The organism is Arthrobacter sp. B2I5, from assembly GCF_030816735.1.
Classification (GTDB): domain Bacteria; phylum Actinomycetota; class Actinomycetes; order Actinomycetales; family Micrococcaceae; genus Arthrobacter.
In genome coordinates this window covers 4266750-4494139 of the sequence record NZ_JAUSYF010000001.1, presented here as the reverse complement: position 1 = coordinate 4494139, position 227390 = coordinate 4266750, and the positions used below count along the sequence as shown (strand labels likewise).

The following is a 227390-nucleotide window of genomic DNA, read 5'->3' as shown; positions in this document are numbered from 1 at the left end:
GTCAGGGCTGCCCTGGCAGAGGAAGATCTCGGTGGAGTCCGGCGCGGAGATGCCCTGGAACACTTCCTCGTCCGCCTGCACCTTGCGGGCCACCACGGGGGCCTTGAGCTGCTGGGCCCGGGCGGAGGCAATCACGGGGGAATCGACGTCGAACCCCAGCGCGGCGATGGCCGGTTCAGCGTGCTGCGCCGCCTGTTCGTTGATGATCACCCGTGCCTGGCCCATGGTCCACAGCTGGACGTCCTTGGTGCGGTGCCTGCCTTCGAACGTGAAGCCGAGCTGGCCCAGGAGCCGCTCGAGCTGCGCGGTGTCATCCGCCTTGACCTCGGCGAAGTTGAAGTTGGCAGGTTCGTTCACCTTGGGCAGTGTGGCCAGTTCCATGGGATAACGACGGCGGAGCGCGGCGCCGTTGTTTGGCGCCCCTTCAGCGTCCGCGAGCCATTTGGCGCTTTGCTCTTCAAGCCAGATCAGCGAACGCATGGCGTCCACGGCCGTTCGCTCCACATCGGACTGGCGGAAAACGTCGTTGAAGACCTCCAGCGAAACAGGTCCGGTGTAGCCCGCACGGACCACGTGGCCCATGAACTTGGCCAGTTCAAACTGCCCCTCGCCCGGGAAGACCCGGTAGTGCCGGCTCCAGGACAGCACGTCCATGGAGAGCTTTGGGGCGTCGGCCACCTGCACGAAGAAGATCTTGTCCGGGTTGAACGCCTCGATGTGGGAGGTCTCCCAGTCCCTGGAGAGGATGTGGAAGGAGTCCAGGCAGGTCCCCAGGTTGGGGTGGTCCACCGTTTCCACCAGCCGGTAGGCGTGCTCGTAGTCGTTGACGTATTTGCCCCAGGCCAGCGCTTCATAGGCCACCTTGACGCCGTGGTCCCCGGCCAGGTTGGCAAGCTGTGCCAGCTGTTCGGCGCGGAGGCCGTCGTCGTCGATGCTGGCGGTGGCCACGTTGGAGCAGACCAGGATGGTGTCCATGCCCAGCCGGGCCATGAGCTTGAACTTGGCCTCAGCCCTGCGGAGGTTGGCCTTGAGCAGGTCCGGGGTGACGCCGTCGAAGTCGCGGAACGGCTGGTACAGGTCCAGGCCAAGGCCCAGGTCCGCGGCCATCTTCCGCACGTCCTCGGGACTGAGCGGTGAGGTGACTAGGTCCTGTTCGAAGATTTCGATGCCGTCGAAGCCGGCGATGGCGCACGCCTGCATTTTCTCTTTGAGGGTGCCGGACAGGCAGACGGTGGCGATTCCGGTGCGCATCAGGCGTTCACCTCCTCGGCGGCCACAAGCTCCAGGAAGTGGCTGCGCATGCGGTCCGGATCAGCGTCCAGGCCCGTGAAGATCCGGAACGCATCCGCAGCCTGGCCCACGGCCATCCGCCCGCCGTCCAGGACGTCACAGCCCTTGGCCCGGGCAGCCCGGACCAGTTCGGTGTCGATGGGGCGGTAGACGATGTCCGCCACCCAGTGCCGGGACTCCAGCAGGTCCAGGTCCAGCGGCACACCGGGGTGGGCGGCCATGCCCACGGGGGTGCAGTGCACCAGGCCGTCGGCCCCGCGCATCAGCTGCGGCAGCTCCGCCGTCGTGCCTGCCGTCACGGTGCTGTCCGGGAAAAAGCCTGCCAGCTCGGCAGCCCGGGCCTCGGCCCGCATCGGGTCCATATCCACCAGGTGCAGCGTGCGGACGCCGGCCGTCAGCAGGGCGTAGGCGACGGCGGATCCGGCACCGCCGGCGCCCAGCTGCACCACACGGTCCAGCCGGGCTCCGGGGAGGCCGGACGACAAGGCGGCGGCGAAGCCGGAGAAGTCAGTGTTGTGGCCGATGAAGCGGCCGTCGCGGATCACCACGGTGTTCACGGCGCCCAGCCGGCGGGCGTCCGGGCTCACCTCATCCAGATGCTGCAGGACCAGCTGTTTGCAGGGGTGGGTGATGTTCAGGCCGTTGAAGCCAAGGGTCCTGGCGCTGTGCAGGATGGCGCCCACCGACTCTCCGGTCAGGCCCAGCTCCAGCAGGTCGATGGGGCGGTACAGGTAGCGCAGGCCCTGCACGTCACCTTCCCGTTCGTGCATGGGCGGCGTGAGCGATGGCGTGACGCCATCACCAACCAGTCCCACCAGGTAGGACTCAGTTCGATTGCTCATGCGTGCAGCTCCTTTGGTACGGCACCTGGCAGGTCGCGGAAGTTGGGCCGCGCTGCGGGGTGACAGGGATTACGGTACATCAATTGTTCACTTATCGCACTCTTGTTCTAGATGCGAACAATCGCACTCCAAAAACACGGTGATTTCTTTGGCTGCTAGCGCTGCGGTAGCCTGGCGGCCAGCTCCGCGGCAGCTTCCTGCAGCAGTGGAACGTGGGCCTTCAACTCCTCAAGGCCCAAGCGGAAGACCGGCACCGCGGTTGCCAGCGATGCAAAGGCATGCCCCTGGCTGTTGAGCAGCGGGACGGCCACGGCGCGCATGCCGGCCTCATTTTCCTCATCCATGACGGCGTAGCCCTGCCGGCGCACCTGCTCGATTTCGGCGCGGAATGCATCCCGGTCCGTGATGGACTTGTCGGTGAGCGCTTCCAGCGGCAACTCCGCCAGGAGCCTTTCCCGCTCCGCATCCTCGGCGAAGGCCACCAGGGCTTTTCCGACGGCGGTGGTGGACAGGGAGCCCAGGTGGCCGGGGTCGCTGGTCACCCGGAACATCTGGGGACCGTCCACTTTGCTGACCGTCAGGTGATGGTGGCCGTCGCGGACGCTGAGGATGGTTGCCTCGCCGGTCTCGGCGGTGACCCGGCGCAGGACCGGGGTAGCAGTGCCGGCGAAGCCATGATGGTTGGACACACGCTGGCCCAGCTGGAAGATGCGCAGACCCAGATGGTAGCGGCGGCCGTCCGGCTCGTAGTCCACAAAGCCGTCACGGGTCAGGGATCCCAGGAGCCGGTAGGTGGTACTGAACGGCAGTTCCGCCCGACGGGAAATCTCCGCGGCGCTGGCCCCGCGCGGCTCGTCCCCCAGCAGGACCAGCAGGCCCAGGGCTTTGCCCACCATGTCCGTACGGTCCGCAGGACGGGCGCCGACCTTGGCTTCCGGGGGCATGGCGTTCACAGGCTCTTCGGCAGCAGCGGATTCTTCATTGACCGCTGTGGTTTGGTTCACACTCATGGATCGATGTTCCCACAATGTGAGAGCTATTTCTAGATGGTGAGTATTTTCTTGACAGGTGACTGCCCTCACAGTCATAGTTTCTATATCGCACAAGTAGCTCCCACCATGTGGCTACAAATGCTTGGGTCTTTTCCGGACTCCAGCCGCATCGCGCCCCGCCCGCACCAAGGCAGCGGCGGCTGCGACCCCCAGATCCACATCCGCGACAATGTCGTCACACCAAAGGAACACCATGAGCCAGACACTTCCGTCCGCCGGGGCGGGTGCCCTCACCTCCGCCGGGACGCCCAAGAAGGCCGCCCTCGCCAGCTTCCTGGGCAGCGCCGTCGAATACTATGACTTCTTCATCTTCGGATCCGCTGCGGCGCTGATCTTCCCCAAGGTCTTTTTCCCCGATGCAGACACCAACGCTGCCATCATGTCCTTCGCCACCTTCGGGTTCGCCTATGTGGCCCGTCCCGTGGGCGCCATCATCCTGGGCCACTTCGGTGACCGGGTGGGCCGCCGGAAGGTCCTGATGTTCACCCTGCTGCTCATGGGCGCATCGACGTTCGTGATCGGCTGCCTCCCCGACTTCCGGACTGTCGGCTGGTGGGCTCCGGCCCTCCTGGTGATCGCCCGCCTCTGCCAGGGCCTCTCTGCCGCCGGTGAACAGGCCGGCGCCTCCTCAATGACCCTCGAGCACGCCCCGGACAACCAGCGGTCCTTCTTTACCTCCTGGACCCTCACCGGCACGCAGGGCGGCCAGATCCTCGCCGCCCTGGTCTTCATCCCCGTCCTGGCCCTGCCTGATGAGGTCAAGTACGGCATCGGCTGGCGCATCCCGTTCTGGCTCAGCGCCGTGGTGGTCATCGTTGCCTTCTTCATCCGCCGCACGCTGCACGAACCGCCGGCCTTCGAGGAAGCCCAGAAGAACGCCCAGATCTCCAAGCTCCCCGTCGCCGACCTCCTCAAGGGCCACTGGCGCGACGTCCTGCGTGTTGTCGCCTGCGCCTTCATCGCCGCCGTCTCCACCGTGTTCGGCACGCTGGCCATCAGCTACGCCAAGACCGTCGCCGGAGTGGACGGCACCACCACCCTCTGGCTCGTCGTCGGCGCCAACCTGGTGGCCCTGGGCACCCAGCCGCTCTTCGGGAAGCTCGCGGACAGGATCGGCCGCAAGCCCGTCTTCATCTACGGCGCCGTGGCCAGCGCAATCCTGACCCCGCTGTTCCTGCTCAGCCTGGAATCCGGCAGCATTCCACTGATGTTCGTTGCCGCCATCGGTTTCTTCTCCTTCGGCTACGCCGCCTCCAACGCCGTCTGGCCGTCCTTCTACGCCGAGATGTTCAGCACCAAGGTCCGCTTCTCGGGCCTGGCCATCGGCACCCAGCTGGGCTTCCTGATGGCAGGCTTCGCTCCGGCCATCGTGGCTGCCATGGGCGGCATCAAGCCCGGCGGATGGGTGCAGATCAGCATCTTCACCGCCATCATCTGCACCATTGCCGCAGTATCCGCCCTGACCGCCAAGGAGTCCTTCCGGACGCCCACCAAACTGCTGGGCCTGAAGTAGGCGCTTAGAGCGTACACACTGGCCCGGTTTTGAAGCCGGAAAGCCCGCCATTCCCCCAAATGGCGGGCTTTCCCCTGTTAAAACTGGGCTGGTTTGGCAGAGAGCGGGTGCAGACGCTATCCCCGGCCGGTCTCCAGCACCGAGGCCAGGTCAAAGTTGACCGGTTCCTCCAGCTGTTCGTACGTGCAGGATTCGGGGTCCCGGTCCGGCCGCCAGCGGTTGAACTGGGCAGTGTGCCGGAACCTCTCACCCTCCATGTGGTCGTAGCGGACCTCCACCACCAGTTCGGGCCGCAGCGGAACGAAGGACAGGTCCTTCCCGGCGCTCCACCTGCTGCCTTCGGCGTTCCGTGGGGTCCGTTCCCCCTCCTCCTGCTTGGCCCACGCCCAGGGGTGGTTGTCGAAATCCGTCACCAGCGGCTGGAGCTGGTCAAACAATTCCTTCCGGCGCTTCATGGGAAAGGCGCCGATCACGCCCACGCTGGCCAGGCCGCCGTCGTCCTTGTACAGCCCCAGCAGCAGGGACCCGATGGCGTCCGGCCCGCTCTTGTGGAGCCGGTAGCCCGCCACCACGCAGTCCGCGGTGCGCTCGTGCTTGACCTTGAACATCACCCGCTTGTCCGGTTCGTACCGGCCGTCCAGCCGCTTGGCCACGATGCCGTCCAGCCCGGCCCCCTCGAACTGCTCGAACCACTGGGCAGCGGTGTCCTTGTCCGTAGTGGCCGCGGTCAGGTGGACCGGCGCGTCGCTGGCCGCGAGCGCCTTCTCAAGCGCCGCCCGCCGCTCGGAAAAGGGCCTGCCGGTGTAGTCGTCACCGTCCAGTGCCAGCAGGTCGAACGCCACGAAACTTGCCGGCGTTTGCTGGGCCAGCAGCTTCACCCGGCTGGCGGCGGGGTGGATGCGCTGCTGCAGGGCGTCGAAATCCAGCCGGTCGCCGGCGGCGCCCACCAGGATGATCTCGCCGTCCACCACGCAGCGCTGCGGCAGGTTTTCCTTCAGCGCGGCCACGAGCTCCGGGAAGTAGCGGGTCATGGGCTTTTCGTTGCGGCTGCCGATCTCAAGGTCATCACCGTCACGGAAGATGATGGACCGGAAGCCGTCCCATTTGGGCTCGTAGCTAAGGTCCCCGCTTCCTGGAATGCCGTCAATACCGCTGACGGCCTTGGCGAGCATGGGCGGGACGGGCGGCATCACGGGAAGTTCCATAGTGCCCATTCTTGCCCGGCCCGTGCCCTGGACGGTAGGGCGGCACGGCGCCGGGAGGGATTTCAGCCCGCCAGCAGCCAGACCACCAGGACCAACACGGGCGCCGCGGCGGCCGTGGAGAGCAGGATGGTTTCCCGGGCCACCGCCACGCCCTTCCCGTACTTGCTGGCAAACAGGAACACATTCTGGGCGGAGGGAAGCGCCGCCATGAGCACTACGCCCAGCAGCATGCGGTGGTCCAGGTCAAAGAGGAAGCGGCCGACGACGAACGCCACCGCCGGCATCACCGCGGACTTGAGTGCCGTGGCAGTGAGGATTTCGGCGGTATGCCCGCCGCTTCGAAGCATTTTGGTTCCGTGCAGCGACATTCCGAATGCCAGCAGCACCACAGGGACCGCCGCGCCGCCCAGGAGCGTCAGCGGTGCCATCACCGGGGCCGGGGGCTGCACGTGGAACGCGGCCAGGACCACGCCCAGGAGTGAGGCGATGATCATGGGGTTCCGGAAGGGCTGGGTCAGCATGAGCCGGGGTGAGAACCGGCCGGCTTCGGAGAGGTCCAGCAGGGTCAGGACCAGGGGGGCGAACAGGAGCAGCTGGACCAGCAGGACCGGAGCCACGGGGGTGGCGTCCCCCAGGGCATACAGGGTGATCGGGATGCCGATGTTGTTGGCGTTGACGTAGGAACCTGCCATCGCGCCCACGGCCGTCTCGGCCAGCGGCCTTCGGAACCAGATCCTGCTGGCGGCCACATAAAGAAGCGCCGTGACGGCCGCCGTGATCAGCGCGAGCGGAACGTAGGCGGAGAAGACCACGGATAGGTCCGATTTCAGCACCACCGTGAAGAGCAGCAGCGGGTTGGTGATGAAGAAGGCGGTACGGGTCAGTGCCGAGATGGTGGGTTCGTCACCCAGTCCGCACCGCGCAGCGATATAGCCCACGGCGATGACCACGCCGATCACCGCCAGTCCAATGAGCACACCGCCCACGTGGGGTACTTCCTTCCGGTTCCGCCGCACCCTGCGCCCCGGAAGGGCACAGTATTACAAGTGTTAAACTTATCGGACAAGTGCCCCTGCTTTCGGTACCTGTCCATCCCACAGCCCAGGTACCCCTCGACAGGCCGCCGCCGGGACGGTACAGCTTAACGATGGTTACCGTCGGCTTCCACGCATCCCACGAACAGATCAGTCCCGGCCAGTTGCTCAAGGACGTCCAGCACGCCGAACGCGCCGGCTTTGACGCGGCGATGTGCTCCGACCACATCGAGCCGTGGTCCGCCCGGCAGGGGCACTCCGGCTTCGCATGGTCCTGGCTGGGTGCGGCCATGGCCACCACCAGCCTGCGGTTCGGCGTGGTGACCGCACCCGGGCAGCGCTACCACCCCGCCATCATCGCCCACGCCTCCGCAACCCTGGCCTGCATGTTCCCCGGCAGGTTCTGGTTCGCCCCCGGCAGCGGCGAAAACATGAACGAGCACATCACCGGCGACGCCTGGCCGGCCAAAGACATCCGCCAACGCCGGCTCGAAGAGTCCGTGGACGTAATCCGCCGCCTGCACCGCGGGGAGGAGGTCAGCCACCGCGGGCTGGTCACCGTGGAGCAGGCGCGGATCTGGGATGTCCCCGAATCCCCGCCCCCACTCATCGCCCCTGCCATCAGCGTGGACACGGCCCGCCGCGCGGCAGCCTGGGCGGACGGCCTGGTCACCGTCAACCAGCCGGCGGCGAAGCTGCGGGACATGCTCGCCGCCTACCGCGACAGCGGGGGCAAGGGCAAGGCGGTGCTGCAGGTGCACCTGTCCTGGGCCGGCAGCGAGCAGGAAGCGGCGGCCGTCGCCCTTGACCAGTGGCGGACCAACACGTTCGCACCGCCCATTCCCTGGGACCTGCCCTCCGCGGGCCATTTCGACGGCGTGGGCGAGCACGTGGGCGAGGAACAGGTCCGCGGTGCGGTCAATGTTTCCGCCAGCCTTAGCGCGCACGCAGACTGGCTGTCTGAATACGTGGAACTGGGCTTCGATGAGCTGTACCTGCACTTCGTGGGGCAGCGGCAGGATGCCTTCATCGATGCCTTCGCCGCCGAGGTGCTCCCGCAGGTCCGCACCCCTGACCCGGCCGGCACGGAACCGCAGCTTGCGGCGGCAACCGCCAGCCCGGCGTCGGACGCTCCGGCATGAGGATCGCCGAGACCTCGGACCTGTGGTGGAAGAACGCGGTGATCTACTGCCTGGACGTGGAGACGTTCTTCGACGACGACGGCGACGGCACCGGCGATTTCTCCGGCCTTACCCAGCGGGTGGACTACCTCGCTGCGCTGGGCGTGACCTGCATCTGGCTGATGCCGTTCTACCCGTCCCCGGACCGCGACGACGGCTACGACGTCACGGACTTCTTCGGCGTGGACCGCCGCCTTGGCACGTTGGGCGACCTGGTGGAATTCATCCGCGCCGCGAAGGACCGGGGCATGCGGGTCATCGCCGACTTCGTGGTGAACCACACGTCGGACCAGCACCCCTGGTTCGTGGAAGCCCGGAAATCCACTGACAACGCGTTCCGCGACTTTTATGTGTGGCGAAAGGACACTCCCCCGGACACGTCCTCGGAGGTGGTGTTTCCCGGGGAGGAGAACTCGCTGTGGACCCTTGATGAGGCCACCGGCGAGTGGTACCTGCACATGTTTGCCAAGTACCAGCCGGACCTCAACGTCACCAATGCCGGCGTACGGGACCAGATCGCCAAGGCCATGGGACTGTGGCTGGAGCTGGGGCTGGACGGTTTCAGGCTGGACGCCGTGCCGTTCTTCCTGGAGACGCGGGGCCAGCCCAAGGACGAGGCCGCCAATATCGACCCGCACGGCTACCTCTGTGCGCTGCGCAGCTTCGTGAACCGGCGCAACGGCAGCGCCGTGCTGCTGGGGGAGGTGAACCTGCCCTACAAGGAGCAGCTGGAATACTACGGCGGCCCCGAGGGCAACGAACTGAACATGCAGTTCGACTTCCTGGCCATGCAGCACATCTATTTGTCCCTTGCCAGGCAGGATGCGCGCCCGCTGGCCGAGACGCTCAAGAGCAGGCCGCCGATCAACCCGGACAACCAATGGGCCATGTTCGTGCGCAACCATGACGAACTGACCCTGGACAAGCTCAGCGACGGCGAGCGGCAGGAAGTCTTCGCCGCGTTCGGGCCGGAGAAGAACATGCAGATCTACGGCCGCGGCCTCCGGCGGCGGCTGCCTCCGATGCTCGGTGGAGACCAGGAGCGGATCCGCATGGTGTATTCCCTGATGTTCTCGCTGCCCGGTACCCCGGTGCTGTTCTACGGCGAGGAGATCGGCATGGGTGAGGACCTGCGGCAGAAGAGCCGCGCCGCCGTGCGCACTCCCATGCAGTGGAACACTGAGAAGAACGGCGGGTTCTCCAATGCCAAGGCATCGGAGCTGGTGGCCCCGCTGGTGCGCGGCGACTATGGGCCGGAGAACGTCAACGCCGCTGCGGCCAAAAGGGACCCGGAATCGCTGTTCAACTTCATGGCAACGCTGATCGCACGCTACCGGGAGGCACCGGAGCTGGGGTGGGGCTCGTTCGCGATCATCGACCAGCCGGAACCTGCCGTCCTTGCCCACACCTGCAGTTCCGACGGCGGCACGCTGGTGCTGCTGCACAACTTCGGCGAAGAGCAGGTGACGGTCAGCGGACGGGTGGGACCGGAGGATGGCCCGCGCCAGGCGTACCGGGACGCCATGCTGCTGGACCTGTTCGACGGCGGCAACGCCCCCTTGGAGCCCGACGGCAGCTTCGCGGTGGAACTGGGACGCTACGGCTGCCGCTGGTTCCGCGTGCACCGCAAAGGCGACCGGCTGGCACCGTAACCCGCCGCCCGCCGTCGTGCTTTGTGAAAAGATCAACCATGCACGCAATGCAGCACTCCAGCAAGCTTGAAAACGTCCGGTACGAACTCCGGGGCCCGGTCCTGCAGGCTGCCAAAAACATGGAGGCTGAGGGGCACCGGATCCTCAAGATGAACCTCGGGGACACGGCACCGTTCGGCCTCGAGGCGCCGGAATCCGTGGTGGTGGACATGATCCACCACCTCCGCGGCGCCCAGGGTTACAGCGATTCGAAGGGCATCTTCACGGCGCGGACCGCCATCTCGCAGTATTACCAGACGCGTGGCCTGATGAACATCGGGGTCGAGGACATCGTGATCGGCAACGGCGTCAGCGAACTGATCTCCATGAGCCTTCAGGCATTCATGGAAAACGGCGACCAAATCCTGGTCCCGGCCCCCGACTATCCCTTGTGGACCGCCGCCGTGACCCTGACCGGCGGCAAGCCGGTGCACTACCTCTGCGACGAGGCGGAGAACTGGTGGCCGGACATGGCCGACGTGGAAGCGAAGATCACCAGCCGCACCAAGGGCATCGTGATCATCAACCCGAACAACCCCACCGGCGCCGTCTACCCACGCCACATCCTGGAACAGTTCGCAGCGCTGGCCCGGAAGCACAACCTGGTCCTGTTCTCTGACGAGATCTACGAGAAGGTGCTCTACGAGGACGCCACGCATATCCACACCGCCTCCGTGGCCGAGGACGTGTGCTGCCTGACCTTCAGCGGCCTGTCCAAGGCCTACCGGATGCCGGGCTACCGGGCGGGATGGGTGGCCATCACGGGGCCGCTTGCCGCTACCGCCGCGTACCGTGAAGGCCTTGAGCTGCTGGCCTCGCTGCGCCTGTGCGCCAACGTTCCTGCCCAGCACGCCATCCAAACCTGCCTGGGCGGCTACCAGAGCATCGAGGCCCTGGTGCAGCCCGGCGGCCGGCTGCGCGAGCAGCGGGACCTTGCCCACCAGCTCCTTACTGCCATCCCCGGCGTAACGTGCGTGCCGGCGTCGGGCGCCATGTATCTGTTCCCCCGCCTGGACCCGGAACTCTATCCAATCGCCAACGACGAGAAATTCGTCCTGGACCTGCTCCGGGACCAAAAGATCCTGATCTCCCACGGCTCGGCCTTCAACTGGCCCGCGCCGGACCACTTCCGATTCGTCATCCTTCCCTCGGTACTGGACATTGAGGAAGCTGTCCGGAGGATTTCCACCTTCCTTGCCGCCTACCGCAACGGCAGCGACGCCTGAAAGCGACAGACTTGAAACCGATGCGGCGCGAAGAACTAACCGCACGCTAACCGCGGGGAAACCGGTGCGCAACATTCGCGGCCCACACTGGGTAGTGCAGGCAAGAGCCGGCACCAGCTCCAGCCAGGAGGCCCCCGATGTTGAAGAAAGCGACCACGCATGTAACCAGAATCCGCGCGCTGGACCAGCTCCACCGCGGTGACGAAATCGAAGCCCGCCTTTCCGTGGGACCTTCCTACGACGACGTGGTGATCCGCCGCGGCAGCGTGCAGGAAACGGCGCCCGGCATCGGAGTGGTGTGGATCCTGGACCGGATCACGGGGGTCCGGAAGGCCATCAATACGGACGAGTGCAGCGTTTGGCGCGTGGCATAGCGAACTGGACGTGGGGCTGCGGGCGTAGCCAGTAAGGGCTGCCCGCCGCCTTGCCCGCTTCCCTCTCAGCCGCCCGCGACAGACTGGATCACCAGGACCTCCTGGCCCGGCGCCACCTCGGTATCCAGGCCCTGCAACCGCCGCACCTCGTCACCGTTGACGTAGATGTTGACGAACCGCCGCAGCGCGCCGGTTTCATCACGAAGCCGCCGGCCCAGCACCGCATAGTCGGAGGCCACCGCATCGAGCAGGCTTCTCACCGTCACCGGCCCTTCCGCGGGCGCAGTCAGTACCGGCTGCCCGCCGGCCAGGGGCTGCAGGACACTGGGCAGCAGCAGCGAAATCTCAGCCACCTGCCACCACGGCCGCCCTGACACACAGCACATCCGGCAGGTGGGACGCCACCTCCCTGAAGGTCTCCCCTTCATCCGCACTCGCATAGACCGTCCCGCCGCGCGTACCGAAGTACACCCCGGCGGGATCCGCGGTGTCCACGGCCGCCGCGTCCCTGAGCACGCTGTTGTATTCGTGCTCCGGAAGCCCGGTATTGAGCCGCTTCCAGGTGTTCCCCGCGTCATCCGTGCGGTGCACGGCGAGCTTTCCGTCGGGAGGGATGCGTTCGCCGTCGGCCTTCAACGGAATGACCCAGGCGGTGCCGTCCCGGCGCGGATGGGTGAGCATGACGAAGCCGAAGTCGGCAGGCAAGCCCTCTGCAATGGAGTTCCAGTTGTCTGCATTGTCGTCCGTCCGGTAGACGCCGTGGTGGTTCTGGGCGTACAGGCGCCCTTCCACGGCGGCGTCCGCGGCGATCTTGTGCACGCACTGGCCGAACTCCGGGTTGGGGTCCGGCATGAAGTAGGCCGAGATGCCCTTGTTGCGTGCTTCCCAGGAGGTGCCGCCGTCGAGCGACCGGTACACGCCACCGGTACTCATGGCAACGTGCACGGTCTCCCCGGCCGGCTGGACCACGATCGAATGCGCCGCCGCCCCGCCGTAGCCTGCTCCCCATTCACTGCGGTGCGGGTGGTCCCACAGGCCGCGGTTCAGCTCGAAGTGCTCCCCGCCGTCGGTTGATTTCCAGACGGAAATCGGTTCGGCTCCCGCCCACACAACTCCGGGACGGGACTCGGCGTCCGGGTAAATCTGCCAGACCCGCTCGAGTGCTGCCCCCGTGTCCTCGGGGAACTTGATGGCGCCCTGCTCCGGCTCGGACCAGGTGGCACCAAGGTCATCCGAGTGGGCCACCGTCGGTCCCCAATGCGGGCTGCGGACGCCCACCAGGATGCGGGTGCGGCCTTCCCTGGTGTCGATCCCGATGCTGGGGATCTCCGACATGAGGAAGTGCGGGCCCGTGAAGGACCACTCCTGCCGGTCCCGGCTCGTGGCCAGCCAGAGACCTTTCTTGGTGCCGATTGCCAGGACGAATGATTCTGCCGCCTTTGCCATGGGCTCCATGCAACCACCGCACGGGTCCGCCCGCAATGGTTTTCACACCTGCGGTGCCCCCATCCGATCCGGCAGGGGCCTCAGTCGACGAACTCGGACTGCGTTTCGATGAAGTCCCAGTCAGCAGCAGTCAGCACGGCCGCGGGATTGCCCGGATGGGGGCCGCCGGCCTCGGCGATGCCCTGGAGGACCGGGAGCGGCAGTTCCTCGGCGCGCAGGTTCCCGCGCAGCCACTCCTTGCTGTCGAGGTCCAGGTCCAGCCACCACATGAAGATTTCCACGATTCCCCCTTTCCCGGGTTGGTTTAAACGTTAGGCGCGGCCTCCGCGGCGGACAAGGTGCTGCACCGGAAGCAGGTGTGACCGGCAGGGTTTCGGGTACTGGCAAGTAACCTGCCCGCCTGCCGCCGGAAAAAGACGAGTATCCCCTACTGGCGATTGTTCCGCGCGGCGCCCCTAGCCTGAAATCTCAAAGCAAGCTGACCGTGCTGCTGGGGCATATGGCGTCACCGCTGGCCTTTCCTCACCATGGTCCGTTTCACACATATATGGGGAGACAACATGAAACGCACCTTTGCCACACTGGGGGTGGTGGGGCTTGGCCTCATAACCCTCACCGCACCCGCCATGGCCGCGGGGGAAAAAGTCACCGTCTGCCACAGCGACGGCAGCACCTGGGCACCGTTGGAATTCAATGTCAATGGGCTGGGCGGCCACGACCAGCATCCGCTGGACATCATTCCGCCGACGTCGCAATCGGCGGGCAAGAACTGGACCGCCGCCGGAAAGGCTCTCTACGTCGCGCAGTGCGCGCCGCTGCCGCCCGGCGAGGTACTCGATCCGGTGGTTCCACCCGTCGTCGTCGATCCTCCCGTCACGCCCGTGGAGACGCCTCCAGCAGAGGAGCCGGTCGTCGTCGTCGAGCCCGTGACGGAGCAGCCGGTTGTGCAAACCCCGGCAGAAACGCCGGCAGCGCAGACCCCCGCCGCCGTCGAAACGCCCGCAGCCGTAACCCCCGCAGCCGCACCCGCCCAGCAGACAACTGCCAAGCAGCCTGCCGCCGCACCAAAGACAGCACCCAAGGCCGCCCCGGCCGCAGCCCCCGTCAGCGTCGGTACTAACCAGGGCTACAACGCGCAGACCTCGGTGGGGGCATCCGACGCCGGCCCCGGTTGGCTTGCAGGAGTGGGAGCACTGGCTGCGGCAGCGGCAGCGGTGGCCGTACGCCGCCGGAGCCGTCCGCAGCACGTGGCCGGCTAGCCGGCACCGCCACTACCAGTGGCCCCTTGACAAGGAAGGCGTCCTGCCAGTGCCCGGCAGGTCGCCTTCCTTCCAATCCCGCCAAACCCGTCAGGAGTGCCATGCGCCAGGACCGAAGCCGGCATGCGGCGCCAATGCGGCGCGGCATCCTCCGCTGGAACCGGGGCGATGCGGCCATCCTGCTGTGCGGGTTCCTCGCGTTCCTGTCCTTCACCCTCGGCGCTCCCCTGTTCCAAGCGTCGCCGTTCCATACGGCACCAACGCGGGCGCACGGGGATGCCAGCGCCTCAGCAGCCCTGGTTCCGGGCGGCAATGCTTCCGGAAGCGTTGACGCCGGAAGAGGGGCGGCTCCCATAGCGGAAACCGGCCTGCAGGATGCGGCAGCGGCGCAGGACCCGGCCCTGGCAGCCCAGGCGCCCGGCGGAACGGAAGTGCAGGCGGCGGCGGGACCCGAACTTCCGCCGGCCGCCCAGCCGGTCCGCGTCCGTTACCCGTCCGCGGCCGTCGACGTGGCCATCCATCCGCTGGACCTGGACGGCGAAGCCCGGTCCAGCCGGACCATAGAACCTCCAGCCACCAAGGACGGCTACTGGCTCACGCCGTTTGGCGTTCCGGGCAGCGGCTCCGGCAATACCACCTACATCATCGGCCACAGCTGGGAGGGCGCGGACGCACCCTTCAACCACCTCAGTTCAGCGGCGGCCGTGGGCGACCGGCTGGAAGTGGAAACAGCGGCCGGAACCATCAGCTACCAGGTGGACAGCATCACCACATACCTGAAGGCCGGCCTCAAAGACAGTCCCGTCTGGGACATGGTGCCCAACCGGCTGGTCCTCATCAGCTGCTACACCGAGGATCCGTGGGGCAAGAACGTGGTGGTCACCGCATACCCGGCAATGTCCTGAGTCCTTCCTTGCCACGCCCCCGGGCGCGCGGGGAGTTGCGGGCCCAACGTACCTGTTCACACCGAGCAGGCGGGCAGACAATTGTCAGCATGACATGGGAAAACTTCGACGCCGCCCCGCTGGTGGTGGGAATCATGCCCAAACAGCACCCGGAGGTGCTCCGGACTGCGGCCACGCTTGCCGCCCGGCTCTCCGCACCGCTGGTCTGTGCCTACGTGGACGAAGCAAGCTACCTGGTGGAATGGGATCCTGCCCGCTCCGCCCACCGGCTTTCCCTGCACCCGGACAAAGATGACGACATGCTGGCGCTGGCAACGGAGTTGAAGGAACAGGTCCAGGCAGCAGTGGACAAGCAGCCGTCCGACGGCGGATCCATTCAATGGTCCTTCCGCACCCTTACGGGGGACCCTGCCCGGGCCCTGGCCCAGCTGGCCGCCGAAGTGGATGCCCCAATGATCATCGTGGGCACCTCCGAACGCGGATTCACGCACCGGCTCTCGGAGGCGCTCAACGGCTCTGTGGGGCAGTGGCTGAGCCACCACCAGAGCCGGCCGGTGCTGGTGGTTCCCTACCGGATGCCCGCCCATGAGGACCGGCCCTGAGCGGGCGGATTCCGGCAAAAGACCCACGTTGGAGGCCCGCTTAAAGTAAAGCGAAAGTAGTTATTCGCGGTGCTGGCGCAGGGCCGGTACCAGCCAGTAAGCTGATTCAAGCAAGGCCGGTCCACACCGTGGAAACCGGAATTGCCCAAGAGCTGCTCCGGAGTGCGTATCCCCCAATAACGCACTCCGGAGCTTTTTTGTGCCCTGGAACCTGCCGCTTGGGACTGGTACGGATACCCCACCGGGGTACTTGCATGGATACCCCCTTGGGGTATATCTTTGCTGCATGAACGCTATCGAAGAAGCCGTCGCGGCCTTGGAAGCTGAAGCTCCGGCCACGGAGGCCGGCGGTGCAGCCCACCACGGTTACACGGGAAACAAGGATGCATACCTTCGCCGGCTGAAGCGCATTGAAGGGCAGGTCCGGGGCATCGCCCGGATGGTGGATGAGGACAAATACTGCATCGACATCCTCACCCAGGTTGCCGCCGTCACCAAGGCCCTGCACGCAGTCAGCCTCGGGCTGGTGGAGGAACACATCGGCCACTGCGTGGTGGGTGCGGCCTCAGAACCGGACCCGGAGGCACGCGCTGAAGCCATCGATGCCAAGGTCAAGGAAGCCGCCGACGCCATCGGCCGCCTCCTGCGCTGACACCACGACCCACCCACACCCCGGCCACCGCCGGCCCCCACAAAGGAGCAAGCATGAGCACCACCTCCCCCACCACCACGACCATCAGCGTCTCCGGCATGACCTGCGGGCACTGCGTGTCGGCCGTCAGTGAAGAACTCGAGGCGTTGGAAGGCGTCGAAGCAGTGAACGTCGATCTGAACGCCGGCGGCATTTCCACCGTGACCATCACCTCCAGCAAGGAACTCCCGCCCTCCGACATCGGGGAAGCCGTCGCGGAAGCGGGCTATCTGGTCGTCGCCGCCGAAGCCTAGAAACTCCAACACCCCGGAAAGCTGACATGAGCCACCAAGAACTGCTGCACCAACCCGGCACCCGGATCGTCGAACTGGACATCGAGGGGATGACCTGCGCGTCCTGCGTCAACCGGGTGGAGAAGAAGCTCGGGAAGCTCGACGGCGTGTCGGCAACGGTCAACCTCCCGCTGGAATCCGCCTACGTCACGGTCCCCGAGGGGATCACCGACGAACAACTCACGTCAACGGTGGAAGCAGCAGGCTACAAGGCACACATCCGCCAGCAGCGTACTGAAGCGCAACCAGCAGACCAGAGCGCAGCAATCCCCGCATCGAGCCTCCGCCCGCGCCTCATCCTCGCCGCGGTTCTGACGATCCCGGTGTTCCTGGTCAGCATGGTCCCGGCGTTCCAGTTTCCGAATTGGGGCTGGGCGGCGGCGGTGCTGGCGTTGCCGGTGGTCACGTGGGCGGCCTGGCCCTTCCACCGGGCAGCGGCTGTCAATGCCCGCCACCTGGCCTCCACGATGGATACCCTGGTGTCGCTCGGGGTGGCGGCCGCCTACCTGTTTTCGGCGTGGCAGCTGCTGGCAGACCCGCGCATGACCGAGCACCCCGGCATGGAGGGCACGTCCGGCGGCCTGTACTTCGAGGTGGCGTCAGTGGTCACCACCTTCCTGCTCCTGGGCCGGTACCTGGAAGCCAATGCCAAGCAAAAGGCAGGCGACGCGCTCCAGGCCCTGCTGAACCTGGGCGCCAAGGACGCCACCGTCCTGCGTGGCGGCGTGGAAGAGAAAATCCCTGCGGACCGGCTGCAGGTGGGCGATGTCCTGGTGGTCCGGCCGGGCGAGAAGATCGCCACCGACGGCGTGGTGGTGGACGGCGCCTCCGCCGTGGATGCCTCCCTGGTCACGGGTGAGTCCGTACCGGTCGAGGTGGGGCCGGACAGCCGCGTCACGGGTGCAACCATCAACACCTCCGGCCGCCTGCTGGTGAGGGCAACAAGGGTTGGCTCGGAAACCACGCTGGCGCAGATGGCGCGCCTGGTATCGCAGGCGCAGACCGGCAAGGCCCCCATCGCGCGGCTCGCCGACCGCATCAGCGCCGTCTTTGTCCCGGTGGTCCTGGCCATTGCCGCCCTGACCTTCGTCCTCTGGCTCGTCCTGGCCGGCCCGGGAGCCGACGGCAGCACCCTTCGGGAGGCATTCACGGCCGCCGTCGCGGTCCTGGTGATCGCCTGCCCATGCGCACTGGGCCTGGCCACCCCGGTTGGCCTGCTGACGGGCACCGGCCGGGGTGCACAGCTGGGCATCCTGATCAAGGGGCCCCAGGTACTCGAGGACACCCGCACCGTGGACACCATCCTGCTGGACAAGACGGGGACCGTCACCACCGGCGTCCTCGCCGTGGACGCCACGGCGGCGTTCCCCGGCTTCCAGGAAGGGGACGTCCTCCGGCTCGCCGGAGCCGTTGAGGCCGCCAGCGAGCACCCGGTGGCCCGCGCCATTGCGGCAGCAGCAGCTTCGGCCGCATCTTTGGCCCATGCAGCGCACGACGGCGGCGCGTCGCCTTCCGCGCATTTGCCGGCAGCTCACCTGCCGGCAGTCCAGGGGTTCAGTTCCGCCGCGGGCGGCGGCGTATTCGGGACCGTCGAGGGCAGGCACGTGATGGCTGGACGGAGCGGCTGGCTGGAGCAGAACGGCATTGCCCTGGACGCCGGCCAGCAGGCACAGTTGGCAGCCGCCGAGGATGGCGGCGCCACCGCCATCTGCGTCGCAGTGGCTGGCACGCCGGCCGGCATCATCAGCCTCAGGGACACCGTCAAGGAAGGCTCCGCCGCCGCCGTCGCCCGGCTGAAGGCGTTGGGCCTGCGGCCCATCCTGCTGACCGGGGACAACGCCGCCGTCGCCGCCCGGGTGGCAGCCGCCGTCGGCATCGCTCCGGACGATGTCCATGCCGGCATCCTGCCGGAAGGGAAGGTGGAGGCAGTTCGCAAGCTCCAGGCAGGCGGAGCCACGGTGGCCATGGCCGGGGACGGCGTCAACGATGCCGCGGCGCTTGCCCAGGCGGACCTCGGAATTGCGATGGGCTCCGGGACTGATGTGGCCATCGAAGCCGCCGACCTGACGGTGATGGGCAACGACCTCGCCCAGGTGGCCCAGGCCATCGAACTGTCCCGGAAGACGCTGGGCACCATCAAGACCAACCTGTTCTGGGCGTTCTTCTACAACGCGGTGGGCATCCCGGTGGCCGCCCTGGGCCTGCTCAACCCCATGATCGCCGGCGGGGCCATGGCGGCCAGCTCGGTCCTGGTGGTGGCCAACTCGCTGCGGCTGCGCAGCTTCGGGAAGCCCCGGCGCTGAACTTTGTTGGACCCCGGGGCAACCGGTCAGGCGGCGCCGTAACGTTCCGCGGCGCGCGCCCTGGCCTTGGCCGCTTCGGCCTCCCGGTCCTTCGGGGGCGCCTGCGTCACCAGTGAATCCAGCAGGTGTTGTGTGATGTGCGCTATCTGGTGCACGGCCTCGTCAAAGGCCTCCTGGTTGGCCTTGGACGGCTTGGTACTGCCACTGACCTTGCGGACGTACTGCAGCGCTGCCGCGTGCACTTCCTCGGACGTGGCGTGCGGCTCAAAGTTGTGGAGGGTTCGGATATTCCGGCACATAACGCCATGCTAGGCTCTTCCAACGCCTGGGATCGACCCCTTTTTCATGGTCTTCAGCCGGCGTCGATGGGGAGCCCGGCATGGGCAGGGCTGCCCATCGACACTGTTTGGGGGCCGGGATAGGTTTTAGGCAATGGATCTTCCGGATGAGCCGGGGGGCCGCTGGGGATGCCGATCTGGTTCGGATCCACTACCTAACAAGGAGAAACTGATGGCTATTTGGGGTGCAGACGTTGAGCAGCTTCGCCAGCTCGGCAGCAAGCTTCAGGCAGGGGCGTCCGAGATCGAGACGCAGAAGTCCACTCTCACCAAGGTCCTGAGCGGCACCGACTGGAAGGGCCCGGACGCTGACAAGTTCCGCCAGGAGTGGTCCGGAACCCACACCACCATGCTGACCAAGGTTGCCGAGGCACTGAAGGAAGCCGGCAGCCAGGCCAAGCGGAACGCCGAGCAGCAGAGCCAGGCCTCCAACTAGGCTTACCGCCAGCTTTTGGCGGGCAGGGACACCGAAAGGTGTCCCTGCCCTTTTATATTGGCGTCCGACGACGGCGCCGGGCCCGGTGGATCTTCGCGTCTAAGGGACGGGCTCGACGTCGTTCGCATGGTCCAGCGGGGACGCCGGCACCCGGGCGCTCTTGCCGCCGTCGTTGGAGGCACCGGCGGGCGAACGCAGCTCATCGAGCCGGACCAGGATGACCCCGCCCACGATCAACAAGCCGCCCAGGAGCTGGATGGCACCGGGAAGTTCCCCCAGCAGCAGCCACGCCCAGACCACGGCGAACAGCACCTCGGTGAGTGATACAAACGACGCCACCTTGGAACCGAGGGCGCGGGCCGCCATGACGCCCGAAACGTACGCCAGCACGGTGGCCAGCACCACCAGCCCGGCAAGCGAAACCCACCATGGCACGGTCCATGGGCCGAGGGCTGTGTCCGCAGTGCCGAAGGCCATGGGCAGCAGTCCCGTGGCGGCAGCGAGCCACATGACGGCGGCACCCACCATGAGGCCGCCGGAGGCCAGCACGATGGGCGGCAAGGTGTCATTTTCCTTTGCCGTGATGAAGAAGTAGATGGCCAGGCAGACCGCCGCCGCCATCCCCCACAGCACACCCACCAGGTCAACCTTGACGGCCCCGGTCAGGTCAAGGACCAGCACCAGCCCGGCCAGGGACAGCAGCGTCCCGCCCGCAGTCAAAACGCGCGGGCGCCGGCGGCTTGCGGCCCAGAGCCACAGGACGATGATCACCGGAGCCAGGTACTCCAGCAGGAGCGCGACGCCCACGGAGAGCCGGGCCACAGCGTTGAAGTAGAACAACTGGCATGACGCCACCCCAATGAGCCCGAACAGCACGATGGTGAGCCAGTTGTCCTTCAACTGGCTCCCGCGGCCCTTCAGTGCCCACGCGGCGGGCAGCGCAAGGATCAGGGCAGCTCCCGTCAGGCGGGCCGTCACCGCAGCCCCCGGGGTCCAGCCGGTTTCCAGAAGCGACTTTGCGAAGGATCCGGACAGGCCAAAAACGGCGGAGGAGAACAGCGCGATGCCGAGCCCGGAAGCCTGGAACCCGGCATGCCCGATGGGCAGTTCCCGGGCGGGGGTGTGATTTTGGGCGGCAGGCACCGTCTCCTCCTGTCAGGAGTAAAGTGGGGTAACGCCCATGACACTACGCTTGGGTGCTGTAAGGAGTCAACATGGTTTTCGCCCCTGACACTGAAGTGGCGCTCCGGACGGTGGTGAACCTCATCAACACATCCGCAAACGGCAGGGAAGGGTTGGCCTCCGTTGCGGACCTGGACAGCTTCCTGGCCGCGGAGGATTTTTCCGGTTCCCGCAGCCGGGATGCGGGCGAACTGGAAAGCGTGCGGCAGTTGCGGCGGGAACTGTGGGCACTGTGGACAGCGGATGAGGACGCGGCCGTGGATACGGTCAACCGGTTGCTCCGGGATGCCAACGCGCTGCCGCAGCTGATGAAGCACGACGGATGGGACTGGCACCTTCACGCCACGGCGCCGGAAGCACCCCTTGCCGACCGGATGAGCACTGAGGCGGCCATGGCCCTGGCAGATGTGATCCGCAGCAAGGAGATGGACAGGCTGCGGGTGTGCGGGTCAGAGGACTGCGATGCGGCCGTGCTGGACCTGAGCCGCAACCGGTCCAAGCGGTACTGCGATACCGGCAACTGCGCCAACAGGGCGCATGTTGCGGCCTACCGGGCCCGGCAGGCGGCCGCGGGATAGCGCGGCTCCTGCGCGTTGACCTGCCAGGTGGCAGGAGCCGGTGAAATCGGGACAGCCGCAGCTAGCGCTGGGGCGTGCCGTCCGTGTCGTCGCCGGGCACCGGCGGATTCTGGCTGCCGGGAGCACCGAATCCGTGGCCAGGCGCTGCCTGGGATGGCCTCTTAGGTGCCGAGCTCAGGTTCACCCCTGATCCCTTGCCCAGGTGTTCGGCGTTCTCCTTGTAGCTCATCGACAGCATTGCGGCGACTACCAGGGTGGCAATGAAGGCGATGCCGGCGGCGGTGAAGGCAAGGTCGAACCGGGGTGCGCGGGCGCTTCCCCCGGAGGCGAAAATCAGCACTGCAACGAAGGCGACGACGGCCCAGAATGCCGAAAACATCAGCGGCCCCTTCACCGAGGTCCGCAGCTTGCGCGGTTTTCCTTGATGCTGGTCAGCCACAGTGGTTCCTCCCTGCAGGCGGCGCACGGCCGGCCTGGTTTACGAATTGCGGTGTCGCACCGGATTTTCTACAGAAAGTAGAAGGGCGCTCCTCCTAGTTTACGGCTTCCCCGCGCCGGCACGGGCATCGTGCCGAAGCGTGAGTCCGGAAAGTACCCACAGGACACCGGAAATAATGGCGCCTCCACCGGCAACGCCCAGCAGTGCATGGGCGCCGAGGTTGATGAAGAAGGGCAAGAGCACTGCGGTTCCAATCCCGATCACGCCGGACGCAATCCAGTCGCGGGCAAGAACATGGCGGCCCCTGTACTGCAGGCCGCAGGCAAGCTCGAGAATGCCGGCCACGCCCAGGCCCAGGGCTGCGATCACCCCGAACAGCAGGTCGCTGTGCACGAGGAGCACGGCGAAACCGGCACCTGCCAGGACCGCTCCGCCGGCGGACAGCAGCTTGCCGGGCGCCGAGTTCTGCGCAAATCCGGCTGCGGGGACGGTCCGCAGGCTAACCACGCCGGACGCCAGGAGGTAGAGTCCTCCGGCCCAGCCCATGACCTCCACAGACGGTGACGTCCAGAAGACGGTTACCGCACCAAACACCAAGGCAGCGGCCGCGCGGAGCAGGACCGGCTTCCAGAGGTGGTTACGGGGCGTGGTTCCGGGAGCTGCGCCCGCGGGGGTGGATGGTTGCGTCACCGGTCCAGTTTAGTGGCGGCAGCTGGAAGACCTAACCGGCTGCTGCCCGGCCGGCTTGTCATGCTGCGCCCCGGCCTTAGGCAGGACCTCACTGTCAGGCAGAGCCCAGCACCATCCAGCGGTCCGACCGGGCACGCAGGCCAAGGGTCACGGCACGCGCCGCCATGTACCCCAGCGCGAAGGCCACCCAAAGCCACCCGAGCCCGGCGCTGCCGGCAGCACCTGACAGCGCAACCCCCGCCAGGAGCGGCAGGTAGACCACAAGGTTCACCAGCCCCGCCAGGGCGAGGTACCGGGCGTCCCCCGCACCGATCAGTACACCATCCAGGACAAATACGTGGCCGGCGATCGGCTGCCCGGCCGCCAGGATCCAGAGGGCAACGGTGAGCACCTGCTGCACCTCGGGATCTGTCGTGAACAGCAATCCGGCCCACGGGGCGGCCGCTGCCAGCAGCAGGCCCGTCACCACGCCGCAGCCCGCACCCCAGCGGACCATGGTCCGGGTCAGCAGCCGGGCCCTGTCCGCATTGGACGCACCAAGTTCCTTCCCGATGAGCGCCTGCGCAGCGATCGCCAGGGCATCCAGGGCGAACGCCAGGAAGGAAAAGATGGTCATGGCTAACTGGTGGGCGGCAAGGTTGACTTCGCCCTGGGCCGTCACCACCAGCACCGTGGCCAGGATGGCGGCGCGCAGGCTGAGCGTGCGCAGCATCAGCCAGGATCCCACCCGCGTCATGCTGCGGATGCCCCGCCAGCTGGGAAGCAGGCTGACGCCATGCCGGACGGCGCTGCGCCGCACCATCACCAGGTAGACAGCCGCCATGGCCCACTGCGCCAGGCTGGTACCCACCGCCGAACCCACCACAGACATTCCCAGGCCGTAAACAAGCCACAGGTTCAGGAGGATATTGGCACCGAATCCTGCCGTGGCCACCACCAGCGGTGTGCGGGTGTCCTGCAGTCCGCGGAGCACGCCGGTGCCGGCAAAGATCAGGAGCATTGCCACCAGGCCGGGCATGGACCAGCGGAAGTAGTCGATGGCAAAGGTCCGGACGCTTCCCTCGGCGCCCATCAGATCGATCAGCGGCTCTGCCGCCGCGAAGCCTGCGACGGCGAGGAGTGCACCGAGGAGCAATGCCAGCCAGACGCCGTCGCGCCCCGCCGCCAGGGCCTTGCCCAGCTGCCCGTCACCAATGGCGCGGGCTACGGCGGGCGTGGTGGAGTAGGCCAGGAAGACCATGAGTCCGACGGCGGTCTGCAGCACCGCTGAGGCCAGTCCCACCCCTGCTAGCTGCGCAACACCCAGATGCCCCACGATGGCGGAGTCCGCCAGCAGGAAGAGGGGCTCGGCCACCAGGGCGCCGAAGGCCGGGACGGCAAGGCGGAGAATCTCGCGGGCATGGCCCTGGGTGCCGGTCATGGCGGGGAGGGCGGGTTGTTGGCGCACGCTGCCAGCTTAATGGTGACCGCAGACAGTGAGCCGCCGCGCATGAGAAAGGCCACAGTCCGTCATAATTAGTTGACACTTCAACTAATTGCTTGGGAGAGTGGTATCCATGAACCAGTCACGACTCACCACCACCGCCCTCGCCGCCCTGCGCATCATCCTCGGCTTCCTCTTTGCAGCCCACGGATGGCAGAAGTTCAACGAATGGACCATCGCCGGCACGCAGGCATCCTTCGCCAAAATGGGCGTACCGGCAGCCGAGTTCATGGCACCCGCCGTCGCCGTACTGGAACTCGCGGGAGGCCTTGCCCTCATCCTGGGGATCCTCACCCGCGTGGTGGCCGCCCTCCTCGCCCTGGACATGCTGGGCGCCCTCTTCCTGGTGCATGCTCCCGCCGGCGTCTTTGCCGCCAACGGCGGCTACGAACTCGTCCTGCTCCTGGCGGCGGCCGCATTCGCCCTGGCACTCACCGGAGCCGGCCGGCTTTCCCTGGACCGCGCCCTGTTCGGCCGCGGCAATTCCCGGCTGGCCGTCCTGGCCTAGGAACACCCGCTACAACGCGCGCGACGGCGGCCGGCCACCCAAGGTGCCCGGCCGCCGTCGGGCGTTTAAGGGCGCTGCCCCAAGGCCCTCCGGACGCATCGGCCCATCTGCGACAGAACATTCGGGACCGGGTTGGGAAAGTTGGGAAAACGCTTGCCACATGACTGCGGCGGCTGGTAAACCAGAAGTTGTTGCAGTGAAAGCTGCACCACCCGCACCCAGGTCTCAGTTATCCACAACGGGTATTTCCCGGAACGCCATTCCCCGCGCCCATGATCCAGATGGAACGCCGCGGCACTTTGAATCGTTCCAATACCGCTCCCTGGGAACCGCTTTGCCGCTCATCGAAGGAGATGTCAGTGAACCAACCCCCGCAAGCGATCCCCCGGCCCCCGGAAGGGCCACCATCCCGCAGGCGCCCTGCCATGGCTGCCGTGCGTGCGCTGACGGCGACAGCAGCGTCCGCCGCACTCGCCTTCACCGGCCTGCCTGCCGTCCACGCCGAGACGGCACTGCCTCCCGTGGGAAGTGGATTCAAGTTCGACTTTGGCCCCGGCGCAACCGCCGAGGGTTACACGGCCGTGAATGCCGGCACGCAGTATTCGGCCGGAGCAAAATTCGGCTTCACGGACACCACCGTCACCTCCGGCGTCGACCGCGGGACGGGAGATGCCCTCCGGTCCGACTTCGTCCAGGCCCAGGGAAGTACCTTCCTGGTTGACTTGCCCAACGGGGACTACACGGTAAAGCTCATCGCGGGCGACGCCACGGAAGCGACAAACATCGCCATTACCGCGGAGAACATGGCCAAAGTCCAGGCTACGGACAAGCCTGCGGGGCAATACCTGGAGATGGAGTTCCCCATCTCCCTGGTGGACGGCCAGCTCAACCTCGACATCAGCGGCACTGCCGCCAAGATCAACTCCCTGGTCATCGCAGCCCGGGCCCCGCGCACGGCCACCACCGATCCAGGCGTCTACCTTGCCGGCGACTCCACTGTCCAGACCTACGACGCCGGGTACGTTCCGCAGGCGGGCTGGGGACAAATGATCGACCGCTACTTCGACAGTGCGGTGACGTTCCGGAACCACGCAATCGGCGGGCGGAGCTCCAAGAACTTCATCAGCCAGGGCAGGCTGGACGAGATCCTTCGCGTCATCAACCCCGGGGATTACCTGATGGTGCAGTTCGGCCACAACGACGCCACCATCGGCGTTGACGACCGCTACGCCTCCCCCGCCGACTACAAGGAATACCTGCGGACCTACGTCCACGGGGCGCGCCAGCGCGGCGCAGTCCCCATCCTGGTCACCCCTGTGGGCCGGCGCGATTACGACGAGGCCACCGGCAAGTTCAACGTCAGCTTCCCGGAATACGTCGCAAAGATGCAGGAGCTGGCAGCCGAAGAGAACGTGGCCCTGGTGGACCTCTCCGCTTCCAGCCGTGCCTACTACGACGCCATTGGGCCCGAGGACACCAAATCGGTGTTCCTTCATGTGGACGCCGGGATCTACCCCAACCGGCCCACCGGAACCGTGGACAACACGCACTTCCAGGAGTACGGCGCCATCCAGATCGCACGCCTGGTGGCCAACGGGGTGAAGCAGCTCAACCTTCCGCTGGCAGCCCGCGTCAAGGAGATCGCGCCGCCGTCGTCCGTTCCCGCACAGCCGCAGGGCCTGGTGGCGGGCAGCATCTCCAACGCCGGCGCGCTCTTGAAGTGGCAGCCGGTTGACGGCGCGGACATCTACAAGGTGTACCGGAAGCTGGCAGCCGAACCGGACAGCGAATACAAACTGACCACGACGGCCACCGTGGCCACAGCCAACCTCGCAGGCCTTGCTGAGGGCACGGCGTACAGCATCCGGGTGGCGGCCATGAACGGCAAGGGCCTCTCCGAGCCCAGTTCACCGCTGGCGGTCACCACAAAGCTGGCCAAGTACAAGTTCGACTTCGGCCCGGCGGGAGCGCCGGTGGAGCCCGGCTACACCGAGGTCAACCGGACCATGCCCTACACACCCGGACGTGGATTCGGCTTCAAGGACATCTCCGTCCTCAGCGACCGCGACCGGGGCGCCGTCACCAGCAACCTCCTGCGCGACTTCGTGCTCAGCGGGTCCAGCTTCGAATTCCAGCTTGACGTGCCCAACGGCACCTACGCGCTCAAGACCTACCACAGCGACTGGATCGGCTCCACCAGGACCGATGTTGCCGCCGAGGGCACCCCGTTCGGACAGGTGTCCTCCAGCAAGGCTTCCTCCGCCACCAAGATCATCAACCAGGTCCTGGTCACCGATGGCCAGCTGAACCTCACCATCAGCGGTTCCGGCCAGCGGTTGAACGGACTGGAGGTGACCCCGCTGCTGGTGGGGCCGACCAGCCTGCACACTACCGCTGTCAATGCCGCAGCCGAACCGCCCACGGTGGACCTGGCCTGGGACGCCGTGCCTGACGTGGGTTCCTACAAGGTCTTCCGGCAGGCATCCTTCGAGCCCGAGCCGCAGGTCATCGCGTCCGGCGTGAAGGACGCGGCGTACCGGGACACCACAGCATTTGCAGGGCTGAACTACAAGTACTTCGTCACCGCCGTCGACAACACCGGCCTGGAATCGGTTCCCTCGAACACGCTGGAAACCGCCCTGGTAGATCCCGCCACGCCGGCGCCCGCAGCCCCGGGCAAGGTGGATGTCAAAGCCGTGGAAAAGACGAGCGTCACCCTGAAATGGCAAAAGATCAAGGATGCTGCGGCCTACCAGGTGTACCGCTCCACTTCCCCGGACGGCCCCTTTGAATACGCAGGCCGCGCCACTGAGGTGAATTTCACGGACTTCACCGTCCTCACCACCATCCGCTATTACTACCGCGTCACGGCAGTGAACAAGGGCGGCGAATCTGCGCCCTCCCCCGTGGTGGGCACGGAGAAGGTCACCGTGGTGAACCGGCAGATGGAGAACCTGGACCGTGCACCGGTGGCCCTGCTCACCGGCGACGGCGTGCGGGTGGGCTGGCGCATGCTGGGCCTGGACCCGGAGCAGGTGGGCTTCCACGTCATCCGCGACGGCGTCCAGCTCACCGACGAGCCGATCCGGGACAGCACCACCTTCCTGGACAAGGCAGGAACGGCTTCCTCCGAGTACGTCATCAAGGCCGTGGGCAACGGCGGGGACCAGCTGACCGCAGAGTTCCAGCCAATGTCCCGGAACTACCTGGCCGTTAAGCTCGACAAACCGGCGGACGACTACACCAAGGACGGACAGCCCTACACCTACTCTGCCGGGGACGCCAGCGTGGCGGACCTGGACGGCGACGGGACCTACGAGATCCTCCAGATGTGGTCCCCGTCCAATTCCAAGGACAACTCGCAGTCCGGCTACACCGGAACCGTGTACGTCGACGCCTACAGGATGGACGGCACCAAACTCTGGCGCATCAACATGGGCCCCAACATCCGGGCCGGTGCCCACTACACCCAGCTGCTCGCTTACGACTTCGACGGCGACGGCAAGGCCGAAGTGGCCATGAAGACCGCGGACGGCACGCGTGACGCAGCCGGAACCGTGATCGGAAACGCCGGCGCTGACTACCGCAACAGCAGTGGCTACGTGCTCACGGGACCCGAGTTCCTCACGGTCTTCCATGGAGCCACGGGCACCATCATGGACACTGTGCCTTACGATCCTCCCCGCGGAGACGTGGGCGCGTGGGGCGATACGTACGGAAACCGGGTGGACCGGTTCCTGGGTGCCGTGGCCTACCTTGACGGCGAGCACCCGTCCATGATGTTCAGCCGCGGCTACTACACCCGGACCGTGCTGGCCACCTATGACCTGGTGGGCGGCAGGATCAGCAAGCGCTGGACCTTCGATTCGGATGTTGCCGGTACCCAGTACCGCGGCCAGGGCAACCACAACATGTCCGTCCTGGACGTGGATGCTGACGGCAAGGATGAATTCGTCTTTGGTTCAATGACCATCGACGACAACGGCAAGCCGCTCTACAGCACCGGCCTGGGCCACGGGGACGCCATCCACACGAGCGACTTCGATCCGTCCCGCCCCGGGCTGGAGACCTTTGCCGTGCACGAGGAAATGGGCGCCAGCGGAAACCTGGGCGCAACGTTCCGGGATTCGAGGACGGGCGAGGTGCTGTGGAGCATCCCCGCTGTCAAGGACACCGGCCGCGGCGCCATGGGAGACGTGGATCCCCGCTATCCCGGCGCCGAGGGCTGGGCCATCGGCGGTGACGCTGCCTGGAATTCCCCCACGGGCCAGCTGCGTTCCGTCAAGGGTGAGCTGATTTCGGAAAAGATCCCGGCAGCCAACTTCCTGGCGTGGTGGGACGGTGACCTGCTGCGCGAAATTGTCGACCACGACTGGGATGCAGCAGCCGGCAGCGGAACACCCAGCATCGCCAAGTGGAACTGGGAAACCCAGTCCAGCGACCGGCTGCTCACCGCAACGGGGGCCAAGTCCAACAACGGCACCAAGGGAACGCCTGCCATCCAGGCCGATCTCCTTGGCGACTGGCGGGAGGAAATTGCCTGGCCCTCCGCGGACAGCACCGAGCTGCGCATCTACACCACCACGGCCACCACGGACATCCGGCTCCGGACCCTGATGCACGATCCCGTGTACCGCCAGTCGGTGGCCCGCGAAAACGTGGCCTACAACCAGCCCCCGCACCCGGGCTTCTTCATCGGAGTGGGGATGGAGCTGCCGGCCCAGCCGGACATCGTTTACACCCGCCGCTAGGCATTGCACCCACAGCTGCCCCGTCCGCCGTTTCGGCGGGCGGGGCAGTTTGTTTCGGGCACAACCGGCCGGTAACCGGGGCCCTCAGTAAGATCGCAGCATGACTGAGACCGGCCGCCCCAATTCCGTGACCCTCCGCTTCCTCGCCGCACCCACCGATGTGGGGCACAGCGGCTCGGTGGACGCGGGGACGGTGCTCGAATGGGTGGACAAGGCCGCCTATGCTGCGGCGGTGGGATGGGCCAAGTCCTACTGCGTCACCGCGTACGTGGGAAACATCCACTTCGCCGATCCCGTCAACAGCGGCGACATGGTGGAGGTGGAAGCCACCATCGTCTACACCGGCCGGTCCTCCATGCATATCCACACCGTGGTTTCCTCCGGCGACCCGAAGGGCGGCCCTGCCACCATGCGCAGCCAGTGCATGGTGATTTTCGTGGCCGTCGGCGAGGACGGCAAGCCCATCCCGGTTCAGCAATTCGAACCCGGCACGCCCGCTGAGATCGAACAACGGGACCACGCACTGGCCAGGATCAAGGTCCGGGAACAGATCGTTGAAGCCATGAACCGGCAGGAATATACCGACGCCGGCACTGCCGAACGCGTGACGTTGAGGTTCATGGCTGCCCCCACCGACGTGAACTGGGGCGGCAAGGTGCATGGCGGCATTGTCATGAAATGGATCGACGAGGCCGCGTACGTGTGTGCCTCACGCTACTGCGGGATGGATACCGTGGCGGTCTTCTCCGGCGGCGTGCGCTTCTACCGCCCGCTGCTGATTGGCCACGTGGTGGAAGTGGAGGCCCGGCTGGTTTACACCGGGACCAAGGGGATGCACATCGCCGTCCACGTCCGCTCGGGCGACCCGAAAGGCCGTGAACTGGCCCTCACCACGTACTGCCTCACCGTGATGGTGGCGCGCGACGACGAGGGCAACTCCGTGCCTGTTCCGGCCTGGGTCCCAGTCAGTGATGAAGACAAGCGGCTGCACGCCCACGCGCGCGAACTCCTGGAGATCCGGGGAACGGCGCCAGGCAACCGCCTGCCGAACCACCTGCTCACGCAGGGCTGACCTAGAAGCCTCCACCGCCGGTGTCGCCGGCCATATTGGCGAAGCGGGAATAGTGGCCCTGGAAGGCCACCACAATGTCCTTGGTGGGACCGTTACGGTGCTTGGCCACCAGGATGTCCGCTTCCCCGGCACGGGGTGATTCCTTGTCATAAACGTCCTCGCGGTGGAGCAGGATGACCATGTCGGCGTCCTGCTCGATGGAGCCGGACTCGCGGAGGTCAGAGACCATGGGCCGCTTGTCCTGCCGCTGTTCGGATCCACGGTTCAGCTGGGACAGGGCGATCACGGGGACCTGGAGTTCCTTGGCCAGCAGTTTGAGGGCACGCGAAAACTCGGAGACTTCCTGCTGGCGGGACTCCACCTTTTTTCCCGAGCTCATGAGCTGCAGGTAATCCAGGATGACCAGCTTGAGGTCGTGCTGCTGCTTCAGGCGGCGGCACTTGGCGCGGATTTCCATCAGGGACATATTGGGGCTGTCGTCAATGAACAAGGGGGCATCATTCATGCGGCCCATGGTGGTGGCGATCTTGGACCACTGCTCATCCTTGATGGTTCCCTTGCGGAGGTCCTGGAGGCCGATGGTGGCCTCGGCGGACAGCAGGCGCATGGCGATCTCGTTCCGGCCCATTTCCAGGGAGAACATCACGGTGGAGAGATTGTTCTTAATGGCCGCGGAGCGGGCAAAGTCCAGGGCGAACGTCGACTTACCGACGGCCGGGCGGGCTGCGATAACGATCATCTGGCCAGGGTGGAGCCCGTGGGTGAGCTCGTCCAGCTCGTAGAAGCCGGTGGGCACGCCCGTCATGCCCTCTCCGCGGTGGCCGGACGCCTCGATTTCGTCCACGGTGGACTCCATGACGTCCTTCAGCACCACGTAGTCCTCGGCAGTGCGGCGCTCGGCGACGGCGTAGACCTCCGCCTGCGCCTGGTTGACCAGGTCCTCCACCTCGCCGTCCGAGCCGTAGCCCAGCTGGACGATCTTGGTTCCGGCGTTTACCAGCCGGCGAAGGACTGCCCGTTCGGCCACGATCTCGGCGTAATAGCCGGCGTTGGCTGCAGTGGGGACGGTCTGGATCAGTTCGTGAAGGTAGGCAGGGCCGCCGATCCTGTTGATCTCCGCGCGCTTGGTGAGCTCATCGGACACGGTGACCGCGTCAGCGGGCTCCCCCCGGCCGTAGAGGTCGATGATGGCCTCATAGATGGTCTCGTGCGCCGGACGGTAGAAATCCTGCCCGCGGAGGATCTCAACGACGTCAGCAATGGCATCCTTGGACAGCATCATGCCGCCCAGGACCGATTGTTCGGCAGCAATATCCTGCGGGGGCTTCCGGCTTGCGTCCGATTCACGGGTTGTCTCGACAGGGTCCAGATGCGCGATTGACAAAGCTGCCGTCCTCCATTTGTGCCGGGCCTGGCGGCCTGGCGATCCATCCTGTTCGCGGCAGCCGACAACCGGCTCCGCCACCCGTCCAGGTCTACCCGCAGGCCCTGACAATCAAGCGCCGGGGTCCGGACGCCGGGCTCCGGCCGGAGTTATCCCCACTATCCACAGCTTTTCCACAGAGACGCGCAGGAGGCGGTCCGCCGGGGTCCAAACCATGGCAGGAACGCCCTTTTTGGGCTGGGGAGAACAGGTACCCCGCTACGCTAACCGCCGTGGCCCCAGCCGCAAAGCCAGCAGTCTGCACAAGCTGTGGATAACCTGTGCAGTACGGGGAATACCTTGTGCACAGCCTGTGGGGAACCTTGTGGATATTAAACTTTTTTCCTCCGACATACGGTGCTGACCTGCGGAAACGCTCACGCCAGCATGTGGAGTAAATATTTCTTCCAAGGAATTTCATCCACAGGTCCTGGTGGAGGTTGCCTTGGGGAAACGGGGCGGAAGGAGCGGGGCGGGAATGTTTTGCCGGGGACGCGTCGGTCCTCATATTCCCGGCCGGACGTTTGACGTGCCGCCATGGGGGCTGTATGCGAAGCAGTGAATATTGCTGTGGATAACTGCGATCTGGAATAAGCTCTACATATGGGCGATCTACTGCTGGTGCTGTTGCCGGCGATAGTTTTGGTGGCGCTTATGTGGGGCATTGCCACCGCCCTGCGGCCGCGCGATGCCGGGACGTCGGAGGCCGAAAAGTACCAGCGCGAACTCGCCGAGCGTTCTGCCCGGCACTATGCAGCCCAGGTCGAGGCGGCCACCGCGGCACGCGCACGGCTGGAGGCGGCCACCCGCCCAAGCCAAAACAGGCAGCAGTACATCCAACAGCAGGAACATGGCTGGGCGAATGGCCAGCCAGGCAACAACACCTGGCGAGGGCCAGGAAGTACATAGAACGGCTCATGAAATGGAATCGCTTGTGGTCCCGGTCCTTATCCTGCTCGCCGTGGTTGCGGGAGTCACGCTCGCTTACCGTGCCGCCCGCAGGCGTAAAGCAGTCCACGCCTCCTCCCAGACCCAGCCTGTTGCCACGCCGCAGGAACTGGCCCGGACCGCGGCGGCCCGGCTGTCCGAAGACGAACACCGGCGGCTGTATGCCTTGATCGCGCAGGGCCAGGCCATGGCCGCCATCAAGCTCTACTACGAGGTCACCGGAGAGGGGCTGAGGGCCTCGCGGGACGCCGTAGGAGCCCTGGCGGCGCACCCGCAGCCCTACCGGAGCCCGGAGCCGGCGCAGGCGCCCGAGGAGGACGACGACGAGCCACAGCGGTTTCCGTACCGCTACCGCGCGATCGCCAGCAAGGGGGACGTAATCCGCGAAGTGAGCAGCAACATGCTTAACGACGAGATCTACGGCAGGATCCGCACCCTGGCCCGCAGCGGTGACACCGAAGCGGCTGCCACTGCATTGACCAGGCACTCTGACATTTCCCTGAAGCAGGCCCGGGAGTTCATCGCGCTGCTGGACGACTAGTGACTCGCGGAAATGCCTGCCAGCAGCTGCTCAAACGGGAGGGACTCCAGCGGGGCGGGCTTCCGGCCGGGCTGCGGCCCGTCGAGCAACCGGGCGAGCTCACCGGCGGCCCGCTCGACCCGGTCGGCGAGTGACGCCCCGCCCTCTTCGGCGGTTCCCCAGTCCTGCGGTCCGGCAAAGACGCCGGTTGCAGCGATGCGCGTGCGGAGGTAGCTGAACAGCGGCCGCAGTGCGTAGTCCAGGACCATCTGGTGCCGGTCGGTGCCGCCTGTTGCACCCAGCAGTACCGCCTTGCCGTCCAGTGACTTCGGGTCAAGGACGTCCATGAAGGATTTGAAGAGGCCACTGTAGGAGGCGCTGAAGACCGGCGTTACGGCAATAATGCCTTCCGAGGCCTCCACCCCGGCAATGACCTCCGCCAGGCGTGGCGCAGCGTAGCCGGTGACAAAGTTGTTGGCGATGTCCACGGCCAGGTCCCGGAGTTCGACGACGTCCACGGCCACTTCGTAGCCACTTGCCCTGAGCTGCTGCTCGGCAGCTGACGAGAGCTGGTCAGCCAGCAACCGGCTGGATGATGGTACGCCCAGCCCTGCGGAAAGGACGGTGATACGGCGGGTTTCCATGGCGTTCTCCTGGTTCTCGTTCACTCAGCATATATGCATATGCATCTATACTGCTGAACTGCGGCAGGCATGGAAGTATTCCCGGACGCCAACTCGAGGCCACGGGATCAGATCAAAGCAGGACAGTTCCCCGGATGCAGGTGGTGGAATCACCACCCACCCAGATGTCCCCACCCTCAGCACTGACGTGGATGCGGCCGGAGCGGCCCAGGACGGTCCCCTGCGAGGCTACGTATTCCTCCGGTCCCCGCCGCTTCCAATGAGCCATTGGGCGGCACCAGCGTTGAAGCTGCCGGTGACCGGATCTTCCGCCATGGCATCACCGGGCAGGAAGGTGCGGACCTCGAAGTCGGCACCGGCGCCGGGCCCGTGGGGCCCGATGACACCGACCTTCAGGTCACCCATCGCCGCCGGATCCGGCTCAAGAGCCAGCACCTGAGCCGCTGACTCCAGCAGGACACCGATCCATTCGGGACCATTCACCAGCCAGGACGCGTCAACAATGGCGGAAACAGGCAGCCGCAGTGCCGCGGCCAGCTGCCCGCGCACAGCCGCATCCACCGGGCCGAAACGTGTCAGCGGCGGCGCCGCGAAAGCCAGCCTCCCGCCGTCGCGCTTTATCCGGACCAACCCGGCGGCGCACTCCTGCACCACGTGATCGTCGGATTGGGATACTCCCCCGGCCTGCAGCCAGGCATAGGCCGATCCCAGCGTGGGATGGCCTGCGAATGGGAACTCCTCGGTGCCGGTGAAAATTCGGACCCGGTAATCCGCGCGGGGATCCTCGGGGGGCAGGAGAAAACTGGTCTCCGAAAGGTTGGTCCAGTTGGCGAAATGCTGCATCGTTGCCGTATCCAGCCCCTGGGCATCGAGCACGACGGCGAGGGGGTTGCCGCGGTAGGCCTGGCTGGCAAAAACATCTACTTGGTGGAAGGGGCGGCTGCGCGGGGTCGGTTTCACCGGAGCAGGCTACCATCGGACAACGAAAGACCCCCGCCGCCGGAACCGGCAACGGGGGTCTTCTGATGCAGTTGAGGACTACTTTCCTGCAACCACGTCGAGTTCGATCACGGCAGCAACGTCAGCGTGGAGGCGGACGTTGGCCTGGTAGGAACCAACCGACTTGATGTGGGCCGGCAGTTCAACCTTGCGCTTGTCGATCTTGCCGAGGCCAGCGGCCTCAACAGCGTCGGCAACGTCGCCCTGCTTGACGGTGCCGAACAGGCGGCCGGACTCGCCGGCCTTGACGACCAGCTTGACCGGCTTTGCGGACAGTGCAGCGGCCTGCTTCTGAGCATCTTCCAGGGAAGCGTGCTCGCGGGCGGCGCGGGCAGCCTTGATGGATTCAACCTGCTTCTCGCCACCCTTCGACCAGGTCAGGGCGAAGTTGCGGGGCAGCAGGTAGTTACGTGCGTAACCATCCTTGACCTCGACAACATCGCCAGCAGCACCGAGACCGGTTACTTCGTGGGTCAGAATGAGCTTTGCCATGTTAGTTAATCCCTTCCTTAGCCGCGGCCAGCGCCGGAGTAAGGCAGCAGAGCAACTTCGCGGGCGTTCTTGATTGCCTGGGCGATCTTGCGCTGTTCCTGCACCGTGACGCCAGTGACGCGACGGGCGCGGATCTTTCCGCGGTCGGAGATGAACTTGCGCAGCAATGCTACGTCCTTGTAGTCGATGACAGTGATGTCAGCGGCCTTCAAGGGGTTGGACTTTGGTTTGGGCTTACGGAGTTCAGCCTTAGCCATCGTGGAGCTCCTATTCTAGGGAGCCCGTGGATATTGATCCACGGGATGGTGGTGGTCCGACGACGGCAGTACCTTGGGTGCCTTTCGGCACCCCGGCAGCCCCGCGCCGGGCCGTTGTTTGGGTTTTAGAAGGGAGGTTCGGAATCGGGGCCGTTGCCCCAGCCACCTGCATTGGAGACTCCGGGCGTAGCCCAGGGATCGTCCTGTGCAGCCTGCTGGTTGCCGCCACCCCAGCCTCCGCCGGCGTTGCCGCCCTGGTTTCCACCAGAGTTGCCGCCGCCGAAGCCACCGCCGCTGTTGCCGCCGCCGAAGCCGCCCCCACCCTGTCCGCCGGAGCGCTGGGTGCGGTTGACCTTGGCGTTGGCGTAGCGCAGGCTGGGGCCGATCTCGTCGACCTCAAGCTCGATAACGGTGCGCTTTTCGCCTTCTTTTGTTTCGTAGGAACGGCTCTTCAGGCGGCCGGTAACGATGACGCGCATGCCCTTGGTCAGGGATTCGGCAACGTTCTCGGCTGCTTCACGCCACACAGCGGCGCGGAGGAACAGGGTCTCCCCGTCCTTCCACTCGTTCGACTGGCGATCAAAGGTGCGGGGGGTGGAAGCGATGGTGAAGTTCGCTACTGCTGAACCGGACGGTGTGAACCGCAATTCCGGGTCATTGGTGAGGTTACCGATGACCGTAATGGTGGTCTCGCCTGCCATCTACTGCCTCCTTGTTCGATCCTGGGTGAAGAGTGCGTTTCCTGCGGGGTAAAGAATGAAGCCAGGTGCTGAATTACTCAGCAACAACCTTCTGCTCTTCGGGGCGGGTGATCTTGGTGCGCATGATGGTCTCGTTAAGAGACAGCTGGCGGTCAAGTTCCTTGGCGGTTTCCGGCTTGGCGGTGAAGTTCACCACGGCGTAGATGCCTTCGGACTTCTTCTTGATGTCGTAGGCCAGACGGCGACGGCCCCAGATGTCAACCTTTTCGATGGTTCCACCATCGTTGGTGATGACGTTCAGGAACTTCTGAAGCGACGGCTCAACGGTACGCTCTTCGACCTCGGGGTCGATGATTACCATCAATTCGTAAGGACGCATATGTGAACCCACCTCCTTTGGGCTAAGCGGTTACGGCATTTCCGTAACAGGAGGTTCATTTGCGATTCCGTGCAATGCCTTGCCCCGGAACGGTGGCAGGACGCAGCACAGACTTCAATATCCTAGTGCATTTGGACCCGATAGGCGATTCGCGCTTGACTCAAGGCTAGTGGCGTGGTGCAGCGCGCGCAGTCCGGGCCATGGGCTATGTGGAAAACTCGCGGCCCCTGTCCGACCGGGTGCACATGATTTGCGCGACCAACTCCCGCAACTCCCTAGCCGTTCCGGCCCCCAAAGACCCTATTGCCCCACCCGGAGACCGGGGACTACGTTGTCCCTAAATCTCGACATTTGCCTGAAAATGTCCGGCACAAGCTGGGGATGCCAAGGGAAGACTTCATAAACCTGTGCCCGAAGGACCTTAACATGCCCAGAGCTAAAACACCTGCCCTCCTTGCTCAATCACTCGCCCTGGCAGTCGCCTTGTTACTAAGCCTCGTCGCTGGAATCAACAGCGCCCGGGCCGCGGAGAATTACGGCTTTCAGAGCATCAGTTATTCAGGGGTGGTCAACCCCCCCACCTCCGACAAACCGCAAAGCAAGCTGTGGTGGAATGACGGTTCCTGGTGGGCGGATATGTGGGTCACAGGAAGCGGTTGGCATATTTTTAAACTCGACCGGACCTCCAAGACCTGGGTTGACACTGGAATCCTCAATGACAGCCGCAGCAATACCCTTGCGGACAGTCTGTGGGACGGGAGCAAGTTGTACATCGCCTCACATGTTGTGACGGTTTCTGGAGACTCAAGTACCAAGCCTTCGCTGGCCGGGCAGCCAGCCAAGCTGTACAGGTACAGCTATTCGGCTGGCAAGTACACCTTGGACGCGGGTTTCCCCACCACCATCACAAGTAACAGCAGCGAATCGATGACCATCGCCAAGGATTCAACCGGGGCCATCTGGGCTTCCTGGACCCAGGTTTCCGGCAGCTCTACGACCGGCTACACCAGCAGCGTCTACGCCAATGCCTCCGCTCCTGGAGGGACGAGTTGGGGAACACCCTTTGTCCTTCCCGTAGCAGATCCTAGTCCGGCACCTGATGACATCTCCGCTGTGGTGGCATACGGAACCAATAAGATCGGCGTGATGTGGAGCGACCACAATTCGAATGCCGTCTACTGGGCAACACGCACCGACGGCACCTCACCCACCGCTGCCTCCTCCTGGAACTTCCAACCAGCAGTCCAAGGCAAGGGACAGGCCGATGACCACCTCAACATCAAGTCCCTACAGGCGGACCCTACTGGGCGGGTCTATGCGGCCGTCAAGACGAGCCTGAATGACACCTCATCCGACAAGACCCTCCCGGAGCTGCAGTTGTTGGTGTTCCGGCCGGGCACGGGTTCTTTTACCCGATCAACCATCGCCACTATCGCAGACTGTGTCACCCGTCCCCAGATTCTGCTGGACACGGCCAACAGCCTTGTCAGGGCCTTTTATACGGGCCCATCCACCTCCGTATCGGGGTGCGCGTATTCAGGCATTCCCGGGAGTATTTATGAAAAGACTGCCTCTATGGATAGTCCCGTCTTCGCAAGCGGCCGTGGAACGCCGGTTATCCAGGACGGGGCGTCTCCCAACATGAACGATGTCACCACCACCAAACAAAGCGTCAACGCGACGACGGGTGTGGTGGTCATGGCCAGCAACAATGTCACGAAACGGTACTGGTACTCGGACCGACCCCTCGGAACTGCCCCATCGCCGAGCCCGAGCCCGACGCCCACACCCACGCCCACACCCACACCCACACCCACACCCACAGGAAGTATCACAGTGGTGGGAACAGCCAGCAGCTACTCCGGCACGGCATCCACCATTACGCTGCCCAAACCCTCGGGCACAGCAGCAGGCGACGTCCTGATCGCATCGTTTACTGCAGACCTGAACCCCGCGATCAGCTCAGTGCCCGCCGGATGGACACCAATTGTGAACGGACTTAGGGTCTGGACCGGTGCTCAGGTGTTCGCTTACTACCACGTTGTGGGTTCGAGCGATGGCACCTCCTACTCCTGGACCACCAACCCGGCAGTGAAGTGGGGCGGGGGAATCACCGCCTATCGAGGGGTCAGCACGACCAGTCCACTGGACAGTAACGTAGCCACCCAGGTGTCCGCCGGCACCAGCATCACAGTGCCGAGCGTTACCACAACCAGCAGTGGCGCCCTCCTCATCGGAGGAGTCGGATATGACAGTTCAACGCCCGCAGTCGAACCTCCTGCAGGTTGGGCCGAACGTTGGGAGGCCGCAGGCGGCCAAATCACCGAAGAGGCTGACGAACTCCAGTCCTCGGCGGGCCCCAGCGGCGCCAGCACCTGGACCTTCTCGGCCAGCAAGTCCGCAGGGGCCTGGCAGGCTGCACTGAAGCCGGCGGCCTAACCAGGCATACCGGCGAAGAGGGTGTGCCTGGCGGTGACCAGGCACACCCTGCAGGTACCCGCAGTATCCACATTTGTGACCCCAGGCGTCCACAGCCACTCTGGTCATATCAACCACCGTAGCTACAGCCGTCATAGCGTTGCTTCACGCCATTTCGTCAAGCAGCGACACCAGGCAACCGCCGGAAAAGGGGCATTCATGGCAGCAGAAGTGGTCACAAGCAAAGACCCGGCCGTTTCAGGCGCCGTTGCCGAAGCTGCCTATCCGGCGCTTCAACCGACAGGAGGGATCGAAGTCTTGAGTATTCAGGAGATAGGCGGCAGCGATGAAAAGGCTGCCGGCATGGGATTGAGGGACTACGTACGGGTAGCCCGCACGTACTGGAAGTCCATCACCGCCATAACCCTTGCCGTCGGACTCGCTGTCATGGCGTGGAGTGCGCTGCAGCCTAGGGTGTACGCCGCGGAGGCTTCGGCAGTTGTACTTGCCGTCGGGACCGACAACGTCAGCACTCTGTTGCAGGGCGACACCTTGTCGAAGGCAAGGGCCAAGAACTACAAGTCATTGGCCGAATCCCGCTTGGTGGCCGACAATGTCCGCAATTCCCTGGCATTGACCCAGACAAGTGATGACCTCCTCAAGGCCGTTGCCGTGACGGTTCCGCTCGAGTCGGCTGAAATCTTCATCAAGGCCGAGTCGTCCGACCCCCTCACTGCCCAGAAAGTTGCGGATGCGTGGGTCGCTGAGCTGTCCAAGCAAGTCAGGGACAGGGAGGCTACGGCGGCGTCAGGACAGCCAACCTCCCCCGCCATTCCCCGTCTTTCCCTGATTCCGCTGGACGCAGCTGCTGTTCCCACCCAGCCAGTCTCGCCCGGGGTGACGTTGACCACCATCTTCGGACTGGCCGGGGGACTTCTTCTGGGGTATGCCTCCGCACTCCTCCGCAACCACTTGGACCGCCGGCTGCGCACCGCTGACGACGTCGAACGCCTCTCGTCCCTACCCGTGATCGCGGCCCTTCCTGTTGAAAGCAACCTCAAAGCAGAGAACAAGGTCAACGGAGGAACTTCAGCGTTGCCGGGTGGATCCGGTCAAAGTCCCGCCTTCGCTGAATCGCTCCGCGAGCTCCGCACTAACCTCACGTTCCTGGACGTTGACAACCCTCCTCGGATCATCGTGATTTCGAGCTCAGTGAGCGGGGAAGGGAAGTCGACGGTTGCAGCGAATTTAGCCGCCACCATGGCCGCAGCAGGGGAAAAAGTAGTGGTTGTCGATGGAGACTTGAGGCATCCAAGCCTGGCCAAGATCTACCATGTAGTTCCTGGTGTTGGGGTTACGGATATTTTGACTGGGAGAGCTGAACTGGATGATGTCCTTCAGCAGCGCGGTGACTTGCCGAATCTCTCGATTCTTGGCGCAGGCCGTATCCCGCCAAACCCAAGCGAACTACTGAGCTCACAGGCCATGAAGCATTTGATTAAGTCGCTGGCGGAAAGAGGCACCGTCATTATCGATGCGCCTCCCCTGCTGCCTGTGACCGACGCCGTACTTCTTAGCCACATCGCCGATGGCGCAATCGTCGTTGTCCGCGCCGGCCGGACCACCACGGACCAGCTGCGAAAGGCGCTTGGGAATCTTCGGAAGGTCAATGCAAGTGTCCTGGGAACACTTATCAATGGTCTTCCAGCAAAGGAGTTTGACGGATATTCGTACTACACTCCGGAACCGGAGCCCAGCCGCACCCCTGTACATCGTGACCCCATAAAAGCTCCCACTGAAGCCAGAACAGCCCAACGCCCGGCTGCCAGCCCGCTGGCAAGCAATGGAAAAGCACGGAGAAGCGTCCCCTCATCGTAGGCGCTACTCCCGTTCCCACCCGTATGGCTGCTTTCCCGCCCGGCCCGCGCTGAGCGTGCGGGCACTGGTTTTATGCTCTTAGAGGAGAACGAATGTCCAAGTCTGTGGTTGTCATTGGCACACGCGGCTACCCAAGTTACTACGGCGGTTTTGAGACTGCGGTTAGGCACCTTGCTCCGTTCCTCGCCGACAACGGCTGGGATGTGAACGTCTACTGCCGGGCAGGTCAAACGAAGGACGACGACGAGGCACGCGACTGTCGGGTGAGGACCACAAGAACGTGGGGGCTTGAGAGTAAGTCCCTGAGCACTCTCTCATTTGGGTTAACCTCGGTTCTACATTCGCTGGTGCATAAACCCAAGGTTGCCTTGGTGATGAACGTCGCGAACGGTTTCTTCCTCCCGCTGCTGAGGCTGCGCGGAATACCGAGTGTTGTGAACGTTGACGGCATCGAATGGGAACGTGCCAAGTGGAACCGCACCGCCAAATTCGTCTTCAAACTTGGGGCCCGGTTGACAGCCCGGTACGGCACAATCCTGGTAAGTGACTCCCTTGAGATCCAGCGACGGTGGAGGGAAGAATTCGGCCGCGACAGTGTTTTCATTCCCTATGGCGGACGCATACCCGCTCCGAGTGAAGTGGTGCCAGGGTATCAGCATGATGGTTATGTGCTCATGGTCGCCCGGTTCGTTCCCGAAAACACGATTTCTGAATTCTTTGAAGCGGCGGAGCTCATTGCCGAGCAGCACAGGGTAGTGATCGTGGGATCCACGGGGTATGGCGGCGAACTTGATGATGCTGCCCGCAGGCTAAGTGAGCATCCAAATGTGGACTGGCTCGGCCACCTCAGCGACGACAAAAAGCTCCTGTCACTATGGCAGCATGCCGGCGCTTACTTCCATGGTCACAGTGTTGGAGGAACAAATCCTGCCTTGGTTCAGGCAATGGCGTGCGGTGCGCCGGTTGTAGCTCGCAACACCCCCTACAACGCCGAAGTCCTCGGGTCAGACGAGTATCTGGTGCCCCCGGAACCATTGGCGATCAAAAGGGCGCTGGAACGAATGCTGAAGGACGACGACGAGCGGGCAAAGGTGAGGGAGGCCAACAGGAAAAGGGCAGCCTCCCAGTACGACTGGACGGACGTATGCACTCGGTACGAACTCGCCCTGCAGGAGGCTATCGGCGAAGAAAAGACAACAGAGGGGCAGGGGGCGGACACGCATGACATCCACGGTGCGGGCAATTTCCGGGCAACCCTTCACTAGCGGCCGCGCGCGGATCGTCGTAGTCAACCCACTTGGCGTGGCTCTTGACCATTACACTGCAGCCCTTTGCGGTCACCTGCAGGACGCCGGCGTGGAGACGGAATTGATTTCTATAGTAGAACCGTCGCAATCAGGAAAGGGACGGCTACGCTGGCTTCTTTCCTATTCCCAGGCGCTCCTTTCGGCGCGGCGCCTGGCGCGCGGAAGCTCTGGGCCCAGTGGAGTCCTTCTAACCTGGCCTGTACTCGGCTTCCTGGACTTCCTTACTGTCAAACTCACCTGCGGCAACTCCGGGAGCATCGTTTACCATGATCCGCGACCGCTCGTGCGATCCATTGGCAGCAACACCATGACCGCGAGGCTGTCAGGACTCCTCAGGAGGCGGCCGCCCGCTCTGGTGCACAGCAAGGAGGCAGCAGAGGCCATGAGCGAGTTGGGCTTGGCTTCCGGTTTGACCTTGTTGCCACATCCAATGCTTCCAGTGGTTGATGCCGTACAAGAGCAGGCCGGGGGCAACGGCGGCGGAAGAAGGCCGAATATTCGTGTGCTCGGTCAATATAAGCCGGACCGGGACGTGGCGCTGCTTGAGGAATTAGCCTCCAGGTTGAGGTCTAACTGCAACCTTGAAATCGTCGGTCGGGGCTGGCCGAACGTCAAAGGTTGGACGGTTGATGCCCGTTTCGTCTCTGAAGACGAGCTTGATGGCCTGATTTCAAGGAGTGACGCCATTATCATCCCCTATAAGCGCTTCTACCAGAGCGGCATCGCTATCCGAGCCCTGGAACAGGCCGTACCCATTGTTGGTCGCGCAGGCACCAGCCTCCGCGACCTATACGGACCGGATTCCAGGCTCCTGGTCACGGAATCAGGCGAACAGCGCGACACCCCAATTGACGGCTGGCTGAGCGCCATTGATTATGCGCTCCGCCAGGGAAGAACCGAAGCAGCCCTCGCCGGCAAACTCTTCCATGAGGATGCGTCCAAGGGCTGGGCTGATCTGTGCCGGAATTGGCTTTCTCCAAGCAACAGAAAATAGGCCGCTATACCAGTAGGAGCCCACCTGGCTTTTGGCCGCGCTCTGGGCTTGGCATCCTCAATGCGGGTCTCTTGATGACATCCGGGCGGCTTGCTTTCATTCAGGCGGGCCTACATGCTGCGCGCGGTGTGCACGGGTGGACCCCGGCCCAGGAGGCGGTGTCCGCCGCCATCGGGATATGCCCGGGCTTCTCGATGTCCACGTGAACGAGGTCTCCGGCGTTGTGGTGTTCATAGCGGTGCGCACCGGTGTGCGGTTCGGGCTCAGCCGTGGCCGTGAGGAAAGATCAGCCATACCGTCTTCACCATAGGCGCGGTGCCGGTCTACCCACTTCTTACCCGTGGCGGGCGAGCACTGGAAACGCTGTGCGGCACGGTGCAACGTCCAGCCCTAGCCCTGCTCAATGACCAAACGGGGCGAGCTTTCCCCTGGCCTGGGAATACACCTGGCGAGGCCCTGCATACATTTCGCCTTAGTCCCGTTTGTCACCAGGCTGAAATAAGGTCTGGTGGGACAACACCGCTGGCATCGCCCTAAGACTACGCTGCAGGTGCCTCCAACGTGTGGGGTCCTGATCCAGCCACTCTTGCCAAGGAATCAGCGGCTGGCCGTTCAGCGGCACTTGTGTTGTGCAGGCGCTGACCGGCAGTGATCGCCAAGGCGACCAAGAGCCACGTTATCGGGAAGAAAACCGCATTCGAAAAAAGACTGCTGATCAGGCAGAAAGTCAGTAGCTGCCCCGGGATTGTCCGGAGCCGAATCAGTGCAAGCGCGATCAGGAATGTAATGAGTGGGATCGCGAACCAGGCGCCGTCAACCCACATGCCCAGTATCCAGTTACTGGCGACGTTGTTTTGTGAGTCGCCGACCGCATCGATTTGTCCCCACGCACCTACCCGCCCAGCTGCACTGATGCCATGTCCGTATACCGGTACAGAATCGGCCAAAGTCATCAATGAATCGTTTTGCCTGATCCGTGCCTGGCCCGATATGTCGTCCTCCTGAACGGTGCCTATCATGGTCGAAATCCGCCTGACCAGGTCCTCCTGGAGTTGCGGAACTGCCGTGAGCGCGATCATTGATGCCAGGACTGCAGCGCTAACAGCGGCCAGGCGTCCTTTCCGGGGACCCTTCAGCCTGGGGGCACGCGCATGTGTTCCCCTGTGGACGACCGCGGCGCACAAGACCAATAGAAGGGTTCCCACCATGGCAACCCATGACGCACGGGCCATTGCCAACACCAGCACCATGAAATTTGTCAGACTGAAAAGTACCTTCGCCGCCCTTGGAAGCGACAAGCGCCAACTCAGGATGACTCCGACGCCGGCGTACATGCCCAACCAGTCAGGCTCCGGGTAGATGCCGGTGGGACGACCGACAGCGCTGATCTGTAAGTGCCAAAGATCACTGGGCACCAGCTTAAAGACCTGCAACAAGCCCACAGCACTGCCGATGGTTGAAACGACGAGAAGGCCCCACAGCATGGCCTTTGCATCCTCCCGGCTGGATCGCAACACCACAATGGCGGCGGACCCAACAAGACCAAGTAATTGCAGTGCGAGGGTTGGACTGTTGACGAGATCTCCGAGGAGCGCTGTGGACGCGAACAAAACCGCGGCGATGCCAAGCGGTGCCAGGAACTTTGCAGAATTCCTGTTGCCAGCGCCCTGGGGAACGCACAGCCAGATCACCGCAAGGATTGTGAAAGCGTGGATGCGGAAGATCTGCACCCCGACCAGCCCGGCAGAAGCGCCGAGCAGGAATGAAAGTGCAGACCGGCGGTCAGGGTGCGTTAGGACTGCCACCAGGGAAAGTATGGCTGCGGCACTACCAAGTCCGAGATAAAGGTTCTCCACGCGCAGATCATCTCCGGCTGCTAAGGCAAGTAGCTTCTTGCTTGTTTTCCACGTTATTCCGACTTTCCGAGGGTCTATAGGTCTCCGTCAGGAGTATGTGGATAGCCGCAGTAAGAACAGGGGACGACGGTGTTTCCACCTGGGGCGGCAGCACAGCGCCGAGGCTAACGTTTCTGCTGGGCCACATTGATGGCATCCCGCCAGAACGAGACGAAAGGTACGGCGGCCTGCCGGACTGACTGCTCCTTTTGGAGCTCCCCAATCTCGCTTTCGAGGCGTTCAAGTTCCGACTGGTCCCTGATGACGCGGTAAGCCGCATGCGCCAGCGCGTGGACGTCGTTGGGAACTGCGACAAGTCCGCCCGCTGTGGATGCTTCACCCAAGGTTTCGGAATTGAAACCCAGCACGGGGGTGCCATATGCGAAAGCCCGCGAGACCACACCGGACGCCGGCAGCATTTTTCCATAGAACCGGCTCGTCTTGTCGTATGGCAACAGGATCGCCCTCACCGACTCGAAGAAGGCATCTTCTTCACGGTCCTCAACGGCGCCGAGAATGGTAACTCCGGGGACCGCCGAAAGTTTCTCGGTTCCACGTCCCGCAACGACTACACCCACCTCTGGCGGAAGTGCCCGGCGGAGTTCCACAAGTCGTTCGAATCCTTTGCCTTTGGCTGCGTGGCCATACAGTCCAACTGCGAGCGGCCGGTCAAAAGCTGGTTTTAGAGCGGCGCGGGACGGGATAAAGTGGCGGGCACGAAGTGCGGGGCAGGCCGGGAATGCCTCCCGCAGGGCCTGCACGCCGACTTCTGTAAGTGCGAGCAAAGTGGCCTTCCTTAGCGCCCATCGCTCGAGGCGCTTGCTTAGTGGGCGAAGCGGAAGGTGGATCCCGTGGTGGAGCCACTTTCTCATTGCCACGAAGTTGACCCGGAAGGGCCACCAAACCGCCCAGGGGGGGTCATGAACGGTTGCTGAAATAATCACCTGACGAGTGCAGCCGGCCAGCAGCCAAAAGGGGGCAAGCGATGCTGCGGACAACTCGAAGTGGACAACAACCGGTCCCCGGCGTACTGCTTCCCTTATTGCCGTTGCCAACTGTGCCCGGTGACCAAGCAGCTCAAAGACACCCACGTCCCCAGGGCCGCCAGTCCTGATCTCACGGAAGGAAGAAAAGGAAGGTACTATCGCGGCAAATAGCTCTTGTGTGTAGTCTCCGACACCGCCCGAATTTACACTTGGCGCGACAAGTATGAGGGATGCCCGAACCAGCAGGGAATCTGCTGTGGCCTTTTCTTCTGATTTACTCATGTCGCTCCATGCTCCAGATTGAAGTTGCTGCGGGGGAGTGCTGCTGCCTTTACTCCACGTTCATGCGGATTGATGCCTCTTCCGGCGAAGCAGGACCAGCAGCTCGTCGTGCAATGACGTAAAGCAGAACCGCAGAATGAAGTACACCGCGGCGACAGCGGTTGCCACCACCAGTCCGGCAGTTGGCAGGCCGCCGAGATAGGGGAGGAGGAAGATGCCCATTCCCGTAATTGCCACAATGAGGCTGCAGGCCAGTGCAGGGAAAATTGCCTGCAGCAAAGCTTTTGGGGCTATCCCCAGCACTTTCGCAGCCACCGCCTGCATGCCGAAGGCGAAAAGGACTGCCGTCGCCATTTGGGCAACAGCAACGCCGATGATTCCCCACTGTGAACCAAATAGCAGGACGGGCACCAGCACAGCCAGCCGAATGCTTGAAAAAGCAATTGAAATGCCAGGCCTGCCAATCGCTTTATACACGTCGTTTGCTCCGGCTCCCAGCGAACGCGCCGCAGCATACAGCGACAGGAAGACGAGCGGAACAACCGAATCACTCCACTTCGATCCGAAAACCAACGGGACGACCACAGGCGCCAGTACAGCCAATCCAACACCCGCTGTCATTCCATAGAGAGCCTGAATCCGAACGCCCCTCAGGTAACCATCACGCAGTCGTCCGCGCTGGTCTTGAACCTGCGTGTAAAGGGGAAACAAGACGGTGGAAAGGACGAAAAAAACGTTGATGATGAGTGCCTCTGGGAGCCGGAATGCCAGCGTGTAGTAACCGAGAGCCTGTGCCCCGAGAACCACTGCAATGATGAGATAGTCCACATCAAAGATCAGTCGTGCGAGCAAGTTGCTGCCGGCTACTGGAACTCCGAACTTGAGGGTAGCTCGAATGGCATCCTGGGCCACGCGCCAAATCTGCCAAGGCGCTGATTGGCGGACGAGGAACCAGCAAGCGATGGCGTATGCGACCGATCCGGATGCCGTTCCCGCTGCCAGGGAGAAGGCTCCATAACCAGCAAAGGCAAGAACGAGGCTGACGGTACCGGTGGTTAAAGCACGCAGTACCGGCGCGACGGCCAACTTCTTGAACTGAAGGTCACGCCTCAGCAGTGCTTCCGGCACCGCACCGAGGGCCGTGGCGAGCAGTGCAATGGCGAGGACCCTGACCAAGGGTGCAACCTCGGGCAACTGGAACAGTTCTCCGATCCACGGCGCTGCCAGGATGGCCAAACCGGTAAGCAATGCGCCGAGGACCACTGAGACCAGGAGCGCCGAGCGGGCTGTTATTGGGGAAGCAGGGAGATATACCAGGGCCTGCGCCACACCAGCATCTGCAATAGTCTCAATGTAGGCCATAAGGACCAGCGCTGCCGCCACCAGGCCGTATTCTTCGGGCGACAGGAGACGCGCAAGCACGATTGTTGTGATGAGCACTATCCCCTTGCCGGAGACAAGCGCAATACCTTGCCAAACGGCCCCCCTGAAGCCAACCCTGGCCAGTCCATCAGCAACATTGGTCATGTCCTAAGAACCCTTCCTGTGGCTGCCATTACAGGCCCTGCGGCGTCCAGTCGGTGACCGTATGCCGCCACAACCAAAAATCGCGGTCAGAAGTGACTGCCGCCTGCAAGTGTCCGGATTTCCCTGCATTTGTTTCCTGGCCTGCCAGCCTGTATGCCATTGTGGCCGTGGATCTCGCCCAGGTCGCAATGACCAGATAAGGGAGCAATTCCGGGTTGACGTCGCGCCGCCGCAGGTGCTTCATGACGGGAGCAACTGCCCAGCCATTTGGACAGAATGCGTTGTCAAAGGCGCGAACTTGAAGCTGGCGGGACGACAGCGCCTTTTCCTGGGACTGACCGATGTATTGAAGATAGAAAACCAGGTCGTGGGCCGGCAGGCCGTCCATTCGCGAGCGCTCCCAGTCAACCACCTGCAGCCGGCCATTCCGATGTAGGAAAAGGTTCTGGTAGCTGAGGTCTCCGTGTTCAACAACCGCCGGAAGCTCCTCCTCACGCAGCGGTGCGAGCGCCTGATGAGTTCGGTCAATGAGCTCCGCAACTCCGGTGTCTGCCGGCACCAGCAAGGCGAGGTCCTCCAAGGGACGGGCGATTGTCCGCTCATACCAGTCCCGGTTCTCTGCAACCTGCTTCGTGCAGGGCAGGGCAGCCACGAATTCCTCACCCGCATGAAGGGCCCGGGCAAAGTTTTCCACGACAAGGTGCGGTTCCAACAGACTGCCCTTCACTGCTGTTTCAATCAGCACTGTTTGCTCGGCGACGTCAAGTACTCCAACGACCTCCGGCGCCCCTTGTTCGGAACCGACACCCAGCTCTTTGAGTTGGAGCAACACGTGGGCTTCCCTGCGCAGGCTGGCATTGTCTCCCGGCTGGCGGGGAATCTTCACCACCAGGCTGGGTTCCTTGGCACCCTCGGCAAAGACCAGCGCTACCACGTGCCGGGACGTGACAAACTGCGGCGTAAGCAACAGAGTGCTCCAGCCGGGTTGAATACCAAAGGACCCAAGTTCCAATTCACGGAAGTGGTCGCGGAGGATATGGTCTATATATTTCACTTGGTCTCTTCCCCGCCGGTTTCTCCCGTTCGCCGCCCGACCACCATTCCTGCAGGGGCGACAGTATTGAACAGACCCAGTCGCAGCGCCAGTCTCGCAACAGGGGCTTTTGCTCTACCAAACCGTGCACCCGAATAGTGGGAAATAGTGTCTTTGACAGCAGCTTCAGAATCAGTAGGAACAACCCGCTCTGGATGTTCGAGTGTAGGAACGAGCCAATAGACGGCCACATCATCGAAGCCGCAGCGCTCCAAGACCCTTTTCCAACCACGGAGGGTACGCGGGCCAGACCTTACGAAGATTTGCGGGTGTATCTGTAGGCACATCCAGCCGCCGGCACGGAGGGACCCAACACCCTTCTCGAGTAGTTGCCGGTTTGGCAGCGAGAGCAGGACCAGGTCAAATTCAGCCTGCTGGCCGGTCCGTCCATCCATCGCTATGTGGCTCGCGCTGGGGTCCAGCAGGCCAATAGCCTTGGCGGCGTCCGGGCTCATGCTGCCTCCATAGCCCACCCTGCCCGGCTGTGCGACGGGAAGCAGGAACCGCCAGTCGAGCAACGTCCACAAATGCAGCGCGAGTGGACCTGAATCCCCGGGCACCTCCGTCTGATCCGCTGCGGCCATGCGCCACAATAACCGTGAAGCATCGCGCCGGACCTGAATAACTGGCTGGCTGGCATCAACAATGCAGGCCGACGGGAGTTCGGCTGCGAGTCTAAGATAGGCGGCCCGCCACTCTTCCAATTTCTGCGGACTGTGTTCTCCCTTCCGGCGGAACATCAGTTCCCCTGGCGCGTCGAGGACAAGCACAAGATTGGGCGTGGGCTGCAGTTTCAGGGCGAATGCATCTGTCAATGCACCCAAACGGCTTTTGCTCCGCGCGTCAGCCAGCAAGGTGTCTTCGGCAAGTCTGTCCATGAGCACCACGCGGCCGCGCAGGGACGCGTACCGGGCGGTAAGTCCCCCGCGGAGTATGCGGAAGACCTTCCTGACCAGCACAGCGCCGGGAATTCTTTGGATCAAGGGATCATGTGGGCTTCCCGCCCATAAGCCCATATAGACGTAAGCCGAGGGCAGTGGACAGTGCGTGCGCAGACTATCGAGCAAAGTGGTTTTGCCGGCTCCATCCGGAGCGAGGACTCCGATCACCGGTCCCCGCCCCGTGAGGCGCGGTCCTATGCGTCGAAGGACCCGGTTGGTTAGCGAAATTATCCTGGGCGACGATGTGTACTTTTCCCAGTTCCGCGACAAGGCAGTTGCCGCCCCCGGCACCTGATGGAAACTTCCGGAACGCAACATGTCCAAAAGGCTTTCCGCTTTCCCCTGGCCGAACTTGCGGTCCAGGAAAGTAGCCACCGGATCGGACGCTGTGGCCACGGCACCTGCGGCACGGGCGGCGGCTATTCTCTGCGATGCAATTTGTCTCTTATCCAGCACCAAATGCAAAATCTGCAACCACGCCTGGTCGTGAGGTTCCGGTAGCCAGAGTGGCCCATGGGCTACCCGGCGTCTCAAGCAGCCGGCAGCAAGGCCCGTCCGCATCTCCTGGAATTGCCCAAAAGCGATATCCGAAACAATGTCCAGCTTTATCCAAAGATCTTCATCAGCAATGTAGCGGAAATAAAAACGGTGGCTGCCATGCCCATGTGCCGTTACCCGCAGGAATCCGGCAGCTTCAAGAATTTGGTCCAATCGTGGCAGTAACCTTCGGGACACAAGCAGGTCCACATCACCGGCCGGACGCAGCAGATCACTTTCGCCTCTCAGCAGGAGCCACGGATAACCCGTATTCTCCAAAACATAGAATGCAGATGCCAGTTCTGGGTTTATTCTTGATTCACGCTCCCGGCCATCACCGAGCCCGCCTGCCACGCTTGAATAGGCATTCGAATCGGGAAGCTGAGGAATAATCGACAATTCACTTACCCCTTAATGACAAGTCGTTTCAGCGTCGCGGTTTGCACCAGAAAGGGAGTGCATACTCCCGGTTTGGTGGTCAACACCAGCACCGCACCAGCGGCTTTCTGGCGGTCAGGCGAGCTTACGCCGCGGTAGCGACGGCATCACGAGTAGTGAGTACTCGCTTTTATGCCCCCCGGACCCTCGGGCTACGTAAGTATGGGGGTAAGCCAGGCCGCGTCCACGGTTAGGTAGGGGATGATGGTTCAGCGCCCGTTAGGTAGGTAGGGAGCGAGCCGACCATCTTGATGAAAACAAGGGGCGATCTTGATGAAATCTAAACGAATGTTCTATGGCGTTGCCCTCGGAAACACGGCTATATTCGCCTTTACGGCTGGGTACCGCGCCGAAGGTGATAAGCCGCCGGCAAACCGCCTCCAACGATTATTCACATATTCGGAGGAGGCGCAGTAAGTTCTGTAACTACTAACAGCGAAAGAATGCGGGTCTCCTTCTTCGAGAATTGGGGACCTATGTCACTGGCAGGACGAAACAGAGAGTTGGACAGGCTCCTTTCCGTGATCAGAGGGCCCAAAGATACCGCCCTTGCCCTTGTCGGAGTCCATGGAATTGGCAAGTCAGCACTGCTTTCCGAAATTCCACAGCTTTCTGACCACAGGACCATCTACCTCAGTGCCAGCGCCTTCGAGTCCTCCTGGTCCATGTCCGGACTTACAGCCCTCCTCAATGCCATGGATGACCCTGTCCTCAACGGAATTGCGGATGAGCTACTCCGCGATACGGCTGGAGCCCTGGACGTGCCGGCAATTTCCGCCATGTTTCTCCATGGGCTCCATCAGCGCTCCTCTTCCAGGACGGTCATCGTCATAGACGATGCTGACCAATTGGATCCGAGCAGTCAGGCAGTGATTGGCTTTCTTGCACGGCGCCTCGCGGGGACCGATATCGCATTGTTTGTTGGCCTGCGGGAGGAAACCACTGACAGCCCGTTTTCCGGCCTGCCTGCCCTGAGTCTTCAACCGCTCAGCTTCAGCGATACTGTGAAGATGCTCGAGGCGTTCCCTGCCGGCCAGGGTACGCCCGCTGCTGCCCATGCTGTTGCCGCAGCCAGCCGTGGAAACCCACTCGCCGCCGTCGAACTTTACAAGCAACTCCTGGAGCGCCAGTCGGAGGGCAAGTTAGCCCTCCCCGTTCCCTTCCCCTGCAGGGGCAGCTTCGAGGCTGAATTCGCTTTGGCTGTTGGAGGGCTCACAGCAGCTGCCCGCAACGTCCTGGATCTCTTGTCCCTTTCATTTCGAAGCGACATATCAACGATTGAGAAATTGAATGCCGATGTTTGGTCGGCATTGGAGGAACTGCTGAGCCGCGGGATAGTGCGAAGGACCGGTCCTCACATCAGCATTCGCGACCAACTGCTTCGCGGGTACATCTTCGGAGCCATGACGCCTGCCATCCGCACCGCCAGTCATCGGGCCCTCGCGGAAGCTTCGGAATCAACAGACCCTTACTCCCGCAGGTGGCATCTCAGCTTTACCGCATTGGAACGGCAAACACCCTTCGGATTGCTTCGCCACGCGGTAGACCTGATCAGGTTGGGGGAGGTTCCCTTCGCTATCGAATACGTTGAACGTGCATTGAGCATCAACCCATGGGAGGGGGAAACTGCTGCCCGCCTTGCCACCGTGGCCGAGCTTCTGATTAACCGCGGCGAGTTCGTTTTTGCCAAGCGCTACCTGGAGTGGGCTCAGCGGGTAACCCGAAATCCCGCCCTCATCCTGCGTTTAACGGGACTCTTATTCGAAATCGGCTTCATCCAGGGTGCAGCCATCCGCTCGGTCATGGTCTTGCGCCTCGTGAAGGAGTTTGGCCAGCATGATCCTTCCTTTGCGGCCACTTTGCTCGCCATCGCTGCCACCTACTATGCGGAGCGCTGGGAGCTGGCGGACGCCAGGGACGTTCTGGGCCGCGTACAGGAATTCAAGGACTCTGCTTCCGCTGAATGCCTTGAAATTACCCAACGGGCAAAGCTCCTGACGGAGTGCATTGGCGGAGAGTCGGAGCCTCTTGGCCGCAAGCTTAGCCCGGACGGAGACAACACCATTGCGGGTCTGCTGATTCAGGGCCGCGCCCTCAGCTACGCCGAACGGCACAGCGAAGCGCATGAGATCTTCGCGAGGGTGCGGTCTGCCGCTGCGGGCGCAAGCTGTAATTGGGGTGAAACAGCCCTGTTCCTCTCGGCAGACAACGAAATCAGGGCTGGCAACGTGAGGACAGCCGTCAAGCTGATTGACGAACTCGAAGTGCGCGAACCCGCGGTTAACTACCATCGCGGGATGCGCCATGTCCTGCGCGCCTGGCGGGCCCACGCACTCGGGGATGAGCAACTGGCTCAAGCCTCCGCGAAAGAAGCGCAGCGCCACGCCGGTGTTGAAAGCCATGCTGCCATAACTGCACAGCTTGCCGCCTGGCAAGGCCATTTTGCGTTACTCAGGGGGGACCTTGCTGAAGCGTTGGCCCAACTCTCCCGGGCAGCGGAAATAGGCTTGCGCTTCAATAATCCGGCCCTGCTCCGGTGCGACACGGATCTTGTTGAGGTCCTCATTCGACTGGGCCGGCATCGCGAGGCTACCCAAGCCCTTGCAAACCTGGAAAGCCGGTCCGTGGGGCTTCGCTCCCCGTGGTTGATGGCGGCGGTGGCGCGCAGCCGGGCGATGCTGGCGGACGGTGAGCAATCCCTGCAGTTATTCGCCCTGGCACTTGAGAACCGAAATCGGCAGGAGTCTCTGCTTGAGCGCGGCAGGACAATGCTGTGCTACGCGGAAAGGCTGAAGGCACTGGGCAGGTTGCGCGATGCCCGGGACGAGATGATGCGTGCGAAGGTCGTTTTCGACGAAATTGGGGCCAACGCATGGCTGCAGCAAGTGGATGCCCTACTTCTTGACGAGAGGGTAGAGACACCCGGCGAAATGGGCAACGCTGCCCTACTTCTGCTTGCCGATCATGAACGCGTCCTGGCCAACATGGTTGCCAGGGGAATGCGCAACAAGGAAATTGCGGCAACGCTGTTCGTTTCAGTCCGAACTGTGGAAGTGCGCCTTACCGGCATCTATCGCAAGCTCGGAGTCGAGTCGAGGGCCCAGCTGACCGCACTTGCAGCGGGGAAAACCAAATCGGTCTCGGAGCCTTACGTCCTGCCGGTTCTGTAGGGTTCTCCGGTTCCTTTGCAGTTCCCCGCATTTTCCACAACATCACTTGGCAGGACCCACAAGGAACCTGCCAAAACCCGACGCCTGCTGCTCTCCCCAGCTAGTTTTGCGTCACAATCACAACACCGGTGAACATACCGTTAGGGGCCACGATGGCAGAAGTACCTATTACCCGGGATCGGCACCCAATCACCTACACGAGGGCCGGGCGAACGCTATACGCCGGCAACGTTGCAACCGACTACCCTGCCCCGGGAATTTCGGCAGGCTCAGCGAAGCCTGTCAGCGTGGCCGAACCAGCCACGGGACGGAAAGCATCTGCCGATTGGATCGCAACGCATATCAACCTCTTAAGAATCACTGACTCCCTCTGGGTGGCGGCTTCCGTGCTCCTGGGCTCGGAGCTGGCCAACCGCGGGTTGTTCCGTGACGGCTCCAAAGCTGGGGCCGTTGCCACCGCAGCAGTGGCAGTGATATGGATTGCCGCGCTGGAAATTCACCGCACCCGCGATCCGAAGGTTTTGGGAGTGGGGGCTGATGAGTACAAACGTGTAGCTGCAGCCAGCTTCCGTGTGTTTGGCTTTCTTGCCCTTGTCGCAGTGGTGCTCTCGATACACGGTGGCACCGCCCTGGTCACCATATCCCTGCCCGCGGGAATCTTAGGGCTCACTGCCAACCGGTGGGCGTTTCGAAGGCGGTTGGCGGCGGAAAAGGCGAAGGGGCGCCACCTGTCACGTGCCATCGTCGTCGGCGAACCCGAAGATGTCCGGTATGTTGTCCATCAAATCGAGAAAAAATCCGGCCCAGTGTACGAAATCCTGGGTGTCTGCCTGCCCGGTTCGCGGCGGGGGGCCAGGCTTCGGGTGGACAATCGTCTGGTCCCGGTCCTTTCCTCCACGGATGACATTCCACGGACAGCGAGGCTCGCTGCGGCGGATGCGGTAATCATCGCCGGACCACTTCCCGGCGGCAACAGATTCATCCGGGAACTGGGATGGAAGCTTGAGGAGTGTTCCGCGGAGATGGTGCTGGCAGCCACCCTGACAAATGTGGCCGGGCCCCGTATCCATTGGCGCCCGGTGGAAGGGTTGCCGCTCATGCACGTTGATATCCCCCAGTACTCCGGCGGAAGACATATCCTCAAGCGCGTGGTGGATGTGGCACTCGCCGGCAGCGCCCTTCTCGTCTTGTCACCGCTTCTGCTCTTACTCGCCGCCATAGTCAGGAAGGACAGCGTCGGCCCGGTCCTGTTCCGGCAAGAGCGAATTGGAAAGGACGGACGTACGTTCGGAATGTACAAGTTCCGGTCCATGGTTGTGGACGCCGAGGAGCGTTTGGCAAATTTGGCCGTGAACAATGAGGGCGCAGGGGTCTTGTTCAAGATGCACAACGATCCGCGGGTTACCGGGTGCGGACGCTGGATGCGCAAGTATTCACTGGATGAACTGCCGCAACTGTGGAACGTACTTGTTGGCGACATGAGTCTTGTGGGCCCCCGGCCTCCGCTTGCAAGCGAAGTCAGCGCATATGAACGATACACCCACCGGCGTCTCCTCATTAAGCCCGGCCTCACCGGCCTTTGGCAGATCAATGGGCGCTCGGATCTTTCGTGGGATGAAGCTGTCCGACTGGACCTGTACTACGTCGAAAACTGGTCGATCGCCGGAGATCTGCTGATTTTGTGGCGGACGTTCCGAGCCGTTGTCCAACCTTCCGGCGCCTACTGAGAACTATCAGGAAGAGGACGAAATGAATGCTGTGGCACATGACTATGGCGTGGGCAAGGAACCCGTGGCCAGGTTGAGAATGGCCGTAGTAGGTGCAGGGTCCCGGGGGGCCAGCCTAGCCAGAGCCTTCCACGCCTGCCCAGAGTGGGAACTGACGGCGGTATGCGATGTGGAAATAGATCGGGCCGGCAAGCTGGCGGCGCAACTCGGGGATGTCCCCTGGTTCGAGACGATAGATGAACTTCTGGACAGCGTTGAGGTGGATACTGCCGCCATTGCCACACCACTAGGTGCCCTGCACGGAACCACCATGACCGCTCTTCGGGCGGGGAAGCATGTCCTGGCGGAAGAGCCACTGGCAGACAGCTTGGTACGAGGGCACGAAATGGTGTCCGAAGCACAGGCGAATGGCCTTGTCCTGATGACGGACCATCCCCATTCCTTTGAGCCGGCAATCCAAAAGATCCAAAAGCTGATGGATAGTGGTTCGTTGGGTGAAATCCTCTTTGTCGAAGCCCTTCTGTCCGAACCCAACCTCTTGAAGACAGAACGGGATGTCTTCTGGGACCTGGCTCCGGGCAACTTTGCCATCCTGGACCAGGTTCTCCCGGAAGGCCTGGCGCCGCTGGAGGTTTCAGCTTTCGGGGGCGATCCTCTCGGAACCGGGCGTGATTGTGTTGGCCACATCAATTTCAGGCTGTCCAACGACGCTCCTGTCCACGTGCACGTCAACAGGCTAAGCCGGGCCAAAACGCACCAACTGTTGATAGCCGGCACCCGGCTCACGATGGTGTGGGACGGCGGTCTCCACAAGGAGCGGCTGCAGGTACTCGATCCCTGCTTACCCAACCAGCAAAAACACTTTTCACCATATTGCCCTGAACCCGAAATTCCACAGCTTCTGGACGAAGACGGCCCTCAGTTGATCCTCGAGCAGCAAACGCTGGGGCGTATGGCCGCTGAGTTGGCAAAGCGCATTCAGCGCCAAAGGGGCGGGTTTCCGCCGCACCTGCCAGGCCTGAGGGTGCTGGCGATGTTGGAAGCGATCGCCCGCAGCAGGAGCATTGACGGCCAGGCATCCCGGGTGATGGCACCGTTTCCGGAAGACTCTGATCCGGACATAGCCGGGAACTGGTCCCAGAGCATCCTGTGGTCAAAGTAGAAGGCGCCTTTGGTCTTTGTCTTGCTCCTCCAAGGAAAGTTGGTGTCTTGTGTCTACGGAGTCAGTAGTTGCCAGGATAGAAGTCATGAAGCCATGGCTCGGGCAAGAAGAAACCGAGGCTTTGGCTGACGTGGTCCGTTCCGGTTGCCTGACCCAGGGTAGAAAAGTCAGGGAGTTTGAGAGCACTTTCGCAGCCGCGCAGGGGGTACGCTTTGCCGTCGCCACCTCCAGTTGTACTACGGCCCTGCATCTCGCGCTGGTCGTAGCCGGAATCGGGCCGGGCGACGAGGTAGTGGTTCCGTCACTGTCCGCCATAGCCACAGCGAATGCAGTGACGTACGTTGGTGCGCGGCCAGTCTTTTGCGATATTGACCCTGCCACCGGAAACGTGACTGCAGAAACCGTTCATGCCGCGCTTACTTTGGACACGCGTGCTGTGATTGTTGTGGATCAAGCGGGCGTACCGGTCGATTTGGACTCCATCCGGGATCTCTGCAACCGCCATGAGATCACTGTGATCGAAGATGCAGCATGTGCGGCGGGGTCACTCTACCGAGGCAGGCCAGTCGGGGTTGGAGCAGACGTTGCAGTCTGGTCATTCCATCCTGATCACATTCTTACCACCGGTGAAGGCGGCATGCTCACCACCAGGCGGGCCGACTGGGCTGCCCGCGCACGGGCCTTGCGCGGGCACTCCAGCAATCTGGCGCTTGTCGACAAGGACCTGTCCGTTCCTCCCCGGGAGGTATGCCTGGAAGTGGGGTTCGATTACCAGATGACGGACCTACAGGCAGCAATCGGGATCTGCCAGTTGCGGCGTCTTCCGGAGATGGTGGAACGTCGGCGGCGTATCGCCGGCATCTACGCAGGCGCGCTGTCAGGACTGAAAGGATTGCGCTTTGTAACAGATCCACCATACGGCACCACCAATTTCCAGTCCTTGTGGGTGGAGGTCCTCCCCGACTTCCCGGCTACGCGCGAAGCACTGCTGGGCGAGTTGGCAGAGGCAGGAGTAACTGCCCGTCGGGGCCCATACGCGGTGCATCGCCAGCCAGCATACAGGTGGCGGGATACCGGCAATGCGCGGCTTCAGTACAGTGAGCGTCTCAGTGACCGAACTTTGGTCCTGCCGGTATTCCATGAACTGGATACTGCCAGCATAAACCGCGTCATTAATGCCATCCGGAATACGGCACACCGGGTGGGAATGTGAGTGAACTAATCCTCGTTGGAGCCACAGGCCTTGCCCGCGAAGTCCTGGCCATGGTCCGCAGCAGCGGCCAGTACGACGTGGTTGGGCTGCTCGACGATGACAAGGAGATGGCCGGAGTCAGCGTGGACGGCGCCCCAGTCCTTGGCAGCATTGACGATGCCGTGAACTACACGCACGCCTTCCTCCTGGTGTGCATGGCCGCGAGCAGGGAACGCGAGGCGGTGGTGTCGCACCTGGCTTCCCTCGGCATCGGCGAGTCGAGGTACGGGACTGCGGTGGACCCTTCAGTCCAGTACCCGGAGGGCTGCCGGGTGGGCCGCGGCAGCATCCTCCTGCGCAACGTCACCCTGACTGCCGCCGTCACTTTGGGTTCCCATGTGGTGGCCATGCCATCCGTCACGTTCTCTTACGACGTGGATGTATCCGGCTTTGCGACGTTTGCCGCCGGCGTTTCACTTGGGGGTGGCGTCAGGATTGGCAAAGGCGCCTATCTCGGACTGAATTCGAGCGTCCGGGAACGAACGTCGGTGGGAGACTATGCAACGATCGGCGTGGGCGCGGGGGTGCTCAGCAATGTTCCAGACGGCGAAACCTGGGTTGGGGTGCCGGCCCACGAGATTGACCACGGAATGTACAGCTACGGCAGGATCCGTTAGCGCTGCGCCGCAGTCCGAAAGAACAGTTCCGTCACAGCGGCCAGGCGGCGTGGATCCTCCACCCCGCACAGCTCCCGGGCTGAGTGCATGGACAGCAGGGGCACACCGACGTCGACGGTCCGGATTCCCAGCCTGGTAGCGGTGAGCGGGCCAATAGTGGAACCGCAGGGCACCACGTTGTTGGACACGAATTCCTGGTACGGAACGCCTGCTTCGCCGCAGAGCCGCGCCCAGAAGGCTGCCCCGAACGCGTCGGTGGCATAGCGCTGGTTGGCGTTGATCTTCAGCAGCGGACCCCCGTTCAGCACGGGGTGGTTGGCGGGGTCGTGCCGCTCCGGATAGTTGGGATGCACCGCGTGCCCGGCATCGGCGGAGAGGCAGAACGACGCCGACAGGGCCTGCCGCCGCTGGCTCACCGTTGCGCCCAGGCCGTCAGAGATGCGCACCAGCACGTCCTCGAGGATGGGCCCGCATGCACCGGAGCGGGAGTTGGAGCCGATTTCCTCGTGGTCGAACGCGGCAAGGACCGCAATCGGTCCGCCCTCAGCTGCAGTGCCCGCATGCGCGGCCAGCGCCGCCAGGCCGGCGTGGGTGGCTGAAAGGTTGTCCAGCCGCCCTGACGCGAAGAACTCCCCCTTGCCCCCGAAAACCGCCGGTGCCTGCGCGTCCGCCATGACGACGTCGTACCCGCCAACCTGGCCCGGATCAACGGATGCGCCGGCAACGGACGCTGCCAGCACACCCAGCAGGTCGGAGTCCGTGGGATTCCCCAGACCCCACACCGGGTTCATGTGGCGCTGCTTGTCCAGGGTCAGCCCCTCGTTGACAGCGCGGTCCAGGTGGATGGCCAGCTGCGGGAAGCGGAGCAGCGGCCCCGTGGCCGTGAGGTGCTCGGTGCCGTCAAGCAGCACCAGCCGGCCCGCGAGCCGCAGCTCGCGGTCCAGCCAGGAGTTCAACAGGGGGCCGCCGTAGATCTCCACCCCCGCCTGGAGCCAGCCGTGGGCACCGGTGGTGGGCTTGGGTTTGAGCTTGAACGACGGCGAATCGGTGTGCGCGCCCAGGATGTTGAACCCGGTGGATGGTCCCGCACCTTCGGGGACCACCCACGCGATCAGGGCGCCGTCGCGGATGATGAAGAAGGAACCGGGCCCGCCCTCCCACGGCTGCAGCTCATCCAGGCGGGTGAACCCGGCCTCCTCCAGCCGCCGGCCCCCCCTCATGCGCCGCGTGGAAGCTCGACGGCGATGCGCTGACATAGGCGCCAAGGTCCTGGATGTGGTCTGCGACAGAGGAAGGCAAAGGCATGGTCCCGAGTCTAGCGCCGGGCCTACTCGGCAGGTGCCGGCGCAGCCTCCACTGCCTCGGCCGGCTGTCCGGCGGTGGCCGGGCCCTTCCCGCGGTAGCGCAGGACGCCCACCGCCACCACGATGGCGGCCAGTGCAAGCGAGAGCAGCAGGGACTCGCGGGTCGACTCCACGATCACCATGCCGATCAGCAGCGCCACGATGCTGATGATCGCAGCCCAGGTGAGGTACGGGAAAAGCCACATCTTCAGCTGCAGGTCCTTCGCTGCCGCTCCCATGCGCCGGCGGAGGACCAGCTGCGAGGCGGAGATGACCAGCCACACGAACAGTGCGATGGCACCGGAGGTGTTGACCAGGAAGAGGAACACCGTGTCCGGGGCAATGTAGTTCAGGCCCACCGTCACGAAGCCGACCACGGTGGAGGCGAGGACGGCGGCAGCGGGGACGCCCCGGCGGGAGATGCGGGTCCACGCACGCGGCGCGTCACCCCGGGTGGAGAGGGAGAACAGCATGCGGCTGGCGGTGTAGAGGCCGGAGTTCAGGCAGGAGAGCACCGAGGTCAGCACCACCACGTCCATGATGGTTCCGGCGCCCGGGATGCCGAACAGTTCGATGACCGCCACGTAGGGGCTCTTGGCCACGGAGGCCGAGTTCCACGGAAGCAGGGTGACCACCACGGCGATGGAACCGATGTAGAAGACCAGGATGCGCCACACGGTGGACTTCACGGCCTTCTTGACGGCGTCCACGGGGTTTTCGGATTCGCCGGCGGCAATGGTGGCGATCTCGGCACCGAAGAAGGAGAAGACCACCACGAGGATTCCGGCCAGGACAGCGCCCGGACCGTTGGGCATGAAGCCGCCGTTGTTGATCAGGTTGCTCAGGCCGGGGGCCGGGACGCCGGGGATCAGGCCCAGGATGGCGGCGGCGCCGAAGACCAGGAAGAGGACGATCGCTGCCACCTTGATGGAGGCGAACCAGAACTCGAACTCGCCGTAGGACTTCACCGAACCGAGGTTGGTGAGCGTCAGCAGGACCATGAGGACCAGGGCCCAGACCCACTGGTCAATGCCCGGCACCCAACGGTGCATGATGGCTGCACCTGCGGTGGCCTCGATGCCCAGGACGATGATCCAGAACCACGCGTAGAGCCAGCCGATGCTGAACCCTGCCCAGCGGCCCAGTGCCTTGTCCGCGTACGTGGAGAAGGAGCCGGTCTCCGGGTTTGCGGCGGCCATCTCCCCCAGCATGCGCATGACCAGGATGACCACCAGGCCGGCGGCGGCGTACGCGACGAGGATGCCGGGGCCCGCCTGCTGGATCGCGGCGCCCGAGCCGACGAAGAGGCCTGCCCCGATGACGCCGGCGATGGCGATCATGGACAGGTGCCTGGGTTTCAGGGACTTTGAAAGTTGCTGGTCAGCATGCATGGAAGCGCCGTCCTGTTGGGGAAATAGCATGGGTTGGGCGAGGTGCCGTGGCGGACCACCGGGGACCGTGTGATGCACCACATCGTCGTTTCACCCTAGGTCCGCCATTATGCGCCTTGCTTTGTGCACTCCAACAGACCTGGTTGTGCCCAACAGGACGTGACTCCAAGCAGGAACCATCAGCGGCAAATAAAGTTTCCTCTTAGGCACTTTTGTAATGTGCCGGAAACCACGCGGCGTTCGTTCCCCGAGCCGTTCGTTCCCCGCGGGACGGATGCCGCGGTTCCCCCTAGACGTCCCGGCGTTTCAGCAGTACGGCGGCGAGCAGGACGGGGATGACCACCCAGCCGCCGAGGACCAGCGCCGCCTGCCAGACTTCCAGTGTGTCGGGAACGTGCTGGGCGGCCGTCAGCGGCTCAACCGTGTTGCCCGGCAGGTACTTCCGGGCTTCCTTGAAGAAGTCCCCGGGGATGAGCTGGAAGGCGATGGGCGCCACAAAGAAGATGCCCACCAGGCTCATGATGCCGCCGGCGGAATTCCTGATCAGCGTGCCGAGCGCCATGCCGATTGCGGCGACGGCTGCCACGTAGATGCTGTTGACGAACAGGAGCTTCAGGGACTGCGAACTGCCAAGATCCAGAGTGAGCCCATAGTTGTCCAGGATGGGCACGGCCACCAGTCCGGCCACCCAGGTGGACACAGCGGTGACCACGAACGATGTCAGCATGACCACCACGAGCTTTGCCGCGAACGCGGGCAGCCGCCTGGGCACGGCGGCGAAAGTGGACCGCGCCATCCCGGTGGTGAACTCCGAACTCATGAGCAGCACGCCGAGGGACCCCAGGATCAGCTGGGCGAAGGCGATGCCGGAGGTGGGCACGCTGACGGCAAGGTCGCCACCCTGGGCAGCCATCCGGGCCGCGGCCTGCGGATCCCGCGTGGCGGCATCGGCGAACTGGCCGGTCCCCCATGCGGACAGGGCACCGAAGCCGACCATGACCACCGCGGTGGAAGCCAGCAGGATCAGCGTGGAAAGGAGGCTGCGGAACTTGATGATTTCCGAGTTCAGCACCCGGAGGAATGTGGGGCCGGGCAGGGAGCGCCCGCCGTTGCGGACGTTGCGGCTCCCGGCGGATGCTGCAGGTTCGGGCGAGGACGTGGATTCAGTGGCCATTGCGCTCATTACTTGCTGACCTCCGCAGCGGGAAGGGAGTGATATTCGACGTCGTCCTTTGTCAGTTCCATGTAGGCCTCCTCGAGGCTTGCGACGAGCGGCGTGAGTTCGTAGACCATGACCTGGTTTTCCAGGGCGGCCGCCGCGATTGTTCTGGGCTCCAGGCCCGTAACTTCAAGCATTTCCCGTTCGGGGACCTCAATGGATGCCCCCCGTGCGGCAAGAAGCTGGTGGAGCCGGCCAGGTTCGTCCGTGCGGACGCGGACCCGGGATTGGCCCTTGCCGGTGATGATGTCGTTGATGGGTGCGTCGGCAATCACGCGGCCTCGTCCAATGACGATCAGGTGGTCCGCGGTCTGCGCCATCTCGCTCATCAGGTGGCTGGAAAGGAACACCGTGCGTCCCTGCCCCGCGAGGTAGCGGACCAGGTTCCGCACCCAGACCACGCCTTCCGGGTCCAGGCCATTGACGGGTTCGTCGAGGATGAGGGTCTGCGGGTCCCCCAGCAGGGCCGCGGCAATGCCCAGCCGCTGGCCCATTCCCAGGGAGAAGCCGCCGGCCTTCTTGCGTGCCACGGCGTCCAGTCCGGTCATCTCAATGACCTCGTGCACCCGTGACTTGGGGATGCTGTGTGTGGCGGCCATGGCCAGCAGGTGGTTGTAGGCACTACGGCTGGTGTGCACGGCCTTGGCGTCCAGCAGTGCGCCCACTTCGCGCAGGGGTGCCTTGTGCCGGACGTAAGGGAGGCCATTGACGGTGACAGATCCCGACGTCGGCCGGTCCAGTCCCATGATCATCCGCATGGTGGTGGACTTTCCTGCGCCGTTGGGGCCCAGGAAGCCTGTCACTTGCCCTGCCCTGACGGTAAAGCTGACACCGGCCACGGCGGTTTTGGCGCCGTAGACCTTGGTCAGTCCGTTTGCCTCGATCATGGAGAATCCTTTGCACGGCAGCGCGGGGCTGCGGACGGTGTTTGGTGGGTGTTCATGCCCTACGCTACCGACGCCCGGGCAGGTTTTCCCCGGAATCAGGGATGATTCAGGGGAGAATCAGGGTCCGCCTCCTGCCGCCGCCACCGGTCAGCGGCGCGGCGAGTAGTACGTCAGGGCCCTCGGCTGGATCCGGTAGGCCACGCTGCGGACTCCGGCCAGCGCTTCTCCATCCACTGCCAGCGCCATGGGCGCACCCCCGGCGTCAATCCTGACTTCCGTGGCCTCCCGCAGATGGGTGATGCTGGAACTTGCCACCGTGCCTGTCAGGACGGACCACAGCAGCCGCACGCGCGCGAAGGATTCATCAGCGGGTAATCATCCGCACATCCAGGACCCCGTCATCCATCACCGGCCGGAAAAGCGGCGCATGGTCCCGGGGGTAGAACCGGCCCCGGCCCAGATAGGCGATCCACACTTTGTGCACCACTCCGTCCACGGACAGCGTGATGGGGGTGCCCGCGGCAAAGGTCCTGAACATCGCCACGACGCCGGCCAACGGCTTCCCCAGCGCCGGCTGCAGGTGCTCCCGCCGCCGCACGAAGTTCGGGTACAGGCCGATGCTTGAAGTGTTGAGCATGACCAGTTCGGATACCTCTGGGCTTCCCGCCAGGCCACGTTCCGCGATTACGACGCCGATGTCAGCCAGGGCCGCATCACCCCTGCCTGCCGCTTCCACAGCATCCTTCAGGCTTCCTGTCCCCGCGTCGCGGGCAAAGTGGTTCAGGGTTCCCCCCGGCAGGACCAGCAGGGGAATGGAACGTTCGACGGCGGCAGCGGCTGCCGCTCCCACGGTTCCGTCACCGCCCCACACGCCCAGGGCGCGGGTACCGGGGAAGTCAGCGGTGGCGGCAATCCGCTGCAGCAGGTCCTCATCTGGCTGCACCGTTTTTATATGCGCCTTGGGAAATACTTCTTTGAGCGCTGACGCGGTTTCCTCCTTGAACGACCCGCCCAGAGTGTTCACGACGATGCTCAAGCCCTCGCCATCCGGCAGTTCAGGTGCACTGGTCCAGGCCCTGGTGGTTTGCGGTATCGGCGGACGGACCGGCCACCAGTGCCGTGTCACCAGGGCGGCGCCGGCACCAAGCGCTGAACCGAAGAGGACGTCCGAGGGCCAGTGGGCGCCGGTGTGCACCCTTGAATAGGCAACTCCCAGGGCGGCGGGAGCCAGGGCGGCACCTACGGCGGGGCGAACAAGGCCGGCGCCGACAGCAAACGCTATGGCAGACGCTGAATGCCCCGACGGCATGGAGGAGCTCGTGGGCTGTGGATGCACGAAGCGGAAGACCGGCAGGTGCTCCGGGAGCGGGCGGGTCCGGGGGAGCAGGGTTTTGAACACCACGTTGGTCACGGCTGAGGCCACCCCTTGGGCGAGCAGGCCATGCAGTGCGGCCCTCCGCGTCTTGCCGGGAAAGAGCGCCAGGAGCGCCGCCGCCCCCATCCACAGTTTGCCCTTGTTGGCTGAGGCTGAGAGCCGGCGGAAGAACACGTCATGGTTGCCGCCCGGCAGGTTGGATACATGCTTGAGAAGGTATCTATCGAGGCGGCTGATCCAGCTTCGTCCCCGCGGCCTTGCGCTTTGCATGTGATCACCCTAACCCCAAGTGCTACTCCCGCTCAGCGGCTCGCTCCCCGCTCCGCAGGGGCCTTGCGGCTCCGGCCAGAAGCAGGGCCACCAGGATGGGCGCCATGATCGCCAGCAGGGCAGTGTGGATACCGGTGAGGTCACCCAGGTAACCCAGCAGCGGGGGTCCTGCGAGGAAGGATATATACCCGAGCGTGGATACAACCGAAACGCGGGCAGCGGAGTGCTGTGGGTCATCGGAGGCAGCGGACATGCCCATTGGGAAGGCCAAGGCGGCACCAACGCCCCAAAGGGCCGCGCCGATGGCGGCGAGCCAGATGTTGGGGGCCAGCACAAAGAGACCCAGTCCGGCAGCTGCCGCGGCCATGCTGGCCCGCAACACGGTGACCCGTCCGTACCTGTCGATAACGCGGCCGCCGAGGAACCGCATGGCCGTCATGGCAAGGACGAAGAGGGCGAACATGAGCGCCCCCGTTGACTCGGAGGCCGCGAGTCCGTCCACCGACGCCTTGGCAATCCAGTCGTTGCCAGCGCCTTCAGTGAGCGTGGCGCCAAGGACTACTACGCCGATCAGCAGAGTCCTGCTGTCCCGCCAGGCGGAAGGTCCCTTGGTCGGCTTCGGTTCCCCTTCGGCGGGGGCCGTTGAGATGTGGGGAAGGAAATAGCGCGGAACCACCAGGGCCACGAGCACCACCACCGCGGCAATCACCAGGAGATGCAGCGGGAGGTCGATGCCCAGGGTGGAAAGCCCTGCACCCACGAGGGCTCCCACGAATGCGCCGCCGCTGAAGGCCGCGTGGAACTGGGGCATGATGGTGCGGCGGAGCTTATGCTCCACATCGGCGCCTTCGATGTTTTGTGCCACGTCCCAGAGCCCGATGCCAATGCCGAAGAAGAACAGCGACACGGCCGTTCCGGGAATGGACGTGGCCGAGAGTGACAGGGCAATGCCCACGCCTGCCGCCGCCGCCAGCAGGCCGGCAAAGCGGACCGTGTTGGCGGTGCCAATCCTGCCGACCACCAGGCCGGCGGTGGGCAGTGCCAGCAACGAGCCCACAGCCGTGCACAGCAGCAGCGTGCCCATTTGGCCGGACGTGATGTGCAGCGTTTGCGTGACGGCAGGGATCCTGGCCGCCCAACTGGCGAAGACCAGTCCGTTGATGCCGAAGACCACGAACGTGGCCGCGGCGGCTGCCCTCAGGCCGGCCTGCTGTTCGGTGCCGGTGTTGGTGCTCATACGCTCACTACTTCCACAGAGTATTTTTCGAGTTCGGCTTTGTCCCGGGCGCTGAGTTGCCGGTCCGTCACGATCACATCCACCCGGTCCAGGCCGGCGACGAGTACCCGGGCATTGGCGTGCCACTTCGCTGCTGAGGCGGCCACCACCACGCGAGCCGCCGATTCCAGGCCGGCTTTCTTTACCGCTGCATCCTCCAGGTCGTGGGCCAGCAGGCCGTCGTGGAAATCCACGGCGCAGGGCGTGACCACCGCGGTGTCAAAGCGCAGCGACCTGATGTTGGACTCGGCCAGGGGCCCGCGGAAACAGAGTTCGCCGGGCACCACGCTTCCGCCGGGCAGCAGCAGAGCGGGGCGGGAGCCCCCGGCATTGTCCCCGCCTGTGGCTGCATTGAGGGCCTGCAGGGACATGGGCATCAGGGTCAGTTCCCGGCCAAGCGCTGCCCGTGCCACCTCCGTTGCCGTACTGCCGCTGTCAAGCCAGACATGTTCACCCTGGACCAGCAGTCCCGCCACGGCAGCAGCGATGCGCTTCTTCGCGTCCCGGTCCTCCAGCTCGCGCTGTCCATAGCCGGGGTTCTGTCCGTGGCCGATCAGGCTCCGTGCACCGCCGTGGACCCTTCGGAGGACGCCATGGCCTGCCAGTACTTCAAGGTCCCGGCGGATGGTTGCGCCGGAGGCGGCACAGGCCTGCATCAGGTCCTCGACGCTTACCTCGGGCTGCCGCCGGAGGATTTCGGCAATGGCCCGGTGCCGCTCATCGGTCTTCATGAGCATATGCTAACACTCAATGATCATTTGCTCAGTAAGAAAGAGAGATAACTGCTTGCTCCATCAGTTACAGCTGCTAATCCATCGGCTGGTTCAAGGGGTCGTTGCAACACCTGAGTGATTGGGGTGTTGTCATGGGTTTTGGTCGGCCTGAGGTGTTGCGTGAGGTGGTTCGGGTTTTCTGGGAGGCGAGGTCTTCTGGAGCGTCTGATGAGTTGGCCGCGGAGGCTGCCGGTCTTTCTCCGTCAGCGGCCCGGGTGATCGTCCGTCAGCATGGTGGGGTGAATCCTGCAATTAGGCCTGCCTGCCGGCGGTACTTGTCCTTCCGTGAACGCGAGCTGATTGCGGTCTGGCGGGCGGCCGGGTGTGGGGTGCGTGAGATCGGCCGGCGTTTGGGCCGGAGCCCCTCGTCGATCAGCAGGGAACTGGGCCGCAACATCCGCAACGGTGGCCAACGCCCTTATCTGGCGTCCTCGGCGCAGAATCGGGCGCAGAAGCTGGCACGCAGGCCCAAGACCCGGAAGCTGGCCGTTAACGAGGCCTTGGCACTCTACGTTGCCGGGATGCTGACGGCCCGGGAACGGTTATCCCCCGAACAGATCAGCGCCCGGCTGCGGATCGATTTCCCCGATGATGAAAGCATGCGCATCAGCCCCGAGACGATCTATCAGTGCATCTATATCCAAGGCCGCGGCGGGCTGAAGGCCGAGCTCACCGCTGCCCTGCGGACGGGCCGGGCCGTGCGCCAACCGAACCGGCGGGCCGGGAACCGAAAGCCCCGGGTCCCGAAAGAGTTACTGATCAGCGAACGCCCCGCGGAGGCCGATGACCGGGCTGTTCCCGGACACTGGGAGGGCGATCTGATCATCGGTACCCCCGGCACCGGGGCGATCGGAACACTCGTGGAACGCAGCAGCCGCTTCGTGATGCTCCTGCACCTGCCCAACGGGCACACCGGCGAGCAGGTACTGGCCGCTATCGAGGAAACCCTGCCTACGCTGCCGGCTCAGCTGCGCCGGTCCCTGACCTGGGACCAGGGCGCGGAGATGGTCGGCATTCATGAACGCGTCAGGATCGCCACCGGAGCGGACGTCTACTTCTGCGACCCCCACTCACCCTGGCAACGCGGCACGAATGAGAACACCAACGGACTCCTGCGCCAGTACTTCCCCAAAGGCATGGACCTCACCAAAGTCACGCCCGAAGACCTCGACTACGCCGCCGCCGGACTCAACGGCCGCCTACGCAAAACCCTCGGCTGGAAGACACCCGCACAAGTCCTCCAGCAAATTCTGGAAGAATCAGCCGCATAGGACGTGTTGCGACCACCACTTGAATCCGCCATCGGTATAACAGCCATATCTGATAGGGCAACCTGTCAGCGGACGCGGTCAACCCTTTGTTCGTCCCATACCGGCCCAGCGGACTCGTACACCTTTCCGTCGGAGCCGAACACCAGGAACCTGTCGAACGTCCGCGCGAACCAGCGGTCGTGGGTGACAGCCAGGACGGTTCCCTCGAAGTGGTCAATGGCCCGTTCCAGTGCTTCGGCGGAATGCAGGTCCAGGTTGTCCGTGGGTTCGTCGAGCAGCAGCAGGGTGGCACCGCTGAGCTGCAGCAGGAGGATCTGGAACCGTGCCTGCTGCCCGCCGGAGAGGGACTCATACTTCTGTTCCGACTGTCCTGCAAGCCCGTAACCGTCCAGGGCACCGGCGGCTGCCTCCCGGCCAAGGCCGGAACGGTGTTCATCGCCGCGGTGCAGGATTTCCAGCAGTGTCTTGCCCAACAGGTCGGGGCGGACATGGGTCTGGGCGAAGAATCCGGGCCGGATCCTGGCGCCCAGTTTCACGGTGCCTTCGTGCGGTACCTCTGCGATCTCCACGTCCGAAACCGGCAGGTGCTCGCGTTCGGGGTCGGTGCCGCCGGTGGCCAGCAGCCGAAGGAAGTGTGACTTGCCGGAGCCGTTGGAGCCCAGCACGCCCACGCGGTCGCCGAACCAGACCTCTGTGGAGAAGGGCTTCATCAGCCCGGTCAGTTCCAGCTGCTCCGCCACGATGGCACGCTTCGCGGTCCGCCCGCCCTTGAGCCGCATCTGCACGTTCTGTTCGATGGGCAGTGCCTCCGGCGGCCCCACTTCAAGGAACTTGGCCAGCCGGGTCTGGGCGGCGTGGTAGCGGTTGGCCATATCGGAGCGGAAAGCGGCCTTGTTCTTGTACATGTTGACGAGTTCCTTGAGCTTGATGTGCTCCTCATCCCAGCGTTTCCGCAATTCCTCGAACCGTGCGTTCCGGTCCGCACGGGCCTCCACATAGGACTCGAAGCCGCCGCCATGGATCCACGCGGCGGCCCCGTTGATGCCGGGCTCGAGGGTGACAATGCGGCCGGCGGCGTTGTTCAGCAGTTCCCGGTCGTGGCTGATGAAGAAGACGGTCTTCCTGGACTCATTCAGCTTCTCCTCCAGCCACCGTTTGCCGGGCACGTCAAGGTAGTTGTCCGGCTCGTCCAGAAGGAGGAGATCGTCCGGGCCGGCGAACAGTGCCTCCAGCACCAGCCGCTTTTGCTCGCCGCCGGAAAGGGTCGACGCCGGGCGGTGCTGTGCGCGGTCAAACGGCAGTCCCAGCGCGGCCATGCAGACCTCATCCCAGACGGTCTCGACGTCGTAGCCGCCGGCGTCCCCCCAGTCCACGATGGCCTGGGCGTAGCGCATCTGGGTAGGTTCGTCGTCGTGCTCCATCATGGCCAGTTCGGCGTCATCAACCTCGCGGGCGGCGGAAGCCAGCGCCGGGGGAGCGGCGGACACCAGGAGGTCCCGGACGGTGGAGCCGTCCCGCACCTGCCCCACGAACTGGCGCATGATGCCCATGTTTCCGGAGCGTCCAATGACACCCTCGTCGGGGACCAGGTCTCCGGCGATGATCCGGAACAGCGTGGTCTTGCCTGTGCCGTTGGGTCCGATCAGGGCGGTCTTGGTGCCGTCCGGAACCTTGAAGGTCACCCCGTTCAGGAGCTGGGTGCCGTCGGAGAGGAAGTAGCCGATGCCGGAAACGTCAATATGGGCCACACCGTCAATCCTCCCATGGCCGTCCCTAGCCGGCGGCGGTGAGGAACTGCTTCAGCAGCGGGCCGGAGGTGGTGGCGCCCAGGCCGCCGTCCTCCACGAAGACGGCCACGGCCAGGTCGCCGTGGACGGCCACGATCCAGGCGTGGGTCTTCGGCGGATTCTCGTTGCCGAACTCGGCGGTTCCGGTCTTCGCCCCGACAGGCGCCCCGGGAACGCTCGAAAGGAAGCCTGCGTGGCCCGACGTAACCACCGCACGCATCATGTCTGCCAGTGACGCAGCCTCCGCGGCCGTGATCGGCTTGTCGGAGGCCGTGGATGGTGCCTCGGCCGTCGCCGTCGCGGAAGGTGCGGCGGCGGGAGCAGTGGAGCCCGCCGTCGTTCCCGCAGCCGGAGCCCCCGCATCGGGGTTGAGTACCAGTTGCGCGGAGACGGGGGCGCCCTTGGCCACCGAGCCTGCCATGATGGCCGCCGCCAAGGGGGAGAGCAGTACCTTGCCCTGGCCGATCATGGACGCTGCGTGCTCGGTGCCCTGGGCCTGCCCGGGAACCGAACCGAGGAAGGCTTCAGCACCAAGTTTCGGCGCTTCGACCGCCACCCCCATGGACGTAGCGGCGGCTTCAAGCTGGCCCTGCGACACCGCGTCCCGCTGGGAAATGAAGGCGGTATTGCAGGAGTGCGCAAAGGCGTCCCGCAGGGTCACTGCACCCAGGGAGGTCTCCGGGTACCCTTCGGAGTTCTTGAAGGTCCGCCCGTCCACGGTGAGCGTGGGGGTGCACTGGACGGTGGAGTCCGGCGTCATTCCGTTGCGGAACATGGCCAGCGAGTCCACCATCTTGAAGATGGAACCCGGGGCGTACTGCCCCAGCATGGCTGTGTTGTAGCCGTTGCTGCCCGGCCCCGATGCGGCTGCCAGCACGGCACCGGTGGAAGGCCGAAGGGCCACGATGGCTGACGCCGGCCCCACTCCCTCCAGGGTGCTCTCGGCCAGGGTCTGCAGCCGGGGGTCAAGGGTAGTCTTCAGCGGCGTCCCCGGCTTGGGCTCCACCTGGAAGAGGACGCGCCGGGGGTCGGTGCCGGCGGATTGGATTTGTTCGCGCGTAAGGTCGGCGCGTTGGGCACGGATGACCACGGCGTCAGATCCGCGGAGCTGTTCGTCGTATTGCTGCTGGAGCCCGCCGATGCCCGTGACATCTCCGGGAGCCAGGGCACCATCGGACGCTTCGATCTGTTCGGCTGTGGCTTCCCCCACCGAACCGAGCACGGCACGGGCAAAGGTCCTGCTCGGAGCCAGGGGGATCGATGCCGGAATGCCGCGGGCGCCCGGGATGGCCCGGATCTGCTCATCGGAGATGGTCCTGCCCTCTTCCCGCAGGGTGATGGCCCGAACGAAGGCCTGCGCACCGGCTGCCTTGACCTGCTGCACGTAGGCGGCAGGATCCACCCCTACAAGGGCCGCCAGTTTGCCGGCGGAATCGGCAGGGTCCGCGCTGCCCAGCTGGGGCTTGTCGATGCCCACGTTCACAACGGGACGGTAAGTCACCAACGGGACGTCTCCGGCGCCAAGGATGTCGGCACGCTGAGGGGACTGGGATCCCTTGGTCACAATTTCGCTCTCCCCGAGGCCGGGCGCCAGGAGGCCCGGATTCCAGACGGTGAGCCATTTGTCGCCGGACTTCCTGAAGTTCGCCGGGATGGTGTACTTCCACTCCGCATCGCCGAACTTCCAGGTGTAGTTCAACGGGGCGGAGGCCTTATCGCCGTCCAGCGTGAGTCCGCCCGCCTGGACCTCGGGCTTTTGCGGATCCAGGGCCGCAAAGACCTGGTGCAGCTGGTCATTTGCCGCGGCGGCGTCCTTGCCGTCAAATGCCACCGATCCCACGTCCAGGGCCGAGACTGCCGTGGCCAGCTGTTGTGCCGCGGCTTCGGCGCCGGACTTTCCGTCGTCGCAGGCCACCAGCGAGGTTCCCAGGATGAGCGCAGCTACGGCAAGCGAAAGTTTTGTTGATTTCCCCATGGCGCCATTATCCCCCGGGCCGGCCACCAAGGACGCCACCGGCGTCCTCTGCACCTGCCACTTCGGAACCTAGAGACCCAGGTCCGGCACCGGCAGTTTGAAGACATCCTTCAAAGCGTGCTTCGCGGCGTGCATCCCGGGCATGCCCGTGACCCCGGGACCCGGCGGTGTCGACGACGAACACAGGTAGACGCCCAGCAGCGGCGTCCGCCACGGGACCGGCGACACCACCGGCTTCTGGACAAGGCCACGGACGTCCATGATGCCGGCGCTGAAATCGCCGCCAATGTAGTTCCGGTTGTACTCGGCCAACTCCGCTGCGGTGATGGCGTGTGATTCCACCACCAGGTCGCGGAAGCCCGGGGCGAACCGTTCCAGCTGGGCCGCAACCTGGCTGGTCATGTCCTTTGTGGAGCCGGAAGGAACATGGCAGTACGTCCACAGTGTGTGCCGGCCTGCCGGGGCGCGGCCGGGGTCGAAGCGGGACGGTTGGGCCACGAGCACATAGGGCCGTTCAGGGTGCCGTCCGGCACTGACCTCGTTCTCCGAGCGTGCCAGCTCGGCCCGCGTACCGCCCACGTGCACGGTGCCGGCGTCGGAAAGTCCACTGGCCTGCCATGGCACGGGGCCGGACAGGATGAAGTCAACCTTGCAGGAGCCATTGCCGTAGCGGAAGCCCTCCAGGGCCCTCCGGTAGCGTCCGGGAAGTGAGGGCCCTGCCATGTCCAGCAACCCCTTTGGTGCCACGTCCAGCAAGGTGGCACGGGTGGCAGGAAGCTGCTCCAGCCGGTCTATGGGGGTTCCGGTGTGGATGACACCCCCGTGGGCGCGGATGTCGTCCGCTAGTGCTGCCGCGATGGAGGCGGAACCGCCGCGCGGGATGGGCCATCCGCCGGCGTGCCCCAGGGCGCCGAGCATCAGCCCGGCTCCCGAGGCTGCCAGGGACGGCAAATGGGAGACGGCGTGGGCGGCTACCCCGCTCAGGAGTGCGGGCGCCAGTTCCTCCCGGAACCGAAGGTTCCACAGCCCGGTCCCCTGTTCCAGGGTCCGCAGTCCGTAGACGCCGGCCACCAGCGGGTTCCGGGGGATCCGGAGGAGCTGGTTTTGGGTGAAGTCCATGACGTCGTCAATATGGCGGACCAACGGTTCCATGAGCCGCCGGTACGCGGGCCCGTCCTGGCCCAGTCCCTCGACCGTCCGGTCCATCGATTTGTAGGCCAGGGCTGCCCGGCCACCTTCCAGCGGTGAACCGAAGGACACGTCCGGGGTGATGAGGTCCACCCTGCGGGGCAGCTCGAATGCCCGGAAGAACGGGGAGGCCAGGGCCATTGGATGCACTGCGGAGCAGACATCGTGGAAATGCCCGGGCTGCATCAACTCCGTGGTCCGCGTTCCGCCGCCAATCTTTGCTGCGGCCTCAAAGACCTCCACAGAAAGTCCGGCCCGTGCCATGACCGCAGCTGCCGAGAGTCCGTTCGGGCCCGAGCCCACTACCGCCACGTCAGGCACGGGCCCCCTCCTTCGAAGTGTGGAATGAGGCCGGGCGCAGTAGCTTAAGCCGGATCCGGTCCGGTGCGTTGGCGAACGGCCCCCCGTGCGGATCGTCGAGATGGTGCCGGCGGATGGGATCGTAGGTGGGGTCGTAGATATCCCACACGACGCGTGCCATCAGGTACGCCACCGCGGCCATGTGCGCGGCGACGGCCAGGACGTAGTAGGGCATGTCCAGGTTGTGCTGGGAGGAACCTGCGCTGGTCACCTGTCCAAGGTACATCCAGATCGCAGCCCAATGCAGGGCTTCGATACCCTGCCAGACCAGGAAGTCGCGCCACCGCGGCCTTGCCAGGGCCAGCAGCGGAATGAGCCACACCACATATTGGGGCGAATAGACCTTGCCGGTGAGGATGAAGGCCGCGACGATCAGGAACACCAGCTGCGCCAGGCGGGGGCGGCGGCGGGCGGTCAGGGCAACAGCGGCGATGCCCGCACAGGCCACAGCAAACAACGTGGCGGACAGGACGTTAACCCCGACGGCGCCAATCCCCGACCAGCCCAGTCGGTCCGCCACCAGGTTGTAGGCAAACCAGGCTGAACTGTAGCCGGCGCCCCGGTCTGCGCTGTACTGGAAGAAATAGGCCCACCCGGCAGGATTGGCGGCGGCAAAGGGGAGATTGACCAGGACCCACGCGGCGGCTGCGCTGCCCCCGGTCACCAGCAACGGGCGCCACCGTCCGGTGCGCACGGCAAGCAGCAGAATGGCGCCCAGCACCAGGAGCGGATACAGCTTGGTGGCGGTTGCGAGGCCGATCATGACCCCGGCGGGAACAAGCTGCTGCCGGGCGAAAAAGTACATTCCAAGTGCCAGCAGGAACGCAGCCCACAGATCCCAGTTGATGGTTCCGGCCAGGATGATCCCCGGCGCCACGGCCACCATGGCGGCATCCCAGGGCCTGCGGCCGGGCATGCGGGCAATCACCAGCACGGTGGCCATGGCCACCGCCGCGAGCAGCACGGCGTTGATGTCGAAGTAGGCCAGGGCCCGCGCACTTGCCTCGCCGCCGGGCACCAGCCACGCCGTCACCCCCGCTATCAAGCCGAGGAGCACCGGGTATTCGAACTGGCTGCCGGTGCCCAGGATGGGAAAGACTCCCGCCGCCATGCCGCGGTTCCGGAACAGTTCGGGGAAATCCGAGTAGCAGGTGGCATAGAACTGCGTGGGAGTTTCCCAGCCGTTGACCCTGCAATACCCTTTCAGCAGGATCCCCGCCAGGGCTGCCAGCGCCGTGAGGACAATGAGAACACGTTCCACCGAATAGATGACGGGGGAGACCACGCCGGGATCCGACCTGGTCCCCAGCGGGCCGCCGATCACCTCGGTGAATTTTTGCAGCAGGGCATCACTGCGGCTGGGCACCACGATTCGGGGCCGTCGTTTACCGTCCGGCGCCTGGGTCTCGTGCATGGCATCGAGCTTACAGCCGGCCCCGTCCCGCGGGATCGGGGCCGGCAGTCAGCGCAGGCCGCCCATCTGCTGGTGCATGAGCACGAAAACGTCGTTCCTGTGCTGCTCCAGCAGGGCAGTGTTCAGGGAACTGCGGCGCTGCAGGGGACGGGACAGGAGCCCCATGATTATTCGCATCAAGGGAGCCACCTCCTTTCTTCGGAAATAGGGCGCAAAAGCGCATGGGAAATTAGCGCCGTATTTCTGCGCGCAAAAGCGGCGCGAATTAGGGCGCAAAAAATCAATTGGAGGGGATTAGCGGGAATTGCGCGCAAAGAGCACAATTTCGGCACTGAGCACCGTGAGCCAAGCGCGGAGCACGGCCCCGGGAAAGAGTTCCGACGAACGCGGGATTATGCGGCTGCGCAGCGGGTGCCGGGGCAGCAGCATCCGGAAAGCCAGCCGGAAACTCAGCTTGGAAGCCGCGCGGCCCTTCCAGGGCACATTCCCGGCCTGGGCCGTGCGGAGCGGGTGTCCGGGAAGCCGGCGCCTGTTAGCGGCGCCGCAGCAGGCCCGGGAGGGCCGCCGCCCGGCGGTAGCCGGAGTTGACCGAAGCCACGCATGCGTCATCAGCAAAGGCCGGGAATGCATTGATGGGGGCATTCCATTCGCCAGTCAAAGTCATCATTATCCCAACCTCCTTTTCTGCTGTCCGCTGCGTGGGGTGCAATGCGGTCAAGGACCCGGGGAGATCACCCGTGGGGTCAGGAATAAAGGTACCGCAGGATTCCATGGAAGACCAGCAATTCCGGGGAAAAGGCGGAAACTTTTTGAATAAAGAGGTTTAAAGGCCCCAGCGCACAATAGCGGGGGTCTTTTTATCCCAGCCAAGCGTGCAGACTTTCGCCGTGCCAAGAATGAAATGCCGGCCCTCCGTCGGCGGCAATTCCAGCCAGCGCGCCGTGAGGATACGGGAGAAGTGTCCATGCGCCACGATCAGCACGTTGTCCATCCCGGATTCCAGGATCCGGCCGATGATCTTGTCCGCCCTGGCGGCCACCTCGTCGAGTGTCTCCCCGTTGGGCACGCCATGCGTCCAGATCAGGTAGTCGGGATTGTCCTTGCGGATGAGGTCTGAACTGATCCCCTCGTAGTCTCCGTAGTTCCATTCAACGGCGAGTGGTTCATGCCGGGCATCGGGGAAGCCGGCGAGTTCGGCCGTCCGCCGAGCGCGCCGAAGTGGGGATGTGAGCACCAGGTCAAAGTCGACGCCGTCCAGTACCTTGCGGGCCTCCACGGCCTGCTGCTCGCCTTCCACCGTCAGCGGGAGGTCCGTGAGGCCCGTGTACTGCCCGCTCTTGGACCATTCGGTTTCGCCGTGGCGGAGGATCCAGAGCTGGGGGCGCGGGGCAAAGGCGGGGTTGGTCACTTGGACTCCTCAACGGGTGAAGGTTCGACGACGGCGGGAGGGGCTTCGGCCCCGGATGCGGCAGGTGCGGATTCAGGCTGTTCGTCCCACCACCGGAGGAGGCGCGCCTCAGCTTCTTCGGTGGGCAGTGGTCCGTGTTCCATCCGTTCATTCAGGAGGAACTTGTAGGCGCGGCCCACCACAGGCCCCGGTTTGATGTCCAGCAGGGCCATGATCCGGGCTCCGTCGAGGTCCGGGCGCACCGCGTCCAGGGACTCCTGTTCGCGGAGGGCTGCAATCCTGGCCTCGAGGTCGTCATAGGCGAAGGCCAAACGCTCGGCTTTGCGCTGGTTCCGCGTGGTGACGTCGGAGCGGGTCAGGCGGTGCAGCCGCTCCAGCAGCGGGCCGGCGTCGGTCACATACCGGCGGACGGCGGAATCGCTCCAGCCCGCATCGCCGTAGCCGTAGAAGCGCATATGGAGCTCCACCAGCCGTGCAACGGCCTTAATGGTGTCATTGTCGAACCGCAGCGCCTTCATCCTCTTGCTGGTGAGCTTGGCACCCACCATGTCGTGGTGGCGGAAGCTCACCGCGCCGCCCGCTTCGAAGCGGCGCGTCGCCGGCTTTCCGACGTCGTGCATCAATGCTGCGAAACGCAGCACGAAGTCCGGGCCGGGCACGGGCCCCTCCGCGTCGGTTTCAAGCTCTGCTGCCTGTTCCAGTACCTGGAGGGAGTGCTGGTAGACGTCCTTGTGCCGGTGGTGCTCATCGGATTCGAGCCGGAGGGCGGAGACCTCGGGCAGCACATGCTCGGCCAGTCCGGTGTCCACCAGGAGGTCAATCCCCACGCGTGGCCGGGCTCCGCAGACCAGTTTGACCAGTTCGTCCCGGACGCGCTCGGCGGAAATGATTTTGATCCGGTCCGCCATGCCCGTCATGGCCTCCCGGACGTCGCCGGAGACCGAAACTCCCAGCTGCGCGGCGAACCGGGCGGCCCGCATCATCCGGAGGGGGTCATCGGAGAAGGACGCTTCGGGCGCGCCGGGAGTGTTCAGCACGGAGGCGTGGAGGTCGCGGACGCCGCCGAAGGGGTCCACCAGTTCCATGGAGGGCAGCTTCAAGGCCATGGCGTTAATGGTGAAGTCGCGGCGCAGCAGGTCGTCGGTCAAGGAGGAGCCGAACGCCACCACGGGCTTGCGGGAGTCGGGATCGTACGCCTCGGCCCGGTACGTGGTGATCTCGATCTGGAAGCCGGCCTTGCGCATGCCGATGGTGCCGAAGGCGCGACCGATCTCCCAGAAGTTGTCTGCCCACTTCTTGATCAGCGCCACGGTCTGGTCCGGGGTGGCGTCGGTGGTGAAGTCCAGGTCGGGGGAGGTCCGGCCAAGGAACAGGTCGCGCACGGGACCGCCCACCAGGGACAACTCGTGGCCGGCGTCCACGAAGCGCTGCCCGAGCTCCAGGACCACCGGGTCCACCTTGAAGTCGACAGTGTGGGAATCAATCTTGTGATGTGCGTGCGACATAGTTCCTTAAGCTTGGCAGAAACCAGCGCCGCGGCAGTCCAAAAAAGCGTCACGATCCGCGCGGATTGAGGTTCCCTGCCGGAAAGTGCGTCATATCCCGTCCATGTTGGTGTCATGTTCCGGTCATCACCGGAGGGCAACAGTCGTTAGAGTGGACTCCATGGCCCATCCAGTACCGAGCGCTCCCGGCAGGAGGACGAACGCACCATTGCCGTCGGCAATCGGGGCGCACGTTGCCCCTGCCCAGCAATCGGCACCGGCGTCCCTGCCCACGGTGGAGGAAGTCTCGGCCGGCGGCGTTGTGGTGGATACCTCCGACGCCGAATTGAGGGTTGCGATCATCGCCCGCCTTAACAGGGGTGGCCGCCTGGAGTGGTGCCTGCCCAAGGGGCATCCGGAGGGCAAGGAAAACAACGAAGAGGCCGCAGTCCGGGAAATCGCCGAGGAAACCGGCATCGAGGGCATGATCCTGGCGCCGCTTGGCAGCATCGACTACTGGTTCACCGTCAGCGGCCACCGGGTCCACAAGACCGTGCACCATTACCTCCTGCGTGCCACCGGCGGCGAACTCACCATCGAGAACGATCCCGACCAGGAAGCCGTGGATGTGGCGTGGGTGCCCATCCAGGAACTTGCGCGGAAGCTGTCCTTCCCCAACGAACGCCGCATCGCCGACCTCGCCCGCGAGGTCCTGCCCGGGCACCTCTAAGCCCGGACGCCGCCGTCGCCATTGCGGTGTTAAGTGCCGGTGGGTGAGACGATGAAGTCGATGTCAGCTACCAACTTTCCTTCAGACCGGTCCGGCCGGCCCGATGACGCCGCACCCGACGGAGTGCCCCCGGAGCCGGCGGCTCCGGACATAGCCCAGCCTGCAGCTGGCGGCGCCAGTGAGACCCGTTCCAGCGCCATCATGGCGGCCGGCACCCTCGTCTCGCGTTTCCTGGGCTTCGGCAAGACCTGGATGCTCGGTACCGCCCTGGGCCTGGGCTCAACGGTCAATGACACGTTCATCAACGCCAACAACCTGCCCAACCTGATCTTCCTCCTGGTGGCCGGCGGCGTGTTCAACGCCGTACTGGTCCCGCAGATCATCAAGGCCAGCAAAGCCCCGGACAGGGGAGCGGACTACATCAGCCGGCTGCTGACGCTGGCGGTCCTGCTCCTGCTCGGCCTGACGGCCCTGGTCACCCTGGCAGCGCCGGGCGTGATCGAGCTGACCACGCAGGGCTATTCACCTCAGCAAAAAGCGCTGGCCGTGGCCTTTGCGTTCTGGTGCCTGCCGCAGATCTTCTTCTACGGCCTCTATGCCCTGCTCACCCAGGTCCTGAACGCCAACGGCGCCTTTGGGCCCGCCATGTGGGCCCCCATCCTGAACAACCTGGTGGCCATCGCCGGCCTGGGCATGTTCATCTGGATCTTCGGCACCAACGAAATCAACCCCCACACGCTGGACAACTGGGGCCCCACCCAAACGCTCCTGGTGGCCGGGTTCTCCACCATCGGCGTACTCTCCCAGACCGCCATCCTGCTGGTCCCGGTCTTCCGGCTCAAGCTCGGCCTCCGCCCCCGCTTCGGGTGGCGGGGCGTGGGACTGGGCCACGCAGCCAGGCTGAGCGTATGGACGCTGCTGACGGCCGCCGTCGGGCAGCTTGCCTTCCTGTACGTCATGCGCATCGCCACCATCCCCGGCGCCGAACGCATCCGGCTGCAGCAGGCGGGGGCCCCCTCCGCCGAGACCCTTCCCGGCAACGCAGTCCTTGAAGTGGCCAGCCAGCTGTACCTGCTGCCGCATTCGATCATCGCGCTGTCCCTGGCCACGGTGCTCTTCAACCGCATGACCAGGGCGTCCCAGGACGGCAACCGCGCGGAACTGCGCGATGCCCTCTCGCACGGCCTGCGGACCATGGCCGTGGCCACCGTCTTCGGCGCCCTGGCGCTGTTTGCCCTGGCCGGCCCGCTGGGCATGTTCTTCTCCGGTGGCTCGCGGCAGGACGGCGTCATGCTGGCCCAGACGCTCACCATCCTGGCCCTCAGCACCCCGTTCATGAGTGCCAACTTCATGATGTCCCGCGTGTTCTACGCCAACGAGGACGCCCGCACACCGTTCTACGTCCAGCTGCTGCTCGCGGTGGTGTACGTGGCCGGCGCTTTTGCCATCCAGTTCCTGCCGGTGGGCCAGATCATCTATGCCATCGCCGTCCTCTACATGGTGGGCAACATCCTCTCCGTGGTCATCAGCGCGTTCTTCCTGCGGCGCATGCTGGGGCACCTGGACGGCCCGCGGATCGCCAACTCATACATCCGGATGGGGTACGCGGCCCTTGGCTCGGCCATCGCCGGCGCCGGCGCCCTGTGGCTCATGGGCAGCTACAACCCGGACGGTTTCGCGTGGCAGAACCGGCTCACCGCGCTGGTCACCGTTGTTGTGGTGGGTCCGGTCATGCTGGTGGTGTATTTCTTCCTGCTCAAGCTGTTCCGGGTCTCGGAGCTCAGCGACATGCTCCGGCCGCTGCTGGGCAGGTTTGGCCGCGGAGGCCAGGCCGCTGCTCCGGAAGCAGGGGACACGCCCTCGCCCGCTCCCGTTGAACGTGCGGAGGAGGGGGAGCGCAGCCACCGCCCCGAGCGCGCCACCACGTCCGTTGATACCGGCCTTATCCCACGGATTTCAGGCGAGTTCGACGCCGTCTCCTTCCGCGCCGGCCCGGATCCGGAGCGCGGTGCCCGGCGGCAGGAAACGTACGACGACGGCGCGCGGCAAGGTGCCGAAGAGGCCTACCTGCCGGGTGAGGACCAGCCGGGCACTGCCCGGGGCGGCCTGCTCAGGGAGCAGATCCCGCTTCCGGGCCGCCGCACGTACCAGGGCAAGGCCGGCGAGAACCCGTATTTCAAGACCCGGCGCAAGCGGAAAAAGTGAGTCCCATCCGGTCCCGCGGACGTCTTCTCCACGGCTGTTTGGGGCGGATCGGCTAGGATCGAACAGGTACAGGGGTAGTTGCATTCGCGGTTTTGCCCTGCGCGGCACCCGAACTGCGGTGGCGTCATCAGGCCGGCAATCCCGGACAGTCTAGGAGGAACACGTGTCCAACCCGATCGATGTCGGATCAGTACTGGGCGGCCGCTACAAGGTCACCGCCACAGTGTTGGCCTCGCACGACCACGATCTGGTGCTGGACGGTGTGGACCAGGTCCTCAACCGCCCCGTCAGTATCCTGGTGGCCGGACCGGAGAACACCGAACAGGTTGCGCAGAGTGCCCGCGAAGTCGCCACGGGCGAACGTCCCGGCACCGTGCAGGTGCTGGACCTTGGCGTCACCGAGGACGCCACCTACCTCATCACCAACCACACGTCCGCCGCAGACCTGCTGGACCTGGCGGTAACGCCCAACCCGCCCTATGTGGAACCGTTCTTCACGGACACCCTGGGCAGTGAAATCTTTGGCCAGCCTCGGTCGCACGAGCCCGAGCCGTACGACGAGGAAGACCACGTCGACGCCGGATACATCAACTACGCCGATACGCACCCCAGCCAGGTTGATCCTTACCGGTCCGCTCCGGCCGTACCGCCCAGGCCTGCTGCCCGTCCCGCCGCCCAGCAGCCCGCCGCGCCCGGCCGGACCGGCGCAGCTGGTGCAGGTGCTGGTTTCGGTTCTGGTGCTGCAGGTGCGGCCGCTGGTGCTGCCGCTGCTGGTGCGGCGGCGAAAGCCGGAGGCGGAGCCTCCCGGATCGATCCGGACGCCACTGCCGCGCAGCCTGTCGCCCCTCATGACGCATCACTGCAGGCGCGCACTGGTTCCGCGGATGCAGATACGGGCCCCAATGATACGGCTGCCGCAAGCACACCCCAGCCGCGGGTCCAGCCCTCCCAGGACCGCGCGCATAAGGTTTCCCTGTGGTCTGATGACGACTACGCGCAGGCAGGGGACAAGGAACACTACGACGACACCCACGAAGACCCTCAGGAACAGCGTCCGGCGACGGGCAAGCCAGCCCTCTTCGCGCGTGCGGCGGCACCCGCTGCCGCCGGTGTGGCCTTCGCTGACCGTGCTGATGACGACGATGACCGTGATGAGCACGAAAACCAGCCCCGTTCCATGCGCTGGTTGGTTGGCGGCCTCCTGGCCGTCGTACTGATCGCCGGACTGATCTTCGCCGTGACCAACCTCGGCAGTCTCTTCAGCTCACCGCAGGCCAAGCCGACGGCCGCCCCGGCAACCACCAACTCCCAGGCGTCAGCACCTGCAACCCAGGCAGCACCGTCTGCCCCGCCCGCGGTTCCACCGGCCATTGAGAGTGTCAGCCGACAGGGAAACTTCGACTTCGCCGCAACCTTCGATCGCGATCTGATCAAGGCCTACGACGGTAACGCCGCCAGCTACTGGTCCGACATGGAGTTTGCGACCGAAAACTGGGGTGGCCTGGCGCCGCAGGGCGTTCCCCTTGTGGTGAAGCTCAAGGGCACCGCGACTGTCTCTTCCATCACGCTCTCGCAGCTTGGAGGGTCCGGCGGCAACATCACCGTTTATACCAATGACCAGCCCTCCATGGACGGAGCCAAGGCAGTGGGGACCAACAGCTTCACGTCCACAGACCTGAATATGCCGCTCCCGGAACCGGTCCAGGCACAGTACGTGATTGTCTCCATCAATTCACTCCCCAAGCTGGCAGCTCCCAAGACCCGGTATGGCTACGGTCTCCGGTTGGCTGAAATCAAGGTCCAGTAGCACACGTCCCACGAGCAAGGGGCCGGAGTACGCGTCGTTACCGCCCTGCATATTACTGCCGCTATTACTGCTGCCGCCCGGGCAGTCGCGGAGGGAATGTAGTCTGGAAAAAGCGCCCTGCGACGGCTGGTCTCCCTTCTTCCCGGATGGTTTACCTTGCCCGGGCGATGGAATATTCAGCACGCGCGCACAGTTGTGCCATGTGGCCGGCCTCCACCGGGAGGCGAGTCGAACAAGGAAGAGGTTCACGCTCCAGTGACCATCGAAGAGAAGACGGCGTCCGACGTTCGCGACGTCATCATTGTGGGCTCAGGCCCGGCAGGTTATACGGCAGCCGTCTATACAGCCAGGGCGAACCTCAAGCCTCTGCTGCTGGCAGGATCTGTGACGGCCGGCGGCGAGTTGATGAACACCACTGACGTGGAAAACTATCCGGGCTTTCCCGACGGGATCATGGGGCCGGACCTCATGGAGAACTTCGAGAAGCAGGCAGCGCGCTTCGGGACCGAGATCCAGTTTGAGGACGTCACGGCTTTGGAGCTCGAGGGTCCCGTCAAGACGGTGACCATCGCCACGGGGGAGACCTTCAAGGCTAAAGCGGTCATTCTCTCCACCGGTTCTGCCTACAGGGAGCTGGGTCTCCCCAACGAGAAGCGCCTGTCAGGACACGGCGTCAGCTGGTGCGCAACCTGCGATGGTTTCTTTTTCAAGGACCAGGACATCGCTGTCATCGGCGGCGGTGATTCGGCAATGGAGGAGGCCTTGTTCCTCACCAAGTTCGCGAAATCGATAACGGTTGCTCATCGCCGTGATTCACTGAAGGCCTCCAAGATTATGGCGGACCGTGCACTCGCCCACGAGAAGATCAAGTTCGTATGGAACAGCACCGTGGATGACGTGCTGGGAACCGCCAAAGTGAGTGGTCTTCGGTTGAAGAACCTGTTGGACGGTTCCTTGTCGGAGCTTGAAGTCACCGGTGTCTTCGTCGCTATCGGCAATGATCCTCGTACCGACCTCGTCAAAGATGTCCTCGAGTTGACCCCCGAGGGAACCATCGCCGTGGACGGTCGCAGCTCCAGGACCAGTGTCCCCGGCGTATTCGCTGCCGGCGATGTTGTGGACCCCACGTACCGCCAGGCCATCACCGCCTCCGGTTCCGGCTGCGTGGCGGCAATCGACGTCGAACACTACCTCGCAGACCTGCCGGCATAATCTGCGCCCATTGATATCCGAAGAGAAAGATAAGGTTATGAGCAACGCTAAAGATGTAACTGACGCAAGTTTCGGCACCGACGTCCTGTCCGCAGAGAAGCCGGTAATCGTGGATTTCTGGGCTGAGTGGTGCGGCCCCTGCCGCAAGCTCGGCCCCATCCTGGACGAAATCTCAGTCGAGTACAGCGAAAAGGTTGACGTCGTCAAGGTCAATGTTGATGACAACCCTGCCATTGCCGCCGAATATGGAATCACGTCCATCCCTGCCGTGTACCTGTTCCAGGGCGGCGAAGTGAAGAGCACTGTCATCGGCGCCAAGCCGAAGCAGTTCTTTGAGAAGGAATTCTCTGACGTTCTTTCATAACTGCCTGTTTCACTCAAACTTAGGGAGTTACCCGTAGGAGAATGGCCACCGCCTAACAGCGGTGGCCATTTTCGTGGGTGCATCTCGACTGCTGGTCTTGCTCCATGTTTCACGTGAAACTCTGCGTGGAACTACCTCCCTATCCTTTCGGCCATTCGGCTTCCCAGGTCGGAAACGATACGCAGACAGTTGGCCACCTAATCTCAGCGCCCGCACTGTTCCCGATGCATCAATTGAACGGTGCTGGCGGCGGCAGCTCACGCGCGGCACTCAGAACCGAGCAAAGGACAAGGGTACCTCCAATTCCTGGGCTGGATCCCCAATGCACCCTTGCAACTTGCGCACCGACAGATACTTCGCCCCGCCGGCAGTGAAAATAGGCCTCTCGTCCTACTCGGGGAACACCTTCATTTCTGACCGTGGTTTCACGTGAAACATCGGCATGCAGCGCGGATCCCGTTCACGTGGCCAGTGTGGAACATATCCAGTTAGCTCGCGCTGCTCAGTGCGGCCAATCAAAAGCCCCGCGGTTGGGAGCGTTCACTCAATCGAGATCGACGTTCGATCACGCCGCTTCGTGGGATCTACGAGTGTCGCCATTTGCACGCAAGGAGTGGAACGATAGGGACGATTTCGACACCGAGCGGGGTACGCTGTACTCCACCCGGCCGGAAACCTTACGGATGAGGATGAGTCGCACCAGTGCAGCTCGTGCGCTCCTCCGCCAAGGGCCCTGGTAGACACTGTGTCCTTCACATAACGATCCCTTCGAGTTGCAAGGCAAGCATTGGCGCCAAATGTACCGAAGGGCAGGGGTACACCTAGTAGGCAAGCCAATTTGTACTGATGGCCCTCTATCAAGGCTTCATCGCCACCGCACGTTCACCACGTCAGCATGGGGACGGGTGTACGCAACTGGTCGACCAGACGCCAGCGTGTGGACGGCCGAACTTGGCTGGTCGATCAAAACATCAGCGCGTGGGCGGCTGGACCTAGCTGGCCGATCACAGCACCAGCGCGTGGATGGCTGGACCTAGCTGGCCGATCACAGCACCGGCGCGTGGATGGCTGGACGTAGCATGTCCACTGCTGGCGACGTGAACATACTGGCCATCGGTTCTCATGATTGAACTGGATGCTGACCCAGGAGTGATTTCCGACCGGTACCAACTCCCAAGGGGCCTTGGCGCGCAGGCTTTATCGCAGACGAGGCTGGGAGGGGGGGAGGCTAAACCAGCGGGAGCCCCAATGGAGACCAGCATCCATAGGGAGGACAAGCTTGGCTCGGACCATCTGCGCCCGTCGGCACATGCGCGCGGCGACACGCGATTATGGACCTGTTTCACGTGAAACATCTGTGGTGTCAACGTGGGTCACAAAGACTCGCGACACGAGCTATGCAAGCGCCGGCCATTTTGTGCCCCACCCTCTAGCAGCATTCCACCGGGGTCTCGGTGACGACAGTTCCTAGCTGCTTACTCTAGGGAAGGAAAGATTGACCTCTGCGGAACTGGATGTGCGGCTGCCAAACGCATGCCTCGGCCTCACAATGACGGAAGGGCTTCAGTCTTCGGCTCCTAAGGACCAACTGGGAGAAGCGAGTAAGAGATGTGCGACGGACTGAGAACGATGATGCGGGCCCCTGCCTGGTCAGGTGTTTACGCCTCAGAGCCCACGGGGGAGAGCAAACCGCGGGCCGCGCCACGCATCTGAAAGGATGGTGAAGTCCCTATCGGGATTGCTTGGTCTGTAGGGGCGCCCAGTTCCTGTCCGTTCAAGCTAGGTTCACACTCCTCCAGGTAACGACAAGAGCGTCGCCGCATGGGACAGGGCGGAAACACGTCTCTGCTGTGAGCCTGCTGACCAGTCCCTAGAACATGGGCCGTCCAAGACACAGCGGCTTTGTCCACATCGTTATCCACAGACGCGATCAACGTTATCCACATCGTTTTCCACAGCGTCTGAGGCGTCCTGCAGTTGGCCCCAGCGCCTACGGCGCGTTCAGGGGTCGCGGCGCATCCGCCGTTGGACCCCGTGGAACCAAGCGGGTTGAGCGAATAGCCCAATCAGGGCGCCCATTTCCCGGGGCGCGCGTCCGCAAGACAACCTTGAGCGGGCACTTTCCAAGGCTTAGACAGTTGGTGCGACGGGTGTAGCTGTTTCACGTGAAACGGTCGACAAGGGCTGGCACATAGGTCCCTGCGCGAGCGAGGCGGAAGTGCTCGAGGCAGCGCAGGTGCAGGGGCGCTGGGAGGGGGATCGGGCCGACTACGCGCGCCATTGTCCACAGAGATATCCACAGGGATATCCACTGATGAGATTAGACACAGATACCGCCCTTGGTGCTCGACCGCCGATCAGCGTGACGCATTTGCTAAGCCCCCGAGGCGTACCAGCGGGACGACCGCATCGAACCTAGGAGCACCAGCCGACACCAAGCGAGGCTCTGGGGTCAAGGCGTCGAGCAGCCCAGCCGCGCTCATCGAACGGCAACGCAAGCCGACTGGCTCTCCGTCTGCATGGATAGCCCGCTCACTGCATAGAATCGAACTCCGCTGACCTCCATGCGCGGCGAGGCTGCACAGTGGGCTGGCAGCCGGAATGGGCAACAATAGGGCGGGCCATCCCGGCGCCCGAATGCCTGGCAATCGTCGCTGCGCGGGAAGTTCATAAGGACCAACAGCACGACCGGACTCCTTGATGGACTACCTGGGTGGTCAGCGACTGCACGATCTTCGAAACCAGCAAGCCGTTGGATGCCGTTTCACGTGAAACGCTAACCGTAATTTCGACGATGTCGATGTCCACCGCTGGGTCGATGGCACGGTGAGAAACCCTGTCGAGGGCTCAGGACACAGCGGAACTGGTAGTCCCAGTTTTGAGCCTGTCACTTTCCGCATTCAGGGATAGATCAAGTACAAGCTCGCCTCCCGGCCGCAGTTTCACGTGAAACATTGATGGATCCTTCAGTTCGCTAGTGCGCGCACAGGTCGACGATCATCGCCAGCCAAAAGACGGCACCCTTGATTTCGACAATGTGCGGAAGCGTTTGTTGGGGCCAGAGCCAGAGTCAGAACAATATCAGCATCGAATCCTGCCGTTCAACAATCGAGGCAGAAAAGCCAGGGGACTACTTGTAGCCCCGAGATGGCTGGATCATAGAGAGCTGTGTCGTCTGCTAATCAGGTGGGATGGTGTGGACCGAAACTCATTCGTCCTTACCCTATGGAGGGCTGCTCGATGCCAATAGAAGAAGCCATCCCCGGGGCCGACCCGATGCACGGACGCTATCCGCATAGACACTCCACAGAGCCTTCCTGCACGTGCGTTCTCGGGCGACAACCTCATGAGCCGCTACTTGCGGCTACGGTTAGTAGACAGATCGTAGGAGCATCTAGACGCCACGGATGCGACATGCAGGCTCACAAGCAGCAGCTGCCGGACAGGCCGAAGCTGACGAATCCACAAAGCACACTGGCCACATAGACAACATACTGTTCTCGCCGGCCAGTACACCCGGTCACGTGGAAAGCCAATCCATTCTCGCTACCATTTGCATATTGAGGCCAATTGGCCCCGCACACTGATGGCCTGGCTGGTTTCACGTGAAACACCGATTCCCAGTCCGCGATGCATTGGCACGCGGCAACAAGTGTCGAAGGGCGCCTGCTGGCAGCAGGAGTGCCGCAGGAGGCCGCACAAGCAGCCTTCTTGCCCGGAAGAACAGCGCGGGGACTGAAAGTAGAGGATTGTTAGGACAAAAAAGGCCCGATTCGCGGCGAATCGGGCCTTCTCGCAGCTGAATCAGTTCGTCGAACCAGGGGCAAGTACATCCATGATTCGGTTCAAATCCTCAACGCTGGCAAACTCAATGCTGACTTTGCCCTTCCTGACACCAAGGGAAATCTTGACGTTGGTATCAAGGCGGTCGGAGAGCGACGATGCGAGATAGTCCAGACGCTCATGCCGTGCACCGGGCCGCGGAATGTTGCTCTTCGCTGGCTTGGCAGGATCCTGATAAAGAGTCACTGCCTCCTCCGTGGCGCGGACAGACATTCCTTCGGCAACGATCTTCTGCGCAAGACGCTCCATGGCGGCAGCATCGGGAAGGGACAACAGAGCCCGGGCGTGGCCTGCGGACAGCACACCGGCAGCAACACGCCGCTGCACCAGCGGGGGGAGCTTCAACAGTCGAAGCGTGTTCGACACCTGGGGACGGGAACGCCCGATGCGGTCCGCCAACTGCTCGTGGGTGGTCCCGAAGTCCTCCAGGAGCTGCTGGTAAGCAGCAGCCTCTTCGAGGGGATTCAGCTGGCTGCGGTGGAGGTTCTCGAGCAGTGCATCCCGGAGGAGATCGTCATCCGTCGTGTCGCGGATAATGGCAGGGATGGTGTCCAGCCCCGCTGCCTGCACGGCGCGCCACCGGCGTTCACCCATGACAAGCTCGTACGGCTCACTATCGTTTTCGGTTGATGTCCGAACAACAATTGGCTGGAGGACACCGATCTCACGCACAGAGTGGACGAGCTCAGCCATGTCGTCTTCATCAAAGACATTCCGGGGCTGTTTGCGGTTCGGATGGATGTCGGACACCGGGATCTCCGCGAACCGCGCACCGGGAACTTCCACCAGCTCAACACCGGAGTCCGCCCGTGTGTCCACAGTGGCGGTCCTGGCCGGCTCTATGCTGTCCACGGCAGTACCCTCCGTCACCTCGGGGGCAGCCGCTGCTTCCACGACAGGGGAGGGTTCAGGCTTCTCATTCGAGCCCGCAGAAGCCTTCCTGGCAGGAGTCTTCTTCGTCGGAGTCTCATCAGCTGCACGAGCGGACTTCCTAGCGTTACTACTCTTGTCAGGATCCGTCTTGGCAGAAGTTGCCTTGGCAGCAGACGGCCGCGCCCCAAGGGTAGCGGCGTCCTTGTCACCTACCGTGGCGTTGTCAGCTGCAGGTTGTTCCAAAGGCTCGGTCTTCTTCCGGCCCTCCGGAAAGAACAGATCCACAGGTCGGGAAACCGCGCCACCGTTGCCGGCCCCATTGGTTGCGGCGGAACTCGGAATCAGCGCGCCAAGACCGCGGCCTAGGCCCCGTCGCTTCTCGCTCATGGGTAAATCCCTCCAGTGGTAGAGCCCCGGACCCGCCAGGCTCCGTGCGTTGCGGTATTGAAGATTTTAGCGTTCGGCTATTTCGGCAGCGGCTTCCAGGTAGGACAGTGCACCACTCGAGGACGGATCGTAGGTCATGACCGTTTGCTGGTAGCTGGGGGCCTCTGAAATGCGCACCGACCGCGGCACCACAGCCGAGAGAACCTGATCGGGGAAGTGTTGCCGTACCTCCGCTGCGACTTGTGCCGCAAGGTTGGTGCGGCCGTCATACATCGTCAGAAGGATGGTGGAAACAACGAGGTCCGCATTGAGGTGCTTCTGGATCATCTCGATGTTCTTGAGGAGCTGGCTCAGGCCTTCCAAGGCGTAGTACTCGCACTGGATGGGGATCAGTACTTCACTGGCTGCGCAGAAAGCATTGACTGTCAGCAGACCCAGGCTGGGCGGGCAGTCAATGAACACGTAGTCCAGGCGCTCTTCACCGTTCTTCTCGCGGGTCTTCGCGTAGACATCAATGGCGCGGCGCAACCGCTGTTCCCGGGCCACGAGCGACACCAGTTCGATCTCGGCACCTGCAAGGTGGATGGTGGCCGGGGCGCAGATGAGCTTGCCGATGTCCGGGCAGGGGGCAACAACATCGGCCAGCGGTACGTCATTGATCAAAACATCGTAGATGCTGTCCACATCGGCATGGTGTTCGATGCCCAACGCGGTGGAAGCGTTGCCCTGCGGGTCGATATCGATAACCAGGACGTTCAGTCCAGCCGCCGCCAAAGCCGCGGCAATGTTCACGGTAGTGGTGGTCTTGCCGACGCCACCCTTTTGATTTGAAACAGTGAAGATCCGGGTCTTTTCGGGCCGGGGCAGTTGGCGGCCCATCAGTCGTTCACGGCGTTTCGTTTCGTGGGCAAGCTCGCGCGCGATGGGACTTGAGTCATCAATGGCATCAATAACGTTCGAACGTCCACCCGAGGTTGTTTCACGTGAAACTGCACCGCTCGAAGGCGCTGAACCAACCGCCTTAGGGTGATTTCCACCCCGAGCGGGAGCCATAGCGGTGCCCGCCAACCCCGACCCAGCGACAGAACGTGCCGACCCCAAAGACACAAACGGTGGGATCCGTTGTGCGGAGGCTTCACTACTGGTCACTGGGGCACACTCACTCTCGTTCAGCCAATTTTGCTGCCGTTGTCTAGCCTAACCGCTCCGGCCTGCTGACAGCCGTCAGCAGGCCCGCATTAGGACTTCTTTTGGGACTTGTTCACCACGATGCGGACCACCGTGGTGGGCTCCTCCAGGAGATGGTCGCCGACGGTCAGCACGGAGGTCTCGACACCACCCAGTTTGCGGATGGTCTTGGCCGCCTTTTCGATCTCCTCGCCCGCACTCCGGCCCTTGATAGCCACCACTTCACCGTGGCCCCCAAGAAGCGGGATGGTCAGGCCGGCAAGGTTGGTCAACGCGGATACGGCCCGGGCCGTCACCACGTCGGCCTCCACCTGCCCTACCGCCAGCTCAGCCCGCGTGCGCATCACCGTGACATTGTCCAGGCCGAGGTCATCGACCACTTCCTGGAGCCAGATCACGCGGCGCTCCAACGGTTCAATGAGCGTGAGCTCAAGGTCGGGACGGGCGATGGCAAGGCAAAGCCCCGGCAGTCCGGCGCCGCTTCCGACGTCGGCAACGTGGCTTCCCTGGGCAATCTCGCTTTCGATGACAGCACAATTGAGCACGTGGCGGCTCCACAGGCGTGGAACCTCGCGCGGCCCAATCAGGCCGCGCTCCGTCCCGGACGTGGCCAGGTGCTCCACGTAGCGCTTGGCCAGTTCCAGGCGGTCGCCGAAGATCTTCTCAGCAGCGCGAAGCTCTGCTGCCGTGATGTCAACCATGGTTATCGGGTCAGCATTCTCTAGTCTGCGGAAACAACAATGTGGCGTCCGGCGCCTTCGCCCTCGGACTCACTCACGAGGCCGAGGTCGGCCACGGCGTCGTGCACGATCTTGCGTTCGTAAGCGCTCATCGGTTCCAGCGCCACAGACTTGCCGGTTTCCTTGACAGACGCTGCCGCATCTTCGGCGATCTTCTGCAAATGGCCGGTGCGTTCCTGCCGATAGCCATTAATGTCCAGGACAAGCCGGGAACGGTTCTCCGTGGCGGACAGGACAGCCAGCCGGGTGAGCTCCTGGAGGGCCTCGAGGACCTCACCGTCTTCGCCAACCAGGCCTTCAAGCCCTTCGGATTCCTCTTCGGCAACAATGGAGATGTACGTCCGGCCGTTGCGGACCTCAATGTCGATGTCGCCATCGATGTCGGCGATGTCCAGCAGTTCCTCCAGGTAGTCTGCGGCCACGTCCCCCTCTTCCTCGAGGCGGCTGGCGGCAGAGCCCTTGGGGGACGAAGCATCCTGGTTCACGGACTCGTCCTGATCTTCGATCTCTTCAGAGAAGGCGTGCTCGGTGCTTTCGGCTGACATTACTTCTTCTTCCTGTTCTTGCGCTGGGGCTGGACGCGCTGTCCCTTGATCTCAACTGCGGAGGAGCCGGCGGCGTCGACTGCATCATCCCGCTTGCCGGTGAGGACGGACAAGGCCGGCAGGCCCTTGGCGGCACGGCGCTCGGCGAGGGCCTTGGCTGCGGGGGATCCCGGCGTCGGCATGCGGCGGATCACGAAGAACTGCTGGCCCATGGTCCAGAGGTTGGTGGTGGTCCAGTAGATGAGGACACCGATGGGGAAGTTGATGCCGCCCACGCCAAAGACAAGCGGCAGGATATACAGCATCATTTTCTGCTGGCGCATGAACGGGCTGGCCATGGCCTCTTCAGACATGTTCTTGGCCATGATCTGCTTCTGCGTGATGAACTGCGAGGCGGTCATAGCCAGGATCATCACGATCGAAAGGATCCACACAGCAACCTGGTTGCCGCCGCCGCCATGCAACAGGGATGCTGAGAGTGGGGCGCCGAAAATGCTGGATTCATCGAACTGCACCACCTGCTCGTGGCTCATGGCACCGATGCCTGCACCAGTCTGGCGCGCTGCAGTGATGCCTGACAACACCTGGAACAGGGCGAAGAAGAACGGCATCTGGATCAGCATGGGAAGGCAGGCCGAGAACGGGTTGGTCCCGTGCTTCTTGTACATGGCCATCTGTTCCTGGGCCATGGCCTGTCGGGACAGCTGGTCGGTCTTGCCCTTGTACTTGTCCTGGAGCTTCTTCAGGTCGGGCTGCAGGAGCTGCATGCCGCGCTGCGCCTTGATCTGCTTCACGAATACCGGAATCAGGGCTGCACGGATCACCAGCACCAGTCCGATGATGGACAAAGTCCAGGTCCAGCCGTTCGCAGCAGGCATCCCGATGGCGCTCAGGCCATCGTGGAATCCGATCATGATGATGGAAACCAGCCACTTGAACGGGGCCATGATTGTTCCAAAGAAGTCCATACTTATCCCTATTCGTCAGGCCGCACTGCGGCCTTCTTCATCAGTCAGAGCAACCAGGTACCGGTCCGGATTGTTCAGCACAACAATTGTGGGGGTCTGGCCTGCTGGCCATTCCCTGCGGCCGGCGGGGACGTGGTCCACTCCGCCGGCGTTCCATGGATGGCAGTGGCCAAGGCGCCGGGCCGCGAGCCAGCTCCCCTTGCCGGCGCCATGGACGGTGACCGCTTCAAGGGCATAGGCCGAGCATGAAGGGAAGAACCGACAGACCTGCCCGTACAAGGGAGAAACCACCTTGCGGTAGGCCATCAGCAGAACGATGAGAATGTTCCGGGGCAGGTTCCAGAGGAAGCTGCCGACGGCGGCGGCCAGGCTGCGGAAAAGGGCGACGACGGCGGTGGCGTTAGGCACGCGTTGTCCCCTCCTGTGTTGTACCGGCCGAACTTGTCGCGGCAGCCCGTGGAGGGCGGCCAGCCAGCCGGTTCAGCGTAGATTCCAGTGCAGCGTTGTAGTCCGACAGCAGCTGGTCCCAACTGGCCGACGCGGACGCCGGAAGCGCCCGAACCACGATAGCCAGTCCCGTACGGTGCTCGCGCAACGAGGCAGCAGCTGCTTCTCTCAGTCTCCTCTTAACGAGGTTCCTGACCACAGCGTTCCCTACACTCTTGGAAACAATGAACCCGATCCGGCTAGGTTCGTCGGCAGCAATGGCTGCCGCATATAACACTACGTTCCGGCGCCCATTGCGGACACCGGAACGTACAGTTGTTAAAAAATCGGTTGAGGTCCTCAAGCGGTTGCGGGCGGCCAGCACCTTAAACTCGCAAAGGGATGTCTACCGACAAGCCAGTTATTTAGGCCGACAGTTCGGTGCGGCCCTTGCCACGACGGGCTGCCAGGATGGCACGGCCGGCACGGGTACGCATACGAAGGCGGAAGCCGTGCTTCTTGGCTCGACGGCGGTTATTCGGCTGAAAAGTCCGCTTGCTCACGTTAGTTACTCCAGTGGATCAAAGGTGCGCCCACCCGATCAGTATGGGGAAGAACTGGCCGACGCTAAGTTTTGTATATGCACGCTTCCCCCGGCTGCCCTGACGCACTGCGCCTGGGGAGTTCAGATGGGGCCGAAAAGCGGACACAAAGGACTTCACAACGTTAGGGCAATTTGCGGCTCCGAGTCAAACCGGAAGGGTCCTCCCCAGCTGTCCCCAGCTGTGCCTAAGTATCCCCAACAGCCTGTGGATGAAGTGGCTCATAGGGGCGTTTGAAGAACCACACCAGTGTAATTATCCACAGCCGGATCCCCAGCTATCTTCTAGGCTTTTCATCCCCTAGAGTGTCCCAGTAGCCGATTATCCACGCACTGTGCATAACCCTGTGGATTAAATGGGGCCAGCACCCTGGTTCCGGACTTGGGCTGCAGGCAATGCAGGCAAAGCAAGTTTTGAGGGAACCGATTGATGACAGTAGACGAAGCCAACCACGCCAATACTGTCGGAAGTTCCTGGCGCCGGGTTGTCAGCCTGCTGGAACAGGACCACCGCGTATCACCACGCCAGAGGGGCTTTGTCATCCTCGCCCAGGCACAGGGTCTCATTGGTTCCACCCTCCTGGTTGCCGTCCCCAACGAACTCACCAGGGAAGTGCTGCAGACCCAGGTCAAGGACGCCCTTGACGATGCCCTGCACAACGTCTTCTCCGAGGACATCCGCTGCGCCATCGACGTCGATACCGATCTGGTGCCCATCCACGAAGAGCCCGAGCCCGTCGTCGAACCGGCTTACGCACCCGACCAGCTGATCGAGCAGAAGCCGCAGCCAATGCTGCCCAGCACTTCGCACGAATTCGGCCGGCTGAACCCCAAGTACGTCTTCGATACCTTCGTGATCGGTTCCTCGAACCGCTTTGCGCACGCCGCCGCGGTCGCGGTAGCCGAAGCGCCGGCCAAGGCCTACAACCCGCTGTTCATCTACGGTGACTCGGGACTGGGCAAGACCCACCTCCTGCACGCGATCGGCCACTACGCCCGGCGGCTCTACAGCGGAATCCGTGTCCGCTACGTCAACTCCGAAGAATTCACCAACGACTTCATCAACTCCATCCGGGACGACGAGGGCGCCAGCTTCAAGACCACGTACCGGAATGTGGACGTGCTGCTCATTGATGACATTCAGTTCCTGGCCGGCAAGGACCGGACGCTGGAGGAGTTCTTCCACACGTTCAACTCGCTGCACAACAACAACAAACAGGTGGTCATCACCTCGGACCAGCCGCCCAAGCTGCTGGCAGGGTTCGAGGACCGCATGAAGTCCCGGTTCGAGTGGGGCCTGCTGACGGACATCCAGCCGCCGGAACTCGAAACCCGTATCGCCATCCTCCGCAAGAAGGCACTGAGCGAGGGCCTGTCGGCGCCGGATGATGCCCTGGAGTACATCGCTTCCAAGATTTCCAGCAACATCCGGGAGCTTGAAGGCGCATTGATCCGGGTGACGGCCTTCGCAAGCCTGAACCGCCAACCCGTGGATGTAGCCCTTGCGGAAATGGTCCTGAAGGACCTGATCACCGACGACGGCGCGCAGGAGATCACGTCCGCCCAGATCCTCCAGCAGACGGCCGACTACTTCAAGCTCAGCATGGAAGAACTGTGCAGCAAGTCCCGGACCCGGACGCTGGTTACGGCACGGCAGATCGCCATGTACCTCTGCCGGGAACTGACTGACATGTCGCTTCCCAAGATCGGACAGGAACTTGGCGGCCGCGACCACACCACGGTGATCCACGCTGACCGCAAGATCCGCGAACTGATGGCCGAGCGCCGTGTGATCTACAACCAGGTGACAGAGCTGACCAACCGGATCAAGCAGCAACAACGCGACTCCTGAATCCACATCGAGCCCGCTGCTCTATACCTTATTAACAGGGGCATGTGGATAAGCCTGTGGATAGTTAAGGGGACAAGCGCGGTTAATGGGCTTAAAACCCTTAAGGCGTCTGTGGATCGTTAAAAACAGGCCTTGGCGTTGTCCCCATCCACACCCTGTTTAAAACCCAGTTAACGCACACTCCGTGAACAGGGCTTAACCGCGGAACGGCGGGGCAGGACCAGGTTATCCACAGTTTCCACAGCAGTTATTAACACTACGAATCCCAAAAAATTGAATTCCCTCAAACAACAAGATCGATGCGGGTGTCCGACGAGGGGGCCTTCCGGCCCCAAAGCGGGCCGGACCGGATCATGGGGGATGGGTTAATCCCGGATCTTCCGGCTAAGCTGTCAGCAGCGCTCCCATCCCTGGGTTTTTGTGTGGTTTCGGTCCGAACGGACCATGCACCAGCCAGGGTGCGCCCAACTTCTTCCGGAGTTTCCCCTCGAAATTCCCTGGTTTACATGGCAGCAGCAATGAAAGGCGGCACCCTTCCGTGAAGTTCAGAGTCGATCGGGACGTCCTGGCAGAAGCCGTCACCTGGACAGCCCGTTCGTTGTCTCCGCGGCCGCCAGTGCCTGTCCTCTCCGGCCTGCTTTTGAAGGCCGAAGCAGGCACAGTCAGCCTGTCCAGCTTTGACTATGAGACCTCCGCAAGGCTTGAAATCACGGCCGACATCAGGGACGAAGGAACCATCCTGGTTTCGGGCCGGCTGCTCGCCGATATCTGCCGCAGCCTGCCGTCAGCACCTGTCGACGTCGAAACGGACGGCAACAAAGTCACGCTCACCTGCCGCCGAAGCAGCTTCCACCTGGCGACGATGCCGGAAGCCGAATACCCCCCGCTCCCTGCCCTGCCGGCCATCAGCGGAACTGTTCCGGGCGATGCTTTTGCGCAGGCCGTTTCTCAGGTCATCATCGCGGCCAGCAAGGACGACACCCTTCCCATCCTCACGGGTGTGCGGATGGAGATCGAAGACGACCTGATCACGCTTCTGGCCACTGACCGCTACCGGCTCGCCATGCGGGAAGTACCCTGGAAGCCGGTGACCCCCGGCATCTCCACCAGTGCCCTGGTCAAGGCAAAAACCCTCAACGAGGTTGCCAAGACACTGGGCAACAGCGGTGACATCAACCTGGCCCTGTCCGACGACGACAGCCGGCTGATCGGGTTCGAAAGCGGTGGCCGCACCACCACGTCGCTGCTGGTGGACGGCGACTACCCGAAGATCCGTTCGTTGTTCCCGGAGTCCACCCCCATCCACGCCACCGTCCAGACGCAGGAACTGGTGGAAGCCGTCCGCCGTGTCTCGCTCGTTGCCGAACGCAACACCCCGGTCCGGCTCGCCTTCACCGCGGGCCTCCTGAACCTGGATGCCGGCACCGGCGAAGACGCGCAGGCGTCCGAAGAGCTTGAAGCACAGCTTTCCGGTGAGGACATCACGGTCGCGTTCAACCCGCATTACCTGATCGAGGGCCTCAGCGTCATCGAGACCAAGTTCGTCCGTTTCTCCTTCACCACGGCACCCAAGCCTGCCATGATCACGGCGCAGGCGGATGCTGACGGTGAGGACCAGGATGACTACCGCTACCTGGTGATGCCGGTCCGCCTTCCCAACTAAGTAGCAGCAGATGTCGTTTTGGACGGCCATAATGACATCTGCTGCTACCCAGTTGGGCTGCCCACGAATCGTTCACGTTCCCTAGCGCAGAAAGAGATCCACCATGCACATTGGACTGATCGGCCTCGGCAAAATGGGATTCAACATGCGCGAACGTCTGCGCAAGGGTGGCGTGGAGGTGACCGGCTACGACCGGAACCCCGACGTCACTGACGCCGCCAGCGTCGATGACCTGATAGCCGCTGTCCCGGCACCAAGGATTATCTGGGTCATGGTCCCGTCAGGGGCCATCACGGACGCGGTTATTACCGAACTCAGCGAAAAACTGGAGCCGGGCGACCTGGTCATCGACGGCGGAAACTCCCGGTTCACGGAAGACCAGAAGCACGGCGAAGTGCTTGCCGCCAAGGGGATACGTTTTGCGGACTGCGGTGTTTCGGGCGGCGTATGGGGTCTCCAGAACGGCTATGGCCTGATGGCCGGCGGCGATGCCGCCGACATCGAACGCGCCCTGCCGGTCTTTGATGCGCTGCGCCCCGAAGGTGAACGCGCGGACAGCTTTGTGCACGTAGGCGGCATCGGCGCAGGCCACTACGCCAAGATGGTCCACAACGGCATCGAGTACGGCCTGATGCAGGCCTATGCCGAGGGTTACGAACTGCTGGCTGCCAAGGACATCGTCACCGACCTTCCCGGGACGTTCCGGGCCTGGCAGAAGGGAACCGTGGTCCGCTCGTGGCTGCTGGACCTCATGGTCAAGGCTCTTGACGAGGATCCGGGATTGTCCTCGATCGACGATTACGTGGAGGATTCGGGCGAGGGCCGCTGGACGGTGGAGGAGGCCATTGCCAACGCCGTCCCCGCTCCGGCAATTACCGCCGCGCTGTTCGCCCGGTTCGCCTCCCGGGAAGACACCTCTCCTGCCATGAAGATGGTTTCCGCGCTGCGCCACCAGTTTGGCGGCCACGCAACCCGTCCCGCCAAGTAGCACCCACCGGGAACCAACAGCGTTCCCAGAATTGCCGAAAACCGAGTGTATCTGGAACACCTTTCTCTGACCGACTTCCGCAGTTACGCCCAGGTTGACCTCGCGCTGGGCCCTGGCGTTACCGTCCTGGTGGGATACAACGGCATCGGCAAGACCAACCTGATGGAAGCGATTGGCTACCTGGCCACGCTCAGCTCGCACAGGGTGAGCTCAGATGCGCCGCTGCTAAGGTTCGGCACCGAGCGCGCCCTGGTGCGTGCCCGGCTGGTCCGCGGCACACAGGTCACTGTGCTGGAGCTGGAAATCAACGCCGGCCGGGCCAACCGTGGCCGCATCAACCGCAGCAACCCGGTGCGGGCCCGGGACCTGCTCGGCATCTGCCAGACCGTTCTTTTTGCGCCGGAGGACCTGGCCTTGGTCAAGGGCGATCCGGCCAACCGCCGCCGGTTCCTGGACGAGCTGCTGGCAAGCCTTATCCCGCACCATGCCGCCACCCGCAGTGACTACGACCGTGTCCTGAAACAGCGCAATGCCCTCCTGAAGTCGGCTCGGGCCGGAAAGTTCACCGCCGCGCATGAATCGACCCTTGACGTCTGGGACCAGCACATGGCGCGGGCCGGAGCGGAGCTGTTGCACGCCCGGCTTGAGCTGGTGGAACGCCTCCGTCCGCACCTTGCCCGGGCCTACGCCGAGCTCACGGACGCAACCAAGCCCGCTGACGCCACCTACCGGTCAACACTCCAGAACCAGATGGACGACGACGGCGTCCCGGCCGGAGGCATTCAGGGTGCCCCAGCGGGAACTACTTCGGGCGGCCCGGATGACCTGCGCCTTCTGTCGGTGGATCAACTCACGGAACAGTATGTCCAGGCCTTTGCGGAGTCACGGAAAAAGGAACTGGAACGGGGCATATCGCTCGTCGGCCCGCACCGTGACGAACTGGAGCTGATGCTGGGCCAGGCGCCGGCCAAGGGGTATGCCTCGCACGGGGAAACATGGTCCATGTGCCTGTCCCTCCGCCTGGCCTCGTACTATGTGATGCTGGACGACGCCCGGACCGGCGGTTCGGCTCCCATCCTCATCCTGGACGACGTTTTTGCTGAACTGGATGTCCAGCGGCGGCGTAAACTTGCGGCAATAGTCTCCGGCGCGGAACAGGTCCTGGTGACCGCCGCCGTCGACGCCGACATTCCGGAAGAGCTGTCCGGGCGGCGGGTGAAGGTCATCACGGGAGGTATCGATGAGCAGTGACCAGGGCGGCGGGCCCCAGCCCGGCCGCGAGCCTGACAACATTGATGCCCCCCAGGCCGCGCTGAACAGGATGCGCGAAGCCGCCGCTGCTCGCGGCGAAGTGCGCCGCAAGGTGGCACGGCCGGGTTCCCAAAAGGCCAAGGGCAGCATCCGTGACACCCGCGGTTTCAGCCAGTTCCACGCCACGGGCCGCGATCCCCTGGGCCTGGGAAAGGTTGTTGGCCGGCTGGTAGCCGAGCGCGGCTGGACGTCACCGGTGGCCGTCGGTTCCGTCATGGCGGAGTGGGCCACGCTGGTGGGACCGGAAATCTCAGCCCACTGCACGCCCGAAAGCTTTACCGACACCACGCTCCACGTCCGGTGTGATTCCACGGCCTGGGCCACCCAACTTCGGCTTTTGAGCAGCAGCCTCCTCGAGAAGTTCCGGCGGGAACTGGGCGACGGCGTGGTGACCAGCATCCAGGTGCTTGGCCCCTCAGCGCCCAGCTGGCGCAAGGGTGGACGCAGCGTCAATGGCCGTGGGCCGCGGGACACCTACGGATAGCCGGGACGGCAGCTCTTGAAACTGCGCCCGAGGGCGTGTAGGGCCCTGTAAGGACCGAAGCGTGTATAGGCACCCGAAGGGGGTACCGCTGGGCCGCCCTAGGCGGGGCCAAGTGCCTTGCAGAGCCATATTCCGCCACCGGCGAAGGCCCTGGAATGCGGGGATATGGGCGTGTTCGCGGTAGAATTGGGGCAGATAACTGGGCGCGGATGAAACGTTGACATCAGTCCGTTCTCCGCGCGCTTTCCGCGTGCGGAGCGTGGATCTCCAACCGTCAGCAAGTCACCGGCGCCATACGTTTGTGCCTGTTGGCGGGTGGCTTTTCCCTGGGGAAGAGAAACCGGCCGGCCATCATCGAGAACAGAGGAGTCGCAGCGCCTGTGGCTAACGACAATACAGATATTCTGGCAGCAGATACCGCAGTCGAGGATGGCCGCACCCCTGACACCCCGGCCGCGCCAAGCACCCAGAGGGAATACGGCGCCAGCGACATCACTGTGCTGGAAGGCCTGGAAGCTGTCCGCAAGCGTCCCGGCATGTACATCGGTTCCACGGGCCCCCGCGGCCTTCACCACCTGGTCTATGAAGTGGTGGACAACTCGGTGGATGAGGCACTGGCCGGCTACTGCAGCCACATCGAGGTAGTCCTGCAGGCTGACGGCGGAGTGAAGGTCGTGGATGACGGCCGCGGCATTCCGGTGGACATGCACCCTACCGAGCACAAGCCCACCGTCGAGGTGGTTATGACCATCCTGCACGCCGGCGGTAAGTTCGGCGGCGGCGGATACGCAGTCTCCGGTGGCCTGCACGGTGTGGGCATCTCCGTTGTCAACGCCCTCTCCAGCCGGGTGGACACCGAAGTGCGGCGCCAGGGGCACGTTTGGCGGATGTCGTTTGCCGACGGCGGCAAGCCCCAGGGCAGCCTGGTCAAGGGTGAAGAGACGGACGCCACCGGCACCACGCAGACCTTTTACCCCGATCCGGCGATCTTTGAGAGCACGGAATTCGATTTCGAGACACTGCGCGCCCGTTTCCAGCAGATGGCCTTCCTGAACAAGGGCCTGCGGATCACGCTGACGGATGAGCGCGACGCGGCCACCGACGAGGCAGACGCCGATCTCGACCTCGACGAGCTTGTTACCGAGGGTGAGGTCAAGGCTGAGCACCGCACTGTGGTGTACCAGTACAACGAAGGCCTGCTGGATTACGTCAAGCACCTGAACTCGGGCAAGAAGGTTGAGGTTGTCCACGAGGACGTCATCGCCTTCGAAACCGAGGACACCGAACGCCGCATCGCCCTGGAAATGGCCATGCAGTGGACCAGCGCGTACTCCGAGAGCGTGCACACTTACGCCAACACCATCAACACCCATGAGGGCGGCACCCACGAAGAAGGTTTCCGGGCTGCCCTGACGTCCCTCATCAACCGGTATGCCCGGGAAAAGGGCATCATCAAGGAGAAGGACGACAACCTCACCGGTGATGACATCCGCGAGGGCCTCACGGCTGTCATCTCCGTTAAGCTTGCAGAGCCCCAGTTTGAAGGCCAGACCAAGACCAAGTTGGGCAACTCCGAGGTCAAGGGCTTCGTCCAGCGGGTGGTCACCGACGGACTTGGCGACTGGCTGGAGCGCAATCCAGGCCCGGCCCGCGATGTTATCCGCAAAGCCATTTCCGCCGCCCAGGCCCGGATGGCGGCACGGAAGGCCCGGGACAACGCCCGGCGCAAGAGCCCGCTGGAATCCTTCGGCATGCCGGGCAAGCTTTCCGACTGCTCCTCCAAGGACCCGGAAAAGTGCGAGGTCTACATTGTGGAGGGCGACTCCGCCGGTGGTTCCGCCAAGCGCGGCCGCAACCCCGAAACCCAGGCCATCCTGCCACTGCGCGGCAAGATCCTGAACGTGGAGCGTGCCCGCCTGGACAAAGCCCTGGGCAACGCTGAAGTCCAGTCGATGATCACGGCCTTCGGCACCGGCATTGGCGAGGACTTTGACCTCGCCAAGCTGCGCTATCACAAGATTGTCCTCATGGCGGACGCCGACGTGGATGGCCAGCACATCACCACCCTGCTGATGACCCTGCTGTTCCGTTACATGCGGCCCCTGATCGAGCACGGCTACGTGTACTTGGCACAGCCCCCGCTGTACCGGATCAAATGGTCCAACGCCCCCCATGACTACGTCTACAGCGACCGTGAACGCGACGCCAAGCTGGTGGCGGGACAGGCTGCCGGGCGCCGCATCCCCAAGGACAACGGCATCCAGCGCTACAAGGGCCTGGGCGAGATGGACTACACCGAACTGTGGGATACCACTATGGATCCTGATCACCGCACGCTGCTGCAGGTGACCATGGACGATGCCCTTGCCGCCGACCAGATCTTCTCCGTCCTCATGGGTGAAGACGTGGAATCACGCCGCAACTTCATCCAGCAGAACGCCAAGGACGTCAGGTTCCTGGACATCTAAGGACCCGCTCCAAAGTATTCGGAACCAGACATATACCTGAAACGGACATTAAAGAATGAGCGACGAAACCCCCGAGCTTCCCGCCCCCGAGGCCGGAACTCCGGACACCGTTCTTGAAGGCGACGTGCTGATCGACCGCGTGGAACAGGTGGACCTGCAGACGGAAATGCAGCGTTCCTACCTGGATTACGCCATGGCCGTCATCGTGGGCCGTGCCCTTCCGGACGTCCGTGACGGCCTTAAGCCCGTGCACCGCCGGGTGCTGTACGCGATGTTCGACGGCGGCTACCGGCCCGACCGGTCCTTCAACAAATGCGCCCGCGTGGTGGGCGAGGTCATGGGCCAGTACCACCCGCATGGTGACACCGCCATCTACGACGCCCTGGTGCGTCTTATCCAGGACTGGACCATGCGTTACCCGCTGGCGCTGGGCCAGGGCAACTTCGGCTCGCCCGGCAATGACGGCGCAGCGGCACCCCGGTATACCGAAACCAAGATGGCCCCGCTGGCCATGGAAATGGTCCGGGACATCGACGAGGAAACGGTCGATTTCCAGGACAACTACGACGGCAAGAACCAGGAACCCACCATCCTGCCGGCCAGGTTCCCCAACCTGCTGGTGAACGGTTCCTCCGGCATCGCCGTCGGCATGGCCACCAACATTCCGCCGCACAACCTCCGCGAAGTAGCCGACGGCGTGCAGTGGTACCTGGCCAACCCCGGCGCCACCCGCGAGGAACTCCTCGAGGAACTGCTGGTGCGGGTCAAGGGTCCCGATTTCCCCACCGGTGCCACCATCCTGGGCCACAAGGGAATCGAGGACGCCTACCGGACCGGCCGTGGTTCGGTCACCATGCGGGCAGTGGTTGCCGTGGAGGAACTGCAGGGCCGCACCTGCCTGGTGGTCACGGAGCTTCCGTACCAGGCCAACCCGGACAACCTTGCCATCAAGATCGCCGAACTGGTCAAGGACGGCAAAATCTCGGGCATCGCCGACCTCCGCGACGAGACGTCCGGACGTACCGGCCAGCGGCTGGTCATTGTGCTGAAGCGTGACGCAGTGCCCAAGGTGGTGCTGAACAACCTCTACAAGCACACCGAACTGCAGAGCAACTTCTCCGCCAACATGCTGGCCATCGTTGACGGTGTGCCGCGGACCCTGAGTCTCGATGCGTTCATCCGCCACTGGGTGACGCACCAGATGGACGTCATTGCGCGCCGCACCCGGTACCGCCTGCGCAAAGCGGAGGAAGAAGCCCATATCCTCCGTGCCCTCCTGAAGGCACTGGATATGCTCGACGAGGTCATCGCCCTCATCCGCGCGTCCAACACCACCGAAGCTGCCCGCGACGGGCTGATGGAACTGCTGGACATTGATGAGCTGCAGGCCCGGGCCATCCTGGACATGCAGCTGCGCCGCCTGGCCGCACTGGAACGCCAGAAGATCCAGGACCGGCATTCCGAACTCGAGGCCCTGATCGAGGAGTACAACGCGATCCTGGGTTCCGAGCAGCGACAGCGCGAGATCATCAGCGTCGAGCTCGGCGAAATCGTGGACAAGCACGGCGATGACCGGCGGACCAAGATCCTCATGGGCTACGACGGTGACATGTCCATGGAGGACCTGATCCCCGAAGAGGAGATGGTGGTCACCATCACACGTGGCGGCTACGTGAAGCGCACCCGCAGCGACAACTACCGGTCGCAGCAACGCGGCGGCAAGGGCATCAAGGGCGCCCAGCTCCGCGGTGACGACGTGGTGGAACACTTCTTCGTAACCACCACCCACCACTGGCTGCTGTTCTTCACCAACCTTGGCCGCGTTTACCGTGCCAAGGCATACGAGCTCATGGAAGCAGGCCGGGACGCCAAGGGCCAGCACGTGGCCAACCTGTTGGCGTTCCAGCCGGATGAGCACATTGCCCAGGTCCTGGACCTGAAGGACTACCAGCAGGCGCCATACCTGGTGCTGGCCACCAAGAGGGGCCTGGTGAAAAAGACCAGGCTGGAGGACTACGACACCAATCGTTCGGCCGGCGTGATCGCGATCAACCTGCGCGACGGTGATGAACTGGTCTCCGCCCAGCTTGTTTCGGAAACCGACGACCTCTTCCTGGTGTCCCGCAAGGGCCAGTCGATCCGCTTCACCGCCACCGATGACGCGCTGCGCCCCATGGGACGCGCCACATCGGGTGTTACCGGCATGAAGTTCCGCGAGGACGACGAACTGCTGGCCGCCGACGTTGTCACCGACGGTTCCTTCGTGTTCATCGTGACCGAGGGCGGCTATGCCAAGCGCACGGCTGTGGAGGAATACCGCCTGCAGGGCAGGGGCGGCCTGGGCATCAAGGTGGGCAAGTACCAGGAAGAACGCGGGCACCTGGTAGGGGCACTCATTGTCCAGGAGGAGGATGAAGTCCTGGTGGTCATGGAGGGCGGCAAGGTTGTCCGGTCCTCGGTTGCCGGTGTTCCTGCCAAGGGCCGTGACACCATGGGCGTCATCTTCGCCAAGCCGGACAAGAATGACCGGATCATTGAGGTGGCGCGCAACAGTGAACGGGGTCTTGAGGACGAGGAATCTTCCGGAGATGACGTAACGTTGGCTGAAGATGGCGGGACCGCTGGGGAATCCGCCGCGCCAGCAATGGCAGAAGAATCACCGGCCGTTGAGTCAGAGGACGCCTCGGGCGACGCTGAGCCGAACGAAGACAACACGGAGGTAACGAGTGAGTAATTCCGACTCATTTCCCAAGCCGAACAGTACTGTTCCCGACGGGAACCGGCCTTCCGGGGCACCCCGGGTAAACGCCCCCGTACGTCCGCAGCAGCGGCCGGCAGCTCCTGCCGGGGCTCCAGGCCAGCACCCCGCTGCGCCGGGCCAGCGCCCGCAGCAGGGCGACCGCCCCGCCCAGCCCGGCCAGCGTCCCTTCCAGGGCCAGCAGGGACAGCAGGGCCAGCGCCCGGCACCGGCGGGACAACGTCCCGGGCAGGGGGCTCCGGGCCAGGGAACGCCCGGCCTGGTGAAGCCGGCGCCCAAGGCGAAGGTCCGGCGCGCCCGGCTGCTGATCAGCAAGGTGGACCCGTGGTCTGTCCTGAAGATGGCATTCCTGCTCTCCGTGGCCTTGGGAATCGTCACGGTGGTTGCCGCCATTGTCCTCTGGACTGTCCTGGACCTGACCGGGATCTTCGACCAGGTGGACAGCCTGCTTGGTACGCTCGCCGGCTCCGAAAGCGGCGGCTTCGAACTGAAGAAGGTGGCCTCGCTGGGACAGGTGGCCTCGTTCGCCACCATCATTGCCGTGGTCAACGTTGTCCTGCTGACGGCGCTGTCCATGCTGTCTGCCGTCCTTTACAACATTTCCGCCACCCTCGTGGGCGGCATAGGCGTTACCCTCACCGACGATTAGGAAACCATTTCCGCCGGCCGCAAACCGGTGGAAAGGCCCGATTTGAGATCGGGCCGGGATGTGCTGTAAAGTCATGTCTCGGCCCGATGAGGCATCGGGGCGTATAGCTCAGGCGGTTAGAGCGCTTCGCTGATAACGAAGAGGTCCCAGGTTCAAGTCCTGGTACGCCCACGGAACCTGTGCAGGTTTCAAACAAAGGCTTGGTCCGGATTTATCCGGAACTTGGCTGGAACGGGGAGCATGTGAAGAAGTTGCTTGTACTGGCAGCCGCAATCGCAGGCGTCCTGGTCTACCGGAAAGCACAGGAATCCGAAGCCCGGAAAACGGTCTGGAGCAAGTCAACCGATACGGTGGACTAGCACGGACACCCACTCCGGGAGCCTGTCAGGGGCTCCGCGGTTCTAGGGTATGATGGACGGGTTGCTTCTTATGGGGGCATGGCGCAATTGGTAGCGCACCTGCTTTGCAAGCAGGGGGTTCGGGGTTCGAGTCCCCGTGCCTCCACCATGAGGAAGTCCCGGTCAGCGGAAACGCCGGCCGGGACTTTTCGCTTTCCATCTCCGTTAAGGACGAGCTTCAGGGGTGCGCCATGAACTTCTTCTTCGCTGCCCTGGGCGTCCTGGGTGTCGCCTCGTCCGGCCCTTTGATTGCAGCCACGCTCGGTGCCACCAGCGTCAGTGCCCTGGCCATTGCCTTTTGGCGCAACGCCATCGGAGCAGCCGTCATGGCCACCCCCACCCTTGTTCGTGAACCCCGCCAGTTCGGCCGGATAACCCGCCGTGAATTCCGCTGGTCGTCCCTGGCCGCCGTCGCCCTTGCCCTGCACTTTGCCTGCTTCATCACCTCCCTGCAGCTCACCTCCGTAGCCGCCGCCACAGCCCTGGTTTGCCTTCAGTCAGCCTGGATCGCGGTCTTCCAGCTCTTCCGCGGCACCCGCCACCGCTGGCAGGTCCTGGCCGGGCTGGGCATCGCCTTTGGCGGCGTCGTTGCCATCACCGGCTTTGACCTGGGCACCTCACCGCAGGCCCTCACGGGAGACCTGCTGGCGGTGGCCGGCGGTGCGCTGGCGGGCCTCTATACCTTGGCCGGGGGCAAGGCGCGGCAGAGCATGACCACGGGGACCTACACCACGCTCTGCTATGGGATGTGCGCCGCCCTGGTTGCCGTACTGGCCCTGTTCGCCGGCCAGCCGCTGGCCGGGTTCGAGCCCACAGGATGGCTGGGCATCGCTGCCATTACCGTCTGCGCGCAACTGGTGGGGCATACCGCGTTCAACCATCTGTTGGCCACCATGAGCCCGCTCGTGGTCTCCATGATCATCCTCCTGGAGATCCCCGGGGCTGCGCTGCTGGCGGCCGTGTTCCTGCACGAGACCCTGCCTGGCGGCACCTACGCCGGGCTCGGCCTGATCCTGGCCGGGCTCGCCGTCGTGGTCCTTGGCCAGCGGAACGCCGGCAGGCGCGGAAGGGCACCAAAGGATGAGCCGCCGTCGGAACGCCTCGCCGAGCTCGGGGCCGACTAAGGCTATTGCCCGCCGCGGCGCATGGGCTGGGCTGTGTTGACCGTGTGGATGGCCCTGAGGAGCTTGGCCGGGAAATACACCGAGAAGAAGACCACCATGGGGGCCTTCAAGGCCATCTTCCTAACATTGTGGGCCTTATAGGTGCGGTCAAAACGGGTGACGTAGTAGCGGTAGTCGCGGGGAGAGTCCTCCAACCGCCGCGCGGACATCCCCGACACCATTTGAGGCCAGTAGCGCACAGGAAGCTCATGGTCGGCCAGATGCAGGGACAAATCGATGTCCTCGTGCATCTCGTCCTTCTCATCCCGGCACGTTTCGGAGCGAATGGTCTCCCAGGCAGTGGCGCGCAGGGCCATATTGGAGCCGAACAGGAAGTGGTACTGGTGCTTGGCCAGCTTGAGCATCAGCTGGCGCATTTTGTCGTCGGCCTTGAGCCCAAAGCGGCGCATGGGCATGTCGTAGTAGACCACAGGGCCGGTGGCCGCCTGGACGGACGGGTCCGCGAAGGCCTTCTGCACCTGCTCCACCCAGTCGGGCTCCACGATGGAGTCCGCGTCGATACGCCCCAGGATGTCCCCCGTGGCACTGTCCAGTCCGAAGTTGCGGGTGGGGATGAGTCCCTGCTCCCGGTCCTGGCTGAGCAGGATGATGGGGCTTTCCGGATACTCAAGCTGCATCTGGCGGACGATGTCAGCGGTCCGGTCCTTGGAAAGGTTGTCCACCACAATGATCTCGTGGGCCGGAACAGACTGGTAGATGGCTGCGATGAGGCACTGCCTGATCACGCTCTCCTCGTTGTATGCCGGGATGACGATGGACACGCGGAGCTGTACGGCTGCGTCGTTCACGGCATCCCCAGAGGATTGATTGGCTGGCATCACTACAAATCTAGCATCCGGGCTCTGGCCTGCCCCCAACAGAGGCTCGCTGCCGCGCTGCGCTCCGGAGAATGTGGACGGCCCGGCAGGAGGGTTTGCGGCAAGGCGTGAGCGGTACGCAAAAGGGGCCCCGTCGTGAAACGGAGCCCCTTGGAGTGCTGGCGAAAACTAGGCCTGGCTGCTGCCCTTGTCGCCCCCCGCGTCCGTCTTGGCGTCGTTGGCGGCGCTCTTTGCACCCTCCGCCGTATCTGCGGCCACGTGCTTGGCCTTTTCAGCGGCCTCCGCTGTCTTTTCCTTGACCGTATCGGTTACGTCGCCGGCTTTGTCCGCGGCGGCAGCCGTGGCAGATCCGGTGGCAGAAGCAGCGCTGCCGGTGCTGTCCGCGTTGCTTTCCTTGACATCGCTGACGGTGGTGGCGGGAACCGGAGCAGGAGTGGGCGTCACCGGCGAGGGCGTCTTCCAGGGATCCTCGACCGGCTTGGATGCCTTCCATGCGGCAACACCCGCGGCTACGGCAGCAGCAACAACTCCGAAGACCAGCCAGCCGCGCTTTTTGGGCTTCTCGGGCTGGGCGAGCTGAACGTCTACTGCCCGGCTGGCGCCTGCCGCGGCTGCCTTCAGCTGCGTACCGGTTGCCTGGGCCTGTTCCTGGATAGCGTGAATGATTCCCACGTCGCCCAGCTTCTGGGCCACGGCATCCACCCGTGCCGGGGTGTTTTCCAGCGTGCGGTGAACTGCGCCGGAGGCCACGCCGATCTGGTCCGACAGCTTGGGCAGGTATTCCACCACCACGCGGTCGCGGGCATTCAGGACAACAGGTGTGGCCTTGTCCAAAGCCTCGTGCAGCCTGGGCGAAGCACCGTCGACAACGTCATTGATCCTGGGGGCCAACTGGGCCAGACCGTCCTGGATCCGGGGAGTCACGGTGGCAACACCGTCAGCCAGGCTGTGCGCGGCCGTCTTCAGGCCCTCCTGGATCTTGGGAGATGCGGTATCCAGGCCATGCTGGAGGCGCGGAACAGCCCAATCCACGGCAGCTTCCACCCGGGGGGCCGCCCAATCCTTGGCGTTTTCCACCGCACTGGTGACCGACTGCTCAAGGTCACGGGCAATACGATCCGATTTCTTCACAACTACCTCCCGATTAATGTGACGGTTCTGTCGCTAGCCTACGTGCCCAGATCACCACGGGCTATTCACTCTGCGGATTTTAGGGCGATTTCACCGAGCGCGGAACTGTGCCCGCAGCCGTGGCCGCCCATAACCGGCGTGGAAGAATGGGGCCTATGACTGCCATCGCAACTGCAAAAGCAACCATCCACACCAGCCTCGGCGACATCGTGGTTAACCTCTTCGGCAACCACGCGCCCAAGACTGTCAAGAACTTCGTTGGCCTTGCCACCGGCGAGCAGGCCTGGACCCACCCGGAAACCGGCGAGGACAAGACCGGCACCCCGCTCTACAACGGAACCATCTTCCACCGCATCATCAAGGACTTCATGATCCAGGCGGGCGATCCCCTGGGCCGCGGAACCGGCGGCCCCGGCTACCGCTTCGACGACGAAATCCACCCGGAACTGAGCTTCAACCAGCCCTACAAGCTGGCCATGGCCAACGCGGGCATCCAGATGGGGAAGGGCACCAACGGTTCACAGTTCTTCATCACCACCATCCCCACCGACTGGCTCCAGGGCAAGCACACCATCTTCGGTGAAGTGGCCGACGACGAATCCAAGAAGGTTATCGACGCCATCGAGGGCGTACGCACGGGTATGGGAGACCGCCCGGTTGAAGACGTGACCATCAACAGCATCGACATCGAACAGCTGTAACGCTCCACCATGAGTTACGGAATTCCGTCGGCCGAGCCGTCCGCCCAGGTTCCGGTCTGCCCCCGGCATCCGGACCGGCCGTCCTACGTGCGCTGCCAGCGCTGCGGGCGCCCGGCCTGCCCCGACTGCCAGCGGGCGGCCGCCGTCGGATTCCAATGCGTTGACTGCGTCAACGAAACAAAACGTACGACGCCGGAGGTGCGGACCGTCTATGGCGGTGCCGTTGCCACCGGCAGGCCATTGGTAACGTTCGGCATCATCGCAGCGTGCGCGGTGCTGTACGTGCTGCAGTGGCTGGTTCCCAATGACCTGATCTACCAGAGCCTCGGCTTTGCCAACGTATACGCGGAGCCCCGCTGGGGTGAGTTCGAACCCTGGCGGATGGTCACTTCCGCCTTCCTGCACTCGCAGGGCTTCATCCTGCACATCGCCCTGAACATGTACATGCTCTGGGTGTTCGGACAGGCCCTGGAACCGCTTCTGGGACGCCTACGCTTCCTGGTGCTCTACCTTGTTTCGGCATTGGGCGGCTCTGTGGGCTATTTGCTCCTGACACCCCTGTATCTGCCCGGTCAGCCGTTATATGGCGTGGTCGGCGCCTCGGGAGCAATCTTCGGACTCTTTGGCGCGATGCTTCTCATTCAGCGCCACCGCGGCGGGGACACGCGCCAGCTGTGGGTGCTGATCGCCATCAACGGTGTCATCGGCTTCCTGATCCCCCAGATTGCCTGGCAGGCCCACCTGGGCGGCCTCGTGGCCGGCGGCCTGTGTGCTGCGGTTTTCGCTTACACCCCTCGTGGCCGCCGGCAGGGTCTGATCCAGGTTCTTGGTGTAGCAGCAGTGCTGGCGCTGCTCATAGCGGTGAGCTGGGTCCGCGTGACGCTATAGCCTGCCGGCGCCTGTAGTTACCGATGCCCCCGACGCCTTGCGGTGTCGGGGGCATCGTCGTTTTCCACAGCGTTTATCCACAGTGTTGGTAACTTACACGGCTGTAGTTCAGCGCATCGTCCCGCCATTCCCGGTCCCCAGCGGGCCTTCGGCTGGAAGCTGGCCCTCGTTCTCCACATCTGTGGATAACCTGTGGGGATATCGATGTGTGTAAGTGGATAAGCAGGAGGTTTTCCCGCTTTTTGTGGATACGGGTATGCAAAACAACGTCCAACGGCTGGTTTCCCGCTCCCACCGGCATGTTATCGACACCCTTATACACAATGTTAATAACTGACAGATGTGTAGTTCGGGCGCTGGAAATCCCACAGGAGTAGGCTGCAGCGGCGGCAAAAGGACGATTTCCACGGCTTTACCCACAGTTGTGGATAACTTGTGGGTATTGCGATGTTGGTAAGTGGATAAGTTGGCCCGCCGCCCGTTCGACTCCTGCCTATGATGGTTGCCTGCCAAGCCTTCCAAGCGACAAGGATCCCCGTGGGCGTCACCGAGCACCTGTACCTGGACAAACAGCATCCGGCCCTTTGGAAGGCGATCAGCGGCCTGGGCCTCAAGGTGCAGGAAGCAGCAGAGGAAGCCGGAATCGGACCCGGCCTGTTGGAACTCCTCAACGTCCGGATTTCGCAGCTTAACGGCTGCGCCTACTGCCTGGACCTCCACGTGCGAAAGGCCGTTGAGGCCGGGGAAAGCGCGCAGCGGCTGGCGGTCCTGCCGGCATGGCGGGACACCCCACTCTTCACGGGCAGGGAGCGCGCAGCTCTGGCACTGGTGGAGAGCATCACGGAGCTCCCGGACCAGGAGTCACGCGAGCATGCCGAGGCCGCCGCGCGGGAGTGCCTGACGGCAGAGGAGTTTTCAGCGGTGAGTTGGGTTGCGGTGACCATGAACGCGTTCAACCGGGTCTCCATCACCAGCCACCACCCCGTAAAGCGGGACCGCTGACAGCGTCCCAGGTCGCGGGCAGGAAGTTCACGCAGTCCGTCGTGATGTTTATCCACAGGTATTCCACACTGTTAATAACGGCATCTGCCCGACCGTTTAACTGGATCGGCATCGCCCGGCCGGTCAAACGCTCCGTTTTAAGCCCCCTGGGGAGCTTTTCCACACTGTGGATAACTTTCCCAACAGCTGGGGATAACCGCATTAATACCGGGAACGTACTATCCGGGCCAGATGCCGGACGACCCACGCCGGTGGCTGTCCACAAGGTGGGTATCCACCATCCCAACAGCCTCCATCAAGGCAAACATGGTGGTGGGTCCCACAAAGGAGAACCCGCGCTTCCGCAGTGCCTTGGACAAGGCAACCGACTCCGCGGACTGGGTGGGGATTTCGGCGGCTACCCGCGGCTGCGGGGTGCTGTCCGGGGCGAAACCCCACACAAAGTCCACCAATCCACCGTCGTTCCTAAGCTCCAGCGTGGCCTGGGCATTCCTGATCGTGGCAAGGATCTTCAGCCGGTTCCTGACGATGCCCGGATCCTGCATCAGCCGCTCCACGTCCCTGCTGCCAAAGAGCGCCACAGCTTCCGGATCGAACGCTGCGAAGGCGGCACGGAACGCGGGACGCTTCCGCAGGATGGTGGCCCATGAGAGTCCTGCCTGGAAGCCCTCCAGGCAGATGCGCTCGTACAGGCCCTGCTCATCAGTGACGGGCAGGCCCCATTCCTGGTCGTAGTAGTTCCGCATGAGCGGATCCGAGGCAGCCCACGCCGGGCGGGCCAGGCCGTCCTCGCCAATAATTACGCCGGCGGAATCGGGAGCCAGTGCAGTACTCCTTGGAACGGTCCGCGGCGCCGCTAGGAGCGCCAGCGGGTGGTCATCAGGAATCCCACGATCGCAATGCCAAAGCCGGCTACGATGTTCCACGATTCCCAGGCCTGCACCGGGAAGCGGCCCTCACTGATGTAAAAAGTGATGATCCAGAAGAGGCCAATAATCATGAGGCCAAACATGACCGGCTTGAACCACACGGGGTTGGGCTTGTAGGCCTGGGGGGAAGCCGGTTGGGCGGTGCTGGCGGTCTTCTTGCGAGGCTTTGACTCGGGCACTGGCTCTCCTTGGCAGGCTGGGCAAGTTCGGCGGTCCGGGCTTGGTATCCTGCAAGAAGGAAATTGCCAGCGGTCTGCGCGATCTTGGTCAAATCTGGATTCTTACTAGCAGCCAATTCTAGCCGCAGTTGATGGGCAGCCTGTGCCCAGGGCAGACGCCCGGAGGAGAACGCGTGGTATTGCAGGAGAAGGCGGGGCCCGCCACTGCGCCCGCGTCGCGCCGTGCCCTGCTGCCTGGCATCATCCAGGTGCTGGGTGAGCTGTTGATAACCGCCGGCGTCATTCTCCTCCTCTTCGTCGCGTGGCAGCTGTGGTGGACCAACGTCGAGTCCGACGCCAAGCAGAGCCAGGTCATCAAGGAATTTGCCCAGGACCTCAGCAGCGCCGCTCCCGCGCCAGCAGCCCCCTCCGCACCGCCGGCCGCAGCTGAAGATTTCGGCAAACCCGTGGTGGGTACCGCCCCCGGCCATGCGGGAACGATCGGCATCATGTACATCCCCCGGTTCGGCCCCGGCTACACCCGCCCCATTGTCCAGGGGACCAGCCAGGACGTCCTGGACACCCTGGGCCTTGGCCACTACAGCAACACGGCCATGCCCGGGGCCGTGGGCAACTTTGCCGTCGCGGGGCACCGGCAGACGCACGGCGCGGTGCTGGACAACATCCACACACTGGTGCCCGGTGACAAAATCTACGTCCAGACCAAGGACGGCTATTACGTCTACGTTTTCCGGAACAACCAGATTGTGATGCCCTCCCGCACGGATGTCCTGGAGCCGGTCCCAACCAAGCCCGGCGCCACGCCCACCGAAAGCTACCTCACCATGACCAGCTGCAATCCCCGCTTCGGCGCGGAAGAACGCATCATCGCCTACGCCCTCCTGGACAGCTGGCGTCCCACTGCTGCCGGGCCGCCGGCCGAGATCGCGGCGCAGGTTGCAGCAGCCACCGGAAGGAGCTGACCGTGTACGCCTGGATTTTCCGCCACCTTCCCGGACCGCTCTGGCTCAGGATCATCATCTCGCTGGCACTGGTCTTCGCTGCCCTGGTATTGATGGTCCAGTTCCTGTTCCCCTGGATGTCCCATTTCACCCAATTCACCGACTCGACGATTGGTTCCACAGACCAGCCATGACCACAACCAAGATCCTTGTAGTGGATAACTACGACAGCTTTGTCTACACCCTGGTGGGCTACCTCCAGGAGCTCGGCGCCGAAACCACGGTTGTCCGCAACGACGACGTTACGCTGGCGGAGGCAATTGAACTTGCCGGTACCCGCGACGGCGTCCTCATCTCACCGGGCCCGGGAAATCCTGCCGAGGCCGGCATCTGCATCGAGCTGATTAAGTGGTGCGGTGAAAACAGCGTGCCGATGTTCGGCGTATGCCTGGGCCACCAGGCACTGGCCGAGGCCTTCGGCGGCAAGGTGACCCACGCCCCTGAACTCATGCACGGCAAGACGTCCCAGGTGGAGCACATTGGCACCAGCGTTTTCGCCGGGCTCCCCTCCCCCGTCACGGCCACCCGCTACCACTCACTGGCCGCGGTCCGGGAATCCATTCCCGATGTCCTGGAAGTCACCGCGCAAACCGCGTCCGGTGTGGTCATGGGCCTGCAGCACCGGACGGCGCCGCTCTGCGGTGTGCAGTTCCATCCCGAATCGGTCCTGACCGAAGGCGGGTACCAGATGCTGGGCAACTGGCTGGAATCGCTGGGCATGAAGGGCGCAGCAGCGCGGGCGGCGAAACTGAGCCCCCTCATCCAGCACTAGACGTCAGTAAGGCTGCCGGCGGCGCCTCAGCCGACCAGGAGGACGTCAGCCCTTCTTGGTGGGCGTCGGCGTCGGCTTCGGTGTCGCCGTGGGGGTTGGGGTTTCCGTGGGAGACGGCGGCGGTGGTGGCGGCGGCGCCTTGGCCACAACGATGGTGATGGTCTTTCCCTGGACGACGGCGGTGTTGGCGGGGTCGCTCTGGTCGGTGACCCTGCCTGGCTCCACCTGCGAGTTTTCCGCCTCGACCACCGAAGGCACCAGGCCAAGCTCCTTCAGGGCCGCCTCCGCCTCTTCACGGGCCAGGCTCCGCAATTCCGGGACCACCACCTTGCCGGTGGAAACGATGAGCTCCACGCTGGTGCCCACGCCAACGCTCTGGCCCGGTGCCGGGTTGGAGGTGATGACGATCCCGGCCGGGACGGTGGCGCTGTTGGCCGTGCTGGTGGTCGGCGCACCAGCAAGTCCCGCCTGGCGCAGGATGTCCCGCGCGGCAGCTTCAGTCTTGCCGGGAAGGCTGTCCGGGACTTTCACCGAACTGGGGCCCTCGGAGATGTTGAGGATGACGTCCGCCCCCGAATCGAGCGAACCGCCCGCCGCGGGATCAGTCCCGATGGCGGTTCCCTTGGGCACCGTATCGTTTGCCGCCCGCGCAATCCTGGGGCGCAGTCCGGCGTCGTACAGTACCTGAAGCGCCGCGCTCTCCGTCATGGATGCGACGGCGGGTATTGAGACCTTGGGTGCAGCGGGGGCCGGCCGGTTGACCGTTTGGTAAAGCCACAGGCCCCCGCCGGCGAGTACCAGCAGGGTGAAGATCACCAGGGTGGCGATCCAGGCACGACGGCGGGACTTCTGCCGCGTGCTCGGCTCACGTTCCGGAGGGAAGCCAAGCGGGAGCGGCGCAGCCGCGCTGTACCCGTTCGGCCTGTATTCCTCCGGCCCGTCCTCACCCGCAAGTTCCAGCGGAACGCCGGGTCCGCCGTCGCCGTGGACCGTGGTTGCTGCCAGGCGGCCGGTGGGTGCGTCATCAAGGAAGCTTGCCCCTGTTGCGGCGAAGGCCTCGGTGGGCGGGGCCGCTTGGGGAACATGGTCGTTGGGATCGGTGGGCGCCTCGGACGCCGGCACGGCAGGGACAGGCACACCGGCCTTCGCAGCCCTTAGGGCACGGCGGAAGGCTGCTGCATCCTGGAACCTGTCATCCCGGTTCTTCTGCAGCGCTTTGGCGAGGACGGAGTCCAGGGCCGGCGAAACCTTCGGGTTCAGGCTGCTGGCAGGCTCCGGAATTTCGCGCACGTGCTGGTAGGCGACTGACACGGGGCTGTCTCCGACGAACGGAGGACGCGCCGTCAGCATTTCATAGAGCAGGCAGGCGGCGGAGTAAAGGTCACTCCGGGCATCGACGGATTCGCCGCGCGCCTGCTCGGGTGACAGGTATTGCGCCGTTCCCACCACTGCCTGGGTCTGGGTCATGGTGGCCGAGGAATCGGCGATGGCGCGCGCGATGCCAAAGTCCATCACCTTCACCGAATTGGTGCCCGGGCAGTACATCACGTTGGCCGGCTTGATGTCCCGGTGGACGATTCCGGCCTTATGGCTGTACTCGAGCGCGCCCAGGACACCCAGGCAGTAATCGATGGCCTGGTCGATGCCGACCTCATTGGCGCGGATCAGCTCGCGGAGGGTCCTGCCCTCGACGTATTCCATCACGATGTAGGGCACCCGGACGTCTTCGCCAGTGCCTTCATGGACCAGGTGTTCACCGGTATCGAAGATGGCCACGATGGAAGGATGGTTCAGGGCGGCGACGGCCTGGGCCTCCCGCTTGAACCGTGCCTGGAACTGCGGGTCCCGGGCCATGTCCGGCCGGAGCAGCTTGACGGCAACTGTCCTGCCCAGGCGGGTATCGGTTCCGCGGTAGACATCCGCCATGCCACCGCGGCCAATGAGGCTGCCCAGCTCGTAGCGGCCGCTCAGGACACGCCGGTTATCCACCGGCAGGCTGTCCTCCCGGTGCAACGGTGTGCGTGGTGACTCATTCACTGGTTGTCCCGACGGTTATGGCACGCAGGTTGCGGGCGTTCCGGCCGTTTGGCCGGCCGCGCAGGTGGCCAGGGGCGAGATGGGGGTGGGACCCGCAACGGGCGACGACGTGGTGGGGGTAGGCGTCGGCTTCGGTGCCGTGGTTGTGGTGGGGGCCGGCGATGGAGCGGTCGCGTAGATCACAGTGATGAGGGTGCCTTTGGGCACGGCCCCGGTGGGGTTCAGTTCCACCACTGTTCCGGGCGCATCCGTAGCGCTCTCCTGAGGAAGGACTGTCACCTGGAGCCCCAGGTTCGCAAGGGCAGTCTGGACCTGGCGGTAATCCTTGCCAAGGTAGGCGGCAGGTATCACGTTCACCGTGTCCTGCGTGGGCTCCGGGGTGGGTGTGGGCGTCGGTGTGCTGCGTGTCTGCGTGGGCGTGGCCGACGGGGTCCGCGTGGGTGTCGCCGATGAGGGGGCCGCGCTGCTGGTGGTGGTGCCCGACGTCGGGTTGCCGGACGGCGAGAACAGGCCCATCTGGTTCAGCAGGAAACCCACCAGCGCAAACAGGAGCAGCAGGATCAGGGCCACCAGGGGCCATGTCCATGGACTGCGTCCCTTGCGCCGGGGCTCATCGGAGGGCCCGTCGTCGTACGTTTCCTCCTCCTGGTCCCAGTTCCGTTCGGCGGCCAGCGCGTTGGCGCGGGCCAGCGGGCCCTTGGGCGCGTCCCCTTCGGCGGCGGCGCCTGCGGCCATGCCGGCGGCAGCACCGGCCGCCCCGGCACCGATTACCGGGAGGGCGGACGTGGCTGTGGGGGTGGAATCATGCTGGGTGCCAATGACGCCGGTGGGGGCAGTGGCGGTGTCAACGGGTGCCGTGATGGGCCCGGTGTCGGCGTCGAAAAGAAGCATGCCGGGCACAGCGGCGCGTGCTGCGCTGATGTCACCGTTGCGGATCGCCTCCGCTGCTTCGGCCAGCTTGATGGCGTTCGCCGGGCGGTCCTTGGGGTCCTTGGCCAGCATGGACATCAGGAGGGCCCGCACGGGGGCCGGCAGGCTTTCCGAAAGGGGAGGCGGAGCATCGTTCACCTGTGCCAGGGCGATGGCGATCTGGGATTCACCGGAGAACGGACGGTGCCCGCTGAGGCACTCGTAGCCGATGACACCGAGCGAGTAGATGTCCGAGGATCCCGTGGCGGTCTGGCCGGTGGCCTGCTCGGGTGCCAGGTACTGCGCGGTTCCCATGACCTGGCCGGTCTGGGTGAGGGGCACCTGGTCGGCGAGGCGCGCGATACCGAAGTCCGTGACCTTGACCCGGCCGTCAGGGGTGATCAGGAGGTTGCCTGGCTTGACGTCGCGGTGGACCAGGCCCTGGGCGTGGGCAACGGCCAGCGCGCGGGCGGTCTGCGCGATGATCGACAGCGTACGGTCCGGTGACAGCACTTGTTCGTGCTCGATGATGCTGCTCAGCGGCTGGCCGGGGACCAGTTCCATGACCAGGTACGCTGAGCCTTCCTCTTCGCCGTAGTCGAAGACGTTGGCGATGCCCACGTGGTTCAGCAGGGCGGTGTGGCGGGCCTCCGCACGGAAGCGCTGGAGGAATCCGGGGTCCCCCGTGTATTCCTCCTTCAGCACCTTGATGGCGACGATGCGGCCCAGGACGAGGTCTTTGGCTTTCCAGACTTCCCCCATGCCGCCGATCGCAATCCGCGTGGTCAGCTGGAATCTGCCGCCGAGGGTGATTCCGGTTGTAGGCCTCACTTATTCAACACCGCCTCAAAAATCTTCTTCGCGTTAGGACTGGTCAGCTGTGCGCCGGTGGTGATGTTCACGCCTTCCATGACGATCGTGACACTCACCTGCGGGTTGTTTGCGGGGGCGAAGCCGGTGAACCAGGAGTTGTTGGTTCCGTTCCCCAGCTCCGCGGTTCCTGTCTTGCCGGCCACCTGGACGCCGGGGACTGCTGCGCCCTTGGCAATGCCCTCGCTGACGGCGCTTGCCATCCACTCCGTAATCTGGCTGGCGATCTGCGGGGTGGTGGAGGTGCGCAGCTGCTGCGGCTGCGGTTCGTCGATGACCCGAAGGTCCGGGGAGCGCAAAGTCTTGATGAGGTTGGGCTGCATCTGCTTTCCGCCGTTGGCGATGGCGGAGGTCATCATATTGATCTGCAGCGGCGTGGCGCGGACATCCTTCTGGCCGATTGCCGACTGCGCCAGGCCGGGTCCGTCCAGGTTCTCGGGGAACCCGTTGCCCAGCGCGTGGCCCAGCTTCAGCTGGTCCCCGACGTCCTCGCCGAAGCCGAACTTCCTGGCCTGCTCGGCGATGGCATCGCGGCCAAGATCCAGCGCGATGCTGGCGAAGGGGGTGTTGCAGGACTGCTGGAGCGCGAAGGCGAAGCTGGCAGTGTCCCTGGTGTAGCAGTTGCCGCCCGCGTAGTTGGGCAGCTTGTACTGGATGCCCGGGAAGGGCATTTCGGCAGGGTTGGGGAGTTGGCTGTCCTTGTTGTACTTCCCCGAAGCAAGCGCGGCGGCCGTGTCCACGAGCTTGAAGACGGAGCCCGGTGCCAGCAGTTCCCCTGTGGGACCGCTGACGTTCTGGTTCAGGTTAATGCCTGGAATCTTGACCAGTTCGTTGATGTTGGACCGTTCGGCGGCAGCGTCCTGCGTGGCCACTGAGTTGGGGTTGTAGGAAGGCTTGGACGCCATGGCCAGGATGGCACCGGTTTTGGGATTGGTCACCACAATGGAGCCGCGCTGGCCGTCCGGAATCAGGCTGTAGGCCAGCTGCTGGATCTGGGGATCGATGGTGAGCTCCACTGACGCGCCCTTGGGCTGGTTGCCAAGGAAGAGCTGGCCCACCCGGTCCAGGAAGAGCTGGTCGGAGTTGCCCGCGAGTTCGGCGCCCATGGTTTGCTCCAGCCCGGTGGCACCGTAGTTCTTGGAGAAGTAGCCGGTGAGGCCGGCATAGAGCTCGGGCTGGGTATAGGTGCGCTGGAACTTGCAGGTCTCCGAACCGGTTTCCACCGACTCGGCGATGGGGGTGCCGCCAACGATGATGGCCCCGCGGTCGTTGCAGTAGTTCTGCAGGATCGCGCGCTGGTTCAGGGGGTTGGTCTTGAGGTCGTCGGCGCCCACCACCTGCACATAACTGATGGCACCGAACAGCAGTGCAAACATGGCCACGGCGGCCACCCATGAGTGCCGGATTGCCTGGTTCATGCCTGCTTCACCGCCTCGGTAGGAGTGTCAATGCCAGTTGCTGCTGCCGCGCCGGCCGGCGGGAGCGGGGTGGTGTCCACCGGGCCGCGGGCTGCATGGGAAATCATCAGGAGCAGCCCCACGATGATCCAGTTCGCCAGGAGGGAAGATCCGCCTGCTGCGAGGAACGGCGTGGTGAGCCCTGTCAAAGGAATGAGCCGGGTGACACCGCCAATGACCACGAAGCACTGAAGGGCCACCGCAAAGGACAGGCCACAGGCGAGCAGCTTGCCGAACGCATCGCGGGTACCCAGTGCGGCGCGGAATCCGCGGGTGACCAGCAGCAGGTACAGCAGGACGACGGCGAACAGGCCGATCAGTCCCAGTTCCTCGCCCAGGGACGCGATGATCATGTCGCTGTTGGCGAAGGGGACCAGGTCCGGGCGTCCCTGGCCAAGGCCGGTGCCCACCAGGCCGCCGTTGGCCATGCCGAAGAGGCCTTCGATGACCTGCCGGCTGCCGTTTTCATAGACGTCGGGGGAGAAGGCGTTGAGCCAGCCGTAGACGCGCTGCTGGACGTGGGAGAACACCTGGGCTGCCACGAAACCGCCGCCGAGAATCAGGGCCAGGCCGATGACCACCCAGCTGATCCTGCTGGTGGCCACGTAGATCATGACGATGAACAGCCCGAAGAACAGCAGGGAGGAACCAAGGTCGCGCTGGAAGATCAGGACACCGATGCTGACCAGCCAGGCCGTGATCATGGGGCCCATGTCCTTGAACCGGGGAAACTGCAGGGGGCCGATCTTGCGGCCGGCGAGCAGGATGAGGTCGCGGTTGGAGGAAAGATACCCGGCGAAGAATATGGCGAGGGTAATCTTGGCTACTTCGCCCGGCTGGAACGTCATGGGGCCGAACCTGATCCACACCCGTGCGCCCAGGATTTCCCCGGCGCTGATCCCCGGCACAAGGGGCAGGATCAGGAGCAGGGCCGACGCAGCCAGCGAAATGAAGGTGAACCGGCGCAGGATGCGGTGGTCCTTGAGGAAGAACACGACGGCGATGGCCACAGCCATGGCGATCAGGGTCCACCGGAGCTGGTTGTTGCCAGTATCCTCGCCGGGAGCATCGAGGCGGTGGATCATCGCCAGGCCCAGGCCGTTCAGGGCAACCACGATCGGAAGAATTACCGGATCGGCATATTTGGCACGGAAGCGCAGGACACCGTGGAACACCAGGGCGGCCACCGCCAACAGGCTGGACTGGAACCAGAAGTCGGAATCGAAGGCCTTCTCCTGGTCCACGCCCACCAGCATGTTGGCGCCGATGCCGACGGCAAGTGCCAGCAGCAGGAGCGCAAGTTCAACGTTCCGGCGGGGCTTGGGCAAAGTGCTTACCTGGCTCATTTCGCCGCCTCGCAGGTGATAGTCGGAGTGGGGGAAGGAGAAGCTCCCGATGGTGCAGGTGAAGGCGCTGGCGCCGGGGCGTCCGATGCGGGCGCCGGCGGAGCGGCTTCGCTGGCCGGTGGTGCTGCACTTGCTGAGGGTGCTGTGCTTCCTGAGGGGCTGGCCGACGGCTTGGGGCATTCGTCCTCGGGCGAGGTGGTTCCTGTGAGCTCCAGGTTCTTGACGATCCGCTGGGCGTCGTAGAGATCGTTGGCAGGGACGGTCTGGCGCACCCGCTGCTGCGAGAACGGCGGTAGCGAGTCCATGCGGATCTCCGTCACGGTTTCCAGCGAGGACAGCTGGATGGGGCCCAGTCTCTGGGACACCCCGTTGTAGATGGCAACACGGGAATCGAACTCGCCCACGTAGTAGCGGGTCTGGGTCCAGGCGTACCCGAGCCAAAGGCCAACGGCCACGACAACCAGGACGGCGGCTGCGACGGACCAGGCCACCCAGCGGCGGGGACGCAGCGCCGGCAGGGTGTCCTCCGGCTCGCCGGCCGGTTCCGCCTTGTGCGTGAGGAGGGTGGCTGCCCGCCGTGCGACGGTACGCCCTGCCACGGTTGGAATGGAGCCGAATTCGGCGGCGGCGGCAGCGGCACCCACGAGTTCATGCGGGCGGGAGGCGAGTTCTTCGCGGAGGACTTCCGCCGAAAGATGCTCACCGAGGTGGGGGTCGGTGCTGCCGGGATCAGGAGAACCGGTTTCCCCCTCCTTGGCGCCGCCGTCAACCGGTTCCTTTTCCGGGCCCGGGTGTTGCCCGGCATCTTCCGGGTCGGAACCGGCTTTGGCGGCTTCCTTCCCGTCCCCGGGGATGGAGGATGCGGCTGTGGCGGGGCCGGCGGCACCTGCTGCCGCGGCAGCGGGCTTGCTGCCCTGCACCGGCGGAACGATTTCGACGGCGGCGGTACTGACGTCGTCGGGCGTTTCCTCCACGATGTCCACCATGACCACGGTGACGTTGTCCGGGGAACCGGCCTCAAGGGTCAGCTGGACAAGGGTTTCGGCGCACTCGTGCAGGTTGTGGGTTTCCCGGACCGTCCGCTCCACGGCGTGGGCGGCAACATAGTTCAGCCCGTCCGAACACAGCAGCCAGCGGTCGCCGGGCCGGGCGTCGAGGGTGTCCAGATCGAGTTCGGGGCTGGCATCGACGTCCCCCAGGACACGCATGAGGACATTCTTGTGGGGGTGCGTTTCCGCTTCCTCCGGCCGGAGCCGGCCTTCGTCGATAAGCCGCTGGACGAAGGTGTGGTCCACGCTGACCTGCTTGAATTCGCCATCGCGGAGCCGGTAGGCGCGTGAATCGCCGATGTGCGCGAAGTGCAGCTTGCCGTCAGCGAGCAGGAGCGCCGTCACGGTGGTGCCCATGCCCGCCAGCTTGGGATTGATGTGCACCAGTTCGGAGAGCAGTGAGTTGGCGGTCTGGATTTCATCGGCGAGGATCGTCCCGGCTTCGTCGCCGTGGTCCGGACTGTCGAGGTGGATCATGTCCAGGACGGTTGCGGCTGAGGCAACGTCGCCACCCGCGTGCCCTCCCATGCCGTCCGCGACGACGGCGAGGTGGCGTCCGGCGTAGGCGGAATCGTCGTTCTTGGAGCGGATCCGGCCGACGTCGGACCGCGCCGCAAAGCGCATGATGAGGGGCCGCTGCGCCGGGCTGGAGCCGGTTGCGGAGTTTTCAGGCTCGGCCACGGTTACGGCCTCAATTCAATGACCGTCTTGCCGATTCTCACGGGTACCCCTGGCTCGACGGGCAGGGCACGGGTAAGTTGCTGGTCTCCCAGGTAGGTTCCGTTGGTGGAGCCAAGATCCTCGATGAACCAGCGGCTGCCCTGGGGGAAGAGCCTGGCGTGGCGGCCGGAGGCGTAGTCGTCCTCCAGCACCAGGGTGGCTTCCTGGGCGCGTCCCAGCAGGATGGGGCTGGCTGCCAGCGGCAGGGTCCTGCCCTTGAGCGGTCCTTCGACCACTACCAGTTGCCGGGCTTGCTGCTTGACGGGCTGCTGGTTCTCTGCGAGTTCCGGGTTCCGGCGGACCTGGCGGGCGGTTGGGACGCCCGAGGCGGCTTTCCGGCCCAGCATGAGGTCCCGGCGCATGGCGGAGACGATGCTGAAGATGAGCACCCAGAGGAGCAGCAGGAAGCCGAACCGCAGCGCGGTGATGGTCAGGTCGCTCATGCGTGGCCACCCGGGTTGGCAGGAAGCAGGCGGAAGATGATCTTTGTCCGTCCCATCGTGATGGTGGATCCGTCTGTGAGTTCGGTGCTGCCGGAGACCTTTTGGCCGTTGACGTAGCTGCCGTTGGTGGACCCCAGGTCCACGGCGCTGGTTACGCCGTTGGCGGTGCGGATTTCCAGGTGGCGCCGCGATACGCCGGTGTCCTCGACGTGGATATCGGCCTCGGATGACCGGCCCAGGACGATGGACGGGGCGTTCAGCGAATAGCGCTGGCCCTCAATGTCCAGGACGGGCTGCAGCCGCACGGGCGCACGGCTCGGTGCTGCCGGAACGTTCGGCCTGGGCTGGTTCGCGCCGGAGCCCTGGGATTTCTCGGTGGAGGAGGCAATTTCGAAATCGCCGGGGCGAAGTGCAGTCTCGCGGCGGAAGGAAATCCGGACGGGCCCCTGGAGGATGTAGCCCTGGCTCCGGACGTGGTTGATGACCACATCGCAGAGTTCTTCGGCCAGCGGCGTGCCCCACTCCTGGGCGCGTCCGAAGTCGTCGTCACTGAGCTGGACGTCGAAGACGTTGGGGACCAAAGTCCGTCCGGCCGCAACGGTGATCGCTTTGTGGTCCACCTCGCGGCGGAGCCTGCTGGCGATCTCCACAGGTTCGACCTGGGCTTTGGAACCGGTGGAGAAGACACCGCGGACGGCCTTTTCAATGCCACGTTCAACCTTGTCCAGCAGACCCATGGTTCTTCTCCTTTCCCCCCGGTTCCGGGGCAGTAGTTGTTGCTGGCCAGCTCCTGCAGGGCGGTCCGGCACTGCGCGTCGTGCCCGCCGGCAGCGGCCACTCCTACACCCGATACTACTGGCCACCCCTGCGAATGACCTTAATCCACAACGGCCGGGCGCCGGCAAAAGTTCAGATGCAGCCCTGCCCGCCGCACACTTGCCTGGGCTCCGGGGGTCAGTTTTGGGCTGGTAATCCGGCTCCTTTGAGCCGCTGTTCGGGGCACGTGGAAGGGGCAAAGTGGGCCAATTGGTAATTTGCGGCATCTGTCCGTTATGCTTGATCTCGCTGCTTTTACGAGGCGCGGAACGGGAAACCGGACCGGTCGAGTGGAAGAAGTTGCGCGCGAGTGGCGGAACGGCAGACGCGCTGGCTTCAGGTGCCAGTGTCCGAAAGGGCGTGGGGGTTCAAATCCCCCCTCGCGCACGCAATTGGAAGAGCCCCGGTCTTAGGATCGGGGCTCTTCTGTTTAATCTCTGACCGCTGGTCCTGGGCTTGTTCGCGAATCCTGGCCTTGAAGGTTCGGATCCGCGAACAAGCTTAGGTTTTTGCCTTGCTGCTCCGGCACGAGGGTTACGGGCGCGCCGAAGCCTTGAACCGGCGTCGTGAGTTGGCCAGGTGGCTGCGCATCGCGGCCGCCGCGGCAGCCTGGTCACCGTCCGCGATCGCGTCCCGGATGGAGCGGTGCTCCAGCACCACCTGCTCGAAGTGGTCGCGGGCATAGTGTTCGGCTCCGGTCATCAGCCGGGTGCGCGGCATGGAGATCATGGTCTGCCCCAGTGCAGCAAGGCAGTCGGAGTAGTAGGGGTTGCCGGACGCCGCCGCCACTGCCCGGTGGAACTCAAAATCCGACTTCATGGCATGGGCGGGATGGTCCGCACTGTCGCTGAAGGCGTCCAGCGCCGCGCTGACGGCCCGCAACTGCCGGTCGGTGCGGTTCTGCGCGGCCAGTGCGGCAGCTTCCGTTTCCACTCCCATCCGGAATGCCAGCAGGTGCAGCCTGTCTTCGGTGCTGGCCACCGGACGGCCGCCCGCCACCGCAGGAGGCCCGTCCGTGGGGGGAGTGAGGGCGAAGCTGCCGCGCCCGCGCTCGGTCTCGACAAGCCCCTCAGCCTGGAGCCGGGTGAGGGCGGCGCGGACCACCGTACGGCTGACGCCAAAATCGCTGATGAGCGTGTTCTCGCTGGGCAGCTTCTCGCCCGGCTGGATCACGCCGTCGACGATGCGGTTGCGAAGGTCAGCGGCAAGGTCCGCGGTGAGGTTCCGGCTCATGGCTCAAGATTACGCGCCGAACTCCACGCTCTCGGTGGTCCAGGCGCGGGCCTGCTCGCTGAGCGTGACGCCGAGTCCGGGGCGGTCCGGGACGATCATGCGGCCGTCCTTGGTCTCCAGCCGCTCGTTGAACAAGGGATCCAGCCAGTCGAAGTGCTCCACCCAGGGTTCGCGGGGGTAAGCCGCCGCGAGGTGGAGGTGGATCTCCATGGCGAAATGCGGTGCCAGGCCCAGCCCGCGTTCGTCCGCGAGGGCGGCCAGGCGCAGGAATTGGGTGATGCCGCCCACCCGCGGGGCATCCGGCTGGATGATGTCGCAGCCGTTGGCGTTCATGAGGCCCTTGTGCTCAGCGACGGAGGCGAGCATCTCGCCGGTGGCAATGGGCGTGTCCAGGACCTGAGCCAGGTGGGCATGGCCTTCGAAGTCGTAGGCGTCCAGCGGCTCCTCGATCCAGACCAGGTCGAATTCCTCGAGCCGGCGTCCCATCCGCAGGGCGGTGGCGCGGTCCCACTGCTGGTTGGCGTCCACCATGAGCGGAACGTCCCAGCCGATGTGTTCGCGGATCCCGGCTACGCGTCGCAGGTCCTCTTTGCTGTCCGGGAGGCCCACCTTGATCTTGATGCCTCCGATGCCTTCCTGGATCGACTGGGTGGCCCGTGCCTTTACCTCGTCGAGGGTGGCGTTCAGGAACCCGCCGGACGTGTTGTACGTCCGCACCGAGTCGCGGTAGGAGCCAAGGAACTTCGCCAGCGGCAGCCCGGCGCGCTTGGCCTTGAGGTCGTACAAAGCAATGTCGACGGCGGCGAGGGCCTGGGTGGCGACACCGGAGCGGCCCACCGAGGCGCCCGCCCAGAGCAGCTTGGTGTAAATCTTCGCGATGTCATTGGGGTCCTCGCCAATGAGGCCGGCGGCGACCTCCTTGGCATGGGCGTACTGGGCGGGGCCGCCTGCACGCTTGGAGTAGCTGAAACCGATGCCGGAGTGCCCCAGCTCCGTGGTGATTTCCGCGAACAGGAAGACCACCTCGGTCATCGGCTTCTGCCGGCCCGTGAAGACCTTGGCGTCGCTGATGGGAACGGCCAGGGGAAGGCGGGCGGTGGACAGCTTGACGTGCCGGATCAGATCGACGGTGCTCATGAGTACTCCTGGAAGCGGGGGACTGGGCTCCTTCGCCCACGCTCTTAGGATATAAGTGCGGTACTTGTATTACAAGTGCGTACAGGCGGTGTGATGCTTAACTCCTGGAAGGAGAACTGGAATAGCCGCGTCCTGTTGCGCCGTTGTCGAAGGCATGAAGGCAATTACCTACAGTGAATACGGAAGCCCGGACGTCCTCGAATTGACCGATGTGCCCCTGCCCAAGGTGGGGCCGGGCATGGTCCTGGTCAAAGTGAAGGCGGCCGCTGTCAATCCGGTGGACTGGAAGATCATGGCCGGCTACCTGGACGCGGCCATGGACCTGCAGTTTCCCGCGATTCCCGGATGGGATGTGGCGGGGGTTGTCGAGTCCGTGGGTATCGACGCCCGGCAGTTCCAGCCCGGCGACGAGGTCATTGCCTACGGCCGCAAGGACTATGTCCATGGCGGAAGTTTTGCCGAGTACATCGCCTTGCCGGAAAGACTGCTGGCCCGCAAGCCCGCCTCGCTTGGCTGGAACGAATCAGCGGGGCTTCCGTTGGCCGGGCTGACGGCGTACCAGGTCCTGAACCGCCTGGGCCTCACGTCCGGTGAGACTGTCCTTATCCACGGCGGCGCCGGCGGGGTGGGGTCGCTGGGAATCCAGATCGCGGTGGCACGGGGTGCGAAGGTTATTGCTACGGCCTCTGAGAAGAACCATGAATTCCTCCGCTCCCTGGGCGCCGAGCCGGTTGCCTATGGGGGCGGCCTTGCTGACCGCGTACGCGCGCTGCGTCCCGGCGGTGTGGAAGTGGTTGCCGATTTCGCCGGGGGCAATCTCGACGCGACCCTGGCGGCACTGGCCGAAGGTGGAAGGCACGCATCCATCGCCGACAGCGAGGTGGAGGAGCATGGCGGCACCTGGATGTGGGTCAGTCCGATCGGAGCTGATCTCCAGGAACTCGCCGAACTGGTGGACCACCGGAGCATTCGGGTGGAGGTTGCCAAGGTTCTCCCGTTGGCCCAGTCCGCGGAGGCTTTCCGCCTGAACATGGAGGGGCATACCCGGGGCAAAATTGTGGTGGCAGTGGACGCCTGATTCGGGCCTTCCGGTCTCCTACGTCCGCAGCGCGCCCAAGCCGGCGATCAGGGCATCAAGCCCCAGGCTGAAGGCGGTATCGGCAGGCCGGCCACGCTCCTGGCCGGCCGCCGAACTGCGGACCGCGGCGGAGAAGTTGGGGGTGGACCCGGCCATGGAGCCGGAATCGAAGATGTCCTCCGGGGCGGTGACGTCGTACGCCGACCCAAAGATAAAGGACTCCAGTGCCACGATGGCGGGGATGATGCGTTCCTGGGGGAACCCGGCGTCGAGGAACCCCTTGCTGACGGTTTCGTACATGGCAAGGGTCTGCGGCGCGTCCGTCACTGGCAGGACGGCGATCACGGGGATCAGTGGAGTGTGCTCGGCGAAGACATCCCGGTAGCTCCATGCCCAGGCCCGGACGGCGTCCTCCCAGCTCCCGCTGCCGAAACCCGAGAGGTCCACCAGGGACATCAGGTGGTCCTCGACCAGGAGCAGCACGTCCTGCTTTGAGGCCACGTGGTTGTAAAGGGCGGAAGGCGCCACCTCCAGCACCTTTGCCAGCGCGGCCATGGTCAACCCGTCGTAGCCCTTGCGGCTGATCAGTTCCAGCGCGGCTGCCGTAATTCCGGCCTTGTCCAGTACCGCCGCAGACGGTCGGCCTGCCCGCCTCCTCTGTGCTCCGCCGTTGCTGGTGGAGCGTCCCTGTGCGGCTGATACTGCCGGCATTGCTGCCCTTTCGTCGGTGTCCCCTGCATTATTCCATCCGGCTCTTCCGCTCCCGGCAGGCACCGGCTATAGTTCTAATAAATGAATAGCATTCATTTAGTGGTCCCCGTCACTGAGGGACGCAGAGAGGACATCATGCTGAACCTGAACCGAGACGTCGTGGTCGTCGGAGCCGGGCCGTCCGGACTCACCGCCGCCCGTGAACTGCAGAAAGCCGGCCTCACCGTCGCCGTGCTGGAGGCCCGCGACCGCGTAGGCGGCCGCACGTGGACCGACACCGTGGACGGCGCCATGCTCGAAATCGGGGGCCAGTGGGTTTCCCCGGACCAGACCGCCCTCCTGGACCTGCTCCAGGAGCTGAAGCTGGAAACGTACCCGCGCTACCGCGACGGTGAGTCCATCTACATCGGCGCGGACGGCGCACCGGTGCGCTACACCGGCGACACCTTCCCCGTGGACCCGGACACCGCCGTCGAAATGGACCGCCTGGTGGCCCTGCTGGACGGCCTGGCCGCGGAGATCGGTCCGACTGAGCCATGGGCGCATCCCAAGGCGCGGGAGCTGGACACCATTTCCTTCCACCACTGGCTGCGGCAGAACTCGGCGAACGAGGAAGCCTGCAGGAACATCGGACTCTTCATTGCCGGTGGCATGCTCACCAAACCCGCCCATGCCTTCTCCGCCCTGCAGGCGGTCCTGATGGCGGCATCCGCGGGTTCGTTCACCCACCTGACGGACGAGGACTTCATCCTGGACCGCCGCGTGGTGGGCGGGATGCAGCAGGTCTCGCTGCTGCAGGCGCAGGAGCTGGGCGACGACGTAACCCTTAACTCCCCGGTGCGCACCATCAACTGGGAACCTGAATCGGACGGCGGCCACCGCGTCTCCGTTATTTCGGACCGCGCCACTGTCAACGCCCGCTTTGTGATCATGGCTGTCCCGCCGAACCTCTACTCCCGGGTCTCCTTCAACCCGCCGCTGCCGCGCCGCCAGCACCAGATGCACCAGCACCAGTCCCTGGGCCTGGTCATCAAGGTGCACGCCGTCTACAGCACGCCCTTCTGGCGGGACAAGGGACTCTCCGGCACCTGCTTCGGCGCTGACGCCCTGGTCCAGGAGGTCTACGACAACACCAACCACGGCGACCCGCGCGGCACCCTGGTGGGCTTCGTGTCGGACGAGAAGGCGGACGCCGTCTTCGAGCTCAGCGCCGAAGAACGCAAAAAGGCCATCCTGGAATCGATTGCCGGCTATCTCGGTGAGGAGGCCCTGGCCCCGGAGGTGTACTACGAGTCCGACTGGGGCTCCGAGGAATGGACCCGCGGCGCCTACGCTTCCAGCTACGATTTGGGCGGGCTGCACCGCTACGGCAAGGACCAGCACACGCCGGTGGGCCCCATCTACTGGTCATCCTCCGACCTTGCCGCCGAAGGGTACCAGCACGTGGACGGCGCCATCCGGATGGGCCGCATCACCGCTGCCCGCATCGCCGAGGTCGCGAAGGTGCCGGTAACCGCCGGCTGGTAAATAAGCATGCTTACTAATAGGCTGGCGGCGGGGAGCGTCCCCGACTTTCGACGAACGAGGTGAGGCATGACTGACGCCCAGAGCATCAGCAAGGTTACTGACATCATCAACGATTCCAAGATCGGGATGGTCACCACCATCAACGAAGAAGGCGCCCTCGTCAGCCGGCCGCTGGCCGTCCAGGAAGTTAAGGACGACGGCGACATGTGGTTCTTCACGGGCCTTGGCACGTCCCAGGTTGCGCATGTCCGGGCTGATCCGCGTGTCAACGTCGCCTTTGGCAAGAACACCGAATGGGTGTCCGTGGCCGGAACCGCCGAGGTGGTCACGGACCGGGCCAAGATCCATGAACTGTGGAACCAGGCGGTTGAAGCCTGGTTCCCCGACGGCCCGGAGACCCCCGGGGTGTGCCTGCTGCGCATCGATTCGGACTCTGCCGAGTACTGGACCAGCCCGGGCGGCACGGCCGCCACGGTACTGCAGTGGGTGAAGGCAAAGGTCACCAACAGCCGGATGAGTGTTGGCGAAAGCGGCACCGTGGAGTTGTAAGGCCGGATATCGAACGGGGCGGGGCAGCTACGGCTGCTCCGCCCCTTTCAGTGCCGCGAGCACTGCCGGTAGCAGTACGTCATTGCGCCCCCACACCGGATCAAGGATTTCCACATACCAGGAGTCCGCGAGCAGGAGGGCCAGGGCATCGTTGGTCTCATCCGCCCAGTCCCGGATCTGATCCTCCTCCACCGGGTTTTCACTGGAGCCGAGCACCGTGGTGATCTCCGGTCCGGCGAGCGTCACGGGAATGGCAGCGCTGCTTGCTTCGCCGGGTGCATGGGCCACGGTCACCAGTTCTGTGCGGGTGGACAGCGCCAGTAAGCTGCCTGCCGTGCCGGCGCTGCAGAAGCCGGTCACGTACTGCCGCTGTGCAGCATCGCCCGTCCGGATTCCCGGCTGGGATTCCTTGGTGAACAGTCCATTCCGGTTCAGTTCCGCCAGGGCCGCGGCGATCGGCTTGGTCTCGTCGTCGGAGCCGGCGGCAAAATGGCCCGGCTGGTACGAACTCCCGCCCTCCAGCCAGCGGGCCGTCAGTTCGCCGGCGGCCTCCAGGGTGGTGGCCTGGCGCCAGACTCCGCGGTCCTCCAGCAGCCGGCCGTACTGATCGTGGACAGGCACGTCTTCAGGCTTCATCCTCGGATGCTATCGCCGGGCCTCCGTGCCGAACCAACGCCCGCGACACAGCAGTTAACGTCAGCGCGCCGGTTCAGCGGGCACTCCGGCGGGAATCCCGGCTGCCCGTTCCGCCGCAGCCAGGGATGCTGCCAGGCTTCCGACGGCGTCCGGGTAACCCTTGTGCGTGGCAGTCCGCAGCTGCTCCGCGGTCCGCATGGCCTTTATTGAGGGCCGACGTTTCCGGCAGCCGGACGTCGGTCAGTGCCGGGTAGTCGATGCTGCACGCCGGGTCCAGTTCGTAGCCCCGCCACCGGCGCAGAAGTTCGTCGTGCCGGACCCCGGCAGCTTCGTGGGCAGAAAGCCGCTGCCGCTCTTCGTTGCGGGCGGCGCGCCAGGCCAGGAACCTGGGGCTGCCGCGGTAGGCCGCGACGCCCGACGCAGCAGCCGCCCCGGCCAGGACCAGTCCCGCCCACGGCGATACCAGGGCGGGGATCAACAACGCAGGAAGGGCAACGCAGGAACCCAGGAAGAGATCCCAGAACAGCTGGTCCCCGCCGTCCGGTGCGCTGCCTGTGGGCGCGCTGCCTCTGGCAGCCAGGGCCCGGCGTCGTACAACAAAAACGGTGGCGGCCACGCTGGCCACCAGCACGGGGCCGCACAGCAGGACCGCCCACGCACCCTGGAGCAGTCCGTGCATCAAGGACTCCACCACGACTGACATCCTGCGCCTCCAGCATCCAATGGAAGGACCAGATCCGGCCGGCGAGCCCGGGCTGGTCCTTCCATTGGACCGTCTTCCGGGCGGAGCGTCAATGGGGGCCAAAAGGGGGAAGCAGGCAATGCCACGAAGCCGCGGCGGGCGGTAGCGTGAAGGCATGCGACTGAAAATGTGCAGCATCCACGTCCAGGACCCCGCCGCGGCCCACGCCTTTTACACTGGAACCCTCGGCTTTGACACGCTCATGGCCATGCCGGAGTACAACCTCTACATCATCAAGGACCCGGGAGCGGACGACAGCAGCTCAGCAGGTCTTCTCCTTGAACCCAGCGACAACCCGATCGGGGCGGACTACATGAACGCTGTGCGTGAGGCGGGACTTCCCGCGATTGTCTTCGGTGTTCCCGATGTCCAGGCCGAGTACGACCGGCTCGTGGCCGCCGGAGTCAGTTTCAAGACTCCACCCACCACGGACCCGTTCGGGACCAGTGCGGTGTTTGAAGACGGCTGCGGCAACTACATCCAGATCCATCAGGACTGACTGCTATTTAGCCTGGGCACGGTCCTTCTTGGCCTGCTTCTTCGCGGCCTCTTCCTTGACCCGTTGTGCCTCGGCGCGGACGGCCGCGTGCGTGGCGCGTTCGGTGACCAGCCACTGCGGCGGAGCCTGCAGCAGCGCGGTGATTTCCGCCGTCGTGAGCGCTTCCTCCACGCCGCCGCGGGCCAGGCCGCTGATGGACACGTTCAGCTTCTGAGCCACCACGGGGCGGGGGTGCGGGCCGTTGCGGCGGAGCTCCGCCAGCCATTCCGGTGGGTTGGCCTGAAGTTCGGCGAACTCCTCGCGGCTGATGGTTGAATCCTGGAACTCCTGCGGCGTGGCCGGGAGATAGATGCCAAGTTTCTTGGCAACGGTGGCCGGCTTCATGGACTGGGAGTTTGCAGAGGTCATGCTTCAAGGGTATCCGGGCGGCGGGTACTGTGAAGACGTGCCCGCCGACAATGCCCCCACGCCTGACGCCCCCGCCACCCCTGACGAGGCGGCCCCACGGGTGCTTCGCATCGCGTATGTAGCCGGGGTCACCCCGGGTAAATGGATCCGTCGCTGGGAAGAGCGGATGCCCCATATTCCCCTTGAAGCATTTATGGTCGACGACGGCGCGCAGCTTGGGACGCTCCGGGATGGGCAGGCGGACATGGCGTTCGTCCGCCTGCCCATCGAGCGGGACGGCCTCAGCGCCATACCCCTCTATGAGGAGCAGCCCGTAGTCGCGGCACCGAAGGGCCACGAGATTTCCGTATTCGAGGAAGTGGCCCTCGCCGACCTGGAGCAGGAAGCGTTCCTCGACGTTGCCGCCCTGGGCGGGCCCGAGGCGGCGCTCCAGGTGGTTGCCGCCGGCGCGGGCCTGGTGATCCTGCCCATGTCGGTGGTCCGCCACTTCAACGTCAAAGACACGGTGGCGCGCAGGCTCAGCGGGGCGGACGGAACCGAAATCGCGCTGGCATGGCCCACCGAGGCAACGGATGAGGTGCTGGAGGAATTCATCGGCATCGTACGTGGCCGCACCGCCCAGAGCTCGCGCCAGCCGTCAGCGCAGCCTGAAAAGGTGAAGAAGGAACCCAAGCCTGACCGCCGGGGCACCGGTGCAAAGAAGGCGCCCAAGGTGGCCCAGCGCTATGCGCCCAACCCTGACAAGGGCCGCGGCCGCGGCTCACGCAAGAAGGGCAAACGCTAGCCGGGGCTGGCTGGCGGCCACTTCAGGCCTGACAGCAGCAAAGCCGGTCCGCAGGGTGCGGATCCGGCTTTGCCATGGTGCGTGGTTACCCACGCGGTTTAGGTGTTTTGGACGTTGTCTTTGGCGTCGGTGGCGCGGTCTTTGACGTCGGCGGCGGCCGTTTGGCCTTCGGCTTTGACGTTTTGGGCGGCGTCGGTGGCGGTTGCCTTGACGTTTTCCATGGCTTCCTGGGCTGGTTCCTTCAGGTCCTGGGCCATGTTCTTGGCGGCGTCGGTGACCTGGGTGGCCAGGGGCTGGGCCGCGGTTTTGAGTTGGTCCGCGGCTTCGCGTTCCCTCTGGCTTGCCGGGATCAGTGAGGAGACCAGCATGCCGGCGCCGAACGCGATCAGCCCGGCGGCCAGGGGGTTGCCGGCGGTTTTGGCTTTGACCTGGTCCGGGGCTGCGGAGACGGCCTGGCCGGCGTCGCTGAGCTTGGCCGAGACGGTGTCCTGTGCCTGGTGCAGGCTGTCGCCGGCGGAGTGCATGGCGTTGGTGGTGTGCCCGGCGCCGGTGGAGGTGGTGTCGTGGACCTTGGTGGTGGCGGTGTCTGCTGCTCCCATGATTTTCTCCTTCACCCCGGTCACGGCGTCTTTTACTTTGTCGGTTTGGCGGTGGACGATGTTGGACGGGGTGACTTTGTCCGCTACGGCGTCCACGTTGGTGCCCAGCCGTGCCCGGGTGGCTTCTATGTCTGCGCGGATGACGTCAGGGTTTTCGCTCATCGGTTTACCTCACCTGGTTTTAGGGTTGGGGGAATTTCTGAGAGGGTTTCCCCGGTTTGGGGCATGCCCTTGATCTGCTTGAGTTCCTTGCGGCCGATGGAGGCCAGGACCGCGGCGATGATGGCCCAGAGGACGGCGACGATCAGCGCGGACCAGCCCAGGGGCATGATGGCCCCGAGGGCCCACATCAGGGCCAGGGAGAGGAAGAGCAGGACGAAGTGGCCGCCCACGCCGGCGCCGGCGAGCATGCCGGCGCCTTTCCCTGCCCGGGTGGCTGACTGCTTCGCTTCGGCCTTGGCCAGTTCCACTTCCTGACGCATCAGGGTGGACAGGTCCCGGGTCACGTCCCCCAGCAACTCACCCAGGGACGCGTTGTCGGCTTTCATATGCGCCTCACTCGGCGGCATCTCCGGAATCTGGCTACTCATCACAGACCACCCGTTCCGCGGCGGCCGGTGCCGGAGGTGCCTTCGCTGCCGAACGGCTCGTCGTCGTTGTAGACGCCGTTTTCGGCCCGGTAGGGGTCGTCATCAAACCGAAGCGGGGTCTCCTCGGCGGTACCCGAGGGCAGGGCGCTGGTGGAAACCGGGGCACCGCTGGCTACAGTCGGCTCAGCGAAGAGGTCATCAGTTCCGGCTGCGTACACAGTCTCCGGGTGCAGGGGCGCTACCGGCGGTGACTGCACGGCGCGGTGCTGGCCTAAGCCCTGCTGGCCTGAAGCCCCGACCTGCCCCTGTGATTCGGGGGCGCCTGCGGTGAGGCCGCGGGTGAGGCGTCCTGCCAGGACGCCGGCGCCGGCGGCGAGGAGCAGGAAAGTTCCGGGCCGGTTGCGGGCAAACCGCTGGACCTCGTTCAGGAGGTCACCGGGCTCCCGGTTCTCCAGCCAGGAGGCCATGGAGGACGTGCGCTCGGCTGCCTGCCGGATGAGGTCGCTGGCCATGCCCTGCTGGTCCGGTGCGCTGGCCATGCTGTGCAGCTGGCTGGAAATGTTCCGGATGCCCTCGGCGGCCTTCTGCTGCTGCGTGCCGGCCTGGCTGGTCAGGCCCGACTTTGCCTGGTGGAGCAGGTCCTGGGCGTTGGCCTTGGCCTCGTGTGCCACGTTCGCGGCCTCGCCCTTGGCCGTCTGGGCTACTCCCTGGGCGGCAGATGCAGCTTCACCGGCAACGTTGGAAGCCTCTTCCTTTGCCGCCTGGGTCTTGGAGGTGTCGGCTGAGGTCCCCGTGTAGGAGGCCTGGCCTGGTGCTGCCTCGGTTGCGCCGTAAGGATCGACGACGACCGGGTCAGCGGTGGTGCGCGGAGTCTGGGGCCATTGGTTCTCTGTCATCATCACTCTCTTTCAGAAAGGGCTAGCTGGCGAACAAGAACCAGCAGTGCTGGCAACTTAGTAAGCAAGGTTACTAATTAGATACTAAGCACACTTCTCATTTCGATTGCAAGAGGTAGTGCCCTGCTGTTTGAAGTTGGTGGCGCCTGATGCGGGGCCGGCGGGGCGGATGGATAGTAAGCCTACTTGCGAATAGGTTGCTAAGCATGCTTATTGTAGGAGTGTAGCGACGCAGGGTGACCAGCACTTCGCCACCTACAGGAAGGCCGCGGCCGATGACCAGCAATCTCGATCCGGACGCCCGGAGCAGCTACCGCCTTATCACTTTGGCGGCGCGGCTGATCCAGCGGCGCCAGGACGATGCACTGGCCCCCCTTGGCCTCACCCGTGCCGCTGTTATTGCACTGGAAGGCCTGATGGGGGGCCCACTGAACCAGGAACAGCTCGCCGACGCGATCCGGGTCCAAAGCCAGACGCTGGGCCGGGTCCTCACGAGGCTTGAAGCCACCGGACTCATCACCAGGATGCGCCACGCTTCGGACCGAAGGCAGCTGAAGGTGGAGCTCACCGATGCCGGCGTTGCCGCCGTTGAAGCCGCACGGAAGGCAGAGGTCAACGCTTATCCGGATGACCCGGAGATTGCCTGGAATGTACTCCGGGAGGAGCTGACGAAGTTTGTCCGCGCAGTACCACCGGGCCGCGATACCGGCGTTGTCCCGTTTGCCCCGCCCGAACACCGGGCCGGGCACGGGCACGCGCACCGGCCGCAGGCCGGGCGGGCAGGCGGCGCGCGGAGCTGGGACCAGCCCCGCCAGAACTGAACTCCTTGCCGGACCCGGCGGTCCGGCCGGAATCATCAGCAGGAAAAAACAGTGGCCGGACCTTTCGGACCGGCCACTGCTTCTACTCAACTCTTGTCTTCCTGCTCTTCCTCCAGCAGCCCCCGCTGCGCCAGGTCGGCGGCATCGGCTGCCTCCGGGGGCAAGGGATCCGTTGCCGGGGGAACGTCGTCCGGCGCATAATCAGCCAGGCCCGCCGCAACCCGCTCCTGTTCGACGGCCCGCTGGTAATCGTCGTCGTCCACGTCCTCCGGCATCTTGCCGTGGCCGGTGCGGGTGGGGTTCGGAAGCGCATCCTCCTCCGGGACTATCACGGTGTCGAGGACATCATCACGGTTTTCATCTGCAGTGCTCATGGTCACCTTCCACTCGTTGGGTTCTTCCAGGAACGGGGCCGTATGGCCTATTACGACGACGGGACGTCCGGTCCCGAGGACCAGCGCAGCAGTGCCGCCACGTCGACGCCCTTCGGCAGGACCGGCCCGGGAACCAGGAGAACACGGGCGTCAGTGAGGGCTGCTGCCCGCAACAGGGCGGCAGGGGCCGGAACTTCACCAAGGATTCCCGCCGCCAGGGCTTCCTCCTTGGCGGTGGCAATCCACGGTTCGGCATCCAGTGCCAGCATGGTCCGCTGGGACAAGGCGGCGTCATCGAGGATCAGGACATCCACCTGTGCCTGCTGGAGTGCGTGGACCACGGCTCCAACACCATGGGCCGCCTCCGGATTCGCCTGGCCCTCCTGGACCGCAAGCCTGTCCATCACCGACTGCTGCTCCTCAGCCCAGACCTCGGCCACCCGCTGGCTGACCTGGTCCTCCAGGTTGCTGCTGTCCGCCCCGGCGGTGTGGGTGTGGGAATCGACGATGGACACCAGTGCCTGGGCAGCTTTGGAAAGTTGCTCCTGCACCAGCCCGCGGGCATGGATGTCGCCGGCGAGAACAATCAGCCGCGCACCGCTGTTGTCCGCCAGCCGGTCGATTTCGCCTGCCACTTCATCTGCGTTCCGGCGCCAGACGTCCTCCGTATGGTGCTGGAAGCGCAGGTGGGACCAGCCACCGCCCTGGAACTTCTTTATGTGCTCGGACTCACCCTCCACTTCCTGAACGCTGGTGGGTGCACCGGCGCCGGCGCGGTACAGCCGGATTTCCCCATGCTCGCGGCTGACTTCAGCCACGATGTAGGCAAACTCCTCGGGCTGGTGCTTCAGCAGCGGGAGCAGGTCCGGGACGGGGTCCACTGCCAGCCGCTCCGGGAGGACGAGTTCGCCGGGAAGCACCTCATTGAGTTCAGTTTTTCCGCCATGGACCAGGACGAACCTGGACACGGGGGATGGCACTCCGGTTGCAGGTTTCAGGGCCTGTTCCATGGCGTCGACGTCAGCCGGCGCTGCACCCTGTGCTTCAAGCTGGGCCCGGGTGTTTCCGGGGCGGACATCGCCGGCTTCCAGGCTGTCCACCGTTCCGGTTCCGGCGTCCACGTAGGCGGTGCACCAGGGGCCGGGGAGGCGGTACAGGTCTGCGTATTTTTGCAGGCTGGTGGTCACTGTTCCCCCTCCTCGTCGTCGAGAGGGTCTGGTGCCGCCACAGGATTCAAGGCTTCCTGCACCTCCGCGGGATCCGTGTCATCGGGGAAGGGCTCTGTTTCGCGCCATTCCTCCGCATGGGGCGGTTGGTTTCCGTGCACCACCCCCTGCGTTTCATGCTTCATCTGGTCATCCAGATTCTGGCCATGGGTGGTGTTGCCGCGTTCTGCCATGACGATCTCCTTCGCGCGTGAATTAGTATCACAGGCTTACTAGTTCGTCACTTCACCGTAGCACCAAGACGGTGCCGGCTAAAGGGGTAAAACGAGGCTTCCCCGTCAGGCCTGGCAGGCATCCTTGAGGGCCCGGACGGACTCTGTTGGCACTTGGTCGCCGGACTCCGCGATCTGGCCCAACGGCGTCGTAATTTCCGCCGGAACCCCTGCTGTCCGTGCTGCCGAGACGAGGCCTCCCAGCACCTGGCGGTCCTCCACGCTGACCAGGCCGTCCTGTACCACCGCGCAGATTTGCCGGTTGACCTCCTGGGCGGCGGCCGAGGCAACCTTGGAGGCGGCGTCACTGGCCGCGTTGCCGGCGGCCTCCTCCACGGCACCACATCCGGTCAGCAGCAACAGGGCGGTGGACAGGGAAGCGGCGGTAACGACGGCGGCGCGGAAAGTCATGCCTCCAGCGTACCGGCGGTGGCTAGCGGCGGGCTGGGACGCCCAGGATGCCGTCCAGGAGTGCGTTCCGGAATTTACCGTCCGGATCATGGCCGGCGGCAAAGGAACGGAAGTCGGCGAAGCGCGGGTACAGCGTCTCCCAGTCGTGTCCTTCCGGGGTGAACAGCTTGCCCCAGTGCGGGCGGGCCCCGAAAGGCCGGAGGGCCTCTTCCAGGACCGGGAGGAAGGCTTCCACTTCCGGCTGCAGCGGTTTCCAGGTGAAATGCAGGGCCACGCTCTGCTGCCGGTAGAACGGGCTAAGCCAGAACTCATCTGCCGCGCCCGTGCGGATTTCCGAGACGAAGAGCAGTGGTGCCAGTTGTCCGGCCAGGCTGCGGACCGCCTGGAGGGCGGCGGGGGCGTGCTCCAGGGGAAGGATGAACTCGCTTTGCAGTTCGTCGCCGTTGCTGGGTGTGAATTCGTGCCGGAAGTGCGGCAGCCGGTCCAGCCACAGCCCCGGTTCATCCAGCTGTGCCGTGCAGTTCTCGGCCGACATGTCCGGCAGCGGGTGCCGCGGGTTGAGGGCGGCGGTGGCGCCGAACAGGTTGGCGAGCGGCTGCTCTTCATCAAGTGCCTTGAGCCAGACCTGGTTGATCCTGTCGCCGGCGTAGTCCGTAAACAGGCTCACGCTGTAGGCGCTGGACACGATGGTGCTGAAATCCGCCAGGGCGTTGTCCCACGGAAGATCCTCCAGGACGCGCTGGCGCATCCTGAAACTGGGACGCACGGCCAGCTCCAGTCCGGTGACAATGCCCAGGGAGCCGATGCCCACCACGCTGGCAAGGAACTCGTCCCCGTCCGCCCGGGTGAGCGTGACCTGCTCGCCGGAGGCCCGGACCAGGTCGATGGACTCCACGGCGCCGGCAAGTGAAGGGTTGTCCACCCCGGAGCCGTGCGTGCCGGTCTGCACCGCACCGGCCACCGAGATGTGCGGCAGCGAGGCCAGGTTGTGGATGGCAACCCCGGACTCCTCCAACGTCCGGCACAACGCCCCGTAGCTCACCCCGCCACTGACGCGCACGGTGCCCTTGTTTGCGTCCAGTTCCACCTGCTGCGGCAGGGCATCGAGGAGGACGTGCAGGCCGTCGGTATCACCTACCCGGTTGAAGGAGTGCCGGGAACCCAGGGCCTTGACCCGGGGGGCGGCCGCCACGATGTCCGCCAGTTCCGCTACGGATTCCGGCCGCCGGACGTCCGCGGAGGAGTATTCGAGGTTTCCTGCCCAGTTCTTCATTGATGGCTTTCGCTTGGGGTCGGTTTCCTCCAACTGTCAGCGCTAACAATCTCCGCTGTCAAGAAGCTTCCATGGTGCGGGCGGGGATGCACTGCCCGCACCCAGCCAGTGGCCGGGCCGCTCAAGACCGGCGGGCAGACGGGTGGAAGCGCTGCCGCGGGCGGCGGTAATTTGTGCCTGGGTGAGGAAGAGCGTGTCGGTGAGGTCGGCGTCGTCGAACCTCGCATCCCGCAGGTCGGCCCCCAGCAGGTCCGTCGCGGCAAGGTCCGCGCCCCGGAAATCCGCGGCAATCAGGCACGCGCCGCGAAGGTTGGCGCCGCAGAGCGCCACGCCGCGTAGGTCTGCTCCCGCCAGATCCGCACCAGGCTGCAGGCAGCCCAGGCACGGGCCGTCGTCGAAGTAGCCCGCGCGGACCTCCTCGCTGACCCCGCGCAGTGCGTCGCCTACCTGAATGTGCAGGGATCCGATGTCGGCGGCCAGGACGACATCGATGGGACCCTCTGCAACTTCCCGGACCATGGCCTGCAGGTGGCGCACATCCCCGGCAGTATCCGGGCCGTAGGCCTTCGCTTCCGCCTGGCCAAGGAGCCATCGCATTTCGTGCAGCTGGCGCAGGACTTTGAAGGCCGCGAACATATCCGGCGCCAATGCGGGGTCCTCCCGCCAGCTGGTGCCGCCGAACAGCCGCTGGCTGACGGCCTGGCCGGCGCCGAAGCAGTCAAAGACCGTGCAGCCAACAAAACCGCGGGGCCTGAGCCGGTCATGGATGGTGCAGGAAAAGTCCGCTGCCAGGTTGGGGCATGGCGTGGCCGGCGGTTTGTCGATGGCGAAGTCCGCGGACCGGGTGAACCCGAAGGCCGTGCAGCACAATGCAAAACACTGTGAACAGTCAGGCCGAAGGGCGGCTTGGCCGGGGGAGGTGGCAGCGGAAGGAGGGGTGGTGGGTTTCAAGATGGCTCCCGAGGGTGGTTCCGGTAGGGGTGCGGGACGGAGGGGAACCCATGGCTGGGTTCCCCTCCGGGACACGCGGAATCACCGTTCCTGCTTGGAATGACGGGAACTGCGGACTGCTGGACATCAAAGGCAATGGATGAGAATCACTGCGTCCAGAGTATCCGCTGCTGCGGGGATCGGTCAGTCGTTTTTGGTATCTCCTGCGGGCGTGGTGCGCGGCGGCGCAACGCGACGGCTTCCGGTGGCCTCAAAGGCCGCCGCCAACCGGAGCAGTTGGGTGTCGCTGTAGGCCCTGCCGGCAATGGTGAGGCCCACGGGCATCCCGAGGTCGGAAGCGATGCCCATGGGAACCGTGACCGTGGGGATGCCGAGGTGGCGCGGAACCAGGTTTCCGTTGGCAACCCAAACGCCGTTGCGCCAGGCGATGTCTGCAGAGCCTTCATTGACATCCGCGTCCGCTGGCGCCACGTCGGCGGCTGCCGGGAACACCACTGCATCCAGGCCCAGCCGGTCCATCCACTCCTCCAGGTCCACCCTGCGGGTCTCCTCGAGTCCCGCCAGGCCTTGGGGCAGGTGCGGAATATCGGCCAGGACGGGAACCCCGTTGTCTCGGATCCAGGCAGGGTAGTCCGCGATGTCGTCGTCGAACCCGTCATACCGGTCCGGCAGCGCGCCCTCGGGGGTTGGGAAGATGGCGGAACTGTCGACGTCGGCAAGCCGGTTCAGGCCCGGGTCGCCGTTGGCCTCGAGGAAGTCATTCCACGCCCACGCGGACAGGTCCACGATCTCCCTCCGCAGGTATTCGGGTGGCACCAGTCCTCGCGTGGCAATGGTGGGCGCACCGGGCCGGTCGCCCTCATAGTTGGACACCACAGGGAAATCCACCTCCACAACGTCCGCGCCTGCGGCTTCCAGGTCACGGCGCGCCGCTTTCCACAGCTCCAGGATGGACGGGCGTGTTTCGATCCGCTGGCCTGTGGGGCCGCCGATGCCCGGCGCCTCCGACGTCCCGGCCTCCGGATCCGCGTTGATGTACATGCGGGGGATACCGAAGCATTTACCCGCCAGCGCGCCTACGGCCTCGGAAGCGTCCCGCACCGCGAGGTCAAGGTACGACGACGGGCGGACAGCGGATGCCTTGGGTACGGGAATCCAGGGCTGGACGCGCCAGAAATCCCCACGGGTCTCGGCATCGTCCGCCACCACCACGTCCAGGACTTCCAACAGGTCCGCCATGGTGCGCGTGTGCGGAACCACCACGTCCATGGTGGGGACAAGGGGCCAGTTGCCGCGGACGGAAATGACGCCGCGTGATGGGGTGTACGCGCAGAGCGCATTGTTCGACGCCGGTGCCCGCCCTGAGGACCAGGTTTCCTCTGCGAGTCCGAAAGCGGCGAAACTCGCGGCCGTGGCGGTACCGGAGCCATTGGATGACCCGGAGGCGAAGGCCGCAGTGAGGTAATCCTCGTTGTAGGGGCTTTCCGCCCGCCCATATACTCCACGCTGCATACCTCCGTTGGCCATGGGCGGCATGTTGGTGAGTCCGATCAGGACCGCCCCGCCGGCCCGCAGCTGTTCGATGGTGAAGGCGTCCTGTTGGGCCACCAGGTCCTTGAAGGCCGGTGAGCCGGCGGCGACGGTGAGACCCTGCACCTGGTAGCTGTCTTTCGCGGTGTAGGGGATGCCGTCGAGGGGGCTGAGCGTGAAGCCGGCAGCGCGGCGCCGGTCTGACGCCTGTGCATCGGCGATGACTTCCGGGTTCATCACCACCAGCGCGTTCAGGCGTATGCCCGAAGAGTCATACTTCTCGATGCGCGCAAGGTATAGCCGGACCAGCTCTTCGCTGGTCACCTGGCCGGAGTCAAGGGCGGCACGCAACTGCGCAATGCCGGCCTCCACAACCTCGAATGGTTCGCTGCGTGGCAGCGGAGCCTGCTTTTCGGCCAGCTTCACAGTGAGCCCCCGTCCATGGCTGCCGGCTGCTGCTGGGTAATGCAGTGGATGCCGCCGCCGAAGGCGAAGATGTCCCTGGCATCCACCAGCTCCACGGTCCTGCCAGGATAGGCGCGTTCCAGGATCCCGGCCGCAATGGCATCGTTGGGATCGTCGAAGCCGCAAAGCACCACCACGTCGTTGGCCACGTAGTGGTTGATGTAGGACCAGTCCACCCAGCCTTCCTCGTCGCGAAGGACTGTGGGTGCCGGAACGTCAATGATGCGCAGCGGGCGGCCCTGTGCGTCCAGTTGGCCGGCGAGGACGGTTTTCAGCTGCAGGTACACGGCGTGGTCGGGGTGGGCGGGATCGTCCTGGCGGTGCAGCAGGATGGTGCCGGGGCCGGCGAAGGCTGCCACGATGTCCACGTGGCCCCGGGTGCCGAACTCGTCGTAGTCCCGGGTCAATCCGCGGGGAAGCCAGATGGCTTTGGTGGTGCCCAGGGCGGCGTGCACTTCTGCTTCCACTGAATCTTTGGTGGCGCCCGGATTGCGGCCCGGATCCAGCTGGACTGTCTCGGTCAACAGGACGGTGCCTTCACCGTCCACATGGAACCCGCCGCCTTCATTCACCAGGGGGCTTGGCCGGACGGGCACGCCGGCTCCCGCGGCCGCGGCCTGGGCCATGGCCTGGTCCTTGGTCCAGGCCGCCCACTCCTGCGCGCCCCAGCCATTGAAGATCCAGTCAACGGCAGCCAGTGAACCGTCCGGCTGATGCACGAACGTGGGGCCGCTGTCCCTCAGCCAGGCGTCATCGAGCGGAACGGCCATGACGTCGATGCCGCCGCCCAGCCATTCCCTTGCAGCTGTGGCGTCCCTTGGGTCAGCCACCACCGTAACGGGCTCGTACCGAGCGATGGTCTGGGCCACCCGGGTCCAGGCTGCACGTGCGCGGTCAAGGGTGGGGCTGCCTGCGGGGCCAAAGGTGTCATTTGGTGGGGGGAACGCCATCCAGGTGCGCTGGTGGGCCTCCCACTCTGCGGGCATGTGGGCAGCGGTGCCGGTGGAAACGTGGTCAAGGGCGGCGTTGTCCCCGACTGTGGAATAAATGAATGCCATTCATTTATTATGGGTTCCGGGCTGGCACGGCGCAAGAGTATTTCGTTCAGGGCGTGCCCGTCCGGTCCACCGCCGCCAGGATGGTATGCGCCAATTGGTCCGGTTTGGTGAACTGCGGCCAGTGCCCTGTTGGCAGGTCGACGAATTCCACCTCCCGTACCTTTGCCAGTTCCGCCACGAACGGATGGCCGGCCGCGATCCACTCCCGGAGCATGGCGGACGGGAATTCGCAGGCGATCACCGTGGCGGGCACGTTGTAGCGCCGCTCGTCATGCAGGTGCTGAATGCCGTATGCCACGCCCCGGGGCTCGGGAACAGCCCGGCCCCGGAAGTCCTGCCGCAGCCCGTCGTTGAGATCCACCAGGTCGGCGTCGTCAAAACTCTCCCAAGGAGGCAGCGGCACATCGTCCCCCTCCGCCGGCAGCTCATCGTTGATGACGCCGCCTTCCCCCAGCGGTCCGCTGTCGACGTAGATGGCGCGTTCCACCTTGCCCGGACGCGCATCCACCACCCCGTGAATGATGGCACCGCCGCCGGAGTGGCCCACCAGGACGGCCTTGGCCGGCAAGCCATCCAGGACCCGCACCACGGCGTCGACATGGTCCTGCAGGCTGATACCCGCGCGACTGGCCTCCGCCGATTCCTTGCCGGGAAGGGTAAGGGGGCGGGGGCGGTGCCCGGCTGCTTCCAGGGCAGGTGTCACCTCATCCCACGATGAGGCGTCCAACCAGAAACCGGGTACCAGGATGATGTCCATGACCGAACCCTACTCCCCGCCCCCGACACGGAAGCGTCTTGTCCTATCGCCTCCGCTTCCGGTCCTTGCCTCCCGTCCGGCTGCCGTGTTCGGATGCCTCGCGCTCTGCCCAGCGTTGTGATTTGCCCGCCGCAACCACTTTCTGCTGCCATTCCCGGTGGTAGGCGCGCTGGGCGGCGACGTCGGATCGGCGTGCCAGTGCCGCAAGTTCCCGCTGCATCTTCAGATAGGAGTTCCAGCGGCGTTCGGCCAAGGCGCCGCTGTCGATCGCTTCGCGGACCGCGCAGCCGGGCTCACTACCGTGCGCGCAGTCAGCGAACCGGCAACCGGCGGCCAGTTCCTCGACGTCGCCGAACATCCCGTCCAGCCCTTCGCCGGCGTCGAACAGCCCAAACCCGCGCACGCCGGGCGTGTCCATCAGCACCGTCCCGTTGGACAGCGGCACCAGCTCCCTGGCAGTGGTGGTGTGCTTGCCCTTGAAATCTCCGGACCGCACCTCCCCGGTTTCCTGGACCTGGCGGCCCACCAACGCATTGATCAACGTGGATTTGCCGACGCCGGAAGGCCCCAGGAGCACTATGGTCCCGCCAGGCGGAATCTGCCCCATCAGTTCGTCGATCCCGTCCCCGCTTTCCGCCGACGTGGTGACCACCTCCACACCTGCCGCCTGCAGAATGACTTTCCCGACGACATCGTCCGCCACCTCCGCCAGGTCTGCCTTGGTGATGATCACCAGGGGAGTGGCGCCGGAATCCCATGCGGCGACGAGGGTCCGTTCCAGCCGGTTGTGCGTGAGGGGCCGGTCCACGGGCACCACCACGCCCACCGTGTCCATGTTGGCGGCCAGGACCTGGGCGGCGGAGGAGTCCTCGAAGGCCCGTTTGCGGCTAAGTTCGGAGCGGCGCGGGAGGACGGCCAGGATTTGCCGGTCGCCCGCCCGGTTGGGGCCGATCCAGACCCAGTCACCGGTGACGGCCTGCGCGCCGGACAGGGGGTATGGCAGGTGCAGGAGCCCGTCGTCGACGGCAACGAGCAGCAGGGTGCGGTCCACGCGCACCACCCGTCCGGGTGCAGTTGCCCCCGGGCAGGGGTGCTGATGGAAATAGCGTGCGACGGCGGGCGTGTAGCCGTAAGCGGACAGGCCTCCGCCTTGCTTGGGAGCGCTGTTTGCGGTGCTGACTGCGTCTACGTCTGGGTTGTTGGTGGCGTCCAGGGGGTTGCCTGAAGAAGTATGCACTGTGGTTTCCTTGGATATCCCCGGTGCACTGGCAGGTGGACGCGCAGCGTCAGGAAACGCGAGTGCAGCCGGGCAGGATGGTTGATGTGGTGGATGCGGGGCGCTCAGGGCGCGCGGCAACAGCAGTCATCAAAACCACCCCCATTCCCTCGTGCGGGTTCCCGTCCTCCTGCCGGGAAGCGGCAGGGCGGTACCGCGTCCCACTCTAGCGGCCGCCGGCGGCGTGGGCTAGAGGTGGAAGTTTTCCGTTATCACCGGGCGGCGGTTCGCGCGGCAACGCCGGCGGGGGCAGGTCCGCCTATTCCTCGAAATGCGTGAGCAACGATGCGTTGGGCGACACGGACTCCACCACTCCGGCCGCAACGTCCCGGAGCTTGGCATTGCGTGAGCTTGAGGCTTTCCTCAGCACGGTCAGGGCAGCCTCCTGGCTGCACCGGTTCTGTGCCATGATGACGCCAACGGCTACATCGATTGCCGTGCGGCCCTTCATTGCTGCTTCCAGGTTGTCCCGCGCCTCCTGCAGCCGGGCCAGCCGCAGCCCCAACCGCAGGGTCTTGGACGACTGCTCCGCGAACAGTTCAGCCCTGGCGATATCACTGCCCGCAAAACCATGGATCCGCGAGGCGTAAATGTTCAGCGCCGCGGTGGAATCGCCCTCGAGCTGCAAAGGCACAGCGAGGATTGAACCCACGGCATGGTCTGCTACAGCGCGGATGTACTGGGGCCAGCGATCTTCACGGGACACATCCGGGACGTGGACGCTGGTCCCGGTCCGCATTGCCGACAGGCACGGGCCGTCGCCGAAGGCGTACTGCAGTTCGTCCATGGTCCGGGCCCTGGCGGTGCTGCAGGCCACGGTGACAGGTTTCTTGTGGCGGACCACGCTGAGATTGCAGAAGATTTGGGCGCCCCTGGGGGACAGGAGGGAAGCGGAAAAGATTGCCAGCTCCTGGAAGAACTCTTCGGCATCAGAGGTTTCCAGCACCAAATCCTGCAGCCGCGAGGCGACGCTGTCCTGCAATTCCAGGGGGATGGAGAAAGCGTCCACGGCACGTCCTTAGGCGGTTCTTCAGCAACTTCCAGGTTGCGTGTGAAGACGCCCACTTCCAAACGTTCGATTCCACCCTACCTTGCCCACCAACTTCTACCGCCGAAGCTCCAGCGCCCGCTTCTGCCGGGCGGTGATGGACGAGACATAGCCGCAGTTGCTGCAGGTAATCCGGAATTTCCGCGACACCGTGAGCACTGGAATGAAGAACAGGGTGAACCTGGTGGCCTGCTCCTCCAGGAGATGGTAGACGAAGGCCCCGCAGTTACTGCAGGTTGCCGCCCTCCCGGGGAGTGCCTTGTGGACGGTCTTGAAACCGAAAAGAAGGAGCATGGCATGCCTTTCGTGGTGCCCGTTGTTACCTGCCAGCCTAGGTGGGTTTGAGGAGTGCCGGCGGGGGTACGAGGTCTTCTGCACCATGTTGGTGGATGCAATACTTGCGTGAGCAACATCGGGGCTTTGGGGGGCTACTGGCAGATGGTTCTGGATACGGCGACCCTGCGCATCGCTTTTGGCCTCATGGCCCTTGTCCTGGTGGTCCTCTTCTACTTTTCCGCTTACCGGTTGACGCGCTCGCCCTACAGCGCTTGGTGGTGTGGAGCCCTGCTGTTCTTCCTGTCCGGGTCAGGCTGCTTCCTCCTGGACGGCACACCCCACCAGGTGTGGGCCAACCCGGTGGGGAACACCCTGCTGGTACATGGTGGTGTTGCCGTGTGGGCCGGGGCGCGCTCCCTGCGGACCGTGCGGCCGCCCAAGTGGGCCTTCACAGGCATTCCGCTGGTTACCCTGGTGGCCTCCCTGCTGGATCATCCGGCCACCAACACTTGGTCCGGCGGCCCCGTGTTCCTCGCCGCCATGAGCCTGACCATCGGCCTGGCGTCACGTGAGCTCTGGCGCCTTGAGCCCGGTTATTCACGGGTCCGGATTCCCATGGCCGTTGCTGCCGGAGGGCTCAGCGTTTTCTACCTCTTCCGATGGCTGGCATTCCTGGTGGTGGGCCCCAAGGCGCCACTCTTCGACGCCGTGTTTGGATCCGCCGTCACCACCCTGGTAACCATGGTGCTGCTGGTGGTGGTCTCCTTCAGCATGGCGGCGCTGAGCACCGAACAACAGACGCGCGCCCTGCGCGTGGTGGCCAGCCGGGACGATCTCACGGGGCTCCTGAACCGCAAGGCCTTCCTGGACCTGGCCGGGGAGCAACTGGCGGACCGTTCCATTACCGGCGGCTCAGGAGCCCTGATCCTGGCCGACCTTGACCACTTCAAGACCGTCAACGACACCTACGGCCATGCCGCCGGAGACCTCGCATTGCAGGCGTTCGCTGACGCCTGCGCTGCCACCGTGCGCTCCACTGACCTGACCGGGAGGTATGGCGGGGAGGAGTTCGTCATCCTGGTGCCGGGGGCAAGTGCAGAACGGGCCGAGACGATTGCCGGGGAAATCAGCAGGCGCATGGCCGGGGCGGCTGCGCCGGAGGGAATGGAAATGCCCACCGCGAGTTACGGCATTTCCACCTATGACGGCCGGACCTCGGATGTTGATGAGCTCATCGCCTCAGCGGATGCCGCCCTGTACCGAGCCAAATCCCTGGGCCGGAACCGCGCCGCCCGCAGCGATGGAGTGCACTAGCTCCAATGCGACGGGCGGCGCGGTTCCCGATGGCTACTTGGCCTGAAGGGCGTCCGCCTGCTCGGCCAGGACGGTCAGCGCCACACTTTCCGGCCGCTCAACCGTGCTCTGGATGCTCACCGTCATGCCGCTGTGTGCGGCCTTCAGGACAGATTCCATGACCTCCAGGGCATGGTAGGCCAGTGCCCCGCCCGCCCTGGGTTCCTTGCCCTCGGGGGTGGCGGCCAGGTCCGCGATGCCGAACCCGCGTCCGGAATCGACGTACCCTGCCGAAACGGGAAGGGTTTCCCAATCCTCGGCGCCCAGGGAGAACAGCTGGACGTCACCGTCAAAGTGGTTGGGGTCCGGCACCACCAGGGATCCGCGCTCGCCGTGGATCTCGATGTTGGGAGACTTGGACTTCACGGCGTCGAAGCTCATGAAAAGGGTGGAGAGCGCGCCGGAGGCGTGGACCAGGATGCCCGTGACGTGGGAGTCGATGGTGACGGGTACCTTCTCCCCCTGTCTTGGCCCGGATCCGATGGTCCGCTCATTGCGGGTGTGGCTGGCCGCGCCCAGCACCGACACAACGGGACCCAGCAGCGTCACCAGGGCGGTGACGTAGTAGGGGCCCATGTCCAAAAGGGGACCGCCGCCCGGCTGGTAGTAAAAGTCCGGGTTTGGGTGCCAGCGCTCGTGGCCGGGGGTCACCATGGTGGCAGACGCCGAGATGGGGGCCCCGATCAGGCCATCATCGATGGCTTTGCGGGCGGTCTGTATGCCGGTGCCCAGTACAGTGTCCGGAGCACAGCCGACGACGACGCCTGCCTGGCGTGCCGCGTCCAGCACCTGGCGTGCCTCCGCAGTTGTGGCGGCCAGGGGCTTCTCACCATAGACGCTCTTTCCGGCGGCGATCGCTTTCAGCGCCACGTCCGCATGCGCTGCCGGGATGGTCAGGTTCAGGACCAGGTCCACGTCATCTGCGGCGAGCAGTTCCTCCACGGACAGGGCGCGGACGCCGTCGTAATCGTCCGCCACTGCCTGGGCGCGGGCCGGATCGAGGTCCGCCACGGCTACCAGCCGGACCTGGTCCAGCCGGCGGAAATTGGTGAGGTACTGGGCGATGATGGCTCCGCAGCCAATGATTCCGATTTTCAACGGCTTGCCCACAGCAGGCCCCTTTCAATGATGGTGCGTACGTTCGGGTCCTGGAGGATTTCCACGCGGTGGCCTGGGGTGGCCACGAAGATGCGGCCCTTGCCCCATTGGCGGGTCCAGATGGCGGGGGATGTTACTTCCCGGTGCCAGGGGTCCCACTCACGGACTTTCTGGGTGGTGGTGGCAAGGACATCGATGTAGTCGTCGGAGAGGACCCAGTATTGCTCGGTTACCAGGTCGAAGTCCTTGATGCCCTGGGTGATGGGGTGTTCGGCGGCGGCGGGCAGCATGTTGACCGTGTAGGGAACGTAGTTGTCCGACTGCTCGCCGATGCACTCGTCCGGGTGCTTGCCGGGATGGCAGGCGAACTGGCCGCCGATCAGGTGCAGGTAGTCGGAGGTGTTCCGGTAGGAATCGGCGATCCCACCGTGCCAGCCCGCCAGGCCGGTGCCGTTCGCCACGGCTGTCCGCAGTCCGGCGAACTCGTCTTTCTCAATGGTGGACATGGTCATGCACTGCATGATCAGGTCCACGCCGGCCATGTAGGCGGCGTCGGCGTAGACCTTGGGGGATTCCTCCACCCGGACGTCATAGCCGTTGTCGTTGAGATACGGGATGAAGAGCTCGGTGGCCTCATACGGCTGGTGGCCGTCCCAGCCGCCGCGGACCACCAGGGCGTTCTTGCGTTCTGTCATTGAAGTTTCCTTTGTTTGGCTGCCGGCCCTGCGGGCCGGAAAGTAGAGGTCAGCGGCTGGCGAAGGCGGCGTCGAAGGCAGCTGCCGGCGGGGCGATCCGGGCCAGTTCCTGGACCATGGCCAACGCCTGGGGGGCGCCGATGAGGCGGTCCATGCCGGCATCTTCCCACTCGATGCTGGCGGGGCCGTCGTAGCCGATGGCATTCAGGGTCCGGAAGATTCGGTTCCACTGCACGTCCCCGTGTCCTGCCGTGACGAAGTCCCAGCCGCGGCGGGGATCCGCCCAAACAAGGTGCGAGCCCAGGCGGCCGTTGCGGCCATCGAGCTGCCGGACGGATTCCTTGACGTGCACGTGGAAGATCTTGTCCGCGAAGTCCTGCAGGAACATCACGGGATCCAGGTCCTGCCAGATGAAGTGGGAGGGGTCGAAGTTGAGGCCGAAGTTCTCCCGGTGGCCGATCGCCTCGAGGGTCCGTTTCGCCGTCCAGTAGTCATAGGCGATTTCGGATGGGTGGACCTCCAGTGCGAACCGGACACCCTCCTCGTCGAAGACGTCCAGGATAGGGTTCCACCGGTCCGCGAAGTCCTGGTAGCCGGCGTCGATCATTGCCTGGGAAGCCGGCGGGAACATGGCGACGGCTTTCCAGATGGAGGAACCGGTGAACCCCGTCACGGTCTTGACGCCAAGCCGGGCGGCTGCCCGGGCGGTGTCCTTCATGGCTTCCGCCGCCCTGCGGCGTACGCCTTCCGGTTCGCCGTTGCCCCAGACTTCCGCGGACAGGATGCCCTGGTGGCGTTCATCGATGGGGTCATCGCAGACAGCCTGGCCGTTCAGGTGGTTGGCGATGGCGAAGACTTTGAGGTTGTTCTTCTCAAGGATGTCCAGCCGGCCCTGGAGGTAGTTGTCGTCCTCGGCAGCGCGGCGGGGGTCCAGGTGGTCGCCCCAGCAGGCGATCTCCAGCCCGTCAAAGCCCCACTCGCCGGCAAGCCGCGCCACTTCCTCAAAGGGCAGGTCGGCCCACTGGCCGGTGAACAGCGTAATTGGTCGTGTCATGTGTGTTCCTTGGTTCCTTGGAGCTCGGTGCCGCTCAGACTTTTTGCCACTGGCTGGAATTTCCGGCGCTGGACTCCACTGCGGCGAGGACCCGCTGCACCTGCAGGGCGTCGGCGAAGGACGGTTCCGGCTGGCGGCCCTCGCCGATGGCGGTGACGAGGTCCACCACCTGGTGCGTGAAGCCGTGCTCATACCCGAGCCCGTGGCCCGTGGGCCACCAGTTCCCGACGTATGGGTGCTCGGGCTCGGTGACGAAGATCCGTCGGAATCCGGCGTCCGGCGACTCTGCCGCGTCATAGAAGGACAGGACGTTCATTTCTTCGAAGTCAAAGGCGAGGGAACCTTTGGTGCCGTTCACCTCCAGCCGCATGGCGTTTTTCCTGCCCAGGGCGTACCGCGTGGCCTCAAAGACGCCGATGGCCCCCGCGGAGGCGCCGCCGTCGAACTTTGCGCTGAAGATGGCCGCGTCATCAACGGTGACCGTCCCACGTGGGGCGTCGCTGCTGAGGTCGCCGTGGCCGCCAAGGCCCACCAGGTCGCCGGCCAGCGGACGCTCCCGCACGAAGGTTTCCAGCATTGCCGACACCCCGCTGATGTTCTGGCCCGTGACCCACTGTGCGGCGTCGATGCTGTGGGCGCCGATGTCGCCCAGGGAGCCGGAGCCGGACTTGCTCTTGTCCAGCCGCCAGGTCATGGGGGCGGTTGCGTCCGAGAGCCAATCCTGCAGGTACTGGGCCCGGACGTGCCGGATCTCGCCGAGCCTGCCCTGTTCCACGAACCGCTTGGCCAGGGCCAGGGCCGGGGTGCGGCGGTAGCTGAAGCCGCACATGGAGAAGACACCGTGCTTCGCGGCTGTCTCCGCCGCGAGCGTCATCCGTTCGGCCTCCTCCACGGAGTTGGCCAGCGGCTTTTCGCACAGCACATGCTTGCCGGCTTCCAAGGCTGCGATGGCAATTTCCCCATGTGTGTTGCCGGGGGTGCAGATGTCGATGAGGTCGATGTCGTCGCGCTCGATCAGGCGCCGCCAGTCGGTCTCAACCGAGTCCCAGCCGAGCTTGTCTGCCGCCGCGCGGACGCCGTCGGCATTCCTGCCGGCGACCGCGGTGAGCTGCGGCTGAAGCGGCAGGTCGAAGAACCGCGGTGCGGTACGCCAGGCGTGGGAGTGGGCGGCACCCATGAAGGCGTAGCCCACCATGCCGACCCGCAGGGGCTTTGCGGTGGTCATGGAGAGATCCTTTCTACTTGCTGAAGCCGGCGGTCAGGCCTGCCAGCAGCTGGCGGCGGCCGATGACGTAAAGCACCAGGATTGGCAGCGTGCTGAGCACCACCGATGCGAGCACGGCCGGGATATTGACGCTGAACTCACCCTGGAAGGTCCACAGGCCCAGGGGCAGGACCCTCAGGCCCGGGCTCTGGGTGAGGATCAGGGGAAGCAGGAACCCGTTCCAGACATGCAGGCCGTTGTAGATGGCAACGGTCACGATGGCAGGGCGGGTGAGGGGCAGGGCGAGCCGCCACATGGTCTGCCATTCGCTGCAGCCGTCCAGCCGCATGGACTCGAACAGCTCGTTCGGGACGTCGCGGATGAAGTTGGACAGGATCAGCACCGTCAGCGGGATGGCAAAGGCGATGGACGGCAGCATCAATGCCAGCAGGCTGTCGTACAGGTTGAGCCGGATGATCATCAGGTAAACCGGAATGATCGTGGCCTGCAGCGGGATGGCAAGACCCATGAGGAACATGCCGTTGACCAGCTTCAGGAACCGCCCGCTGCCGCGGACGATCGCGAATGAGGCCATGAAGGAAACCAGCACGGTGGGAATCACCGAACCGAGCGTGACGATGGCGCTGTTCATGAAGTACGTGGCGAAGTCCGCCTCGAGGACCAGCTGGTAATTCTCCAGCGTAGGAGAGGTGGGGAGGGCCAGGGGATTCTGGCCGAAGTACCCCGCCTGCGTCTTAAGGCTGGTGATTACCACGTAGTAGACCGGCAGGATGATGATGGCCAGCCAGATCCACCCGCCGAGGCCGCCGGGGATGTTCAACCGCCGCAGTCTTGTGCCGAGCCCCCGCTTGGGGGCCGCGGAGCCGCCCATGCTTCCGGTCCGGGCCTCCTGCGTATTGCTTTTCAGGACGGTACTCACCCTACAAACCTTCCAATTGGCTGCCCTGCTTGTCCTTGCCGCCAAGACGCTGGAGGAACAAGGCAAGACCGAGGCCGATGATGACGAGAATGACGGCGACGACGCTTGCCGGGCCCATGAGGTTGGCCCGGAAGCCCCGCAGGTACATGTCCAGCGCCAGGATGCGGGGTGGAGTTTCCGGGGCCGCCGCCGGTGAGGACGAAGATCAGGTCGAAGTAGGTCAGCGAACCCACCACCATGAGGGTGGACGAGGTGATGATGGTGTACTTCAACTGGGGCAGGGTGATGTGGAAGAACTGCTTGATGGTCCCGGCCCCATCGATCTGGGCTGCCTCATACAGGGACTTCGGGATCTGCCGCACCCCGCCCTGGTAGATAAGGGTGTGGAACGGCACGAACTGCCAGGCGATGACGAAGATCACCAGGCCGAGGGCCAGTTGCGGGACACCCAGCCAGTCCTGCGCCAGGAATGGCAGCCCCAGGCCGGTTGCCAGGCCGAAGTTGGGATCCAGCAGGGCCTTGAAGGCAATGGCGACGGCGGCGGAGGACAGGAGCAGGGGCAGGAAGTACAGCACGGCCAATGCGGCACGGTACCGCTGGCTTCCCGCCGTGAAGACTCCCAGCAGGAGGCTGATGGGGGTCTGGACCAGCCACGAGACGATCATGATCAGGAAGGTCAGGCCCAGGGCGTTGTACAGTTCCGGGTCCGCCAGCACGGAGAACCAGTTGTCCATGCCCGCCGCCCCGATGGCACCGATTCCGTCCCATTTGGCGAAGCTCAGGATGAGCACACCGGCCAGCGGGATGATGGCGAACACCAGGAAGAAGAACAGTGCCGGCAGTGTCAGCCACGCCAGGGCGGCCTTGCGCTTTTCGGTTTGCCTGGAATCCTTGATGCCGACGGCGGGCCCTCGGGCGGTGGAGATAGCGTTACTCATTTGCCCAGGGTGGCGTTCATGTTCTCGGCGAACTGCTGCGGCGTGATCGACTTCAGGAACAGCTGGTCGATGTTGTTCAGCAGGGCCTCCGCGGCGGTGGGGCTCAGCGCCTGGTCCCAGGACTGCTGGAAGCTCGGCGCGTTCTTGGCCACGTCGTAGACGTAGTTGAGGAACTCCTTGTCAGGGGACGTGTTCAGCTTGTCCTCAATGCCGTTGACAATGGGCACCGAGCCGGAGTTGATGTAGGCGTCAATGACGGTGTCGGTCAGGATCCCGTCCTTGAAGAACTTCTTGGCGGACTCCTTTTCCTTGTCGCTGGCCTTGGAGGAAATGGACATGTACTGGGCCGGGTTGCCGACGCCGTTCTTCGGATCACCCTTGCCGCCGGCAACGGCGGGGAACGGGACAAAGCCGAGCTTTCCGTCCTGGACGAAGTTCTGGCCCGCCTTCTTCATGGCGCCGTAGGTCCAGGAGCCGTGCAGCATCATGGCCGCCTTGCCGGAGAACAGCAGGGCCTGGTCTGCCTGGGAGTCCGCGGTGATGGAGGAGAAGCCCTTGATGAAGCCGTCCGCGGAGACCAGCTCCTGGATCTTGGTGCCGGTCTCGATCACGGCGGGGTCCATCCAGGCATTGGGCTTGCCCTCAAAGATCGCCTTGAATACCTCGGGGCCGCCGATGCGGTCCAGCAGGTATTCAAGCCACATCATGGAGGTCCAGCGTGACTGGCCGCCCAGGGAGAACGGTGCAACACCCATGCCATTGAAGGTCTTCACCAGCGACATGATGTCGTCCCAGGTCTTGGGTGGCTGGACGCCTGCCTTCTGGAAGAGTTCCTTGTTGTAGAACAGTACGATCGGTGCGACGTACTGGTTGGGCAGGGCATAGATCTTGCCGTTGACGGTAGCTGCGCCAAACACGGACGGGAAGAACTTCTTCTTCAGGTCCGGGTTCTGGTCAAACCAGCTGGTCAGGTCCTCCACCTGGTTGGCCTCGGCGTAGGTTTTCAGGCCACCGCCGCCCCACCCGTAGATGATGGTGGGCGCCTGGTTGGCACCGATCGCGGTCTTGATCTTGGTCTTGTATGCGTCGTTCTGGAAATAGGTGACCGTGATCTTGTCGGCGGAGTTTGCCGAATTGAAGGCATCCACGGCTTTCTGCATGGTGGTCTGGTTTGGCTCGCCGGTCAGGTACCACATGCTGGCGCCCCCGCCGCCGCTGGAGGCGCCCGGGCCGGACGTCCCGCAGGCACTGGTTGCGGCAACGGCAAAGGGAGTAAGGGCAGCGAGGGCGAGGAAAGAGCGCCGGGAGGTCTGGGGTTGCTTCATTGCTTCTCCATAGTGATTTTGCAGTCGGATCCCGGGCGTCATCTTCGACGTTCGATCGAAATATTTCGACCCGGTGATATAAGTCACGGTCTAAACTAAAGCGTGAAAAAGCCGTGTGGTCAAGGGATCGTAGAGGATCTTTTTGGCGCGGCATCCCCGTTCCCGATAAGCCTTGACCGAGGAAGGGCGTGTTCTGCACAATGAAAACGTTTCCCCACCTTCGAAAGATTGCGAACCCATGACGACCAAATTGCCTGAGCGGACCAAACCCACGCTCGCCACAGTGGCGAGGCAGGCAGGGGTTTCGGCGCCCACAGTGTCAAAGGTGGTGAACGGCCGCGACGACGTTGCCCCCGAAACCAGGGCCAGGATTCTTGCCGCACTGGAACAGGCCGGGTATCAGTCCCCACTGCAGCGACGGGCGGCTGCGGAGAGCGGGACCGTAATTGAAGTGGTCATCGACGTGCTCGACTCCGCTTACACCATCCAGGTCCTGAACGGCATTCTTCAGTCCGCGGCCGGCGCCGACGTCGAAATCCTGGTCAGCGTGACCGGTCAATCCACCCCTGGCCGCCACACTCCGGAGCGCCGGGCGCAGAGGATGCTGGAAGAGGGCCGGGCCGGGATGATCGTGGTGACCTCTGCCTTCAGTGAAGCGCAACTGCATGCGTTCAGGCGCCGCCAGATTCCCGTCGTCGTCATCGACCCCCTCAACCCGCCCTCAGCCGACGTTGTCAGCGTTGGGGCCACCAACTGGGCGGGCGGCAAAGCCGCCACTGAGCACCTGTTGGGACTGGGACACCGCCGTATCGCATACATCGGCGGCATAGAGGGCGCTGAATGCAACCAGGCGCGGCTGCACGGCTACATGGCCGCCCTCATGGCACAGGGCATCAAGGTGGACTCCAGCTACATTGTGTCCGGCGGCCGGTTCCGGACCGAGAGCGGGGTCAGCGGGTTGAAGGAGTTGCTGAAGCTTGACGCCCTCCCCACGGCCATCTTTGCCGCCAGTGACGCCATTGCCCTGGGTGTCCTGAGCGAAGCGCGGCACCATGGGATCAAGGTTCCCGAAGACATCAGCCTCATCGGTTTCGACGGCACCAACCAGGGTGAGCAGTCGGTGCCATCGTTGAGCTCGGTGGCCCAGCCGCTTGAGGAAATGGGCCGGGCCGCCCTGAGGTCACTCCTGCGCCAGGTGCGCGGCGAAGTCCTGGACTCCCACCGGGTGGAACTGGCCACCCAGGTGATCGTCCGCGAATCCACGGCCCCTCCGGCCGGCTGAAAGAGGTGACATGAAAATAACCAACCTCGATACCGTGGTGGTGGACTTCTACCGGACCAACCTCATCTTCGTCCGGCTCACCACCGATGAAGGCCTCACCGGTATCGCTGAGGCCACCCTTGAAGGGCAGGAACATGCAGTCCGCGGCGCGGTGGCCGTCCTGGCCGATGCCGTCCGGGGCAAGGACCCCACGCGGATCACGCAGACCATTTATGAGGTGAACCGGGACGCCTATTGGCGTGGCGGTCCGGTGTCCATGACGGCACTCAGCGCCCTTGAAATGGCCATGTGGGATGTTACGGCCCGCGCCCTTGGGGTCCCGGTCCACCGGATGCTGGGTGGGCAGGTCCGTGACAGGGTCCGGGCCTACGCCAACGGCTGGTTCTCCGGAGCCAAAACGCCTGAAGAATTTGCCGAGGCAGCCGTGCAAACAGTTGCCCAGGGTTTCCGTGGACTGAAGTGGGACCCGTTCGAGGCAGCGGACCTGATCCTCGGGCCAGGGGACCTGCGGCGCATGCTTGAGCCCGTTGCCGCGGTGCGGGAGGCGGTGGGCGATGACGTTGAGCTTTTCATAGAAGGACACGGCAGGTTCGACGTCCCCACGGCTATCCGGGTGGCGCGTGAGCTGGAACAGTTCCAGCCCGTGTTTTTCGAGGAACCGTGCCCTCCCGACGGACTCGACGCACTCATCGAGGTTCGCAGCAAGTCCCCGGTTGCCATTGCCGCGGGTGAGCGGTGGATGGGTCGGAACGTTTTCATCCCCGCCCTGGCACGCAAGGCTGTGGACTATATCCAGCCGGACGCCACGCACGCCGGGGGTCTGCTGGAACTGTCCTTCATTTCAACGCTGGCGGCAGCCCACTATGTACCATTCGCACCCCATAATCCGAGCGGGCCCCTCAGTACTGCGGCAACGCTGCAGCTTGGCGCGGCGCTGCCGAATTTCCGGTACCTGGAGATCATGGCCACGGATGTGCCGTGGCGCAGCGACATTTCGAATGAACGCCTCCGTCTGACGGAGGATGGCGATGTCATGATCCCCGAAGGCGTTGGGCTTGGCATCGACCTGGACTTCGACGCGATCGCGGAGCACCCATTCGCACCGCATCCCATGCGGATTTTCAGCGACGTGGTGGCTGATATCCGGCCACCGGACGCCCGGTCCTACTTCAACCTGGCACCTGCAACGCCAAGCGCGTTCGACGCATGACGGGGCTACAACCCCCGATCTTCGAGCTAACAGTGGACGCTGCTGCCGGTCAGTAGCATGAACTGGAAGGCGGCCTGGAACATGTTGTTCCAGGCCGCCGTTGGCTGTTCGGGAAATCGCTACTGCTGGTAGGCGGGGTGGCGGGCGTCGCGCTGCTCTCCGCCCGGGTTTGCCTTCAGGAGGGTGGACTGCAGCGCGTAGTACGAAGGCTTGCGGGTGTAGTCCTCCCACATCACGGTGGCCTCGCCCTGGCCGCTGAAGAAGACGGGAACCCACGAGTACTTGTCATTGAAGCCCCAGATGGTGAAGGACTTGCAGTCCTCGACGTTCAGGCATGCTTCCAGGGCCTGCTGGTAGTAGCTGGCCTGCTTGGCCAGCTGCGCTTCAGTCGGCTTGGTCCCTGCAGCGATGTTCATGCGGACATCGATCTCGGTCACTGCAGTTTCCAGGCCGAGGTCATCGAAGCGCTGGAGGTTCGCCTTCAGGTCGCCCGGGAAGCCGTACTGGGTGCTGAGATGGCCCTGTACGGCGAAACCGTCCACCGGGACGCCTTCGGCGAGGAGCTTCGAAATGAGGCCTACGTACGCGGTGCTCTTGGAGTTGATGCTTTCCACGCCGTAGTCATTGAAGAAGAGCTTGGCGGCAGGATCGGCTTCGTGGGCCCACCGGAAGGCGTCGGCGATGATCTCCGGACCAAGTTCACGGATCCAGATGTTGTCCGCAGTCCGGAGGGTCCCGTCACCGTTCAGGATCTCATTGGCGACGTCCCACTGCTGGATCTTGCCTGCGTAGCGTCCCACAACTGTGGTGATGTGGTCCTTCAGGATGGAACGCAGTTCGTCCTTGCTGAAGTTGCCCTGCTCCAGCCAGGCCGGGTTCTGGCTGTGCCAGAACAGCGTGTGGCCGCGGACCACTTGGCCGTTCTGCTGCGCGAATTCAACGATCGCATCCATTTCGGCGAAGCGGTACTGGTCCCGCTGCGGGTGGATGAACTCCCACTTTGCCTGGTTCTCAGGGGAGACGGAACTGAACTCCGAGGCCAGCACGTTGCGGTACTGCTGGTCAAAGGTGAACGGGTTGGGGTACGGCATGGTCTCATGGTGCCCGCCGCCGGCAACTGCGGTGCCGATCCGGACGTCCTTCGGCGCAGCCCAGCGCAGCGTGTCCTGCTTGGCCAGACCCGGTGCCTGCGGCTTGTCATTCTCGCCAGCGACTGCGGGCAGTGCGCTGGGGAGGACAAACGCCGACGCAAGAATGGCGACGGCTACAGTTTTGGCAACCTTCATCAAGAGCTCTCCTTTGAGGTGCGAATAATCGATGCGCCAATGCGCACCGATACTTCCGGAAGTTTCCGGAAATGGGTGGTTGTAGACTAGAAACCTTCCGGAGGGCGCGTCAAGGGTTTCGATAAAAGTTTCGCGCCGGGGCCAGCGTGCGAGAACCTATAGAGGCAGCTAAACCAGGAGGAATGCGTGCACGAGACCCAGCGCCCGGCAGTCACAATCTCCGCTATTGCGGCCGAGGCCGGTGTGTCCGTCCCCACGGTGTCCCGGGTGCTCAACGGCCGCAGTGACGTGTCCCCGCGTACCAGGGAAAGGGTGGAAGCGCTGCTGCGCGAGCACGGCTACCAGCGGCGGGGCAGCCGGCCAGCTGTACGCTCAGGTCTCATCGACCTCGTTTTCAACGACTTGGACAGCCCCTGGGCAGTTGAAATCATCCGCGGAGTGGAGGAGGCGGCCAACGAGGCCGGCGCGTCCACGGTGGTCTCAGCGATCCACCGCAGCGCAAGCCCCACTTCAACCCGGCAGTGGCTGGACAATGTCAGCGCCAGGGCCAGCGACGGCGCAATCCTGGTTACTACGGATCTGGACTCATCCTTACGGGCTGAACTCCAGCGGCTTGATGTCCCCGCGGTGGTAATAGACCCTGCAGGGGTACCTGATCTGGACGTGCCTACCATCGGAGCCACAAACTGGACCGGGGCCGTGGGCGCAACTGAACACCTGACCGGCCTTGGCCACCAGCGAATTGGATTTGTTGCAGGGGTGCCGGGCTTGTGGTGCAGCCGTGCCCGCCTGGACGGCTACCGGGCAGGCCTTGATGCTGCCGGTATAGCCTTTGACCCCGCATTGGTGGTGGAGGGTGACTTTGATTATGAGTCCGGATTCCGGGCGGGACGGACCCTGCTGGAGTTGGCCAGCCCACCGACGGCGGTCTTCGCTGCCAGTGACCAAATGGCCCTCGGCGTATACGAGGCAGTACGCAAGAAAGGCCTGAGGGTGCCCGAAGATGTCAGTGTTCTGGGCTTCGACGATCTTCCCGAAGCCCGCTGGGCCTCTCCTCCGCTCACTACAGTGCGGCAGCCGCTTGCCGACATGGGCAAGCTGGCCGCGCGCACGGTGCTCCGGATGGTGCACGGCGAAGCCGTCGACAGTCCCCGGGTGGAACTGGCCACCAGGCTTGTAACCAGGGAGAGCACCGCGGCGCCCCGCAGGAACTGATTGCGTCTTTGCCGGTTCGGCTGCTTTGCACCCTTGACGGAGCCCTAGCTCGATACCTAGGCTGAGCACATTTCCGGAAACTTCCGGAAAGTTACAGTTTCTCCGAAGAGGTAGCGATGAAGATGCCACGCCCACGCCCCTACGCCTTGCCCAAGGCAGTCCTGCCCCTGGCTGCCCTCGCCTTGGCCGCGGCCGCCACTGTTCCCGCAGGCCTTGCCGGCGCAGCTCCCGCCCTTGCTGACCAGGCCACGCCGGCCATCGTCGATTCGACCCGGCACGAGGGCAAATACCTCAGCCTGACGTTTGACGACGGCCCAGACCCCGTCAACACCCCCAAGCTGCTCGCTGTGCTCGAAAAGCACCATGTCAAGGCGACCTTTTGCCTCTGGGGCGACCACGTGAAACAGCACCCTGAAATCGTCCGCCAGATAGCTGACGCCGGGCATGCGCTCTGCAACCACACCATGCATCACGACAACATGTCTGCCTGGAGTGCCGAGGCGATCAGGGCGGACCTGGAAAAAACCAGCACCCTCATCCGTCAGGCAGCTCCGGATGCCCCCATCAACTATTTCCGGGCACCTTACGGCAGCTGGGGGCTGACGCCGCAGGTGGCCGCCGACATGGGAATGCAGCCTCTTGGTTGGCGCCTTGCGATTGGTGACTGGGAGCCGCCGGGAACGGCGGAGCTGGTCCGGCGTCTTGAGGAGGGCATCACTCCGGGTGCCGTCATCCTCATGCATGACGGCGGTGGGGACCGCAGCCAAACGGTGGAGGCCGTCGACCAGATCATTCCAAAACTGCGGTCAGAGGGTTGGCGTTTCGACAAGCCCGGCCGCCGCGGATAGCGGCGGCCCGGACGAAGCCCCTGGGATGAAACCAGGACTTAAGCGCAGCTGCCACCCGTGGCCGGGATGACCAGGGTGGCAGCCGCGGCTGTAGGCGCAGGCTCTACCGCTTGACGGCTTCGAGCTTGAGCATTTTGGCGATGACGCCGTCGAGTTCGGAGTCGTCGAAGATCTTCTTCCAGTCGTCCTTGATGATGGTGTCCTTGCCGTACTGGATGGCGATTTCGCAGGCCTCGGAGAACGGGTTGGAACCGCGCAGGGCGTTGGTGAGGGCGATCTGGACGTGGCCGAACAGCATGGCCTTGGCGGCTTCTTCGGGGACACCGGCGGTGTGGACGGTCTCGTGCAGGGCCTCGTTGAGCAGGGTGCCGATCATGCAGGCAACGGTTTCCACCAGGGTGGGTTCCAGGATGGCGAGCTGCTTGACGGTGACCCAGTGGACGTCGATGACGGGGGCGTAGATGGTGCGGATGACGGCTTCAGCCGAATCGCGGGTGGCCGCCGGGGCGTCCTCGTCGATCGCGGCCACCACGTTCTGCGGGGCTCCCTCGCCGCCGAAGGTGTCGGCCCATTCTTCCTTGGTGGTGCGTTCCAGGAACACCGACGGGTGGCAGGGGTGCGCAACTGCCTGGACAACGTCCTCGCGCTTTGCCAGCAGGCCGGCGTAAGCGGCGGCGGGGTCCAGGGTGAGGAGGATGGCGCCGGACTTCATCTGCGGCACCACGCCTTCGGACACGACGCCCAGGACGGTGTCGGGGACGGCGAGGATCACCACGTCGGCGCCCTTGACGGCGTCGTCGGTAGCCGTGAGCCCGCGGCCTTCAGCCTTGATGCGCTCTTGGCCGGCGGGGGAGTTCTCGCTGTAGAAGACGGTGTGGCCGGACTTCTGGAGGTTGCGGGAAACGCGCATCCCCATCTTGCCTCCGGCTCCGATGACGGCGACGGTCAAAGTTTCTGCTGACATTTCACTTGCTCCTTAGGAATTCGATGCTTTGCCGGGTCCACTGGTTTTCGAGGCGGATGGTTTCCGCCTCGGAGTCCTGCCAGGGCAGCCAGTGTTCGACGATCTGGTTGATGTTTCTTTCGTGCGGCCGGATTTTTTCGGCCATGTACCCGTAGTCGAGCAGTCCTTCGCCGAGCGGCGCGCCGGAGTAGGTGAAGCCCACCCACCCGTCCCTGCGGCTGAAGGCAAAGTCCTTGATGTGCATGTTCAGGACATGGGGCGCGACGGCGTCAATCACCTCACGCGGCATCTCCAGCGCCGCGACGGTGTTGGCGGGGTCGCTGCAGATCCCCAGGTGCGGGCTGTCCACCCCGCGGACCACGTCCAGGACGCGGGAGGTGGGCACCTGTTCGTAGGTTTCCACCGCGATCTTCACCCCGGCGGCCTCGAACTCGGGCAGTACCTCCTTGAAAATGGCCACCGCTTCCTCGGTGGTGGGAGTATGCCCGGGAACGTTGAACATGGTCCGCAGCAGCGGGCTTCCGAGAATCCCCGCGATGTGCAGGAATCTGCGGAGGTGCTCCGGGCGGATGCCTTTGGTGCCCACTTCAAGTGAGATTCCCAACCTGTCCGCGGTGTCCCGCACGGCCTGGAGTTCCACGTCCGTCATGGCCTCCAGCGGTGCATAGTCACAGACCTGGAACAGGTCCACGCCCAGTTCCACGGTCCGCTCCAGCGCATCATGGATGCTCAGGGGGTGGGAGACCTGGTCCGAGAGTTGCCAGAAAAACGCGTAGCTGCTGAGGCCTATCCTCGAGGTCATGCCGCCACCTCCGCGGATTCCAGCCGGGCTGCCGCCTCGTCCAGGATGGTTGCCAGCGCCTTCGGGTCGTGCGCGAAGCGGCCCAGGAAAAGGCCTGCGACGGCGGGGCCCAGCTGGGTGATCAGGCCCGGTCCCGCGCTGCCGCCATAGATCACGCTGCTGTCCTGCTGCCCGGGCAGGCTGCGCAGGTGCGCATCAAGCCCGGTGATGACGGCGCTGATGTAGCCGGGTGTGGCCGGTTTCGGAGCGCCGATGGCCCATTGGGGCTCGTAGGCCACGATGGTCCGGGCGGCGGGTGCCAGGGACGAAGCCCGGTTGAGCGCGGCGTCGATCTCCGCCGAACAGCGGGCAATGGCTTCCTCCACGGAACCTGGCTGCAGTTCGCCGACGCACAGCACCGGGGTCAGGCCGTTGCGGTAGGCTGCTGCGGTTTTCAGGCCGATGACGCGGTCATCCTCGCCGAAGATCCGGCGGCGTTCTGCGTGCCCGATCTCTGCATAGCGGCCGCCGAGTTCGGCGATGGCCTTTCCGCCCACCTCGCCGGTGTACGCGCCCTCGTCCTCCCAAAAGATGTCCTGGGCACCGGAGGCGGCGCCGGCGGGGCCCAGGATGCGGGCGGCCTCCGGCAATGCCGGGAGGATGGGCAGGACGAACAGTTCGATGTCGCCGCTTTGCACCGCGGGGTGGGCGAACGCGACTGATGCCACGTCCCGGCAGTAGTCCACCGACCGGGCGTAGCCGAAGTACATCTTCAGGCTGACGCCGATGACGGCTTTGGGTTTCTTAGCAGGAAGTGACACCCTCGTAGTCCTTAATCAGGGCGACTTTATCCGCGGATGCGGACGTTTCGTCGAATGTGTAGGTGAGCCATTCCCTGGCCAGGCGGCGGGCGAGTTCCAGGCCGACGACGCGCTGGCCGAAGGTGAGGACCTGGGCGTTGTTGCTCAGGACGGCGCGTTCAACGGAGAAACTGTCGTGTGCAGTGACCGCCCGCACCCCGGGGACCTTGTTGGCGGTGATGGCAACGCCAAGGCCGGTGCCGCAGACCAGCAGGGCACGGTCTGCCTTGCCTTCCGCGATCAGTTCGGCGGCGGCGATGGCCACGGAGGGGTACGGGGTGTGGCTGGTGGCGTCCACCCCTACGTCCGTCACGGATTCGACCAGGGGGGAGGCTTCCAGGTCGGCCTTAAGGGCTTCCTTGTAGTCGAAACCGGCGTCGTCGGCTCCAATGACCAGGCGCAGCTTGGTGCTCATGCGTTCTCCTTGATGGTGTTGTACGCGGCGTTGTTGTCTTGGCTGAGGGTGTTATGGATGGCCCGCACGATCAGGGCCATGGAGACGGCGCCGGCGTCGGGTGTGCCAAGGCTCTTCTCGGCGTGCGGACGGGCGCGGCCCATGAGCGGCAGGAGGTTGGCGGTGTCCTCGGCGGCCTGCTGGGCGGCGGTGGCGGCGGCGTCCCAGGCCGCGGCCAGGGACTTTCCATTTTCCACACCTGCGGTGAGCGTGTCCCGGAAGGGGACCAGGACGTCCACCAGCGTCTTGTCGCCCACCTTGGCCTTGCCGAAGTCCATGATCGCTGCCGCGGCGCCGGACACTCCGGCGGCGACAGCACCGGCGTCGGGCGCTGTGCTGTCCCCAATTGCGTCCCCGACCGCGCGCAGGGCCATACCCCACAACGCGCCGGACGTGCCGCCGGCCTTGTCCGCCCAGGCGTCCGCGGCAAAGTGCAGGGTGGTGCCGGCACCTGCCCCGCGGGCGACGGCGTCTGCCGCGGCTTCCACGGCGGCGCGGACACCGCGCTCCATGCCGATGCCGTGGTCGCCGTCGCCGGCGATCGCATCGATCCTGCCAAGTTCCGCCGCGTTGGCATCCACCACGTCCCTGGCCGCGCCGAGCGCAGCGAGAACACGGATGGCACCGGCGCGGGCCGCGTCTGTGGCGTCGGGGATGGAAAGTTCGACGGCGGCCGCCTCGCCGGCAGTCTCCTCCAGCGCTTCAGCGCTGACGGCGCCGCGCCGGAAGGCGGGGGCATCGGCCGGCGCGTTCCAGAGGGCCTCGAGTTCGTCGTCCAGCCAGAAGAATGTCAGGGAGGTGCCGGCCATGTCGAAGCTGGTGACCAGCTCGCCTACCTGCGGATCCACTGCCTCCAGTCCTGCTTCGGCCAGGAGCTGGGCCACGCGGCGGTAGACCACGAAGAGCTCCTCGTATTTGACACTGCCCAGGCCGTTGAGGATGGGGACTACCCGTGCGCCCCTGGCCTCCACGCCGTCGGGTATCTCGGTCAGCAGCTTGGCCACGAGCAGTTCGGCCAGCTCATCCGCCGTCGGAATGTCCGCTTCGCCGATGCCCGGCTCGCCATGGATGCCCATGCCCACGGCCATCCGGCCCTCGGGAACGGAGAACAGCGGCTGGTCGGCACCGGGGAGGGTGCAGCCGGTGAAGGCGACGCCAAACGAACGGGTGCGGTGGTTGGCGCGTTCAGCGATCTCCACCACTGCATCCATTCCATAGGACGCCTCCGCAGCGGCGGCCGCCACCTTGAACACGGTCAGGTCCCCGGCGATGCCGCGGCGTTTGGTGTGCTCTTCGATCGGGGCGGAGGAAACGTCATCCGTGACGGCGATGCTGCGGCAGTCGATGCCTTCCCTGCGCAGCTTTTCCTGGGCCTGGCTGAAGTGCAGGACGTCGCCGGCGTAGTTGCCGTAGCCCAGCAGCACTCCTGCGCCGTTGTGGGCAGCCTTGGCCACGTTGTAGACCTGCTGGGCCGACGGCGATGCGAACAGGTTGCCCATGGCTGCGCCGCGCGCCAGGCCCTGGCCCACCAGTCCGGCGAACGCGGGGTAGTGCCCGGAGCCGCCGCCGATCACCAGCGCCACGGTGTCAGGGGTGCTCTTGGTGCTGCGGACAACGCCGCCGGAAACACGCTTGACCCAGCGTCCGTGGGAGGCGACGAAGCCCTCGATCATTTCATCAGCGAAGGCTGAAGGTTCGTTGAACAGGCGGGTCATGGGAAAAGCTCCTGGGCCTAGCTGGGAAAGGGTCTGGGGAGGTGAGCGGCGCGGGCTTGGTGCGGGGACGCCCCCGGATGAGGAGGGCGTCCCCGTGTCCGCGGCTGCCGGGGTTAAGGTTCGGCGTGCTGCCCGGCGCCGGCAGGGTCCAGGGCCTCGGCGCGGACTCCCTCGGTGACGCGGCCGGAGCGGCTGAGGGTAACCATCAGGATTGCGGACAGGAGCATGAAGCCGCCCACCACGAACATCGGCACCGTGTAGTCACCGGTCCAGTCCTTGAGCCAGCCGGTGATGTAACCGGCGCTGAATCCCGCCAGGTTGCCCACCGTGTTGATCAAGGCGATGCCGGCTGCTGCTGCCGCACCGGTCAGGAACTGCGTGGGGACGGTCCAGAAGTTGGGCAGTGCCGCGAAGATTGCCATTGCCGTGATGGTGATGACGGCAATCGTTGCGGCGGGGCTTCCTGCGAAGAGGGCCAACGGGATGCTCAGGCCGCCCACCAGGGCGGGGACGGCGATGTGCCAGGTCTTGACGCCGCGCTTGGTGGCGTCCTTGGACCAGAAGTACAGTGCGGCTGCCGCCGGAAGGTACGGAATGGCGGTGATCAGGCCCTTCTGGAAGACGTCGAACTTTGTGCCGTAGATGCCTTCGAAGCCGGAGATGATGGTCGGCAGGAAGAAGCCCAGCGCGTAGAGGCCATAGATGAAGCCGAAGTAGATCAACGAAAGCATCCAGACGCGGCCGTTGCCGAACACGGTACGGACGCTGACGTGCTTATTGCCGGCGCTGGTTTCCTTCTTTTCCTTTTCCAGGGCACCGGTCAGCCAGGTCTTCTCCTCGGCCGTGAGCCACTTGGCCTTTGCGGGGGAGTCGGCCAGGTAGAACCAGGAGATGATGCCGATGACGATGGCGGGGATGGCAACGCCGAGGAACATGACGCGCCAGCCTTCGAGTCCGAAGAGGCCGTGCTGCTGGATCAGGATGCCGGCCAGGGGTGCGCCGATGACGGTGGTCAGCGGCTGGGCCAGGTAGAACAGGGCCAGAATCTTGCTGCGGTGGCGGGCAGGAACCCAGAGGCTCAGGAACAGGATGGCGCCGGGGAAGAAGCCGGCCTCGGCCACGCCCAGGATGAAGCGCAGGATGTACAGCTGCTCCACGTTGGCCACCCAAGTGAAGAGCAGTGAGACGATGCCCCAGCTGACCATGATGCGGGCCAGCCAGCGGCGGGCCCCGAACTTGTGCAGTGCCAGGTTGGAGGGGATCTCAAGCAGGATGTAGCCGATGAAGAAGACGCCGGACGCAAAGCCGAACTGTGCGGCGTTCAGGGCGAGGTCCTTGTTCATGCCGTTGGGGCCGGCGAAAGAGATGGCGGTGCGGTCGAGGTAGTTGATGAAGAACATCAGCGCGACGAACGGGACAAGCCGGACCGCCACTTTCCTGATTGCGGATTTTTCGACCACCGATTGTGTGGTGTCCACATTGACTCCTAGATGTTGATGCCCAGGCCGTGTCCGTCACTGGAAGCGGGTGGGGCTGTCTCATATGCGCGCGGTTTGGGGTGCCGCGGGGATGAAGCTGTGAGTTCCACCATAGGACTGAATCAGAAATTGGTCAACCGGTTGACTTATTCGTTTCGTTCTTGGGTTCAGGTGGGGAGCTGCAGAGACGACGGCCGAAGGCGGTGGACCAGTTGTTACGCTTGGGAGGTGTCCGTAGAATCCGCCGCCTCGACGGCCAAAATCAGCGCCGCCCTCGGCTCAGTGGGGCAGGGCTCAGTGGTGTCGGAAGTGGCAGAGCGCCTGCTCGCCTTCTTCACCAGCGGCGACATCGCCCCGGGTACCCGGCTCCCCGCCGAGCGGACTCTTGCCGCGTCCCTGGGGGTGGGCCGCTCTGCGGTGCGTGAGGCGCTTGCGGCCCTGGAGATCCTTGGCATCGTGGTGGTCCGCCCCGGATCCGGAACCTACCTGCGGGACGGCGTCTCCGAGCTTCTGCCCCGGACCCTCAGCTGGGGCCTGATGCTGGGCGCGCCCCGCACGCGTGAACTGGTTGAGCTCCGGAGCGGACTGGAAGTCCAGGCGGCGCAGCTGGCGGCGGAACGCATTACCGCGGAAGCGCTCGAACGGATGCGCGGAAACCTGGACATCATGGCGGGCACGCTGGATGACCTGGCGGCCTTCGTCGAGGCCGATGCAGCTTTCCACCGCGAGATCGCGGCAGCCTCCGGAAACCAGGTCCTGCAGGAACTCCTGCAGAGCATCCGTTCGCTCCTCCGGATCTGGGTGGACCGCGCCCTCACGGATGAAGGGCATGCCGCAGCCGCGCTGAAGGAACACACCAGGATTTATGAGGCGCTGGCGGCCCGCGACGGGGACGCTGTCACCGCCACCATGCGCTCGCACATGCACACCGCGTCGCGGCGCCTGCTGGCCGGCTTCGACGCCTCGCAGTAGGGGCCCCTGTCAGTTGAGCGTGCCCGCCAGCTCTTCCTGATGCGGCTCCTCTTCAGTCCGGCACGGCCCCACAGAACCCCGGCGCACCAAGGTGGCCGTGAACTGCGCAGGAGCGGCAGGTGGCAGCCCTTCCATCTGCCGGATCAGCGCCTTAGCTGCTGCAACGCCCATGTTGTAGACCGGCTGGGCGATCACGGTCAGGGGTGGCGTGGTGAGCCGGGTCCATGCGAAGTCGTCGTACATCAGGAATGAAACGTCGGCCGGAATGGACAGGCCGAGTTCCTGGATCGCTTCCACCACGCTGAGGGCAATCAGGCCGTCTGAAGCCACCACTGCCGTAGCCCGGTCCGGCCCGCGGAGCACCTCGCGGGTGATGCTGCGGATTGAATCGGCGTCGCCGGCATTCAATCTGACCAGGTCCTCCGGAAAGGGCAGCCCCGCCTCCAAAAAAGCCTGCCGCATCCCCTCTATGCGGTCCGCAATCTGGGAGGACTTCAGGGTGATGCCCGTGCTGTACGGGGCGTCCGTCCGCAAGGTGGAGATGAAGGCGATGCGCCGGTGCCCGGCCTCGAGCAGATACTGCGTGGCCTCCCGGGAAATCCGGGCCATGTCCACTGCCATGGTCTCCACCTGGAGGTCCCCTGCGGTGCGGTCAATGAAGACCAGCGGGCGGCCGGAGCGGTGCACCTCCTGCAGGTGTCCGGTGTCCACGGATGAGGCCGGGGCGACGATAAGTCCGTCCACCCGCTTGTCCAGCAGGACCCGCACCGCGTCCACTTCCGCCGCCCGGTCCTCATCGGTGTTGACCAGGATGACGTTGTAGCCGGCTTTCTTCGCCGTGTCGGTGATGCCGCGCGTAGCAAGGCCGAAATGCGGGTTTTCGATGTCACCCACCACCACCCCAATGGTGTGGGATTTCCCCGTGTTCATGCTTCGGGCCAGCTCGTTCGGCCGGTAGGAGAGTGCCTCCGCGGCAGCGAGGACGCGCTCGCGGACGTCGTCGCTGACGGCGCCGTAATTGCCCAGCGCACGGGCGGCCTGGGCCTTGGAAACCTGCGCAGCCTTTGCGACGTCGGCAACTGTTACGTCCCGGCGTCGTGCTCCATCACCGTTCATCTTCACCTTTCGACGGGGCTGTTGACGCCCCGTGTGACTTCGGCTACATTTCTATCCATCGATGTGAGTCCGGTCTCAATCCTAGGGTGTGAGACCGGACTCAACAAGAGCATCGGCGACTTTCTTCGGCGGCCCTGACAGCACCGCCTTCCCACCAACGATTGGACAACGCTGTGAAGAAAAAGAATCTCCGACCTGCCGGAATTGCCGCGGCAGCCCTGGCCGCCGTCCTGGCGCTCTCCGGCTGCAGCTCCACCTCCGCCGCCTCCACCACCGAGAACAACCCCTACGGGCTGATCCAGCCCGGCACCGTCCGGGTGGCAAGCCTGGGTGACTCCAAGCCCTACACGTTCGCCGACGCCTCCGGAAACTTCACCGGCTTCGATGTGGAACTCTTCAAGGACGTGGCCCACCGGGCCGGTGTGGACAACGTGGTCTTCACCGGACAGGACTTCTCGGGCCTCCTTGCCGCGGTTGCCAACGGACAGTTCGATGCCGGTGTTGCGGCTATCGGCATCACGGACAAGCGGAAGGAAACCGTGGACTTCTCCGACGGTTACCTTGCGGGCTACCTGACCGTCATCACCACCAAAACCTCCGGCATCACCGGTGCGGACGGGCTGGCAGGCAAACGCCTGGGCGTTGTCCAGGGAACGCTGCAGGAAGCCTACGCGGTCAAGAACTTCACCTCGGCCAGCCTGGTCCGCTTCCCTGACAACAACACCGCCATCGCCGCGGTGAACAGCGGAACCGTGGACGCGCACTTCCTGGATTACGAGGCCGCCAAGGCCTACCAGGAGCAGCACGGACTGGTCAGCGCCGCTGACATCCCCTCCTTCGATGCTCCGGCAGGGTTCGCGGTAGCCAAGGGCAAGACGGCCTTCAAGGAAGCCCTGAACAAGGGGTTGGCCGCAGCCATGGAGGACGGCACCTGGAAGAAGCTCTACCAGAAGTGGTTCCCGGGCTCGCCGATGCCCGAGCAGTACCTGCCCAAGGCCGAACAGACCGCGTCGCCCACATCGGCCAAATAGGCACCAGCCAAATAGGCACCAGGCCAAATATGCCCAGGCACCTAAGCGCCTGGCCAGCAGACCCTTTGGCCACCTGACCGGGCGGGCCGCCCTCCGCGGCCCGCCCGGCACCTCCCATCATCTACCTCTGAGAGCAACCATGGACTGGCTCAACACCATCATCCGTACCTTCTTCGACTTCGGCGCTATGGCCGAGGTCCTGCCCCAACTCCTGGCGGTCGGCCTGCTGAACACGCTGATCATCTCCATTGCCGCCACCGTCCTTGGCACGGTGCTGGGCATGGTGGTGGCCGTCATGGGCATCTCACCCTCCAAGTGGCTGCGCGTCCCGGCCAGGATCTACACGGACCTGTTCCGGGGCCTGCCGGCCATCCTCACCATCCTGCTGATCGGGCAGGGCTTTGCCCGGCTCAGCCAATCCATCTTCGGCCCGTCGCCCTACCCGCTGGGCATCATCGCGCTGAGCCTGATCGCCAGCGCCTACATCGGCGAGATCTTCCGCGCCGGGATCCTCAGCGTGGACAAGGGCCAGGGCGAGGCCTGCCGTGCCCTGGGCATGAGCTACGCCAAGTCCATGGCCCTGGTGGTGGTGCCCCAGGGCGTCCGCCGGGTCCTCCCGGCCCTGGTGAACCAGTTCATCGCCATCGTCAAGGACTCCTCCCTGGTCTACTTCCTGGGCCTGCTGGTCACCGAACGCGAACTCTTCCGCGTGGGCCAGGACGCCGCCGTGCTGTCCGGCAACCTGTCACCCCTGGTGGCCGCCGGCCTCCTCTACCTGGTGATCACCGTCCCGCTGACGCACCTGGTGAATTACTTCGACAACAAGTTCCGCACCGGCCGCCGCCGCGCCGCACCGCCGACCAGCGGCCTGAAGGAAGTCAAGGAACTCGACGCGGCCTCGCCGCTCACAGCCGGGAGCAACACATGAACACCCCAACCCCCACCACCCTGAACACTGCTGCCACCCCTGAGACCCAGTCGTTCCACGGTTCAAGCCTGGAACTGCGCAACCTCACCATGGCCTACGGCGATATTGAGGTCCTCCGCAACGTCAGCCTCACCGTGGCCCCGGGTACCACCACGTGCATCATCGGCCCCTCCGGATCCGGCAAGTCGACGCTGCTGCGCGGCGTCAACCGGCTTCACGAACCCAAGAGCGGGAACGTGCTGCTCGCCGGTGAGAGCACCCTGGGTGCCAACCCGGACACCCTGCGCACCCGCATCGGCATGGTGTTCCAGCACTTCAACCTCTTCCCGGACCATACGGCCGAAGAGAACGTGGCCCTGGCCCTCTGGAGCGTCAAGGGCATGCCCAAGGCCCAGGCCATGGAACGGGCCCGCCAGCGGCTCGCCGAGGTTGGACTCGCCGAACGCGCAGACCACCGCCCCCGCGACCTCTCCGGCGGCCAGCAGCAGCGCGTCGCCATCGCACGTGCCCTGGCCATGGAACCCGAAGTGATGCTCTTCGACGAGGCCACCAGCGCCCTGGACCCCGAGCTGGTCAAAGGCGTCCTGAACCTCATGGCCGGACTGGGCCGCCGCGGCATGACCATGCTCGTGGTCACGCACGAGATGGGCTTCGCCCGCAAAGTGGCCGACCAGGTGGTCTTCATGGATGAAGGCGAGGTAGTGGAAGCCGGAACCCCTGCCCAGCTCTTCGACAACCCCCGCAGCGAACGCCTCCAGCGCTTCCTCTCGGAGGTGCTCTGATGGGTACGGTTGCAGCGGCACCCATCCGGACCGCCGTCGTCGGCTTTGGAATTTCCGGCAAGGTCTTCCACGCACCCCTGCTCGCTGCCAACCCGGACTTCTCGCTGGACGTCATCGTCACGGCGCAGGCGGAGCGTGCGGCGGAGGCGGCGCACCTTTATCCGCAGGCACGGATTGTTGGCACCGCGGATGAGCTGTTCGCCCTGGCCGGGGACCTGGACCTGGTCATCCTGGGCACCCCGCCGCACACGCACTACGGGCTGGCCGCAACGGCCATCGCCCATGGCCTGAACGTGGTGGTGGACAAGCCGTTCGTGCCCACGTCCGCCCTGGGTGAGGAGCTGATCAGCAGGGCTTCCGACGGCGGGGTGCAGCTGACGGTGTTCCAGAACCGCCGGTGGGATGCCGACTTCCTCACCCTGCAGAAGGTGCTGGCGTCCGGAGGCGTTGGCGAGGTGACCAGCTTCGAGTCGCGGTTCGAATGGTGGCGGCCCGAAGGCTTCGGCAACTGGCGGGACACGGTGTCCCTGGCTGAGGGCGGCGGCATCCTGCACGACCTTGGCGCGCACCTGATCGACCAGGCCATCCAGCTGTTCGGCCCGGTGGACACGAGCTACGGCGAGACGGCCAACCGTGGCCCGCATCCGGATGCGGCGGACACCGAAGCCTTCGTGTCGTTGCTGCACGCCTCCGGCGTCCGCACGCGGCTCTGGATGAACGGCATGGCTGCCCAGGCCGGGCCCCGCTTCCACATCCTGGGCACCCGGGCCGGCTACACCAAGTGGGGACTGGACGGACAGGAACCCGCGCTCGCTGCCGGGATGCCGCCGTCGGACCCTGCCTATGGCGTGGACCCCCAGGAGCATTGGGGGCTCCTGGGGGTGGACGGGGCAACCACTCCAGTACCTGCCGAACGCGGCGCGTACCCGGAGTTCTACGTCCAGCTGGCCGCCGCCCTGCGCGGGAACGGTCCGCTCCCCGTCGATCCTGCCGAACCCCTTGAGGTGCTGAAGGTCATCGAAGGCATCCACGCCCTGGCCTGACGCCCCCCTCTGATTCTTTTCCAGTGACGCGCCGTCCGCGTCCATCCCACCCACGTATTTCATAGAAAGTGACCCTCATGTCCCCTGCACCAGCCACCAAGCGCGTCGCCGTCATCGGCGGCGGCATCCTCGGCGTCTCCACCGCGGTCCACCTGCTCCGCGAAGGAGCCTCCGTGATCCTGCTGACCGAGCGCGGCCTCGCCAGCGAAGCCAGCGGCCGCTCGCTGTCCTGGCTCAACTCCGCCGGCGAACGGTCCACCCCCTACCACCAGCTGCGCGTGGCCGGCGTGGACCGCTACCGCACCCTTTTCGCCTCGGACCCCAGCCGGGAATGGCTGCAGTTCGGTGGTGGCCTGATGTGGAACGCCGCGGGGCAGCGCGAGGCCACCGAGGCCCGGCACGCCTACGAAAAGTCCATCGGCTATGACTCCAAGCTGGTTGCTCCAGGCGAAATCTCGTCCGTTACCCCGGGAATCGATGCGGGCGCCGTGCCGGAGAACGCCATCTTCAATCCGGGCGAAGGCTGGGTCAGCCTGCCGGACCTGATCGACTTCCTCATGGAGGAATTCCACGCCAGGGGCGGCGAACTGGTACTCAACGCCGGAAAGGCGTCCGTCATGGTGGAGGACGGCCGGACCTCGGGTGTGGAGACGGCGTCCGGCGGGACGTACCCGGCCGACGCCGTCCTGGTGGCGTGCGGCGCGGCGACGCCCGCCGTCGTCGAACCCCTGGGGGTGCACATCCCCAACGGCTCACCCGTCTCCATGCTGGTGGTGACCAAGCAGGTGCAGCACGACGTGGCCGCGGTGATGAACACCCCGCGCTCAGCCGTGCGGCCCAACCCGGGCGGCACGTTCGCCCTGGACCACGACTGGTACGAAGAACACATCACCGAACATGCGGACGGCTCCTTCAGCATCCCGGACGAGGTGGTGCAGGAACTCGCGGATGAGGCGTCCAAACTGGTCGCCGGCAACCCGGAACTCAAGCCTGCCTCCTTGAAGATGGGCTACAAGCCGATTCCCGGTGACGGCGAGCCGGTGCTGGGCGAACTGGGCCAGGTGCCCGGATGCTACGTCGCCTTTACCCACTCCGGCGCAACCCTGGGACTCATTGCCGGTGAGCTCCTCGCCGGCGAGATCCTGACCGGCAGCAAGCACCCCATGCTGGCCACCTTCCGGCCCGGCCGCTTCTCCTAAACCGTCATGAAAACAGGCGGGGCCGTGTGGCCCCGCCGTCATGACAACAGGCGGGGCCGTGTGGCCCCGCCTGTTGTGCGTCCGTTCTGGGCCGGGAGGGCGGCCGCTCAGGACCCCAAATGTCCGGTGAGCCGGCGGTGGAAGCCGGTGCTGCGTTCATCCAGGCCTTCGATGGTCACAGCGGCCCCATGGTCGGCGTACTTGGTTTCGATGGAGTCGAGGGCGGCCACGGTTGAGGCGTCCCAGATCTGGGCACGGCTGAGGTCGATGGTCACCAGGGCGGGATCGTCGGCATATGCGAACTGCTCCACGAGGTCGTTGCTGCTCCCGAAGAACAGCGGCCCCACCACGTCGTAGCGGACGCTCTGGCCATCCCCGGCCGCGGTCCGCTCCACCGTGATGACATGGGCCACCCGGCGGGCGAACAGCACCATCGCCAGGACAACGCCCACCAGGACACCGTAGGCGAGGTTCCCCGTCAGGACCACGACGGTTACCGTGACCACCATGACCAAGGTCTCCGGGATGGGCATCCGCTTCAGGGTGGAGGGTTTGATGCTGTGCCAGTCCACCGTGGTGACAGCAACCACCATCATGACCGCGGCAAGGGCCACCATGGGGATCTGCCCCATGACCGAGCTGAGGCCGGTCACCAGGGCCAGCAGGAACAGCCCGGCCACGACCGTGGAGATGCGGGTGCGGGCCTGGCCGGTCTTCACGTTGAGGACCGTCTGGCCGATCATGGCGCAGCCGGCAATGCCGCCATAGAAACCGGCCAGGATGTTTGAGACGCCCAGGCCCCAGGACTCACGCCCCTTGTGCGAGGGGGTGTCAGTGATGTCGTCGACGAGTTTCGCCGTGAGGAGGGATTCCATGAGTCCCACGAACGCCACGCTCAGCGCGGTGGGCAGCACCAGCTGGAAGGTCTCCAGGTTCACCGGGACGAGGAACGGGGTGATTCCGGGCAGCTTGCCGGTGAGGGGACCTTCGTCCAGGACGTCCGGCATGGCGAGGCCGGCGATGATGACGATCGCCGTGACGACGACGATGGCCACCAGCGGCGACGGCACCACCTTGGTGAAACGGGGAAGGATGAAGATGATCGCGAACGTCAGGGCGAACAGGACGTAGGCGGGCCAGGGGACATTGAGGACATGGGGCACCTGCGCCATGAAGATCAGCACGCCCAGGGCATTGACGAACCCGATCATCACCGACCGTGGGATGAAGCGCATCAGTCTGGCCAATCCAGCGAGGCCAAACACCACCTGGATCACGCCGGCGAGGAGCACCGCGGGCAGGACGTACTGGACACCGTGCTCGTGGACCAGCGGGGCGATCACGAGGGCGACGGAACCGGCTGCGGCAGTGACGACGCCGGGCCGCCCGCCAAGGACCGACATTGCCAGGGCCAGGACGATGGAGGCGACAAGGCTCACCATGGGATCCACGCCGGCCACGATGGAGAAGGAGATGACTTCCGGGACCAGGGCGAGGGTGGTGACCATGCCGGCCAGGACCTCGCGGGACAGCTGCCGCGGAGAGCGCAGCGCAGTGAGGACGGTGATGGGCTGCCGAAGAGGGCGGGTGCGGTGGGCGACGGCCAAGGAGCGGCTCCAGGGGACTTGGCTCTCCTGGGAGAGCGGGGGGTGTGCGACGTTTCTGCGCGCCACGATGCGCACGGGTCCAGCCCAGCGACGGAAGACAATGGGTGGAAAGGGACTGCGCCGGTGACTTTCGGCTGCGTAGGCAACATTACCGTCAAACCGTCCGGCCCGGCCGGGGTGGCAGCAGGCACGGCTGATAAAATGGCCGGGTTGCAGGGCGGCCTTTTTGAAGCTGGGGCGAGCAGTGCCGTAACAAGGTAGGGGACCACAATCATGACGGCAGGCGGGTCACACCTCAGGATGTCGGAGAGCCGGCCGGGCACACCGGCCGGGATTTCCGCGCCCGCCAAGGGCCGTGCCTACCTGGCAACCATCGAAGGTTTCATCGGCGCCCTCATGATGTTCGTCGGCTCCATCGGGACGGGCTGGATCGCCAATGGCTCGCCCATGATCCGCCAGCCCGTGGTGATTGCACTCCGCACCGAAGGCTGGGGCGTGGCGGTGTCCACCGTGCTGCTGACGGCAGGCGCGATGCTCCTGATGCGCTCCTGGCTCCGGCTGGGCCAGCGGCTGGGGGACTGGGGACAGTCATCGCTGCGCTCGGTGGTGGTGGCCATTTCCGCCTGGTCCCTGCCGCTGCTCTTCTGCGTCCCGGTGTTCTCCCGTGACGTCTACGCCTATACCGGGCAGGGCCGGCTGGTCCAGGAAGGCCAGAACCCGTACGAGGTGGGCATTTCCACCCTCAACAACTGGTTCTCCCTGGGTGCCGATCCCGCCTGGGCGGAAAACCGCACACCCTATGGACCCTACTTCCTGTGGCTGGCGCGCGCGGTGGTGGGACTGACCGGAGCCCAGCCGGACGCGTCCGTCCTGCTGTTCCGCCTCCTGGCCGGCGTCGGCGTGCTGCTCTGCGTCATCTACGTGCCCAGGCTCGCCGAACTGCACGGCATCAACGGGGCGCGCGCGCTCTGGATCTCCGTGGCCAACCCGCTGTTCCTCATCAGCTTCATCGCCAGCGCCCACAATGACGCCCTGATGGTGGGGCTCGCCGTCGCCGGTGTCTACCTGGCCGCCACCCGCCGCTACCTCCTGGGTGTCCTCCTGGTCACCGCCTCCATCGGCATCAAGCCCATCACGGTGCTGCTGCTGCCGTTCATCGGGGTCATGTGGGCCGGCCCAGGCGCCTCCTGGCCGCGCAAATTCCTGATGTGGGGCGCCACCGCCGGCATCAGCTTCGGCGTCCTGGCCCTCAGCGGCATCCCCTACAACCTTGGCATCGGCTGGACCTGGGCCATCATGGACCCCACGCCGGGCTATACGGGCTACTCACCGTCGGGCTTCCTGGGCCAGCAGGTGGAGATGCTCGCCAACGCCCTGGGGCTGCCCGGCGGAACGCTGGCCACCTGGCTGCGGACCGGCATGAAGTGGGCGGCCATCGCACTGGTCCTGCTGCTGATGTTCCGCGGCGACTACTCGCGGGCGGTGCGCCGGATGGCGCTGGCGTTCACCGCCGTCGTGATGCTCTCACCCATCATCCAGCCCTGGTACATCCTGTGGTTCCTGCCGTTCCTGGCCGTCACCGGAATCCGGGACGACTGGCAGATCCGCTCGCTCTACGTGGGCGTGACGTTCTTTTGTGGTGTTCGGGGCCCAGGACCAGCTGTCGGTCTGGTCCTTCGTGGAACTGCCCATCGACGCCTCGTCCCTGGCGTTCTTCACGGCCCTGGCCTTCACGTTCTACCTGCTGGTCCTGGACGTCCACACGCGCAAACTGCTCATCGAGGGCAAGCCGCTGGACCTTGCCCGGCAGGCCTGGCGTTGGGTGGCGGAGCGCAGGGCGGCGCGCCGGGCCGCCGCAGGTAGCGCCATCGACGCGCCCGAACGCCGGTAACAGCCGCAGCCCGCTAGGCTCCGGCCGGCACCCGGGCGGAGGTCTTCCGGCCCAACTCCGCGGTGCGCTTCACCGACCACCACAGCAGGACCACCAGGAGCACGTTGCGGGTGGTGAGGATGGCCGCCATGACCGGGTGGGCGTGGATGAGCGGCGTGTAGAACAGCGGATAGATCACGAAGGTGGTCATCGCGATCCCCATCAGCAGGGCAGCGGGGACCTTCCAGCGCTCCCAGTCGTGCGTCAGGCCGGCGATGATCACCGGCGCCAGCCAGATGATGAACTGCGGCGAGCCCACCTTGTTGAACACGATGAACGCGGTAACCATCATGAGCGATCCTTCGAGGAAGAGTTCCTCCCGCTCCGCGCCGCGGCGCATGGCGCGCACCAGCAGGATGGCGGCGGTGACGGCGGCGAGGATCAGCAGCGGCTGCATCAGGAACGCCGCGGTGCTTGCCCCTGGCCCGTAGACCTCGGTGGAGTTGATGGCCGTGTTGTCTGCCATCTTTGACCCGGCGATGTGGAACACGCTCAGCCAGACCCAGGGCGTGGAGAAGGTGGCCTCCAGCTGCATGCCGCGTTCGCCCTGGTTCAGCAGGAAGTCCATGATGTGCGGCAGCCCGCCGGTGAGCCAGGTGCCCAGGCCCACCACGGCGGTGACTGTGGCGCCGGCGAGCACCACCTGGATCCGCTTGTGGCTGGCGATGACGATGGGAACCAGGACGGCAGCGGGCCAGACTTTGATCCAGGTGGCGATGCTGAGCAGGACGCCAGACACGACGGGCCGTTCGGCTGCGTACAGCAGGGCGATCAGCACGATGGGCGCGGTGATGCCCTCCACCCGGGCGAAGCTCAGGTAGCCCATGAAGACCGTGAAGAACAGCCACCACCAGGCGGGGGCGATGCCGGTCACCTTCCGCGGGCCGCGGGTGAGGTAGACCAGGCCGACGGCGTTCAGCGCCGTGATGATCAGGAACCAGACCAGCAGGTAGAGGCTGGGTCCGGCGACGTTGGCCAGGAAGATGGGGATCTGCGCCAGCACCGGGTAGACCCAGGGGCTGATTTTGCCGGTCAGGTCCGACGGGTTGTAGCCGGCCGTGGCCCACTGCCGGTACTGCTCGGTGTCGCTGAAGGTATCGCCGTTCAGGAAGAAGGATGCCATCCAGCCCAGGAAGTACACATGGACGACGGCGAAGCCCCACCAGACGCTGGAGGGGCGGGCGAACCAGTCCACCACTTTTGCCGGGAGGAGCTTGGTACGGACGGTCACCAGGCGGTCAAAGAACCTCGTGGAAATCTTAGGTCTCCTTGAGCGCGGGGGCGGGAGCGGCGGTCTTCTTGCCCAGGGAATAGAGGCGCCGGACGCTCCACAGGAACAGGACCACGAGCAGGACGTTGCGGATGGTCAGCACCAGCGCCATCCAGGGGTTGTTGTGGCTCAGGGCGTCGTAGAAGAGGGGGTAGATGAAGTAGGTTGCCACCGCAATGGCGATCAGCATTGCCGCCGGTACCCGCCATTCACGCCAGCTGTGCGCCAGGCCCACCGCGACGGCGGGGCCAAGCCAGACCATGAACTGGGGCGATCCCACCTTGTTGAAGACAACGAATGCGGTGGCCAGGGTCAGGGCGCCGGCCAGCAGCAGTTCGGTGCGGTCCACGCCGCCGGCCACCTTGTGCTGCTTTCCGTTGTGGAGCGCCCAGAACGTCAGCCCGGCCACCAGGAGGGCGGCCAGGACCAGGAGGGGCTGCATCAGTACGGACATCGTGGCGGTGCCCGGGCCATCCACCTGCATGGAGTTGATGTCCGTGTTCATGTACATGCGGGAGCCGCCCACGTTCAGGACGGAGAGCCAGAGCCAGGGCGTGGTGAAGGTGGCCTCCAGCTGCATGCCGCGGTCGCCCTGCTGGGTAAGGAAATTCAGGAGCTTGGGGACGCTGCCCAGGGCTGCCGCCAGCGCAACCACGCCCGCCGTCGTCGCGATTCCTGCTAGTACAACCAGCAGGCGGTTCTTCACGACGGCGAAGAGGGCCAGCATGATGGCCGCGGGCCAGACCTTCACCCAGGTGCCGACGGCCAGCAGGACCGACGCGGTGAACGGACGCTTGACGCCGTAGGCAAGGGCCACGAGGACCAGCGGGGCGGTGAGGCCGTCCACGCGGGCGAAGCCCAGCCAGCCCATCAGGAAGGTGAACGCCAGCCACCACCAGCCGGCCGGGATGGCGCTGGTGTTGCGGCCCCGCTCTGTCAGCTTGAGCAGCGCCCAGCCGTTGAGGAGCGTGGTCATGAGGACCCAGAGGAAAACGAACGGTCCGGGTCCTGCCAGGCCTGCGACGGCCATGGGGATGAGCGCCAGGATGGGATACACCCACGGGCTGGGACCGCCGCTGAGGTTCGCGTCGTTGAACCCCGCCATGGCCCAGTCACGGTAGATGAAGGTGTCGCTGAACGCCTCGCCGCGAAGGGAGAGGGAAGCAGCGAAGACCAGGAAGACGAGGTGCACCACAATAAAGCCGCCCAGGAGGCCGCGGCCGGTGTTCAACCGGTTCCGCACCGGGGTGGGAAGGATGACGTTGCGGATCCTTGTCAGATTGCCGAAGAGAGCGTCGGTGGAAATGGCGGATCCTTGTCAGGTCGTGGCACACGGTGCAGTGCTGGTGGCTGGTTTTGCCGCATGGCTGGTTCAGGGGCATCGGAGCCGTCCGGAAACAGCTTCCACTCCTGTCCAACTCTAATTCACGGCCCTTTGGCGCCCGTAATTGCTGGGCCCGGCCCGAGCCGTCACACTCTTGACCTGCGGCGACTTATTACTTGATTTTTCAAGTTGCTGGTGATCCATTACTCGGGCATCATGAACTGGGCGCGAAAGTGCCCACCGCCTATGCAGCCAGGGGGAGCGCTGGGCGTATGCCCACCCACCCCTCGAAAGACACAGGCCCCACTCATGAACTTCCCGCTGACCCTCACCGTGTCCGACCGCCAGAGCATGGACCGCGAGCTGGACGCCGCAGTTGCAGCCGCCAAGGCCCAGGCACTGGACGGCAAGAGCCACGGCATCCTCGTCACCCGGCATGGCGTGGACAAGTTCACCGTTGCCCTCAGCGACGCTGTTCCCTTTGGCCTCACCCGCGAACAGCAGGCCTGGTAGGTCCTTTTCTGCGTCGCCGGCTCAGCTGCCGGTACTGTCGCCGTCCCCGGAAACCCGGTTGCTGCGCTGCTGCAGCCGGTCGATGTGCTTTGACGCCTCCGCCTTGCTCAGGTCTGCGGGGAGTTCTTCCCCTGCCTCCCGTGCCAGCGTATCGAGGTAACTGCGCTGCGCCGCGGTCATGGGTTCGTCCCCGGTAACCCAGTCTTCAGGGTCCCTGTTGAGGCCTGCATTGGGCTCGGGTTCCGGGCTGCCGATGGTTTCCTGGTTGCTGTCGCTCATGGGTACGAGTCTAGGGCGGCGCGCTGACATTCGGCAGGAACGGGTTTCCGCACGGCATCTGCTTTGGTCAGGCACCCGCGGGGAAACTGCCGCGCGGGTGCCTGCCCGCCACTCTTATTGCCGCGCCTGCTACTGCAGGGACTTTTCCACCGGCGGCAGGTCCTTCCTGCTGCCGGCTTTTGGCCACAGGGGCTCCAGGGCGTTTAGTTCTTCCGGCGTGGCATTCCGGAACGGCGGTTCTGCCGGGACCGGCGGATCCTGCGGGCCCGTGCGCCGGGTGGCGATGAGGCTCGCGCCGATCGAAACGCCCAGGATGGCGGGTAATGACGGCGAGGGAGACCGGCGTCGGGATGTAGTAGACGTCGATCTTGAGCGCCATCTTGATGCCCACCCAGATCAGCACCAGCGCCAGCCCTGCCTTCAGGTACACGAAGCGGTGGATGAGGTCCGCCAGCAGGAAGTACATGGCGCGCAGGCCCAGGATGGCGAACGCGTTGGCCGTGAACACCAGGAAGACCTCGTCCGTGACCGCGAAGATGGCCGGGATGGAGTCGACGGCGAAGATGATGTCCGTGACTTCAACCAGCACCAGGACCGCCAACAGGGGAGTGGCAAGCAGGACGCCGCCCTTCCGGATCAGGAAGCGCTGGCCGTGGAAGGCGTCCGTCATGGGCACGTGCCGGCGGAACAGCTTCAACGCACGGGACTTCCCGGGGTCGATGTGTTCATCACGCTGCCGAAGCATCCGGTAGCCGGTGAAGAGCAGGAATGCCGCGAACAGGTAGAGGACCCAGCCGGCGCCGGCGATGATGGCCGAGCCCGCTGCGATGAACAGGCCGCGGAACACCAGCGCGCCCAGGACGCCGAAGAAGAGCACACGGTGCTGGTACTCGCGGGGGACGGCGAAGAACGTGAAGATGATCGCCCAGACAAAGACGTTGTCCACGGCGAGTGACTTCTCGATCAGGTATCCCGCGAAGTATTGCTGGCCGAACTCCGCGCCGTACAGGAACCAGACCAGTCCGCCGAAGGCTACGCCGAACAGCACCCACACCGCGGACCAGGCGGCGGCCTCGCGGACGCTGATGACGTGGGCGCGGCGGTGGGCCACGAGGTCGATGGCGAGCATGAGGAGGATGAATCCGATGACGGCGAACCACATCCATAGGGGCACGTTCATGGGGTACCTGCTTCCAGTCAGTAACTACCAACTGGAGGTCTCTCCCGGCCAACGCCTGGCCCGTCCACCGGAAGGCGCAGGGGCCTCCGTACTGACGATGGACTGAAGTAGGGGATACTCCCCTCCGTATGAATAATGTACAGAATCATTGGAACGTTGGGTAGGTAAGGAAGAACCAAACCTGGACCGGAAGGCTGATTCGATGGATGCGAAGCTCAAAGTGGCTGTGCTCGGGACGGGAATCATGGGGGCGGCCATGGCCCGGAACATCCTGCGGGCCGGCCATGACGTTTCAGTGTGGAACCGGGACCCGGCCAAGACGGAACCGCTGGTTGCCGAAGGCGCCCGTCGTGCCGCCACCCCTGCCGACGCTGTGGGGGCAGCCGAGGTGGTCCTGACCATGCTCTACGACGCCGCCTCGGTGGAAGGGGTCATCCGGAGTGCGGCGCCGGGTGCGCGGCCCGGCACGGCCTGGATCCAGTCCACCACGGTAGGGGTGCAGGATGTCCCCTCGTTGGCCGCCCTGGCTTCGGAGCTTGGTCTGGACCTGGTGGAGGCGCCTGTTTCCGGAACGCGGGCCCCTGCCGAGGCCGGCCAGCTCCTGGTGCTTGCCGCCGGTCCCGGGCCAGTGCGGCACCGCGTGGCGCCGGTCCTCGATGCTGTCGGCGCGCAGACCATCTGGACGGGTGACGATCCCTCCACGGGTTCGGCCGCCCGCCTCAAACTCGTGGTTAACAGCTGGGTCCTCGCAGCCTCCAACGCCGCCGGTGAAGTGGTTGCCCTTGCCCGGGCGCTGGGCGTCGATCCCCAGCAGTTCCTTGGCGTGCTCGACGGCGGTCCGCTTGACCTGCCCTATCTGCGCACCAAGATGGACCTCATCCTGAACGACGGGCTGGAGCCTGCCTCCTTCGCCGTGGACACTGCGCGGAAGGACGCCCACCTCATCGTCGACGCCGCCGCCGAGCAGGGCCTGAAACTTGATGGCGCTGTTGCGTATGCCGCCCGGCTTGACCGGGTGTCCGGGCAGGGTCGCACCAAAGAGGACATGGCTGCCGCCTATTTCGCCAGCTACTAAAGCCCGCGGCACAAGGCTGGCCAGCTACTGGGATAGCGCTTGCCATTGACGTAACCCGCGTCACCTCCTATATTTGATGAATCGATTCAAAGAGCTGACGCCCCAAGGCTAATAAGGCCGGTACGAGCAGAACGTACCCGGGCACGGACACCACCAATGAACAGCGTGAAAACCACCGGTTCCGCTTCCTTGCCAATGAAGACGAAGGACATAAGTACATGAGCACCACCCCAACCCTCGTTCCCCTCAGCAGCCAGGGAGCTGGAACAGGTCCGCGGGATCCGAGGAAAGCGGCGATGAGCGGCTGGATCGGAAGCGCACTGGAGTACTACGATTTCGCGCTGTACTCCCTTGCGGCCACGCTGATCTTCCCCACGATTTTCTTCCCCTCGGAGAACCCCACCGTTGGGATCATCGCCTCCCTGGCAACATACGCCGTCGGGTATCTTTCCCGTCCCGTAGGCGCAGTCGTCCTCGGAGCGTACGGTGACCGGCACGGGCGCAAGAAGGTCCTCGTCTTCGCCATGCTGCTCATGGGCTTTGCCACCTTCGCTGTAGGACTCCTGCCCACCTATGGACAGGTGGGACTCCTGGCGCCCGCCCTCCTGGTGCTCCTCCGGCTGATCCAGGGCTTTGCCGTGGCCGGCGAGCTCGGCGGTGCCAGCGCCATGATCGTGGAGCACTCGCCCGACGCCAAACGCGGATTCTTTGCCAGCTTCAGCCTCCAGGGCACCCAGGTAGGCTCGATCCTCGCCACCGCCGTCCTGCTCCCGCTCGCCGCCATCCTCCCGGCTGACCAGTTCGGCACCTGGGGCTGGCGCATCCCGTTCCTGCTCTCCGCCGTCGTGATCCTGGCCGGCTACTTCATCCGCCGCCGGGTCCAGGAACCGCCCGCCTATGCAGCGCAGTCAGGCAAGCCGGAAAGCAAGCGATTCCCGCTCGTTGAACTCCTGCGTACCCGGCCGGGCGCCCTGGTCCGCTGCATCGCGATGACCTTCACCAACGTCATCGGCATGGCCACCCTCATTTTCGGCGTCTCCTACGCCACCCAGAAGGGCTATGGCAACGGCTTCTCCAGCAGCGAGTTCCTGTGGGTGACCCTCGTGGCCAACATCGCGGCCGTCGCCACCATCCCGCTGTTCGGCGCACTGTCCGACCGGATTGGCCGGCGGATGCTCATGGCGGCCGGCGGTGTCATCGGCGGCCTGCTGGTGACCGGATACCTGTGGGCCATCGAACAGGGGAGCCTGCCGCTGGTCTTCGTGTGCGTCGTGATCGTGCAGGGCATCTTCTTCCAGATGTGGAATGCCACCTTCGCCACGTTCTTCCAGGAGCAGTTCCCCATGCGGATCCGCGTGACCGGGTTCGCCGTCTCCCAGAACATCGGGCTCATGATTGCATCGTTCTTCCCCAGCATCTTCACCGCCATAGCGCCTCCGGGCTCCACCAACGTCCCGCTCACCATCGGGCTGGTCACTCTGGGCATCTGCCTGGTGTCCGCCGTGGCCACCCTGATGTCCCCGGACACCAAGGGTAAGTCACTTGAGGACCTCGAGGTGCAGAAAACGGCGAAGGTCGGGGCATAGCCCAGCCGACGCGCACAAGTGCAGGTTCAGGAGGGGGCAGCGCATGCTGCCCCCTCCTTCCTTATATGTTCCACTCCAATGCCCGAGTGTATAGATGTATACAAGTATGATGGCGAGTGGAGGTCCACATGCCAGAAACACCCGCCCGGAACACCGGTGCCCATTTTGTCTACGCCGAACTGAAGCGGCGGATCCTGAGCCTGGAACTGAAGCCGGGGGAACGCCTCTACGAGCCGGCCATGGCGTCGGCCCTGCAGGTGAGCCGCACACCGCTCCGGGAGGCCATCAGGCGGCTCATTTCGGAGAGCCTGCTGGAGCAGCAGCCCACCGGGGGAGTGCTGGTGCCGGCGCTGGACGAGGGCGCCATTTCAGAACTGTACGAGGTCCGCGCGGCCATGGAATCCCTCATGGCCCGCAATGCCTGCCTGAATGCGACACCGGCCGACATCGAAGCCCTCCAAGGCATTCTTGAACGCAACGCGGCCATGGTGAAGTTTGCCGACGACGCCATGCAGCAGGGCATGGCGCTGCACGCAAGGATCGCTACGATCGCAGGGAACTCCTGGGCCCGCCGGTTCCACGGCCAGATTTCCAGCCAGATGGAACGCTACCGGCACTTCACCAACAGCACCCAGGAACGCCGTGACCAGGCCCTGGCCCAGCACCGGACCCTGGTGGCGGCCCTGGCCGGCGGCGACCCGGACAAGGCGGCCAGGATCGCGTTCGACCACGTCATGGGTGCCCGCGATGCCGCAGTCCGGGCCATGTCCGGCAACAGTGCCGCCAGCTCATGATCGGTGAGCTGGGACGGCGTTCGTCCATGGCCCTGCTGGTCCATTCGGCGCTGATCCAGGCCGCCACCTTCCTGGTCCGGCCGGCAGCCACCTACCGTGCGCTGGAGCTGGAGGTTCCGGACTTCGCCCTGGGCCTGCTTGCAGCCAGCTATGCGGTCTTTCCCTTGCTGCTCGCCGTCCCCACGGGCAGCCTGGTGGACCGCCTGGGTGAGCGGCGGCTCATGGCCATCGGGTCCGGCGTCGTCCTTTCCTGCTCTGCCTTCCTGCTGCTGTGGGGTACGTCGATCATGGCCCTGGTGGCCGGGACCGCGCTGCTTGGCGCCGGGCAGTTGGCCTGCGTGGTGGGGCAGCAGGCGGTGGTGGCCAACAATGCTGCCTCGTCCCGGATGGACTCCGCGTTCGGATACCTGACGTTTGCCGCATCCCTGGGGCAGGCCCTCGGGCCGCTGGCAATTTCGTTGGTGGGCGGCGCCTCGGTCCGGCCCGACACCCAGGCGATCTTCCTGCTCTCGGTGGCCATGGGCCTGGTGCTCTTCGTGACCACCTTCGTCCTCCCGGCGCACGTCAGCGTCCGGCGGAAGAAGGGCGCGGCCGCCACCAAGGGCAGCGCCGTTTCGCTGCTGAAGGCCCCCGGGGTGGCCCGCGCGCTGGCCACCAGCGCCACCGTCCTTGCCGTGGTGGACCTGACCATGGTGTACCTGCCCGCCCTGGGCGCCGACCGGGGACTCACTGCGGCAACGGTGGGTGCCCTGCTGACCGTGCGGGCCGTGTTCTCCATGGTCTCCAGGCTCCTGCTGGGCCGGGTGTCCCGGAGGATCGGCCGGATGAGGCTGCTGGTGGTGAGCCTGGCCCTGTCCACGTTTGCGTTGGCCGTTGTGGCCATCCCGATGCCCGTGTGGCTGCTGTTTGCCGTCATGGCGGTGCTCGGGCTGGGGCTCGGCATTGGCCAGCCCCTGACCATGTCCTGGCTCTCGGCACAGGCGCCGGCGGGGCAGCGTGGCAGGGCGCTGGCTTTGAGGCTCGCCGGGAACCGGGTGGGGCAGGTGGTCCTGCCGAGTGCCATTGGCGGCGTGGCGGCCGGGCTGGGCTCGGGCGGGGTGTTCCTGGCCTCTGCGGTGGTGGTGGGCGGGACGCTCCTGCTGCTCCGGGGCGTGCAGCTGGACTGACTGCGCGCATGCTTTGCCGTCACGCGGGGCAGGCTTTCGGGGAACGGACGACGGCGGGACCCCGGGTTTCCGGGGCTTCCCCCCCAAAGGTGGGCCGAAAGCGTGCCGTGCGTGACGCCGTCGTGCGGCCTGCCACTGGGGGTCAGTAGACAGAACCCTCCAGCAGTTCCGCCAACCTGGCAGCGGCCCGCTTCAGCTCAGGGACCCCGGCTTTCAGGGTGGCCTCGCTGGCCGCTTCCACCGGACTCGTAAGGGAGATGGATTCGGTGGGCCGGCCTGTGCGGTTGGGGACCGCCATGGCCACCGACAGGACGCCGGTGGCCCGCTCATCGGCGGAGTAGGCGTAGTCGGTTCCCGGTTCGGGAAGCCTCGCCCGCAGTTCCTTTGCCGTCAGGTCCGCATCCTCCTGGCCGGATGCGACAGCGGCCGTGACCGCCTGATGGAGTTCGTCGTCCGACGCGGACGCGAGCAGGATCTTCCCCGCAGCGCCAAGAGTCAGGGGCAGCCGCTTGCCCAGCGGGGAGGTCGTATCGGAGCGGTGCCTCGCCGTCCACGCGGGCCACCAGGATGCGCTCGAAGCCCAGCCGCGAGTACAGCGACGCCGTCAGCCCGGTCTGCGAGGCAAGCTGCTGCAGGATGGGGCGGGCCGCGACGACGAGGGGATCGTTCTCCAGGAAACTGCGGGCAGCCGGTAGTACGGCCGGACCGATCCGGTAGGACTTGTCCGTCTGGCTCACCATTCCGAAATCCTGCAGTACCCGCAAAATCCTCAGCGTGGTGGGCAGGCTCATGCCGCAGTTCCGCGCCAGATCGCTGAGTCGCTGAGGCCGTTCCGCCCTCTGCAGTTCGGCAAAGACCTCCATGGCCCGTGAGAGGGAGCGCATGTTCGAGGACTTGGGGCCCTCTTCTGCCGGTCCGGCCGTGCTGGAAGTCGTCGTCGTCATTCTTTCATTCTATGTAAGTTCCTTGCGCTTGACAGCGCTTGTGTCTCCTGTCACTATTTCTCAGTACGCAATATAGTTTCATTGTATGAAATGCAATGACGCGCAGTGAAAAGGAAACCCATGACAACGGAGTCAGTCGCGACGAAACCGGGGCGTGTAGACACAGCACGAGTGGCCCCCACCGTGCTGGCAGGAATCGGCGCCTTCGCCGCCGTCGGCGTCTACGTCCTGGCCAGCTCCATCAGCCTCGGCCTGTGGACGTCCCTCGGCCCCGGGCCGGGCCTGTTCCCCTTCGCCATGGGTGCCGTCCTGGCCGCCATGGCACTCCTCTGGCTGCTCCAGGAACTCCGCAACCCCAGCGGCGCGCGAGCCGGCATTGACCGCGGACTCGTGGTCGCCGTCGTCGCCAGCCTGGTGATCCTCGCGGCGGTGATGGACCTGCTCGGTTTTCAGCTGACCATGTTTGCCTTCCTGCTGTACCACCTGAAACTCCGTGGGCGCAGGACCTGGGTGTCCTCGCTGGTCATCGCGGTGGCCGGAAGCTTCGGGGCGTTCTACGCCTTCAACTACGGACTGAACGTCGCGCTGCCGGTCTCCGCCCTTCCCTTCCTTAACACGATCGGACTCTAGACGTGGATACCCTCAACGAACTCCTCAACGGCTTCGCGGCCGCCATGACCTGGCAAAACCTGCTGTTCGCCTTCCTTGGCTGCCTGCTGGGCACCATCATCGGCGTGCTGCCCGGCATCGGCCCGGTGGCAGGCGTTGCCCTGCTCATCCCGCTCACGCTCAACATGGACGCCACCGGCGCGATCATCATGCTGTGTGCCATCTTCTACGGCACCGCCTACGGGGGAACCATCACCAGCGTGCTGCTGAACACCCCAGGAGAAGCAGCCTCCGCCATCACCACCATCGACGGCTACGCCATGACCAAGATCGGCAAGGCCGGCGCCGCCCTGACGATTGCCGCCGTCGGATCCTTCGTTGGCGGAACCATCGCCACCCTCGGCCTGGTGGCCGCCGCCAAGCCACTGGGGGAGCTCGGCCTGCTGGTCGGCCCGCCGGAGTTCTTCGCACTGATGGTGGTAGGCATCTCCCTCCTGGTGGCCCTGGCCGGAAAATCCATGGTCAAGGCCGTCATCTCCGGCGCCCTGGGCCTGCTGATCTCCATGGTGGGCATCGATCCCGTCGCAGGGGCCCCGCGCTTCACCTTCGGCATGGACCGGCTCCTGGACGGCGTCAGCTTCGTCGCCGTAATCGTGGGTGTCTTCGGCCTCTCGGAACTCCTGTCCTACCGCAAGGGTGACCAGCCGGCAGCGGTGCACGCACCCAACCTGCGCTCGCTGCTGCCCACCGGCCGCGAATGGCTCCGCAGCGCCCCGGCCATGGCCCGCGGTACAGCCATCGGCTTTGGCCTGGGCCTCATCCCCGGCATGACCGGCTCCGTCTCCTCACTGCTCTCCTACGGGGCCGAAAAGAAATTCTCCCGGAACCGCCACGAGCTCGGAAAGGGCGCCATCGAAGGTGTAGCCGGGCCTGAAACGGCCAACAACGCCCACGCCAACGCGGCCCTCATACCGCTGTTCACCCTCGGCATCCCGGCCTCGCCTACCATTGCTGTGCTGATGGGCGCTTTCCTGCAGCAGGGCCTTACCCCGGGACCCACCCTCTTCACCGAGAACTCCGAGATCGCCTGGGCCATCATTGCCAGCCTCTTCATCGGCAATATGATCCTGCTCCTGCTCAACGTGCCGCTCGTGGGGCTCTGGACTTCCATCCTGCGCGTCCCGTCGTCGATCCTTACTGCCCTGATTCTGTTGTTCATGGTCATTGGCGCCTACACCATCAACTTCAGCGTCTTCGATGTCTTCGTGATGATTGGCTTCGGCCTCCTAGGCCTGGCACTCCGGCACCTGGACATACCCCTTGCGCCCATGGTCCTGACGTTGGTCCTCGGCCCGCTGATGGAACGCTCCCTCCGGGAATCCCTCGAGATCTCCCAGGGTGACTTCAGCATCTTCACCAGCCGCCCGATCTCCGCGGTCCTGATCTGCATCGGACTGCTGATCGTCATCAGCCCGCTGCTCAAGCTCCGGAAGCCCAAGGCCCTCAACGAAGACCCCGAAACCTAAACCGACCCGCACCTGCACAAACCCCACCTTCAAAGGAGAAGATCCATGAAAACCCCCATGCGCCTTGCTGCCGCCCTTGCCGCGGCGTCCCTGATCGGCCTGACCGGCTGCGGTGCCAACGCCGGCGCCACCAACGCCGCCAGTGACTTTCCGAAAAAGGGTAAGTCCATAGACCTCATCGTTGCTTTCGGCTCCGGCGGCGCCGTGGATACAGCCGCCCGGCTCATCCAGCCGGTCCTCGAAAAGGAACTCGGCACCAACGTTGAGGTCATCAACAAGCCCGGTGCCGGGGGCCAGATCGGCTACACCCAGCTCACCAGCGCCAAGCCCGACGGTTACACCATCGGCGCTACCGGATCACCTTCGGTTGTGGTCTCGCCACTGGACCCGTCCCGCGGCGCCAAGTACACCCGGGAAAGCTTCCAGCCGCTGGGCCGGCAGGTCATTGACCCCACCGTCATCGCCGTCCAGCCGGACAGCCCGTACAAGACCATCAAGGACCTCCTTGACGCCGCCAAGGCCAATCCGAAGTCCATGACCGCCAGCACCACCGGCCTGCAGACCGGCGAACACTTTGCCCTGGCCCAGTTGCAGGAAACCACGGGCTCGGAATTCGCTCCGGTCCACTTCTCGGAGGGTGCCTCGCAGGCCACCACTGCGTTCCTCGGTAAGCACGTGGATGTCCTGGTGGCCAACGTCAGCGACGTGAACGACCTCAGCAAGCAGGGCAAGGCCCGCGTCCTCGGCGTCATGTCCGCAGAGCGCGCACCCTCGCTGCCGGACATCCCCACATTCAAGGAATCCGGTTACGACCTGACGGCGGGAACCGCCCGCGGCTACTCGGCACCCGCCGGCCTGCCGGAGGACGTGGCCAAGAAGCTCGAGGCCGCCATCCAGAAAGCCATCGAGGATCCCACGGTGGTCCAGAAGATGAAGGACCTTGGCCTGCAGACCAGCTACCTCAACGGCACCGACTACCAGCAGTTCTGGGCAAGCCAGGAAGAGGACTTCAAGGAAGTCCTGCCGCTGGTCCAGAAAAAAGACTGACCCCCTGTCCACACCTGAACGGAAAGATCCATCATGACTACTCCAGCCATTGACGCCACCGAAGCGGACTTTGCGCGCCCCGACCGGGACATCGTTGAACGGCTCGCCAAGTTGCCCGCGGCCAACATCGGCGATGCCATGGACCGGCTCGGCGTCGCGGACTCCGCCATCCAGGCCGTCTGGCCGGGCGCAAAGCTTGCCGGGCCGGCGTTCACCGTGTGGACACGGCCCGGTGACAACAAGGGCATCCATCAGGCCCTGCAGCTGGCCCGTCCCGGGGACGTCATTGTGGTGGCCGGCGGCGGTGACGAATCCCGCGCGCTCCTCGGTGAACTGATCGGCGAGCGTGCCATCAACCTGGGCGTGGCGGGCTTCGCCCTGGACGGAGCAGCGCGCGACGCCGAGGCGCTGGGTGAGATCGGCATGCCGGTCTTCGCCCGGGCTACTTCGCCCGCCGGTCCTTACAAGGACGGTCCGTTCAGGTTGGGCACCGCCGTCGCTTTCGGCGGCATCCCGGTCCTGCCCGGGGACATCATCGTCGGCGATTCGGACGGCGTGGTGGTCATTCCGCGGGAGCAGGCAGCCGCGGTCGCCGAAGCCGCCGAGGCGGTCTTCGCCGATGAGGCAAACCGCCGCCAATCCATCGTTGCCGCCCGCAACTGAACTACCACGGCACCAAAAATTCACCAGAAGGAACAGAGAAAACCATGACAGCGTGCACCGTCATCGGCCTCGGCGAAGCCGGCGCCACCTACGCCGCGGCACTCACCGCGGCCGGCCATACGGTCACCGGCTTCGACCCGGTGGCACCGACTACCCCTGAGGGCGTCACGCGGGCGGCCACGGCCGCGGAAGCCTGTGAAGGCGCCGACGTCGTCCTGGTCATGACCGGCGCCGCCGCCGCCCGCAGTGTGGCCCAGGAGTGCCTGCCGGTCCTCGACGCCGGCAGCGTCTACGCCGACTTCACGTCCTCGTCTCCCGGCGTGATGCAGGAACTCGGACAGCTGCCCAGCAAAGCCGGCTTCGCCGACGTCGCCATCCTCGGGCCAGTGTCGGCGCTGGGCGAAAAGACGCCGCTGATGGTCAGCGGCCCGGGAGCACCGGCGGTGGCAGACCTGCTGCGCCCGTTGGGTGTCACCGTCGAAATCACCGAAGGCGGGCCCGGCGCTGCCATGGCACACAAGCTGCTCCGCAGTGTCCTGATGAAGGGACTTGCCGCCGTAGTTGTCGAAGCGGTCAACGCCGGGAAGGCCGCAGGACTCGAAGGCTGGATCCGCGGCCAGATCGCGAATCAGCTCGCCGGCGACGGCCAGGCCGTCATCGACCGGTTCCTGACCGGCACCACCAAGCACGCACTCCGCCGGTCACGGGAGATGCAGGAGACGGCGAGCTACCTTTCGGAGCTGGGCGTGCCGTCGGAAATGACCGCTGCGTCAGCCGCCGCACATGCCCGCATCGCTGAGCAGGACGCCGCGCGGGTGTTGCGCTGACCCCGCGGTCGGACAGAATCAATGAAGAGGACTGTTTTGGCTAACCACGCAAAGAACCGCACTGCAACGTCAGGAGCATGGACATGATCGGCGTCTGGGCCCTGGGGGCATACCTGGCCGTCATCCTGCTTTGGACCACGTTGATCAAGCGCAGCGTGGGGGAGGCCATGATCCTGGGATTCCTGGTGGTGCTCCCGTTCACCGGTGCCGCCGCGGCGCAGGTCGGCTGGTCGGCGCTCTATTCGGCAGCGACGGACGAAATTGTTTACGCCACCATGGCGTTCGTCTTCATGGGTTACCTGCTGGACAAGGCCGGCGTCCTGGACCGGCTGATTGACCTGTTGAACTCGCTCATCGGCGGGGTCAAGGGCGGGCCGGCCTGGGTCTCCACGGTGGCTTCGGCCGGCCTGGGCGGCGTGGTCCACAACCAGGCCGCCATTGCCGCGACGGTAGGCTCGGTCACCATTCCGTGGATGGAAAAGTCCAAGCTGGACAAGCCCGCCGCCGCCACCCTGGTTGCTGGCAACGCCGGAATGGGCATTACCTTCCCGTTCAGCGCCTCCATGTTCGTCCTTGTCGGCTCAGCCACGGTCGGGCCCCTCCTGAACATCAACGCCCTTGTCCTCCCCCTGCTCTTCGGAGGCCTGTGGTGCTTCCTGCACCGCCTTATCGTCACCTGGCTGCTCATCAGGAAGAGCGGGATGACCCCGCTCGACGCAGCCCACCGCCTGTCCGTCCGGACCGCCTTTGGCCAGGGCTGGGCAACCCTCCTGTTGTTCGTCGTCGTCGCCATTCCGCTGGTCATCACCTCCGGGTTCCTTACATCCGCACTCTCGGACTGGACTGGCGGCGACGTCAGCAAATCCGTCAGCGTGATCGTGTGGATCCCGGTAGTCCTGCTCATCACCGGTGCCCTGCTGGGCCGGAAAAAGCTGCCCCGCACCGGCCGCGCCTGGGGCGAGCTTCTGCACGGCTCCGCCCCGCGGTTCGGAATCGTCGGCGTCACGGTGCTGTTCGCGTTCGCCGGGGCCAACGCGCTCGCCGCCACCGGCCTGCCCAAGCAAATGACGGCGCTGCTGAACGGGTTGAACCTGCCGCTGTGGCTGCTTGCCATCCTGATCGGGCTGATCGTGATCGCCGTCGCAGCCCCGCTGTCCGCAACGGCCACGATGGCCGCCGTGGGAACGGTCGGCGTCGCGGCCCTTGTGGCGGCCGGCGTGCCGGCCACTACTGCCGCCGTCGCCGTCCTGGTCTTTTCCTCGTGCGAAGCCGCGGTTCCGCCCGGCGGTGCGCCGCTCTATGTTGCCTGCGGCATTGCTGACGTCAACCCCATCAAGACCTTCGGCCGCCTGCTCACCCACTATGCCCTGCCCCTGCTGGTCATCGGCGTGCTGATCATCCTCGGCGTCCTGCCGATCTAAGGAACCACCATGAATACACCCCGAAGGTTTACTGAAATCCTTTTCACCGTTACGCTCGGAGCCCTTCTTGCCGGCGGCGTCCTGTTCGTTGCCGGACAGGCCGCCGGCCTTGTGGCCGGGCAAAACGGCTGGCTGGAGTTCTTCAATACGTACATCAAGCCGCCCATCTGCATTGCGGCTTCCGTGTGCGCCGTCGCCGGTTTCCTGCTCAGCTACAAGCGCTCCCATCAACAGGCCACGCAGCAGCAGGAGGCAACCACCCGATGACTGACCGCGGAACATTTCCCACCTTCGCCGATCTCCTCACAAGGGAGGGCGCCCTGTCAGGAACATCGTGGGGACTGTTCCCCGAAGCGGACCGGGGCACACCGTCCTTCATCACCCCGGCGGCCATCGTTGAGGCCAGGAACAGCATCAGGAGCGGGACCGTGTTCGGCCTGGACTATCCGGCTGACGCCTTTGATCCTGGTATGTCACTCAAACGCAGTCCGCCCCGGCACACCATCTACTCCTCGCACCCTGCGCACCGCGATGACTTCCTGGACGGCTACTACCTCCAGGGATCCAGCCAGATAGACGGCCTGAGGCACCGCCGGGCGGATGATGTTGGCTTCTACAACGGCACCCCCGATGCGCTGATTACGGAGGGCACTCCGTACCTGGGGATCCAGGGATGGGCAGAACACCCGATCACGGGCCGGGGCGTGGTGGTGGACCTGGACGGCTTCCGGAGAAGCCTGGGGGAGCCCATCGACCACGCGGCCGGGGAACCCCTCACCTTGAACCTGGTGCAGGCGGCCGCGGCAGCGCAGTCCCTCCGCCTCCGCCCCGGTGACATCCTCATGCTCCACACCGGGTGGTGCGAATGGTTCCTTGAACTGACGACGGCGGAAAAGCAGCAGGTGCGCGAGAGCCGCAAGGCATCGGGTGTGGAACAGTCCCAGGAATTCGTGGCCTGGGCGTGGGACCAGCAGCTGGCGCTGCTCGCCGCGGACAACTTCGCCCTTGAGTGCCTTCCCCCGGTGCCGGACAGTCCGTACCGGGATTCTGCGCCGAACGACCACGGAATGATGCACCAGCAACTCCTGGCCAAGCTGGGAATGCCCTTGGGGGAGCTCTGGAGGCTCGGCCCGCTGGCCCGGCACATGCGCCGCACGGGCCAGTGGGACGCCTTCATCAGCATCAAACCGCTGAACATCACCGGGGGCACGGGCTCGCCGGCGAATGCCACCGCGATCACCTGACGTAAAGACGCGGAAGTGCGTCACGCGGGGCATGCTTTCGGGGAACGGACGACGCCGGGACCCCGGGTTTCCGGGGTTTCCCCGCCCAAGGTGGGCCGAAAGCGTGCCGTGCGTGACGCCGTCGGCCGTCACATGCGATTCCGCTGGACAGAATCCGTCGTTGCCAGCCGCCCGTCCGCTGGGCAGGCTGTGTGCATGACGAAGCTGCAGCCCGCCGCCAACTACTCAGGCCTCGACGCCACTGCGGTTGCCGCCGGCATCGAGCCCGACCCCGCCGGAGTCATCGCACTGGAACCAATGCTGGCCGGGATCTGGGAACTGGCCGCTCCGTACTTGACGGTCCGGGACAACGACGCCCACACCCTGTATGCCTTCGGCCTGGCCCGCGCCCTCCTGGACGCCCATCCGGAAGCGGATGCCGCTGTGGTCCTTCCCGCGATCATGCTGCACGACATCGGCTGGTCGCAGGTCCCGCCCGGCGACGTCCTTGCAGCCATTGCGCCGGGCGGCGGCAGGCCCGACCTGGTGCTGCTGCACGAAAAGGAGGGGGCGCGCCTTGCCGCGGACATCCTCGCGAAGTGCCGTTACGATCGCACCAGGATCCCCGCCATCCTAAACATCATCGACGGCCACGATTCCCGGCGGGAGGCCGTCTCCATCGAGGATGCCATCGTCAAGGACTCGGACAAGACCTGGCGCCTCAGTCCGCACGGCATCGACACCGTCATGGACTGGTTCGGGCTGGACCGCGGGCAGGCCCTCCGGCTGTGCTCCCAGCGCGTGCACGGCCACCTATTCACTGCAGAGGCGCAGGCCATGGCGAGGGCACTGTCAGCACTGGAATCGGTCACCCTCTGGCCGCAGCGGCAACGCCTGCTTGGCTGAGCTGGAAACCGGCGCGGCCCGGAGCCGTTCCCGCGCTTAGACTCTTTCCGGACGCTGCCGGCACCTTGGGCCCAGCGCCAGGAGCGAGGAGGCCCCCATGGCCGGCGGCAGCCGCGACCCCGGTCGCACCGTGACGTCCAAAGTGCTGTCCATCCTGGAAGCCTTCGAGACCTCCCGCGGCGCCCTGAGCCTGACTGACATCGCGGACAAATCCGGGCTCCCGCTCAGCACCGCGCACCGGCTGGTGAACGAACTGACCGACTGGGGATTCCTGTCGCGGGAACCGAACGGCCGCTACCAGCTGGGGATCCGGCTGTGGGAGCTGGCGCAGAACACCGGCCGCCAGCTGCGCGATGCCGCCCACCCCTACATTCAGGACCTGTTCTCGCTGACCGGCGAGACGGCACATCTGGCGATCCGGGCCGGCAATGAGGTCCTGTACATCGACCGGGTCTACGGCTCCAAGCGCGTGCCCCGCGCGTCCCGGGTGGGCGGCCGCCTTCCCATGCACGCCACCGCCGTTGGAAAAGTCATCCTGGCGTTCGAAGACGACTGGGTGCGCGACGCCTACCTGCACCGGGACCTGGAACGCGCCACCGCCCACACACACATCGACCCGCAAAAATTCACCGCCGAGCTGGCGGACATCCATGCGCAGGGCTACGCCACCACCCTTGAGGAAGTGCGGCTTGGCTCCTGCTCCATAGCCGTCCCGGTGTTCCACACCGGCCGGATCGGCGCCGCCATCGGCCTGGTGCTGCCCACCACGCAGGCGTCCACCATGACCAGGTACCTGCCCGTCCTCAAGGGCATCTCAGCCCAAATCGAAAAGGCCACGGCGCGGATCCCCCTGGAGACCCTGATCGGCGTGCACAAAGGGCCGCGCGGCTGACGCCAATCGATTCCGTCCAGTGGAAGCCGATGCTGTCCCCGCACGGTGATGTGGACCACACTGGTCACTAAGAAACCCCCGCCGCCCTGAGGTGCCGGGCGGAGCCAAGTCACCAGGAGTCAACATGTCATCGTCGACAGAAACGGCTGGCCGCTGTCCTTTCGGGTACGGCGCCGAAGCCCCCGCCGGGCACCACGGCTACGAACCCTTCCAGATGAAGGATCCCTTCACCGCCTACGCAGAGCTCCGGGCCGAGCAGCCCGTGATGTTCGATGAGCGTACCGGACTTTACGTCGTCTCCCGCTACGACGACATCAAAGCCGTCTTCGAGGACTGGGAAACGTTCTCCAGCGAGAACGCCCAGGCCCCGGTCCGGGAGCGGGGAACCGCCGCGAAAAAGATCATGGAAGAGGGCGGCTTCACCGCCTACTCCGGCCTGTCCGCCCGCCGTCCGCCAGAGCACACCCGCATCCGCGCCGTGGTGCAGAAGGCCTTCACGCCCCGCCGCTACAAGGCCCTGGAACCGTTCATCCGGCAGAACGTGGTGGACCTGCTCGAAAAGATGCTTTCCCGCGAAGAGCGCCGCGGGGACCTGGTCAAGGACCTGGCCTACGACGTTCCCACCATCACCATCCTCACCCTGATCGGGGCCGACGTTTCCCAGGTGGACACGTTCAAGCGCTGGTCCGATTCCCGCGCCGCCATGACCTGGGGCGACCTCAGTGACGAACAGCAGGTCCCGCACGCCCACAACCTGGTGGAGTACTGGCAGGAATGCCTGCGCCTGGTCCGGGTGGCCCACGAGCAGGGCGGCGACAACCTCACCGCCGACCTGGTCAAGGCCCAGCAGGACGGCGCCGAGATCTCGGACCATGAGATCGCCTCGGTCCTTTACAGCCTGCTCTTCGCCGGGCACGAGACCACCACCACCCTTATCTCCAACGCCCTGCGCGAACTCCTGGCGCGTCCGGAGCAGTGGCAGCAGCTCGTGGAGGATCCCAAGAAGATCCCCGCCGCCATCGACGAGGTCCTCCGCTACGCCGGCTCCATCGTCGGATGGCGGCGCAAAGCACTCAAAGACACCGAGGTGGGCGGCGTGCCCATCGAAAAGGGTTCCCAGCTGCTGCTCCTGATGGGCTCGGCCAACCGCGATGAATCCAAGTTCACCGCCGCCGAGGACTTCGACATCACCCGGCCGAACGCCCGCGAGCACCTCTCTTTCGGGTTTGGCATCCACTACTGCCTGGGCAACATGCTCGCCAAGCTGCAGGCGAAAATCGCGCTCGAGGAAGTGGCCCGGCTCGCTCCCGCGCTGCAGCTCGACGCCCCGGAGGACATCGCCTTCCGTGAAAACCTCTCCTTCCGTGTTCCCGAGACCGTTCCTGTCACTTGGAAGGCCTAAGCACTATGCATAGCAACGATTACGTCCAGTTCTTCGACGGCGGCATCGAGCCGAAGCTTGAAAACCTCGGCGGCAAGGGTGCGTCACTGGTCACTATGACCTCCGCCGGCATGCCCGTTCCGCCCGGATTCGTCGTCACCACCGCGCAGTTCGATGCCTTCATGGACGAAGCCGGGATCACGGCGAAGATCCACGAACTGCTCGCCGGGCTGGACCCGGAGGACACCCGGCAGGTTGACCAGGTGTCCGCAGCCATCCGCGAGGACATCTGCTCCCGCCCCGTACCTGAAAAACTGCGCAGCATGACCATCGCCGCCTACGAATTCCTGATGGCCCGCTTCGACGCACCCGTCCCCGTGGCCGTCCGCTCCAGCGCCACCGCCGAGGACCTTCCGGACGCTTCCTTCGCCGGCCAGCAGGACACCTACCTCTGGCTGGACGGCGTCAAAGCGGTCACCGACCACATCCGCCAGTGCTGGGCTTCGCTCTACACGTCCCGCGCCATCATCTACCGGCTCAAGAACAGCATCCCCAACGAGGGACTGTCCATGGCCGTGGTGGTTCAGAAGATGGTCAACTCCAGGGTTTCCGGCGTGGCCATCACCATGGACCCCACCAACGGCGACCGGTCCAAGATCACCATCGATTCCTCCTACGGCGTGGGGGAAATGGTGGTCTCCGGCCAGGTCACTCCGGACAACATCGTGCTGGACAAGGTGACACTCGCCGTCATTACAGAACACCTGGGCGACAAGCACGCCGAGCTGGTCCCGGACGCCGGTGCCAAAGGGCTGGTTGAACGTGAGGTCGACGACGAACGCCGGGGCCGCCGCAGCCTCACCGACGCGGAGCTCACCGCCGTCGCCCAGATGGCCAAGCGGGCCGAGAAGCACTACAAGTGCCCGCAGGACATTGAATGGGCCCTCGACGCCGACCTCCCCGACGGCGAAAACCTGCTCCTTCTGCAGTCCCGGCCGGAAACGGTCCACTCCTCCAAGCCCGCACTGGTGACCGCGCCCCAGCCCGTTATCACCGGGGGCTACTTCAGTGGACTGAGCACCCCCGCGCTCAAGCCGACTGCCTGACCCGCATCCGAGGCTTCACCCCCACCAAGGCTCACCGCCGAGCCCTCCTGAAAGGACCGCCATGTCCATGAAGTCGTTCCCCAAGCCCTCCGAGCTGCCGGTTCCCGCCGGGGCCGAAGGCTGGGAAAAGATCTACCCCTATTACCTGGTCTTCCAGGACAAGCTCAAGGACCAGGAGGACGCCAAGTTCTGGTTCTGCGACAGCCAGCACTGGCCCACCGTGTTCAAGCCCTTCGAGACCATCGGCGGCGAATTCGCGGTCAAGTGCCTGGGCCAATACAACGCCCGGCACCTGATAATCCCCAACGCCAACGGCATCGAGTTCCGCATCCACCTGGGCTACCTCTACATGTCCCCCATTCCCGTCCCGGAAGACCGGATCCCCGCCCGCGTGCCGCTGTTCGAGCAGCGCGTCGGCCACTACTTCCAGAACTGGGAGCAGCTGCTCAAGGACTGGCACGTCAAGGTCAAGGGCACTATCGCCGAGATGGAAACCATCTCCTTCCCCAAGCTTCCGGACATGGTCCCCCTGGAGGACATCACCTCCGGCAAGGGCAAAGACGGCTCCGAGAAGCTCCTGGAAGGCTACGACCGCCTCATCCAGCTGGCCTACCAGAACTGGCAGTACCACTTCGAGTTCCTGAACCTGGGCTACATCGCCTACCTGGACTTCTTCAACTTCTGCAAGCAGGTCTTCCCCAACATCCCGGACCAGTCGATCGCCAGCATGGTTCAGGGCGTGGACATGGAACTGTTCCGCCCCGATGACGAGCTCAAGCAGCTCGCCAAGCTCGCAGTCGAACTTCGCCTCCAGCCCCACTTTGGAAACACGGACGACGTCGAGGCTACTTTGGGTGCCATCGCCGCCGCCCCGGGCGGGGACCGCTGGCTGGCCCAGTACGAAGGCGCCAAGGACCCGTGGTTCAACTTCACCGTGGGCAACGGCTTCTATGGCCACGACAAGTACTGGAACGTGAACCAGGAAATCCCGCTGGGCTACATCGCCGACTACATCCGGCGCGTGGACGAGGGCCAGGAGATCATGCGTCCCGTCGAGGCCCTCATCGCCGAACGGGACCGCATCATCGAGGAATACCGCGACCTCCTCGAAGGCGACAACCAGGCAGTCTTCGACGCCAAGCGCGGGCTCGCCGCCACCGCCTACCCCTACGTGGAGAACCACAACTTCTACATCGAGCACTGGACGATGGGCGTCTTCTGGCGCAAGATCCGCGAACTCTCCCGCATGATGCATGCCGAGGGCTTCTGGACCCAGCCGGACGACCTGCTCTACCTGGGCCGCAACGAGGTCCGCGACGCCCTCTTCGACCTGGTCACCGGCTGGGGGGTGGGCGCCAAGCCCATCGGCCCCGACTACTGGCCCGAGGAGATCGAACGCCGCCGCGGCATCGTGGACGCCCTCAAGACTGCCCGCCCCGCGCCCGCCCTGAACACCCCGCCCGCGTCCATCACCGAACCCTTCACCCGTATGCTCTGGGGCATCACCACGGAACAGGTCCAGCAGTGGCTGGGAGCCGGTGAAGAAGTGGAAGGCGGCGGACTGCGCGGCATGGCCGCCTCGCCCGGCGTGGTGGAAGGCCTGGCCCGCGTGGTCACCGACGCGGACCAGCTCTCCGAGGTGCAACAGGGGGAGATCCTGGTGGCCACGGTGACGGCGCCGTCCTGGGGTCCCATCTTCGGCAAGATCAGCGCCACGGTCACGGACATCGGCGGCATGATGAGCCACGCCGCGATCGTGTGCCGTGAATACGGTTTGCCGGCCGTTACCGGCACGGGCTCCGGGTCCACCACGATCAAGACCGGCCAGCGGCTGCGTGTGGACGGCACTAAGGGCACGGTCCAGATCCTGGACGCCGAGGAAGACCTCGTAGTTGCCGGACCCGGCGCCCACAACCACAGCCATGTCTGATCGTGAGATGCCTTCAGGAGAATATTCCGCTGAGGGCATGAATGGAAAGACGGTCCTCATCACGGGAGCTGCCGGCGGGCTGGGCAGGGCGTTCGCGTTAGGCTTCGCCGGCCGCGGATACCGGGTGGCGGTGGCCGACATCAACCTCGAGGGTGCCGAACAGACCGCCAAGCTCGTCCGGGAAGCCGGCGCCCACGCCGCTGCCTTTGCCGCAGACGTGACCGACGTGGACTCCACGGAGCAGCTCGCCGCAAGCTGCGCGGAGTTCGGAAACGGGCGCATCGACGTCGTGCTCAACAACGCGGCGGTCTACGCGGGGGTGACCCGCAGCCGCTTTGAGGACATCGATCCAGCCGAATGGGACCTGGTGATGAACGTCAACCTCAAGGGACCCTGGCTGGTGACCCGCGCCGCGAGCCCCTACCTGGGGGAAGGCGGGCGCATCATCAACCTTTCCAGCGCCACGATCTTCAGCGGCTCCGAGCAATGGGCGCACTACGTCGCCTCCAAGGGCGGCGTGGTGGCCCTCACCCGGGTCATGGCCAAGGAACTGGGCCGCCGGGGGATCACGGTGAATGCCCTCGCCCCGGGCTTCACGCTCACGGAAGCCAGCTACGGGCTCATGGAGAACGCCGAGAACTACGGAGTGGACCGCGGCGCCATCAAACGCGCCAGCCAGCCCGAGGACATTGTGGGCGCCGCCCTGTTCCTGGCCGGGCCGGACAGCTCCTACTACACCGGCCAGACCATGGTGGTGGACGGCGGCCGGCAGTTCATCTGACCGGCAACCCCCACCACCATCGAAACCAACTTCAACCAAGGAGGACCACAATGCCAACGGTTCACTTCACCGACGCAGAAGGCAACGTCCGCGACGTCGAAGGCAATGCAGGCGATTCCGTGATGGAAACCGCGGTGCGCAACGGCATCCCCGGCATCGTGGCCGAGTGCGGCGGTTCGCTGTCCTGCGCCACCTGCCACGTCTTCGTCCGCGAGGACTGCGCCTCGCAGCTGCCCCCCATGGAGGACATGGAGGACGAGATGCTCTACGGCACCGCCGTGGACCGTGAAGACAACTCCCGGCTGTCCTGCCAGCTCCGCCTGATGGAGGAGCTCGAATTGTTCGTCACCACCCCCGAAACCCAGGTGTAGCCATGGGAACGCAGGCAGTGGAGCAGGAAGCCGGAACGGCCACGGTTCCCACCAGGACCGGGCTCCTGATCATCGGCGCCAGCCAGTCCGGCGTGCAGCTGGCGGTATCGCTCCGGGCGCTGGGTTTCGACGAAGACATCACCCTGCTGGGGGACGAGGACCACCGCCCGTACCAGCGGCCGGCGCTGTCCAAGGAGTTCCTGCAGGGCACCGTGGAAAGCGAATCCCTGATCTTCCGCTCCAACGACTACTGGGCCGAGCACAACGTGGACCTGGTCAAGGGCGAACACGTCGTGCGGATCGACAAGGAAGCGGACGGCTCCGGGGTGGCACATGCGTCCTCGGGCCGGGAGTTTCCGTTCAAGCGGCTGGCCCTCACCGTGGGCGCCCGCGCCCGGAAGCTGGAGATTGATGGCAGCGGCCTGGACGGCGTGCTCTACCTCCGCAACGCCGACGACGCCCTGGCACTGAAGGCGAAAGTGGGCGACGCCACGGATGTGGTGGTGATCGGGGGCGGGTTCATCGGCCTCGAGGCGGCGTCCAGCCTGCAGAAGATGGGGAAAAATGTCACCGTGCTCGAGTTCGGGCCGCGGCTTGTGGGCAGGGCCGTGGGGGAGCAAACCGCCGAATACTTCCTGCAGGCCCATCGGTCCCGCGGCCTGGATATCCGCCTCAACACCAGCGCGTCGCGCTTTACCGCTGACGACGGCGGCACCCGGGTAGCCGCCGTCGAACTCCAGGATGGGACGGTGCTGCCGGCACAGATCGTCCTGATCGGCATCGGCGTCATTCCCAACACCCAGCTGGCAGAACAGCTTGGCCTGGCCGTAAACAACGGCGTGGTGGTGGACCGGTTCGCGCTGGCCTCCGACGGCACCACGGTGGCCGTGGGGGACGTCGCCAACATGCCCAATCCCGTTCCCGGTTCCGAGCCCGGGGAACGGATCCGGCTGGAAAGCGTCAACAACGCCATCGAGCACGCCAAGGTTGCCGCGTATTCGCTGACCGGGAGGCGTGAGGAATACGCCGGCATCCCATGGTTCTGGTCCAACCAGGCGGACCTCAAGTTGCAGATCGCCGGCCTGTGCAACGGCTACGACCAGACCGTGGTCCGGAACGACCAGGAACGCGGAAAATTCAGCGTCCTCTACTACCGCCAGGGCCGCATCATCGCCGCAGACTGCGTCAACGCGCCGCTGGACTTCATGGCCGTCAAGAACGCGCTCGCCAAGGGCCTGAACATTCCCGCTGACGCCGCGGCAGACCCCCGCATCCAACTCAAGACCATCACCACGGACAGCTAGCCGCGAGGCCGGCCAACCCGAAGGAGCATTATGAGCACCCCCAAGACGCCGTTTGCCCGGGCGGAGCCGGGCACTGCCGCCGGCAGCGCCCCCGGCACCGCACCGGACACGGGCGACGCCCTGGCCGATGCCTTCGCCGCCGAGTACGGCGTCCGCCCCATCCCCGCCCCCGGCCCGGTGGACACCACCCCCATCACGGGCACCCCCGCGGCCCTGGATTCGCTCGATGCGCTCTGGAATGCAGTGGTCCACGAAACCAGGACCCGCGGCAACGACATCCACCTGCCCATCTCCCTGGCCTTCGCCGAACGGCTGTGCCGGGCCTACCCTGATGCGGATGCCGAACTGGTCCGGGTGGCAACGCTGCTCCACGACACCGGCTGGGCCCATGTTGATGAGTCCCGGATCCTCTCGGAAGGATTTACGGGGGACTGGCGCAAGGCCACCATCCGCTATGAGCACGAGAAACAGGGCTGCGACGTGGCCCGGCGGGTCCTTCCCGGACTGGGCTACGCCCCCGGGTTCGTGGACCAGGTCTGCGCAATCATCGACGGCCACGACACCCGGCCCGTGGCCCGCTCCCTGGAGGACGCGCTGATGCGTGACGCCGACAGGCTGTGGCGGTTCGACCACGCCGGCATCGCCCTGGCCTCATCCTGGTTCGGAATGGATCCCGCCACCTACACGGACCGGCTGGCCGCTGAGATTATCCCGGAACTCATCACTGAGGCTGCCCTGGAGATGGCCACCGCGGACCTCAGCCGGTCCAACGCCCTGCTGAAGACGGCGGTGATCCGATGACCTCCGCCACGCACGACGCCCCGGCCCTGGCCACACGGTCCGGCCTGGCCCTGCCGCACACCCACGTGGACACCATCTACGTCGACGGCGCCTGGCAACCCTCCCCGGGCACTGGCCGTAACCCGGTCACCGACCCCGCCACCGGCGAAATCTGGGGCTCGGTCCCGGACGGCACGCCGGAGGACGTGGACGCCGCCGTCCGCTCCGCCCGAAAGGCCTTCGACAGCGGATGGTCCCGGCTGGCACCATCCGAGCGTGCCGCCTACCTGCTCCGGATCGCCGATGAAGTGGAGAAGCGGGCAGTGGAGCTGTCCCTGACCAACTCGCGGGAAAACGGATCCCCGGTGGCGGAGTCCTCCGGGGCAGCGGCCAACGCCGCCGGCATCCTGCGGTACTTCGCCACCCTGGCCGGATACCTGGAACAGGAGGACGTCCGTCCCTTCCCGCGCGGCGGCGGCGAATCGGTGGTGCGGCGCGATCCCCTGGGGGTCTGTGCGCTGATCGCCCCGTGGAACTTCCCCATCAACCTGGTGATGATCAAGCTGGCGCCGGCGCTGCTGGCCGGCTGCACGGTGGTGATCAAACCGGCGTCCCCCACCCCGCTGTCCATCCGGGTGATCATCGATGCCATTGCCGCTGCAGGCGTCCCGGCCGGCGTCGTCAACCTGGTCACCGGCTCCGGCCGCCTGGGTGACGTGCTGGTCAGGCACCCGGGGGTGGCCAAGGTGGCGTTCACTGGTTCGACGCCGGTGGGACGCAAGATCGCCGCTGCCTGCGGTGAGCTGCTGCGCCCGGTCACGCTGGAGCTGGGCGGGAAGTCCAGCGCCATCGTGCTGCCGGACGCTGACCTGGACGCCATGTCCCGGGTGCTGATCAAGTCCTCCATGCGGAACACCGGGCAGACCTGCTACATCTCCACCCGCATCCTGGCCCCGGCCAGCCGCTACGACCAAGTGGTGGACATGGTCACGGCCACCATCGCCGCCGGGAAGCAGGGCGACCCCCTGGATCCGGACACGGTGTTTGGCCCCTGCGCCACCGAACCGCAGTACCGGACAGTTATGGAGTACGTCGAGTCCGGACTGGCTGAAGGCGCCCGCGCCACCACCGGAGGGCGCGCTGCGTCGCTGACCGGAGGGCTGGAGAACGGCTACTTCATTGAGCCCACGGTGTTCGCCGACGTCACCCCGGACATGCGGATAGCCCGCGAAGAGATCTTCGGTCCGGTGATCACCATCCTCAAATACAACGACGCCGGCGGCAGCGTCGAGGAGGCAGTGGCGCTGGCGAACAACACCGGGTTCGGCCTTGGCGGCCTGGTGTTCGGCCGGGACGAGGACGCCGCGCTCGCTGTGGCGGACCGCATGGACACAGGTTCGGTGGGACTGAACTTCTTCGCCTCCAACCACTCCGCCCCGTTCGGCGGCCGGCACGACTCCGGGCTGGGCACCGAATACGGGATCGAGGGGCTCAACGCCTACCTCAGCTACAAGTCGATCCACCGGAAAAGGTAGGCATTGTGCGTCACGCCGGGCAGGCTTTCAGGCAGCGCACGACGGCGGGAGCCCGGGTTTCCGGGGATTCCCCGCCCAAAGTGGGCCGAAAGCGTGCCGTGCGTGACGCCGTCGTCCGTCTTACCAAGGGGCAGGGTCGGTTACGGAAGCCTGGAGGGCCGGAGGACGCTCGCCTCGCCTGCCCGCGCAGGGTCCAGCGGCACCGGGCTGACCAGCACGGCAGGACCCCGGTGCAGGAAGCCGCTGGAGACGGCCCGGCAGCGGATGCCGCCGCGGCCGCGCATGGCTGGATGTGCGCCGGGGGCGAGCATTTCGTTCATCCATGCGCAGGGCTGGGCGTGCCGCCCGCCGTGCAGGGTCACCGAGGAGCCGCCGGATTCCAGCACGAAGTCCTGTCCCAGCAGCGGTGCCAATTGTGCTCCGCGCAGCACCACGTTCCGGCGGGTCAGCAGGGGATCGAACGGAGCTGCGCCCAACTCGGCGGCGATGGCCTCGAGGGACTCCACGGCGAACAGGGTCACCGCAGCGTCCATGTGCGCGGCCTTGCCGAAGAACCGGTCGCCCGCGATGCCCTTGCCGGCCACAACTTCCGCCTGCCCGGCATCGGTGGTGGGGACGTCGGCGGCACCGTCGCGGGCACGGCCAAAGTAGGCATGCGCGGGGGATACCAGCAGGTGCAGGATCTCGACGTCGTAGCGCAACTTTTCGGGCATATGGCCAGCGTAGGCCAGCCCGGCATTGAAATCCTGCCGCCGGATGGAAGGATCAGGAACCATGAAGATTTCGCCTGCCGGCCAAGCCAGCGCGCTGCCCAGGAAACGGACGGCTCTTTTCTGGGCATCGGCAGGGTCCGCCGCCGCCCTGATGGGGGTTGCGCTGTGGATGCTTGCCGGGAACCCCGCCGTCCTGGGCGGCCACCCGCTGCTGCCGGGCATCCTGCTGGCCGCGGCAGCCGCCGGTGCAGCCAGGGCAGCCCTGCTCTGGCTCCGTCGGGATGTCCCCCGGCCCCGCTCCCGCGTCCGGGCCGTCGGGGCATGGGCCGGCAGCCTGGCCGTCCTGGCGCTCGCCGCCGGGCTGGCCTGGCTCAGCCCCTTTGCCTACAAGCCGGGCCCGACGGCGGGGGCCGGACCGGCGTCGGACCTCACCGTCACCGAAACTCCCACCGCCATCACCATGTCACCCGAGGGCGGCACCACCAAGGGTCTGGTCTTCTACCCGGGCGCCCGGGTAGATGCCCGCGCCTACCAGGACATCCTTGCCCCGGTCGTCGGCGCCGGATACCGGGTGGTCATCCTGAAGGAGCCGCTCGGGCTCAGCCTGCTGGACGGCAATCAGGCCCGGAGTGCCATCGAGGCGAACACGGACGTCACCAGCTGGGCGGTGGGCGGCCACTCCCTGGGCGGGGTGTCGGCCTCCTCGTTCGCCCTCAACAACACCGACGTCACTGGCCTGGTGCTGTACGCCTCCTATCCTGTGGAATCGCTGCGGGAACGGACCGGCCTTTCCGTCCTGTCCGTCTCCGGGACCAAGGACGGATTCAGTACGCCGGACAAGATCCAGGCCTCCCGGGAACTCCTGCCCCCGGACACGGAATTCGCCGCCGTCCAGGGCGGTGTGCACGCGTTCTTCGGTGACTACGGTGCACAACCCGGCGACGGCGAGCCCGGCATCAGCCGCAGCGCGGGACAGCAACAGGTCGCCGCCGCCACGGTCAGCTTCCTGGAGCGGCTGCCGGGAAGCCGCTGACGCAGCGTCCCCAGCAGGCTCAGCCGCCGGCTTCATGCCCCCACGTACGCCGCCAGGTGCTGCCCGGTGAGCGTCGCCCGGCCCGCCACCAGCTCGGCCGGGGTGCCCTCGAAAACGATCCTGCCGCCGTCGTGCCCTGCTCCGGGACCGATGTCGATGATCCAGTCCGCGTGCGCCATCACCGCCTGGTGGTGCTCGATCACGATCACCGACTTGCCCGAATCCACCAGCCGGTCCAGCAGGCCCAGGAGCTGTTGGACGTCGGCCAGGTGCAGGCCCACGGTTGGCTCGTCCAGGATGTAGACGTCGCCGGCCTCCGCCATCTGCGTGGCCAGCTTGAGCCGCTGGCGCTCGCCGCCGGACAGGGTGGTCAGCGGCTGGCCGAGCGTGATGTAGCCCAGTCCGACGTCGGCCAGGCGTTCAAGGACCTTGTGCGCGGCCGGGGTCCTGGCCTCGCCTTCCGCGAAGTAGGCCAGCGCTGCGTCGACGGACATCGCCAGCACGTCCGCGATGTTCTGGCCGCCCAGGGTGTACTCCAGGACGGCGGGCTGGAAGCGGCGGCCCTCGCAGTCCTCGCAGGTGGATTCGACCGTGGCCATCACGCCGAGTTCGGTGAAGATCACGCCCGCGCCGTTGCAGGTGGGGCAGGCGCCCTCGGAGTTGGAGCTGAAGAGTGCCGGCTTCACGCCGTTGGCCTTGGCGAAGGCCTTGCGGATGGGCTCCAGCAGGCCTGTATAGGTGGCCGGGTTGCTGCGCCGGGAACCCTTGATGGCGCCCTGGTCGATCACCACCACGCCCTCGCGCCCGGCCAGCGAGCCGTGGATCAGCGAGCTTTTGCCGGACCCGGCCACGCCCGTCACCACGCACAGCATGCCAAGCGGGACGTCCACATCCACGTTGCGGAGGTTGTTCGTCGAGGCGCCGCGGACCTCCAGTGCGCCTGTCTGTTGCCGGAACGAATCCTTCAGCCGGGCGCGGTCGTCCAGGTGGCGCCCGGTGATGGTGCCGCTGGAACGCAGCCCGTCCACGTCGCCCTCGTAGACAATCTCGCCGCCGCCGGTGCCGGCCTTGGGGCCGAGGTCGACGACGTGATCGGCGATGGCGATCATCTCCGGCTTGTGCTCCACCACCAGGACGGTGTTGCCTTTGTCCCGCAGCTGCAGCAGGAGGGTGTTCATCCGTTCGATGTCGTGGGGGTGGAGTCCGATGCTGGGCTCATCGAAGACGTAGGTGACATCGGTCAGGGAGGAACCCAGGTGGCGGATCATCTTGGTCCGCTGCGCCTCGCCGCCGGAGAGGGTGCCGGCCGGGCGGTCCAACGAGAGGTAGCCCAGGCCGATTTCGGTGAAGGACTCGAGGAGGTCCCGCAGCCCGATAAGCAGCGGGCGGACGGAGGGTTCGTCCAGGCCGCGGATCCATCGCGCCAGGTCGCTGATCTGCATGGTGCAGAGGTCCGCGATGTTCATGCCGTTGATCCGGGCGTTGAGCACCTCGGGCGTGAGCCGGGTTCCGCCGCAGTCAGGGCAGGTGGCAAAGGTGACCGCCCGTTCCACGAACCGCTTCACGTGGGGCTGCATGGCCTCCACGTCCTTGGAGAGCATGGACTTCTGGATTTTGGGGATGATGCCCTCGAACGTGAGGTTGACGCCCTCCACCTTGATCTTGGTGGGCTCGGCGTACAGCATCGTGTCCAGTTGCTTCTTGGTGAACGTGGCGATGGGCTTGTCCATGGGCAGGCCCATGCCTTCGAACAGGCGCCCGTACCAGCCGTCCATGGAGTAGCCGGGGACGGTGAGCGCTCCCTCGTTAAGGGACTTCGAGTCGTCGTAGAGGGCGGTCCGGTCAATATCGCTGATGTTGCCCATGCCCTCGCAGCGGGGGCACATGCCGCCGAGGTAGGTGACCTGGCGGACCACGTTCTTTTCCACCCGGCCGCCCTTTTCGGTGCTCATGATGCCGCTGGCCTTGCGGGTGGGAACGTTGAAGGAGAAGGCGGTGGGCGGACCCACATAGGGTTTGCCCAGGCGGCTGAAGAGGATCCGCAGCATGGCGTTGGCGTCGGTTGCGGTGCCCACGGTGGAGCGCGGGTTGGCGCCCATCCGCTCCTGGTCAACGATGATCGCGGTGGTCAGCCCTTCCAGCCGGTCCACATCCGGGCGGGCCAGGTTGGGCATGAAGCCCTGCACGAACGCACTGTAGGTCTCGTTGATCATCCGCTGCGATTCGGCGGCGATGGTGGCAAACACCAGGGAGCTCTTGCCCGAGCCGGACACGCCCGTGAACGCGGTGAGCCGGCGCTTGGGCAGTTCAAGGCTGATGTCCTTGAGGTTGTTCTCCCGCGCGCCCTGGACGCGGATCAGGTCGTGGGTGTCGGCGATATGGGTCCCGGTGTTCTCTGTGTCCGCGTCCGTGGTGATGTCCGTGCTCAAGGTGTCCCCCTCTTCCTGGAGCGGCGCCCACGGGAGGCTGCGCTGGCAGTCTCCCGTCGGCGTCGTCCGTTATATACGTGGCTGGTTATATGCCTACTGCTGCTGGTTGATCCGGACCGTGTTCCCGGCCGGATCGCGGAAGGCACAGTCGCGGATTCCGTACGGCTGGTCGATGGGTTCCTGGACCACGTCGGCGCCGCTCGCCTCGACTTTGGCGAAGGCGGCGTCCACATCAGGAGAGGAAAGAACGATGGTGGCGTAGGTGCCCTTGGCCATCATCTCGGTGATGGTGCGGCGTTCGTCGTCGGTGATCCCGGGATCCACAGCCGGCGGGTGCAGGACGATGGAGACGTCCTTTTGGCCGGCGGGGCCAACGGTGATCCAGCGCATGGTGCCGCGGCCCACGTCGTTGCGGATTTCGAAGCCCAGGGCGTCGCGGTAGAAGGCCAGCGAAGCGTCGGGGTCGGTAGCGGGAAGGAAGGTTGAGGAAATGTTGATGTCCATGGCAGTCATGCTAGTAACGGCTCGGGGGCCGGCGCTTCTCGATTCCTGACCGGTCTGGTGACCTGCTTGGCCACGCAGGCGGGGATTCCCGCCGTCGCGCTTTGTGCTTCCTGTTTATAGACGCTGGGCGGCATGCCCACCAGTTCGCTGAAGCGGGTGCTGAAGGTCCCCAGGGAGGAACAGCCGACGGCGAAGCACACGTCAGTGACGCTGAGGTCACCGATGCGCAGCAGCGCCATGGCCCGTTCGATGCGGCGGGTCATGAGGTAGCTGTAGGGGGACTCACCGTAGGCCAGCTTGAAGCGCCGGCTGAAATGGCCCGCGGACATGTGGACATCCCGGGCGAGGGATTCGACGTCGAGGGGCTGCGCATATTCCCGGTCCATCCGGTCCTTGACGCGCCTCAGCTGGGTGAGTTCGCGGAGGTAGGGATCGGAAACGGGGCTGGTGGTCACAGCTCTGATCGTGCTACGCGGCAAGGGTCTTGTCCACCCTTCAGGCAACGGGGAATGTCGCGTCAAATGAGCGCTTCGGTGCGGGGTATGATTTATGCCGCCGCCAGCGAATGAGGTCCTCGCCCTAACAGGGCTCGAGGCAACGCAGACCTGGATGCTGCCGGTCCTTCCAGGACGGCATCCGGCGCAAACCAAACCTTGAATTACCCATCTTCAGCCCTGCCCGGATACTGCGCAGGGACCACTTTGGAAGGACGCCATGGAACTGCTGTGGGAAATTGCCGGCTGGGCAGGCGCGGCGGCGATACTGAGTGCGTACCTCTCCGTTTCCATGGGCTGGCTGAAGGCCGGCAAGGGCTTCCAGACGGCGAACCTTTTCGGCTCCGTGGCCTTCATCATCAACGGCACCCTGCACGGGGCGTGGCCCTCGGTGGTCACCAGTGCGGCGTGGTTCCTGATCTCCGCAGTGGCGCTGGTCCGCATGCGCTCCGAAAGCCCCGTTGCTCCCGTTGAGCCGGCGCACGTTCAGTACCCCGGGGTCCCTGACACCACCGGCCAAATGGCTGTTGTGGAGGCCCTGACCGGTTCCATACCGGTTGTAGCTTCCAGGCCTGCTGTTGCTTCCGCGCCTGTTGTGGCGGACGGGCCGCGCCTCGCGTTGTAGGGTTCGACGGCGGTCCATGCCTGGGTGCGGCCGCTACAGCAGGCGGTGGTCCTGGTCCTTCGGGTCACCGCCCTGCGCGGTGGCCCGTTCCACGATTTCCTGGGCGATGGCGTACACCTTGCGGTTCGTATCCTGGCTCAACTGACTGATGAGCTCAAAGGCCTGCTCCGCGGTGGCCCCGGTGCGCCCCATCAGGATGCCCTTTGCCTGTTCGATGACTGCCCGGTTGCGGGCCGACGCTACGACTGCCTCGGTGGCGAGTTGGTGGCGGTCCGTATGGATTGACTGCGTCAGGTCCACCACCACACCCCAGACGCCAACGGGAGTGTCCCCTTCCATGATGTAGTCCGCGGAGTAGAGCAGTTTGTGCTGGCGGTCCTTGCGGTCGCGAATGGACACGTAGATGGACGATGGCCCGCCTGCCGAGGAGACGCGTTCCCAATAGGCCTGGACCCTGGGCCGGTCTTCCGGCTCGATGTGGGCCATGGCCATGTCCATGGAGGGGACAACCTCGCCGCGCTCATACCCGTACATCCGGTACAGGCTGTCAGACCAGCGGAAGATGCCGTCTGAGAAGTAGTACTCGACGAGTCCGGTGGGACAGTCGAGGAAGTCCTCGTGCGGGATATGGCCTGGCACAAGTCCTGGAAGCTGGCTGCTGGATGTCACTGAAGGGCCGTTCGACGTGTCTTTGTCCTGGCCGCCCCCTGGACCGGATTCAAAGGAACAGAATACCGCAGGGTCCGCACTTTGCAGGGGCCGTCTGGTCCCCTCGGTGGGGCTGGTGCCGGACGCCACAGATCCCGCACCCTTGGGTGCGGGATCCGTCCGGCGAAGGCGGGGTGGTGCGGTTGTTTAGCCGGCGTCCTCCACGACCACCAGGTCGCGGCCATTCGTTTCCGGGGTGAAGAACGTGGTGACGAACGAGATTGCTGCCAGGACCAGCGAGTAGATTGCCGGGACCAGCCAGGAGTGGTTGGTTGCGGCGAGGAGGGCAACGCCGATCATGGGTGCGAAGCCTCCGGCGAGGACGGCGGACAGTTCGCGGCTGAGGGCCACGCCGGTGAAGCGGTGCTGGGAGCCAAAGAGCTCCGGCAGCAGGGCGCACTGCGGGCCAAGCATGGCCTGGACGCCCAGGGCGATGCCCAACACCATGACGATCCACACCAGGGTGACGTTGCCCAGCGTGACCAGGTAGAAGGCCGGCAAGGCGATAACGGCCTGGAAGAGTGCGCCGTAGCGGTAGACGGGAACCCTGCCGAAACGGTCGGACAGGGCGCCGAAGGTAACAACCATGACCGCCGCGAAGCCTGCGGCAATCAACAGGCCCGTGGGGCCGATGAACTTGTCGCCGGCGAAGACCCCTGCCGGCATGCTGATGAAGGACACCAGGAGCGCGGAGTAGATGGAGGAGTTGCCGTTTTCCCCCATCCGCAGGCCAATGCCTATCAGCACGTTCTTCTTGGAGTGCTTCCAGATCTGGCCCACGGGGTTCTTGACCACGGCCTTGTGCTTTTCGAGTTCCTGGAAGACTGGGGTCTCTTTGAGCCGGAGCCTGATGAAGACGGCAATCGCGATCAGGATGACGCTTGCCAGGAACGGTACGCGCCACAGCCAGGCCTGCAGGATTGCCTTGTCCGCCAGCGCCATCAGGGCAAAGGTCCCCGCACCCAGCAGGGTGCCCAGCTGGATACCAACAAACGGCAGGGAGGCGAAGAAACCACGACGACGGCGCGGGGCCACCTCCGAGATGAGGGTCGTGGCGCCTGCCTGCTCGGCGCCGGCGCCCAGGCCCTGCAGGATGCGCAGGCTCACCAGGAGCACGGCCCCCAGCATTCCCGCCTGTTCGAAGGTGGGCAGGAGGCCGATGGCGCAGCTGGACAGGCCCATAAGGCCGATGGTCAGGATCAGCACCATCTTCCGGCCGAAGCGGTCGCCAATGTAGCCGAACACCACGCCGCCGAAGGGCCGGGCGGCGAAGCCGACGCCGTAGGTGGCGAAGGAGGCGATGATTGCTCCACTCTCACCCAGCGGTGCGAAGAAGAGCGGGCCGAAGATCAGGGCTGAGGCAAGGCCGTAGATGTAAAAGTCGTAGTACTCCAGGGCGGAGCCCACGGAACTGGCAAGAGTTGCCCTTCGCAGCTGGTCCGGATCGACGACGGCGCCGTCCGCGGTGGCCTGCGGTGATTTAGTACGAGTTGTCACGAGAACTCCCTCTAACGCACTCCAGGCCCCCGTTGGCCTGGTGGGATAGCGGCAACACCGATTGTGTCGATCACTATGCTGAACACGATACAGCATCCTGAACAACTGGCAACAGTCTTTTTGGTTTCTTACGTGCGGAAGGCCCAGGCCCTCCAGGTACCTAGCCCATCGGATTGCCCAGCGAGTGGGCCAGCTCCTGCAGCTCCTTGACCATCTGCGAGCCCTGTTCCGGCGTATAAGTGGCCTTGAGTGCCGTTACGGACAGTCCCAGGCTGGGACCGTGCGCGCCCCGCGTCGGGACGGCAACGGCCAGGCAGACCACGCCGGTGGTGGATTCTTCATCCTCGAAGGCGAAGCCCTGCTCGCGGATTTCCCGCAACTGGGCCTTCAGTTCCGTGCCCGTCCGCAGGGATTTTGGCGTGAGGACGGGCAATTCTGCGTCATCGGGGAACATCTCCTCAATGTCGTGCACGTTCAGCCGGGCGATCAGCGCCTTGCCCACTGCGCAGAGGGACACGGGCATCTTGTCCCCGATGTTGGAGGTGAGCCGGACTGCGGGGTGTCCCTCGTATCGGGCAAGGTAAATGACGTTGGTTCCGTCCAGCATGGCGATCCGGACCGTCTCGCGGGAGAGGACGGAGGCTTGTTCGCAGTAACGGTAAAACTCCTGGACTTCGTCCATGCGACCCAGGTAGGCGGCACCCAGTTCCACCAGCTTGCGGCCAAGGGTGAACTCCGCGCCCTGCCTGCTGACCAGGCGCGACTCCTCCAGGGCCAGCAGGAGGTTGGAGGTGGATGACTTGGGAATTCCCACTTCGCGCGACAGGTCGCTCAGTGTCAGCCGGCCGGTTGCCGAGGCGGCCAGGGCATCCAGGACGGCCGCGGCGCGCGTGACGGCGGGCGCCGGAGAAGCGGTTCCCGACTTATCGGATGAAACGGGAATGGGGGAATCGGCCATGATTCTCCTTAGGTTGCCGGGCAAGGCTTCGCTGGTGTTCAGTCAACTGAACGTTATCCATCTTAAGGCGTCGCGGCGTCCCCCGATGCTGGCCCGGCTCAGGCCACGGCGCTGCTCAGGGTTCCGATTCCCTCCACTGCAACGTCCACCCGGTCACCGGGCGCGACGGGTACGGCGGTGCCAGGCGCGCCGGTCATCACCACGTCCCCCGGCTCAAGGGTGAGCCAGGAGGTGACGTAGACAAGGCATTCGGCCACGCTGGATGGCAGGTTGAAGGTGCCGGAGTTGGCCCTGGCTGTTCCGTTCACGTACACGTCGATGCCCGTACGCTCAGGGTCCGGAAGTTCGGTTTCGATCCACGGTCCCAGTGGCGTGTAGTTGACGCCGGCCTTGCCTTGGAAGTTCCTTTCATCCACGGCGTTTTGGTCAACGTTGGTGACGTCGTTGACGCAGGTGTAGCCCAGGACATGGTCCAGGGCGTTCTCCACCGTGAGGTTTGTTGCTGTCTTGCCGATCACCGCGGCGAGTTCCCCTTCGGCGTTGATGATGCCGCGGTTGCGGACAGCCGTTACCGTGTCCCCGGGGTTGGCGATGGTGTGAACCGACTTGTGCCAGGCCTGGATGGGCAGGGGGTGGTCGTTCAGCGTCCGGTTATGGCCGATGCCGAGGACGACGGCGGGAGTCACCGGGGCGAGGAAGTTGGCCTCACTGTGTGCCGTGGTGCCGCCCGTGTAGCGCAGCGCTTCCTCAAAGGGGTCCATGATGTGGTCCCACGTGCTGTCGCGTTCCACTGCGTACTGGGGACCTGCTGCGGTTTTGATTCTGGCGATGCGCATCTTTTCTCCCTGCCGCGGCCTAGTAGAAGTGCACCGTGTCCACGAGGTGGGGCAGCTCCCCGCCGTCGAGGAAGATGCGCAGGTTGCTGCAGAAGCGCTCGGTGATGAGGCGGTTCTCGGCTGCGCTGAGGGCCGAGGTGTGGGGCGAAACCATGACCCGGGGATGGTTCCATAGCGGGCTGTCCTGCGGCAGCGGCTCCACGGCGAAGACGTCCAGGCATGCGTAGCCCACCTGGCCGTTGTCCAGTGCCTCCAGCAGGGCGTCCTCGTCCACCACAGTGCCGCGGCCAACGTTGACGAACGTTGTGCCTGGCTTCATGGCGGCGAACAGTTCGCGGTTGAACAGCTTCTCCGTGTACTCCGTGCCCGGCAGGGTGTTGACGACGGCGTCTGCCGTGGCCAGGAGGGCGGGAAGGCCGGCGTTGTCCACAACCTGGTCAATTCCCTCGATGGGTTCCACGGAACGCTTGGTGCCGCTGACCTTCATGCCCAACGCGCGGGCAATCCTGGCTGTTTCCAGGCCGATTTCCCCCAGCCCGCTGATTGCCAGGTTGGACCCATTGACAAGCCGGGTGGCGACCCGGAGGGTGGGCCAGACTTTCGCCGCCTGGTCCTGGGCAAGTTCGGATGTCCGTTTGAAGCCGTTCAGGATTCCCAGCGCGGCGAATTCGGCCAAGGGCAGGGCGTGCACTCCGGCGGAGGTGGTGATCTTGAATTTCTGCAGGACGTCCTGGCTGAGGCCGGACGCCTTGACCGCTCCGCCTGCTCCCGCCGCCATGGCATGGACCCATTGCAGTCCGGGGTTGTCGCGGGCGATGCGGGCAAGCCCGGCAGGGCTTTCGTTGGGAAATCCGTAGAGCACCTCGGCGCTGTTGAGCATGGCCCAGTAGCGTTCCTCCTGCTCCTCGGTGCGCTTAAAGGCGGGATCACCGGCATGGTCTGCCGGGTAGCGTTCCGGCGGCAGGAGGTCGGGCTCGTAAAGGACGGTGACCGATGGATCAACGGCGCGGATCTGGTCCACAAGCTCGGCCTCGAGTGGGACGGCGATGGCCACGGCCTTACGGGAAGTCATCTGTTCATCGTACTGGATGACGTGCCATATGCTGAACGGCTTCTTCTCTGGTTGGTGGACCCGACGAAGCCTTTGTGTTGTCCGCAAGGTGTTCGAGTTGGGCGTATTCGTCGGCAGTGAGGGGGAGGATGGAGCCGTGGCTGGCGCCTGGGGGCATGGCGGCCGCGGCCGGGGTCCAGCTGTCCGATGTGAGCGAGTCGCTGGTGAAGGCGGTGTACCGGCGGTGGCCGAATTCGTCGATGAGGAGGAACCAAGATTCGGGTTCTGGGCCGCGAATGACGATGGGCCCTTCGCCGTGTACGAGGTGATTTTCTCCAATTCCGGTGGCGATCACGGTGTAATGCTCACTGTCGAGTGTTTCGGAGCGTTCGGCGGTGATGAATTTGGCGTGCGGTGACGAGGAATCGGCGGACAGTTCGTCTTTGCTGAAGCGGTAGAAGTATCCGTCGGCTTCGACGACGGTGGAGTCGATAACTGACCATCCGCGATCGATCCAGATGCGCGCGGGGGTGAAAGTCCGGAAGTCGCTGGTGTTGGCGCAGAGCATTCGGTGATAAGTGCCGCGCGTCGGATCATTCGAGGGGGAGCGAAGGGTCGAAGCCCAATAAACCAGGTAGGTCCCGCTTGCCTTGTCGAAGATTGCTTCCGGGGCCCAGGCGTTGCCGGCACTGGGCGGGGCGACTTCTACGAGGCGGGGGTGGGTCCATGACACCAGGTCCTTGCTTTCCCAGATCACGATCGAGCGGCTTCCTGCTCTGACTGAGTCCTCCCAGGCGGTTGCCGGGTCCCTCCTGGCGATGCAGAGGTCGGACGCCAGGAGGTAGTAACCGGCGCTCTCGCCCGGCAGGCCGGCCGCACGGAGCACGAAGGGATCTCTTACGCCCTGCTCACCGACTGTGGAGTAGAGGATCGGGTTGCCGCCATTAAGGATCGTCCAGTTGAGGGGGCTAGGGCCGGTGCTTAGCGCGAAACGTACCTGTTCTCCGTCTGCCTCGGCGGCGGAGGTGAAGTAGGCGAAGAGGTAGCCTGCGGTTTTCCCGGTCATCCCTTGACGCTTCCGCTGATGAGTCCGCTGACGATGTGCCGCTGCATGAAGACGAAGAAGAGGACCATTGGGGTGAGAACGATGACTGTCAGGGTCATGAAGGAGGGCCAGTCGGTGGTGAATTGTCCCGCCGCGGAGTAAACCTGCAGGACCAGGGTCTGTTTGTCTTCCGAGCTGATAAACACGTTCGGGGTAATGAAGTCATTCCAGACCCACATCGTCTGGAATACGCCAACGGTGACCAGGATCGGCCGGATGAGGGGCAGGACGATCATCCAGTAGATGCGGAAGGGCCCGGCCCCATCAATCCTCGCGGCCTCGAGCACCTCAGCCGGAATCGTCCGCATGTAGCCGAGGATCAGGTAGTAGCAGAAGATGGAACCGCAGGCGTAAATCACGATGAGCCCGTTGAGTGAGTCCACCAAATGGACACCGACGAGCATCCGATAGAGGGGCACGAGGGTGGCCTGCCCCGGGATGATGAACGCGGCGACGAGCACTGTCCCGATGATTTGGGAGATTCGGCTACGGCCCGTGATTTGGCCGAATGCGGCCAGTGATCCGATGGCCAGCATGAGAAAGATCGAGATGACCGTGACGTAGACGGTGTTCATCAGGCTCTGGACGATCGGGGTGCCTTCGAAGACCTTGACGTAGTTGTCGAAAACCCAATGCGTAGGGAGCGCAAGCGGGCTGTTGGTGGTCTCCTCCTGGGTTTTGAAGGTGTTGACGACAATGTAGTAGAAGGGCACGCTCATGAGGCCGGCGAGCAGGATCATGAGGATGGACGTCACGGGGTGCCGGGTCTTGGTCATGAGTATTTCCTTTGGAGTGCGTTCGTGAGGGCCATCTGGCCCAGAACCACTAGGCCGACGACGAGAAGGAAGAGGACGGCGAGGGCTGAAGCGGCCCCGACGCGGGATTGGGCGATGCCGTCCTCGATGAGGGATTGGGTGAGGGTCCTGGTGGAGAAGCCGGGGCCGCCGCGTGTGAGCGTGAAGGGCAGATCGAAGACTTTCAGGCCGTTGGTCATCAGCAGCAGTTGGCTGACGGCCATGGCCGGCACGAGCAGGGGGAGGGTGATGTATCGGAAGCTCTGCCAGCTGCTCGCCCCGTCGATTTTTGAGACTTCGTAGTAGTCGGCGGGGATGGCTTGCAGATAGGCCAGGTACAGTACCGCATGCCATCCTGTCTGCGCCCAGATGGTGACAACCACCGTTGAGAGTTGGGCAAGGGTGCTGTTGGAGAGCCACGGGATGGGACCGAGGCCGGTGAGGGAGTGGATGATGCTGTTCAGCACGCCGGAGCCAAGGGGATTGAGGATAAAGCCCCACACCAGGCCCAGGATGGCGACGCTGGGTACAGCGGGAAAAAAGAAGGCTGAGCGGACGAGGTTGCGGCCGGGGTACTTCCTGTTCAGGGTCAGCGCCAGTGGGATGGCGGCCACGGTCACCAGGATGGTGGTGGATACAGCGTAAAAGATGGTGTAGCCGAGCGCCGAGAGCATCGACGGGTCTTTGAAAAGCTCTGCGTAGTTGTCGAGGCCGATGAATTTGGGGTTGCTGACGTAGCCGTTGAAGTCGGTGAAGCTGTAATAGAGCGACTGGCTCATGGGGATCACATAAAGCACGATGAAGACCACCGCGATGGGGGCCATGAAGACCCACGATGTAAGGGAGCGCCGGTGCAGCCGCTTTCGGGCGAGCGTCCTGCCGCTGGCGTGATGCGATCGCAGTGGCTGCACTTCGGGCGTTGTTGAGAGTGCCAAGGTAGGAATGCCTTTCTGGGGTTGGGGGCCGGCGGCTTTCGCTGTCCGCCGGCCCACACGGGTGCTACTTGCCCTGGAGCGACGCCAGCTTCGCGTCGAGCCCCGATGCAACCTTCTCGGGTGTGCTTTGGCCCTGAATGAGCTGCTGAAGGAGGGAGACAGCCTCACTGTTCAGGGCGGCTGAGTTGGTGGGCCAGGTGACCTGGGGGAGGTAGAACTTCCCGTCCCGTACTGCCGGGACCATCGGGGACAGGGCGGGATCGAGTTTGGGGGTGAAGTCCTTGGTCGTTGTGATCGCAGCGTTCTGCTTCTGGTACAACTCCACGGCGGTCTTGCTCTGGAGGAACTCCACAAGCTTCTCGGCCGACTGGGGGTGTTGCGTCTTGGCATTGATCGCATATCCGGGGGAGACTGCTCCAGCCCAGTAGGTTCCGGAGTCACCGGGTACCGGCATGAATGCGATGTTCATGTTGGGTGCGGCCTTCTGGATGCTGCCCAGGGCCCACGAGCCGGTGCTGATCATCGCGACAGAGCCCCTCTGGAACTCGGAGGTGATCTGGTCACCCGTAAGGCCTGCCACCGAGGACGAAACGAGTCCCTGGCTGAACAGTTTTGACCAGTCCTCCAGGGGACCCGTCCAGGTCTTGGCGAAGGAAGTCTTCCCGGCCCAGATGTCAGCGTCCATAGTGCCGCCGCTGGCCTGGTTCTGGAGCCCGACGAGGGCAGCCAGGCTCACCGGGATGGTGTCGGCAGGCTCGTAGAACGGGGTGATGCCGGCATCTTTGAGTTTCTTGCACAGGGCCAGGAAATCGTTCCACGTCTCCGGCGGGTTGGTGAAACCGACTTTTGCCAGGAGGTCCTTGTTGTAAAGGATGCCGCCGCCCCAGGAGGAGGTTGCTGCGCCGTATACCTTTCCGTCTTTGGTGTAGGTGGCTTTCGCGGCATCAGCGATGTTGCCGATCCAGGGCTCACCGCTGAGGTCCTTGGCGAATCCGCCGTTCATGATTTCCGTTTTGTTCTCGGCAGTGATGATAAAGACGTCGGCCGCGGTTCCGCTGTTGATGCGGGTCTGGAGGGTGGAGATGTAGCCCTGGACCGGGGTGCCGTAGGAGACCTTGAGGTCAATCGAGGGGTTTTCTTTCTTGAACTCGTCCAGGATCGGCTTCATGCTGGCCTCGTTGTCCCATGAGTAAAAGCTGACCGTGTTGTCAGAGTCTGAGCCTCCGGGGGATCCGGAACATCCGCTCAGGGCGGTCGCTGCCGCGAGGACGGTGCCGAGAACTGTCAGACGCAGGAAAGTTTTGCGGCGGGGACGGAAGACGTTTGTGTGATCGAGCATTGCAGGTGCCTTTCCAGTGTTAGTTTGATGCTTTTTCGGTTTTGGGGTGATAGGTCGCCAGATCCCTCACGGTGGGTTCACGGGAGGGGATGACTTTTTGGAGTAAGCCGTCGTCGGTGTGGAGCAGGGGGTCGATTGCCAGTTCCCGCCGGTAGCCGGTCCCTCCAGGGATGGCAAAGCGGTGGTAGGCGATGAGCCAGTCATCGCTGTGGGGGATTCTGACAATGGAGTGGTGCCCGGTGGCGCGGATCCCCCATTGGGGAGCTTTTTCGAGGAGCACGCCGTGTTCGGTCCAAGGTCCGAAGGGACTGGTGGAAGTCGCATAGCGGACCCTGTAGTTCTCGTCGCGGGTGTCGTTCTCCGACCATGAGAGGTAGTAGGTATCCCCGCGCCGGTGCAGGTTGGCCGCCTCACGAAAACCCGTCGGGATCCACGAGATCACCCGCGATGCGTCGAATGAGGTCATGTCCTCATTCAGTGGCACGGTGTGCGCGATGCCGTTGCCCCAGCACAAGTAGGCGGCGCCGTCATCGTCAACAAAGATGTTGGGATCGATGGCCCGCCCAGGGAAATCACCTTCTGCGATCAGCGGGCGTCCCAGGTCCGCGAACGGCCCTGTGGGGGAGGAAGCAACGGCAACCCCGATGTTTTCCTGCTCTGCGGTGTAGTACAGGAAATAGTTCCCGTTCCGTTCTGAGACGGCGGGGGCCCATGCATGTTCTCTGGCCCAGTGCGTGTGCTCCGGCAGCGAGAAGACCACGCCGTGATCGGTCCACTCGATCAGGTCCGGGGAAGAGAACGCCTTGAAGGAGGTGGCGCCCCAGGAGTCGCTGCCATCGGTGGTTGGGTATAAATAAAACCGCCCGTCAAAGACGCACAAGTGTGGGTCGGCGTAGTAGCCCTCGATAAGGGTGGGAACTGCCGGCTCCCCCGTATTGCTAATGTTCAAAAGGTTCTCCTTTGATCATGTATCGATACAATAAATGTGGATCGATACAATGTTGCAGCTGCGCTAATCAGTGCAGCCGGTAGTCTGGCGGAAAGAGGTTAAGAGGATGGCAACCATTCAGGATGTAGCCAAGGCCGCTGGGGTTTCGCCGATGACGGTGTCCAACGTCATCAACCACCATCCCCACGTGAAAAGCAGTACCCGGGCCAAAGTGGTCAAGGCAATGGAAGAGCTGGACTACCGCGTGAACCACGCCGCGAGGAACCTGCGCGCTGGCCGGACCTTCACCATTGGACTTGCAGTCCCGGAATTCGACCGCCCCTACTGGGGGCACTTCGCAACCCGTGTCATAGAAGAAGCTGCCGCCCACAACCTCCGGGTCCTCGTCGAGCAGACCGGCCGCAGCAAGGAAAACGAAATCAACGCCCTGGCACTGTCCCGCAACCGGATGTACGACGGACTGATCCTCAGCACCGTTGGCCTGAGCGCGGGGGATGCCAATATGCTGCGCGTCGACTACCCGGTGGTAATCCTCGGCGAACGGATTTTCTCCGGCCCGGTCGACCATGTCGCGATGGATAACGTTGAAGGAGCGAAAGCTGCCACTGCACACTTGATCGAACGCGGCTGCCGTCGTATTGCTGCCGTGATGGGTCCGATGGGGGCAGAGCCCGACGCCTCCTCGCTCCGCTACGCGGGCTACCAGCAAGCGCTGGCGGCCGCAGGCATCGAGGTTGATCCTTCGCTCCACGTGACGATCAACGAATTCACCTTGAGGGGCGGACGCGAAGCCGTCGACCGCCTGATCGAATCCGGAATCCATTTTGACGGACTGTTCTGCGCCACCGATACCATAGCGCTCGGTGCGCTCCGCGCCCTCCACGAGGCCAAGCTTCATGTCCCCGTGGATGTGAAAGTGATTGGCTTCGACAATTTGATGGAAGGTGAGTACAGCATCCCCTCCCTGACTACCGTTGACCCGGACAGTGCCGAGATGGCCCGTACGGCCGTCAACCTTCTGGTCCGAAGGATTTCCGGTGACTCGCCACTGCAGGGGCCAACGGAATTCGTGAGCCCGGCGCGCGTCATAGCCCGTGAATCGACTGCCGTTGGCCGATGAGATGCCGCCGGCAATCCGGCCATGGGCCGTGCATGTGAGCTGTTCCATCCTTGACCTCCGTCCGCAATGACGTAGCGCTTCTGCCAGATTTGTATCGATAAAAAGAATGCGCGATGCACGCCACTTCTGTCAAGGCCTCTGACCTTGGGGTTCCATCCGGGGTCTGATTCGCGCTGGACGCGAGCAGCTCGCCGTAGCCCGCACCTACCCCTACTTCTTCGTCATCCTGTACCGCTCGATCTGCCGCAGCCGCCGCAGGAGGCTGTCCCGCCGCGGGTGCGGGACGGCGTCGGGCTCTTCCGCGGTGAGGTCGATGTGTTTGGTGCCGTACTGCCAGAGCAGGAGGTCGTCCAGGAGCCGGTCCGGGCCGGGGGAGTAGCGGTGGTCCAGGGCCTTGCGCACCTCCGTGATGCGGTTGGCGCTGAGCAGGCCGGCCAGCTGCATGGTCTGGTTCATCCCGTGCGCGGCGAGGAGTTCGGCGGCCCAGCCCCAGTCATCGTCCACCTTGCGGTCCACGTGCGGGAGCAGCGTCCGCCATACGTCCCGGATCCGGTTGGGCGTAAGCGGTGCGGCCCCTTCGCCGTCCACGTCCCAGAAGCTCCGGACTTCCTCATACCGTTCGTGCAGGTCCGCGAAAGCCGTCTCTACTGTTTCCAACATGGCGGCGGTAGCCGTGAACTGCCGGTCGAAGTGCGGCGTCCAGGCCCGCGGGTCCTCGGCCTTGAAGCGGATGTCATGCTCGATCTCGCTCCACGCGTGCGCGAAGATAGTGCGGATCTGGCACTCGAAAAAGTAGCTGCCGTTGGGCTGCAGGTCCGGGTTGAAGACCTGCTGGTACTCCTTGACGGCCTCGTTCTGGATGGTGCGCAGGATCAGGTGCCGGCTCGAATACCCGTACGTGCCGGACTCGATGGACCCGATGTCCTTCTCCCGGTCGCCACGGCAGTCAAACAGCTGCCGCTGGCGCTTGATGATGTTGGCCACCGCGGCGTTCTCGGCCGGCAGCTTGGTGATCACCCGGATGCCCACCATGTCATTGAGGGTGCGGAACGGGTCCGGGAACTTGAGCAGCCGGCGGCCGCCTGGCTCCAGCGGCTCCTCCGTCCGGGAGATCTTTTCCTTGAACGATTCCACCGTCTTGGTGCGGCCGGTGACGAACAGTGGCGTGACCTCGCTGTCCTTGAGCATGTCCCGCAGAACCAGCAGAACGTCCCGGGTAACCAGCTTCAGGGCTGGCCGGACGCGCTCATAGATCTCCACGTTGTGCTCCACCGACTCACGCAGCGGCTCGTCCAGGCTTTCCCAGTTACTCGGCATGGTCCCAGCTTACGGCGGGGGTCCGACAGCCAGCCGTTTTGTTGCCCCTACGTTGAGGCCGCTGAGGTGGACCCCCGGACCACCAGGGAGCTCTCCAGGATGAGTTCCTCTTGCTCCAGCGGCTGCCCCTCCATCAGGCGGCGGAGCTGCTCGCCGGCCTTGAGTCCCAGCTGCGCCGCGGGCAGGTGCACACTGGTCAGGCCGGGGCTGCTGGTGGCGGAGTAGGGCAGGTCGTCGAAGCCGGCAACGGCCAGCTCCGCCGGAATCCGGACCCCTTCCACGCGGGCCTCCTGCAGCACACCGTACGCGTGGGTGTCCGTGGCGCAGACGACGGCGGTCACCCCCTCGCGCTGCCAGTCCGGCCAGGCTGCGGCAAAGGCTGCTGCCGCTTCACCCACGTCGATGGTGGTGGCGGGGACGTGCTCCGGGTCCACCGTCATGCCTCTGGCCGCCGCCTCGGCCAGGAATGCCTCGCGCCGGATGGCGAAGGTTTCGGTTCCGGTCACGCTGTCCAGGTAGGCCACGCGCCGGTGGCCCCCGTCGGCGAGGTGTGCGGCCAACGCCCGGGCGCCCTGTGCGACGTCAAGGTTCACGGCCGGAGCGGTCGATTCCAAGCCGGGGGCGTCCAGCAGGACCAGGGGGCCCGCAATGGAAAGATCGTCCAGGAAGCCGGCGTTCGGTGCGTCAACCAGAAGCCCCGCCGGGCGCAGGGACATCAGCTTCCGCACGTCGTCGGCCTTGGGAAACTCGCCCGAATCCGTGACGGAGAGCAGCAGCTGGTACTGCGGACCCAGGGCCTCCCGCACCCCGCCGATCACCTTGGCGAAGAACGGGTTGGAGATGTCCGGTGCCACCAGGATCACAATGGAGCTGACGCCCTTGGCCAGCGAGCTGCCGATGCCGTCCACCACGTACCCCAGCTCGGCGATGGCCTCCTGCACCCGGGAAATATTGTCCTCGGACACTCGGCCAGCGGTCTTGCCGTTGGCCACCAGCGACACCGTTGCCACAGAGACTCCGGCCCGGGCGGCCACCATGGCTGCCGTCACCCGCCGGGGCCGCGCCCGCTGC

General features: G+C 64.8%; 203 protein-coding genes, 3 tRNA genes and 8 pseudogenes (1 of these 214 only partly in view). 96 read left to right on the top strand and 118 right to left on the bottom strand.

Annotated features, from left to right (window positions below):
• The 3 genes from QFZ60_RS20900 to QFZ60_RS20890 form a co-directional block, all read right to left on the bottom strand.
• Nucleotides 1-1251, bottom strand: the 5' portion of a protein-coding gene (locus QFZ60_RS20900) for a bifunctional sugar phosphate isomerase/epimerase/4-hydroxyphenylpyruvate dioxygenase family protein (RefSeq protein ID WP_307092958.1). Its footprint begins 618 nt before the window's first position; 1251 of the gene's 1869 nt are visible here — the first part of the coding sequence; it begins with the start codon at nt 1249-1251; its stop codon lies off the left edge, out of view.
• Nucleotides 1251-2132, bottom strand: coding sequence for a shikimate dehydrogenase (locus QFZ60_RS20895; RefSeq protein WP_307092957.1), 882 nt, complete (start codon nt 2130-2132; stop codon nt 1251-1253). The genes QFZ60_RS20900 and QFZ60_RS20895 overlap by 1 nt, the downstream gene beginning before the upstream one ends.
• A 155-nt stretch (nt 2133-2287) precedes the next feature.
• Entirely contained in the window at nt 2288-3142 is an 855-nt protein-coding gene (locus tag QFZ60_RS20890; protein ID WP_307092956.1) for an IclR family transcriptional regulator, read from the bottom strand.
• 235 nt (nt 3143-3377) lie between these two features.
• Between QFZ60_RS20890 and QFZ60_RS20885 the strand changes: the two genes are divergently transcribed.
• Nucleotides 3378-4697 carry an MFS transporter gene (locus QFZ60_RS20885; RefSeq protein ID WP_142029514.1) on the top strand — a complete coding sequence of 440 codons (1320 nt, stop codon included), beginning with the start codon at nt 3378-3380 and terminating at the stop codon, nt 4695-4697.
• A gap of 116 nt (nt 4698-4813) precedes the next feature.
• Here QFZ60_RS20885 and QFZ60_RS20880 read toward each other — a convergent pair whose 3' ends face one another.
• Both QFZ60_RS20880 and QFZ60_RS20875 read right to left on the bottom strand, forming a co-directional pair.
• Nucleotides 4814-5902, bottom strand: a complete 1089-nt coding sequence (locus tag QFZ60_RS20880; protein WP_307092954.1) for an ATP-dependent DNA ligase — start codon at nt 5900-5902, stop codon at nt 4814-4816.
• Between the two features lie 62 nt (nt 5903-5964).
• Nucleotides 5965-6888: an AEC family transporter gene (locus tag QFZ60_RS20875; protein ID WP_307092952.1), complete on the bottom strand. Its 924-nt coding sequence runs from the start codon at nt 6886-6888 to the stop codon at nt 5965-5967.
• Between the two features lie 161 nt (nt 6889-7049).
• On the opposite strand from QFZ60_RS20875, the gene QFZ60_RS20870 reads away from it, so the two are divergent.
• From QFZ60_RS20870 to QFZ60_RS20855, 4 genes are all read left to right on the top strand, one after another.
• On the top strand, nt 7050-8078 hold the full coding sequence (locus QFZ60_RS20870) for a TIGR03885 family FMN-dependent LLM class oxidoreductase (protein WP_307092950.1): 1029 nt from the start codon (nt 7050-7052) through the stop codon (nt 8076-8078).
• A complete protein-coding gene (locus QFZ60_RS20865; RefSeq protein WP_307092948.1) occupies nt 8075-9769 on the top strand; it encodes an alpha-amylase family protein in 1695 nt (564 codons plus the stop codon). The genes QFZ60_RS20870 and QFZ60_RS20865 overlap by 4 nt, the downstream gene beginning before the upstream one ends.
• A 38-nt stretch (nt 9770-9807) precedes the next feature.
• Nucleotides 9808-11034: a pyridoxal phosphate-dependent aminotransferase gene (locus QFZ60_RS20860; protein ID WP_142029519.1), complete on the top strand. Its 1227-nt coding sequence runs from the start codon at nt 9808-9810 to the stop codon at nt 11032-11034.
• 137 nt (nt 11035-11171) lie between these two features.
• On the top strand, nt 11172-11408 hold the full coding sequence (locus QFZ60_RS20855; protein WP_142029520.1) for a hypothetical protein: 237 nt from the start codon (nt 11172-11174) through the stop codon (nt 11406-11408).
• A gap of 65 nt (nt 11409-11473) precedes the next feature.
• Here the strand turns inward: QFZ60_RS20855 and QFZ60_RS20850 are convergent, their stop codons facing one another.
• The 3 genes from QFZ60_RS20850 to QFZ60_RS20840 all read right to left on the bottom strand — a co-directional run bounded on the left by QFZ60_RS20850 (nt 11474) and on the right by QFZ60_RS20840 (nt 13135).
• Complete coding sequence (locus QFZ60_RS20850) at nt 11474-11794, bottom strand: MoaD/ThiS family protein (protein ID WP_373427701.1); 321 nt, start codon at nt 11792-11794, stop codon at nt 11474-11476.
• The gene (locus QFZ60_RS20845; protein ID WP_307092946.1) at nt 11754-12863 is read right to left on the bottom strand and encodes an exo-alpha-sialidase; all 1110 of its coding nucleotides are present in this window, start codon (nt 12861-12863) and stop codon (nt 11754-11756) included. The genes QFZ60_RS20850 and QFZ60_RS20845 overlap by 41 nt, the downstream gene beginning before the upstream one ends.
• Nucleotides 12864-12934: 71 nt before the next feature.
• The gene (locus tag QFZ60_RS20840; protein ID WP_043450767.1) at nt 12935-13135 is read right to left on the bottom strand and encodes a hypothetical protein; all 201 of its coding nucleotides are present in this window, start codon (nt 13133-13135) and stop codon (nt 12935-12937) included.
• A gap of 279 nt (nt 13136-13414) precedes the next feature.
• Between QFZ60_RS20840 and QFZ60_RS20835 the strand changes: the two genes are divergently transcribed.
• The 6 genes from QFZ60_RS20835 (at nt 13415) to QFZ60_RS20810 (ending at nt 18907) form a co-directional block, all read left to right on the top strand.
• Entirely contained in the window at nt 13415-14113 is a 699-nt protein-coding gene (locus QFZ60_RS20835; protein ID WP_307092944.1) for a hypothetical protein, read from the top strand.
• Between the two features lie 101 nt (nt 14114-14214).
• Nucleotides 14215-15018 carry a class F sortase gene (locus QFZ60_RS20830; protein ID WP_307092942.1) on the top strand — a complete coding sequence of 268 codons (804 nt, stop codon included), beginning with the start codon at nt 14215-14217 and terminating at the stop codon, nt 15016-15018.
• 89 nt (nt 15019-15107) lie between these two features.
• Nucleotides 15108-15620 (top strand): universal stress protein, encoded by a 513-nt coding sequence (locus tag QFZ60_RS20825; protein ID WP_307092941.1) that lies wholly within the window; start codon nt 15108-15110, stop codon nt 15618-15620.
• A gap of 286 nt (nt 15621-15906) precedes the next feature.
• Complete coding sequence (locus QFZ60_RS20820) at nt 15907-16272, top strand: metal-sensitive transcriptional regulator (RefSeq protein ID WP_307092940.1); 366 nt, start codon at nt 15907-15909, stop codon at nt 16270-16272.
• 53 nt (nt 16273-16325) lie between these two features.
• On the top strand, nt 16326-16565 hold the full coding sequence (locus tag QFZ60_RS20815) for a heavy-metal-associated domain-containing protein (protein ID WP_307092939.1): 240 nt from the start codon (nt 16326-16328) through the stop codon (nt 16563-16565).
• Between the two features lie 26 nt (nt 16566-16591).
• Nucleotides 16592-18907: a cation-translocating P-type ATPase gene (locus QFZ60_RS20810; RefSeq protein ID WP_307092937.1), complete on the top strand. Its 2316-nt coding sequence runs from the start codon at nt 16592-16594 to the stop codon at nt 18905-18907.
• Nucleotides 18908-18933: 26 nt separating this feature from the next.
• Here the strand turns inward: QFZ60_RS20810 and QFZ60_RS20805 are convergent, their stop codons facing one another.
• Nucleotides 18934-19206: a DUF2277 domain-containing protein gene (locus QFZ60_RS20805; protein ID WP_142118549.1), complete on the bottom strand. Its 273-nt coding sequence runs from the start codon at nt 19204-19206 to the stop codon at nt 18934-18936.
• Nucleotides 19207-19417: 211 nt separating this feature from the next.
• Between QFZ60_RS20805 and QFZ60_RS20800 the strand changes: the two genes are divergently transcribed.
• Nucleotides 19418-19681 (top strand): WXG100 family type VII secretion target, encoded by a 264-nt coding sequence (locus tag QFZ60_RS20800; RefSeq protein WP_056335858.1) that lies wholly within the window; start codon nt 19418-19420, stop codon nt 19679-19681.
• Between the two features lie 99 nt (nt 19682-19780).
• On the opposite strand, the gene QFZ60_RS20795 is transcribed toward QFZ60_RS20800, so the two are convergent.
• Entirely contained in the window at nt 19781-20824 is a 1044-nt protein-coding gene (locus tag QFZ60_RS20795) for a DMT family transporter (RefSeq protein ID WP_307092936.1), read from the bottom strand.
• A 71-nt stretch (nt 20825-20895) separates the two neighbouring features.
• Here QFZ60_RS20795 and QFZ60_RS20790 point away from each other — a divergent pair, with 71 nt between their 5' ends.
• A complete protein-coding gene (locus QFZ60_RS20790; protein ID WP_307092933.1) occupies nt 20896-21441 on the top strand; it encodes a CGNR zinc finger domain-containing protein in 546 nt (181 codons plus the stop codon).
• 61 nt (nt 21442-21502) lie between these two features.
• Here QFZ60_RS20790 and QFZ60_RS20785 read toward each other — a convergent pair whose 3' ends face one another.
• The 3 genes from QFZ60_RS20785 to QFZ60_RS20775 form a co-directional block, all read right to left on the bottom strand.
• Complete coding sequence (locus QFZ60_RS20785; protein WP_307092931.1) at nt 21503-21880, bottom strand: hypothetical protein; 378 nt, start codon at nt 21878-21880, stop codon at nt 21503-21505.
• Nucleotides 21881-21979: 99 nt separating this feature from the next.
• Complete coding sequence (locus QFZ60_RS20780; protein WP_307092929.1) at nt 21980-22570, bottom strand: hypothetical protein; 591 nt, start codon at nt 22568-22570, stop codon at nt 21980-21982.
• A gap of 94 nt (nt 22571-22664) precedes the next feature.
• Nucleotides 22665-23990, bottom strand: coding sequence for an MATE family efflux transporter (locus QFZ60_RS20775; RefSeq protein ID WP_307093417.1), 1326 nt, complete (start codon nt 23988-23990; stop codon nt 22665-22667).
• Between the two features lie 136 nt (nt 23991-24126).
• Here QFZ60_RS20775 and QFZ60_RS20770 point away from each other — a divergent pair, with 136 nt between their 5' ends.
• From QFZ60_RS20770 to QFZ60_RS20760, 3 genes are all read left to right on the top strand, one after another.
• Nucleotides 24127-24561 (top strand): DoxX family protein, encoded by a 435-nt coding sequence (locus QFZ60_RS20770; protein ID WP_307092927.1) that lies wholly within the window; start codon nt 24127-24129, stop codon nt 24559-24561.
• Nucleotides 24562-24986: 425 nt separating this feature from the next.
• Nucleotides 24987-29312 carry a fibronectin type III domain-containing protein gene (locus tag QFZ60_RS20765; RefSeq protein WP_307092925.1) on the top strand — a complete coding sequence of 1442 codons (4326 nt, stop codon included), beginning with the start codon at nt 24987-24989 and terminating at the stop codon, nt 29310-29312.
• 100 nt (nt 29313-29412) lie between these two features.
• Nucleotides 29413-30384 carry an acyl-CoA thioesterase gene (locus QFZ60_RS20760; RefSeq protein WP_307092924.1) on the top strand — a complete coding sequence of 324 codons (972 nt, stop codon included), beginning with the start codon at nt 29413-29415 and terminating at the stop codon, nt 30382-30384.
• 1 nt (nt 30385) lies between these two features.
• On the opposite strand, the gene dnaB is transcribed toward QFZ60_RS20760, so the two are convergent.
• Nucleotides 30386-31768 (bottom strand): replicative DNA helicase, encoded by a 1383-nt coding sequence (dnaB, locus tag QFZ60_RS20755; protein WP_307092923.1) that lies wholly within the window; start codon nt 31766-31768, stop codon nt 30386-30388.
• 642 nt (nt 31769-32410) lie between these two features.
• Here dnaB and QFZ60_RS20750 point away from each other — a divergent pair.
• Entirely contained in the window at nt 32411-32716 is a 306-nt protein-coding gene (locus QFZ60_RS20750; RefSeq protein ID WP_142118564.1) for a hypothetical protein, read from the top strand.
• Nucleotides 32717-32729: 13 nt separating this feature from the next.
• Nucleotides 32730-33296 carry a hypothetical protein gene (locus QFZ60_RS20745; protein ID WP_307092921.1) on the top strand — a complete coding sequence of 189 codons (567 nt, stop codon included), beginning with the start codon at nt 32730-32732 and terminating at the stop codon, nt 33294-33296.
• Here the strand turns inward: QFZ60_RS20745 and QFZ60_RS20740 are convergent.
• The 6 genes and pseudogenes from QFZ60_RS20740 to rpsF all read right to left on the bottom strand — a co-directional run bounded on the left by QFZ60_RS20740 (nt 33293) and on the right by rpsF (nt 36747).
• The gene (locus QFZ60_RS20740; RefSeq protein ID WP_307093415.1) at nt 33293-33919 is read right to left on the bottom strand and encodes an FMN reductase; all 627 of its coding nucleotides are present in this window, start codon (nt 33917-33919) and stop codon (nt 33293-33295) included. The genes QFZ60_RS20745 and QFZ60_RS20740 overlap by 4 nt on opposite strands.
• A 112-nt stretch (nt 33920-34031) precedes the next feature.
• Nucleotides 34032-34879: pseudogene (locus tag QFZ60_RS20735) on the bottom strand (PhzF family phenazine biosynthesis protein).
• A 78-nt stretch (nt 34880-34957) separates the two neighbouring features.
• Nucleotides 34958-35410: a 50S ribosomal protein L9 gene (gene rplI / locus QFZ60_RS20730; protein ID WP_018769834.1), complete on the bottom strand. Its 453-nt coding sequence runs from the start codon at nt 35408-35410 to the stop codon at nt 34958-34960.
• A gap of 17 nt (nt 35411-35427) precedes the next feature.
• The gene (rpsR, locus tag QFZ60_RS20725; protein ID WP_003800144.1) at nt 35428-35667 is read right to left on the bottom strand and encodes a 30S ribosomal protein S18; all 240 of its coding nucleotides are present in this window, start codon (nt 35665-35667) and stop codon (nt 35428-35430) included.
• Between the two features lie 125 nt (nt 35668-35792).
• Nucleotides 35793-36368, bottom strand: coding sequence for a single-stranded DNA-binding protein (locus tag QFZ60_RS20720; protein WP_056335900.1), 576 nt, complete (start codon nt 36366-36368; stop codon nt 35793-35795).
• A gap of 73 nt (nt 36369-36441) precedes the next feature.
• Nucleotides 36442-36747, bottom strand: coding sequence for a 30S ribosomal protein S6 (gene rpsF, locus QFZ60_RS20715; protein ID WP_015939036.1), 306 nt, complete (start codon nt 36745-36747; stop codon nt 36442-36444).
• Nucleotides 36748-37533: 786 nt separating this feature from the next.
• On the opposite strand from rpsF, the gene QFZ60_RS20710 reads away from it, so the two are divergent.
• The 4 genes from QFZ60_RS20710 (at nt 37534) to QFZ60_RS20695 (ending at nt 43344) form a co-directional block, all read left to right on the top strand.
• The gene (locus QFZ60_RS20710; RefSeq protein WP_307092918.1) at nt 37534-39186 is read left to right on the top strand and encodes a hypothetical protein; all 1653 of its coding nucleotides are present in this window, start codon (nt 37534-37536) and stop codon (nt 39184-39186) included.
• A 75-nt stretch (nt 39187-39261) separates the two neighbouring features.
• A complete protein-coding gene (locus QFZ60_RS20705) occupies nt 39262-41043 on the top strand; it encodes a polysaccharide biosynthesis tyrosine autokinase (RefSeq protein ID WP_307092917.1) in 1782 nt (593 codons plus the stop codon).
• 92 nt (nt 41044-41135) lie between these two features.
• A complete protein-coding gene (locus QFZ60_RS20700) occupies nt 41136-42308 on the top strand; it encodes a glycosyltransferase (protein ID WP_307092915.1) in 1173 nt (390 codons plus the stop codon).
• A 424-nt stretch (nt 42309-42732) separates the two neighbouring features.
• Nucleotides 42733-43344 carry a hypothetical protein gene (locus tag QFZ60_RS20695; RefSeq protein ID WP_307092913.1) on the top strand — a complete coding sequence of 204 codons (612 nt, stop codon included), beginning with the start codon at nt 42733-42735 and terminating at the stop codon, nt 43342-43344.
• A 143-nt stretch (nt 43345-43487) separates the two neighbouring features.
• Here the strand turns inward: QFZ60_RS20695 and QFZ60_RS20690 are convergent.
• The 6 genes and pseudogenes from QFZ60_RS20690 to QFZ60_RS20665 form a co-directional block, all read right to left on the bottom strand.
• Nucleotides 43488-43810 (bottom strand): annotated as a pseudogene (locus QFZ60_RS20690) (leucine zipper domain-containing protein); the annotation flags it as partial.
• A 73-nt stretch (nt 43811-43883) separates the two neighbouring features.
• Nucleotides 43884-45200 (bottom strand): O-antigen ligase family protein, encoded by a 1317-nt coding sequence (locus QFZ60_RS20685; RefSeq protein ID WP_307092911.1) that lies wholly within the window; start codon nt 45198-45200, stop codon nt 43884-43886.
• Nucleotides 45201-45364: 164 nt separating this feature from the next.
• On the bottom strand, nt 45365-46507 hold the full coding sequence (locus QFZ60_RS20680) for a glycosyltransferase (protein WP_307092910.1): 1143 nt from the start codon (nt 46505-46507) through the stop codon (nt 45365-45367).
• Between the two features lie 60 nt (nt 46508-46567).
• The gene (locus tag QFZ60_RS20675) at nt 46568-48034 is read right to left on the bottom strand and encodes a lipopolysaccharide biosynthesis protein (RefSeq protein ID WP_307092909.1); all 1467 of its coding nucleotides are present in this window, start codon (nt 48032-48034) and stop codon (nt 46568-46570) included.
• Between the two features lie 28 nt (nt 48035-48062).
• The gene (locus QFZ60_RS20670) at nt 48063-49088 is read right to left on the bottom strand and encodes an aminoglycoside phosphotransferase family protein (RefSeq protein ID WP_307092907.1); all 1026 of its coding nucleotides are present in this window, start codon (nt 49086-49088) and stop codon (nt 48063-48065) included.
• Nucleotides 49085-51004 (bottom strand): hypothetical protein, encoded by a 1920-nt coding sequence (locus tag QFZ60_RS20665; protein WP_307092906.1) that lies wholly within the window; start codon nt 51002-51004, stop codon nt 49085-49087. The genes QFZ60_RS20670 and QFZ60_RS20665 overlap by 4 nt, the downstream gene beginning before the upstream one ends.
• Nucleotides 51005-51486: 482 nt before the next feature.
• Between QFZ60_RS20665 and QFZ60_RS20660 the strand changes: the two genes are divergently transcribed.
• The 5 genes from QFZ60_RS20660 to QFZ60_RS20640 all read left to right on the top strand — a co-directional run bounded on the left by QFZ60_RS20660 (nt 51487) and on the right by QFZ60_RS20640 (nt 58971).
• Complete coding sequence (locus tag QFZ60_RS20660; protein WP_307092904.1) at nt 51487-54213, top strand: LuxR family transcriptional regulator; 2727 nt, start codon at nt 51487-51489, stop codon at nt 54211-54213.
• A gap of 287 nt (nt 54214-54500) precedes the next feature.
• On the top strand, nt 54501-55940 hold the full coding sequence (locus QFZ60_RS20655) for a sugar transferase (RefSeq protein ID WP_373427700.1): 1440 nt from the start codon (nt 54501-54503) through the stop codon (nt 55938-55940).
• Entirely contained in the window at nt 55915-57102 is a 1188-nt protein-coding gene (locus QFZ60_RS20650) for a Gfo/Idh/MocA family protein (RefSeq protein WP_307092901.1), read from the top strand. The genes QFZ60_RS20655 and QFZ60_RS20650 overlap by 26 nt, the downstream gene beginning before the upstream one ends.
• Nucleotides 57103-57187: 85 nt before the next feature.
• Nucleotides 57188-58315, top strand: coding sequence for a DegT/DnrJ/EryC1/StrS aminotransferase family protein (locus QFZ60_RS20645; RefSeq protein WP_307092899.1), 1128 nt, complete (start codon nt 57188-57190; stop codon nt 58313-58315).
• Nucleotides 58312-58971 (top strand): acetyltransferase, encoded by a 660-nt coding sequence (locus QFZ60_RS20640; RefSeq protein ID WP_307092897.1) that lies wholly within the window; start codon nt 58312-58314, stop codon nt 58969-58971. Before QFZ60_RS20645 ends, QFZ60_RS20640 begins: the two co-directional genes overlap by 4 nt.
• On the opposite strand, the pseudogene QFZ60_RS20635 reads toward QFZ60_RS20640, so the two are convergent.
• The 7 genes and pseudogenes from QFZ60_RS20635 to QFZ60_RS20605 all read right to left on the bottom strand — a co-directional run bounded on the left by QFZ60_RS20635 (nt 58968) and on the right by QFZ60_RS20605 (nt 67463).
• A pseudogene (locus QFZ60_RS20635) lies at nt 58968-60276 on the bottom strand (M18 family aminopeptidase). The gene QFZ60_RS20640 and the pseudogene QFZ60_RS20635 sit on opposite strands and share 4 nt — an antisense overlap.
• 22 nt (nt 60277-60298) lie before the next feature.
• The gene (locus QFZ60_RS20630; protein WP_307092896.1) at nt 60299-61705 is read right to left on the bottom strand and encodes an amino acid permease; all 1407 of its coding nucleotides are present in this window, start codon (nt 61703-61705) and stop codon (nt 60299-60301) included.
• 289 nt (nt 61706-61994) lie between these two features.
• On the bottom strand, nt 61995-62888 hold the full coding sequence (locus QFZ60_RS20625) for an ABC transporter permease (protein ID WP_307092894.1): 894 nt from the start codon (nt 62886-62888) through the stop codon (nt 61995-61997).
• Nucleotides 62888-63811 carry an ABC transporter ATP-binding protein gene (locus QFZ60_RS20620; protein ID WP_307092893.1) on the bottom strand — a complete coding sequence of 308 codons (924 nt, stop codon included), beginning with the start codon at nt 63809-63811 and terminating at the stop codon, nt 62888-62890. Before QFZ60_RS20620 ends, QFZ60_RS20625 begins: the two co-directional genes overlap by 1 nt.
• Before the next feature lie 147 nt (nt 63812-63958).
• A pseudogene (locus QFZ60_RS20615) lies at nt 63959-65456 on the bottom strand (bifunctional phosphatase PAP2/diacylglycerol kinase family protein).
• Between the two features lie 22 nt (nt 65457-65478).
• Entirely contained in the window at nt 65479-66693 is a 1215-nt protein-coding gene (locus QFZ60_RS20610) for an MFS transporter (protein WP_307092891.1), read from the bottom strand.
• Nucleotides 66690-67463 (bottom strand): DeoR/GlpR family DNA-binding transcription regulator, encoded by a 774-nt coding sequence (locus QFZ60_RS20605; protein ID WP_307092889.1) that lies wholly within the window; start codon nt 67461-67463, stop codon nt 66690-66692. Before QFZ60_RS20605 ends, QFZ60_RS20610 begins: the two co-directional genes overlap by 4 nt.
• A 134-nt stretch (nt 67464-67597) precedes the next feature.
• Between QFZ60_RS20605 and QFZ60_RS20600 the strand changes: the two genes are divergently transcribed.
• On the top strand, nt 67598-68776 hold the full coding sequence (locus QFZ60_RS20600) for an IS30 family transposase (protein WP_307087179.1): 1179 nt from the start codon (nt 67598-67600) through the stop codon (nt 68774-68776).
• A 65-nt stretch (nt 68777-68841) separates the two neighbouring features.
• Here the strand turns inward: QFZ60_RS20600 and QFZ60_RS20595 are convergent, their stop codons facing one another.
• The 8 genes from QFZ60_RS20595 to QFZ60_RS20560 all read right to left on the bottom strand — a co-directional run bounded on the left by QFZ60_RS20595 (nt 68842) and on the right by QFZ60_RS20560 (nt 78413).
• Entirely contained in the window at nt 68842-70524 is a 1683-nt protein-coding gene (locus QFZ60_RS20595) for an ABC-F family ATP-binding cassette domain-containing protein (RefSeq protein WP_307092888.1), read from the bottom strand.
• A gap of 25 nt (nt 70525-70549) precedes the next feature.
• Nucleotides 70550-72538: a penicillin-binding transpeptidase domain-containing protein gene (locus QFZ60_RS20590; protein WP_307092886.1), complete on the bottom strand. Its 1989-nt coding sequence runs from the start codon at nt 72536-72538 to the stop codon at nt 70550-70552.
• A gap of 69 nt (nt 72539-72607) precedes the next feature.
• Nucleotides 72608-74047: an NAD(P)/FAD-dependent oxidoreductase gene (locus QFZ60_RS20585; RefSeq protein ID WP_307092884.1), complete on the bottom strand. Its 1440-nt coding sequence runs from the start codon at nt 74045-74047 to the stop codon at nt 72608-72610.
• A complete protein-coding gene (locus tag QFZ60_RS20580; protein WP_307092883.1) occupies nt 74040-75500 on the bottom strand; it encodes a glycosyltransferase family 87 protein in 1461 nt (486 codons plus the stop codon). The genes QFZ60_RS20585 and QFZ60_RS20580 overlap by 8 nt, the downstream gene beginning before the upstream one ends.
• Nucleotides 75501-75548: 48 nt before the next feature.
• Entirely contained in the window at nt 75549-75677 is a 129-nt protein-coding gene (locus QFZ60_RS20575; RefSeq protein ID WP_268815551.1) for a hypothetical protein, read from the bottom strand.
• A 355-nt stretch (nt 75678-76032) separates the two neighbouring features.
• Nucleotides 76033-76167 carry a hypothetical protein gene (locus tag QFZ60_RS20570; RefSeq protein ID WP_268815552.1) on the bottom strand — a complete coding sequence of 45 codons (135 nt, stop codon included), beginning with the start codon at nt 76165-76167 and terminating at the stop codon, nt 76033-76035.
• A gap of 156 nt (nt 76168-76323) precedes the next feature.
• Nucleotides 76324-76908, bottom strand: coding sequence for a histidine phosphatase family protein (locus QFZ60_RS20565; RefSeq protein WP_018769863.1), 585 nt, complete (start codon nt 76906-76908; stop codon nt 76324-76326).
• Nucleotides 76905-78413 carry a CCA tRNA nucleotidyltransferase gene (locus QFZ60_RS20560; protein ID WP_307092881.1) on the bottom strand — a complete coding sequence of 503 codons (1509 nt, stop codon included), beginning with the start codon at nt 78411-78413 and terminating at the stop codon, nt 76905-76907. Before QFZ60_RS20560 ends, QFZ60_RS20565 begins: the two co-directional genes overlap by 4 nt.
• 208 nt (nt 78414-78621) lie before the next feature.
• Here QFZ60_RS20560 and QFZ60_RS20555 point away from each other — a divergent pair, with 208 nt between their 5' ends.
• The 5 genes from QFZ60_RS20555 (at nt 78622) to trxA (ending at nt 84710) form a co-directional block, all read left to right on the top strand.
• Nucleotides 78622-79122: an NUDIX hydrolase gene (locus tag QFZ60_RS20555; protein ID WP_307093413.1), complete on the top strand. Its 501-nt coding sequence runs from the start codon at nt 78622-78624 to the stop codon at nt 79120-79122.
• A gap of 60 nt (nt 79123-79182) precedes the next feature.
• Nucleotides 79183-81327, top strand: a complete 2145-nt coding sequence (murJ, locus tag QFZ60_RS20550) for a murein biosynthesis integral membrane protein MurJ (RefSeq protein ID WP_307092880.1) — start codon at nt 79183-79185, stop codon at nt 81325-81327.
• 163 nt (nt 81328-81490) lie between these two features.
• Complete coding sequence (locus tag QFZ60_RS20545) at nt 81491-83134, top strand: ABC transporter substrate-binding protein (RefSeq protein ID WP_307092879.1); 1644 nt, start codon at nt 81491-81493, stop codon at nt 83132-83134.
• Nucleotides 83135-83389: 255 nt separating this feature from the next.
• Nucleotides 83390-84346, top strand: a complete 957-nt coding sequence (gene trxB / locus QFZ60_RS20540; protein WP_307092878.1) for a thioredoxin-disulfide reductase — start codon at nt 83390-83392, stop codon at nt 84344-84346.
• 37 nt (nt 84347-84383) lie between these two features.
• The gene (gene trxA / locus QFZ60_RS20535) at nt 84384-84710 is read left to right on the top strand and encodes a thioredoxin (protein WP_056335985.1); all 327 of its coding nucleotides are present in this window, start codon (nt 84384-84386) and stop codon (nt 84708-84710) included.
• Nucleotides 84711-88514: 3804 nt separating this feature from the next.
• On the opposite strand, the gene QFZ60_RS20530 is transcribed toward trxA, so the two are convergent.
• The 8 genes from QFZ60_RS20530 to rpmH form a co-directional block, all read right to left on the bottom strand.
• On the bottom strand, nt 88515-89813 hold the full coding sequence (locus QFZ60_RS20530) for a ParB/RepB/Spo0J family partition protein (RefSeq protein ID WP_307092876.1): 1299 nt from the start codon (nt 89811-89813) through the stop codon (nt 88515-88517).
• 66 nt (nt 89814-89879) lie between these two features.
• Entirely contained in the window at nt 89880-90962 is a 1083-nt protein-coding gene (locus QFZ60_RS20525) for a ParA family protein (protein WP_307092874.1), read from the bottom strand.
• A gap of 89 nt (nt 90963-91051) precedes the next feature.
• Entirely contained in the window at nt 91052-91702 is a 651-nt protein-coding gene (gene rsmG, locus QFZ60_RS20520) for a 16S rRNA (guanine(527)-N(7))-methyltransferase RsmG (protein ID WP_142118631.1), read from the bottom strand.
• 20 nt (nt 91703-91722) lie between these two features.
• On the bottom strand, nt 91723-92286 hold the full coding sequence (locus QFZ60_RS20515) for a R3H domain-containing nucleic acid-binding protein (RefSeq protein WP_307092873.1): 564 nt from the start codon (nt 92284-92286) through the stop codon (nt 91723-91725).
• Complete coding sequence (gene yidC, locus QFZ60_RS20510) at nt 92286-93254, bottom strand: membrane protein insertase YidC (protein WP_142118635.1); 969 nt, start codon at nt 93252-93254, stop codon at nt 92286-92288. The genes QFZ60_RS20515 and yidC overlap by 1 nt, the downstream gene beginning before the upstream one ends.
• A gap of 15 nt (nt 93255-93269) precedes the next feature.
• Nucleotides 93270-93662, bottom strand: a complete 393-nt coding sequence (gene yidD, locus QFZ60_RS20505) for a membrane protein insertion efficiency factor YidD (protein WP_307092869.1) — start codon at nt 93660-93662, stop codon at nt 93270-93272.
• The gene (gene rnpA, locus QFZ60_RS20500; protein ID WP_307092868.1) at nt 93655-94065 is read right to left on the bottom strand and encodes a ribonuclease P protein component; all 411 of its coding nucleotides are present in this window, start codon (nt 94063-94065) and stop codon (nt 93655-93657) included. Before rnpA ends, yidD begins: the two co-directional genes overlap by 8 nt.
• A gap of 40 nt (nt 94066-94105) precedes the next feature.
• The gene (gene rpmH, locus QFZ60_RS20495) at nt 94106-94243 is read right to left on the bottom strand and encodes a 50S ribosomal protein L34 (RefSeq protein WP_003800212.1); all 138 of its coding nucleotides are present in this window, start codon (nt 94241-94243) and stop codon (nt 94106-94108) included.
• Between the two features lie 468 nt (nt 94244-94711).
• On the opposite strand from rpmH, the gene dnaA reads away from it, so the two are divergent.
• From dnaA to QFZ60_RS20435, 12 genes are all read left to right on the top strand, one after another.
• On the top strand, nt 94712-96133 hold the full coding sequence (gene dnaA, locus QFZ60_RS20490) for a chromosomal replication initiator protein DnaA (RefSeq protein ID WP_018769876.1): 1422 nt from the start codon (nt 94712-94714) through the stop codon (nt 96131-96133).
• Nucleotides 96134-96671: 538 nt separating this feature from the next.
• Complete coding sequence (gene dnaN / locus QFZ60_RS20485; protein WP_142118641.1) at nt 96672-97796, top strand: DNA polymerase III subunit beta; 1125 nt, start codon at nt 96672-96674, stop codon at nt 97794-97796.
• Nucleotides 97797-97899: 103 nt separating this feature from the next.
• Nucleotides 97900-98784 (top strand): phosphogluconate dehydrogenase (NAD(+)-dependent, decarboxylating), encoded by an 885-nt coding sequence (gene gnd / locus QFZ60_RS20480; RefSeq protein ID WP_307092867.1) that lies wholly within the window; start codon nt 97900-97902, stop codon nt 98782-98784.
• A gap of 45 nt (nt 98785-98829) precedes the next feature.
• A complete protein-coding gene (gene recF, locus QFZ60_RS20475) occupies nt 98830-100035 on the top strand; it encodes a DNA replication/repair protein RecF (RefSeq protein WP_307092865.1) in 1206 nt (401 codons plus the stop codon).
• Nucleotides 100025-100579, top strand: coding sequence for a DUF721 domain-containing protein (locus QFZ60_RS20470; protein WP_142029577.1), 555 nt, complete (start codon nt 100025-100027; stop codon nt 100577-100579). Before recF ends, QFZ60_RS20470 begins: the two co-directional genes overlap by 11 nt.
• Nucleotides 100580-100959: 380 nt before the next feature.
• A complete protein-coding gene (gyrB, locus tag QFZ60_RS20465; RefSeq protein ID WP_142118646.1) occupies nt 100960-103047 on the top strand; it encodes a DNA topoisomerase (ATP-hydrolyzing) subunit B in 2088 nt (695 codons plus the stop codon).
• A 55-nt stretch (nt 103048-103102) separates the two neighbouring features.
• On the top strand, nt 103103-105781 hold the full coding sequence (gene gyrA / locus QFZ60_RS20460; protein ID WP_307092864.1) for a DNA gyrase subunit A: 2679 nt from the start codon (nt 103103-103105) through the stop codon (nt 105779-105781).
• On the top strand, nt 105774-106454 hold the full coding sequence (locus tag QFZ60_RS20455; protein WP_307092862.1) for a DUF3566 domain-containing protein: 681 nt from the start codon (nt 105774-105776) through the stop codon (nt 106452-106454). The genes gyrA and QFZ60_RS20455 overlap by 8 nt, the downstream gene beginning before the upstream one ends.
• 97 nt (nt 106455-106551) lie before the next feature.
• Nucleotides 106552-106625 (top strand) — tRNA-Ile (locus QFZ60_RS20450).
• 71 nt (nt 106626-106696) lie between these two features.
• Entirely contained in the window at nt 106697-106813 is a 117-nt protein-coding gene (locus QFZ60_RS20445) for a DLW-39 family protein (RefSeq protein WP_229748488.1), read from the top strand.
• A gap of 72 nt (nt 106814-106885) precedes the next feature.
• Nucleotides 106886-106961 (top strand) — tRNA-Ala (locus tag QFZ60_RS20440).
• An 82-nt stretch (nt 106962-107043) separates the two neighbouring features.
• Nucleotides 107044-107976, top strand: a complete 933-nt coding sequence (locus tag QFZ60_RS20435; RefSeq protein ID WP_307092860.1) for a DMT family transporter — start codon at nt 107044-107046, stop codon at nt 107974-107976.
• 2 nt (nt 107977-107978) lie between these two features.
• Here QFZ60_RS20435 and QFZ60_RS20430 read toward each other — a convergent pair whose 3' ends face one another.
• Together QFZ60_RS20430 and QFZ60_RS20425 are read right to left on the bottom strand one after the other, a co-directional pair.
• The gene (locus QFZ60_RS20430; RefSeq protein WP_307092858.1) at nt 107979-108854 is read right to left on the bottom strand and encodes a glycosyltransferase family 2 protein; all 876 of its coding nucleotides are present in this window, start codon (nt 108852-108854) and stop codon (nt 107979-107981) included.
• A gap of 168 nt (nt 108855-109022) precedes the next feature.
• Nucleotides 109023-109985, bottom strand: coding sequence for a hypothetical protein (locus tag QFZ60_RS20425; RefSeq protein WP_307092857.1), 963 nt, complete (start codon nt 109983-109985; stop codon nt 109023-109025).
• Nucleotides 109986-110140: 155 nt separating this feature from the next.
• On the opposite strand from QFZ60_RS20425, the gene QFZ60_RS20420 reads away from it, so the two are divergent.
• The 3 genes from QFZ60_RS20420 (at nt 110141) to QFZ60_RS20410 (ending at nt 112576) form a co-directional block, all read left to right on the top strand.
• Complete coding sequence (locus QFZ60_RS20420) at nt 110141-110686, top strand: peptidylprolyl isomerase (RefSeq protein WP_307092855.1); 546 nt, start codon at nt 110141-110143, stop codon at nt 110684-110686.
• 9 nt (nt 110687-110695) lie between these two features.
• Nucleotides 110696-111574, top strand: a complete 879-nt coding sequence (locus QFZ60_RS20415) for a rhomboid family intramembrane serine protease (protein WP_307092854.1) — start codon at nt 110696-110698, stop codon at nt 111572-111574.
• A 537-nt stretch (nt 111575-112111) separates the two neighbouring features.
• The gene (locus QFZ60_RS20410) at nt 112112-112576 is read left to right on the top strand and encodes a carboxymuconolactone decarboxylase family protein (protein ID WP_307092852.1); all 465 of its coding nucleotides are present in this window, start codon (nt 112112-112114) and stop codon (nt 112574-112576) included.
• Between the two features lie 218 nt (nt 112577-112794).
• On the opposite strand, the gene QFZ60_RS20405 is transcribed toward QFZ60_RS20410, so the two are convergent.
• The gene (locus QFZ60_RS20405) at nt 112795-113400 is read right to left on the bottom strand and encodes a DNA-3-methyladenine glycosylase I (RefSeq protein ID WP_307093412.1); all 606 of its coding nucleotides are present in this window, start codon (nt 113398-113400) and stop codon (nt 112795-112797) included.
• Nucleotides 113401-113432: 32 nt separating this feature from the next.
• The gene (locus QFZ60_RS20400; RefSeq protein ID WP_142118660.1) at nt 113433-113684 is read right to left on the bottom strand and encodes a cell division protein CrgA; all 252 of its coding nucleotides are present in this window, start codon (nt 113682-113684) and stop codon (nt 113433-113435) included.
• A gap of 173 nt (nt 113685-113857) precedes the next feature.
• Here QFZ60_RS20400 and QFZ60_RS20395 point away from each other — a divergent pair, with 173 nt between their 5' ends.
• The 3 genes from QFZ60_RS20395 to QFZ60_RS20385 are packed head-to-tail and all read left to right on the top strand — an operon-like array spanning nt 113858 to nt 115457.
• The gene (locus QFZ60_RS20395) at nt 113858-114646 is read left to right on the top strand and encodes a class E sortase (RefSeq protein WP_307092851.1); all 789 of its coding nucleotides are present in this window, start codon (nt 113858-113860) and stop codon (nt 114644-114646) included.
• Between the two features lie 2 nt (nt 114647-114648).
• Nucleotides 114649-114819: a hypothetical protein gene (locus QFZ60_RS20390; protein WP_307092850.1), complete on the top strand. Its 171-nt coding sequence runs from the start codon at nt 114649-114651 to the stop codon at nt 114817-114819.
• Entirely contained in the window at nt 114816-115457 is a 642-nt protein-coding gene (locus tag QFZ60_RS20385) for an aminodeoxychorismate/anthranilate synthase component II (protein WP_056336041.1), read from the top strand. Before QFZ60_RS20390 ends, QFZ60_RS20385 begins: the two co-directional genes overlap by 4 nt.
• A gap of 45 nt (nt 115458-115502) precedes the next feature.
• Here QFZ60_RS20385 and pknB read toward each other — a convergent pair whose 3' ends face one another.
• From pknB to QFZ60_RS20350, 7 genes are read right to left on the bottom strand one after another with little or no spacing between them, the layout of a single operon-like run.
• Complete coding sequence (gene pknB / locus QFZ60_RS20380) at nt 115503-117494, bottom strand: Stk1 family PASTA domain-containing Ser/Thr kinase (protein ID WP_307092848.1); 1992 nt, start codon at nt 117492-117494, stop codon at nt 115503-115505.
• Nucleotides 117495-117509: 15 nt separating this feature from the next.
• Nucleotides 117510-119234: a protein kinase gene (locus QFZ60_RS20375; protein WP_307092847.1), complete on the bottom strand. Its 1725-nt coding sequence runs from the start codon at nt 119232-119234 to the stop codon at nt 117510-117512.
• Entirely contained in the window at nt 119231-120691 is a 1461-nt protein-coding gene (locus QFZ60_RS20370; RefSeq protein WP_307092846.1) for a penicillin-binding transpeptidase domain-containing protein, read from the bottom strand. The genes QFZ60_RS20375 and QFZ60_RS20370 overlap by 4 nt, the downstream gene beginning before the upstream one ends.
• Nucleotides 120688-122076: an FtsW/RodA/SpoVE family cell cycle protein gene (locus QFZ60_RS20365; protein ID WP_056336053.1), complete on the bottom strand. Its 1389-nt coding sequence runs from the start codon at nt 122074-122076 to the stop codon at nt 120688-120690. Before QFZ60_RS20365 ends, QFZ60_RS20370 begins: the two co-directional genes overlap by 4 nt.
• Complete coding sequence (locus QFZ60_RS20360) at nt 122073-123806, bottom strand: PP2C family serine/threonine-protein phosphatase (RefSeq protein ID WP_307092844.1); 1734 nt, start codon at nt 123804-123806, stop codon at nt 122073-122075. Before QFZ60_RS20360 ends, QFZ60_RS20365 begins: the two co-directional genes overlap by 4 nt.
• 2 nt (nt 123807-123808) lie before the next feature.
• Nucleotides 123809-124288 (bottom strand): FHA domain-containing protein, encoded by a 480-nt coding sequence (locus QFZ60_RS20355; protein WP_056336060.1) that lies wholly within the window; start codon nt 124286-124288, stop codon nt 123809-123811.
• Entirely contained in the window at nt 124285-125025 is a 741-nt protein-coding gene (locus tag QFZ60_RS20350; protein WP_307092843.1) for a DUF3662 and FHA domain-containing protein, read from the bottom strand. The genes QFZ60_RS20355 and QFZ60_RS20350 overlap by 4 nt, the downstream gene beginning before the upstream one ends.
• A gap of 383 nt (nt 125026-125408) precedes the next feature.
• On the opposite strand from QFZ60_RS20350, the gene QFZ60_RS20345 reads away from it, so the two are divergent.
• Nucleotides 125409-125491 (top strand) — tRNA-Leu (locus QFZ60_RS20345).
• Between the two features lie 147 nt (nt 125492-125638).
• Here the strand turns inward: QFZ60_RS20345 and QFZ60_RS20340 are convergent.
• Nucleotides 125639-126337: a FadR/GntR family transcriptional regulator gene (locus tag QFZ60_RS20340; protein WP_307092841.1), complete on the bottom strand. Its 699-nt coding sequence runs from the start codon at nt 126335-126337 to the stop codon at nt 125639-125641.
• Between the two features lie 9 nt (nt 126338-126346).
• The gene (locus QFZ60_RS20335) at nt 126347-127474 is read right to left on the bottom strand and encodes a mandelate racemase/muconate lactonizing enzyme family protein (RefSeq protein ID WP_307092839.1); all 1128 of its coding nucleotides are present in this window, start codon (nt 127472-127474) and stop codon (nt 126347-126349) included.
• 154 nt (nt 127475-127628) lie between these two features.
• Here QFZ60_RS20335 and QFZ60_RS20330 point away from each other — a divergent pair, with 154 nt between their 5' ends.
• On the top strand, nt 127629-128552 hold the full coding sequence (locus QFZ60_RS20330; protein WP_307092838.1) for an NADP-dependent oxidoreductase: 924 nt from the start codon (nt 127629-127631) through the stop codon (nt 128550-128552).
• An 18-nt stretch (nt 128553-128570) separates the two neighbouring features.
• On the opposite strand, the gene QFZ60_RS20325 is transcribed toward QFZ60_RS20330, so the two are convergent.
• A complete protein-coding gene (locus tag QFZ60_RS20325; RefSeq protein ID WP_307092837.1) occupies nt 128571-129263 on the bottom strand; it encodes a TetR/AcrR family transcriptional regulator in 693 nt (230 codons plus the stop codon).
• A gap of 99 nt (nt 129264-129362) precedes the next feature.
• Between QFZ60_RS20325 and QFZ60_RS20320 the strand changes: the two genes are divergently transcribed.
• The gene (locus tag QFZ60_RS20320) at nt 129363-130790 is read left to right on the top strand and encodes an NAD(P)/FAD-dependent oxidoreductase (RefSeq protein ID WP_307092835.1); all 1428 of its coding nucleotides are present in this window, start codon (nt 129363-129365) and stop codon (nt 130788-130790) included.
• A gap of 66 nt (nt 130791-130856) precedes the next feature.
• Nucleotides 130857-131339: a pyridoxamine 5'-phosphate oxidase family protein gene (locus QFZ60_RS20315; RefSeq protein WP_307092833.1), complete on the top strand. Its 483-nt coding sequence runs from the start codon at nt 130857-130859 to the stop codon at nt 131337-131339.
• Nucleotides 131340-131366: 27 nt separating this feature from the next.
• On the opposite strand, the gene QFZ60_RS20310 is transcribed toward QFZ60_RS20315, so the two are convergent.
• Together QFZ60_RS20310 and QFZ60_RS20305 are read right to left on the bottom strand one after the other, a co-directional pair.
• A complete protein-coding gene (locus QFZ60_RS20310) occupies nt 131367-131975 on the bottom strand; it encodes a hypothetical protein (protein ID WP_307092830.1) in 609 nt (202 codons plus the stop codon).
• Nucleotides 131976-132048: 73 nt separating this feature from the next.
• Nucleotides 132049-132669, bottom strand: a complete 621-nt coding sequence (locus tag QFZ60_RS20305; RefSeq protein WP_307092829.1) for a hypothetical protein — start codon at nt 132667-132669, stop codon at nt 132049-132051.
• Nucleotides 132670-132832: 163 nt separating this feature from the next.
• Here QFZ60_RS20305 and QFZ60_RS20300 point away from each other — a divergent pair, with 163 nt between their 5' ends.
• Nucleotides 132833-133216 (top strand): VOC family protein, encoded by a 384-nt coding sequence (locus QFZ60_RS20300; RefSeq protein ID WP_307092828.1) that lies wholly within the window; start codon nt 132833-132835, stop codon nt 133214-133216.
• A 3-nt stretch (nt 133217-133219) separates the two neighbouring features.
• On the opposite strand, the gene QFZ60_RS20295 is transcribed toward QFZ60_RS20300, so the two are convergent.
• The gene (locus tag QFZ60_RS20295) at nt 133220-133624 is read right to left on the bottom strand and encodes a DUF5997 family protein (protein ID WP_043448684.1); all 405 of its coding nucleotides are present in this window, start codon (nt 133622-133624) and stop codon (nt 133220-133222) included.
• Here QFZ60_RS20295 and QFZ60_RS20290 point away from each other — a divergent pair.
• Complete coding sequence (locus QFZ60_RS20290) at nt 133587-134408, top strand: LysR family substrate-binding domain-containing protein (RefSeq protein ID WP_307093410.1); 822 nt, start codon at nt 133587-133589, stop codon at nt 134406-134408. The genes QFZ60_RS20295 and QFZ60_RS20290 overlap by 38 nt on opposite strands.
• A gap of 98 nt (nt 134409-134506) precedes the next feature.
• On the opposite strand, the gene QFZ60_RS20285 is transcribed toward QFZ60_RS20290, so the two are convergent.
• From QFZ60_RS20285 to QFZ60_RS20275, 3 genes are read right to left on the bottom strand one after another with little or no spacing between them, the layout of a single operon-like run.
• Nucleotides 134507-135169, bottom strand: a complete 663-nt coding sequence (locus tag QFZ60_RS20285; RefSeq protein ID WP_307092825.1) for a DUF3618 domain-containing protein — start codon at nt 135167-135169, stop codon at nt 134507-134509.
• Entirely contained in the window at nt 135166-135597 is a 432-nt protein-coding gene (locus tag QFZ60_RS20280) for a phage holin family protein (RefSeq protein WP_307092823.1), read from the bottom strand. Before QFZ60_RS20280 ends, QFZ60_RS20285 begins: the two co-directional genes overlap by 4 nt.
• The gene (locus QFZ60_RS20275) at nt 135597-136493 is read right to left on the bottom strand and encodes a hypothetical protein (protein WP_307093408.1); all 897 of its coding nucleotides are present in this window, start codon (nt 136491-136493) and stop codon (nt 135597-135599) included. The genes QFZ60_RS20280 and QFZ60_RS20275 overlap by 1 nt, the downstream gene beginning before the upstream one ends.
• A 275-nt stretch (nt 136494-136768) precedes the next feature.
• Between QFZ60_RS20275 and QFZ60_RS20270 the strand changes: the two genes are divergently transcribed.
• The gene (locus tag QFZ60_RS20270) at nt 136769-137314 is read left to right on the top strand and encodes a MarR family winged helix-turn-helix transcriptional regulator (protein ID WP_307092822.1); all 546 of its coding nucleotides are present in this window, start codon (nt 136769-136771) and stop codon (nt 137312-137314) included.
• An 86-nt stretch (nt 137315-137400) separates the two neighbouring features.
• On the opposite strand, the gene QFZ60_RS20265 is transcribed toward QFZ60_RS20270, so the two are convergent.
• The 12 genes from QFZ60_RS20265 to QFZ60_RS20210 all read right to left on the bottom strand — a co-directional run bounded on the left by QFZ60_RS20265 (nt 137401) and on the right by QFZ60_RS20210 (nt 148189).
• Nucleotides 137401-137688, bottom strand: a complete 288-nt coding sequence (locus QFZ60_RS20265) for a hypothetical protein (protein WP_307092821.1) — start codon at nt 137686-137688, stop codon at nt 137401-137403.
• A 50-nt stretch (nt 137689-137738) separates the two neighbouring features.
• The gene (locus QFZ60_RS20260; RefSeq protein WP_307092819.1) at nt 137739-138875 is read right to left on the bottom strand and encodes a Vms1/Ankzf1 family peptidyl-tRNA hydrolase; all 1137 of its coding nucleotides are present in this window, start codon (nt 138873-138875) and stop codon (nt 137739-137741) included.
• Nucleotides 138872-139087, bottom strand: coding sequence for a hypothetical protein (locus QFZ60_RS20255; protein ID WP_142118705.1), 216 nt, complete (start codon nt 139085-139087; stop codon nt 138872-138874). Before QFZ60_RS20255 ends, QFZ60_RS20260 begins: the two co-directional genes overlap by 4 nt.
• A 105-nt stretch (nt 139088-139192) precedes the next feature.
• Nucleotides 139193-139537, bottom strand: a complete 345-nt coding sequence (locus QFZ60_RS20250; RefSeq protein WP_307092817.1) for a hypothetical protein — start codon at nt 139535-139537, stop codon at nt 139193-139195.
• Nucleotides 139538-139559: 22 nt separating this feature from the next.
• On the bottom strand, nt 139560-140810 hold the full coding sequence (locus QFZ60_RS20245; protein ID WP_307092815.1) for a D-arabinono-1,4-lactone oxidase: 1251 nt from the start codon (nt 140808-140810) through the stop codon (nt 139560-139562).
• Between the two features lie 42 nt (nt 140811-140852).
• Entirely contained in the window at nt 140853-141761 is a 909-nt protein-coding gene (locus tag QFZ60_RS20240; protein ID WP_307092814.1) for a pentapeptide repeat-containing protein, read from the bottom strand.
• Between the two features lie 183 nt (nt 141762-141944).
• Complete coding sequence (locus QFZ60_RS20235; protein ID WP_307092812.1) at nt 141945-143717, bottom strand: amidase; 1773 nt, start codon at nt 143715-143717, stop codon at nt 141945-141947.
• Entirely contained in the window at nt 143714-144814 is a 1101-nt protein-coding gene (locus QFZ60_RS20230; protein WP_307092810.1) for an agmatine/peptidylarginine deiminase, read from the bottom strand. Before QFZ60_RS20230 ends, QFZ60_RS20235 begins: the two co-directional genes overlap by 4 nt.
• Before the next feature lie 46 nt (nt 144815-144860).
• Nucleotides 144861-145571 carry an alpha/beta fold hydrolase gene (locus QFZ60_RS20225; protein ID WP_307092809.1) on the bottom strand — a complete coding sequence of 237 codons (711 nt, stop codon included), beginning with the start codon at nt 145569-145571 and terminating at the stop codon, nt 144861-144863.
• Nucleotides 145572-145614: 43 nt separating this feature from the next.
• Entirely contained in the window at nt 145615-146808 is a 1194-nt protein-coding gene (gene rsgA, locus QFZ60_RS20220; protein ID WP_307092808.1) for a ribosome small subunit-dependent GTPase A, read from the bottom strand.
• Between the two features lie 298 nt (nt 146809-147106).
• Entirely contained in the window at nt 147107-147856 is a 750-nt protein-coding gene (locus QFZ60_RS20215; RefSeq protein WP_307092807.1) for a GAF and ANTAR domain-containing protein, read from the bottom strand.
• Between the two features lie 96 nt (nt 147857-147952).
• Nucleotides 147953-148189: a zinc-ribbon domain-containing protein gene (locus tag QFZ60_RS20210; RefSeq protein WP_307092805.1), complete on the bottom strand. Its 237-nt coding sequence runs from the start codon at nt 148187-148189 to the stop codon at nt 147953-147955.
• A 144-nt stretch (nt 148190-148333) separates the two neighbouring features.
• Here QFZ60_RS20210 and QFZ60_RS20205 point away from each other — a divergent pair, with 144 nt between their 5' ends.
• Nucleotides 148334-149485, top strand: a complete 1152-nt coding sequence (locus tag QFZ60_RS20205) for a diguanylate cyclase (protein ID WP_307093406.1) — start codon at nt 148334-148336, stop codon at nt 149483-149485.
• A gap of 33 nt (nt 149486-149518) precedes the next feature.
• Here the strand turns inward: QFZ60_RS20205 and QFZ60_RS20200 are convergent, their stop codons facing one another.
• The 7 genes and pseudogenes from QFZ60_RS20200 to QFZ60_RS20170 form a co-directional block, all read right to left on the bottom strand.
• Nucleotides 149519-150634, bottom strand: coding sequence for a Gfo/Idh/MocA family protein (locus QFZ60_RS20200; RefSeq protein WP_307092804.1), 1116 nt, complete (start codon nt 150632-150634; stop codon nt 149519-149521).
• Nucleotides 150619-151317 carry a ThuA domain-containing protein gene (locus tag QFZ60_RS20195; protein WP_307092802.1) on the bottom strand — a complete coding sequence of 233 codons (699 nt, stop codon included), beginning with the start codon at nt 151315-151317 and terminating at the stop codon, nt 150619-150621. The genes QFZ60_RS20200 and QFZ60_RS20195 overlap by 16 nt, the downstream gene beginning before the upstream one ends.
• A gap of 49 nt (nt 151318-151366) precedes the next feature.
• Nucleotides 151367-152371 (bottom strand): sugar phosphate isomerase/epimerase, encoded by a 1005-nt coding sequence (locus QFZ60_RS20190; RefSeq protein ID WP_307092801.1) that lies wholly within the window; start codon nt 152369-152371, stop codon nt 151367-151369.
• 34 nt (nt 152372-152405) lie between these two features.
• Nucleotides 152406-153596: a Gfo/Idh/MocA family protein gene (locus QFZ60_RS20185; protein ID WP_307092800.1), complete on the bottom strand. Its 1191-nt coding sequence runs from the start codon at nt 153594-153596 to the stop codon at nt 152406-152408.
• 13 nt (nt 153597-153609) lie between these two features.
• Nucleotides 153610-154515 (bottom strand): carbohydrate ABC transporter permease, encoded by a 906-nt coding sequence (locus tag QFZ60_RS20180; RefSeq protein WP_307092798.1) that lies wholly within the window; start codon nt 154513-154515, stop codon nt 153610-153612.
• Nucleotide 154516: 1 nt separating this feature from the next.
• Nucleotides 154517-155453: pseudogene (locus tag QFZ60_RS20175) on the bottom strand (carbohydrate ABC transporter permease).
• On the bottom strand, nt 155450-156778 hold the full coding sequence (locus QFZ60_RS20170; protein WP_142118731.1) for an extracellular solute-binding protein: 1329 nt from the start codon (nt 156776-156778) through the stop codon (nt 155450-155452). Before QFZ60_RS20170 ends, QFZ60_RS20175 begins: the two are co-directional and overlap by 4 nt.
• Before the next feature lie 238 nt (nt 156779-157016).
• Here QFZ60_RS20170 and QFZ60_RS20165 point away from each other — a divergent pair, with 238 nt between their 5' ends.
• Both QFZ60_RS20165 and QFZ60_RS20160 read left to right on the top strand, forming a co-directional pair.
• Nucleotides 157017-158060: a LacI family DNA-binding transcriptional regulator gene (locus tag QFZ60_RS20165; protein WP_307092795.1), complete on the top strand. Its 1044-nt coding sequence runs from the start codon at nt 157017-157019 to the stop codon at nt 158058-158060.
• Nucleotides 158061-158070: 10 nt separating this feature from the next.
• Nucleotides 158071-159270 carry a mandelate racemase/muconate lactonizing enzyme family protein gene (locus QFZ60_RS20160; RefSeq protein ID WP_307092794.1) on the top strand — a complete coding sequence of 400 codons (1200 nt, stop codon included), beginning with the start codon at nt 158071-158073 and terminating at the stop codon, nt 159268-159270.
• Between the two features lie 119 nt (nt 159271-159389).
• Here QFZ60_RS20160 and QFZ60_RS20155 read toward each other — a convergent pair whose 3' ends face one another.
• A complete protein-coding gene (locus QFZ60_RS20155) occupies nt 159390-160556 on the bottom strand; it encodes an endo-1,4-beta-xylanase (protein ID WP_307092793.1) in 1167 nt (388 codons plus the stop codon).
• A 186-nt stretch (nt 160557-160742) separates the two neighbouring features.
• Between QFZ60_RS20155 and QFZ60_RS20150 the strand changes: the two genes are divergently transcribed.
• Entirely contained in the window at nt 160743-161771 is a 1029-nt protein-coding gene (locus QFZ60_RS20150; protein ID WP_307092792.1) for a LacI family DNA-binding transcriptional regulator, read from the top strand.
• Nucleotides 161772-161887: 116 nt separating this feature from the next.
• Entirely contained in the window at nt 161888-162619 is a 732-nt protein-coding gene (locus QFZ60_RS20145) for a polysaccharide deacetylase family protein (RefSeq protein WP_307092790.1), read from the top strand.
• Nucleotides 162620-162722: 103 nt separating this feature from the next.
• Here QFZ60_RS20145 and QFZ60_RS20140 read toward each other — a convergent pair whose 3' ends face one another.
• From QFZ60_RS20140 to QFZ60_RS20115, 6 genes are all read right to left on the bottom strand, one after another.
• On the bottom strand, nt 162723-163583 hold the full coding sequence (locus QFZ60_RS20140; RefSeq protein WP_307092788.1) for a phosphogluconate dehydrogenase C-terminal domain-containing protein: 861 nt from the start codon (nt 163581-163583) through the stop codon (nt 162723-162725).
• 1 nt (nt 163584) lies between these two features.
• The gene (locus tag QFZ60_RS20135; protein ID WP_307092787.1) at nt 163585-164385 is read right to left on the bottom strand and encodes a sugar phosphate isomerase/epimerase; all 801 of its coding nucleotides are present in this window, start codon (nt 164383-164385) and stop codon (nt 163585-163587) included.
• Entirely contained in the window at nt 164382-165185 is an 804-nt protein-coding gene (locus tag QFZ60_RS20130; protein ID WP_307092786.1) for a triose-phosphate isomerase family protein, read from the bottom strand. Before QFZ60_RS20130 ends, QFZ60_RS20135 begins: the two co-directional genes overlap by 4 nt.
• On the bottom strand, nt 165169-165639 hold the full coding sequence (locus tag QFZ60_RS20125) for a ribose-5-phosphate isomerase (protein WP_307092785.1): 471 nt from the start codon (nt 165637-165639) through the stop codon (nt 165169-165171). Before QFZ60_RS20125 ends, QFZ60_RS20130 begins: the two co-directional genes overlap by 17 nt.
• Nucleotides 165636-167393 (bottom strand): dihydroxyacetone kinase family protein, encoded by a 1758-nt coding sequence (locus QFZ60_RS20120; protein WP_307092783.1) that lies wholly within the window; start codon nt 167391-167393, stop codon nt 165636-165638. The genes QFZ60_RS20125 and QFZ60_RS20120 overlap by 4 nt, the downstream gene beginning before the upstream one ends.
• Before the next feature lie 113 nt (nt 167394-167506).
• A complete protein-coding gene (locus tag QFZ60_RS20115; RefSeq protein WP_307092781.1) occupies nt 167507-168871 on the bottom strand; it encodes an MFS transporter in 1365 nt (454 codons plus the stop codon).
• A gap of 228 nt (nt 168872-169099) precedes the next feature.
• On the opposite strand from QFZ60_RS20115, the gene QFZ60_RS20110 reads away from it, so the two are divergent.
• On the top strand, nt 169100-169843 hold the full coding sequence (locus tag QFZ60_RS20110; protein ID WP_307092780.1) for a FadR/GntR family transcriptional regulator: 744 nt from the start codon (nt 169100-169102) through the stop codon (nt 169841-169843).
• A 9-nt stretch (nt 169844-169852) separates the two neighbouring features.
• On the opposite strand, the gene QFZ60_RS20105 is transcribed toward QFZ60_RS20110, so the two are convergent.
• Nucleotides 169853-170959: a LacI family DNA-binding transcriptional regulator gene (locus QFZ60_RS20105; RefSeq protein ID WP_307092779.1), complete on the bottom strand. Its 1107-nt coding sequence runs from the start codon at nt 170957-170959 to the stop codon at nt 169853-169855.
• Between the two features lie 173 nt (nt 170960-171132).
• Between QFZ60_RS20105 and QFZ60_RS20100 the strand changes: the two genes are divergently transcribed.
• The 5 genes from QFZ60_RS20100 (at nt 171133) to QFZ60_RS20080 (ending at nt 175942) form a co-directional block, all read left to right on the top strand.
• A complete protein-coding gene (locus QFZ60_RS20100) occupies nt 171133-171990 on the top strand; it encodes an ABC transporter substrate-binding protein (RefSeq protein WP_307092777.1) in 858 nt (285 codons plus the stop codon).
• 139 nt (nt 171991-172129) lie between these two features.
• A complete protein-coding gene (locus QFZ60_RS20095) occupies nt 172130-172918 on the top strand; it encodes an amino acid ABC transporter permease (RefSeq protein WP_056338086.1) in 789 nt (262 codons plus the stop codon).
• A complete protein-coding gene (locus QFZ60_RS20090; RefSeq protein ID WP_307092776.1) occupies nt 172915-173700 on the top strand; it encodes an amino acid ABC transporter ATP-binding protein in 786 nt (261 codons plus the stop codon). Before QFZ60_RS20095 ends, QFZ60_RS20090 begins: the two co-directional genes overlap by 4 nt.
• Complete coding sequence (locus QFZ60_RS20085; protein ID WP_307092774.1) at nt 173700-174743, top strand: Gfo/Idh/MocA family oxidoreductase; 1044 nt, start codon at nt 173700-173702, stop codon at nt 174741-174743. Before QFZ60_RS20090 ends, QFZ60_RS20085 begins: the two co-directional genes overlap by 1 nt.
• A gap of 77 nt (nt 174744-174820) precedes the next feature.
• Nucleotides 174821-175942: an FAD-binding oxidoreductase gene (locus tag QFZ60_RS20080; protein ID WP_307092773.1), complete on the top strand. Its 1122-nt coding sequence runs from the start codon at nt 174821-174823 to the stop codon at nt 175940-175942.
• A 107-nt stretch (nt 175943-176049) separates the two neighbouring features.
• On the opposite strand, the gene QFZ60_RS20075 is transcribed toward QFZ60_RS20080, so the two are convergent.
• Nucleotides 176050-177549, bottom strand: a complete 1500-nt coding sequence (locus QFZ60_RS20075) for a SulP family inorganic anion transporter (protein ID WP_307092771.1) — start codon at nt 177547-177549, stop codon at nt 176050-176052.
• A 273-nt stretch (nt 177550-177822) separates the two neighbouring features.
• On the opposite strand from QFZ60_RS20075, the pseudogene mptB reads away from it, so the two are divergent.
• Nucleotides 177823-179440 (top strand): annotated as a pseudogene (mptB, locus tag QFZ60_RS20070) (polyprenol phosphomannose-dependent alpha 1,6 mannosyltransferase MptB).
• 13 nt (nt 179441-179453) lie between these two features.
• Here mptB and QFZ60_RS20065 read toward each other — a convergent pair.
• Nucleotides 179454-180710: a glycosyltransferase 87 family protein gene (locus QFZ60_RS20065; protein WP_307092769.1), complete on the bottom strand. Its 1257-nt coding sequence runs from the start codon at nt 180708-180710 to the stop codon at nt 179454-179456.
• A gap of 28 nt (nt 180711-180738) precedes the next feature.
• On the bottom strand, nt 180739-181992 hold the full coding sequence (locus QFZ60_RS20060; protein ID WP_307092768.1) for a glycosyltransferase family 87 protein: 1254 nt from the start codon (nt 181990-181992) through the stop codon (nt 180739-180741).
• Between the two features lie 390 nt (nt 181993-182382).
• Between QFZ60_RS20060 and QFZ60_RS20055 the strand changes: the two genes are divergently transcribed.
• On the top strand, nt 182383-182586 hold the full coding sequence (locus QFZ60_RS20055) for a hypothetical protein (RefSeq protein WP_142118756.1): 204 nt from the start codon (nt 182383-182385) through the stop codon (nt 182584-182586).
• A gap of 21 nt (nt 182587-182607) precedes the next feature.
• On the opposite strand, the gene QFZ60_RS20050 is transcribed toward QFZ60_RS20055, so the two are convergent.
• Together QFZ60_RS20050 and QFZ60_RS20045 are read right to left on the bottom strand one after the other, a co-directional pair.
• On the bottom strand, nt 182608-182865 hold the full coding sequence (locus QFZ60_RS20050; protein ID WP_307092766.1) for a DUF3072 domain-containing protein: 258 nt from the start codon (nt 182863-182865) through the stop codon (nt 182608-182610).
• Between the two features lie 129 nt (nt 182866-182994).
• Nucleotides 182995-184045, bottom strand: a pseudogene (locus QFZ60_RS20045) (TerC family protein).
• A 202-nt stretch (nt 184046-184247) separates the two neighbouring features.
• Here QFZ60_RS20045 and QFZ60_RS20040 point away from each other — a divergent pair.
• From QFZ60_RS20040 to QFZ60_RS20025, 4 genes are all read left to right on the top strand, one after another.
• The gene (locus QFZ60_RS20040; RefSeq protein ID WP_307092765.1) at nt 184248-185120 is read left to right on the top strand and encodes an NAD(P)-dependent oxidoreductase; all 873 of its coding nucleotides are present in this window, start codon (nt 184248-184250) and stop codon (nt 185118-185120) included.
• Between the two features lie 218 nt (nt 185121-185338).
• Nucleotides 185339-186706 (top strand): MFS transporter, encoded by a 1368-nt coding sequence (locus tag QFZ60_RS20035; protein ID WP_307092764.1) that lies wholly within the window; start codon nt 185339-185341, stop codon nt 186704-186706.
• Nucleotides 186707-186834: 128 nt separating this feature from the next.
• A complete protein-coding gene (locus QFZ60_RS20030) occupies nt 186835-187500 on the top strand; it encodes a GntR family transcriptional regulator (protein WP_307092762.1) in 666 nt (221 codons plus the stop codon).
• Entirely contained in the window at nt 187497-188666 is a 1170-nt protein-coding gene (locus QFZ60_RS20025; RefSeq protein WP_307092760.1) for an MFS transporter, read from the top strand. The genes QFZ60_RS20030 and QFZ60_RS20025 overlap by 4 nt, the downstream gene beginning before the upstream one ends.
• Before the next feature lie 142 nt (nt 188667-188808).
• Here QFZ60_RS20025 and QFZ60_RS20020 read toward each other — a convergent pair.
• Nucleotides 188809-189610 (bottom strand): annotated as a pseudogene (locus QFZ60_RS20020) (IclR family transcriptional regulator).
• A 120-nt stretch (nt 189611-189730) separates the two neighbouring features.
• Here QFZ60_RS20020 and QFZ60_RS20015 point away from each other — a divergent pair.
• The 18 genes from QFZ60_RS20015 to QFZ60_RS19930 all read left to right on the top strand — a co-directional run bounded on the left by QFZ60_RS20015 (nt 189731) and on the right by QFZ60_RS19930 (nt 207912).
• Nucleotides 189731-190240 (top strand): tripartite tricarboxylate transporter TctB family protein, encoded by a 510-nt coding sequence (locus QFZ60_RS20015; protein WP_307092758.1) that lies wholly within the window; start codon nt 189731-189733, stop codon nt 190238-190240.
• A 2-nt stretch (nt 190241-190242) separates the two neighbouring features.
• Nucleotides 190243-191745: a tripartite tricarboxylate transporter permease gene (locus tag QFZ60_RS20010; protein WP_307092756.1), complete on the top strand. Its 1503-nt coding sequence runs from the start codon at nt 190243-190245 to the stop codon at nt 191743-191745.
• 45 nt (nt 191746-191790) lie between these two features.
• Nucleotides 191791-192792 carry a tripartite tricarboxylate transporter substrate binding protein gene (locus tag QFZ60_RS20005; protein ID WP_307092755.1) on the top strand — a complete coding sequence of 334 codons (1002 nt, stop codon included), beginning with the start codon at nt 191791-191793 and terminating at the stop codon, nt 192790-192792.
• Between the two features lie 33 nt (nt 192793-192825).
• A complete protein-coding gene (locus QFZ60_RS20000; protein WP_307092754.1) occupies nt 192826-193455 on the top strand; it encodes a methyltransferase in 630 nt (209 codons plus the stop codon).
• A 44-nt stretch (nt 193456-193499) separates the two neighbouring features.
• The gene (locus tag QFZ60_RS19995) at nt 193500-194282 is read left to right on the top strand and encodes an NAD(P)-dependent oxidoreductase (protein ID WP_307092753.1); all 783 of its coding nucleotides are present in this window, start codon (nt 193500-193502) and stop codon (nt 194280-194282) included.
• A gap of 83 nt (nt 194283-194365) precedes the next feature.
• Nucleotides 194366-195703 (top strand): TRAP transporter large permease subunit, encoded by a 1338-nt coding sequence (locus tag QFZ60_RS19990; RefSeq protein WP_307092752.1) that lies wholly within the window; start codon nt 194366-194368, stop codon nt 195701-195703.
• A gap of 9 nt (nt 195704-195712) precedes the next feature.
• Nucleotides 195713-195970, top strand: coding sequence for a hypothetical protein (locus QFZ60_RS19985; RefSeq protein ID WP_307092751.1), 258 nt, complete (start codon nt 195713-195715; stop codon nt 195968-195970).
• Entirely contained in the window at nt 195967-196947 is a 981-nt protein-coding gene (locus tag QFZ60_RS19980) for a cyclase family protein (RefSeq protein ID WP_307092749.1), read from the top strand. The genes QFZ60_RS19985 and QFZ60_RS19980 overlap by 4 nt, the downstream gene beginning before the upstream one ends.
• A 195-nt stretch (nt 196948-197142) precedes the next feature.
• Complete coding sequence (locus QFZ60_RS19975) at nt 197143-197832, top strand: HD domain-containing protein (RefSeq protein ID WP_307092747.1); 690 nt, start codon at nt 197143-197145, stop codon at nt 197830-197832.
• A 97-nt stretch (nt 197833-197929) separates the two neighbouring features.
• A complete protein-coding gene (locus QFZ60_RS19970) occupies nt 197930-198724 on the top strand; it encodes an IclR family transcriptional regulator (RefSeq protein WP_307092746.1) in 795 nt (264 codons plus the stop codon).
• 124 nt (nt 198725-198848) lie between these two features.
• Entirely contained in the window at nt 198849-200126 is a 1278-nt protein-coding gene (locus QFZ60_RS19965; RefSeq protein WP_307092744.1) for a cytochrome P450, read from the top strand.
• Nucleotides 200127-200131: 5 nt separating this feature from the next.
• Nucleotides 200132-201211 carry a PEP/pyruvate-binding domain-containing protein gene (locus QFZ60_RS19960; protein WP_307092743.1) on the top strand — a complete coding sequence of 360 codons (1080 nt, stop codon included), beginning with the start codon at nt 200132-200134 and terminating at the stop codon, nt 201209-201211.
• A 61-nt stretch (nt 201212-201272) separates the two neighbouring features.
• Nucleotides 201273-203141, top strand: a complete 1869-nt coding sequence (locus QFZ60_RS19955; RefSeq protein ID WP_307092742.1) for a PEP-utilizing enzyme — start codon at nt 201273-201275, stop codon at nt 203139-203141.
• Between the two features lie 37 nt (nt 203142-203178).
• On the top strand, nt 203179-203922 hold the full coding sequence (locus tag QFZ60_RS19950) for an SDR family NAD(P)-dependent oxidoreductase (RefSeq protein ID WP_307092740.1): 744 nt from the start codon (nt 203179-203181) through the stop codon (nt 203920-203922).
• Nucleotides 203923-203972: 50 nt separating this feature from the next.
• Nucleotides 203973-204293 (top strand): 2Fe-2S iron-sulfur cluster-binding protein, encoded by a 321-nt coding sequence (locus tag QFZ60_RS19945; protein WP_307092738.1) that lies wholly within the window; start codon nt 203973-203975, stop codon nt 204291-204293.
• Between the two features lie 2 nt (nt 204294-204295).
• Nucleotides 204296-205597 (top strand): NAD(P)/FAD-dependent oxidoreductase, encoded by a 1302-nt coding sequence (locus QFZ60_RS19940; protein WP_307092737.1) that lies wholly within the window; start codon nt 204296-204298, stop codon nt 205595-205597.
• 30 nt (nt 205598-205627) lie between these two features.
• Nucleotides 205628-206398, top strand: a complete 771-nt coding sequence (locus QFZ60_RS19935) for an HD domain-containing protein (protein WP_307092736.1) — start codon at nt 205628-205630, stop codon at nt 206396-206398.
• Nucleotides 206395-207912, top strand: coding sequence for an aldehyde dehydrogenase family protein (locus QFZ60_RS19930; RefSeq protein WP_307092735.1), 1518 nt, complete (start codon nt 206395-206397; stop codon nt 207910-207912). Before QFZ60_RS19935 ends, QFZ60_RS19930 begins: the two co-directional genes overlap by 4 nt.
• Nucleotides 207913-208052: 140 nt before the next feature.
• Here QFZ60_RS19930 and QFZ60_RS19925 read toward each other — a convergent pair whose 3' ends face one another.
• Nucleotides 208053-208625, bottom strand: a complete 573-nt coding sequence (locus QFZ60_RS19925) for an MOSC domain-containing protein (protein WP_307093405.1) — start codon at nt 208623-208625, stop codon at nt 208053-208055.
• A 61-nt stretch (nt 208626-208686) separates the two neighbouring features.
• Between QFZ60_RS19925 and QFZ60_RS19920 the strand changes: the two genes are divergently transcribed.
• Nucleotides 208687-209658 (top strand): alpha/beta hydrolase, encoded by a 972-nt coding sequence (locus QFZ60_RS19920; protein ID WP_307092734.1) that lies wholly within the window; start codon nt 208687-208689, stop codon nt 209656-209658.
• 32 nt (nt 209659-209690) lie between these two features.
• Here the strand turns inward: QFZ60_RS19920 and QFZ60_RS19915 are convergent, their stop codons facing one another.
• From QFZ60_RS19915 to QFZ60_RS19905, 3 genes are all read right to left on the bottom strand, one after another.
• Entirely contained in the window at nt 209691-212087 is a 2397-nt protein-coding gene (locus tag QFZ60_RS19915) for an excinuclease ABC subunit UvrA (protein ID WP_307092732.1), read from the bottom strand.
• A 93-nt stretch (nt 212088-212180) separates the two neighbouring features.
• Nucleotides 212181-212600 (bottom strand): VOC family protein, encoded by a 420-nt coding sequence (locus QFZ60_RS19910; RefSeq protein ID WP_307092729.1) that lies wholly within the window; start codon nt 212598-212600, stop codon nt 212181-212183.
• Nucleotides 212597-213046, bottom strand: coding sequence for a helix-turn-helix transcriptional regulator (locus QFZ60_RS19905; RefSeq protein WP_307092727.1), 450 nt, complete (start codon nt 213044-213046; stop codon nt 212597-212599). Before QFZ60_RS19905 ends, QFZ60_RS19910 begins: the two co-directional genes overlap by 4 nt.
• Nucleotides 213047-213305: 259 nt before the next feature.
• Here QFZ60_RS19905 and QFZ60_RS19900 point away from each other — a divergent pair, with 259 nt between their 5' ends.
• Complete coding sequence (locus QFZ60_RS19900; RefSeq protein ID WP_307092726.1) at nt 213306-213710, top strand: hypothetical protein; 405 nt, start codon at nt 213306-213308, stop codon at nt 213708-213710.
• A 33-nt stretch (nt 213711-213743) separates the two neighbouring features.
• Here the strand turns inward: QFZ60_RS19900 and QFZ60_RS19895 are convergent, their stop codons facing one another.
• The 10 genes from QFZ60_RS19895 to QFZ60_RS19850 form a co-directional block, all read right to left on the bottom strand.
• Nucleotides 213744-214349, bottom strand: coding sequence for a PAS and ANTAR domain-containing protein (locus QFZ60_RS19895; protein ID WP_307092725.1), 606 nt, complete (start codon nt 214347-214349; stop codon nt 213744-213746).
• 216 nt (nt 214350-214565) lie between these two features.
• Nucleotides 214566-215915, bottom strand: coding sequence for an MFS transporter (locus QFZ60_RS19890; RefSeq protein ID WP_307092723.1), 1350 nt, complete (start codon nt 215913-215915; stop codon nt 214566-214568).
• A 160-nt stretch (nt 215916-216075) separates the two neighbouring features.
• Nucleotides 216076-216873, bottom strand: a complete 798-nt coding sequence (locus QFZ60_RS19885) for an IclR family transcriptional regulator (RefSeq protein ID WP_307092721.1) — start codon at nt 216871-216873, stop codon at nt 216076-216078.
• A gap of 98 nt (nt 216874-216971) precedes the next feature.
• Entirely contained in the window at nt 216972-217709 is a 738-nt protein-coding gene (locus QFZ60_RS19880) for a fumarylacetoacetate hydrolase family protein (RefSeq protein ID WP_307092719.1), read from the bottom strand.
• Nucleotides 217710-217728: 19 nt separating this feature from the next.
• Nucleotides 217729-218781 (bottom strand): D-2-hydroxyacid dehydrogenase, encoded by a 1053-nt coding sequence (locus QFZ60_RS19875; protein ID WP_307092718.1) that lies wholly within the window; start codon nt 218779-218781, stop codon nt 217729-217731.
• A gap of 4 nt (nt 218782-218785) precedes the next feature.
• Entirely contained in the window at nt 218786-219826 is a 1041-nt protein-coding gene (locus QFZ60_RS19870; protein WP_307092716.1) for a glycoside hydrolase family 43 protein, read from the bottom strand.
• Nucleotides 219823-220641: a carbohydrate ABC transporter permease gene (locus QFZ60_RS19865; protein WP_307092715.1), complete on the bottom strand. Its 819-nt coding sequence runs from the start codon at nt 220639-220641 to the stop codon at nt 219823-219825. The genes QFZ60_RS19870 and QFZ60_RS19865 overlap by 4 nt, the downstream gene beginning before the upstream one ends.
• Nucleotides 220638-221594: a carbohydrate ABC transporter permease gene (locus QFZ60_RS19860; protein WP_307092714.1), complete on the bottom strand. Its 957-nt coding sequence runs from the start codon at nt 221592-221594 to the stop codon at nt 220638-220640. The genes QFZ60_RS19865 and QFZ60_RS19860 overlap by 4 nt, the downstream gene beginning before the upstream one ends.
• Before the next feature lie 64 nt (nt 221595-221658).
• Nucleotides 221659-222933, bottom strand: coding sequence for an ABC transporter substrate-binding protein (locus QFZ60_RS19855; RefSeq protein ID WP_307092712.1), 1275 nt, complete (start codon nt 222931-222933; stop codon nt 221659-221661).
• Between the two features lie 19 nt (nt 222934-222952).
• Nucleotides 222953-223882: a family 43 glycosylhydrolase gene (locus QFZ60_RS19850; protein ID WP_307092711.1), complete on the bottom strand. Its 930-nt coding sequence runs from the start codon at nt 223880-223882 to the stop codon at nt 222953-222955.
• Between the two features lie 106 nt (nt 223883-223988).
• Between QFZ60_RS19850 and QFZ60_RS19845 the strand changes: the two genes are divergently transcribed.
• Nucleotides 223989-225002 carry a LacI family DNA-binding transcriptional regulator gene (locus QFZ60_RS19845; RefSeq protein ID WP_307092709.1) on the top strand — a complete coding sequence of 338 codons (1014 nt, stop codon included), beginning with the start codon at nt 223989-223991 and terminating at the stop codon, nt 225000-225002.
• A 210-nt stretch (nt 225003-225212) separates the two neighbouring features.
• Here QFZ60_RS19845 and QFZ60_RS19840 read toward each other — a convergent pair whose 3' ends face one another.
• A complete protein-coding gene (locus QFZ60_RS19840) occupies nt 225213-226319 on the bottom strand; it encodes a GTP pyrophosphokinase family protein (RefSeq protein ID WP_307092708.1) in 1107 nt (368 codons plus the stop codon).
• 47 nt (nt 226320-226366) lie between these two features.
• On the bottom strand, nt 226367-227356 hold the full coding sequence (locus QFZ60_RS19835; protein ID WP_373427728.1) for a LacI family DNA-binding transcriptional regulator: 990 nt from the start codon (nt 227354-227356) through the stop codon (nt 226367-226369).
• Between the last annotated feature and the right edge of the window lie 34 nt (nt 227357-227390).

What these genes read in the sequence shown, in the direction of transcription:
- QFZ60_RS20895 (WP_307092957.1), bottom strand. Translation starts at nt 2,132, where the DNA reads ATGAGCAATCGAACTGAGTCCTACCTGGTGGGACTGGTTGGTGATGGC.
- QFZ60_RS20890 (WP_307092956.1), bottom strand. Translation starts at nt 3,142, where the DNA reads ATGAGTGTGAACCAAACCACAGCGGTCAATGAAGAATCCGCTGCTGCC.
- QFZ60_RS20885 (WP_142029514.1), top strand. Translation starts at nt 3,378, where the DNA reads ATGAGCCAGACACTTCCGTCCGCCGGGGCGGGTGCCCTCACCTCCGCC.
- QFZ60_RS20880 (WP_307092954.1), bottom strand. Translation starts at nt 5,902, where the DNA reads ATGGAACTTCCCGTGATGCCGCCCGTCCCGCCCATGCTCGCCAAGGCC.
- QFZ60_RS20870 (WP_307092950.1), top strand. Translation starts at nt 7,050, where the DNA reads ATGGTTACCGTCGGCTTCCACGCATCCCACGAACAGATCAGTCCCGGC.
- QFZ60_RS20865 (WP_307092948.1), top strand. Translation starts at nt 8,075, where the DNA reads ATGAGGATCGCCGAGACCTCGGACCTGTGGTGGAAGAACGCGGTGATC.
- QFZ60_RS20860 (WP_142029519.1), top strand. Translation starts at nt 9,808, where the DNA reads ATGCACGCAATGCAGCACTCCAGCAAGCTTGAAAACGTCCGGTACGAA.
- QFZ60_RS20855 (WP_142029520.1), top strand. Translation starts at nt 11,172, where the DNA reads ATGTTGAAGAAAGCGACCACGCATGTAACCAGAATCCGCGCGCTGGAC.
- QFZ60_RS20850 (WP_373427701.1), bottom strand. Translation starts at nt 11,794, where the DNA reads ATGTGCTGTGTGTCAGGGCGGCCGTGGTGGCAGGTGGCTGAGATTTCG.
- QFZ60_RS20845 (WP_307092946.1), bottom strand. Translation starts at nt 12,863, where the DNA reads ATGGAGCCCATGGCAAAGGCGGCAGAATCATTCGTCCTGGCAATCGGC.
- QFZ60_RS20835 (WP_307092944.1), top strand. Translation starts at nt 13,415, where the DNA reads ATGAAACGCACCTTTGCCACACTGGGGGTGGTGGGGCTTGGCCTCATA.
- QFZ60_RS20830 (WP_307092942.1), top strand. Translation starts at nt 14,215, where the DNA reads ATGCGCCAGGACCGAAGCCGGCATGCGGCGCCAATGCGGCGCGGCATC.
- QFZ60_RS20825 (WP_307092941.1), top strand. Translation starts at nt 15,108, where the DNA reads ATGACATGGGAAAACTTCGACGCCGCCCCGCTGGTGGTGGGAATCATG.
- QFZ60_RS20820 (WP_307092940.1), top strand. Translation starts at nt 15,907, where the DNA reads ATGAACGCTATCGAAGAAGCCGTCGCGGCCTTGGAAGCTGAAGCTCCG.
- QFZ60_RS20815 (WP_307092939.1), top strand. Translation starts at nt 16,326, where the DNA reads ATGAGCACCACCTCCCCCACCACCACGACCATCAGCGTCTCCGGCATG.
- QFZ60_RS20810 (WP_307092937.1), top strand. Translation starts at nt 16,592, where the DNA reads ATGAGCCACCAAGAACTGCTGCACCAACCCGGCACCCGGATCGTCGAA.
- QFZ60_RS20805 (WP_142118549.1), bottom strand. Translation starts at nt 19,206, where the DNA reads ATGTGCCGGAATATCCGAACCCTCCACAACTTTGAGCCGCACGCCACG.
- QFZ60_RS20800 (WP_056335858.1), top strand. Translation starts at nt 19,418, where the DNA reads ATGGCTATTTGGGGTGCAGACGTTGAGCAGCTTCGCCAGCTCGGCAGC.
- QFZ60_RS20790 (WP_307092933.1), top strand. Translation starts at nt 20,896, where the DNA reads ATGGTTTTCGCCCCTGACACTGAAGTGGCGCTCCGGACGGTGGTGAAC.
- QFZ60_RS20775 (WP_307093417.1), bottom strand. Translation starts at nt 23,990, where the DNA reads ATGACCGGCACCCAGGGCCATGCCCGCGAGATTCTCCGCCTTGCCGTC.
- QFZ60_RS20770 (WP_307092927.1), top strand. Translation starts at nt 24,127, where the DNA reads ATGAACCAGTCACGACTCACCACCACCGCCCTCGCCGCCCTGCGCATC.
- QFZ60_RS20765 (WP_307092925.1), top strand. Translation starts at nt 24,987, where the DNA reads ATGGCTGCCGTGCGTGCGCTGACGGCGACAGCAGCGTCCGCCGCACTC.
- QFZ60_RS20760 (WP_307092924.1), top strand. Translation starts at nt 29,413, where the DNA reads ATGACTGAGACCGGCCGCCCCAATTCCGTGACCCTCCGCTTCCTCGCC.
- QFZ60_RS20750 (WP_142118564.1), top strand. Translation starts at nt 32,411, where the DNA reads ATGGGCGATCTACTGCTGGTGCTGTTGCCGGCGATAGTTTTGGTGGCG.
- QFZ60_RS20745 (WP_307092921.1), top strand. Translation starts at nt 32,730, where the DNA reads ATGGAATCGCTTGTGGTCCCGGTCCTTATCCTGCTCGCCGTGGTTGCG.
- QFZ60_RS20740 (WP_307093415.1), bottom strand. Translation starts at nt 33,919, where the DNA reads ATGGAAACCCGCCGTATCACCGTCCTTTCCGCAGGGCTGGGCGTACCA.
- rplI (WP_018769834.1), bottom strand. Translation starts at nt 35,410, where the DNA reads ATGGCAAAGCTCATTCTGACCCACGAAGTAACCGGTCTCGGTGCTGCT.
- rpsR (WP_003800144.1), bottom strand. Translation starts at nt 35,667, where the DNA reads ATGGCTAAGGCTGAACTCCGTAAGCCCAAACCAAAGTCCAACCCCTTG.
- QFZ60_RS20720 (WP_056335900.1), bottom strand. Translation starts at nt 36,368, where the DNA reads ATGGCAGGCGAGACCACCATTACGGTCATCGGTAACCTCACCAATGAC.
- rpsF (WP_015939036.1), bottom strand. Translation starts at nt 36,747, where the DNA reads ATGCGTCCTTACGAATTGATGGTAATCATCGACCCCGAGGTCGAAGAG.
- QFZ60_RS20700 (WP_307092915.1), top strand. Translation starts at nt 41,136, where the DNA reads ATGTCCAAGTCTGTGGTTGTCATTGGCACACGCGGCTACCCAAGTTAC.
- QFZ60_RS20695 (WP_307092913.1), top strand. Translation starts at nt 42,733, where the DNA reads ATGAGCGAGTTGGGCTTGGCTTCCGGTTTGACCTTGTTGCCACATCCA.
- QFZ60_RS20680 (WP_307092910.1), bottom strand. Translation starts at nt 46,507, where the DNA reads ATGAGTAAATCAGAAGAAAAGGCCACAGCAGATTCCCTGCTGGTTCGG.
- QFZ60_RS20675 (WP_307092909.1), bottom strand. Translation starts at nt 48,034, where the DNA reads ATGACCAATGTTGCTGATGGACTGGCCAGGGTTGGCTTCAGGGGGGCC.
- QFZ60_RS20660 (WP_307092904.1), top strand. Translation starts at nt 51,487, where the DNA reads ATGCGGGTCTCCTTCTTCGAGAATTGGGGACCTATGTCACTGGCAGGA.
- QFZ60_RS20645 (WP_307092899.1), top strand. Translation starts at nt 57,188, where the DNA reads ATGAAGCCATGGCTCGGGCAAGAAGAAACCGAGGCTTTGGCTGACGTG.
- QFZ60_RS20630 (WP_307092896.1), bottom strand. Translation starts at nt 61,705, where the DNA reads ATGCATGCTGACCAGCAACTTTCAAAGTCCCTGAAACCCAGGCACCTG.
- QFZ60_RS20625 (WP_307092894.1), bottom strand. Translation starts at nt 62,888, where the DNA reads ATGAGCGCAATGGCCACTGAATCCACGTCCTCGCCCGAACCTGCAGCA.
- QFZ60_RS20620 (WP_307092893.1), bottom strand. Translation starts at nt 63,811, where the DNA reads ATGATCGAGGCAAACGGACTGACCAAGGTCTACGGCGCCAAAACCGCC.
- QFZ60_RS20610 (WP_307092891.1), bottom strand. Translation starts at nt 66,693, where the DNA reads ATGAGCACCAACACCGGCACCGAACAGCAGGCCGGCCTGAGGGCAGCC.
- QFZ60_RS20605 (WP_307092889.1), bottom strand. Translation starts at nt 67,463, where the DNA reads ATGAAGACCGATGAGCGGCACCGGGCCATTGCCGAAATCCTCCGGCGG.
- QFZ60_RS20600 (WP_307087179.1), top strand. Translation starts at nt 67,598, where the DNA reads ATGGGTTTTGGTCGGCCTGAGGTGTTGCGTGAGGTGGTTCGGGTTTTC.
- QFZ60_RS20590 (WP_307092886.1), bottom strand. Translation starts at nt 72,538, where the DNA reads ATGGGGAAATCAACAAAACTTTCGCTTGCCGTAGCTGCGCTCATCCTG.
- QFZ60_RS20580 (WP_307092883.1), bottom strand. Translation starts at nt 75,500, where the DNA reads ATGCACGAGACCCAGGCGCCGGACGGTAAACGACGGCCCCGAATCGTG.
- QFZ60_RS20575 (WP_268815551.1), bottom strand. Translation starts at nt 75,677, where the DNA reads ATGCGAATAATCATGGGGCTCCTGTCCCGTCCCCTGCAGCGCCGCAGT.
- QFZ60_RS20570 (WP_268815552.1), bottom strand. Translation starts at nt 76,167, where the DNA reads ATGATGACTTTGACTGGCGAATGGAATGCCCCCATCAATGCATTCCCG.
- QFZ60_RS20560 (WP_307092881.1), bottom strand. Translation starts at nt 78,413, where the DNA reads ATGTCGCACGCACATCACAAGATTGATTCCCACACTGTCGACTTCAAG.
- murJ (WP_307092880.1), top strand. Translation starts at nt 79,183, where the DNA reads ATGTCAGCTACCAACTTTCCTTCAGACCGGTCCGGCCGGCCCGATGAC.
- trxA (WP_056335985.1), top strand. Translation starts at nt 84,384, where the DNA reads ATGAGCAACGCTAAAGATGTAACTGACGCAAGTTTCGGCACCGACGTC.
- QFZ60_RS20530 (WP_307092876.1), bottom strand. Translation starts at nt 89,813, where the DNA reads ATGAGCGAGAAGCGACGGGGCCTAGGCCGCGGTCTTGGCGCGCTGATT.
- rsmG (WP_142118631.1), bottom strand. Translation starts at nt 91,702, where the DNA reads ATGGTTGACATCACGGCAGCAGAGCTTCGCGCTGCTGAGAAGATCTTC.
- QFZ60_RS20515 (WP_307092873.1), bottom strand. Translation starts at nt 92,286, where the DNA reads ATGTCAGCCGAAAGCACCGAGCACGCCTTCTCTGAAGAGATCGAAGAT.
- yidC (WP_142118635.1), bottom strand. Translation starts at nt 93,254, where the DNA reads ATGGACTTCTTTGGAACAATCATGGCCCCGTTCAAGTGGCTGGTTTCC.
- dnaA (WP_018769876.1), top strand. Translation starts at nt 94,712, where the DNA reads ATGACAGTAGACGAAGCCAACCACGCCAATACTGTCGGAAGTTCCTGG.
- gnd (WP_307092867.1), top strand. Translation starts at nt 97,900, where the DNA reads ATGCACATTGGACTGATCGGCCTCGGCAAAATGGGATTCAACATGCGC.
- QFZ60_RS20470 (WP_142029577.1), top strand. Translation starts at nt 100,025, where the DNA reads ATGAGCAGTGACCAGGGCGGCGGGCCCCAGCCCGGCCGCGAGCCTGAC.
- gyrA (WP_307092864.1), top strand. Translation starts at nt 103,103, where the DNA reads ATGAGCGACGAAACCCCCGAGCTTCCCGCCCCCGAGGCCGGAACTCCG.
- QFZ60_RS20435 (WP_307092860.1), top strand. Translation starts at nt 107,044, where the DNA reads ATGAACTTCTTCTTCGCTGCCCTGGGCGTCCTGGGTGTCGCCTCGTCC.
- QFZ60_RS20430 (WP_307092858.1), bottom strand. Translation starts at nt 108,854, where the DNA reads ATGCCAGCCAATCAATCCTCTGGGGATGCCGTGAACGACGCAGCCGTA.
- QFZ60_RS20420 (WP_307092855.1), top strand. Translation starts at nt 110,141, where the DNA reads ATGACTGCCATCGCAACTGCAAAAGCAACCATCCACACCAGCCTCGGC.
- QFZ60_RS20415 (WP_307092854.1), top strand. Translation starts at nt 110,696, where the DNA reads ATGAGTTACGGAATTCCGTCGGCCGAGCCGTCCGCCCAGGTTCCGGTC.
- QFZ60_RS20385 (WP_056336041.1), top strand. Translation starts at nt 114,816, where the DNA reads ATGACCACAACCAAGATCCTTGTAGTGGATAACTACGACAGCTTTGTC.
- QFZ60_RS20370 (WP_307092846.1), bottom strand. Translation starts at nt 120,691, where the DNA reads ATGAACCAGGCAATCCGGCACTCATGGGTGGCCGCCGTGGCCATGTTT.
- QFZ60_RS20365 (WP_056336053.1), bottom strand. Translation starts at nt 122,076, where the DNA reads ATGAGCCAGGTAAGCACTTTGCCCAAGCCCCGCCGGAACGTTGAACTT.
- QFZ60_RS20355 (WP_056336060.1), bottom strand. Translation starts at nt 124,288, where the DNA reads ATGAGCGACCTGACCATCACCGCGCTGCGGTTCGGCTTCCTGCTGCTC.
- QFZ60_RS20350 (WP_307092843.1), bottom strand. Translation starts at nt 125,025, where the DNA reads ATGGGTCTGCTGGACAAGGTTGAACGTGGCATTGAAAAGGCCGTCCGC.
- QFZ60_RS20340 (WP_307092841.1), bottom strand. Translation starts at nt 126,337, where the DNA reads ATGAGCCGGAACCTCACCGCGGACCTTGCCGCTGACCTTCGCAACCGC.
- QFZ60_RS20335 (WP_307092839.1), bottom strand. Translation starts at nt 127,474, where the DNA reads ATGAGCACCGTCGATCTGATCCGGCACGTCAAGCTGTCCACCGCCCGC.
- QFZ60_RS20330 (WP_307092838.1), top strand. Translation starts at nt 127,629, where the DNA reads ATGAAGGCAATTACCTACAGTGAATACGGAAGCCCGGACGTCCTCGAA.
- QFZ60_RS20325 (WP_307092837.1), bottom strand. Translation starts at nt 129,263, where the DNA reads ATGCCGGCAGTATCAGCCGCACAGGGACGCTCCACCAGCAACGGCGGA.
- QFZ60_RS20315 (WP_307092833.1), top strand. Translation starts at nt 130,857, where the DNA reads ATGACTGACGCCCAGAGCATCAGCAAGGTTACTGACATCATCAACGAT.
- QFZ60_RS20310 (WP_307092830.1), bottom strand. Translation starts at nt 131,975, where the DNA reads ATGAAGCCTGAAGACGTGCCTGTCCACGATCAGTACGGCCGGCTGCTG.
- QFZ60_RS20300 (WP_307092828.1), top strand. Translation starts at nt 132,833, where the DNA reads ATGCGACTGAAAATGTGCAGCATCCACGTCCAGGACCCCGCCGCGGCC.
- QFZ60_RS20295 (WP_043448684.1), bottom strand. Translation starts at nt 133,624, where the DNA reads ATGACCTCTGCAAACTCCCAGTCCATGAAGCCGGCCACCGTTGCCAAG.
- QFZ60_RS20285 (WP_307092825.1), bottom strand. Translation starts at nt 135,169, where the DNA reads ATGAGCGAAAACCCTGACGTCATCCGCGCAGACATAGAAGCCACCCGG.
- QFZ60_RS20280 (WP_307092823.1), bottom strand. Translation starts at nt 135,597, where the DNA reads ATGAGTAGCCAGATTCCGGAGATGCCGCCGAGTGAGGCGCATATGAAA.
- QFZ60_RS20275 (WP_307093408.1), bottom strand. Translation starts at nt 136,493, where the DNA reads ATGACAGAGAACCAATGGCCCCAGACTCCGCGCACCACCGCTGACCCG.
- QFZ60_RS20270 (WP_307092822.1), top strand. Translation starts at nt 136,769, where the DNA reads ATGACCAGCAATCTCGATCCGGACGCCCGGAGCAGCTACCGCCTTATC.
- QFZ60_RS20265 (WP_307092821.1), bottom strand. Translation starts at nt 137,688, where the DNA reads ATGAGCACTGCAGATGAAAACCGTGATGATGTCCTCGACACCGTGATA.
- QFZ60_RS20255 (WP_142118705.1), bottom strand. Translation starts at nt 139,087, where the DNA reads ATGGCAGAACGCGGCAACACCACCCATGGCCAGAATCTGGATGACCAG.
- QFZ60_RS20250 (WP_307092817.1), bottom strand. Translation starts at nt 139,537, where the DNA reads ATGACTTTCCGCGCCGCCGTCGTTACCGCCGCTTCCCTGTCCACCGCC.
- QFZ60_RS20245 (WP_307092815.1), bottom strand. Translation starts at nt 140,810, where the DNA reads ATGAAGAACTGGGCAGGAAACCTCGAATACTCCTCCGCGGACGTCCGG.
- QFZ60_RS20230 (WP_307092810.1), bottom strand. Translation starts at nt 144,814, where the DNA reads ATGGCATTCATTTATTCCACAGTCGGGGACAACGCCGCCCTTGACCAC.
- QFZ60_RS20225 (WP_307092809.1), bottom strand. Translation starts at nt 145,571, where the DNA reads ATGGACATCATCCTGGTACCCGGTTTCTGGTTGGACGCCTCATCGTGG.
- QFZ60_RS20210 (WP_307092805.1), bottom strand. Translation starts at nt 148,189, where the DNA reads ATGCTCCTTCTTTTCGGTTTCAAGACCGTCCACAAGGCACTCCCCGGG.
- QFZ60_RS20205 (WP_307093406.1), top strand. Translation starts at nt 148,334, where the DNA reads ATGGTTCTGGATACGGCGACCCTGCGCATCGCTTTTGGCCTCATGGCC.
- QFZ60_RS20195 (WP_307092802.1), bottom strand. Translation starts at nt 151,317, where the DNA reads ATGACAGAACGCAAGAACGCCCTGGTGGTCCGCGGCGGCTGGGACGGC.
- QFZ60_RS20190 (WP_307092801.1), bottom strand. Translation starts at nt 152,371, where the DNA reads ATGACACGACCAATTACGCTGTTCACCGGCCAGTGGGCCGACCTGCCC.
- QFZ60_RS20185 (WP_307092800.1), bottom strand. Translation starts at nt 153,596, where the DNA reads ATGACCACCGCAAAGCCCCTGCGGGTCGGCATGGTGGGCTACGCCTTC.
- QFZ60_RS20170 (WP_142118731.1), bottom strand. Translation starts at nt 156,778, where the DNA reads ATGAAGCAACCCCAGACCTCCCGGCGCTCTTTCCTCGCCCTCGCTGCC.
- QFZ60_RS20165 (WP_307092795.1), top strand. Translation starts at nt 157,017, where the DNA reads ATGACGACCAAATTGCCTGAGCGGACCAAACCCACGCTCGCCACAGTG.
- QFZ60_RS20160 (WP_307092794.1), top strand. Translation starts at nt 158,071, where the DNA reads ATGAAAATAACCAACCTCGATACCGTGGTGGTGGACTTCTACCGGACC.
- QFZ60_RS20155 (WP_307092793.1), bottom strand. Translation starts at nt 160,556, where the DNA reads ATGAAGGTTGCCAAAACTGTAGCCGTCGCCATTCTTGCGTCGGCGTTT.
- QFZ60_RS20145 (WP_307092790.1), top strand. Translation starts at nt 161,888, where the DNA reads ATGAAGATGCCACGCCCACGCCCCTACGCCTTGCCCAAGGCAGTCCTG.
- QFZ60_RS20140 (WP_307092788.1), bottom strand. Translation starts at nt 163,583, where the DNA reads ATGTCAGCAGAAACTTTGACCGTCGCCGTCATCGGAGCCGGAGGCAAG.
- QFZ60_RS20135 (WP_307092787.1), bottom strand. Translation starts at nt 164,385, where the DNA reads ATGACCTCGAGGATAGGCCTCAGCAGCTACGCGTTTTTCTGGCAACTC.
- QFZ60_RS20125 (WP_307092785.1), bottom strand. Translation starts at nt 165,639, where the DNA reads ATGAGCACCAAGCTGCGCCTGGTCATTGGAGCCGACGACGCCGGTTTC.
- QFZ60_RS20120 (WP_307092783.1), bottom strand. Translation starts at nt 167,393, where the DNA reads ATGACCCGCCTGTTCAACGAACCTTCAGCCTTCGCTGATGAAATGATC.
- QFZ60_RS20105 (WP_307092779.1), bottom strand. Translation starts at nt 170,959, where the DNA reads ATGAACGGTGATGGAGCACGACGCCGGGACGTAACAGTTGCCGACGTC.
- QFZ60_RS20095 (WP_056338086.1), top strand. Translation starts at nt 172,130, where the DNA reads ATGGACTGGCTCAACACCATCATCCGTACCTTCTTCGACTTCGGCGCT.
- QFZ60_RS20090 (WP_307092776.1), top strand. Translation starts at nt 172,915, where the DNA reads ATGAACACCCCAACCCCCACCACCCTGAACACTGCTGCCACCCCTGAG.
- QFZ60_RS20085 (WP_307092774.1), top strand. Translation starts at nt 173,700, where the DNA reads ATGGGTACGGTTGCAGCGGCACCCATCCGGACCGCCGTCGTCGGCTTT.
- QFZ60_RS20080 (WP_307092773.1), top strand. Translation starts at nt 174,821, where the DNA reads ATGTCCCCTGCACCAGCCACCAAGCGCGTCGCCGTCATCGGCGGCGGC.
- QFZ60_RS20055 (WP_142118756.1), top strand. Translation starts at nt 182,383, where the DNA reads ATGAACTTCCCGCTGACCCTCACCGTGTCCGACCGCCAGAGCATGGAC.
- QFZ60_RS20050 (WP_307092766.1), bottom strand. Translation starts at nt 182,865, where the DNA reads ATGAGCGACAGCAACCAGGAAACCATCGGCAGCCCGGAACCCGAGCCC.
- QFZ60_RS20040 (WP_307092765.1), top strand. Translation starts at nt 184,248, where the DNA reads ATGGATGCGAAGCTCAAAGTGGCTGTGCTCGGGACGGGAATCATGGGG.
- QFZ60_RS20035 (WP_307092764.1), top strand. Translation starts at nt 185,339, where the DNA reads ATGAGCACCACCCCAACCCTCGTTCCCCTCAGCAGCCAGGGAGCTGGA.
- QFZ60_RS20030 (WP_307092762.1), top strand. Translation starts at nt 186,835, where the DNA reads ATGCCAGAAACACCCGCCCGGAACACCGGTGCCCATTTTGTCTACGCC.
- QFZ60_RS20025 (WP_307092760.1), top strand. Translation starts at nt 187,497, where the DNA reads ATGATCGGTGAGCTGGGACGGCGTTCGTCCATGGCCCTGCTGGTCCAT.
- QFZ60_RS20015 (WP_307092758.1), top strand. Translation starts at nt 189,731, where the DNA reads ATGACAACGGAGTCAGTCGCGACGAAACCGGGGCGTGTAGACACAGCA.
- QFZ60_RS20005 (WP_307092755.1), top strand. Translation starts at nt 191,791, where the DNA reads ATGAAAACCCCCATGCGCCTTGCTGCCGCCCTTGCCGCGGCGTCCCTG.
- QFZ60_RS20000 (WP_307092754.1), top strand. Translation starts at nt 192,826, where the DNA reads ATGACTACTCCAGCCATTGACGCCACCGAAGCGGACTTTGCGCGCCCC.
- QFZ60_RS19995 (WP_307092753.1), top strand. Translation starts at nt 193,500, where the DNA reads ATGACAGCGTGCACCGTCATCGGCCTCGGCGAAGCCGGCGCCACCTAC.
- QFZ60_RS19990 (WP_307092752.1), top strand. Translation starts at nt 194,366, where the DNA reads ATGATCGGCGTCTGGGCCCTGGGGGCATACCTGGCCGTCATCCTGCTT.
- QFZ60_RS19985 (WP_307092751.1), top strand. Translation starts at nt 195,713, where the DNA reads ATGAATACACCCCGAAGGTTTACTGAAATCCTTTTCACCGTTACGCTC.
- QFZ60_RS19980 (WP_307092749.1), top strand. Translation starts at nt 195,967, where the DNA reads ATGACTGACCGCGGAACATTTCCCACCTTCGCCGATCTCCTCACAAGG.
- QFZ60_RS19975 (WP_307092747.1), top strand. Translation starts at nt 197,143, where the DNA reads ATGACGAAGCTGCAGCCCGCCGCCAACTACTCAGGCCTCGACGCCACT.
- QFZ60_RS19970 (WP_307092746.1), top strand. Translation starts at nt 197,930, where the DNA reads ATGGCCGGCGGCAGCCGCGACCCCGGTCGCACCGTGACGTCCAAAGTG.
- QFZ60_RS19965 (WP_307092744.1), top strand. Translation starts at nt 198,849, where the DNA reads ATGTCATCGTCGACAGAAACGGCTGGCCGCTGTCCTTTCGGGTACGGC.
- QFZ60_RS19960 (WP_307092743.1), top strand. Translation starts at nt 200,132, where the DNA reads ATGCATAGCAACGATTACGTCCAGTTCTTCGACGGCGGCATCGAGCCG.
- QFZ60_RS19955 (WP_307092742.1), top strand. Translation starts at nt 201,273, where the DNA reads ATGTCCATGAAGTCGTTCCCCAAGCCCTCCGAGCTGCCGGTTCCCGCC.
- QFZ60_RS19950 (WP_307092740.1), top strand. Translation starts at nt 203,179, where the DNA reads ATGAATGGAAAGACGGTCCTCATCACGGGAGCTGCCGGCGGGCTGGGC.
- QFZ60_RS19945 (WP_307092738.1), top strand. Translation starts at nt 203,973, where the DNA reads ATGCCAACGGTTCACTTCACCGACGCAGAAGGCAACGTCCGCGACGTC.
- QFZ60_RS19940 (WP_307092737.1), top strand. Translation starts at nt 204,296, where the DNA reads ATGGGAACGCAGGCAGTGGAGCAGGAAGCCGGAACGGCCACGGTTCCC.
- QFZ60_RS19935 (WP_307092736.1), top strand. Translation starts at nt 205,628, where the DNA reads ATGAGCACCCCCAAGACGCCGTTTGCCCGGGCGGAGCCGGGCACTGCC.
- QFZ60_RS19930 (WP_307092735.1), top strand. Translation starts at nt 206,395, where the DNA reads ATGACCTCCGCCACGCACGACGCCCCGGCCCTGGCCACACGGTCCGGC.
- QFZ60_RS19925 (WP_307093405.1), bottom strand. Translation starts at nt 208,625, where the DNA reads ATGCCCGAAAAGTTGCGCTACGACGTCGAGATCCTGCACCTGCTGGTA.
- QFZ60_RS19920 (WP_307092734.1), top strand. Translation starts at nt 208,687, where the DNA reads ATGAAGATTTCGCCTGCCGGCCAAGCCAGCGCGCTGCCCAGGAAACGG.
- QFZ60_RS19910 (WP_307092729.1), bottom strand. Translation starts at nt 212,600, where the DNA reads ATGACTGCCATGGACATCAACATTTCCTCAACCTTCCTTCCCGCTACC.
- QFZ60_RS19900 (WP_307092726.1), top strand. Translation starts at nt 213,306, where the DNA reads ATGGAACTGCTGTGGGAAATTGCCGGCTGGGCAGGCGCGGCGGCGATA.
- QFZ60_RS19885 (WP_307092721.1), bottom strand. Translation starts at nt 216,873, where the DNA reads ATGGCCGATTCCCCCATTCCCGTTTCATCCGATAAGTCGGGAACCGCT.
- QFZ60_RS19880 (WP_307092719.1), bottom strand. Translation starts at nt 217,709, where the DNA reads ATGCGCATCGCCAGAATCAAAACCGCAGCAGGTCCCCAGTACGCAGTG.
- QFZ60_RS19875 (WP_307092718.1), bottom strand. Translation starts at nt 218,781, where the DNA reads ATGACTTCCCGTAAGGCCGTGGCCATCGCCGTCCCACTCGAGGCCGAG.
- QFZ60_RS19870 (WP_307092716.1), bottom strand. Translation starts at nt 219,826, where the DNA reads ATGACCGGGAAAACCGCAGGCTACCTCTTCGCCTACTTCACCTCCGCC.
- QFZ60_RS19865 (WP_307092715.1), bottom strand. Translation starts at nt 220,641, where the DNA reads ATGACCAAGACCCGGCACCCCGTGACGTCCATCCTCATGATCCTGCTC.
- QFZ60_RS19855 (WP_307092712.1), bottom strand. Translation starts at nt 222,933, where the DNA reads ATGCTCGATCACACAAACGTCTTCCGTCCCCGCCGCAAAACTTTCCTG.
- QFZ60_RS19845 (WP_307092709.1), top strand. Translation starts at nt 223,989, where the DNA reads ATGGCAACCATTCAGGATGTAGCCAAGGCCGCTGGGGTTTCGCCGATG.
- QFZ60_RS19840 (WP_307092708.1), bottom strand. Translation starts at nt 226,319, where the DNA reads ATGCCGAGTAACTGGGAAAGCCTGGACGAGCCGCTGCGTGAGTCGGTG.
- QFZ60_RS19835 (WP_373427728.1), bottom strand. Translation starts at nt 227,356, where the DNA reads ATGGTGGCCGCCCGGGCCGGAGTCTCTGTGGCAACGGTGTCGCTGGTG.